Raw genomic sequence first — 225,319 nt, forward strand, 5'->3', positions numbered from 1 at the left:
CGCTGTTCGTCTGCCCCCAGCCGTGGCGACCTTCACCCTGCTGGTTCGGAAAGGCGCGCCCCGTCCGATCAGCCCGGCAGCCCGCCTCCTATGGCTTAAGTTGGCCGCAACGTTCGTTCATAACTCGTGTGCGCGTTACGGCTTTGGCCGTGCGAGATGTCTACCAGTCGGGGCGGATCGGCTTCGGGGTCTCAAATCATGCGGGATGACGAACTCAATCGGTGGTTCTGTCAGGCGATACTGCCGCATGAGCCTTTGCTCATGCGCGTCATTCATCGGAGTTGGCCAAGCGCTGAGGACGTCGTCGATATCCGCCAAGATGTCTATGAACGCGTCTTGAACGCCGCCCAGCACGGCGTGCCGTCCCAACCCCGAGCCTATCTGTTGACCATCGCCCGCAATCTGATGATCAACCGAGCGCGTCGCGCCAAAATCGTATCGTTCGATCTGATATCGGACCTAGAGACTGCAGACTGGGAGGACCTGGCCGCCGAACCGCACCGTCATCTCGCGGCGCGTGAAGAACTTCGTAGAGCCCAAGAGGGACTCGAACGTCTGCCAGTGCGGTGCCGGGAAGTTGTGTGCCTGCGCAAGCTGGAAGGACTCTCGACCCGCGAGGCGGCAGAGAGGCTAGGCGTCAGTCACCATACAGTGGAGCGGCAACTGACGTTGGGAATGCGAGCTTTGACGGACTTCATGCTGGGGGGGGAAGGGCGCATTGCTCGTGGCGTCGGCCAAGGTCGCAAGACCCGGGAGACGCAGCCATGAGCCGAGCCACCGACGTGGAAGCGTGCGCAGCGACCTGGCTGGTGCGTCGCGAAGAAGAGCACTGGACTGCCAGAGACGAAGCGGAGTTGCAGCTCTGGCTGCAGGAATCCGCGGCACACCGCGCGGCCTTCTGGCGTCTCGAATATGGTTGGCGAAGGGCTGATCGGTTGGCGGCGCTCACCAGCGATGCGCGCAAGGGGGTTGATGCAGGCATAGGGACCCGTCGGGTTCGTGCAGCGTTGCTGGCCGCCTGTCTCGTGCTCGCGACCGCCCTTGGGTTCTGGGCGATACGCGAACCGGGTTCGGCGCCCGCCATGTTTACGACGGATGTCGGCGGACACAGACTGGCGGTGATGTCCGACGGGTCTCGTGTCGAGCTGAATACGGCCAGTCATTTGCGCGCGGAGATCGGTCGGAGGAGCCGGCAGGTCTGGCTTGATCAGGGCGAAGCCTATTTCGAGGTTGCCCATGACAGGGATCGGCCTTTCGTCGTTCATGCAGGCGATACACGCGTCACGGTTCTCGGCACGAAGTTCGTGGTTCGGCGAGACGAAGACAAAGTGACGGTCAGCGTCGTTGAGGGCCGAGTGAAGGTCGAGGAGGCGGGCGGCCACGCCATTGACAGGGCCTCAGTCATCACCTCAGGGGATATCGCTCTATCCCAGGGCGATTCGATGCTTTTGGCGCCGCGCTCGGAGCAGCGCGTCGAGGCTCAACTCGCCTGGCGCCAGGGGCGGATCGATTTCGATAACACCACCCTGGGGCAGGCCGCCCTCGAGTTCAATCGCTACAACCGCCGTCAGCTCATCGTCTCCGAAGACCTCTCGGACCTGCGGATCGGAGGCTCGTTCGCCGCCCAGAATCTGGATGGCTTCGTCCGGATGCTTCGTGACGCCTACGACCTGTCTGTGACCCAAACCGGCGATCGACTCACAATTTCTTCGTGACGACGTTACGGGAGTGGAAGCTCCCGACTGTCCTTCTCTGGTGACGGCGCGTCAGACGCCGCGACATCGGGTGAGGAACAGACAATGTCAAAAGGATCCAGATCGACCTGGCTGCTGGGCGCTTGCGCTACGGCGGCCCTCGTCGTGGCGTCGCAGCCTTGTCAGGCGCAGGCGCCGCGGACGGCCAGCTTCAACATCGCTGAAGGGGAGATGCGGCCGGCCATAGACACCTGGATGCGGCAATCCGGCCGCGAGGTGATCTATCGCGTCGAGGACGTCCAAGGTCTGCGCACCCGCGGCGTAAGCGGCGTGATGGACAGCGATCTGGCGCTTGAGCGGACCCTCGCGGGCTCGGGGCTCACCAGCCGCCGCGACACGTCCGGGGCACTGGCGATCATTCGCCAGAGCGATTCCCGAAGCCAGGCCGAGACCGGCTTGGTTGCAACACAGATCGAGGATGTGATCGTCACAGCGCGACGCACCGAGGAGAGGAGCCAGGATGTTCCGGTCGCGGTCTCTGCCTTCAGCCAGGAATCGCTGCGTGAGAAAGGCATACAGACGGCGACGGATCTCCAGAATTTCACGCCATCCCTGACCGTCTTGGGACATGTCAGCCGAAACCAGGAAGAGTTCACCCTCCGCGGCATGGGAGGCTCCGGCGGGTTCGGCACTGGAAGCGGCCCCGGGGTGGTGGCCTACTTCGCTGAGACTCCCAACAGCGCGAGCGGACCGGGCGTCTTCTACGACCTCCAGTCGCTGCAGGTCCTGAAGGGGCCGCAAGGCACCCTGTTCGGACGAAACTCGACCGGCGGCGCAGTTTTGATCGAGCCCCGCCGCCCGGACTACAGCGGCTTGAATGGGTACGCCGAAGGCATTGTCGGCAACTTCTCGCGGCGAAGTGGAGAAGCGGCGATCAATCTTCCGCTTATCGAGGACAGGCTGGCCGTTCGTCTTGCGGCTCGCTTCGATCAACGTGAAGGCTACGCCCGCGACGTCCTGAGCGGGCGCGAGTACCTGAACCGAGATAACTGGGGCGTTCGGCTGGGTATTCGGTTCGATCCGACGCCCTGGTTCAGCAACTACACGGTGGCCAGCTACAACGAAGTCAATGAGAACGGGGGGGGAACGGTCCTTCTGGCCGTCAATCCCGCATCGACCTTCGGGTCGCTTATGACGCCTTTTCTGGCCGCGCAGCAGTCCAGGAGCGTGCGGGAGACCGCGCTCGGCACCATCACCAAGGATGAGTTGAAGACGTTTCTGTTCCTCAATAACTCCGAGTTCCGGCTCCGCGATGGCCTGACGTTGAAGAACATCATCAGCTATGCGGGCCGGCAAGGGAACACGGCATCCGATGGCGACGCGAGCCCCTTGGCGATTTCGGATCTGGTCGGCGCGCTGCCTGGTTCTTACAACACCGACCTGCGGACGTTCACCGAGGAGGTGCAGCTGCGCTACGAGACCGACCGGTTCGATGTCCAGGTCGGCGCCTTCTATCTGAAGGAAGACACCCCTGACGACGGTCTGACCTTCCAGACGATCAATCCCCTCCAAGCCCCTCTGGGCATAGCCGCGACGACGGTCATCCTGCCGTTTTCGCCCTTCTTCTATCCTGTCCTCAGCGTACAGGATCGCGCCGAAGTCCATGGGGACAGCCGGGCGGTCTATGCCCAGACGAATGTGAACCTCACACCCAGCCTCACTGCAACGGCGGGGCTGAGGTGGACCTGGGACACCTATGGCGGCCACATCAGCTCTTATCTTCCGGCGAGCTCCTTCTCGAACTTCGTCGCCAATGCCCCGCCCGCTCTTTTGCCGACGGCGTTGCTGACCCAGGCTCTGGCGTCCGACCTGTGCGTCTATGATGCGTTTCTCGCCGTAGCGCGCGGGCAGACGCCGTCCGTCCGCTTCCCGAATTGCTCCTATCCGGGCTTCGAGGGTGAGAGCGACGGGGCGACCTGGCAACTCGGGCTCGACTGGCGCGCTGATCCGGACACCCTCGTCTATGTCGTCAGCAGGCGCGGATACAAGAGCGGCGGCACCAATCCGGTCGTGACGATCCTTTCACCGCTCGGGCAGGATGATCCGCTGTTTCCGTTCAAGCCGGAAACCGTCACAGACCTCGAACTCGGCCTGAAGAGGGATTGGTCCTGGGACAACGGCGTCAGCGCGCGGACCAACATAGCGGCCTTCTACACCTGGTACGACGACATCCAGGTCATTCAGCGCCAAGTCTTCATCGGCTCCGACATCGCCACCAACGCCCAGAAGGCTCATGTGTTGGGCGTGGAGTTCGAGGGTCTGGTGAAGTTTGGCGACCGCTTCACCTTGGGCGCTACTTATTCGTACAACTCTGCCGAATATGACGAATGGCAGACGCTGGCGACGCCGGGCTCGCCCAGTCAGGACTACAGCGGCACGCCTTTCCTCTACGTTCCCAGTTCCAAGTTCAGCCTCGACGGACGCTTGGCCCTGCCCATGCCCGTGGAACTCGGCGATCTGGGTCTGCGCGTGACCTATTCCTGGCAGGACGACCTCAAAGTGTCTCCGGATCCGCAGCCCTTCGACACGATCCCTTCCTATGCGTTGGTCAACCTGCGCCTCGAATGGGACAACGTTGGGGGGCGGCCGATCGACATCGCGCTGTACGGTACGAATGTGACCGACGAAGAATACCGCGTCACGTCAAACAACGCCTACACAACCTCGGGCCGGGTCAGCAGCATCTACGGCGAACCCGCCCAGTACGGCCTGTCCGTTCGCGCCCGTTACTAGGAGTGGAGATGACATCGGCACGTCTATTGTTGAGCGCCTGCGCTGTTGCCGCGCTGCTTTCCGCCTGCGCTTCGATCCAATCCGCCTCGCCTGACATTTCCACGCCGGTTGCGGAGCGAGCGGCCCGACTTGGAGCAACCGATCTCGTGAGCGCGCCGGGGCCGGACGGCGGTTCCATCCTGAATGGCAAGTTGAACGGTCGAGCTTTTGTGCTGGCCACGCCAGCTCAGTGGAACCGGGGCGCAGTCTTTTTCGCGCAAGGCTACGCGACACCCGGCTCCACGCCTGTCGTACCGCCGGATCCCATCACGAAGGATCCCGGAGGCGGAAGCCTGGCGCACATCTATAGCCAAGGCTATGCGGTCGCCATTTCGGCCTACGACAAGGCGGGGGTTGCAACCGAAAGCGGCGTCGCCAACACACTACGCCTGCGCGATTTCGTGAATGGACTGGGTTCGAACCGGGATTATTTCCTGGGCGGCTCGATGGGCGGCGGCGTCGTCCTGGCCGCGATAGAGACGCATCCTGACGCCTTCGACGGCGCCGTCTCCATGTGCGGCATGACGCAAGGGTGGCTGCCCCTCGTAGGACAGATGATGGAGCTGCGGGCCGCATACAACCTGCTGACCGAAGGCACGCCTTACGCCCTGCCTGGTTCTATGGACGTAACGCGATCCGGGCTGCCGACGGTTCCTCTCGCCGGCGACCCAACGGACGGCGAGGCGTTCAGAAACGCGCAGAAGATGAGGGTGATCGCTCCAGTGCTGATGTTGTTCGGGGCTGCCAAGGCAGATCCTCAGGGCCGGGAAGCGACGATCGTTCGCCGATTGGCCTCGATCATAGATGCGGAACCTGATGCGGCCGTTATCGGCGCGCCCATCTACTCGGCTGTCCTGGGCATGGACGACATCGTTGAGGTCATGGGCGGTGTCCCCGCCGGTAACCGGAATACGGTCTATGCGCCCGATGGGATGAGCCGGACGGAGGCTGAAGGATTCAACGCGCGAATCCAGAGGTTCGACGCCGATCCGGCCGCCGTGGCGTACGGGCGACGCTGGCACGAAGCGACCGGGCGGTTTTCGACTCCTCTTGTCACTGTTCACCAAGCCGTCGATTCTCTCGTTCCCTATTCTCAATCCGAAGCGTTGGGCCAGGCGGTCGCCGAGGCCGGAAACACCGGCAACCTGGTCCAGTACAGAGTTCCAGGAACGCTGTTCCCGCTACCTGGAGGACTGGAGGGCTACACCCATTGCGGCTTCTCGCCCGAACAGAATATTGCGGCCTTCGAGGCCATGAGGACGTGGGTCGAGCAAGGACGGCGCCCCCCGCCGGAGGCGGTCAGATGAGCTTGGCCATGAACCGCAGAGGTATCCTAGGCTTGGGCGCTGCAGTCGGCGCCGCTGGCCTTGCGGGGCCGGGCAGGTCGGCGGACAACGGTTTCTTGTGGGGCGCAGCGACCGCGGGACACCAGATCGAGGGCAACAATGTCAACTCCGACTTCTGGTTGTTGGAGCAGGTCGAGCCGACCGTGTTCGCCGAACCGTCTGGAGATGCCTGCGACAGCCTTCACCGCTGGAGAGAGGACGTTGCGATCGTCAAGGCTCTGGGGCTCAACTGCTACCGGTTCTCCATTGAATGGTCCCGGATCGAGCCCGCCAAGGGACAGTTCAGCCTAGCCTACATCGATCACTACGCGCGCATCGTCGATCATTGTCGCAGCCAGGGGCTGGCGCCGATCGTCACTTTCAACCACTTCACCACGCCGAGATGGTTTGCGGCCGCTGGCGGGTGGGAGAATTCCGAATCGCCGGACCTCTTCGCGCGCTTTTGCGAGCGGTCGGGTCAACGTCTCGCTGGCGGTCTAAGCCATGCCCTGACCTTCAACGAACCCAATCTGGCGCTCGGCGGGCGGTGGTCGGCCAACCCGCCTCCCCCAGCCTTCATGGCTCAGATGTCAGCCTGTATTGCGGCCGCCGGCAAGGCTAGCGGGTCGGATCGCTTTTCCCTGCTCATGGGCGATCAAGACCCTCGTCCAATGATCCCGCACGTCGTGGAGGCGCACCGTCGGGCCCGAGCCGCTCTGAAGTCGATCCGTTCCGATCTGCCGGTGGGCCTCAGCCTGGCGATACCCGACGAAGTGCCGATGGTCCCGGACAGCGCGCTCGAACGCAAACGCGCAGACGTCTATGCGCCCTTCTTCGAAGCGGTTTCCGACGACGAGTTCGTTGGTGTCCAGACCTATGGGCGGGACTACGTCGGCGCAGAGAAATCGGTGGCGCCGCCAGACGATATCCCCCGCCGCGCGAATGGTAAGGAATGGTTCCCGGCCGCCGTGGGTAACGTCGTTCGATACGTGCATGAAGCGACGGGAAAGCCGGTTCTGGTCACCGAGAACGGCATCGACGCCGAGGACGACTTGGAACGCGCGCGATTTATCCCGGAGGCCGTCGCCTCTGTCCTGGCGGCCCGCGCTGAAGGCGTCCCGGTTCTCGGCTATATTCACTGGTCTCTTCTCGACAATTTTGAGTGGCTTTCCGGCTACGGTCCCAAATACGGACTCGTGTCGGTTGACAGCCAGACGTTTCGCCGCAGTCCCAAGCCCAGCGCTGAGGTTCTGGGGCGTATCGCGCGGACGGGGATGACACCGTGAACACCCCGCCCCCATTTCTATGGGGCGCGGCGACCGCCGGACATCAGGTCGAGGGCAACAATGTCAACGCGGACATCTGGCTTCTGGAGCAGGTGAGAGGCACCACGTTCGCTGAGCCTTCAGGCGATGCCTGCGACAGCCTGAACCGGACGGAGGACGATCTGGCGTTGATCGCGGGAATGGGGCTGAACGCCTACCGCTTCTCCACCGAATGGTCGCGGATCGAACCAGAGCCGGGACAATTCAGTCTGGCCTGGCTGGATTATTACGCAAAGAAAGCCCGGCGTTGCCGAGATCTGGGCATCGCGCCCGTCGTGACGCTGAGCCATTTCACGTCGCCCCGCTGGTTCGCCGCCCGGGGCGGCTGGGAAAACCCTCAGGCCCCGGGCCTGTTCGAGCGTTTCGCCGCCCGTGTCGCCAAGGCGCTATCAGACACCGTTGGCCATGTGATCACCTTCAACGAGCCCAATCTGCCGCTGATGGGCCGCTGGACCCCGACGCCTATATCGGATCCGGTTCGAGACGGGCTCGACGCCATGCTGGCCCAGGCCGCACGGGAGAGCGGGTCCGATCATTATTCGGTCTGGGTCTATTCGCGAGGAGAAGATGAGGCGCTAGGCCGTCTTCTTGACGGCCATCGGCGGGCGCGCGGGGCCTGGAAGGGCGCCTCGCCCGAGGCGAGCGTCGGCCTGAGCCTCGCCGTGCCAGATGTTCAGCCCATCGGCGACGAAAGCGGCGTCACCGCCTATCGCCGCTTCGCCGAAGCGCCGTTCTGGGACGCGGTCCGGGAAGACGACTTCGTGGGCGTGCAGACCTACGGAAGGCTGAGGATGGCGGCCGACCGCGTCCTGCCTCCGGAGCCGAATGCCGAGCGCACGCAAAGCGGTGACGAATACTATCCACAGGCCCTGGGCTCCGCCGTCCGCCACGTTCACGCCGTGACCGGGCGCCCCATCTTCGTCACTGAGAACGGTCTGGCGGCAGCGGATGACGAACAGCGACAGCGCTATATCGCCTCGGCCCTGGACAGCCTGGACGAGGTGCGTCGAACGGGAACGCCGGTGATCGGCTATCTGCATTGGTCTCTGCTGGACAATTTCGAATGGCGGCGCGGATACGGCCAGCAGTTTGGTCTGGCGGCGGTGGACCGCGGGACGTTCAGGCGTACGCCCAAGGCCAGCGCCGGACTTTACGCCAATCTCGTGGCGGCGCGGCGATGACCGGCGCACTGTTCGCGACGCTTCTGGTCCTGGCCGGTCAGAGCCATCCCGTCGCCCCTCAGGCCGCCTCCGGCGTGATTTCGAGAGCAGCCCAGGCAGGGCTTGACGAGGATGCGGCCCGATCACCGGCGGGTCCGACGATGGCGGATCGGCGGGGCCGGGCTGAGGCCATCCAACAGGAGATGGGCCGCGATCGTATGGCGCGCGACGGGGTGACGATGGAGGAGACCGCCATCGCCAATGTCCCGGTTCGAGTCTTCGAGCCGGGGGCCGGCGCGAGACCGGGCGTCATACTGCTGAACCTGCACGGGGGCGGATTCATCGTCGACGCCGGCTCAATGACCGAGACCGCCCCCCTCGCGGCGCTGACGCAGCGCCAAGTCATAGCCATCCGCTATCGCCTGGCGCCAGAGCATCCATTCCCGGCGGCCGTCGAGGACGCATTGAGCGTCTATCGCGCGCTTCGATCGACCCGGCCGGACGCCCGCATCGTTCTGTTTGGGACCTCGGCAGGGGCGACCCTCGCGGTTGAACTCATCGCCCGGCTTCGGCGCGATGGGGAGCCGCTGCCAGCCGCGCTGGGCTTTTTTTCCGGCACGGCCGACCTAGCCTCCGGCGGCGACAGCCTGGACCTGTTCGGAGACCCGGCTGCCGCCTCCGCAGTCCTGGGCGCCTATCTGGGAGCAGGATCGCCTCAGGATGTCGCAGCCTCGCCCGCACGCGGCGATCTCACGGATTGGCCGCCGACCCTTTGCATCTCCAGCAGCCGTGACCTTTTGCTCAGTTCGACAGCCGCCTTTTGTCGCGGACTGGACGAGGCGGGCGTCGCGGCCAACCTGATCGTCTTCGACGGTCTGCCTCACGCCTTCTGGAGCTACATCGACGCGCCTGAAACCGACGCGGCCTTTCGCGCGATGGCGCGCCATTTGTCCCCGACTGAGCCCTGGAAATGACCCCTGCAAATTGTTGTGTCGCCGTTGTCATATCCAGCCTGGCGCTCATGGCCTCTGGCTCAGCGTCGTCGGCCCAGACTCCCGGCTTGATGTCCTGGCTCCCTCCTTCCAATCAGCTCAGTCCTGAAGCGCGATCCGTGCTGGATCGGATGGACGCGGCCAAGGCTCCCGAGTTCAATGGCGACCTTGTACGCCAGCGGGCCTTCTATCAGCAGTTCAACGACGATCGGCTCGTGGAAATGCGGCGGGTGTTCAGGACCCGTGAACGGCATGAGACGCTGAATGCCGTCCATGTGCAGGTGGTCGAGCCCGCTGACGGCGTGTCGGCCCGCAATCGCGACCGCGTCCTGATCAACGTCCACGGCGGGGCCTTCATGTGGGGCGCGGGCAGCGGAGCCCTGGTGGAGGCCATTCCGATCGCCGCGACCATGGGCGTCTCCGTGGTGACGGTGGATTACCGCCTGGCCCCAGAGAACCGCTATCCCGCCGCGTCCGAGGATGTGACGGCGGTCTATCGCGCCCTGCTGGAACGATATCCGGCAGCCAACATAGGCATCTTCGGCTGCTCGGCGGGCGGCGTGATCACAGCCCAGGCCGTAACCTGGATTCGCCGAGAGGGTCTGCCCCGACCGGGCGCTATCGGCACCCTGTGCGGCACCGGCGCGCCCTATTCCGGCGACAGCCCATACCTCGCCGGCGTCGTGCCGGTCGGACCGGGGGTCAAGGCGCCGCCCCTGCCCGGACTCCTGCCGACCGCCTATATGGAAGGCGTCGGAGCCGACGATGCGCGAGCCTATCCGCTGACTTCGGATGCGGAAACGGTTTTCATGCCGCCGACCCTCCTGCTGGCGGGCGGCCGGGACTTCGCCGTCAGCGCGCTCAGCCTGGCCCACCGTCGCCTCGCCCGCGCGGGCGTCGACAGCGAACTTCATCTGTTCGACGGATTGCCGCACGCCTTCTTCGTGTGGCCTGACATGCCTGAGTCACTGGAGGCCTACGCGCTGATCGCCGGCTTCTTCGACAGCAGGCTCGGTCTCACCCCTTCGTCTTCGATCCCAACCCCCCGGAGCCCCTCATGACCTCTCGCTTCAAATCCTGCCTGCTCGCGGGACTGATCCCGTTCATCCTCGTCGCGGGCGGTCAGCCTTCTCTGGCCGGGGCCCAGGTCGCCCCGGCGGCCGTCGAAGCGGCCAGCGCGGGCCTGACGCCGGGGCAACAGGCGATCGCGGACCGGGCGGCGGCCTTGGGCGCCACCGACATCGACGCCCGGCCCGGGCCGAACGGCGGCCTGCTGCTAGGCGGCAAGCTCTCTGGCGCCCAGTTCGCCCTGGCCTTTCCCGCGACGTGGAACGGCGATGGGCTGGTCTATGCCCACGGCTATTCCACGCCGGGGACTCCGGTGTCGGTCGCCGACAACCCCGTCGAGAAGCCCGGCGTACTGAAACTCGCTTACGACCAAGGCTTCGTGGCGGGGCACAGCGCCTATGACAAGGCCGGCCTGGGCGTCGAGACCGGCTCCGTCAACACCCTGCGTCTACGCGACCTCGTCGCGGGGCTGGGCGGACAGCGTATCTACGTCGCCGGAGACTCCATGGGCGGCGGGATCGTCGTCAACCTGCTGGAGACCCATCCCGAGGCCTTCGTCGGCGGCCTTGCACGCTGTGGAGTCGTCAACAGCTGGCGCGTTCTGCTGGACCAGTTGCTTGACATGCGCGTGGCCTACGCCTTCCTGACCCGCGGAACCCCCTACGCCTATGAGGGCGACACCGACGTGCGCCGAAGCGTGATCGCGCCGGAGCCGCCCGCCGGGCTCACCGGAGAAGCGGCGCAGTTCTACGTGTTCGGCCAGATGATGAAGGTGGCGGCTCCGCCCCTGGCGCTTTGGGCGGCTGCGCAGGCGAACCCGCAGGGGCCCGAGGCGCGGATCGTGCGTCAGGTCACGACGATCGGGGGCTTCGATTACGACGCAGCGTCCCTGGCGTATCCTCTGGTGACGGCCACCCTTGCCTCTGAGGACCTAACGGCGACCGCAGGCGGCTGGGTCTATGGAAATGAGGACCGAGACTTCTCGACGCCCGACATGACACCGCAGGAGGCCGCAGCCATAAATGCCGGCGTCCAGCGCGTGCGGGCGGCTCCGGAGGCCCTGGCCTATCTTGACCGCTGGCACACCGCAACCGGTCGCGTCCAGACCCCGTTGATCACCTTCCATAACGAGATCGACTCCCTGGTGCCCTATGCGCAGGAAGAGGCGTTCGCTCAGGCGGTCGCCCGCACTGGGAGCGAGGCCAACGTGGCGCAGTACGCTGTGCCGGCGGTCAAAGCGCCTTTGCCCGGAAGCGGCGTGGAAGGCTACACCCATTGCGGTTTCGACATGGCGCAGACCTCAGCGGCCTGGACCGCCCTGCGGACATGGGTGGAGACGGGAGCACGACCTGCGACCGACGCGGTCAGATGAACCGTCGGCAGGTTCTAGCGACGTCCGTTCTGGCGATGCTTCCGGGGCCGGCGCTGGCCGGAGCCTCTGAGCCGGCTCTGTCCTCTCCCATCGTCGGAACGTCGTGGTATCCCGAGCAATGGCCTATGGAGGCATGGGCCAGAGACCTGGACCTGATGCGCGAAGCCGGTCTGAAGGTCGTGCGGATAGGTGAGTTCGCCTGGTCCCGCATGGAACCCCGCGATGGGCGCTTCGACTTCGATTGGCTGGACAGTGCAATCGCAGCAGCGGGGTCGCGCGGATTGCAGACGGTTCTTGGCACCCCAACGGCTGCGCCACCGATATGGCTCACCGAGGCACACCCGGAGGTTCTGCGGGTGGCGGAGAACGGTGAGGTTCAGGGCCATGGAGAACGCCGCCAGTTCTCGGTCGCCAGTTCGACCTATCGACGTTATGCCGTGCGGATCGCCTCAGAGATGGGCCGACGGTATGGCCAGAACTCGAATGTCGCCGGCTGGCAGATCGACAACGAGATCGGGCTTGAGACATTCGACGCCGAGGCGAAGGTGCGATGGGCGCGATGGCTCGAAGGACTGTACAGGACCATCGACAGCCTCAACGACCGCTGGACGACGGCCTACTGGAGCCAGACGTATCAGCGGTTCGACCAGGTTCCGTTGAGCCTGGGGCGGGATCAGAACCCGGCTTTGGTGCTGGACGCCCACAGGTTCTTCAGCGGGCTGTGGGCGGACTATGTTTCTGACCAGGCCGCCGCCCTTCGGGTCTCATCCGCACCCGATCAGTTCGTTACGACCAACTCCACTCTCTGGAACAATCATTTCGACCAACATCTCGTGCACCAGACCCTCGATCATGCGGCCTGGGACCTCTATGCACCGTCGGGACGACCCGACTGGGCTGGAAACGCCCTGCACCACGCGACTGTCCGCGGCTACAAGCAGCGCGCCTTCTGGGTGATGGAAACACAGCCCGGTCATGTCAATTGGGGGCCCCTCAATCGATCGGTGGACCCCGGCGAGACGCGGCTGATGGCTTGGCAGGCGGTCGCGCGCGGCGCCGATGCGGTCCTCTACTGGCAATGGCGGAGCGCCCTGGGCGGTCAGGAGCAGTACCACGGGACCTTGGTGGGGCCCGACGGGACCCCAAACGCGGTCTTCCCGGAGGTGGCTCAGACGGCGCGCGAGTTCGCCCTGGCGTCGCCCTTCCTTCTGGGCTCGACTCCGCACGCTGAGATTGCCCTGATCTACGACCAGGACAGCCGTTGGGCGCTTGAACAGCAGCGGCATGCCGAGGACTATGATCCGACTCGCGTGATGAAGGCATGGCACCGACCCCTGTACGATCGAAACATCGACGTCGATGTGATCGGCCCTGAACAGGACCTGAACCGATATCGTCTCGTCATGGCGCCCGCCCTGCATCTGGTGGACGCCGACCTTGCCGGGCGTCTGTCAGCCTATGTCGAACAGGGGGGATGGTTGGTGCTCGGACCGCGAAGCGGCATGAAGACCGAAGACAACGCCCTCTGGCCGAACGGGCAGCCAGGCCCCCTGGCGACTTTGCTCGGCGTGGAGGTCGATGGGTTCTATGCTCTGGACGATGAACGTCCGTTGGAGGGATCCTGGTCCGCTAAGGCCAGGGTCTGGGCCGAAACGATCCGTCCAGTTGCATCCGATGTCGAGGTCCTCGCGCGCTACGCCGTCGGCGGTTGGACGCAAGGACAGCCGGCCATCGTCCAGCGACGAGTGGGACAGGGAGGGACCGTGTACGTCGGCGCGCTGCTCGATGAGACGGGGCAGGGCGGCTTGACCGACCGCATTCTTTCCTCCGCCGGACTGAAACCGGGGCTCCCCTGGGTCCCGGCGGGCGTCGAGGCGGCGATGCGCACGGGGCCCGCAGGTGTCTGCTGGTTTCTGCTCAATACGTCCAGTCAGGCGGCCGCAATCGAATTTCCGCCAGGTGCGCGCATTGCTGTGGGGAGATTGGTGGAAGGCCGCTTGGGTCCTGGAGACGTCGTCGTGGTCTGGCAGGGCGCGTCGCAGGGAGCGCAGGCGGTTCGAACATCATCACGCTTATGAACCACCGCTTGCCTGTCGCTCCGACAAGCTTACGCTCGCTGAGCGTTCCGAACGAACTGGCGTTTTCAACTCAGTCTCTCTTCCCGTGTGCATCTCAAGCGGGGCAAGCCTTATTCGATGGCGCCCGATCGCTGGATCAGCAGCTGTTTCAGGAAGAACTGGCGACTGTCGTGCTGATCAATCTGTTAAAAATTATTGGATCAAACGTTTTATAACCTTGGCATTTGAGTAGTTGGGAGAAATCCAGTGTTTGGACTTATGATGGACCGTCCGTTGCTGATATCGCAACTGATTGAACACGCGGCGGAGTATCACGGCGAAACAGAGATCGTTTCACGCTCGGTCGAGGGACCGATCCATCGTTATACCTACGCGGATGCGGGCCGGCGCTCACGCCGGCTCGCGAAAGCGCTGGCAGCATTGGGCGTCGCCCCGGGCGACCGGATCGGCACCCTCGCCTGGAACGGCTATCGGCATTTTGAAGTGTATTTCGCGGTCTCCGGCATCGGAGCCATTTGCCACACTATCAACCCGCGCCTGTTCCAGGAGCAGATCGCCTATATAATCAATGATGCAGAAGACCAGTTCATCTTCGCCGACCTCAACGTGCTCGCCATTCTCGAAGGCCTAGACAAGAGCTTGAGCGGCGTTCGCGGCATCATAGTGATGACAGATCGGGCGCACATGCCTGCGCAGAGCGTGCTAAAAAATCTGCTTTGTTACGAAGACCTCGTCATGGCTCAGGAAGAAACATTTGAATGGCCCGAGTTCGACGAGAACACCGCTGCCTCGCTTTGCTATACATCTGGGACGACTGGAAACCCAAAGGGCGTTCTTTACAGCCATCGATCGACAATACTTCATGCATTTGCGGTCAACGGCGCAAACGCCATAGGCCTGACGGCCGATGACACAATCCTCCCCGTTGTGCCGATGTTCCACGCCAATGCCTGGGGCATTCCCTACGCGGCGCCCATGGTCGGCGCCAAACTCGTGTTTCCGGGCTTCAAGATGGACGGCGCAAGTCTGTTTGAACTGTTCGAGGCTGAGGGGGTTACGGCAGCGGCTGGCGTACCGACGGTTTGGCTTGAGCTTCTGCGCTTCTGCGAAACCGAATCACGGAGCCTGGACTCGCTGCAACGAACACTGATTGGCGGATCGGCGCCGCCGCGCGCGATGATCGAACGGTTCGACAAGGCTCACGGGGTTCGGGTTCTTCAAGGTTGGGGCATGACCGAGATGAGCCCTCTGGGAACGATCACTTCCATGCGGCGCGGCGAGCGCGATTTGCCGGCGGAGGCGCAGTACGACCTTATCGCCAAACAGGGACGCCCGATCTTCGGCGTGAGTTTGAAGATCGTCGATGACGCCGGTCGCGCTTTGCCGAAGGACGGGGTCGCTTTCGGGGATTTGCTCGTTCGAGGTCCATGGATCTCGGGGTCCTACTTCCACGGCGTTGACCCTTCGGCATTCACAGAAGATGGGTGGTTCAAGACCGGGGACGTCTGCACGATCGACCCGCACGGTTATATGACCATCACTGATCGCTCCAAGGATGTGATCAAATCCGGCGGCGAGTGGATCGGTTCGATCGACCTTGAGAATATCGCGATGGGCCATCCGTCCGTGCAGGAGGCCGCGGTCATTGGCGTTCCACATCCCCAGTGGGACGAGCGTCCCCTGCTCATCGTCGTGAAGCGACCGGAGGCGGACGTGACCCGCGAGGACTTGTTGAAGACCTTTGAAGGCAAGGTCGCAAAATGGTGGATGCCGGACGACGTCGTCTTCGTCGAGGCCCTTCCGCACACCGCAACGGGAAAGCTTCTCAAATCAAGGTTGAGAGAGGAGTTTCGCGACTACAAGCCGATTTCAGCCGGGGAATGAAAGCGAAGGCGACATAGGCTGCTCATTCGCTCTGAACGAGGCGATCCATCGGCCTCATCTCATCGTTCAAACGGCGGTCAACCCGTAGGGTACGCGTTCGGTCAGTGCGTCAAGAAACATCAGCGTCGGAGACCGCGTTTCAGCGGCTCGGCGCCCAGAAAATGTTCGAGACGGACGACCCGCCCGCTGAGCGTAGATTTCGAGGCTCCGAGCAGTCGAGGCGCCTGTGTAAACCCTCCAGTCTCCACCTTGGCGAAGACATCCAGATCGCGAGGTCCAGCATCTGGGTCATCCGGCCAAAGGCGAATGCGCCAGAAGCGATCCGGACGGAGGCGTCGTCAGGGCGATAGCCGGTCGGATGTTCCTCGGGTCCGCGAACCACCGCCCCACATTCGAGAGCGCTCACGCCGTGAGCCTTGAGACGAGCCTGAGCAGATCGGCGGGGCGGATGGGTTTGGACAGGTATTCGTCGGCCCCTGAATCGGATGCGGCCGCGATGTGCTCGGGCATGACGTTGGCCGACAGGATGGCGATCGGGGTTCGCGCGAGGCCCAAGCGTTCTTCGAGGGCGCGAATCTCCCGGACGGCGGTCAGCCCGTCCATAACCGGCATCTGCATGTCCATAAGGACGAGGTCGAACCGTCCGGACTGGAAGGCGGCGACGGCTTCGGCGCCGTCGACGGCCGTGGTGCAGCGCGAGCCTATCTGCTCGAGGATCATCGTGGCCACCTTGAGATTGATCGGATGATCGTCGGCGATCAGGACGGTGAGGGTACGGCCGATCTCGATCTCGTCGCCTTCGATGACGATCGATCCGGACGGCTCGCAGGGCTCGAACGGGAGGTCGATCCAGAATGTCGCCCCCTCGCCCGGGATGCTGTCATAGCCGATCCGTCCTTTCATGAGGCAGACGAGTTCGCGGGAGATGGCCAGCCCAAGGCCGGAACCGCCGAATTTGCGCGTGATCGTGCCGTCGGCCTGCTGGAAGCGGGCGAAGAGATCGCCGGAGGCCTGTGGGTCGAACCCGACCCCGGTGTCGGCGACCACTACCCGGACACAGCCGGCCTCGGGCAGGGTGACGATGACGGTGACCTGGCCCCGCGTCGTGAACTTCACCGCGTTCGAGATCAGGTTGTTCAGGACCTGACGCAGACGATTGCCGTCACCTAAGATGAAGCGATCGGCGTCCTCCGGCAGTTCGAGGACGACGGCGACTCCCTTCTCCTGCGCGCGCAGGGTGAACAGGGCGCAGGCCGAGCGAACCATGTCCCCGAAATGGTAGGGGACGTATTCGAGGGTGACCTCACCGGCCTCGATGCGGGCCATGTCCAGGATGTCGGACAGCAGGGTGGTCAGGGTGTCCGCTGAGGACTGGATGATCTGGACGAGTTCACGATCCGGTGCCGAGAGCGGAGATCGCGCCAGCAGATGGACCATGCTCACCACGCCGTTGAGAGGCGTTCGTATCTCATGGCTCATGTTGGCTAGGAACTGGCTCTTGGAGACGTTGGCGCTTTCGGCCGTCAGCCGCCCCTGCTCCATGAGCCGGAGTTTCTGGGCCAGCTGGTTCGAGGCGGCGATCGCAAGCACGACGAACAGCAGGCCGGCGACGCCCATCTGGGCGGTGAGCCATGGCGGATGGCCGGCCATCAGCACCGAGGCGGTGACGGCGCAGAAGCAACCAATGTGGGGCAGGATGGAGGCCCAGGTCAGGTGCCGGGAGCCTGCGCAGGCGATCACGCCGTTCACTATGGCGCCGGCGATAACAAGGATGGCGGCGATCACCGAGAGATCCTGGCCGCCGAAGGCCTGCCGGACTGCAAAGGCGCCGAAGACGAGATTGTTGAGGGCGATGAAGCCGACCGCCCGCCATGCCCAGACGGTCGAGGGCGTCCAGTCCTCCGACTTCCGCGACACCCGAAAGCCCCAGAACTCGAGCGCCTGGAGGATCGAGTAGACCAGCAGCCAGGCCAAAGCGAAGGGCCACCCTGTCATAGTGAAGAAGGCCACGGCGATGACCACGCCGAGTCCGATCCGGGTTCGCCACTGCCGGGCTCGCGCCACCATGGCGCCGCCAAGACGGCTGAGATCGCCCTGGTTCATGTCATCGCCCCTTCACGGGCGCCCGAGAGCCATTGCGACCATCGAATCAACGCGTTCGCGCAAGCCTGGCGCCGGAAGACACCGACGGCCAGGAGCGGCACCATAACAGCATGCTGAACAGCGCGACGAGGCCGACGACGCCCCCAGCGCGCCATTGAGTGCCCGCCCACCCCGGCTCACACGACCGTTCACGGTCCGGAAATTCGCTGTCTGCTGTCAGGCCGCTCAACTGAGATCCACGATCCTGACGAGCCGGTCGCCGGAGATGGTGAAAAACGACGCTCCGCGCAGCACCACGCGCTCCCCGGCCCTGAACTCTCCGAGGTCCACGGCCGGCGTACCGGTCCAGTCCACCTCGGGCGCCACATGATCCCCGGCGATGACCGCAGTTCGAACCTCCAGCCGCCGGAGCGTGAAGGTTTCCGCCGCCTGGGCTGCGAGGCGGGCGAAGGCATCGCGCCCGTCGATGCGCAAGGAGGGCCTGGTGTTCGAGACGTTTTCGAACACCACCGTCTCCGAGACGCACGCGACCAGGGCCTCCATATCCCTCCGATTGTAGGCGTCGAGATATCGGTGGATGATGTCCGGCAGGGCGGTCCGTTCAGGCATTGCCGGGCTCCTGGCTCGCGGACCAAGACATGTCGCTGACATCCTTCCCGATGCCCCCGCAATACCGCGCATAGAGGGCAATGACGATGTAGCAGACCACCGGAATGACGAAAGCGATCCGCAGGGTTGAGACGTCTGCGACATAGCCTGTCAGCGGCGGGACGATGGCCCCGCCGACGATGGCCATACAGATGATGCCGGACCCCTCCGCTGCGCGTTTACCGAGACCGGCGGAAGCCAGGGTGAAGATGGTCGGGAACATCACCGCATTGAACAGGCCGACGGCGAGCAGCGCGTAGCCGGAAATTGCGCCGGTCGTGAACACCGACAGGGCGATCAACACAACGGCGCCAAGGGCGACGCTGGCCAGTACCTTCCATGGGGCGATGAACCGCATGACCCACGCGCCGATGAAGCGACCGACCAGGGCGCCGCCCCAGTAGAGGGCGAGGCGCTCGCCGGCGCCCTGTGCCGGCAGGGCCAGGGTGTCGGCCTGCATCAGATAGTTGGTCATCAGGCTGGCGACCGCGACCTCGGCGCCGACATAGACGAAGATGCCCAGAGCTCCGAAGGCGAAGCGTGGCTGCTTGAGCAGGTTGAAGGCGCTGAGGAAGCCGATGGTCGGCGCCTGGTCTTCCACCAGACGATTGCGATTCAGCCAGACCACACCAGCGACGACCGCCAGGGCCACGGCTATGCCGATGTAGGCGTGGGTGATGACGGCGGATTCCGCAGCGCGGTAGGCGGTCAGGGCCGTTCCGCTCAACTCCGCGGCGCTCACCGTCGCCAGCGACCCCAGGATCAGCGTGGCGCCGACCCAGGGAAAGAGTGTGGTGCCGAGCGAGTTGAAGGCTTGGGCGAAGGTCAGACGGCTCGAGGCGGTGTCGGGCGCGCCCAGCATGGAGATCAGCGGATTGGCGACGACCTGGACCAGGGTCACCCCCGCCGCCAGGACGAACAGGGCGCCGAGGAAGGCCCCGAACAGGCCCGCGTTGGCGGCAGGAATGAACATCAGGCAGCCGGCCATCATGATCAGCAGGCCGACCACGGCGCCGCGCATGTAGCCGACTTTCTGGACGAGGGCGGCCGCTGGCAGGGAGACGATGAAATAGGCGGCGAAAAAGGCCGTCTGGATCAACATCGCCTGGAAATAGCTGAGCGAATAGAGCTCCTTCAGCTTGGGCACCAAGACGTCATTGAGGCTGGTGATGCCGCCGAAGATGAAGAACAGCCCGAAGACGAACCATTGCAGATAGCCGACGCCTCCCTTCGGGCCGCTCGACGACGGGACGGTGTCATTTGCGGGCGTGGCGATCATGGGGTGGTTTCCGGTCAAGGGCGGCGTCTTTTGGAAGCGGGGCTTTGTGTCAGGGCGCCGTCGGCGCGGTTTCGGACACGACGTCTGGATAGCGATCCAGAAGGACGCGGGTGACCCCGTTGGTCCAGCCAAAGCCGTCCTGCAGCGGATACTCCCCGCCGCCGCCCGGGCGCTGTTGCTCGACGTCGTATTTCTCGAGCATCTTGCCGGTCTCGCGGTAGACGCGGTCGACCGTGCCGAGCCAGCGCGTGCCAATGGTCTCGGCTGTGGCGCGATGCCCGTAACGGTCGAGGCCCGAGATTGCGACCCATTGCAGCGGCGCCCAGCCGTTGGGAGCGTCCCACTGCTGTCCGGTGGTCAGGGCGGTGGTGCGCAGGCCGCCGGGCGCGATCAGGACGGCCTCGGTCTGGCGCGCCGTGTCGCGGGCTTGGCTGCGGTTCGCCCAACCCGTGAACAGGGGATAGAGGCCCGCTGCGGAGACGCTCGACGTCATCCGGCCGGTCCGGCGGTCCCAGTCTCCGAAGCGGCGCTCCGAAACGCTCCAAAGGTACCTGTTCATGGCGCGTTTTCGGGCTCCCGCGCGGCGATCGAAGTCCCGCACGCAGGCGCGCTCAGCCAGGGCCCGGCAGTGGGCAGCAATGGTCCGCTCGAGTGTCCAGAGCAGGCTGTTGAGGTCGACCGGCACGATCTCGGTCGTGTGCAGGGTGGCGATGTTCTGAGGATCGTCGAACCAGCGCGAGCTGAAGTCCCAACCGCTCTCCGCCCCGGAGCGCAGGTCGCGATAGACCTCTGCAGCGGACCGGCCCGTCGCCTCGCGCGCTGTGGCGACGTCCTCGGCCCAGCTTTCATCGCGCGGCGTGTCGCGGGAGTCCCAGTAGCGGTTGAGCAGGGCGCCGTCCGGCATCCGCACGACGTGGTCGCAGGCGCCGGTCGCGGCGACGCAGTCGGCCCCCTTCATCCAGAAGGCGTACTCACCCTGCATCGCCGAGAGCTGGGTCCGGCGACTTCCGGAGTCCGTGCGGTCGGACAGTCCGACCATCAGGGCGAAGAATGGCGGCTGAGACCGGCTCAGATAATAGGTCCGCGCGCCATTGGGGATGTGCCCGTGTTCGGCAATCAGGACCTCGAAATTCTCCAGCATGGACTCGACCAGGGCGTCCTGCCCGTCAGCCTTAAGGCCCAGCATCGTGAAATAGGTGTCCCAGTAGTAGATCTCGCGGAAGCGGCCGCCGGGGACGACGTAGGGCGACGGCAGGGCCAAGGCCGAAGAGCCCTCGACGGGCTCCAGCGGCGCGCGTGTCAGCACAGGCCAAAGCGCCGCGATATGGGCCCGCAGCGACAGGCCTTCCGCAACGAGAGGGGTATCCGGTGTGGGCGACGCGTCCGGGACGATGAAACGGGCCTCGACGAAGGCCCGCAGGGCTGCTTCGCCCTCCGGGCGTTCGCGCGCGTAGTCCGCCATGATCTCGGCCACGGGGCGGCGGGGCACGGCGTCCACGAAGGTCTTGCCGTCCCCGAACACCTTGCCGGCCTGAATCGCTTCGAACAGGGGACCATAGAGGTCGGCGGGCGTCGGGTCGGATACCCGCGCCGCAGTCAGCACAGTCGCGGCCGCGACGGCCAGGACAAGACGATGGAGGAAAGGGCCTGTCGAGAACATCAGGGGAGACTCTGGAAATTGACCGAGGGCCGGCCTGGCGCACAAGCGCAGGCAGCGGGCTCTCTGTTTGGGGTCAGGGAGGCAGAAAACCTGCGGTTGCGGGTCACGGCCGTGCGGCGTCCCGGGCCGTTGCGGCGGGCGGTTCGCCAAGATGCTGATCGAAGAACCGTGCGATCAGCCCATATGCCTCCTTCGACTCCGGCAAATCCGGCCAGACGAAGAAGGCGTGCCACAGACCGTCGAACAGGAAGAGGTGGGACTCGACACCGACCGCCGCCAGCCGGCGATGCATGGTCGTCAGGGTGGAGGCGGCGAAGTCGCGACCGCCGGCGAGCAGCAGGGTGGGTGGAAAACGCGCGATGACGGCGTCGTCGGTCGCGGGATAGGCCTCCGGGTCATCCAGCGCCACTCCCTCCATATACTTGTTGGGGATGCCGATGCTTTCCGCGGCGGCGGGCGGCGGCGCCGTGCCGCCCGTCGTCGCCTGGCCGAGGAAGATGCTGTCCCCGCCATAACCCGAGCCCGTTCCGCAGAAGGTGCCGATTGCGCCGGGGGCAGGCAGGTCGTGGGTCTGGAACCAGGCGGTCGCCTGGGCGACGACGACGCCGCCGGCCGAGCAGCCATAGAGGCCGATGTTTTCGGGCCGATAGGTCTTCAACAGCTCGCGATAGACGGCGGCGACATCCTCCGACGCGGCGGGATAGCGGTGCTCGGGCGCCAGACGATAATCGACAGCCACCACCTTGATCCGGCCGACCGCCGCGACGGGAATGGCCTCGACCAGCGCGCCGCTGCCCGATCCCCACATCCAGGCGCCGCCATGGACATTGATCAGGACCCGATCCGTATTCCGCTCCGACACGCCTTCGGTCGGCATGACGACGTCGACCGGCACGCCGCCCAGGGTCAGTCGCTCCTCGCGCGTCGAATAGAGGGCTCGCATTTCTGCGAGGCGGTCGTCGTTGTAGCGCCCGTAGTGCGCTCGAGCCCTGGCGATATCGTCTCCGAAGACGAAGGGCGGTTCATGCATCAGCCGACCCGCCAAAACGCGCGCCTCGGGGCTGGCGAAGTTGGAATAGGGCAGGACAATCGGCGGGAGATGCGCAGTGGACGGGTCCTCGACGGCACCGGCCGCCGGGGCCTGCGCCAGGGCTGAAGACGTTCCGGCAATCAATGCGGCCAAGACGGCCGCTACGAGGCGGATCCGGTTCATCATGAAGCGAGCCCCTGAGATCGAGAAAGGTCAGACCCGGCGATATCCGCGAGGACGCGAGCGCTCGGCTTGACCGTGCGTTTGAACGTCGTGCGATCCACGGCCACGAGCCCGAACTTTGGACCATAGCCGGCGAACCACTCGAAATTATCCAGCAGCGACCAGTGCAGATAGCCAATCACCGGCACGCCGTCGCTCCGGGCCGCGAGGACGGCCGCCGTCGCTGCGGGGATGAAGCGTGCCCTCACGCGATCGTCCTCAGTCGCCAGCCCATTCTCCGTGACGAGGATCGGGCGGCCGGTCTGCGTATAAGCGTAGCGGATCGAGCTGCCGATGGCCTGCGGATAGAATTCGTCGCCCATCTGGGTCCGCTCCGCGCCTTCGGGTACGGGGAGCGGACCCTCGGCGCCGATCAGGCTGCGGCTGTAAGTCTGGACACCCAGAAAATCATCTTGGCGTGCCTCTGCGAAGAAGGGCGCATAGACTGCCGCTCTCTTGTCCTCGATCCGGCTGTCAGCGTCTTCGGCCTGATCGTCCGGAATGGCCAGGGTCATGCCGACCGGAAGGTCGGGTCGAACTGTCTTGATCGCCCGTCGCGCCAATCGGTGCGCCTCCAGGACGGGGGCGACCATAGCCGCCGCATCTCCCGTGTTCATCAGGGAGAAGCGGTCCGACCCGCTGGCCTTCGCTGCGGCCGCGAGCATATCCGTCATGGTCTGGCGAACCGTCGGGTCCGGGGTTCGGCCCCATTCGCCCAGAAGCTGGAGATTGGGTTCGTTGAACGTCACGACATGGCTGACGCCTTCGCCCAGGTGGCGAATGACCCGCTCGGCGTGGCGGGCGAAGGTCGTCGGCGCATCCAGGTGGAACCAGCCGCCTTTGGCCGCGAACCAGCGCGGCGAGGTGAAGTGGCTGAGGGTGACGATGGGGGCCAGACCCGCCTCACGGCAGGCGACGACCATGCGCCGGTAGTGCTCCAGGGCCGACAGGGAGACCTGGCCCTCGGCGGGCTCGATGCGGGACCATTCGACGGAGAACCGATAGGCGTTGAGGTTCAGTGACCGGACGATTTCCACGTCCTCGCTCCAGCGCTCGAAGCTGTCGCAGGCATCGCCGGACGGCTCGCTGAACAGGGTCGGCTTGACCTGTTCAAGCAGCCAGATGTCGCTGGCAACATTGTTGCCCTCGACCTGGTGCCCGGCGGTCGCCGCACCCCACAAAAAAGGCACCGCGCCCTCGCCGCGAACGGCGTTTGCCGCGGCGGGGGCCGCTGACGTCCGGGTGGCGAGGGCGGCGGCGAGTGTCCCGGCCGTCAGGATGGCGCGCCGGCTCGGGGTGGGGGAGGATAGGCGGGTCATGAGGCGCTCCGGCTGTCGAGAACGTCTTCTCCCAGGCGAAGACGCAGCAGCTTCTTGTCGATCTTGCCCACGCTGGTGCGCGGCAGGGCCTCGATCAGGATCAGCCGATCGGGCGCCGCCCAGCGGCTGAGCTGGCCGGCGGTCACCATGGGTGACATCCGGTCTTTTAGGGTCTGGAGCGAGGGTGTGCAGCCGGGGCGCGCCACCGCGAAGAGCACGGGGCGTTCGCCCCATCGCGCGTCCGGTGCGCCGACGACGGCCGCCTCGGCGATGTCCGGATCTCGCAGCGCCAGATCCTCGATCTCGGCGGAGGAGACCCATTCGCCGCCCGTCTTGATGACATCCTTCAACCGGTCGCAGATGACGATGTCGCCCTGCGGCTCACGTGTGGCCACATCCTGGGTATGCAGCCAGCCGCCGGACCACAGAGCCTTGCCGGCTTGGGCGCTGTTGGGGTAGGACTGTGTCAGCCAGGGCGCGCGTACGACGATCTCGCCCTGTCCATTCGCCACGCCGGAAACATCCTCGCCGCTCTCGTCGTGCAGCCGGATTTGCACCAGGGGAATCGGACGGCCGGCCCAACGGCGAACCGTTTCCGGTGGCCGGACATCCTCCAGGTCATGCCGCGACAGGGTCAGCACTGGGCACGTCTCCGACATTCCGTAGCCGGCCACGGCGGTGATCCCGGCGGCGGCGGCGGCGCGCATCAGGGACTCAGGCAGGGCCGATCCGCCGATGATGATGGTCCATGGCCCGAGCCGGGCGTCGGGCCCCGCTTCATCCAGCATCATCTGCAGGATCGTCGGCACGCAGTGGGAATAGGTGACAGCCTCGTCCCGCTTCAGCGCCAGCAGGCGGGCGGGAACGTAGCGTCCCGGATAGACCTGTTTAAGCCCCAGCAGGGTCGCCACATAGGGCAGACCCCAGGCGTGGACATGGAACATCGGCGTCACCGGCATGTAGACCGACTCACGCCACAGCCCCTGTTCGACCGGCTGCTGCCCCATGGCAAGACCCACCGCCAGCGTGTGAAGCACGAGCTGGCGGTGGCTGAAGGTCACGGCCTTGGGCAGGCCCGTGGTGCCCGTGGTGTGGAAGGTCGTGGCCAGGGCGTTCTCGTCGAAATCGACGAAGGAAAAGATCGCATCGCTGGCTGACAGCAGGGCCTCATAGTCGCCGACTCTGGTCTCGACCTCGACCTCGACGGCGACGCCGTCGTGGCAGGTTATGATGACGCAGCCCGGTTGAAGGGTCGGCCGCAGCGCCGCGAGATCGTCCGCGAAATCCGAATGGACGATGATTGCGCGCGGACGTGTGTCCTTGAGGACGTAGGCTATCTGATCCCGGGACATCCGCACGTTCACGGTCTGCAACACCGCCCCCATCATCGGGATGGCGAAATAGGCCTCCAGATAGCGATGACTGTCCCAGTCCATCACCGCGACGACGTCGCCCTGTTCCACCCCGTGGGCGGAGAGCACGGCGGCCAACCGCCCGATGCGGTGGTTCAGCGTTTGATAGTCGTGACGCCGGCCATCGGATCCGACGATCTCCCGCCCACTGCGGGCGTCCAGGGCGCTCTGCAGCAGATGCCGGATCAGCAGGGGATAGGCATAGGCGTCCGGCGCCGGATCCGCGAAGCGAAGCGCCATGGATTAGGGTGCCGGCGCCGCAGCCGGCATGACCGGGGTCGGCCGCTGGCCCGTGGTCGTCCAGGTCTGAAGGGCGTCGAAGGCGGCGCCGAGCTGACCCGGGGTGAAGCCGCAATGGGCCAGGCCGTCCAGTCCCGTGCCGGTGAGGGGCATGGTGATCTCGGGGACGGTGATGGCCAGCAGGCGATCGGCGTTGCCGGCGGCTTCGACCTTGCGGATCAGGCCCTCGAACTGGCTGTAGGGAACGAGGGAGTCGATGCGGTTGTGAATGGCGACGAGGGGGATGGAGAACCGGCCCGTCGAACGTCGCCAGCGATCCGCATAGGCCACTGCCGAGGGGGTGGCGCGGACACGGCCGATGTCGCGGTTGAGGGCTGCAGCCTCTTCGGCGGTCAGCAGGGGGCTGGCGTAGACCCTGGCCGAACTGTCGTAGATGCCCCCCCCGAAGGTCGCGTTCATATCGTCCATGCCGAGCGACACGGTCATGATCGGCACGATGAGGGAGGCGGGTTCCGGCGTGACGCCGGTGATTGAGGCGATCTTGTCGATGATCTGCGCCTCGCGTCCGCCCGGCGTCTCCTTTGCGGCCTTGAACAAGGCGGCGATCGGATCGGCGATCCGTTTCATCTGCACCAGACGGAAGGCTTCGTTGAGAACGCCGATGGCGTTGGGCGCGATCGGGGACAGGGCCGAGCGATTGAGGTCGGTCTCGCCGGGGAGGGCGTACTCGGTGTCGCGGGTATAGTAGGCGTAGAGGGCTCGCAGATCGATCAACAGGCCGACCTCATCGGTCCAGTTATCCACCAGACCGCAGCCGGACAGGGCGCCCTTGAAGGCCGTCGGCTCGGTCTCGATGATGGCCATTACGATATTGCCGCCCATCGAGCCGCCCGCCACATAGGCGTCCGTCACGCCCATTCTGTCGAGGAAGGCGCGGAGGCGCAGGGTGTTTTCGACGGCGGATTCGACGCCCACTCCGGCCTTGTCGAAATCGCTATGGGCGATGGCGAAGCCTTGGGCGTAGGCCCCCTTCATCAGGCCGCCAGACGGATCCTTGTCGGCCGGGTCCTCGGATACGGCGATGGAGCTGCCTGGCACCGAATAGCCGTGGGCGAAGACCAGGGCCTGGCCGTTCCAGTCGGCCGGAATAGCCATGGCGAAATGGTCGCCTTCGAGCTTTCCGTTGACGGTGAAGCCGCCATCCTCCCGGGTCTTGACCTCCACATCCGTCGCCTGCTGGGCCGAGGCCCTCGCCGCGAAGGAAGCCTGTGCCGGTTGCAGGTCGGCATTGGCCGGGGTGCTGCAGCCGGCGCCCGACAGGACGGCGGCGACGGCCAGGGCGGCGATAGACGCTCGCTTGAATCCGGGATGCGGCTTCATCAACATAGGGGGTCTCCTACCAGCTGTAGCGCAGGGTCACGCCGTACTGGCGCGGGTCGCCGAAGGCGGCGCCGACCAGACCTGTGGTGTTGTAGGTCGCGTTCGAGGTGACGCGGTATTCCTCGTCGGTGACATTGGTCCCGTACAGCGACAGGGCGACGTCGGATCCGGCGATATGCTCCCAGTCCAGACGCACGTTCAACAGGCCGTAGGCGGGAATGACCCCGAACGGCTGCAGGTCGGACGCTACCTGCTGATCGTCCTGCCAGGCGTAGGAGGCGCGCACGCTGACGTCGCCGATGGTCGAGGGGACGGGCAGGAACAGCTTGGCGTCCAGGCTGTACTTGGTCTCGGGGACATACTGGAAGGGGAAGCCGCTGCGATCGACGCCGAGACCGTCGATGTATTTGTCGTAGGTGGCGTCGTTGTAGGAATAGGTCGCCGTGATCGTCAGCGGCGCGATGGGTTGGATCACGCCCTCGAACTCGAACCCTTTCACCGTGGCCTCGGCGGCGTTGGTGATCAGTTGGGTGTTGAAGCCGCCGATCAGGGCGTAGTCGCTGCGCTGGATGTCCTCGTACTTCATGTAGAAGACCGCCAGGTTGGTGCGGGCATTGATCCCCGACGCCGACCAGTCGTGCTTCAGGCCGAGCTCGCCGTCCGTGACCGTCTCGGGCCGGATGTTGAACAGCGGGCTGGTGGCGCTGACCAGCAGCACCGAGGGGTTGATCCCGCCGCTCTTGTAGCCGTGACGGCTGACGCCATAGATCAGGGTGTCCGGCGTCGCCTGCCAGTCCAGTCCCAGTTGCCAGGTGCCGCCGTCGCTCTCACCGTCGAAGGCGCGACTGCAGTTGGGGAAGGCGAAGCCGGGATTGGTGCCGCAGGCATTGCCGAGTTGGGGAATGTAGATGCTGATGTCGCCGCCGAATTCGTCCCAGGTGTAGCGATAACCGGCGTTGGCGGTCAGGGTGTCCGTAATCGCATAGGTGAACTGACCATAGACGGCCTTGGAGCTGTCGTTGACGTGGGCGCTGTCCTGCACCAGGCTGATCGCGCCCAGATTGGCGCGCTGCACAAAGGTCAGGGGCGTGACGGTCGAGGTGTCGGAATAGAAGACGCCGGTCTGGAAGGTCAGCCGCCCCAGCTCGATCCGGGCCTGAAGCTCTTCGGTCCAGGTCTCGTTGTCGACATTCCAGCGACCGGGAATGGCGCCGTTCAGGTCGTTGATGACCAGGATCGAGGCGTCTCCATCCGAGCCGAAATCGGCGCGGGTGCGGGTGTAGCTGAGGACGTTCTTGAGGGTGATGTTGTCGGTCAGCTGGAAGGTGGTGTTGTTCAACGCCAGCAGAGTCTGGCTAACGTTCTTGGTGTCGGCGCTCAAGGCGATCCGGTCGTTGCCGCGCGCCTGCTGGGCCGCCAGCAGGGGGTTGAGCAGGGCCGCCACCGGGCCTGCCGGGTTGACAGCGAGCAGCACCGTGCCGGGGCCGTTCTCGTCGATGTCGACATAGTTGACGGCGGTGTAGCTGCTGATCCGGTCGTTCGGCTGGAACAGCAGGCCGCCGCGCAGGCTGAAGTTGTTGCGGTCGTTGTAGTCCTTGCCCGTGTTGACGTCGGTGACGAAGCCTTCGCGCTGGTCGAACTGGCCGGCCAGGCGCAGCGACAGGCTGTCGCTCAGTGGCAGGGTCACGGCGGCGCGCGCCGATCGGCGATCTAGATTGCCGACCGTCCCTTCGATGTAGCCGTCCGGCTCGAAGCCAGGCTTGACCGGGTCCAACAGGACCGCGCCGCCCGTGGTGTTGCGACCGAACAGGGTGCCCTGGGGGCCTTTCAGGACCTGGATGGACTGCAGGTCGAACAGCAGGCCCGGGCCGCTGGCCGTCGACGGCACCTCGGCGAAGTAGGCGACCACGCCCGGTCCGCCGCCCGTGCCCAGGCTGCCGATCCCGCCGATGCCGCGGATAGTGTAGTTTTCCTGGTTGCGGTTGGTGTTGCCGACAACACTGAGCGACGGGGTGAAGTTCTGCAGGTCCGTGCCGGTCTCGATGCCGCGCTGGCGCAAGCCTTCCTGGCTGAAGGCGGTGACGGCGACAGGCACGTCCTGGATGTTCTCCTCGGTCCGGCGGGCGGTGACGACGACTTCGTCGAGTGTCGTCGCCTGGGGTTCGGCCTGTGGCTCCGCCGTTTGGGCGAGAGCCGACGATGCGGCGAGAGCGAACGCGAGCGCACTGACGCCCGTCATAATGGTCTGCCGCATGGCGGTCCCCTTTTCCCTATGTGAACGGCCGGCTTGGCGTCGGCTCATTGGATGTCCGTCGATCGGACGCCGGGACTAAAGCCGAGGACATCTGGGGCGTCAACAAACTTTATTGGCGTCAAAATAAAGAAGTTTAACCGGCTGGTCTCGCCCGACCGTTCCTCCTATCAATCGGTCAGATCCGGTTTTCAGCCGGCACCGATGGCAGCGCCCTGATGACCGACAGTCTCGCCCGTCCCGCCAATACACGATTCGCCGCCCATCCTGAGAGGAAGCGTCCAGCCCGGCGCGCCCAGTCGGAACGGCGCGAGGAAGCCACCAACACCATCCTCGACGCGGCGGAGAAGCTCTTCGCCCTGCACGGCCGCGACGGCGTCACCCTCAAGGCGATCGCGACAGGGGCCAATGTCGATACGGCTCTTATCCATTACTATTTCGGCGACAAGGACCGGGTCTTCCGTGCGGTGTTCGCCCGTCGTTCAGGCGAGGTGAACGCGGCCCGGATTGCGGCCATGGACGCCTATGAGGCCCAGGTTGGCACAGACATGACCATCGAGGGCGTCCTCGATATCTTTCTGCGGCCCATCTATGAGATGGTCATCGACAAGGGGGAGGGCTGGGTCTATTTTGCCGCCATCGTCGGTCACGCCAACGCCTCCCATTTCGGCGGCAAGGACGTCATGGCCGAGAACTTCGACCCCATCGTCCAGCGCTTCATCGGCATGCTCAGGGCCCTGGCCCCGGAAGCGCCGCCCGAGCGGATTTACTGGTTCTTCGACCTCGTCTCATCCAGCCTTACCCACGGTTTGGCCCAGACGGGCCGGATCGACGACGTTTCGGGCGGGCTTTGCAAATCATCCGATCTGGGGGCCGCCCTGGAAACCATGATCACCGTGTTCAGCGAAGGATTCCGGTCAGTCGGCCGCTGAGGCGTCGGAGCGCTTCGCTGCAATCCCGATATCGACGCGACGCACAGACAACTTTTCAGCGGATATAACGGCCGGTTCGGAACGGCGCTTGGAGGCTCATGTAAGCTTCACGTGCCAGCGATACGCTTTCGCTAAGTGGGATTTGTCGGTGCCGCCGAGCCGCCGTCCTCAGGCAAGAGCGGGGCTGACTGTTGCGAGAAGAGGCTCACGCTGCGGGCAGATTTGATCCTGGACGCGACTGCACAGTGGGAACGCCAGATAGCGGGCGACAAACCCTCGATGTAAGGGGAGGCACCACGAAGCGGAAGGGTCGCGCAGCCAAGCAAAGAAAGCATTTGGCGAACCTCGAGCGTCTTCATCCGGTTTCAGGCAGCCAGCGTAAGAACGAGAAGTCGACCTCAACCGTAGGCCTGACAGCGCCATGAGCGGACGCTCTCCTTCCGGACCACACATTTTTCAAGGAGGTTGCAGGCGATTTCAGCCGAGCACGGCCAGAAACGGACCGACAAGAAAAACTACCACAAAAATATTCTGGTAGCGGCGTGGTAGCGGCGACGAAAACAGGGTGGGCGATCCCGCTGGGATCGCCCTGCCTTAACCTATTGATTGCCTTAGCAATCTCGACTGGAGCGGGCGAAGAGATTCGAACTCTCGACCCCAACCTTGGCAAGGTTGTGCTCTACCACTGAGCTACGCCCGCACTCCGTAGGAGCTAGGTGCGCTCCCCGTCGAGGAGGGGGCGTATAGCGGAGGGTTGAGCGGTTCCGCAAGAGGTTTTTTCGACCTATCGCGGTTCGCGTCGCCCGCGCCGGAAAACGCCGCCGAAACGCCCCCGGCGCTCGCCATCTGGGTGCCTTCGCGCTCAAGCAGCGAGCGACCGCGTCGCGAGCGTAGCGCCCTTCCGCGCGTCAGCGCGGCGCCAGCCTGATGGCCCCGTCCAGCCGGATGCACTCGCCATTGATATAGACGTTGCGGGCCAGCTCCAGCACCAGGGACGCATAGTCGGCCGGCGTGCCCAGGCGGCTGGGGAACGGGATGGCGGCGGCCAGGGCGTCCTGGATCTTCTGGTCCATGCCGGCCATCATCGGGGTCCACATGATGCCGGGCAGGATGGTGTTGCAGCGGATCCCTTCCTGAGCCAGATCGCGCGCCACCGGCAGGGTCATCGCATAGACGCCGCCCTTGGACGCCGAATAGGCCGCCTGACCGATCTGGCCGTCCTGGGCCGCCACCGACGCCGTATTAACGATCAGGCCGCGCTCGCCGTCCACCATGGGCTCCAGCGTCACCATTCCGGCCGCCGACTGCGACAGGACGCGGAAGGTCCCGAACAGGTTGACGCGCACGGTGCGTTCGAACTGGGCCAGGTCGTGGGCGCGGATCTCGCCGGTGTCCTTCTTGCGCGACACGGTCTTCTGGCCCGTGGCGATGCCGGCGCAGTTGACCGTCAGCCGCTCCTGGCCGTGGGCGGCGCGGGCCTTTTCGAAGGCGGCGGCGACCGAGGCGTCGTCGGTGACGTCGACCTGGCAGAAGACGCCGCCGATTTCCCTGGCGATTTCCTCGCCGCGTTCGGCGTTCAGATCGAACAGGGCGACCCGTGCGCCCGTCGCAGCGATGGCGCGGGCGGTGCCTTCGCCCAGGCCCGAGGCGCCCCCGGTGACCACGGCGGCGATGGTGTTGTCGAGTTTCATCCTGGTCGTTCCTATGTATTGTTTGAACCTGAGTTTCGTTTGAGGATTTAGCGGCCATGACCGCCAAAGCCAAACCCGCCGATCCGTCTGACGCCCTGGACCCGAAAAAGGCCCTCGTCCCTTCCGTCGTGAAGGTCAACGAGGCGCGCGTGACCAAGGGCTTCTGGCCAAAGATCACCCGCACGGCCGCCCGCATCCCCTTCGCCGACCAGGCCCTGGCCGCCTGGTACGCCGCGCGCGATCCCGAAACGCCGATGGCGGCCAAGGGCATGATCTTCGCCGGCCTGGCCTATTTCGTCCTGCCGGTGGACGCCATCCCCGACATCTTCGCGGGCATCGGCTACACCGACGACGCCGCCGTGATCACCGCCGTCCTCGCCATGGTCGGCGCCAGCATCAAACGCCGTCACCGCGACAAGGCCGAGGACGCGGTGCAGCGGTTGAAGTCGAAATGACGATCCTCCCCCGAGAAGCGTAGCGGAACCGCGAAGCGGTGGAGGGGGCGAAGGCGCGCGTTGCGCTAACGTTTCCCATCCAGCCCGATTTCGCCCCCTCCACCACGCTGCGCGCGGTCCCCCTCCCCCGCTGCGCTGGGGAGGATTAGCTCTCCACCGTCACCACGATCTTGCCCAGGGCCTGACGATCACCCAGCGCCTTGATCGCCTCGCCGGCCTTTTCCAGCGGGAAGGTCTTCGACACGCGCGGCTTGATCTTGCCGTCGGCGTACATCTGCATCAGTTCGGCCATGTTGGCGGCGTGGCCCTTGGGATCGCGCGCGACGGCCGCGCCCCAGAAGACCCCGATCACCGACACCGACTTCAGCAAGGTCAGGTTCAACGGCAATGACGGAATCCCCGCCGGGAAACCGACCACCAGATACCGCCCGTTCCAGTCCATGGCCCGCAGAGCCGGATCGGCGTAATCGCCGCCCACCGCGTCATAGACCACGTCCGCGCCGTCGCGGCCGGTCGCCAGCTTGAACTCGCCCGACAGCTCCTTCTGCGCCGCCTTATCCATCGGGCCGGACGGATAGATCAGTCCGTTGTCGGCCCCCAAGTCCAGGGCGAACTGGACCTTGTCGTTGGTCGAGGCGGCGGCGACCACGCGCGCGCCCATGGCCTTGCCCAGTTCGACGGCTGCGGCGCCCACGCCCCCGGCCGCGCCCAGCACCAACAGCGTCTCGCCCGGCTGAAGTTTCGCCCTGTCCTTCAGCGCATAATAGCTGGTGCCATAGGCCATGATCAGGGCCGCCGCCTCCTCGAAGCTCATGGCCTCGGGGATCGGAATGACCGTCTCGGCCCGCACCGCCAGCCGCTCGACCAGCCCGCCCCAGCCCGGCACGGCGATGACGCGGGCGCCCTTGCGCACGCCCTTGACGCCCTCGCCCACCGCCTCGACCACGCCTGCGACCTCGGCGCCGGGCGAGAAGGGCCGTTCGGGCCGGAACTGGTATTTGTCTTCGATGATCAGGGTGTCGGGATAGTTGATCCCCACCGCCTTGACCTCGATCACCACCTCGCCCGCCTTGGGCGTGGGATCGAGCACGTCTTCCACCACCAGAGTTTCAGGACCGCCAGGCGTCTTGGACAAAACAGCGCGCATCTAAGTTTCCTTTCTTGGCCTACCGCGCTTCGCGCTGCTTGAGGCCGTTTTCCCTAGACCGACATGGCGCGGCCTTCATCGCGACGCTAAACAGCGCCACGCCCGATTGAAAGAGGCGACGAAAACCAGGCTCAGGAAGACGACATGACCGCCCTCATCCTCCACGGCGGCGCCGGCGCCCGGCGCGAACGCAACTATGACGCCGAGGTCGTGCACATGCGCCAGGTGGTCGAGGCCATGAAGGCGCGGCTGGACGCGGGCGACAGCGCCCTGGACGTCGCCACCGCCGCCGTCGTCATGCTGGAGGATTCCGGCCTCTACGTCGCCGGCAAGGGCGCCTCGCCGAACTTAGCCGGGGCCTATGAGCTGGACGCCAGCATCATGGATGGATCGACCAAACGCGCCGGGGCCGTCGCCGCCCTGCAGGGGTTCCGCAACCCCGTCGTCGCCGCTCGCGCCGTGATGGACCGCACGCCGCACGTCATGCTGGTGGGCGAGGGCGCGGCCCTGTTCGCCCATGATCAAGGGCTGGAGCCCATCGCCGACGAGGCCGCCTGGTTCACCGGCGCGGGCCAGGGCGAGGACAACCATCCGCCTGGAACCCTCAGCCACGGTACGGTCGGCGTCTGCGTTCTGGACAGCCAGGGCCGCCTCGCCGCCGCCACCTCGACCGCCGGGGTCTTCGGCAAGATGCCGGGCCGCGTGGGCGACACCCCCATCCCCGCCGCCGGCACCTGGGCCGACGGCCGCGCCGCCACCTCCTGCACGGGCCAGGGCGAATATTTCATCCGCGTCGCCGCCGCCGCCCAGGTCGCCTGGCGCGTCGCCGCCCGCCAGACCCTGGCCCAGGCGACCCAGGCTGTCATCGACGAGATCGGTCAAATGGGTGGCGACGGCGGCATGATCGCCCTGGACGCCGCCGGAAACATCGCCGCCCCCTTCAACAGCCAGGGCATGAAACATGCCTGGCTGACCCCCGCCGGCGAGATCGGCGTCGAGGTCTTCAGGGATTAGATCGGGCGGCTGAGTTGGAAGAGGCGCCCCCTCAGCTCCGTTCAGACAGTGGTTCATCACAGCGGTCACGACGACACGACGAAGCCGTACCGGTTCGGAACTTCTTGATGACCTACGGCGGCGAAGCCGAAGATCAATCCGCCGCCCGAACATGGAACTCGGAACCGACCCGCGTTCGGTCCCGTCGTGTTCTCCGTGACTTCGTTGTGCCCGTTGTGATGCACATCTTTCAGGCTCGCATCGACCAAGGCGACGATTGCTCTAAGTCCGGGCGGCCATCACGTCCGAGATCGTGGTCAGCAGCACCTTCAGGTCGATGGGCTTGCTGACCACCGCATCCATGCCCGCCGCCAGATAGGCCTCGACCTGTTCCACCATCGCATTGGCGGTCAGGGCGATGATCGGCGTGCGCGCCCGCGCCTCGTCGGCCTCGCGTTTGCGAATGGTCTTCGTCGCCGTGGGGCCGTCCATGTTCGGCATCTGCACGTCCATCAGGATCAGGTCCCAGGCGCTCGCCTGCGTCGCCTTCACCGCCTCAAGACCGTCCTCGACGATCTCGACCTCGATCCCGACCTGGCCCAGCAGGCCGCGGATCACCTGCTGATTGACCGGATGGTCCTCGGCGACCAGCACCCGTAGCGCCGCCTGCGGCTCGGCGTCCGACGCATCCTCAGCGGCCTTCACGGGCTGCGCACGCTTCAGCGGCAGGGTGACGACGAAGGTCGCCCCCTCGCCCGCCTCGCTTTCGACCTCGATCCGGCCGCCCAGCAAATCCACCAGCGCCGCCACGATCGACAGCCCCAGCCCCGCCCCGTCGCGCCGGTCCACCGCCGCCGCCTCGATCTGGGCGAAGCGCGTGAACAGATGTTCGATCTGGTCGGCCGGTATGCCCCGCCCGGTGTCCGAGACCCGCAACACCACCCCGGCGTCCGTGCACGCGACATCCAGCGCCACCTCGCCCTCGACCGTGAACTTGATGGCGTTGGACAGCAGGTTGAACAGGATCTGGCGCAACCGCACCGGATCGGCGCTGACCCAGCCCAGGCCCGCCGAGCGCACGTGCAAGGCCAGTCCCTTGCTGTCCGCCAGCGGCCTCAGCGTCTCGGTCACCTCATGGATCAGGGCGTCGGCGTCGATGGCCTGGGGCACGATCTCCAGCCGCCCCTCCTCGATCCGCGACAGGTCCAGAATCTGATTGATCAGGTCCAGCAGGGTGTGGGCCGACCGGTCCAGTATCTCCAGACGCCTCTTCTGCCGGTCCTCCAGCCCATCGCCGGCCATGATCTGCGCCATGCCGATGACGCCGTTCAGGGGGGTGCGAATCTCGTGACTCATATTGGCGAGGAAGCGGGACTTGGCGGCATTGGCCTCGTCCGCCTCCTGGCGTGCATCCTGGGCCGCGTCGCGGTCCAGCAAGGCCGCCGCATGCGCCGCCTTGACCTCGGCCAGCAGGCCCTTGTTGCGTTGATCGGCCGCGAACAGATCGCACCACAGGGCGTGCATGGCCCGCGAGATGATGACCAGGATGATCGCCAGCATGGCGAAGGCGGCCGCGACCGCCAGGCCGTGCGGCCCCAGCAACGCCGGATAAATCACCACCAGCACGGCGACGCCGATCGGCGCCGCCGCCAGGCCCAGCAGCCTCGGCGCCGCGCTGAACTGGACGAAGGCCACGCCGATCGACCAGACCTGGATCAGGATCACCACGAGCCGGACATCGGGGGTCGGGCTCGACAGCCAGGCGATCAAAGGGCCCGACACCCCCAGGGCGAATCGCGTCGCCACGATCGCCATCAGTAGCGGGGGCCAGCCGGACGCCGGGGCCTCTTGCTGCTGGTAGCGTTTCACCCGTCGCTGCGCCCAGGCGTCCAACGCCATGCCGATGGCGGCGAATCCCAGCCCCAGCCAGGGCTGCCCCAGGGCCGCCAGGATCAACCCCGCCGCCGCCCAGCTGCCGTAGAGCACGGCCGGCGGAGTAACCATATTTTCCAGGACGAAGGCCAAGACCGCGATTTTTTCGTCGGAGACAGAAGTCGCTTTCGCTCGTCTCGGCACGCGTCCTCGGCATGGGTGGCCGCTGGAATGCGGCATTGGGCGAATAGATCGCTGGCATGAACTTGTCCACCAACGACCCGACCGACGATCCGGTTCATTACATCTCGGTAAGGTGCAAGTCGGCCAATCGCTGATACGGTCGGCTCCGCCCGGCGTTCCGGGCTTCGGAGCCCCTCATGAAATTCCGCCTCACCGCCACCGTAGCCGCCTCGGCCCTGATGCTGGGCCTTGCCGCCCCCGCCTTCGCCGAGGGCGCTGCTCCTGCCGCAGCCGCAGTCCAGGCGCCCCAGGGCGTCACCGTCCCGCCGCTGGGCTTCGCCAAGCGCGTCCTGCCGAACGGGCTTGAGGTCTACACGGCGCGCGACGCCGACACCTCGAACGTCACGGTCCAGGTCTGGTACAAGGTCGGCTCCAAGGACGATCCGGCGGGCCGTTCGGGCTTCGCCCACCTGTTCGAACACCTGATGTTCAAGTCCACCAAGAACCTGCCGCCCGAGACCTTCGACCGTCTGACCGAGGATGTGGGCGGCTCCAACAACGCCTTCACCGCCGACGACACCACCGCCTATTTCGAGACCGTGCCCGCCAACCACCTTGAGCGGATGCTGTTCGCCGAGGCCGACCGCATGGGCTCGCTGGTCGTGGACGAGCCGACCTTCGTCGCCGAGCGCGACGTGGTGAAGGAGGAATACCGCCAGCGTATCCTCGCCAATCCCTATGGCCGCCTGTTCGGCCTGTTCGTGCCCGAGACCATCTATCAGGAAAGCCCCTATCGCCGCCCCGGCATCGGCTCGATCGAGGAGCTTGAGGCCTCGTCGCTGGAGGACGTGCGCCGCTTCCACGCCACCTATTACCGGCCCGACGCCGCCTATCTGATCGTGGCGGGCAACTTCGACCAGGCCCAGCTGGACCGCTGGATCGACCAGTATTTCGGCCCGCTGAAAAACCCGACCACGCCGATCCCGGTCAACAATGTGGTCGAGCCCGAGCCCACGGGTCCGCGCAACGTCACCTATTATGCGCCGAACGTGCCCCTGCCGGCCGCCGTCGTCGCCTGGCCGACCGTCAAATACGCCGACGCCGACCGCGCCGCCCTGACCGTGCTGGACGGCATCCTGTCCACGGGCGAGTCGAGCCGACTTTATCGCTCGCTGGTCTATGACAAGCAGATCGCCGCCCAGATCGGCTCGACCCCCGACTTCTCGCAACAGGCCGGCAATCTGTCGGCACTGGCGATCATGGCCCAGGGCCATACGGCCGAGGAGGGCGTCGCCGCCCTGAACGAAGAAATCGCCAAGCTGCGCGACGCCCCCGTCACCGCCGAAGAACTGTCCGAGGCCAAGAACGAGATCGTCGCTGATGCGCTGCGCAGCCGCGAGACGGTGGACGACCGCGCCACCGCGCTCGGTTTCGCCCTGATCAACACCGGCTCGGCCGCCGCCGCCGACGACGAGGTCGCCCAGATCCAGGCCGTCACCGTCGCCGACGTCCAGCGCGTGGCCCGCAAATATCTGACGCCGCAACGCCAATCGACGATCACCTTCCTGGCCGCCGACGACCAGAACCCCGCCTCGGTCCAGAAGATGAATGTCGGCGCCCCCGTCACCGTCGCCGACCTGGCGCTGGCCGGCCCGCCCGCCGTCCTGTTGCCCGAGGCCGAGCGCACGCCCCTGCCCCAACCGGGCGCAGAGGTCGCGCCCGCGACCCCGGCCGTCGCGGACTTCCGCCTCGACAACGGCCTGCGGGTCCTAGTCGCTCCGACCGACGGCGTGCCGCTGGTCTCGGCCCGCCTCAGCTTCGATGCGGGCTCGTCCGACGATCCGTCGGGCAAGGCCGGGATCGCCGCCATGACCGCCGCCCTGCTGACACAAGGCACCAAGACCAAAACGGCCCCCGAGATCGCCACCCAGATCGAACAGCTGGGCGCCTCGATCGGCGCCGGCGCGGGCGTGGACTTCTCCAACGTCTACGCCAACGTTCCGTCCAACGCCTTCCCGGAAACCGTCGCCCTGATGGCCGACCTAGTGAAGAACCCGACCTTCGCCGCCGAGGAGCTTGAGCGTCAGCAAGCCCAGACCCTGGACGGCCTGCGCGTCGCCCTCAGCCAGCCGGCCGCTATCGCCGGCATGACCGTGGGCCGCGTCATCTATGGCGACGCCCCCTATGGCGCGACGATCACGCAACAGACGGTGCCGACCATCATCCCGGCCGATGTCGCCGCCTTCCACGCCGCCCGCTATCGGCCGTCGGACGCGACCCTGGTCTTCTCGGGCGACATCACCCCCGACGCCGCCCGCGCCCTGGCGCAACAGGCGTTCGGCGACTGGAACCCGGCCGGCGCCGCGCCTGCCGCGACCGCCAACCCCGCCGGTGAGGCCCTGGCGCCCCGCATCGTCGTGGTGAACCAGCCCGGCGCGGGCCAGGCCGCCGTGGTCGCAGCCGTTCGCGGCGTCTCGCGCACCGACGCGGACTTCTTCCCCCTGACGGTCGGCAACACCCTGCTGGGCGGCGGCTTCTCGTCGCGGCTGAACCAGGAAATCCGCATCAAGCGCGGCCTGTCCTACGGCGCCTCGTCGTCGCTGGGCGTGCGGGCGGATGCGGGCCTCTTCACCGCCTCGACCCAGACCAAGAACGAGACCGCCGACGAGGTCGCCGACCTGATCCTGGCCGAGATCGCCAAACTGGGCGCCGAGACCCCGACCCAGGCCGACCTGGCCCCGCGTCGCGCCACCCTGATCGGCGGCTTCGGCCGTTCGCTGGAGACGGTGGACGGCCTGGGGGCGCTGGTCGCCAACCTGGCGCTGTATGACCTGCCGATGAGCGATCTCGCCGACTATGCCGGCCGGGTCCGCGCCGTCACGCCCGAACAGGTCCAGGCCGCCTTCGCCGAACACCTGCCGGTCGATCGCGCCAGCCTGGTCATCGTCGGCGACGGCTCGCTGTTCCTCGACGCCCTGCGCGCCAAACACCCGAACCTAGAAGTCATCGAGGCCGGCGCCCTGAACCTGAACAACGGCGCGCTGAAGTAAGAGGCATACGCGAAAAGCTCATCCTCTCCTGCAGGGGGAGGGTGAGCTGCCGCCTAGACCGACAGGCACACCACCTGAGCCACGCGCAGATCGCGCCTCAACTGGTTTGACACCCGGCCGTAATCCTCGGTCGTCACCGCTTGGCCCCGCGCGTCCTCGCCTGTGGTCTGTTCGCCCCGGATGGCGGGACCGAAGGTTTCGGGCGCGGTCGTATAGATTCGGCCCCGTCGCGGCGCCTCGGCGATGGTGACGCCCACGACCCGGCCTTCAGGATCCAGCGCAGGCGCCCCCGACAGACCCGACAGCGTGCCCTCCAGCCCGTCTGTCCGCCCGACCTCGGCCCAGGCCAGCACAGGCTCGTCGCGCGCCCCGCGCCCGAACACCTTCAGCGTTTCGCGGCCCAGCAGGCGGGACGTGACCTCGCCCGGCCGCCCTTGCGGGAAACCGGGATGGAAGGCCCGCTGCCCCTTGCGCAAGGGCGCCTCGGCCGCGACCGGCAAGGCGGGGGGCCCCCCGTCGGTGATCAGCAGGGCGATGTCCGCGCGGGGCGCCAGACGCACGTCGGCGGCGACGGCGCGGCCCTGGCCCACCACCAGCGCCGGCTTGCGGCACCCCTCCACCACATGGCGCGCCGTGATCCAGCGGCCTCGGCCGGCGATGGAGAAGGCGGTGCCCGACGACGGCTTGAACGGCGCCTCGCCCGCATCGACGGTCACGGCGGCGTCGAATGGGGTGATCGGTCCCAGCAGCGGCCCTTCGACCTCGGAGGCGGGCGCCGAGGCGGGCGGCGCATCCGCATTCTCGCGCCGGCCCAGCGACACGGCCAGGAAGACGGCCGCCACCGCTCCGTAGATGGCCCAGTCCGGCAGGCGGGGAAATTGCATGACCCCGGCCGATCAGCCGGTCAGGGCTGCGGACAGGATCACGGCCGTCGCCAGCTTGGCGCCCAGCAGCACCACCGCCGCCGAAATCTCGCCATGCCGGATCCGCTCGGGCAAGCCCGTCAGCAGCAGGTCCACCACCCGGAAGGCCAGAAGTTGCAGCACCACCGTCGCCACGCCCCAGATGGCGATGTCGCGCACCGAGGTCGAGACCGACAGCGACACCGCCAGCGGAATGGCCAGCCCCACCAGAATGCCCGCAAAGGCGATGGCGGCGGCGGTATTGCCCTGACGGATCAGGGCGACCTCCTTCCACGGCGTCAGCAGGGCATAGACCGTCGCCCCCGCCGCGAGCAGCAGCAGGGTGACGATCAGGTGCATGACCATGACCGGGAAGCCCGAGGCGAAAGCCTGCACCTCGGCGCTGGACAGGACGTTCGAAAGGGACGGATCCATATCCAGACGCCTTGCCCGATTGTCGCCCCAATCCGCAAGCGCGGCCGGGACACAGTGCGTGACATTATGTGTCGGGAGAACGAGCCGTCTCCTCCCTATCGCGCAGCGATGGGGAGGTGGCTCGAAGCGAAGCGGAGAGACGGACGGGTTCTTCACCGCATCACAAGCGTCTATGGGGACTTCAAGAGCCCCTCCACCGCTGCCCGGTATCAGGCCGCCGCCTGCTCCGCCTTCCTGAGCGTGCTGGCGCGGACCTTCTCGCTCTCGGACTTCAGCTGCCCGCAGGCGGCCAGGATGTCGCGGCCGCGGGGGGTGCGGATGGGTGACGCGTATCCGGCCTTGTTCAGGATGGCGGCGAACCGTTCGATGGTCTTCCAGTCCGAGCATTCGTATTCGACGCCCGGCCAGGGGTTGAACGGGATCAGATTGATCTTGGCCGGGATGCCCTCGATCAGCTTCAGCAGGGCGCGCGCCTCTTCGGGGCTGTCGTTGACGCCCTTCAGCATGACGTATTCAAACGTCACCCGGCGCGCATTCGACAGGCCCGGATAGGCCCGGATGCCCGCCATCAGGTGTTCGAGATTGTATTTCTTGTTCAGCGGCACCAGCACGTCGCGGAGCGCATCGTTGGTGGCGTGCAGGCTGATGGCCAGCATGGCCGCCGTGCGGGTTCCCAAAGCGTCCAGTTGCGGCACGACGCCGCTGGTCGAGACCGTGATCCGGCGCCGCGACAGGGCGATGCCCTCATTGTCCGAGATGATGTCGATGGCGTCGGCGACGTGGTCCAGATTGTAGAGCGGCTCGCCCATGCCCATGAAGACGATGTTCGACAGGCGACGGTCTTCCTTGGGCGACGGCCATTCGTCCAGATCGTCCCGGGCCACCTGGACCTGGGCCACGATCTCGGCGGCGGTCAGGTTGCGGACCAGCTTTTGCGTGCCGGTGTGGCAGAAGGTGCAGTTCAGGGTGCAGCCGACCTGGCTGGACACGCACAGGGCGCCGGCCCGGCCGACGTCAGGGATGTAGACGGTCTCGATCTCGATGCCCGGGGCGGTGCGGATCAGCCATTTGCGGGTGCCGTCCTTGGACACCTGGCGTTCGACGATCTCGGGCCGGGCCAGGGTGAAATGCTCGGCCAGCTTGGCCTGCATGTCCTTGGCGACGTTGCTCATGGCCGAAAACTCGGTCACGCCATAGTGGTGGATCCAGCTCCACACCTGGCTGGCGCGCATCTTCGCCTTCTCGGGCGGGCAGACGTCCGCGTCGATCAGGGCCTGGCGCAGGCCCGCGCGCGTCAGACCGCTGAGGTTGACGGGGGCCTTGACGGCGGGCGCGTTCGAGACGCGCGAAAGGTCGAGCGTGATGCTCAAGGCGGCGATCCTGCGAGAGGTTGAGCCGGCCTATATAGCACGGATCCCGGCGATTGCATGGCCGGGGCGGATTCGACGGCTTTAGAGGCCCACGTCCCAGACGCCGGCGTCGCGCATCCGGGTCTCTCGCGCCTCTTCGGCACGGCCGCCCATCTCCCCCGCCATGCCCCGGATCGCGGTCGAGACAGTGCTCTTGTGCACGCCCGGCACGACGGCGTGGGCGAAGGCGGCGCCGGCCAGCCGCATCAGTTTGAAGCCGAAGGCGGCCGAGGCGGCCATATGTTCGAAATAGGTCTCGCCCACTTCGCGCGGATGATCACGGAACAGCCGGGCGAAGGACGTGGCGCCTGAACGGGGCCGGTCGATCGTCGTCTGGCTCATGGCGCGGGCTCCCTGCTTCGGCGCCCTTATGGTCACGCCTGACGGCGCCGGACGCAACCCCTGTCGCGATCCGTTCATTCCGTCCGTCCGACCCATCGTCAGAAGCGAAAACTCGGGCTAGGGTCATCGTTCGCTCAAGGGAATGCTCATGCCGATCCGCCTCAAGGCCGTCTCCTCCATGGCCGTCGCGCTGGCCCTGCTGGCCTCGGCGTCGCCGGTTCTGGCCCAGTCGGGCGCCGCCGGACTGCCCTATGACGCCCGCCGCGGCGTGTTCAGCTTCTCGTCGGGGCTGGAGGGTTCGCTGCCGGCGGTGGTGCAGGTGACGACCTTGGGCCAATCGCGCGGCCCCAGTTCGGACGCCGCCGATCCCAAACCCTACGCCTCCGGCTCCGGCGTCATCGTCGATGCGGCCGAGGGCCTGCTGATCACCAACAATCACGTGGTCGAGGGCGGGCGAAAGTTCACCGTGGACCTGACCGACGGCCGCCTGTTCGACGCGGTTCTGGTCGGAGCGGACAAGGCCACCGACATCGCCGTGCTGCGCATCGTGCCGGACGGACGGCCGCTGAACCTGAAACAGGTCCAGACGGTGGATTCCGACACATTGCGCACCGGCGACCTGGCCTTCGCGGTCGGCTATCCGTTGGGACTGGACCAGACCCTGACCATGGGCGTGATCTCGGGCCTGAACCGCTCGGGCCTGGGCGATGCGGTCGAGGACTATATCCAGACCGACGCGGCCGTGAACTCGGGCAACTCCGGCGGACCGCTGCTGGACAGCCGGGGCCGGCTGATCGGCATCAACACCTCGATCCTGTCGGGCGGCCTGGGCGGGGGCAACGACGGGATCGCCTTCGCCGTGCCGACGCGGATCATGCTGTACGTCGCCGACCAGCTGAAGAAGAACGGCGAGGTCAAGCGCGGCGAGACCGGCGCCATCTTCGGCTCGCTGAACGCCGAGCGCGCGCGCGAGCTGCATCTCGGCATCGTGCGCGGCGCCGTCGTCGCCGATGTCGCGCCGGGATCGCCGGCCGAGCGCGCAGGCCTGCGCCACAACGACGTCATCACCCGCATCCAGGGTCGACCCGTCGCCAACGCCGGCTCGGTCAACGCCACCATCGGCATCGCCGCGCCGGGCTCGGACCTCAGCGTCGCCTATCTGCGGGGGGGCCGTGAGGCTGCGACGTCATTGTCGGTCGAAACACCGGTGTATCAGCCGGTGATCGTCGGCGCCCAGTCGGTGCGGGCCTATGGCGTGACCCTGCGCAATCAGGACGGCGGCGCCCAGGTCGTCGCCGTCACGGCCGGATCGCCCGCCGCCCAGGCCGAGTTGACGGCCGGCGATCTGATCACTGCTATCGGCGGCGCGGCCGTCGCCGACGCTCAGGCGGCCGCGACCGCCCTGCAGGGCGCAACGGGTTCGGTCGAGGCGACCGTGCTGCGGAATGGAGAGACCCTCAGCCTGACCCTGGCGCTTTAGCCGGGGTCCAGACAGCGAAACGCCCGCCTTGCCAGGGAGGGGGAGGGGAAAGGCAGGGCGGGCGCTCGCTTGGAGGAAGCATCGGCCGCCGGAGCCCTTCGTGGAAACATCCAGGGGGGCTGGGGGGGGCTGTTCAGGATCCGGGACGCTTCCGAACTCCGACGAGCCGATGATCGACATTTCGTCGCCCAACCGGGCGGGCGAAGGACCGAAACGGGGCCATTTCGTGTCTGCGGCGTTTTCCTTGCGCCCACTGGCGCCGGGCCGCCGTGCCCTTAAGTTGAGGGGCATGAGCATCAACCCTCACGAGACGCCGCCGACGCCTGGTCCCGTCTTCTTCGACCGCCGCGAACTGGACCCCATCCTGCGCGTCTACGGCCGCATGGTCGCGCAAGGGGAATGGCGCGACTACGCGATGGTCGGACACAAGGAGTTCGCCGAGTTCGCCGTCTTCCGCCGCTCCGGCGACGCCCCGCTCTATCGAATCGAGAAACGCCCCGCCCTCCAGACCCGCCAGGGCCAGTGGGCCGTCATCGGCGAAGGCGGCCAAGTCCTGAGGCGCGGGCGTGAGTTGGCCCAGGTGCTGCGGGTCTTCGACGGCGGCAAATTCCAGGTGGTGGACTAGGATGCAGCAGGATGGCCCTTACGTACAATGATCCCGACCGAGGTGGTCGCAAATCCCTCAATAGCGGTCGTCAGATGAGGATTGTGACGATACGGCGGTAGATCAAGGTACTGCTCAACGGGCCGATCCCCCGTGGACCAGTCCATTTCCGCCACCCAGTGGCCTTGACTTCTCAATCGCTGGATCAATACGTCGATATCGCGCCGACGGAACAGAACCGTGCCCGCGTCATCGACCGTCTCATCGTTGGAGGAGATGTTGAACTCAGTCGTATGCACGGCCCAACCGCCGGGCGCCAGGCAATCGATCGAACGCTCGATGAAGGCCAATCCCTTTTCGATCGAACCAAGATGTTCGAGCGCGCAGGCAGACCAGCAGAAGTCGTACCCAACTAGGTCGTCCGGCACCGCGTTCATGTCACAGGCGCGAAAGTCGACGTTCTGATCAAACAGATCGTCCGGACATACGGCGATGCAACGCAGGGCGTCCTTGCCGCCTGCGTGCTGACTTGTCGCCTGCCAACCCGCCTCCACACGGCCGTCACCTTCCAAGTCGGTGGCGGTCACCGCAACTCCCATAGAGGCGAAGAGCGCTGTAAGCCGCTCTTGCCCGACACCGAACCCTAACCCGCGACGACCGGGAGAACAGAGCCCCCTTTCCCAAACGGCTTGGGCAATGAAGACAAATTCCCAAAGCTTGCGATGGTACCTCAGGCCCTCGTGCAGGCGCGCCGTCCAGAACGAGAAATAAGGTTGTTCGAAACAATCCTGCCGGCATAGGCCGCCTGTTTCAAAAACTCGCGCGCCCGGCCCCTGGTCCGCGAGGAGAGGCGGTTGTCCCTGCCATAGAGACGCGCTGGGCAGGGTCAATCGATCAAGCACCAGCCGGTGCCCCTTATGAATCTCAACGAGCTCACGCACGGTGCGTTCCAAGGCCGAGACCCGCTGGGGCAGCCGGCGAAGTTGGGCGATCAATCTCATGCCCTTGCCGAAGGCAGTGACCGGTGAGCTCAAAAAATGTCTCCAAGGTTAGGCGACTGCCTTAGCAAGAAAAGGTCACAACCTGAAAGATGTGAGTGGACCTAGCTCAGTAGGTTAGCTAGCGGCGATTCTTCGGCAAAAAAAAAGGCCCCGCGAGGGGCCCTTTCCGCATCCGTCTCGCGACAGACCTCAGTTGCGGTTGCCGCCCATGAAGGCGAGCAGGAATTGGAACAGGTTCACGAAGTTGATGAACAGGCTCAGCGCGCCGAAGCCCGTGGCCACGCCCATCGCGTTCTGGTCGCCGCCCAAGGCGTAGTAGGTCATCTTCAGACGCTGGGTGTCGTAGGCGATCAGGCCTGCGAAGATCAGCACGCCCAGACCCGAGATGATCAGGTAGAAGGTTCCCGACTGCAGGAACATGTTCACCACCGAGGCGATGATCAGGCCGATCACGCCGAAGATCAGGAAGGTGCCCATTCCGGTCAGGTCCTTCTTGGTGGTGTAACCCACCAGGCTGAGACCGCCGAACGCCGCCGCCGTGACCAGGAAGGTCGAGGCCAGCGAGGCGCCGGTGTAGCGCAGGAAGACGATGCCCAGGCCCGCGCCGATGGTGGCGACCACGGCCCAGTAGAGCAGGTTCACGCCCTTGGCCGACGGGTTCTTCATGAAGAACATCGAACCGAACAGCATCACCAGCGGCGAGAACTGCACGATCATACCCAGCATGGTCAGGCCGATCCGGCCGTCCGCCGTCTGGACGAACAGCAGTTGCTGTACGGCCGGGACATTGCCGGTGACGTAGGCAAGGGCGGCGGCGACAACCAGGCCCAGGGCCAGCTTATTGTAGACGCCCAGCATGAAGCTGCGCAGGCCGGCGTCGACCGACATGTCGGCCGTCTGCGGCAGAGGACGGGCGTAGCCGTTGTTGAAATCGCTCATGGCGACGAACTTTCTCCGATTGGCCGGAGAGGCTTCTCCGGTCACAGGGTTTGAATATCGTGAGCCGAGGCCCTCGCTGCAAGGAAAACCGGACTTGGAGGCCGTTGTTCCTGCCGCTACCTTCGGTCGCATGCTTCGTCTGTTCACCGCCCTGACCCTGCCGCCCGATGTCGGAGAGACGCTGAAGCGCCGCCAATCCGGCCTGCCCGGCGCGCGCTGGCGGCCGCTAGACGCCCTTCACGTCACCCTGTCCTTCTATGGCGAGACCGACGAGCGCCGCGCCGACGACCTGGCTTCGGAACTAGCGCGCGTGGCGGGCGGGCCGTTCGAAATCGCCTTGAGAGGCGTCGGCTGTTTCGGCGACGACCACCGCAGCCATACGCTGTGGGCCGGGGTCGAGACGCCCAACGACAGGCTGTCGGTGCTGGCCGGGCGCTGCAAGTCAGCCGGCGAGCGGGCGGGGATCAGGATGGAGGCGCGCACATATAAACCGCACGTGACCTTGGCCTATCTGAAGACCCAGACCAATCCCGACCGCATCGGCGCCTGGATGGCCGGGCACAATCTGCTGCACTCGCCGCCGATCCGCATCGACCGCTTCGGCCTTTATTCCAGCGTCCTGACGGATGGCGGCAGTCACTATGAGTTGGAACGGGAGTATCTGTTGTGAGCGATCTCGCCTACGTCGTCCCGCCCCATGTCGTCCTGGGCCCCACGCTTGAAACTGAACGGCTGATCCTGCGTCCGCCGGCGGTCGAGGACTTTCCGCGCTGGGCCGAGTTCATGGCCGATCCCGAGACCACGCGCTTCATCGGCGGCGTCCAGCCCGCGCCCCAGGTCTGGCGCACCATCTGTTCGATCGCCGGCATGTGGGCCCTGAGCGGAGAGGGCATGTTTTCCATCTTGGAGAAGTCGAGCGGCCTGTGGCTGGGCCGCATCGGGCCGCTGCATCCCTACGGCTGGCCCGGCCGCGAGGTGGGCTGGAGCCTGCACCGGGATGCGACCGGCAAGGGCTATGCGGTCGAGGCCGCCGCCGCGACGATGGACTACGCCTTCGACGTGCTGGGCTGGGACGACGTCATCCACTGTATCGACCCCGAGAACCTGGCCTCGGCGGTGGTGGCGACGCGGCTGGGATCGCGCAATCGCGGACCGGGCGTCCTGCCCGAACCGCTACAGGACCACGCCGTCGATCTGTGGGGCCAGACGCGCGCCGAATGGGCGATCAATCGGACGGGCCTGGCCCGATAAGGCAACCGATCGCGTCGCCGCGCCGTATCCCCTCCAGATCGAACGAGGATACGCCCATGTTTCGCGCCAGCCTGATCGCCGCTTCCGCCGCCCTCGCCGTCCTGCCGGCGACAGCATTCGCCCAGGCCTCGAACGTCGATCTGAACCGCTTCGACGGCCGCTGGTTCGAGATCGAGCGCAATCACAACGACGTCCAGAAGGACTGCAGCCGCGCGCAGATCGACTTCACGCCGCGCGACGCCGCAGACCGCTACGCCATCGCCGTGACCTGCACCCGCCGCAACGACGGTCGCGTCGAGACCCTGCGCGCCAACGCCCGCGTCACCGACACTGCAACCAACGCCAAGTTCCGCTTCAGTCTGACCGGCCTGCTCAGCCTCGGCGGCCTGGCGGGTCAGAACTACTGGGTCTACGATCACGCGCCGGACTACAGCTGGGCCATCATGGGCCTGCCGGACAAGTCGAACTGGTGGATCTGGCACCGCAATCAGAATGCGTCGCAGGCCGAGCGCGACCGCCTCCTGACCCGCGTCCGCGCCCTGGGTTTCAGCACCGGCCGCCTGGTGCACACCGGCCTGTAAAGGCGCCGCTTGCGGTTGGAACGTAGCCGGAACATAAGCTGTCGGCATGTCCGCCGTCGCCCATCTCGAACTCGTCTTCAGCCGCCCCCAGACTACGCAATCGGTCACGCGCGGCGCGGCGCGTCTGATGATGGACATGGGCTATGCGCCGCTGCTGGAAGTCTGCCTGCCCAACGGTCGCCGCGCCGATGTCATGGCGATTGGGCGCAAGGGCGACATCGTCATCTGCGAGGTGAAGTCGGGCGTGGATGACTACCGCGTCGATCGCAAATGGCACGAATACGGGCCGTTCTGCGACGCCTTCTATTTCGCCGTTGCGCCCGAGTTTCCGCAAGACATCCTGCCGGACGAGCCGGGCCTGATCGTCGCCGACGGCTTCGGCGGGGCGGTGGTGCGTGAGGCGCCGGTGACGGCTCTGGCGCCCGCACGACGCAAGGCCTTGACCCTGGCCTTCGCCCGGTTGGGCGCGATGCGGACGATGCGCGACTAAAGGCGGCGGAAGACGGCGGCGGCGAAACCGTCGGCGATCAGTTGGGCCTCGACCTCTGCCAAGGGTTCGACGACCACCCCCTTGCCGCCCGTCGCATGAATGATCCGTTCGCCGTCCAGCACCAGGGCCGAATGACCGGTCCAGTCCTGATCGCCGTTCGGCGCCAACCAGACGACGATGTCGCCGCGCTCAATGTCCGACGCGGAGATCGCCTGCCCGATCTGGGCCTGGGCGTTCGACCGGCGCGGACCCGGCAGGCCGCATGCCAGCAGGGCCTGCTGCACCAGACCGGAACAGTCGGTGGAGATCGAAGACCGCGCGCCCAGCTCGTGCGGGCGGCCCAGCAGCCGTTCGGCCACAGCGACCAGATCGGCTTCGAACTCCCCGATCGGCTGAAGGTCGGCCTGGTCCAGACCCGCCTTCACCTCGATCACCAAGGCATTCAGCGGCAGGGCGGCGTCCACGGCGGCGACGCGATAGGCGGCCAGGGGCGCGCCGCTCGACAGGCTGTCCAGCACCACCCAGCCCACCACGCCGTCCCGGCGCGCCCGGCCCCATGCCCGGCCGTTGGCCCGATCAAGAACGTCGAAGATTTCGCCGTGCAGCAGTTGATCGATCCGCCCGTCGGCGTCGGACAGGATGTCCGCCACGGCCGCGCGGCAGTGCATGGCTTCGGTCGCCCGATAGGCGTCCGCACGCACCAGCCCTTCCAGCGCCTGTTCGGCGAGGTCGGGGCGAGCAAGGCGGTCGCCGGGCGGAAGAAGATCGAGAACGTCTGTCAACGTGAACTCGCGTGATTGAGCCCACAGCCTTATCCCCCGATGGCTTAGGGGCCGTTAACGGCCGACGCCTTTGCGAAAGAAAATCAACAAAACTGCGTTCTCAGGTATTGGAAGCACGCCCTCAACGCTTGGGCCTCGCCGCCTTCGGGGTGGCCGGGCCGCGCGCGAGGGTTCCAGGCGAAGATGTCCATGTGCGCCCAGGCGCCGGTCGTCGGCGCGAACTTCTGAAGGAACAGGGCGGCGGTGACCGAACCCGCCTGGGCCCAGGCGGACGGATCGTTCTTCAAGTCCGCGATCTCGGTGTCGAGCGCGCCGCGATAGCCGGCCCACAGCGGCATCCGCCACAGAGGATCGCGCACCTGCCCCGCCGCCGCCAGCAGGCCGGCGGCCAAAGGCTCATCATCGGTATAGAGCGGCGGCAGGTCCGGCCCCAGCGCGACCCGCGCCGCCCCGGTCAGGGTGGCGAAGTCCAGCGTCAGGTCGGGCTCGTGCTCGCCCGCCCGCGTCAGGGCGTCGGCCAGGATCAGCCGCCCTTCGGCGTCCGTATTGCCGATCTCGATGGTCAGGCCCTTGCGGCTGTTCAGGATGTCGCCAGGGCGGAAGGCGTCGGCGGACACGGCATTCTCAACCGCCGCCACGATGACCACCAGCCGCACAGGCAGGTCCGCCTGCATGACCAGCCGTCCCAGGGCCAGGGCGTGGGCCGATCCGCCCATGTCCTTCTTCATGTTGCGCATCCCGGCGGCGGGCTTGAGGTCGAGACCGCCCGTGTCGAACACCACCCCCTTGCCGACCAGGGCCACCAGTGGAAGGTCGGTCTGGTCCAACTTCCAGCCGATCTCGATCAGGCGCGGCGCCCGGTGCAGGGCGGCCGCGCGGCCGACGGCGTGGACGGCCGGATAGTTTTCTTCCAGCAGGGCGTCGCCGGTCGTGACCGTGATGGTCGCCCCGGCGCTCTCGGCGATCTCGCGGGCGATGGTTTCGATCTGCAGCGGCCCCATGTCGGCGGCGGGGGTGTCGACCATCTCGCGCGCCAAGGCGCAGGCGGCGGCGATGCGCGAGACCTCGGCGACATCCACCCCGTCCGGCGCGACCAGCCTGACCGGCGCCGGATCAGGCCGGGCCTTGTAGCGGTCGAACACATAGGCCCCCAGCAGGAAGGCCACGGCCGCCAGTTCCGCGTCCTCGGCCGCCAGCGCCAGACGATACAGGCCTCCGGGCAACCGCGCCGAAAGGCCCCGCACGCTCATCGGATCGAAAGTCGCCCCCGTTCCGACCATGACCTGGGCGACCTCGCCGTCCGCGCTTGGCACGACCAAAAGCTGGCCCGCCTTGCCCTCGAACCCGTGCAACTCGCCCCAGCGGCGGGACGCACCGTCCAGCGCGCCGCCCGGCTGAACGAAGCGGATCGGGATCGCGCCGTCGCCGTCTTGGGCGGAAACCAGCAGGGGATGCGAGATGGACATGCGGCCCTCGAAACGAAGTTAACCATCAGTTGACGTGAACAGGCGACCCTAGAGGCAAGACCCAAGGACCGCCTGGACCCGCCCCATGTCGCGCATGCCCGCCCTTCTCGCAACCGTCGCCCTGATCGCCCTGTCCGGCGGACCGGCCCTGGCGGCCGATCCGACACCGGCCTCATCGGCCCAGACCCGTGCGCCGTCCTCGGCGCAGGTCCGCGCCACCTATGACCGGATGGATGCCCTGTCGCGCTCCGTCTTCTGGGCGTCGGAACAGGAAGCCGACCCGACCGATGCGGTCGCGGGGGTGAAGCTGGCGCAGGCGCTGCGCGAACTGGGCCGCTACGACCAGGCCGCCGAGGCCGCCCAGGCGACCCTCACCGTCCAGCCGAACAATCTGGACGCCCTGCTGGAGCTGGGCCGCGCCCATATCGCGCGGGGCCAGGCCTTCTATGGCGTCGCGCCCCTGGAACAGGCCCGCAATCAGGCGCCGCGCGACTGGCGCGCCTATTCGCTCCTGGGCGTGGCCTATGAACAGGTGCGCCGGACCGATGACGCTCGCGCGGCCTGGAACCAGGCCCTGGCCCTGTCGCCCGACAACCCCGATGTCCTGACCAACGCCGCCACCGCCGCCCTGACCCACGGCGATGCGCCGGGCGCCGAGACCCTGCTGCGCCGCGCCGTGGCCCAGCCCACCGCCTCGGCCAAGGTGCGCCAGAACCTGGCCATGGTGCTGGGCCTGCAGGGCAAGATGGGCGAGGCCGAACAGATCCTGCGCCGCGAGCTTCCGCCCGAACAGGCCGAGCAGAACCTGCGCTGGCTGCGCGCGCGCGGCACGGCCGGCGCCGCGCCGTCCAGCGGCGGCGCACCGGCGGACACGCCGACGACCGACACAGCCCGTACCTGGAATTCGCTACAAGGCGGCTGATCCGCCCGTTGCGATCGGGCCGCGCGCGTGGTGGATGAAGCCATGACTTCCCTCCCCACGCCCCGCGCCTATCAGGCCTTCCTGTTTGACATGGACGGCACCTTGATCACCTCGACGCTCGCCGCCGAGCGGGTCTGGACCCGCTGGGCCGGACGTCACGGCCTGGACGTCGAGGCCCTGCTGTCCGTCATGCACGGGGTGCGGGCCATTGACACCATCCGCAACCAGAACCTGCCCGACATCGACCTGGACGCCGAGGTCGCCTGGGTCGAACGGGGCGAGATCGAGGACGTGGAGGGCGTCGCTCCCATTCCCGGCGCCATCGACTTCGTCAAACGCCTGCCGCCCGACCGCTGGGCCGTGGTCACTTCCGCCTCGATCCCTTTGGCCCGCGCCCGACTGAAAGCCGCCGGGGTGGCCCCGCCCGCCGTCATGATCACCGCCGAGGACGTGGAACGCGGCAAACCAGACCCCGCCGGTTATCTGAAGGCTGCGGCGGCTCTGGGCTTCGCCATCGCCGACTGCCTGGTGTTCGAGGACGCCGAGGCCGGGATCAAAGCCGGCGAGGCCGCTGGCGCTGACGTGATTGTCGTCACCGCCGCCTGGACCCATCCGCTTCAGACGGATCACCCCAAACTGGCGAACTATGCGGATGCCAGGCTTGAAGTGGGGGCGGACGGGACGCTGACGTTTAAGGTCTGACACATCATTTCCCTCCCCGTTCCGGGGAGGGAGAGGTTTCCTGCGACTTCCCCCAAGCCCTTACGCATCTTATCTTCGTCCCATGATCGACGACCTCTACAGCGCGCGCATCCTTAAGCTGGCGGCCAACCTGCCGCATGCGGGACGGTTGCCTGCGCCGCAAGGCACTGGCGAACGAGTGGCGAAGCTGTGCGGGTCGCGGGCGACAGTCGATGTGACGCTGGACGACCAAGGCCGCATCGCCGGCTTCGCCCAGGACGTGAAGGCCTGCGCCCTGGGTCAGGCCGCCGCCGGGGTGCTGGGCCAGTCCGTGATCGGCGCGTCGGTCGAAGAAATCGCCGAAGCCCGCGACGCCATGTCCGCCATGCTGAAGTCCGGCGGCGAAGGCCCGACCGGCCGGTTCGAGGATCTTCGCGTCCTGAAACAGGTCGCCGACTATCCCGCGCGCCATGCCTCGACCCTTGTCTCAATCGAGGCGACGCTGGAGGCGGTCAAAAACGCCCTGACCGCCCGAACGCGTCTCGCCGGCGCGGCCTGACGGGCACGACCGGTTGATCCCCCTGCGCTGACGGGGGATAAGCGCGACGAACCCATCCAGCCCCCGGCGAAGGGACGTGATGTCTCTCTACGAACGCGGCGTGCGCGCGGCCCATCGGGGCTACAAGCTGACGCTGTCTCCCCTGATCGGCCAGCAATGCCGGTTCCTGCCGACCTGTTCGGACTATGGGCGAGACGCCCTGATCCAGCACGGACCGGTCAAGGGGGGATGGCTCACAGTGCGCAGGCTCTGTAAATGCCATCCCTTCGGCGGGTCGGGATACGACCCGGTGCCGTCACGCGAGGCCGCCTTGGCGGATCGCGCAAGAGAAAAGCCAAAGACTGACACATGATCGACCTGAAATTCCCCGACGGCGCGGTTCGCCAATATCCCGAAGGCTCCACGGCGCGCGACGTGGCGACCTCGATCTCGCCGTCCCTGGCCAAAAAGGCCGTGCTGGCCGAGCTAAACGGCGAGCAGCGCGACATGGGTCGGGTGCTGGAGACGGGCGGCGACTTTCGCCTGATCATGCGCGACGATCCGGCCGCCCTCTATACGATCCGTCACGACACGGCCCACGTCCTGGCCGAGGCCGTCCAGACCCTGTTCCCGGGAACCCAGGTCACGATCGGCCCGGCCATCGAGGACGGCTTCTACTATGACTTCTTCCGCGAAGAGCCCTTCTCGACCGACGACTTCGCCGCCATCGAGAAGGAAATGGGCCGGATCATCGACCGCGACGCGAAGTTCGAGCGCGAGATCTGGGAACGGGACGACGCCATCAAATTCTTCGAGGCGCGCGGCGAGAAGTTCAAGGCCGAGCTGATCCGCGACCTGCCGGGAACCGAGACCATCACCCTGTACAAACAGGGCGACTGGATCGACCTGTGCCGCGGCCCGCACTTCCCCTCGACGCGCCACGTCGGCAAGGCGTTCAAACTGACCAAGCTGGCCGGCGCCTACTGGCGCGGCGATTCCAAGCGCGAACAGCTTCAGCGCATCTACGGCACCGCCTGGGCGACCAAGGAAGACCTAGACGCCCACCTGCAGCGTCTGGAAGAGGCCGAGAAGCGCGACCACCGCAGGGTCGGCAAGGCGATGGAGCTCTTCCACATGCAGGAAGAGGGCCGAGGCATGGTCTTCTGGCATCCCAAGGGCTGGGTCCTGTGGCGCGTGCTGGAGGCCTATATGCGCCGCCGCCTGGACGCCGCCGGCTATGTCGAGGTCAAGACGCCCCAGGTGCTGGACCGCAAATTCTGGGAACAGAGCGGACACTGGGACAAGTACCGGCCCAATATGTTCGTCTGCGAAACGGTCGAGGGCGAGGAGCTGTCCCTCAAGCCGATGAACTGCCCCGGCCACGTCCAGATCTTCGACCAGGGCCAGCGGTCCTATCGCGAACTGCCGCTGCGCATGGCCGAGTTCGGCGCCTGCCACCGCTATGAACCGTCGGGCTCGCTGCACGGCCTGATGCGGGTGCGCGGCTTTACGCAAGACGACGCCCACATCTTCTGCCGCGAGGACCAGATCGTCGAGGAGACGTCCGAGTTCATCAAGCTGGCCCGCAGCGTCCACGCCGACCTTGGGATGGAGACGGCCTATATCAGCCTGGGCACCCGGCCCGAGAACCGCGCCGGCTCCGACGAGTTCTGGGACAAGGCCGAGGCGCTGATGGCCGAAGCCGCCCGCGCGGCCGGGACCGAGCCGGTCGTGACCGAGGGCGACGGCGCCTTCTACGCGCCCAAGCTGGACTTCATCGTCAAGGACGCCATCGGCCGCGAATGGACCTGCGGCACGATCCAGCTGGACTATGTCCTGCCCGAACGCCTCGACGCCACCTATATCGCCGAGGACGGTCAGAAGCACCGTCCGGTCATGCTGCACCGGGCGATCCTGGGCAGCTTCGAGCGGTTCATCGGCATCATGATCGAGAACTACGCCGGCGCCTTCCCCCTATGGCTGGCCCCGACCCAGGCCGTGGTCGCGACCATCACCTCGGACGCCGACGACTACGCCCGCGACGTCATGGCCCGGTTCAAGGCGGCGGGCCTGCGCACCGAGATCGACCTGCGCAACGAAAAGGTCGGCTACAAGGTGCGCGAACACTCGGTCGGCAAGGTGCCGGTCATCGCCGTGGTCGGCCGCCAGGAAGCCGAACAGGGCCTGGTCGCCATCCGCCGCCTCGGCTCCCAGGCCCAGACGGTTGTCACGGTCGAGGAGGCCATCCGCGTCCTGACCGACGAGGCGACCCCCCCGGATCTGAGGCCAGAAGAAACCAGAGATTGATTTATAGACTCACCCCAGGCTGTCGTTTAGCATAAGGCGTCTGGCTTCAGCACGCTTCCGTGTCTGTCCCGGCAAGGGTCGATGGGGAGAGCGGGCATGCCCAGCACCATCCTGGTCACGGGCGGCGCCGGCTATGTGGGTTCGCACGCCTGCCTCGCCCTGTCCCAGGCCGGTTTCACGCCGGTGGTCTACGACAGTCTGTCGAACGGCCATGCGGCCTTCGTCCAGTGGGGCGACCTTGAGATCGGCGACATCCGCGACGCAGCCCGCCTGGATGCGGTGATCGCCAGACACAGGCCTGTCGCCGTCCTGCATTTCGCCGCCCTGATCGAGGTCGGGGAATCGGTCAAGGCGCCGGGCCGCTTCTATGACAACAATGTCGTCGGCGCCCTGACACTGATCGAGGCGGCGAGGCGCGGCGGGATCGGGGCGATGGTCTTCTCCTCGACCTGCGCCGCCTATGGCGACCCGGTCTATCTACCGATGGACGAGGCCCATCCCCAGGCGCCGCTGAACCCCTATGGCCGCACCAAGCTGATGGTCGAACAGGCCTTGTCCGACTATTCGACACATGCCGGCTTCCGCTCGGTCTGCCTGCGCTACTTCAACGCCGCCGGCGCCGACGAAGAGGGCCGGATCGGTGAGCGCCACCACCCCGAGACCCACGCCATTCCGCTGGCGCTCCAGACGGCGCTGGGCCAGCGTCAGGGGTTCAAGCTGTTCGGCGACGACTACGACACCCGCGACGGCACGGCGGTGCGCGACTATGTCCACGTCATGGACCTAGCCGACGCCCATGTGCGGGCGCTGAAATACCTGCTCGACGGCGGCGGGACGACGGTCTTCAACTTGGGCACCGGTACGGGCACGACGGTCGCGGAACTGATCGACACCATCCGCCGCACGACCAACCGGCCCTTCCCCGTCGAGACCGCGCCGCGCCGGCCCGGCGACGCCCCCTGTCTGGTGGCCGACAACAGCCGTGCGCGCGAGGTTCTCGGCTGGCGGCCGACGCGGACGTTGGACGACATCGTTCGCACGGCCTGGCGCTGGCATGCCGCCGAGCGGGAGGCGCTTGAGGCCTAGGTATTCGCAGCCTGCGCGCGAAACCGAACAGAGGAACGCAAACCGAACGGATCGCTTGTGATGGGGTGCGCCCCTGCGCTTCATCACAAACAGCGAGATACCCCAATGGCCGAGAAAACCCTCGACACCCTGTTCCACGACACGCTCAAGGACATCTATTACGCCGAGCGCAAGATCCTGAAGTCCCTGCCCAAGATGGCCCGTGCGGCGCAGTCGCCCGAGTTGAAGGCTGCCTTCGAAAAGCACAAGGACCAGACCGAAGGCCAGATCGAACGCCTGCAACAGGTCTTCGAACTGATCGGCAAGGCCCCGCGCGGCAAGACCTGCGACGCCATCGAAGGCATCCTGGCCGAGGGCGAGGAAATCATGGAAGAATATAAGGACACCCCGGCCCTCGACGCCGGCCTGCTGGCCGCCGCCCAGGCGGTCGAACACTATGAGATCACCCGCTACGGCACGCTGAAGCGCTGGGCTCTGGTGCTGGGGATGAAGGACGCCGCCGCCCTGCTGGACGAAACCCTGCAGGAGGAATCCCAGACCGACGAAGACCTGACCGGCATCGCCGACGCCGCCGTCAACGCCGCCGCCATGAAGACGGCCGCCTGATCGACCCGGGGGCGGTTTCGCGACCGCCTCCGCCTTTTCTTCTCAAGCCTTGAGTCCGGAACCGGACACAGAACCTCTACAAAAGTCAGCGTTCACCGTATCTTAGGCGACAGCAACCGAAGTTGCGTCATCGGCCCGAGAGACCCTGACGATGACGCACCCCAAGACCGCCCGAGACCGGACCTTTCTGCAGTATCTGATCGAAGCCGGACATATGCGGTATTGGATCATCGCCAGCTGGGCGGTCGCCCTTTTCACCGTCACCGACTTCAAGACCGCCGCCGCCTGGTTCGTCGCGGCGACGCTTTCGGGCCTGCTGCGAACCTTCGTGGAGCGCGGTCTGGTCATGTCGGACGCCGCGATGCACGGGCGGATCAAGCTGGTCGCCGCCACCATTTCCTGCTTCGCCTGGGCGGCCGCGCCCTTGCTGGCCTTCCTCCATGGCGGAACCTACGGCGTGCCGCTTGGCGTCGCCTTGCTTATCGCCGGCTATGTTCTGGTCTTCACCCAGATGCGCGCCGCGCCGCGCGAGGCTCTGATCGTCTCCGCCCCCTATTCCATCGTGGTGGCGATCCTGTTCGCCCATCTTTGGGGCACGCCGGGATTCTGGGTGGTGCTCAGCACGGTCCCCGTCCTGGCCCTGGCCCTGGTGATCAAGGTCGCCATCACCCAGATGAAGGACGGCGACCTGGAGGCCGTAAACCGCCGTCAGGCCGAGCTGATCGCAGAGCTGGAGACGGCGCGCGACCGGGCCGACGCCGCCAGCGCCGCCAAATCCAACTTTTTGGGCGTCATCTCGCACGAGCTGCGTACGCCGATGAACGGGGTGCTGGGCGCGGCCCAACTGCTGCAGATGTCCAGCCTGGACGACCGTCAAAAGGAGTTCGTCGGCGTGATCCGCAACTCGGGCGAAGGTCTGATGGTGCTGCTGAACGACATCCTGGACATCACCAAGATCGAGTCCGGCAAGATGGAACTCGACATCGCCGATATCGAGACCGACACGTTGCTGACCCGGCTGACGGGGCCGTTCAAGGCCCAGGCCGAGGCGCGCGGTCTGACTTTCGCGACAGAGATCCGAGGCGATCTTCCGCCCCTTCTGAAGATGGACCCGCTGCGTCTGGCCCAGGTCACGCACAACCTTCTGGCCAATGCGATCAAGTTCACGCCGCAAGGCGAGGTTCGTCTGGTCGTCGAAAGCGAACCAAGCGCCGAAGGCCGCATCGCCCTGCGCCTCAGTGTCTCGGATTCCGGCATCGGCATCGCTGACGACGATCTGTCGCGCCTGTTCCAGCCCTTCTCCCAGGTGGACGGCTCGTCCACGCGCCGGTTCGGCGGCACCGGCCTGGGCCTCAGCATCTGCCAACGCCTGGCCGTTCTGATGGACGGAGAGATCACGGTGACGTCAATCCCCGGCCAGGGATCGACCTTCACCCTTCACGCCACTTTCGATGCGCCCTCGATCGAAGGGGCCCCGATCGAAGCCGCCCGCGCGGCCGCCTGATCAGTCGCGCAGCAGTTCGTTGACGCCGGTCTTGGCCCGCGTCTGGGCGTCTACCCGCTTGACGATGACGGCGCAGTACAGCGACGGCCCGCCGTTGGGATCAGGCAGCGCACCCGGCACCACCACCGAATAGGCCGGCACCTCGCCGCGGAAGACTTCGCCCGTCGCCCGGTCCACGATCTTGGTCGAACCGGACAGATAGACGCCCATGGCCAGAACCGCGCCTTCGCGCACGATCACGCCCTCGGCCACCTCTGCGCGGGCGCCGATGAAACAGCCGTCCTCGATAATGGTCGGATTGGCCTGCAGCGGCTCCAGAACGCCGCCGATGCCCGCGCCGCCCGACAGGTGGACGTTCTTGCCGATCTGGGCGCACGAGCCGACCGTGGCCCAGGCGTCCACCATCGAGCCCTCGTCGACGAAGGCGCCGATGTTCACGAACGACGGCATCAGCACGACGTTCCTGGCGATGTGGGCCCCGTGGCGAACGATGGCGCCGGGGACCGACCGGAAGCCAGCCGACTGATAATCCGCCGCCGTCCAGTCGCCGAACTTGTTGGGCACCTTGTCCCAGAAGGGTCCGACGGCCGCAGGATGGTCCGCCGACAAAGGCATAACGGACGCAGGGCCGGCGCGCATGATCTGGTTGTCGTTCAGGCGGAAGGACAGCAGCACCGCCTTCTTCAGCCATTGATGCGTCGTCCAGACGCCGTTTTCGCCGCGCGAGGCGACGCGCGCCTGGCCGGAATCCAGCAGGGCCAGCGCCGTCTCGACGGCGTCGCGGACCTCGCCGTGGGTGGCGGCGGACACCTCGGCGCGCTGTTCCCAGGCGGCCTCGACGACGGATTCGAGATGCGACAGATCGGTCATGCGGCGTCCTTGAAGGTCAGGTCGGAGAGGAAGTCGAGAAGGTCGGGGGCCACATGGTCGATGTGGTCCCCCAGCGGCTTGCCGTGGCCGTCGCCGATCAGGACCGTGGCCATGCCCAGGGCCTTGGCTGGCTCCAGATTTTTGGGCGTGTCCTCGAAGAAGGCGGCCTGATGCGGGTCGATGTCGAACCGTTCCAGCATCCGGCGGAAGGTGGCGGGATTGGGCTTGGGCGTCAGATCCCCGTCCTCGATGGCGAAGACGTCGGCGAAACAGTCGGCGATCCCGATCCGCTCCAGAACCCGATGCGCATAGTCGCGCGCGCCATTGGTGAAGACGTAGCAGCGGCCGGGCAGGATCTTCAGCCGTTCCGCCAGGCGCGGATTGGGCTCGACCCCGTCCAGCGGCACATCGTGCACCTCGCGCAGGAACCGCTCGGTATCCACCGCATAGTTGGCCATCAGACCGGCCAGGGTGGTGCCGTGCTCGTCCAGGAACTGGCGCTGCATCGCCGCCGCCGCTTCGGGCTCCAGCCCCACAGCCTCGACCACGAAGGCGTTGATCCGCGCCTGGACCAGCCGCATCAGCCCCTGCTCGCGCGGATACAGGGTGTCGTCCATGTCGAACACCCAGGCCCGCACATGCCCAAGGGATGCAGAATGGATATCCGTCAAGACGCCTTCACCAGGGTGCCGGCGCCGAATTCGGTGAACAGCTCGACCAGCATGGCGTGGGGCCGACGACCGTCCAGGATGACCACAGCCTCGACGCCCGCACGCACGGCCGCCATGGCCGTTTCCAGCTTGGGGATCATGCCGCCGTGGGCGACGCCGCTGTCGATCAGGGCCTGCGCCTCCTCCAGGGTCATCTGGCGAATGATGTCGCCGTCCGCGCCCTTGACCCCCGGCACGTCGGTCAGCAGCAGCATCCGCTTGGCGTTCAGCGATCCGGCGATGGCGCCCGCCACAGTATCGGCGTTGACGTTGTAGGTCTGACCGTCCTCGGCGACCCCGATCGGGGCGATGACCGGCACCCAGTCCTCGGTCTCGGACGCGATCAGGCCCTTGATCAGCTTGGGATCGACCTTGGTCGGCTCCCCGACATAGCCCAGATCCACCTCGTGCTCGATCATGCTGTCGGGATCGCGCTTGGTCCGGCGCGTCTTCTCGACCGTCAGCAGGCCGGCGTCCTTGCCCGACAGACCGACACCGCGCACGTCCGCCTCCTTGCCGGCCATGGTGATCCAGTGGGCGATCTCTTTGTTCACCGCGCCCGACAGCACCATCTCGGCGACCTCCATCGTCGCCGGATCGGTGACCCGCAAGCCGTCGACGAAGCTGGATTTCACCCCCGCCTTTTCCAGCATGGCGCTGATCTGGGGCCCGCCGCCGTGCACCACGACCGGGTTCACCCCCATCAGCTTCAGCAACACGACATCGGCCGCGAACTGTCGCGCCACGGCGCTCTCGCCCATGGCGTGGCCGCCGTATTTGATGACCACGGTCTCGCGGTCATAGACCTGAATATACGGCAAGGCCTCGGCGAGCGTCTTCGCCGTCTCCCAGCTGCGTTCTTCCGACTGGCGTTCTGTTTCGTTCATCACGCGCGCGAGATAGCGGGGGACGGGGGCGGTGTCACGATCAAAACCCCCGCATTGCTGAAAGGGTCGGCGTTGATGTAACGGCTCCTAAACCCCTACCCGGATTACTCCGGCAATCGCCGCGCATAATTCCTAGCTAAAAAAGAACGGGTCCCGATGACTACAGTTTGTATTGATGGCTTTAACCTTGCGCTTCAACAAGGGTCGGGAATTGCGACCTATGCTCGCAACCTTTTGATCGACCTAAATGCCATCGGCTACGAAACGCAGGTCCTTTATGGCCCAAAAGGGAAGAGAGGGAATGACGATGCCCTCAACGAAGCAATACTGGTTGACAGCGAACGCTCTGGAAAACCTCCAAAGCGTGCCTCCCGCTATCTTCGAACAATGGCAGCCACGGTTGGTGTATCTGCTCATTTCATTCCGCGTACCGGCCGTGTGATTTGGCCAGACGACGGAGCCGCGCAACCTCCTGCCGCCTCGTTTTGGAGCAGCCGCGACCTGTTTCGCACCTCCCATCGCGCATTTCAGCGGTTCGGGACCACATCACGCCTGCATTTCACCGGCGCGCCCAAGCCAGATATAGTCCATTGGACTACTCCACTCCCCTTACACGCAGCAGGGTCGGTAAACGTCTGCACAATTCACGACCTTATACCCTTACGGCTTCCTCATAGCACCTCGGAAGACAAAAAGAACTTCTACGATTTGTTCAAAAAATCAGCCGCAACTTCGGATCACATTATTACCGTTTCCGAGACCACAAGGAATGATGTCATATCCTCTTTCGGAGTTCCGGAAGATAAAGTTACAAATGTCTATCAATCGATATCCATACCTAAGAACGCCCTGGCTTTATCAGACTTAGATGTTTCCACGCACTTATTTGACGTTTTTGGCCTAAAATGGAAAGATTACTTCATTCACTACGGAAACATCGAACCCAAGAAAAATCTCGGACGCATCTTTGAAGCTTTTTCTCAGGCCGAGACCAGGAGAACACTGGTCATCGTTGGCGGAAAAGGCTGGCTTCGTGAAAACGAAATATCTTTAATGCAACAAGTTATTGCATTGGAAAGTCCCTTATCGAAAAGAGTTATCTATCTAGAGTACCTTCCACTCATAACTCTGGTAGGTTTAGTGAGGGGCGCTCGCGCTACCCTTTTTCCCTCTCTATATGAAGGCTTTGGCTTACCTATCGTCGAGTCGATGGTATTAGGCACTGCTGTAATGACTTCTAACTTGGGAGCACCGAAAGAAATCGCAGGCTCAGCAGCCGCTCTGGTCGATCCATTTAGCGTTGCGTCCATTAAACTCGGCATAGAAGCATTAGACAGAGACGACGATCTATTACGTACACTCGAACACCACGGCAGAAAACGCGCGCTCCACTTTTCTCCAGAGCGCACCCAAGCGCGAATCAAAGAGGTGTATCGGCGGCTTCATCATTGAAAAGCCCATTTTCCACTCGTTTTAGTGACCACGGCCTGCTCTTATTCGACCGCTCAACGTAGTCTACCATCGCCCTAAAGTTGGGCTTAGCGTAGCCACCCAATGGGCTGTGAATGTGACGAGACCATATCGGGCTAACGAATGGATCTTCGACAACAGCCCGTCCCCACCTGCGGCGCAATTCAAACAGTTCACCTTCGTCCCAAGCTATTTTGGCCTGCGTATCATTGAGTCCACGGGTCTTTGATTCCCTGTGAATGAGTTCTATTTCTGGGTCGTAGACAACAATATAGCCGAGCTCTCGGACACGGAGGCAGAAATCGACATCGTTGTAGCCAATCGGAAGTGAAACCTCATCGAAGCCTCCCGTCTTATGAAACAATTGGGCCGGGACGGCGAGGAAAGCCCCCGTCACAGCAGCTGCACCCCTGCGACAACTCCACCTCTCATTTGGTCCATTGTCAGATCTAGGGGAAAACAGACCTTCATGTTTCGGGGCGCCATTGTCGAATCCCAAAACAATTCCCGCATGCTGCTGCTGATCATCGGGATACCAGAGGCGTGCTCCGATTACGCCTACGTTTGGATCAGAAAAAATACGCCGTAGCTGATCGTCCCACCCATCGGACAACATGACGGTATCGTTGTTACAAAATACGACGATGCCTTCTTGCACGCCTGAGCTAGCCGTGTTGTTTAGCAGAGACCAGTTAAATCCTGCGTCATCCCTTATCGTTTTAATTCCATAAATGCGCTTCATTCGGTCGATGGCGACCTGCGTCTCTGGAAGATCGCTTCTATTGTCAACGACAATGACCTCGAGGCGAGCCCGAGATTTGCTACGGGCATAGAGACTTTCTATACATTCAACGAGCATGGATGACTGGTCTTTAGTCGGTATTATCACCGTCACTGGCAAATCCAAGACCTGTTCGTCTCGCTCCAGAATTCGTGTTGGTCTTATTGTTTCACTACTTTCTATTAACGATGCCGCATCAGGCAAAATTAGCTTGCTGGCCAAGCTCAGAGGTATGTGTGGAACAGGACAAATTCCTATCCGACTTTTGAGAAGCTTGTAGTGAACATAGTTAATATCTGCGCGGCCGCCCTCAACAACTTCTAAATATGAGCGTGCCAGCTCATCAAATATTTTGCAGCTGCCGGCTAGAAGTAAAGGCATCTGCGATTTAGCTTCCATCAATACAGGATCCGCCATTCCATATAAAGTTGGATCACTATATATCCGACCACAAGACCACTGCTCTCTCAGCCGGTCATGATCACAATACAATAGTTCAGCACCTGTTTGGCTAAGGCCCCAACCTAGCCATGACAAAGCTCGATCATCAAGAATGGTACCTGCAGCGATCGATACTACTACGTCATAGCTTTCGGCATGGACAGAGCCCAACAAGCCATCAAAGTCATTCTGAAATTTGATCCGCTCATCCGTACGTTGAAATGATGTGACGCTGTGAGAATTATCCGACATCCCCACTATGATTGCTGTCCAATTATCAGCCGATTGATCGATCAAACTCAAGAGCGTGCGCCGCAAAAGCGCAGGGTGTCCGACGCTCGCGTCTACGATTACTAGGTATTTTTTTGCAGCCACTAACGGTGCATCAGTGATCGGAAAGTCTCGCTTGAAAGCGTTCCACGCACCTCTCGGATAAGTCGAATTGGCGTTCCTTTGATTCAAAGCTGACATAACGTTCTGAAGGCTGGTTTCGAGCCTCAAGAGGTCGGACTGCATGACATCGGGACCCGAGAGAGTCTTAGCAACTCGTCCGTTGGCGCCCATTATCAGCAACATATAGCGCGCTTCGCGAGAATTCTCGTCAAGCTCTAATGCTTGGGTAAAACTCTCTATAGCGTCAGCAGACTTACCTACCTGCCGTAGCGCATGACCTAGGTGTATTAGAGTACTGGCTTTTGGTCCATTTTTGTCGATTATCTCACGATACCGAACAATTGCCTCGTCCGTCGCTCCGATATCCTTCAGAGTGTTTGCAAGCTTTAGCGCGGGACCAGATCTTGCAGGATCAAGTGAGCTTGCCATCTGATACGCGGCAATCGCAAGAGCCATGTCTCCTTCAGATGCGGCACGGTTTCCAATTCGCAAGGCGACATCAGCTTGTTTACGACCACCTCGGCGCGCGAGCCTGCTAAATCTCAAAATGGCGTTGCGTAGCTTGTCGATGGGGGTCACGCTGATGTACCATTCATATCTAAGGTTGCTTGGGGCTCGCTCGCATCAAGACTCTTCGATTTATCCAGCGCCTGAATCTTTGAAGCTGCCATCTCGGCCCTTTTCTCGCTTGGCGCTGCCTTTCTAAATTTAGGCTAGCTTCATGCGCCTGGGATTGTTCAGCTAAAGAACCAAGCACTCGATCCCGCGTGTGTACCAAGCCCTCTGCATAGCCGTTCAGAACGTTCGCCGCTGCTCTAAACTCTTCGACATCCAAGGGATTGTTAACCAAGCTTCGCGCAAGTGTTGACTTTAGCCAACCCCGTTCTAGTTCGGGAATATCATAATCAAGCGGGCCTGCTCTCAGTTCAAAAAAATGTGAAACTTCATGATGGCGATGAATAACAGCCATTCTGGCCGAATAGAATTCGGCTCGCACTGTTCTCGACGAATGGTCAGATTTTTTCAAAAAATCATAACCATCTGGCTTCCTGGCGACCACCACGAAACTCGCGGCTAAAGCTCGTCTAGCGTACTCCGTCATGTATTGATCAGGACACCCATCGTGATCGGACAGATGCGCAAGAAATTCGGTGAGTGATCCAGTCTTGAGCGCAGTCGCCAATGAGGGAGGCAGGAATCCTAAATATCGCTCAACCTGAGTGTGTATAGCGTTAGATGGACCCGCATATTTTGGTACTTGCGAGTCTTCGAGAATGAAATCGTCGCAAAGAAGAGTTTCAACTGCCTGGGGCGTTAGATTAAAGTAATGGCTGGGAAATCCATGGTATCCCTGCATAAAAGCAGTGTCGATGACGAGCCTGCCCCCATCCTTCAAGACCCTTCTTGCTTCTTTTACAGATTTTATTGGGTCACGTAAGTGCTCAAACACCGCGCCAGAGACGACGAAATCTATGACTCCATCGGCAAACGGCAGAGCTTCGGCTTCAGCGACGATATCAACATTCTCGTTTGGTAGAACGTCCATCGATATCACGCGGCGATCAGATGCCGGTACATTTCCCGAACCTAGATGAAGACATACACCATCAGATGGGAGCCATTCAGGCGGATAGTAACTGTCAATATTTTGCGATATTACTTGTGCCGACGGCGCAGCCAGGTGAAACGGCTTAACATCTCTGACAAGGATCGGACGGCCAGCGACTACGGGATAACGGTGATCGCCGCTAACCAACCAGTCGCCTTCGATCTTCAGTTCACCTTTAGTGATAGGACAACGAAGTATTGGCAACATCTCTCCCAGACTTTTAGCCATCGGCTGTAACCTCTCTAAAAATCTAAGATAATTTCTTGGTGATACACAAATTTAGCGAGTTCGGCGCCGCTCACGCCACGTCCTCTCAATTCCTTGATCAAAATTGACCTTAGCGCTCCATCCCAACTGCGCGTGCGCCAAAGAGCAATCAAGGACATTTATAGGCACATCAGATTTTCGAGACGACTTGTAGATGACGTTAGAACTTATTCCCGACACCTTCTCGATCGCTGAGATGACTTCGTTTAATGTGCGGCCAATCCCAGATCCAATATTGTAGGTTTCATAGTCACCGCTATCATCCAAACATGTCGATATAGCCTCAACTACGTCATCTATGAATATGAAGTCTCTCACTATGCTACCGTCACCCCAAATCTCGATCGGCTCCCCGTTGCGGATGCGGTCAATGAATATGGGAATCACCCCCTGCGCCTTAGCCGCTGCTTGCGAGGGGCCAAAGGGGTTGGCGAGACGAAGGATCCGATGCTGCAAACCGAACTGATATTTATACACGGCGAGATAGCCCTCCAGAGAGGCTTTAACCGCACTGTACGCCGTCGTTGGACGCAGAAGCGCAGTCTCGGGCGTCGGCAGTAGATCAGGCGCTCCATAGATCGTTCCGCCAGATGACGTAAATATCACACGCTTAACAGACGCTTCGACGCACTTCTGAAAAAGCGCGACGCCGCCACGGAGATTCAGCTCCAGGTCCGCCAACACATCCCCATTGGAGTTTGCTGGTCCACTGGATGACGCGAGATGGACGCAAACATCAGCATCCTTGACTAGGGCAGAGATGGCGTCGGACTCCTGAAGCGTCCCGACCAACACCTCGGCGCCTTCGACGAATAATCCTGGCGCTCTTCGTAGACAGATGAGCGTATGGCCATCGGCTATGAGACGGCGGCACAGCGCTTTCCCAATAAATCCCCCACCACCAGTCACTGCGATCCGCATGGTTAGGCGCTCGCCGTTCTAACGGGCATCGCCAAAGCCGTATCAAGCCTTTTGGCGAAGCTATCGACCGTGAAGTTCTTGAGAAAGACTTTCCTTCCCGCTTTTCCGATCCGCGAACACGCTCCGTCGTCGGCCAGCAACCTCGTCAGCGCAGCGGCGATATCTTGGGGCGAGTTGTGTTCCAGGATCACCGCAGATACGCCGTCCTTAAGGTATGCCGACGTTCCCGTCTGGCGGCTTACGACAAGCGTCTTTGCGAAGGACAAGGCGTCTAGAGAGACCAAAGGCAGCGTGTCATCTCGTGATGGCACCAGAACGACATCACACTCACGCAATGAGGCTAGATACTCGCCGTATGATAACTCACCCTTCAAAGCGACCGTGGCCAAGCCCCGCGCCTTCTTGCCAACTGCATCTCGGAACCCCGCGTCCAAGGTCCGCCCGTATGCAACGAAGTGAATTCTCGACTGAACTTCAGGAGGCAGCAGCAGCATAGCTTTGACAGCGAGATCCTGCCCCTTTCTTGGCTCGTACGAACCGAACAGTCCCACCCTGATTTTTACTTGTGCCAAAGCATCAGACGCATCTTCCACGCCATACTCAAGGACAAGAGGGTCCGCGCCGTAGGGCTCGAGCGCTTCAGCGGCCAGGCGGCTGCCGGACCAGATTGCGGCCGGCTTGAGCAGTGCCTCCTTGAAACCAGGCTCGGCCGCAAAATGATCGACTAGGGCCGTCTCGTGAGTGTACCAATAGACAGGCACCAAATCGCTGATCGCGCTGACCGTACGCCAACACACGATCGTATTCGCAATCACGATGTCGAAGTGAGATAGCGGCGCGGTCGCTGCATCGTGCCCGGTTAAGATCAATTCATCCACGACAACCGCAATACCAGCATCAAGCAGGCGTTGCCGCATCGGGCCGTCAGTCGGAGAAAACACCACAACGAACATCCCACTGGACTTAAGCGTGACGGCCAAATCGAGCGCTACTTTTGGAGCTCCGCTTCCAGTCAAATCATGCGAAATGATCGCCACAGATCTCGAACTAGACGAATCATACGGCTCATCGTCAGGGAGAAGGAGACCGAATTCTTCTTGAGAATCAATATAGATTAAGTCTCGCATAGCTGGAGTAAAGAACGGATCTCTTGCGATAAACTGGCTCCAACGCCGCAATAAAAATACATCGGCTGTATCTTTTTTCTTCGGCGTTTTGACGTAGCTCTCGTCTCCAATAGACATATGACCAATATGCACCAACGTTGCGTGAGGATTATAGACGCAGCTATAGCCAGCCTCACGCGCCCTAAAGCATAGATCGACATCTGAGTGGTTTATCGGCGTGTTAAGGGCGTCATAACCGCCTATCTCGTTGAAGACATTGGCAGGCATCGCGAGCAACGCACCAATTATAACTGACACTTCCCTCACGCATTGCGCCATATTGAAATGGGCAGAAGTGTTGGAAGGATATGTGTGAAACGCCGTCCCCGTGAATCGCCGAACACCCGTGACTATGCCTGCATGCTGGATGGAGCCGTCCTCATACAGCAGCTTTGGCCCCACAACTCCCACACCAGGCAAAGCCAAATACTCTATGTGGCACTCAATCCAGTCAGGGGTTATGACACGGACGTCGTCGTTGAAAAATATCAGGTAGTCGCCAGCAGAGCTCGCTGCTCCGGCATTGCACTTCGCAGAAAAATTATAGGGCAAATCGTAAGCAGCCCATTTAACCGCAGTATTTGAAACCTCGCGCTTCAACTGATCGATAGTTTCCGATCTGGTGACTATGATTATTTCATAGTTCTTGTATGTGGACTTGCTCGTAATGGAATCGATAGTGGTCTTGATGTTTTCAATGTTGTCAGATGGGATTATGATCGACACTAGCGGGTGATCAATTTCAGAGCGGACCAACCGATTGCATGTCGGAAGCCCGACCGCTTCTCCTCCCCACCCCCTTCTATCGGCAGCATCCTGCAGGGCCGCCAAATTGCTGATGCGGGCATGAGGCTTCCCACCGGCCGCGCCCGACCCTTCGATTGCACGCCACCCATAAAGATAGCGCTCGACGTGAGCCACCTTAAGGTCCATCTCCGCCATGCGCAGCGCAAGGTCGTAGTCTTGCGAAAAGTCATACTGAGAACGGAAACCGCCAGCTTTCAAAACTGCCGAGCGCCGATAAAGCGTCAGGTGACCAGTATACATATAGTTCAAAAGAAACAGCGGCGACCAATCCGGCTTTGCAAAAAGCTCAGAAGGAACATTGCTCTCATCGACCTTAAATTCGTCGCTGTAGAGCCAGTCTGGGTCAGTTCTGTTTATCTCACGAACCATCTCTTCGAGAGCATCAGACGTTAGAATGTCATCGTTATCGACTAATGCGACATATCTTCCGGATGACATGGCCAATGCGTCATTAGATGCGGCCGATATCCCCCCGTTGTTCTGTCGCAACAGCACCTTGATACGTGGGTCGTGAGCTCCCAAACGCACCACAGCGTCTCTAGTCGATGCATTTGTGGAGCCGTCATCAACCAGACAAAGCTCCCAGTTTGCATACGTCTGGCGAAGAATTGAGTCCGCCATTTCAATAAGCCAACGCTCTTCAACGTTGTAGACGGGTGTCAAAATTGATATCAGCGGGCCGGTAAGGTCCACTGGCGGCATGTTGGCTAGCCTTGCCGAAATATCCGACATCTGCCGCGCCCGCTTTCGCTCCATCGGAGTCGCGTATACTGGCGCGGCAACGATGGCCGGGAGAGCCGCGGTATCAATTGCCTCCTCCGGCAAACTCGGTTGCGATTGATCCGGCTGATCTGCAGGAAGGATCGCGCGCGCCACATCGGCCGCAGCAAGAAGCGAACTAAGTTCGACATTTGCGTCTGTAATTGCCCCGCTCTGATGGGCCATCAAGTAAAATTTTGAGGCCTGCGGCAGGTCTCCTGCTCTTTTTGCTAGGTGACCGCGTGACATCATTAGATCAGGATCGTCCGATCTCAGTTCGGCTGCTTTGGCATACGCAGAACTCGCCGGGCCGATCTGACCCGCTTCCTTGAGCACATGCCCGAGCTGCACCCAGATTGCGTAGTCGCGCGGCCTGCGAAGAAGATGGCGCTGGTAATGAGAAGCAGCAGCTAGCCAATTTTTTTCTCCGCGTGCGAGATCGCCCTTTCGTCGCGCACTGCGCCCAATAGTTCCGCCACTCAGACGAGAGATTAGCCTGCGACCACGCGGCGGGATGACATTCAAGTTCATAAGTCTGTTTCTCCAGAGCGCACACAGCGCCGCGCACTCTGTGAAGGCTCTGCCATACACATTGACGCCGAGGTCGCATTTCGTTTAGGCCGTTGCAACCGACTTTATATCAATAGCGAGCGTTTATGCCCTGCCGCGTAATTTTTCTTCAGCCTCGCCGGTTTGGTGACGAACGGGGATGGTTTATGGAAACTTACTCTGAAGGGTCTGCGCTTGCGGCGGGTATTGATTCTCGCTTCGTGCAAGACAACCAGTCGTTTTCTGCCGCCGAAGGCACGATACGGGGCCTGCATTTCCAACGACCCCCATACGCCCAAGCCAAGCTTGTTCGCTGCGTGCGCGGGTCAATCATGGACTACGCCGTGGATGTGCGGCGCGGGTCGCCTACCTACGGGCAGTACGTCGCCGCAAAACTGACCGCAGAGGGCGGAGAGCAGTTGTTCGTTCCCATTGGGTTCGCGCATGGCTTCGTCACGCTCCAACCGGATGTCGAAATCGCCTACAAGGTGTCTAACGTCTATGCGCCGGACTGCGATGGAGGCATCGTCTGGAACGATCCGACAATCGGCATCGATTGGCCGTTGCCGGTTTCGGGCGCAGTCTTGTCTGACAAGGACAAGGTCCTCCCCACCCTGGCTGAATTCGACAGCCCCTTTGAGTATGATGGCTGGCCGCTTGAGCCGCTGCCCCTACTCTAACAGAAAGACCCCCAATGCGTATTCTGGTCACCGGCGGCGCCGGCTTCATTGGCTCGGCCCTCGTGCGGCGCTTGATCGAACACACGGATCACCAAGTTCTAGTGTTTGACAAGCTGACCTATGCTGGCGTGCTCAGTTCGCTTCAGACGGCGGCGTCCAGCGAGCGCTATTCCTTTGTTCAAGCCGACATCTGCGACGCCGAGGCCGTGTCAAAGGCCCTGCGTGAGTTCAAGCCCGATGTGGTCGCGCACCTGGCGGCCGAGAGCCATGTCGATCGTTCGATCGACGGCCCTGGCGAGTTCATCCAGACCAATATGGTCGGCACCTTTGTGATGCTAAACCAAACTCTCGGGTATTGGCGAGAATTGGATGAGACGGGCAAGGCGGCCTTCCGTTTCCACCATATATCGACCGATGAAGTATTCGGCTCTCTGGGCGAGGACGGCTTCTTCACAGAGACCACGCCCTATGATCCCCGATCGCCCTATTCTGCATCCAAGGCAGGGTCAGACCATCTGGTGCGCGCTTGGGGTCATACCTACGGCTTGCCGGTGTTGGTAACCAATTGCTCCAACAACTACGGCCCCTATCACTTCCCTGAAAAGCTGATCCCGCTGATCATCATCCGGGCCTTGAACGGCGAGCCCCTGCCGGTCTATGGCGACGGATCGAACGTGCGCGACTGGTTGTTCGTCGATGACCACGCCCGAGCACTGCAAGCCGTGTTTGAGACCGGCACTCCAGGCGAGACCTACAATGTCGGCGGAAACGCAGAGAAAAAGAACATCGATGTAGTCACAACCATCTGCTCCATCTTGGACCGGCTGCGGCCCAAGGCGGATGGTAAATACATCGACCAGATCACTTATGTGACAGACCGTCCAGGCCACGATCAGCGCTACGCTATCGACGCCTCGAAGATCCGATCAGAGCTTAATTGGACGCCGTCGGTGACCTTCGAGCAGGGTATCGAACAAACGGTGGCTTGGTACCTAGAGAACCAAGCCTGGTGGCAAGACATTCTGGACGCCCGCTATTCGACACAGCGTCTCGGCGTAGCCAATGCCTGATCCTGTACACATCCTAATCACAGGCGGCGCCGGCCAGGTGGGGCTCGAACTGCAGAGTGCCGACTGGCCTCAGGATGTGGTCCTCCACGCGCCGTCACGGGCCGAACTGGACTTGGGTGATGCCGGCTTAGTCCGCGCCGTTCTCGCCGCTACCCCATTCGCCGCCGTGATTAACTCCGGCGCTCACACCGCCGTAGATAAAGCCGAGACTGAGGTGGCAGTCGCTTTCGCGGCCAACGCCATGGGACCCGCCGTTCTGGCCGACGCGACGCGGGAGGCGGGCATCCCGTTGATCCAGGTCTCGACGGACTATGTGTTCGATGGGTCCAAGGATGGCCCGTATGTCGAGACGGATCCGGTGGGCCCGCTGGGCGTTTATGGCGCGTCCAAGTTGGCGGGCGAACTTGCAGTCCTCCAAGGCAATCCTCGGTCGGTCGTGTTGCGCACTGCTTGGGTTCTGAGCGTCCACAGAGCCAATTTCCTAAAAACCATGCTGCGCCTCGCTGCAGATCGGCCCGTATTGCGTGTCGTTGGCGACCAACACGGCTGCCCTACCTCGGCGCGCGACATTGCCGCCGCCCTGAAGACCGTCACATTAAAAATGATCGCTGACCCGCATGCGCCGACGGGAGTCTACCACTTCGTTAACACCGGCGACACGACCTGGGCGGGGCTAGCCTCTGAGATTTTTGCGCTCAGCGGCGCATCCGGCGGACCATCCGCGACCGTCGAAGCGATCGCCTCGCGCGAATACCCCACCCCGGCCAAGCGCCCGGCCAACTCGCGCTTGGCGACAGATAAATTAACCCGAGACTTCGCGATCACGCCTCGATCTTGGCAGGACGCCGTCGCAGAGATCGTCACCGAACTACACGCTGAAAGGACCTTCTCATGAAGGGAATCATCCTGGCCGGAGGTTCGGGCACCCGCCTGCACCCCATGACCTTGGTTACGTCAAAGCAGCTGATGCCGGTCTACGATAAGCCGATGATCTACTATCCGCTGTCAACCTTGATGCTGGCAGGCATCCGGGAGGTGCTCATTATCTCTACCCCCCGAGACATCCCTAGCTTCAAGACATTGCTTGGTGACGGCTCGCAGTGGGGAATGGAAATTCAGTACGCCGTTCAGCCCAGCCCAGATGGGCTGGCCCAAGCTTACCTCATCGGCGCGGATTTTGTCGGAGCCAATCCCTCGGCGCTCATCTTGGGGGACAACATTTTCTACGGCCACGGCATAAATAACCTCTTCACCAGCGCCATGGATCGGCCTGATGGGGCTACGGTGTTCGCGTATCACGTCAATGATCCGGAACGCTACGGAGTTGTCGAGTTCGACGAACATATGCGCGCCCTGTCCATCGAGGAGAAGCCGGCCGCGCCGCGTTCTAGCTGGGCTGTTACCGGTCTCTACTTTTATGATTCCGACGTGGTGAACGTCGTTCGAGACATCAAACCTTCACCGCGCGGTGAACTGGAGATTACCGACGTCAATCGCGTTTACCTCGAACATGGCAAGCTGTCGGTCGAGATTATGGGACGCGGCTACGCTTGGCTCGATACAGGAACACCGGACAGTCTGCTGGAAGCCGCTGAATTCGTACGGGTCTTGGAGAAACGCCAAGGCTTCAAGATCGCCTGTCCCGAAGAGGTGGCCTTCGAGAAAGGCTTCATCACTCAATCTGAGCTTGAGAAGATAGCCAATTTGGCTGGAAAAGGAACCTACGGCGAATACTTGAGAGCTTTGGTTTATCGCTGATTGCCGTTGACACAAAAGACCGCCCTCCGTCCACCTTCTACTTTACTTAGAATTGGGCGAACTCCTGATATAGCATCCGGCAAACACAACTTTGCCCTCAAATGCCGGATGCGTCAGAATCCTAAATTGTGCAGCGCCAATATTAGACCATTCCTTCCGTAACTTAACGTCATACCAACCTCGTTTTTTTATGACGCCACTCCACGAGACGATATCCACGCCCCCGACGCCCCAGTCGACTACCAGGTTAGCCTGTGAACCAAACGGGTCCACGAATATCTTTGCGTGAACTTCCCAGTATCCGGGTGGAAGATCTATATGTGGCCCATGGATTAGCCAGCGGCTGCGTCCTGTGAGATCAAACGCGACGCTGTTATTAAGGCGCTGGGCTGAGGAGTCAGTCTCAAATAGACTCAGAGGCCAGATAGTCTCCCCAGCAAACCCGGGTACATACATCGACAAAACGTCACAGCTTTGATTGGGCTCATCATTACGTTTTGGTTCAAACGTAAAACTTTCGAAGCCGTCAAGATATATAATATCTTTTCGAACATCAAAACATGGCGCGCCTAAAGACGACAGTAATGAAGATGCGGCGTGTTCGCTCGCCGTCCGCTGGATCGCTTCTTTTAAAGAGAGCCCATTTCTCTCAAAAAAGCTGACACCATTACCCGGGTCGTCGGAAACCACCATCCAAGGCGCTGGAGCAAAGGCATCTGCTGCATTCAACAGATTACAAAGTAAAAAGTCGGGCCGCTCACTCTCGAAATCCGATTTATTGAGCGAGGTATTTATTCTTGTGTCTAAAAAGTTGAACCCTGCTCCATTGGCCTTGGAGATGAATTCATCTACCCAAGAATCAGTGAAGCCTGAGCTAATAATAAATATATTCATTAATTCTATGCTCGAAGCCAACTATAAACGTCAATCGCCTCGTCAATATCATTAAATATTTTGGCTTGGCCGTTCTCAACGATCAACGCTCTGCTACAAAGGTTCCGAACCATAACCATGTCATGGGATGCCATTATAAATGCACGATTAGATCGGGTGTGAAAAAGCTCAGCATTACACTTGGCTTGAAACCGCGCATCACCAACGGAGACTAGCTCATCGATCAAGTAACAATCAAACTCGATGGCTAAGGATAAGCCGAATGCAAGCCTTGCTCTCATACCAGATGAGTAATGCTTCACAGGTTGCCGCAGGGCAATTCCTAGCTCCGCAAAATCATCAACTCGGTCTCTAAGTTCGCTATATTCCCGGTCGTAAACTCGCGCCAAGAAGCGAATGTTGTCTAGGCCGGACAAACTGCCTTGGAATCCCCCTCCGAATCCGATCGGCCAAGATGAGGTCATGGACCAATCTACTCGGCCCTCGTCCGGATCCAATATGCCGCCCAAAATCCGAATGAGCGTCGACTTGCCCTGGCCGTTACGGCCCAGCAGCGCCAATCGTTCGCTTTTCTTGACCGTAAAGCTGAGTTTTTGGAAAACAGGACTGCCTTTTTTCCCAGCGAAAGAGTGGCTCAGTCCAGTAACCGCCAAGCCGACCTCATCGTCTCGAAGCATCAACTCTGTCCATGCTCGCGTACTCCCGCCCACACCAACCAACCCACGCCGTACGTTATCAGACACGATGCAAAAATCGTCAGCAGCCTGAGCCATCTCTTTGGCAGAGAGGGTTCATCGGGAAGATTTGGATTTACTACGCGCTCTAGGTAAAGCTTCTTTCTAGTGGAATCGAGCTGAGCGGTATTGAGCGCAATACTAGCAGCGGACAGCTCTCGCTCTGCGAGCTCCCTTTCCAAGACCAGGCTTTCGTACTCACTGATCTTCCCTGATAGTGAAGAATTGTTGCCCGCAATTCGTCGCCGCTCTTCACTAACCTGCCCCTCAAACGCTGCAATTCGTCGATCTAGAGATGGCAACTGCGGGCTGTTGGGCGCTTCTTCGGCCAACTGCGATCGTTCTGCACGCAGGTTCGCCAGTGAAACCAGCAGTTCGCCGATAAGGTCTCCTCCCGCAAGTGCCTCGCGCTGCGGATCTATAATCTGCTCGCGGTTCCGAAAGGCGCTCAACTGAGTTTGCGCCGAGGTCAATCTATCACGCGCTTGCGCCTGCGCATCGATAGCGTTCGCGACTGCGTCCGTCCCTGCACGCGCATTAAGCCTATTTACTAAACCCTCACCACCCACGAGGAGCTGAGTGGCTGCCGCTTTGGCATCTTGAGGATTAAAGGCTCTTACTCGAATTGTGCTAATCCCAGTTGTAGAGTCGTAGCCTACAGTTACAAAGCGTTGAAATGCCTCAAATGTCCCTTCTTTAGTGCGCTCCTCCCAAGGCGATGGATACCTCGAGATGAAATCGGCACCCCTTCTGGATAGAAACCCATCCACATCCACTACCTTCGATAACTCTGCTACTCCGTCCCGAGATCGAATGTACTCATGCACTGCGAATGCATCAGTTTGGGTCGATGACAAACCCACACCCTGAAGAGCCACCCCGAGGGAAGACGGTTGGGCTTGGTTCGACGATCGAACAATGAACCTCGCCTCAGAGACATAGATCGGGCTGGCGATAAGAAAATAGTAGAACGCTCCGAGCGCAGTGGGGGCAACGACCACCGATGCAAAGGCCCAAGGGAACCGTCGTCTTTGACGCCGGCTATCCGTTGATGAACTCAGCGAATCCATGTCGCCAGCATAGGTGACTTGCGAGCCGCTCTGAATTTGATCTTGGTCGTGACGGTTAGGCATCTACTCGATATCCACCAATCGCTTCGCGCGTGCTAGCAATAAAAGGCCTATGAGATTGAGGAGCGTTCCCCAGGCCAAGGGATACCACCATGTGTAATAGGTTTTCACAAACTCACCGAACACGCCCGCACGCACCATCTCCACAGTATGTGGGATCGGCACCCACAACAGCACTTCTCTGTATCCAGTAGGAATAAAAGAAAGCATAAAGAATGCACCGGACAGCGGTATTAGAATATAAGTGATAACCGGGACTAGTCGCTCCACCACATCAGAGTAAAGCGCCATACCGCTCAGCGTCAATGCCAACCCCATGGAAAGCCAAGCCAGCGAGAACCAGCCAGCGTAAAGTATCATTGGGTCTGACGGCAGATGAACCTGGCCCATACCAAACAGTATGGCATAAACTATTATGAACGCGACTGTAGTACCTGCAAATTCTAATATGTTACGAGAAAGATATATATGCAGTATGCGGACACTTCTGTGATGAAGAAGACCTATGTTGGCTTGAAGCGCAGTTAAACTCATCGAAATGGCATGCCTAAGTAACAACAAGCAAACGTACCCTGTCATCACAAATGGCCCGACACGTATTCCATGTTCGTATTCCGGCTTGATCGCCGACCAAAGAACGAGAACACCAATACAGAACAATAGGGGCTCACCGACCAGCCAAAGAAATCCGATGCCCTCGCGACCATACCGGGTCACAATTTCGCGCATCATAAGCGCCCCGATAATACGCGCGTGTTTGGAAAGGGATTTAAACAGGTTCAAATCTCGCACTAGGGCAAAGAGATCGGCGCGTCTCCACAGGCGACGGCGCTGGCTAGGCTATTCCTGTTGCTTGTGCAACAGGCGATATTAAGGCGCAGACTGAGCCGTAAACCGCAGCATTAGCTATAGGTTCAGCAGCGCCGGATCCCCACCCTGCGCGGCGATGTTCACGCTGATCGCTTTTTCGGCCGCGTAGCGGATCAGGCTGTTAGGCCCGCCGGCCTTCGGCCCCGTGCCCGACAGGCCTTCCCCCCCAAAAGGCTGCACGCCGACGACGGCGCCGGTGATCGAGCGGTTGACGTAGACATTGCCGGCCGGAACCAGATCGACCACTTCGGCGGCGAAGGCTTCGATGCGGCTGTGGACGCCCAGGGTCAGGCCGTAGCCGCGCGCGGCCAGCTTGCCGGCGACCGCCTTCAGGTCGGACGGGGCGTAGCGGTAGATGTGCAGGATGGGACCGAACACCTCGCGCTCCAGGAAGTCGGGTGTGGGGATCTCGGCGATGGTGGGGGCGAACAGATCGCCCTTTTCGGCGCCCAGCGGCAGGTCGGCGCGGGCGATGATCTTCGCTTCCTTCGACAGGCGTTCGACGTGGGCTTCCAGGGCGCGGCGGGATTCCGGATCGATGACCGGGCCGATGTCGGTCTTCGGATCGGCGGGATCGCCGACGGTCTGGACGGCCAAGGCGCCCTTCAGGCCCTCGATCAGGGCATCGGCCGAATCCTTGGGCACATAGAGGACGCGCAGAGCTGAGCAGCGCTGGCCAGCCGAGCCGAAGGCCGACTGGATCACGTCGTCGATCACCTGTTCCTTCAGCGCCGTGGTGTCGATGAACATGCCGTTCAGGCCGCCGGTCTCGGCGATGAAGGGGATGATGGCGCCGGGGCGGGCGGCGATGGACCGGTTGATGGCGGCGGCCGTGTCGGTTCCGCCGGTGAAGGCGACACCATCGATTCCGGGGTGGGTGACCAGGGCCGCGCCCACCGTCTCGCCGCGCCCTGGAACCAGGGCCAGCAGGTCGGGGTTCAGCCCGGCCTTGTGATAGAGGCGTACGGCCTCGGAGGCGATCAGGGGGGTCTGTTCGGCGGGCTTGGCCAGGACCGCGTTGCCGGCGGCAAGGGCGGCGGCGATCTGGCCGGTGAAGATGGCCAGGGGGAAGTTCCACGGGCTGATGCATGCGAAGACGCCGCGTCCGTGCAGGAACAACTGGTTGGTCTCGCCGGTCGGTCCCTTCAGGGTCTGGGGGGCGGTGAAGTCGCGTTCGGCCAGCAGGGCGTAGTAGCGGCAGAAGTCGGCGGCCTCGCGCACCTCGGCGACGCCGTCGTTCAGGGTCTTGCCCGCCTCGCGGCTGAGCAGGGCGACCAGACGGTCCAGATCGGCCTCCAGCGCATCGGCCATGGCGCGCAAGGTCACGGCGCGTTTGCCGCCGCCCTGACGGTCCCATGTGACCTGGGCGTTGGCGGCGGCCTCGACGGCGGCGTCGATGTCAGCGGCTTCGGCCTCGGAGACATGGCCCAGCACCTGAGACCGGTCGAACGGATTGGTCACGGCCTGGGCGTTGATCCCGGCCCGCAGCTTGCCGCCGATGATGGGGCCGGAGGTCAGGGTCTCGCGATCCACGCTTTCCAGCGCCCGGGCGTGGGATTCACGGTCGGCGGCTTGGGAATAGTCGCGGCCGAGGGAGTTCTGACGATCGCCGTACATGTCTTGCGGAACCGGAATCTTGGGGTGACGGTCGGGCGCCTGCTCGACCAGGGAAATGGGATCGGCCGCGACGGTCGAGGCGGGCACGCGCTCGTCCAGCAGGGCGTGGACGAAGGATGAGTTGGCGCCGTTTTCCAGCAGGCGCCGAACCAGATAGGGCAGCAGTTCCTCATGCCCGCCGACGGGGGCATAGGCGCGGACGATAACCGTCTCGTCCGACCAGGCCTCGTGCGCCGCGTCGTAGAGCGCCTCGCCCATGCCGTGCAGGCGCTGGTGCTCCACCGTCACGCCCCGGTCGCGCGCCATGCGGCGCACGGCGGCCAGGGTGTGGGCGTTGTGGCTGGCGAACTGGGAATAGATCGCCGGCGCCGCCTCGATCATGGCCTTGGCGCAGACGAGATAGTTCAGGTCGGTCGCCGCCTTGGTCGTATAGACCGGATAGTCGGTGCGGCCGAAGACCTGGGCGCGCTTGATCTCAGTGTCCCAATAGGCGCCCTTGACCAGGCGCACCATCAGCCGCCGGCCCGAGCGGCGCGCCAGGTCGGCGACCCGTTCGATCGTCTCCTGGCCGCGCTTCTGATAGGCTTGAACCGCCAGACCCAGGCCGGTCCAGCCGCCCAGGCTGGGTTCATGCGCCAGCCGGTCCAGCAGTTTCAGCGACAGGGCCAGACGGTCCGCCTCTTCCGCGTCCATCGTGTAGTTGATGTCGTATTTGGCCGCGATCTGGGCTAGGCGCAGGATGCGGGGATACAGGGTCGCCCAGACGTCGTCCTCGTGCGTCGCCTCATAGCGGGGCGATAGGGCCGACAGTTTCACCGAGACGCCATGACCGTGCTCGGGCCCCTGGCCCTTGGACGTCTTGCCGACCGCCTCGATGGCGTCGGCGTAGATCTTCTCATAGCGGTCTGCGTCCGCAACGGTGCGGGCGCCTTCGCCCAACATGTCGAAGCTGCACAGCCAACCTTCCTTGTTCGACCGCTTCAGCGCGCCCTGGATGGTGCGGCCGACCACGAACTGCTCGCCCATGATCTTGACGGCGGTCGCCACGGCCTGGCGGATGACCGGCTCGCCCAGACGGCCGGCGATCCGTTTCAGGAAGCCGGGCAGGTCGCTGCGGGCCTCGTCGTCCACATCGACCAGTTTGCCGGTCAGCATCAGGCCCCAGGTCGAGGCGTTGACGAACAGGCTGTCGGACTGGCCAAGATGGCTGGCCCAGTCGGCGGATCCGATCTTCTCGGCGATCAGACGGTCGCGCGTCTCCTCGTCCGGAACGCGCAGGAGCGCCTCGGCCAGACACATCAGGGCCAGACCCTCGCGAGTGCCCAGGCTGAACTGCTGGAGGAAGCTCTCGACCACCCCCTGCTTCTTCTGGCTGCGACGGGCGTGTTCGACCAGAGCGGTGGCTTCGGCGACCACGGCGGCGCGCTCGGCGGCGTCTAGCGGCGTCCGCGCCAGGTTGGCGGCGACGGCCTCGCGCTCGTCGTGGAACTTGTGCGCATCCAGGCCGTCCCATGCGGCCAGGCTCGTGGGCGTAAAAACGGGCGAGGTCATCGGCGGAAAATCCTGTGGATTTCCGCCGTATAGGCCGGAGTTCATTGAAGGTGCTTCGTATGATACGAGATCAGGCCGAAGATCGTTCGGTTTGAGGTCCTGATTTCCGATGATCGATATAGACGCCGTCGACCGTCGCATTCTACGCGTGCTGCAAACCGACGGCCGGCTGTCCAACGCTGAGCTGGCGCGGCAGTGCAACCTGTCGCCCGCCGCCTGTTTCGAGCGGGTCCGCCGCCTGCGCGAAAAGAAGATCATCACCGGCTACGCCGCCATGATCGACCCGGCCAAGGTCGGCCGCGACCTGCTGATTTTTGTGGAAGTGCTGCTGGACCGCACCACCGGCGACGTCTTCGAAGCCTTCGCCGCCGCCGTCCGTAACCAGCCCGAAGTGCTGGAATGCCACATGGTCGCCGGCGGGTTTGATTACCTGATCAAGGCTCGGGTCGGCGACATGGACGCTTATCGCGCCTTTCTCGGCGACGTGCTGGTGCGCATGCCAGGCGTGCGGGAAACACGGACCTATGCGGTGCTGGAAGAGGTAAAATCAACGACGGTGCTGCCGCTCTGAGGCACGACCGGCGGGGCTACGAACAACCTCTGCGCACTTCTTTGCAATGATGGATTTGAGCGGCTTCGCAAACTAAAGACGCGTCCTACTGGACTTGCACGATCCAATCGGAGCAGCTTTGACCATGGCGATGATTTATCCGGTTATCATGTGCGGCGGGGCGGGCACGCGTCTCTGGCCCGCTTCTCGCCCCTCACGGCCCAAGCAGTTCATTCCGCTGGCCGGCAATCGGTCACTGTTTCAAGACGCGGTGGAGCGCGCCCTTCCGTTGATGGAGCAGGGCGGCGAACTGATTGTCGTGGGTGGAAAGCAACATCGCCTAGAGATTTTGGCCCAACTGGACGAGGTTGGCGCGAAGGCCACCATCTTCCTGGAGCCCGAGGGCCGCGATTCCGCCGCGGCAATGGCTGTCGCAGCCCTGTGGACCGCTCAACAGCACCCGCGAGCCGTCAATCTCTTCGTCGCCTCCGACCACCACATTCCCGACCATGGCGCATTTCACGCAGCAGTGCAGGAAGCCGCCGCAGCTGCAGACACGGGTCGCATCGTCACCCTGGGGGTCGTGCCCACAGAACCGTCCTCCGCCTACGGCTACATCGCACCGTCCGGGGCAGGCCTCACGGACGTCGCGGCCTTCGTCGAAAAGCCCGACGCCCTTACGGCCGAACGCCACATCCATAACGGCTATCTGTGGAACAGCGGCAACTTCATCGTGCGCGCAGATGTGCTGATCGAGGAACTGTCCCAACAGGCGCCAGCAGTCCTGATCGCGGCCAGAGACGCCCTGGAACACGCGGAATTCAACGGACGGTTCCGGTTACTCGGGTCGCAGTTCCTCAACGCTCCGACGATTTCGATCGACTATGCGGTGATGGAAAAGACAGGCCGGGCGTCGGTCCTTCCCGTGCGGTTCTCCTGGTCCGACTTGGGGGCCTGGGATGCCGTGCAAGCCTCCGGCGAAGGCAGCGTCGGGTTACATGTTCTGGAAGACTCGGAGGGTTGCCTGGTCCGGTCATCCGACGGTGTCATGGTCGCGGTTATCGGTCTGCGGGACGTGGGCGTCATCGTGGAACGAGACGCTGTTCTGGTCACCGACCTGAAGCGCAGCCAGGACGTCAGGAAGATCGTCGAACGGATCGGAAAACTATCGCCGTCGCATCTCGACTTTCCGGCTCTCACCCCTGAGTTGCTGAAAAGCGGTGCTGAGCGGCTGGCGACATGGTTGCGTCAGTCCGCGCTTCCCGTTTGGTGCACGTTGGGACAGGGGACGTCCGGAGCCTTCGAAGCACTTCTGAGCACGAGCGGGCGTCGCATTGCGACATCGCCAGTTCTGCAAGTCCAGGCGGCGCAGCTGGAAGCCTACGCCCTAGCCGGTCGCCAAGACTGGCCTGGGCCATGGCGGGCGGTGGTCGAAAAAGGTCTGCCGCACCTGCCATTGGACAGCGATCAATCCGAACTAGGCGATCATAGTGGCTTTCCTGTAGCCTTGGCGGCTATTTTCGCAGCGACAGGCGACCCCTCGGTGAAGCGCGACGCCACAACCCTTCGCGACCGTCTTATAGGCGACCAGACCTCCCCCCCCGACCAAGCGAAGTCTCTCATCCTGCTGGAAGGCGCGCTTGCTTGGGCAGGCATAAGCACCGACCCAGGCTGGCGGCGGACTGCAGACCAGATCGTCAGCCTGATGCAAGCCGCATCAGACATCGATCATCCGGCGTCGCCTGGCGACCTATTCTATCGGGCCTGGCTGCTGGCCCGCTACAGCCGATTGACATCCGACACTGCCTCACTCGTGAATGCCCGCAAGCTCTTCACGGCTGGGCTTCAAGGGATCGACTTGAACCGCGGAGTCGCCGTGGAGTCCGTCAGCGACCAAGGCCTCATCCAAAGGGGTCGCGCCCGGCTTTGGTCACAGACTCAATGGCTCAAGGCGTCATTGATCCTTGCGTCTATGGCTGACGACGCCCCCTGCGCGGCCTCGCTGGAACAGGCAGGGTGCGCGCTTCGCGCCGTATGGCTTTTCCTTACGCCTCAAGGCCTCTGGCGCGACGCCATGCTCGAAAGCGGCGACTTTATAGACGAACCATCACCGGCCTTATCGTTCCGCTCGATCATGACGGCTCATATCCAGCTTCGAGAAACGCTGGGGGCCTTGGCTCACGATGGAGACAATGCCCTTCGACTGTCCTGAGCCGAACGACAACCATACCGCGACGATGGAAATCGCTGTCTCGCCTTCGTCATTCGAACCGTCTAGAAGTTCCGCCCTTACTCAACGGCTCAGGGTCCGCCCGCCTCAATGCGCATCGTTCTGGCCACCGACGCCTGGGAACCTCAGGTCAATGGCGTCGTCCGCACCCTGACCCGCACGGTCGCGGAATGCCGCGGCATGGGCCATGAGGTCGAGGTCATCGAGCCTAGCCTGTTCAAGACTATTCCCTGCCCGACCTATCCGGAGATCCGGCTGGCCTTGGGTGCGGAGGAAGAGATTCGCGAAATGCTGCGCGCCTTCGAACCCGAAGCCGTCCATATCGCCACCGAGGGTCCGATCGGCATCGCCACGCGTCGCATCTGCGTGGAATGGAAGCTGCCCTTCACGACCAGCTACCACACCAAATTCCCCGAATATGTCTCGGCCCGTTTCCCGATCCCGGTCCAAGTCGGCTACGCCTATATGAAATGGTTCCATAAGCCGTCGGGTCGGCTGATGGTGGCGACACCGACCCTGCGCGACGAACTGGTCGAGCATGGGTTCAAGAATGTGTCTCCTTGGTCGCGAGGCGTCGACACGGACGTGTTCAATCCCGACCTGGAACGGATTTACGATGAGCTTGGGGGCAAGGACTGGCCCCGGCCGTTCTTCCTCAACGTCGGTCGCGTGGCGGTCGAGAAGAACATCGAATCTTTCCTTCAGCTCGATCTGCCCGGCACCAAGATCGTCGTCGGCGATGGACCCGCCCGCGCGGAGCTGCAGGAGAAGTATCCCGAGGCCAAATTCCTGGGCGCCCGGTTTGGTGACGAGCTGGCCCGCTGCTTCCGCGACGCCGACGTCTTCGTCTTCCCCAGCTGGACCGACACTTTCGGCCTAGTGATCCTGGAAGCCATGGCCGCCGGCACGCCGGTCGCCGCCTACCCCGCGCATGGCCCGATCGATATCATCCCCGGCTCGAACGCCGGGGCGATCGACAAGGACCTCAGGACCGCCTGCCTGGAGTGCCTCGAACTCGACCGCAAGGTCGTGCGCGCCTATGCGGAAAAGTTCAGCTGGCGCGCGTCAGCCGATCAGTTCGTCGAGAACCTGCAACCCTATCCCGAGCCGGAGCGCGGCCGTTTCTGGCGTCGCCTGCGCCGCATCGCCCGTATTCGCAAACGCGCCGCCGCCTGAGCCCCACAGAATGCTCAAGCCCCGGCAGGACCTCACGCCGAACACGGCGGATTATGAAAATCTGGCCTTTGTTAAGCCCACTGGTTTCCGCGAATACGATGCGCGTTGGATCCTGGAAAAGGAGATCAATCTCCTTGGCATTCAGGCGCTGGGACTGGGCCTAGCCACTTATGTCCACGAGATCGGCGTCGCGCCGAAGATCGTCACTGGCCATGATTTTCGCGGCTATAGCCTCAGCGTCAAACAGGCTCTGATCCTGGGCCTGCTGGAAGGCGGAATGGAGGTTCTGGACGTGGGTCTGGCCCTGTCGCCCATGGCCTATTTCGGCCAGTTCGAGCTGGACGCGCCCTGCGTCGCCATGGTCACCGCCAGCCACAACGAGAACGGCTGGACCGGCGTGAAGATGGGCGCCAACAAGCCCCTGACTTTCGGCCCCGAAGAAATGGGCCGGCTGAAAGAGATCGTGCTGAACGGCGAGGGCGTGGCCCGGTCAGGCGGCAAGCTGGTGCGGGTCGAGGACTTCCGCGAAACCTATGTCGCCGACGTCGCCTCCAAGGTTCAGATCAAGCGGCCGCTGAAGGTGGTCTGCGCCTGCGGCAACGGCACGGCCGGCGCCTTCGCCCCCGACGCGCTACGCCGCATGGGCGTCGAGGTGATCGAGATGGACACCGACCTCGACTACACCTTCCCCAAATACAATCCGAACCCGGAAGATCACGCCATGCTGGTGCAGATGGCCCAGAGGGTGCGCGAGACGGGCGCCGATCTGGCCCTGGGCTTCGATGGTGACGGCGACCGCTGCGGCGTGGTGGACGACACGGGCGAGGAGATCTTCGCCGACAAGATCGGCCTGATGCTGGCCCGCGACCTGTCCAAGGTCTATCCGGACAGCACCTTCGTCGTCGATGTGAAGTCGACCGGCCTCTACAAGACCGACGAGATCCTCAAGGCCAACGGCGCAGAGGTCGTCTACTGGAAGACGGGCCACTCCTACATCAAGCGCAAGACCGCCGAACTGGGCGCCTTGGCCGGGTTTGAGAAGTCAGGCCACTTCTTCATGGCCGGCGATCTGGGTCACGGCTATGATGACGGTCTTGTCGCGGCCGGCGCCGTCCTGGCCATGCTGGATCGCAATCCGGGCAAGAAACTGAGCGAGCTAAAGGCCGCCCTGCCGGACGCCTGGACCAGCCTGACCATGTCGCCCCATTGCGACGACGAGCTGAAGTACGGGGTGCTGGAGCGGATCGTGAAGGAATATTCGGATCTGGCGGCCGCAGGCGGCGAGATCCTGGGTCGTAAGATCCTTGAGGCCATCACCGTCAACGGCGTGCGGGTGCATCTGGAGGACGGATCCTGGGTCCTAGTCCGCGCCTCGTCGAACAAGCCGGAGCTGGTGGTCGTGGTCGAAAGCATGCGGTCGGAAGACGACATGCGCGACCTCTTCCGCAAGGAGATCAAACCCCGCCTTGCCGCCTATCCGGAAATCGGTGCCTTCAACCAGGAAATCTGAAAGATCACAGAGGGCTGAACCAATCGGCCCCGTGACCGCTTCCTCCCTCGGCTGCTGCCAGGAGGAAAGATTGCCGCGCTACTTTTTCCATACCCAGAACGGCGATTGCATCCGCGACGACCAGGGCGAGGAGCTGAAGAGCGTCGATGCCGCCAGAGAAGAAGCCGTCGCCGTTCTGGGCGAAATCCTGCGTTATCGGGGAGCCGCCTTCTGGACGACCCGCGCCTTCAGCGTCATCGTCACGGATGCGGACGGCCAGACGGTCGTCAGCGTCACCGCAGCCGCTTCCGACGATGCGCCTGACGGGTGGAGCCTGGTGGAAAGCGCCCAATGAGCAGACTTCAAGCCACGCCCAAGATCACGACCCTGGTCGAGAAACTGTCCCTGCGCGACCGCATCTCTCCCGAAGAGATCGAGGCCCTGCAGAAAGCGCTGGAGCCGCCCAAGACGGTCGCCGCCGGTTCGGACATCGTGCGCGAACATAGCCGACCACTGCACAGCACGCTTCTGATCTCCGGCTTTTCCGCCCGCTATTCGACGCTGGAAGATGGCGCCCGCCAGATCACCGAGATCAATGTCGCCGGCGACTTCATCGACCTGCACAGCCTGTTGATGAAGCAGATGGATCACGGAGTCGTCGCCCTGACCGAATGCGTCATCGCCGAGGCGCCCCACAGCGGCCTCATCGACATCACCGAGCGCCATCCGCACCTGACGCGCCTGCTGTGGCTGGACACCATCATCGACGCCGCCATCCACCGCCAATGGCTGGTCGCCATGGGTCGGCGCAGCGGCCTGGGTCATATCGCCCATCTGGTGTGCGAGCTGTATCTGCGTCTTCAGGCCGTCGGCCAGACCGGCGATATGACCTTCGACCTGCCGCTGACACAGGCCACCCTTGGCGATGCGCTGGGCCTGTCGACGGTCCATGTCAGCCGCCTGATCTCGGAACTGCGCGGCGAAGGCGTGATCAACTGGTCGGGCGGTCGGATCGATATCCTCGACTGGCGCCGCCTTGCCGAAATCGCCGAGTTTGACCCGACCTATCTGAGGCTTCAGAGCGACCCCGTCTGACCCCTTAACGCATGTTATCGCGCAGAACGCCGTTTGGCGGTCTATACGACCAATGTCCATGTCGAACCTCGCGCGATCCCTGCTTTCCCTGCTGGCCGTTCAGGGATTGGACGAAGGCGACGCCTTCGACGCCGTGCCCGGCCAACGCACCGCCCTGACGCGTGATGGTGAACCGCTCGTCACCTTCATTCTGGACGGCGTCGCAGCACGCTTGGGACCCAATGAGACCCTGTCACGTGGTCTGGCCTCAAGCGACGATCTGATCAACTTCGATGCGGTGCTGGGGCGGGGCGAAAAGGAAGTGGCCCTGTGGCTGACGGCGGGACGGTTCCTGACGGTGCCGGCGCGACGGCTGGTCCAGCGCATCGATCGCGACACCCTGGTCGAAGCGACCCTGACCGACCTTCGTCAACGCAACGCCGCCCTTCAGGCCGAGCTGGGGCGTCACGCCGACCTCAAGGTGACCCAACGCTTGGCCGCCCTGGTCCTTGACGTTCACGACCAGGGCGGCGGCGATACGGTGTCCCTGCGCCAGAGCGACCTGGCCGACCTGATGGCGGTGCGGCGCGCCAGCGTCTCGACCGCCTGCACGGAACTGTGTGCGGCCGGCGCGCTGCGCCTGCGGCGCGGCGCGATCCAGATCGCCGATGTGGAAGCCCTGCGCGAGACGTCGGCCGCGCCTCACTCCACCGTGACGGACTTGGCCAGGTTGCGGGGCTGATCGACGTCGGTGCCCTTCTGGACGGCGGTGTAATAGGCCAGCAACTGCACCGGCACGGCATAGACCAGGGGCGCGATCAGGGGATGGCAGTCCGGGGCGTGGATGCGGCGGATGCCGGCGCCGTGCAGGTCGGGCGCCTTTTCCGGCGCGATCATGATGACCGGCCCGCCACGCGCGGCGACCTCCTGCAGGTTGGAAGTGGTCTTCTCGAACACATCGTCCAAGGGCGCCAGGGCGATGGTCGGGGTCTCTTCGTCGATCAGGGCGATGGGACCGTGCTTCAGCTCGCCTGCGGCATAGCCCTCGGCGTGGATATAGCTGATCTCCTTCAGCTTCAGCGCGCCTTCCATGGCGAGAGGGAACATGGCGCCCCGGCCTAGGAACAGGACGTCGTCGGCCTTGGCCAAATCCTGGACGACGGCGCGGATGCTTTCGCCCATCGTCAGCGCCTCGGCGATCAGGCGTGGGCTTTCGAACAGGGCCTTGACCAGTTCGGCCTCGGTCGCAGCATCGATCCGGCCACGCGCGACCCCGGCCGCCACGGCCAGGGCCAGGAGGGCGGCGACCTGGGCGGTGAAAGCCTTGGTCGAGGCGACTCCGATTTCCGGCCCGGCATGGGTGGGCCACAACACGGCGGCCTCGCGCGCCATGGACGAGGAGTGGACGTTGACGACGGCGGCGGTGTTCAACCCCTGCGCCTTGCACCAGGTCAGGCTGGCCAGGGTATCGGCCGTCTCGCCCGACTGACTGACGGCGACCGCCAGGGTCTTTTGCGACACCGCCGGCGAGCGATAGCGGAACTCGGACGCAATCTCGACGTCGCAGGGCAGGCCCGCCAGCTTCTCGAAGGCGTAGCGGCCGATCTGACCGGCGTAGAAGGCGGTGCCGCAGGCCACGATCTGGATGCGGTCGATGGCGGCGAAATCGACGGGATTGGCCTTGGCCTTTCCCGTCACCAGATCGAGATATTCCGACAAAGTGTGCTGGACACTGTCGGGTTGTTCATGGATCTCCTTTTCCATGAAGTGGCGATACTCGCCCTTCTCGACCATGGCCGAGGAGGCCGAGACCTGGACCACCGCACGATCGACCGGCTTTCCGGTCACGTCGAACATCTGGGCGCCGGCCTTGGTCACGGCGACGTAATCGCCCTCTTCCAGATAGGAGATTTTCTGGGTGAAGGGGCCGACAGCGAGCGCGTCGGAGCCCAGATACATCTCGTCCTCGCCCCAGCCGACCACCAGGGGGCTGCCGCGCCGTGCGCCCAGGATCAGGTCGTCTGTCCCATCGATCAGCACCGCCAGGGCATAGGCGCCGGTCAGGCGGTCCAGGGTGATCTTGAACGCCTCCAGGGGGCTGCGGCCCGTGTTCAGTTCGGCGTCCAGCAGGTGGGCGATGACCTCGGTGTCAGTCTGGCTTTCGAAGACGTGGCCCTCGGCGGCCAACTCGGCCTTCAGCTCGGCGAAGTTCTCGATGATGCCGTTGTGGACCAAGGTGACGCGCCCGGCCTTGTGCGGGTGGGCGTTGGCCGTCGTCGGCGCGCCGTGCGTGGCCCAGCGGGTATGGCCTATGCCGACCGTCGCCGTCATCGGCTGCTCGGCCAGGACGGCCTCCAGATTGCGGATCTTGCCCTGGGCGCGGCGGCGTTCGACCGCGCCATCGACCACGGCGGCGACGCCGGCGGAATCGTAGCCGCGGTACTCCAGCCGCTTCAGGCTGTCGATCAGCCGGGGAACGACAGGTCCGTTGCCGGTGACGCCGATGATGCCGCACATAAGCGAAGGCTCCGAGAGATCAGGGAAAGGGGCGCCGCTTTGCACTGGCGGCGATCCGGGGCTAAGCCACACATCAAGCCCCACCGGCCGTCTATGCAATCTTAAGGCGGGCCGCATCAAAAAAGGGGTTTCGGAACGTTACCCGAAACAAAGGACCAGGCCTTGGGCGACAGAAAATACTTCGGCACCGACGGCATTCGCGGGCGTGCCAACACCTATCCGATGACGGCAGAGGTCGCGCTGCGCGTGGGTCTGGCCGCCGGAAAGCTGTTCCGCACCGACGACGACCGCCGCCATCTGGTGGTGATCGGCAAGGACACCCGCCTGTCCGGCTATACGATCGAGCCGGCCCTGGTCGCCGGCTTCGCCTCGGTGGGCATGGACGTGCGCACCTTCGGTCCAGTGCCGACGCCCGGCGTGGCCATGCTGACACGCTCGATGCGCGCCGACCTGGGCGTGATGATCTCGGCCTCGCACAACGACTATGCCGACAACGGGATCAAGCTGTTCGGGCCGGACGGCTACAAGCTGTCGGACGAGATCGAGCTGAAGATCGAGGCCATGATGGACCAGGGCCTGGACCAGGGTCTGGCGCCGTCGAACAAGCTGGGTCGGGTCAAGCGGATCGACGACGCCCAGGCCCGCTATATCGAAATCGCCAAACAGGCCTTCCCCAAACGGCTGACGCTGCAGGGCCTGCGCATCGCCGTCGATTGCGCCAACGGTGCCGGCTACAAGGTCGCGCCCACCACCCTGTTCGAACTGGGCGCCGAGGTCTTCCCCGTCGGCGTGACCCCGAACGGGACCAACATCAACGCCGAATGCGGCTCGACCCATCCGGCGACCCTGGTCGATGCGGTCAAACGCTACCGCGCCGACATCGGCATCGCCCTGGACGGCGACGCCGACCGGTTGATCATCTGCGACGAGAAGGGCCAGGTCGTGGACGGGGACCAGATCATGGCCCTGGTCGGGCTGGACTGGGCCAGACGCGGCCTCCTGACCGGCGGCGGCGTGGTGGCGACCGTCATGTCCAACCTGGGGCTGGAGCGCAAACTGAAGTCCGAAGGGCTGACGCTGGAGCGGACCAAGGTCGGCGACCGCTATGTGATGGAGCGGATGCGCGAGGGCGGCTTCAACATCGGCGGCGAACAGTCGGGCCATATCATCCTGCACGACCACGCCACGACCGGCGACGGCCTGATGGCCGCGCTTCAGGTGCTTGCCGTCCTGGTCGAGTCCGGCAAGCCGATGAGCGAACTGGCCCGCCAATTCGACCCCGTCCCGCAAAAGCTTGAGAACGTCCGCTTCACGGCCGAAAAGCCGCTGGAGACCGCTGCGGTCAAGGCCGCCATCGCCGACGCCGAGGCGGCGCTAGCCGGTCAGGGGCGCCTGCTGGTGCGGCCGTCGGGCACGGAAAAACTGATCCGCGTCATGGCCGAGGGCGACGACGAGGTCCTGGTGAAACGCGTGGTGGCCGATGTCGCCGGCGCGGTGCGCGCCGCCGGCTGAGGGTCGGCCCTTAAGGCTTGCACGCCGCCGGCGGATCGCCGTCGCGTTCCCACAGCTTGCAGGACCGGTCGATCTCGCCCTGGATCAGGTCGCAAGGGTTGGCGGCGTTGCAGGGCGGGCGCGTCGCCGGGCTGACCTGGATGCAACGCTCGACCAAGCGGGCCGAGGCGGCGGCCCCGATGGCTTCACGACACGGAATTTCGCTGACCGGAACCGGCTGAGGCGCCATGTCCGGCCCCTCGGGGATGCCGGCCTGGGGCTCCTCGGCGGGCTTTGCCGGCGCCTTGGCCGGCGCATCCGCCTTGGCAGCGGGCGGAGCGACCGGCGCCGTTTCCGGCTGTAGAGGAACCGCATCGATCACCTCGGGGTTCGACGCCGATTCACCGGACGCGGGCGCTCCGGGGCCGGAAGGCTGACAGCCGGCCATCAGCACGGCGCAGGCGGCCAGCGAAAGCCATTGGGGTCGACGCATGGACTTGTCTCCGGTCAGGACCAACCTGGCGAGGATGCCCGCCTGCGGCCGAAGACGAAACCCCCTATCGCTTCACCGCCGCCAGCGCCGCCTTCTGCAAGGCGAACAGTTCGGTGCAGCCGGTCTCGGCCAGCGAGAACAGCCGGTCGAACTCGGCGCGCGAGAAACCGCGCTTCTCGCCGGTGGCCTGTACCTCGACGATCTGGCCCGCGCCGGTCAAGACGAAGTTGGAATCCGCCTCGGCCTCGGAGTCCTCTTCATAATCCAGGTCCAGAACGGGCACGCCGTTGCAGATGCCGCACGACACGGCCGCCACCTGGTCCAGGATCGGATCGGACTTCAGCACCCCCTCGTCGCGCAGATAGTTCAGGGCCGAGGCCATGGCGACCCAGGCGCCGGTGATGGAGGCGGTGCGGGTGCCGCCGTCGGCTTGGATGACGTCGCAGTCCAGCACCACCTGGCGCTCGCCCAGGGCCTTCAGATCGACGACGGCGCGCAGGCTACGGCCGATCAGGCGCTGGATCTCCTGCGTCCGGCCCGATTGTTTGCCGGCGGCGGCCTCGCGGCGGCCGCGGGTGTGGGTGGCGCGGGGCAGCATGCCGTATTCCGCCGTGACCCAGCCCTGGCCCTTGCCGCGCATCCAGCCGGGAATGCTCTCCTCGACCGAGGCCGTCACGAGAACCTTCGTATGGCCGAAGGTGATCAGGCACGAGCCCTCGGCATAGCGGTTGACGCCGGTCTCGATGGTCACGGGACGCAGTTGGTCGTCGGTGCGTTGCGAATGGCGCATGAGAGCACTCCTTGGAAGTCTGGCCTTGGAAGCCGAGGCCGCGGTGCTTATCCTGAAACCGTGAGCCTGTATGCCCCCAAAACCCCGCCGTTCGATGGCGCCCAATCCCTCGCGGGGTTGGCGGGGCTGGATGCACGCGCCCGCGACATCTTCCGCCGCATCGTCGAGAGCTATCTGGAAACGGGCGAGCCGGTCGGTTCCAGGACCCTGTCGTTGGGCGGGATCGCCCTGTCACCGGCCTCGATCCGCAACACCATGCAGGACCTGACCCTGGCGGGTCTGCTGGCTGCGCCCCACACATCGGCGGGGCGAATCCCGACCCATGCCGGCCTGCGGCTGTTCGTGGACGGCCTCTTGGAAGTCGGCGACCTGACCAAGGAAGAGCGGCGCGAGATCGACGGGCGTCTGGCGGGGCGGGGTCGGAACTTCGAATCCGCCCTGGACGAGGCGTCCAACCTGTTGTCCGGCCTGGCCGGGGGCGCGGGCGTGGTTTCCAGCCCCGTGCGCGATTCCGGGGTCAAGCACGTCGAGTTCGTGGCCCTGGGCGGGGATCAGGCCCTGGCTGTGATCGTCGCCGACGACGGCACGGTCGAGAACCGGATCATGACCCTGTCGGCGGGCGTCACGCCGTCCACCCTGGTCGAGGCCTCCAACTTCCTCAACGCCCGCCTGCGCGGCCGCCCCTTCGCCGACGCCAAGCGCGAGATGACGCACGAGCTGGAAATCGCCCGGCGCGAACTGGACCAGACCGCGGCCCGCCTGGTCGAGGACGGGTTCGCCGCCTGGTCAGGGGGCCCTGACCGCGAGCGCGCCCTGATCGTGCGCGGCCGCGCCAACCTGCTGCAGGACGGCGAGGGGCTGGCGGATCTGGAACGGGTCCGTGTCCTGTTCGACGACCTAGAACAGAAGGAACAGCTGATCGGCCTGCTGGACGGCGTCGATGCGGCGCAGGGCGTGCGCATTTTCATCGGAGCCGAAACACGGTTGTTTTCACTTTCGGGTTCCGCGGTGATCGCGGCGCCCTATATGAGCGGCCGACAAAGGGTTCTGGGCGCCATCGGCGTCATAGGGCCCGCAAGACTGAACTACGCCCGTGTCATTCCGTTGGTGGACTATACCGCCCGGGTGCTGGGCCGGATGCTGGACGGGAACGACAAGTGAGCGACAAACCCCTTAACGACGAATTCGACGCCCTGGATGCGGCCGAAACCGACGCTGAACACGGCCTGGACGCCCATCCTTCTGAAAATCGGGGGGATGACCTGGCGCCCCTGGACACCGTCATCGCCGAGCGCGACGAGTGGAAGGACCGCGCCCTGCGCGTCGCCGCCGAGATGGAAAACCTGAAGCGCCGTTCGGAAACACAGCAGAACGACGCCCGCGCCTTCGCCATCCAGCGTTTCGCCAAGGACCTGCTGGGCGTGGCCGACAATCTGGAACGCGCCCTGATGGCCGCGCCCAAGGACGCAGAGGGCGCAACCGCCGGCCTGGTGACCGGGCTGGAACTGACCCAGAAGGCCCTGCTTCAAGCCTTCGACAGCAATGGCCTGAAACGCGTCGCGCCGGAAGCCGGCGAGGCCTTCAACCCGCATCTCCACCAGGCGATGATGGAACAACCGTCGGACACGGTGCCCGGCGGATCGGTGCTCCAGACCATGCAGTCCGGCTTCGAACTGTTCGGCCGCACCGTCCGTCCCGCCATGGTCATCGTCGCCGCCAAGGGCTCCGGCGCGCAAAGCCCCAACCCCTACGGCGCCGCGCAGGCGCCCGAAGGTCAGGCCTTCGACGGCAAGGCCTGATCCCAGGTCAGCGGGCGGCGTCGGTCAGAACTGACGCCGCCAGGCCCCGATCAGTGCGAACTCCGGCGCGGCGTCCGCCACATGGCGCGGCTCGCGGCTGGCCACGGCCTGCAATGTCATGCTGGAGCCGTCCCACAGCCGACGCTCGCCGCCCAGGATGAAGTCGATCTGGCGACCGCTGGGCGACGCCGAGAAGCTGCGCCGCGAATAGGTCAGCGGGTCGAAATATTCGACCGGCACATCGGCCAGCAGCGCCAAGAAGGTCCCGCTCTCGATCCGAAGCGGCTGCGACAGGGTGAAGCTGATCCGGTCGCATATCATCGTACAGCCGGTCAGCAGGCCCAGCCGCCAGTTCGAACTGATCGCCGCCTGATCCATCGACAGGAACCGTCCCTCGATCTGCGTCGACCCCATGCCCGCTTCGCCGATCAGTCGCAGACCCGGCCTCAACGTCCAGTCGCCGCCCACGGCATAGAAGCTGGTGCGCGACGGCAGGGCGAAGTCCGACCCGCCAGGCAGGAAGGCGCCCAAGGGCCCAAGCCGTTCATCCAGGGCGCCGACACTGAACGACAGGCCGCCCTCGGCGCCCCGCCATCCGATCGCCGCCCGACTATAGGTCGAGGCGTCCTCCTCCACGCGGCGCAGGGGCATGCGACGATCCCCGCCTCCGCTTTCGGCCGACACGGTCACGGCGCCGAACCGCATCGCGCCGCGCACCGCATGGTCGGCCTGGGCCAGGGATGCAAACCCATCGCCGGCCGAGCCTTCGAACGGCGACGCCGCCCCGCCCTTGCCCTGCCAGACCGAGAAGTTCATCCGGCCGGTTTCCAGGTCCAGCATCGCCTCCTGGCGCGGTTCGTCGCCCATCCACGGCGCATCATAGAGGTCGTGACGCGGCGCCACGGGTTCGGGCCTCGCGCTGGGCTGGGCCGCGATCAGGTTCAGCCGCCCGCCGCCCGGCAGCGCAAGCGTAGTGGTGGCGGTGGTGTTCTGTTCGAACGGCGCCGCCTGATAGGATCGGCTGGGCGCGGTCGGATAGGCCCCACCCAACTGCACCGCGAACATCCGGTCATAGGCGTCGTACAGCACCGTGTTCAGCGCGCTCTGACGCAGGAAGGCGTCGCCGAAGGCCGCGCCGACGAAACTGCCCGGCTCGGTGATGGTGACGATGGAGCTTCCGTCCGCCATCGGGGTGGAGGTCGTACCGACCGGCCGGAAGGCGCCGGCCATGTCCAGCAGGCCGCGCCCATAGACGATGTCGGTTCCTGGATCACCCGCATCCCGCGCGGTATCGACTAGAATGGCCAGGGCCGCCCGCGCAGTCAGATTGGGGAAGGCCTGCATCAGCAGGGCCAGGGCGCCCGAGACATGGGGCGCCGAAAACGATGTGCCGTTGACCCGCCAGCAGGACGTGCCTTCGCAGCCGGTGATGACGTCTTCGCCCGGCGCTGAAATATAACCGACCGCCGTATCGCCGGCCCGGTTCGAGAAGCTGGACATCACATCGGTCGCGCCATGCGAACCGACCGCGATCACGCTGCCGGCGAACCGGGGGTCGATGGCGTAGCGCGCAGGCCAGCCGGGATTGGCCTCGCCGTCATTGCCCGACGAGGCCACGATCACGGCGCCCGCGTTGACGGCGCGCAGCAGCGCCGCCTCGAACGCCGACCCCAGCCGACCGTCGCCGCCCAGCGACATGTTGATGATCTTGACCCCGTTGGCGACGGCGTAGTCCAGGGCGCGCACCAGGTCCGAACTGCTGAAACAGACCTCGGTGTTCTCGTCCGTACAGTCCGAAATGTCGGTGCGGATCGACAGAATGGTCGACTGATAGGCCACGCCGATCGTGCCGAAACCGTTGAAGTTCGAGGCGATGACGCCCGACACGCGCGTGCCGTGGCTGCTTGAGGCGACATAGGGGGTGTTGCGGCCCGCGACGACGTCGGTCGAGGCGCTGGAAATCCGCCCTTCAAGCTCGGGCAGGGTGTTGGCGATGCCGGAATCGACGACGGCGACGGTGACGCCTGACCCGGTCGCCCCGGCCTGCCAGGCGACCTGGGCCTTCATATTGGCCAGACCATAGTTCCGCAGATACTCGCTCGACGTCACCGAAGGGGGCGGCGGAGGGGGAGGCGGCGGCGGCGGGGGCGGCGGTGGCGGGGGCGGTGGAACAGGGGGCGTGATCGTGCCTCCACCGCCACCACCGCCTCCCCCGCCGCCGCACGCAGCAAGCGGAAGGAACAACAGGCTCAGGCCCAGAACGACCGCCCCACGACGCTGCAATCCGTTCATATCCAACCCTCCACTCAGGCCGCCCTCCGCAGCCTTCACATCAGTAACGCCCTAATTCTTTAACGCTTTATCGAAGGTCGCCAGCAGTTTGGACCAGCCGTCCCTGGCGTCCGTCTCGGAATAGCTGGCGCGGTAATCGGCGTGGAAACCGTGCTGGGCGTCGGGATAGACGACGATCTGGCTGCCGGTCTGGCCCGCACGGGCCAGGGCCTCGCGCATACGCTCCACGCTGGCCAGCGGAATGCCCTGGTCCTTGCCGCCATACAGGCCCAGCACCGGTGCCTTGAGGTCGTCGGCGATATCGACCGGCCAGGGCTGACCCGACGAGATCTGCACCGGCGTCGCATCGGCGGCGGGGGCCAGACGGCCGTACCAGGCCACGCCGGCGCCGATGGCGGCGAAGCGGGCCGCCGCCTGCCACACCACCTTGCCGCCCCAGCAATAGCCGGTGATCCCGACCTTGCCGTCCTTGGCCCACGACTGCTGGCTGGCCCACTCCAGCGTCGCCGACAGGTCGCCCATCACCTGCTCATAGTTCGCGGCGCCGACAATCTGCATGATCCGCTGCATGTCCGACAGGGGCGCGGGATCCTCGACCCGGTTGAAGAAGGCAGGCGCGATGGCGGCATAGCCCTGTTTGGCCAGGCGGCGGCAGATGTCGCGGATATATTCGTGGACGCCGAAAATCTCGGACACCACGACGACGACTGGGAAAGGCCCGTCGCCCGCAGGCCGCGCCATATAGGCCGGAAGCTGGAAGCCGTCCGGCGCGGCATAGGTCACGGTTTCCGTGGCCAGCCCCGCCTCGTCGGTCGTGATCGGCTTGGCCTCCTTGGCCAGGGCCGCGACGGCATAGCCGGAGAACAACAGCCCCCCAAGCGCCCCCAGGCTTCGTCGGCTCAGCTTCAGATCGTCGGCGGTCTGGCCTTCGGGACGGATCAGAACGGTCATCGGCAGGGGCTCCGGTCATCTGTCAGATGAGCTGACAGTGGCCCCGGCCGCTATCCGCGTCCAGTCACGAAAATGCCGAAGGAAGGGCGCTCAAGCAGCGAGCGACCGCGTCTCGAGCGTTAGCGCCCTTCCTTCCAAAATCAGTGCCTGAAGACCCGCACGCCGGTGAAGGCCATGGCGATGCCCTTTTCGTCGGCGGCGGCGATGACCTCGGCGTCGCGCATGGAGCCACCCGGCTGGATCACCGCCGTGGCGCCGGCCGCGACCGCTTCCAGCAGGCCGTCGGCGAAGGGGAAGAAGGCTTCGGAGGCGCAGGCCGAACCCTCGGCCAGGGACTGGGCCAGGCCTTTCGCCTCGCCGGCCTCCTTGGCGCGGATGGCGGCGATCCGGGCGCTGTCGCGACGGTTCATCTGGCCGGCGCCGATGCCGGCGGTCTGGCCGTCCTTGGCGTAGACGATGGCGTTGGACTTGACGTGTTTGGCCACGGTGAAGGCGAACAGCATGTCCTGGATCTCGGTCGGCGTCGGCTGGCGCTTGGTGACGATCTTCAGGTCCGACGGCTTGATCAGCGACCGGTCGCGGCTCTGCACCAGGAAGCCGCCGGCGACCGAGCGGAACACCTCGCCCGGTCCGTGCGGATCGGGCAGGCCGTCCGTGATCAGCAGGCGCAGGTTCTTCTTCGAAGCAAAGACGGCCTTGGCCTCGTCATCGGCCCCGGGGGCGATGACCACCTCGGTGAAGATGCCGGTGATGGCGCGGGCGTCGTCGCCGTTCAGCGGGCGGTTGACCGCGATCACACCTCCAAAGGCGGAGACGGCGTCGCATTCCAAGGCGCGGGCGTAGGCTTCCGACAGATCCTTGCCGACCGCGACACCACAAGGGTTGGCGTGTTTGACGATGACCACGGCCGGGGCCTCGAACTCGGCGACCAGCTCATAGGCGGCGTCGGCGTCGGCGATATTGTTGTAGCCCAGCTCCTTGCCTTGGATCTGGGTCGCATAGGCCACGCCGGGACGGGCCTCGCCGGTGCGATAGAAGGCGCCGGTCTGATGCGGGTTCTCGCCGTAGCGCAGGGTCTGGGCCAACGACCCGGCGATCGACTTGCGGGCCGGGGCGACGTCCTCGATCTGCTGGGCGAACCAGCCGGCGACGGCGGCGTCATAGGCGGCGGTACGGGCGAAGGCGCGGGCGGCCAGACGTTTGCGCAGGGCCAGATCAGTCGAACCGTCCGACTTAAGGGCTTCCAGAATCAGGCCAATGCTCTCGCCGTCGACGGCGACCGCGACATAGCCGTGGTTCTTGGAGCCCGAGCGGATCATGGCCGGACCGCCGATATCGATATTCTCGACCGCCGCCTCGAACGAACCGCCCGCCGCAACGGTGGACTCGAACGGATAGAGGTCGATCCAGACGATATCGATGGCGCCGATGCCGTGATCGGTCATGGCCTGGGCGTGGTCGGCCGCGTCGCGCACGCCCAAGAGGCCGCCATGGACGATGGGGTGCAGGGTCTTGACCCGACCATCCATCATCTCGGGGAAGCCCGTCAGATCGGCCACGTCCTTGACCGGCAGACCCAGTTTGGCGATCGCCGCGCGGGTGCCGCCGGTCGACACCAGCTCGACGCCCAGGTCGTACAGGGTGCGGGCGGCGTCTTCCAGCCCGGCCTTGTCGGACAGGGAGATCAGGGCGCGTTGCGGCTTCACCTGATCGGGCGCGGGCGGAAAGTCGGGAGCGGCGGGCATGAGGCGGCGTCCGTGAAGGCTGGGGGAGGATGGCGCGCCCTCTAGACCCAAACCGGCGCTGCGTCACCCTTCTACGTCGGTTCGCCGCTCGCGCCGGCCGGGCTCAGCTTCCAGCGGATCTTGCTCTCGCTGTCGGTGCGGGCCGAGCCGCGCACCACGATCTGCAAGCTGCGGCGCGTCAGGCCGGCGTCGATATGGACGCTGGGTTCGATGGCCACGTCGGGACCGTCGGTCCTGAACCACCAGCCCCGGCCCGAGGCGCCGCGCAGCAGGATCGAGCGGCGGTCGCGCGCCAGCGAGGCCTGCACCCCCGGCTCCAGATGGAAACGGATGGCGTAGGGGGCCGCGATCTGGCGCACCATCTCCTTGCGGCCCGGCGTCGGGAACAGCTTCTCCTCGGCCCGCAGCTCGTCCAGCCGCTGGTCGAGATACAGCCGACGCTGATGGTTCAGGCCGAACAGTTCGTTCCAGCCGTCGTGCTCCATCTCCAGCCAGACGGCGCCGTCGCCGTCGCGCAAGTCCGTCGTCACATGGATCGGCGGCCCGACCAGGCGCGGGCCCAGAAGATCGCCCTTCCAGCCGCCGAGCGGCTCGTTCAGCGACCGCTCGCCCAGGGTCAGGGTCGAATGGGCGGGAGTCAGCCGCAAAGCCTGGCGGTCGGTCGAGGCCGGGGTCCAGCCCGAGCCGGTGACCAGTCGGTCCTTGCCGCAGGCAATCTCCAGCGCCATCGGCTGGGCGCAGGCGGCGGCGCCCCAGGCGCCTCGGGCCGGCGGGGCCGCATCCGCCATGATGGTCAGCAGGGGGCTGGCGATGCGCGTCAGGCCGGCGACCGTGCCGGCGGGCGAATGGGCGGGATCGCCTTTGGCCGGGGCGGCCTCGTCGTCATGGGCGCGGGCCGCCGCGACGCGTTCGGCGCTGGAGGGTCCGCCGCCCTGGAAGCTGGCCAGACGGCCGTCGGGCAGGGTCAGAAGGCGCAAGCCCTGCGTCAGCCGGGCGATGGCGCCCGAAACGCCGTCCGGCGTCGGTTCGGACAGTTGCGACAGGGCGTCGTCCAGCGTCAGCAGGTCGAGCAGAAGCTCCAGCCCCGCCTCGGGACTGCGCGTGGCATGACCGCCGTCGTCCTGAACCGTGGCCTTCAAGGCGCCGTCCAACCGCCCCAAAGCGCGACGACGCAAGGCCTGTCCCGGCGCGCCGGCCAGGACGCAGCCGCCGATGGCCGCCGCCGTCAGCCGTTCGGCCCGGCTGGCCAGCCCGCCGGGCGGACGCAGCAGCTGACGCGTCTGGCGCGCCAGGCTATCAGCCAGCTTCAGCCGTTCGGCCTCGGTCGCGACGGCGCCCATCCGCCGCGCGCCGCACGCCAGATTGACCACCCGCCGCCCCAGGATTTCCGGTCCCCAGGCGAAAGGCGACCAGCGGGCGAAGGTGTCGGCCCAGGCCAGGGTCAGACGCAACGCCTCGCGCGCGCCGCGCTCGCCCTGGGCCATCAAGCCCGGCAGCCAGGCGAAGGCGTGAAGTTCGACGGCGAACGGCCGCGAGGGGCTGGGCCGGTTCCACGGATCGGACGGCGGCTCGACCTCCATCGAGGCCCCCGCCAACATGAAGCGTCCGGCCAGGACATTGCGGCCCGGCGCCGGATCATGGGGGCGGAAGTCGCGCGGCGTTGCGGCGAAGGCCGTCACCTTGCCGCCGCCCAAGGTCAGTCCATAACCGGGCAGACCATAAAGCTCGATCCACAGCTGTCGCGTCGCCACCCGCCCGGCGATGGCGGGCCACAGGCCCGGTCCCGCGATCGTATCGCCCGAGCGCACCGGCGTGCGCACCGGGGCGCCGGGCAGGCCGGGGATCTGGCCCGAGGCGACGTCCAGCGTGGTTTCCTGCCCGCGCGGAGCAAAGGGGCCGAGCGGGCTCACAGCACGTTCTGAGGGGTGGCCGGCGCGGCTTTCAGGGCGGCGATATTGGTCGCGTATTCGCCCTTGAACACGAACGATCCGGCGACCAGCGCATCGGCGCCGGCGGCGACACAGGCCCCGGCGTTGGCCGAGGTCACGCCGCCGTCCACCTGCAGGTGCGCCGCCGAGCCGGCCCGGTCCAGAATGGTCCGCGCGCCGGCGATCTTGCGCAGGGAACTATCGATGAACTTCTGGCCGCCGAAGCCCGGATTGACCGACATGATCAGCACCAGATCCACCAGGTCGACCACCTCTTCCAGGATCGACAGCGGCGTCGCCGGATTGAACACCACGCCCGCCTTGGCGCCCAGCTGGCGAATACGGCCCAGGGTGCGGTGCAGGTGCGGCCCGCTCTCGGGATGGACGGTCAGGACATCGGCGCCGGCTTCGCGGAACGCCTCCAGCCACGGATCGACCGGCGCGACCATCAGGTGCACGTCGAACGGCAAGCTGGTGTGTGGCCGGATCGCCTTCACGATGTCGGGGCCCAGGGTGATGTTCGGCACGAAATGCCCGTCCATCACATCAACGTGGATCCAGTCGGCGCCCGCCGCCTCCAGCGCGCGGACTTCTTCACCCAGCCGCGCGAAATCGCTGGCGAGGATCGACGGACAGATCAGAGGGGTGAGGGCCATGGCCTTCCGGATAAGGCGCGGCGCCGACGGGAGCAACCGGCTTGGCGAGGAAGCGCCGACATGTTCTACTCTTGTTCACGCCAAACTTGCGCAGGAAGTCCTGATGTCTCTGCAAGACCCGTCTGCCGCCGAGCCCGTTCGCGTGTTCGAGGACGGCTCCGGAGACCGCTTCCTGATCTATGGAGCCCATGACGGAGCCAGGGTCGAAATCCGCTTCGACGGCGATGCGCTGTGGATGAGCCAGGCGCAGATCGCGAGCCTGTTCGGTCGAGATGTCTCGGTCATATCAAGGCATATCGCGGCAATTCTGGAAGAGGGCGAGTTAGGCGACGCCGCCGATTTGCATTTTATGCAAATTAAGGGTCCCGCTGACCGGACCGTCAGAGCCTACAGCCTCGATATGGTGATCTCGGTCGGCTATCGGGTCAGTTCGGCGCAGGCGACCCTGTTCCGTCGCTGGGCCACCGCCGTGCTGATCCGGTTCGCCACGCGCGGCTTCGTGGTCGATGTGGAGCGGATGAAGGCGGGCGGCGAGCAGGATCGTATCCGCGAACTGCGCGCCATCATTCGCGACATCCGCAGCGAGGAAGCTAACCTCTATGCGGAAATCCGCCAGATCTGCAGCCTGTGCCAGGATTACGATCCCAAGTCGGACGCCTGGCGCACCTTCTACCGGAACACCCAGGCCAAGCTCTGCTACGCGGTGACCAGTCACACGCCCGCCGAGATGCTGATGACGCGCGCCGACGCGGCGGAACCTGACATGGGCCTTCGGACCTGGAAGGGTGAGCGAATAGTTTCGGCCGACGTGACCGTGGCCAAGAACTTCCTGGCGCCGGCAGAAGTCCGCGAGCTGAATCGTCTGACGGACCTGCTGCTGACCATCTTCGAGGACCAGTTGGAGACCGGTCGGTTGACGACGATGGCGCAAGCTTCCGAACTTCTAAACGCTCAGTTGAAGGGGTTGGGCCGCGTGGTTCTGTCCAACGGCGGACGTGTTTCCAAGGGCGACGCCGACCGCCACGCCAAGGCGGCCTACAAGGCCTTCGACATCCAGAGGCGTGCGCTTGAAAAAGCACGGGTGGAGCAGGAATACGCCGACCTGCGAAAGGCCGCCGGCGCCCTGCCTGAGTCGAAACGCGCTCCTAGAAAAACCTAGGCGATCCGTTCCAGCCTGGCGGCGAAGAAGCCGTCGAGGCCACCGTGTTCGGCCCACATGGAGGGCAGGATACGCAGCCAGCCTTCGGGCGTCAGGGCCTCGGGCGGGGCGCCCAGGGCGGCCGGGTCGGCCGCGACGGTGCGGAAGGCGGGGTTGCGGCGCAGGAAGGCGATGATCTGGGTCTCGCCCTCCTCGCGCTCCAGCGAACAGGTGCAATAGACCATCCGCCCGCCGGGCTTGACCCGTTCGGCGGCGACGTCGAGCAGCCGGTGCTGGACATCGGCCAGTTTGGCGACCTCGGCGGGCTTGGTGGCGCGCAGGACTTCCGGATTGCGGCGGAAGGTGCCGGTGGCGGTGCAGGGGGCGTCCAGCAGGACCGCGTCGAAGGTGCGGTCGTCCTCCCACTCTTCGGCGGGAACGGCGATCACCTCGGCGGTCAGGCCGGTGCGTTCCAGATTCTGGGTCAGGCGTTTCAGGCGCGGGGCCGAACGATCCAGGGCGACGACCGATGCGCCGGCGGCGGCCAGTTGCAGGGTCTTGCCGCCCGGCGCGGCGCACATGTCCAGGGCGGTCTCGCCGGATTTCACGTCCAGCAGACGACCGGGCACGGCGGCGGCGGCGTCCTGCACCCACCAGTCGCCGTCGTCGAATCCGGGCCAGGAGGCGACATCGCCGCGACGGCCGGTGCGAACGGTTCCGCCGGCCAGAGCTTCACCCTCCACTGCCGCGGCCACGGCGGCGGGGTCGACGCCGGGCTTCAGGCTGAGATCCGTCGCCGGCTCTTCACGCGCAGCCAGGGCCAGACCGGCCAGGGCCGCCTCGCCATAGGTGGCCTTCCAGCGGGCGGCGATCCAGTCGGGCAGATTGCTCTCGGCCGTCGTCAGGCCGGGGCCTTCACGGCCAACGCCACGCAGCACGGCGTTGACCAGGTTCTTGTAGGGCCGGGTCTTGGGATCGCGCTCGGCCAGTTTCACCGCCGTGGAAACAGCGGCGAAGGCGGGGGTTTCCAGCACCAGGGTCTGGGCCAGGGCGATGCGCATCAGGGTGCGGACGGCCTCGGGCGGGGACTTCTTCAGGCGGCGGTTCAGGATCTGGTCGATCTCGCCCAGGCGACGCAGGGCCGCCATCGCGACCGCGCGGGCGAAGGCGCGATCCACGGGCTCCAGCGCGCGTGCAGCCGGTTGCGACAAGGCCTCGTCCAGGCCGTTGCGCTTCTCGAGCGCCGCGTTCAGCAGGATGCCGGCGACAACGCGGGCCTCGACGCCGATGTCGTCCTGGGACGGGGCGGCGGCGGCGTCAACGGTCGGAACAGGGCGCGGGCGACCCTTGACAGCCATGCGGCGCCCACGCGCCTGCGAACTCTGTCCGCCTCGTCCCTCAGCACTCATACGGCCACCTGCGCGCCCAGCTCGACCACGCGGCCGGGGGGAATATGGAAGAAGTCGGTCGGATTGGCGGCGTTGCGCATCAGGAAGATGAACAGCCGGTCCTGCCACAAGGGCATGCCCTGTCGCGCCGAGGGGATCAGCGAGCGCCGGCCCAGGAAGAAGCTGGTCGACATGATGTCGAACTTCAGCCCCTGCTTGCGGCACAGACCCAGCGCACGCGGCACGTTAGGCGTCTCCATGAAGCCGTATGTGACCGTGACCTTTTTGAAGTCGTCGTTGATCGGCTCCATCCTGACGCGGTCGGCCTCCTTGACGCGCGGCCGCTCGGAGGTGCGGACCGTCAGGATGACGTTCTTCTCGTGCAGCACCTTGTTGTGCTTGAGATTGTGCATCAGGGCGACGGGAGCGACGTCCGGGTCGCTGGTCAGGAAGATGGCCATGCCGGGCGCGCGGTGCGGCGGGCGGGCCTGAAGCATCTCGATCAGATCGTTCAGCGGCAGGCTGTCCTTGCGCGTCTTGGCGGTCAGGATCTGGGTGCCGCGCACCCAGGTCCACATGATCACCACCAGACAGGCGCCCAGCACCAGCGGCATCCAGGCCCCGTCAGGAATTTTCAGCAGGTTGGAGGTCAGGAAGACGCTGTCGATGAAGGCGAACGGAATGAGGGTTCCGGCCACCGCCCACATCGGCCATTTCCAGCCCTTGCGGATGACGGAGTAGGCCATCAGCGTATTGACCAGCATGGTCCCCGTCACCGCCACGCCATAGGCGGCGGTCAAATTGTGCGAGCTCTGGAACACGACCAGCAGCACCAGCACCCCGATCATCAGGAAGGTGTTCACCGCCGGCACGAAGATCTGCCCGGCTTGGGTCTCGGAGGTGTTGCGAATGTCGATGCGGGGCAGAAGGCCCAGTTGCACCGCCTGCTGCGTGACCGAGAAGGCGCCGGTGATCACGGCCTGCGAGGCGATGACGGTGGCGGCGGTCGCCAGGATCAGCATGGGCCAGTAGGCGAACTGCGGCACCATATTCCAGAACGGATTTTCTGCGGCGGCCGGATTGTCCAGGATGAGGGCGCCCTGACCCAGATAGTTCAACGTCAGGCAGGGCAGGACGAAGGCCAGCCAGCCCATGCGGATCGGCGCCTTTCCGAAATGGCCCATGTCCGCATACAGGGCTTCTGCTCCGGTCACGGCCAGGAAGACGCTGCCCAGGATGATGAAGCCCAGAAAGCCGTCGTTGATCAACAGCATGACGCCGTAGTGGGGCGACAGGGCGCGCAGAACGCTGATGTCGTCGAAGATATGATACAGACCCAGCGCGCCCAGGCACAGGAACCATACGGCGGTGATCGGCCCGAAATATTTGGCCAGGCTGGCCGTGCCGCGCGACTGGACCATGAACAGGGCGATCAGGATGCCGGCCGAGATCGGCACGATGAAGGCGTCCAACTTGCCCGCCAGACCCGGCGCGTCCTGCAACCCCTCCACCGCCGACAGCACGGAAATGGCGGGCGTGATGATGCCGTCGCCATAGAAGAGCGCCGCGCCGCAGACGCCCAGGATGAAGATCCAGGCGCTGCGTCGGCCGACGGCGACCTGAGCCAGGGCCATCAGCGACAGGGTGCCGCCCTCGCCCTTGTTGTCGGCGCGCATCAGGAAGAAGACGTATTTGAACGTCACCACCACCATGAGAGCCCAGAAGGCCAGGGAGACGACGCCGATCACGGCCAGGTCCCCGCCGACGCCCGACTGGGCATGGGCGATCGCTTCGCGCAGGGCGTAAAGCGGACTGGTGCCGATGTCGCCGAACACCACGCCGATCGCGCCCACGGTCAGAGCCCAGAAGCCGCCGTGCTTGGCGATCTGGCCCCCGGGGGCGTGGGACTCGGGTCCCGTGGCGTGGGTGGGTTTGTCCGGCGTGTTCGACGCGGCGGGGAGAGCGCCCGCGTCGTGGGGAGTATCCCCGGCCATGCGTATCCTCCGGGTCTCCGACGCGGCGTCGGTCCCTTCAAAGCGGCGAGCCTTTAGGCTCATTCCGCGCGGTCTTCAATCGTGCCGAGGGGGATTCGGTTTCGGCGTTCTGCGGATCGATTTGTGATTCAGGCCATGAGCGCCTATTTTCACACTAGGAACAAAACCATGTCAGACAGCCAGCGCTTCCCCGTCGCCGCCCACGCCCTGGCCTATATGGCCCACAAGGGCGCCTATGGGCCTGCCCAGGCGGCGCCCAGCGGCGTGCTGGCCTCGTCGATCCCGACCAACCCCGTCGTGGTCCGGCGCGTCACCGCCCTGCTGGCCAAGGCCGGGTTGATCGCTACCCGTCCCGGCGCCACCGGCGGGTCGTGGCTGCTGCGTCGGCCCGAGGATATCCGGCTGGACGAGGTGCTGAAGGCCGTGAACGGCTGCGCCCACATCGGCTCGCCCCCCGCCGGCGCCAAGGGCTGTCCGATCAGCGAACATATTCCGCGCCAGGTGGCCAAGGCCCTGACCGCCGCCGACGAGGCCGCGACCGAAGCCCTGTCCAAGATCACCATTGCAGACCTGCTGGCCGAGAATCCGATCTCGCTGGCGGCTTATGCGCCGCACAAGTCCTGCCCCGTCGCGGCCTAATGATCGCATGAGCCGCACGGTTCTGATCACCGGCGCCTCGGCCGGCATCGGCGCAGCGCTGGCCCGAACTTATGCGGCCGAGGGCTGGAACCTGATCCTGACCGCGCGTCGTGAAGGCCCGCTGCAGGCCCTGGCCGACGAACTGACCGCCGCCCACGGCGTGACGGCGACCGTCATCCCCGAAGACCTGTCCGACCCTGCCGCGCCCGAACGGCTGGTCGCCGCCGTCGCATCGCGCGGCCTGATCGTCGACGGACTGGTGAACAATGCGGGCTTCAGCCGGGTCACCGGCTTTCTCGACACGGACCTCGCCGCCCACCGGGCCATGATCCAGGTCATGCTGACCGCGCCGGTCGAGCTGTCGCGCCTGTTGCTGCCCGGCATGATCCAGCGCGGTTTCGGCCGGGTGCTGAACGTAGCGTCTTTAGCCGGCCAGATGCCCGCGACCGGCGGCGACACCCTTTATGGGCCGATCAAGAGCTTCCTGATCAAGGCGTCGCAGGGGCTTTATCTGGAGACGCTGGGAACGGGCGTCCATGTCACGGTCCTGAACCCCGGCTACACCCTGACCGAGTTCCACGACGTCAACGGCTCGCGCGATCAGGTCTCGACCGCCTATCCGGCCTGGATGTGGATGGACGCCGCCCGCGTGGCAAGGATCGGCTACGACGCCTGCGAGGCGAACCGCCCCAGCGTCACGCCCGGCGTCATGAACAACGTCATGGCCGGCCTGGCGCTTTTCCTGCCCGACAGCCTGGCGCTGCGCATGGTAGCCAACCACGCCAAGCGGCTGGAGCGACTTTAGCCCCCCGTTCTACCACCGTCATCCTCGGGCTTGTCCCGAGGACCCACTTTTCCGCCCCCCGGTTTCGGGAATGTCGCACAGCCACAACAGCTGGTGATTGATCCGCCGTGGGCCCTCGGGACAAGCCCGAGGGTGACGGATCAAAATTCTAGATATGAATCGCGTGCCCGAGCGCCCTCAGCGACGCCTCGTGGAAGGCCTCGCCCAGGGTCGGGTGAACGTGGATGGTTCCCGCCACATCCTCCAGCACCGCCCCCATCTCCAGCATCTGGGCGAAGCTGTTCGATAGCTCCGACACATGCTGACCCACCGCCTGGATACCCAGGATGCGGTGATCGGCCTTGGAGGCGATGACCCGCACGAACCCGCCGTCCCCGCCCGCCTCGATGGCCAGGGCCCGGCCGATGGCGGCGAAGGGGAAGACCGACTGGATCACGTCGTCGCGGCCCGCCACCTCGTTCGGACCCAGGCCGGCCGAAACGATCTCCGGCTCGGTGAAACAGACGGCGGCGATGGTGACCGGATCGAACACCCGGTCATGACCCGCGATAATCTCCGCGACCACCTCGCCCTGGGCCGAGCCCTTGTGCGCCAGCATGGGTTCGCCGGTCAGGTCGCCGACGGCCCAGACGTTCCGCATGCTGGTGGCGCAGCGGTTGTCGATCTTCACGAAGGGCCCGGCCATGGCCACGCCCATATTCTCCAGCCCCCAGCCCTGGGTACGCGGACGACGGCCGACCGTGACCAGCACCTTGTCGGCGTCCAGTTGCAGCGGCTCGCCGTCCTTGGTGGTGATCGACAGTTTCCCGTCGCCGAACCCGCCGGCGCGCGCGCCCAGGTGCAGTTCGACGCCGTGCGCCTCCAGCCATTTGGCGACCGGATCGGTCAGGGCCTTGTCGTAGATGGGCAGGATACGCTCGGCCATTTCGACGATGGCCACCTCGGCTCCCAGTTTCCTGAAGGCGATGCCCAGCTCCAGCCCGATATAGCCGCCGCCGACGACGACCAGCTTCTTGGGCACGTCCGACAGGCTGAGAGCCTCGGTCGAGGAAATCACGTCCCCACCGAACGGCAGGAAGGGCAGTTCGACCGGCTCGGACCCCGTGGCCAGGATGACGTGTTCAGCGGTGATGCGGATGTCGCCGTCGTCCGTCTGGACGATGCAGGTCTTGGCGTCCTCGAACTTGGCCCAGCCCTTGATGACCTTGACCTTGGCCTTCTTCAGCAGGGCCGCGACCCCGGCATTCAGCTTACGGACGATGCCGTCCTTCCACTCAACCGTCTGTTTCAGATCGATGGCGGGCGCCGCCGCCGTGATGCCCAGGGTCCCGCCGCCGGCCGCCTTGGCCACCGTCTCGAACTTGCCCGCTGCATGGATGATGGCCTTGGACGGAATACAGCCGACGTTCAGGCAGGTCCCGCCCAGGCCGTCCCCGCCGTCCACCAGCACGGTGTCCAGCCCCAGTTGGCCGCAACGGATGCCGGCGACATAGCCGCCAGTGCCCGCGCCGATGATCAGGACTTTGGTTTTCAGGGTCTGGGTCAACGATAGGCCTCAAGGCGGGAGCTGAATTGCGGGGGAACTTGCTGGGGCTCGAAAACGCGGAGCGCGCCTGTCTCGGTCTCCATGCCCAGTACGATGTCGCCGGGTTTGACGCGCTGGAAATCGACGCAGATCATGCCCTGATAGCCGCTCAACGGACGGGCGGTTTCTGCCGCCGTCAGCGTGTAGGACTTCTGCGGATCACCTTGAAGCGTCTCCAGCCGCGCGATGGTCGCCTTGGACTGGATGACCTCGATGGTTGGCGTCCGACTCGGCTCCGGCAGACGCTCCACCATCGTCACGCGCCCGACGAACAGCGCCGGCCCATCGGCCCGCAGCAGGGACGGCCAGTGCGGCGGTGGATCGGGGATGCAGGCCTGAACCGACGAGGCGAAAACGCCAACGGCCGCCAGGATGCCGGCGCTGACACATAGGGCTTTGGTTCTGAGGGTTTGGGTCATTGTCCCGACACTCTCATTCTACGGGCAGACGCGCGCAGCGCCGGCGCAACTCGCGGGTCACGAATGGCGGAGGGCAGAACCGCAGCGACCTTGTACCACTGGCCCCAGCGGATCCATTCCTCTCGGAAACCAATCCGATTTGCGTACACTACGGCGACCTCGCCCCTGGTCCATCCGCGACCGTGACACCCATCGCCATACCAAATGTCAGACAGGCGTCGAGGGGGAGCGACACCATGCACTGGAGCGATAGCCTCGAACGTGTAGCGAACGCCGCCATTGGCAACATCTGTCGTTTCTACGACGCGAGCTAGAAAGACACTATCGGCTTGGTTCCAGCTAGCGACGTGAGCCTCGCGGTCTTGGCGAAACGCAGTTTGCTCAAGCGTTTCACCTGGGCGCGGCGAGTCCAACAAGATCGTACAGGCCAGGCCAGGAGATGCGATTGCCCAAACCACAACGCTGACGATCGGCCCGGCCTTTTTCACGTTCAGCCCATCCACAACGTCGCGGGATGCTCCAACAGCCCCTTGATCCGCTGCACGAAGACCGCCGCATCATGCCCATCTACGATCCGGTGATCGAACGACGACGACAGGTTCATCATCTTGCGCACGACCATCTGGCCGTCCTTGACCACGACCCGTTCGGCGATCTTGTTGGGGCCGACGATGGCGACCTCGGGGTGGTTGATGATCGGAGTGTGGACCACCCCGCCCAGCGTTCCCAACGAGGTGATGGTGATGGTCGAGCCGGACAATTCCTCGCGCTTCGCAGTTCCATCCTTAGCCGCGCCCGAGACGCGGGCGATCTCCAGCGCCGTATCGTAAGGATCGCGCGCCTCGGCGTGGCGGACCACCGGCACCATCAGGCCGTTCGGCGTCTGGGCGGCGATGCCCAGATGGACCGGGGCGTGCTGGGTCAGGACGCCGGCTTCGTCGTCATAGGTGGCGTTGATCTGCGGCTGGTCGCGCAGGGCGACGACGATGGCGCGGGCGATGAAGGGCAGCAGGTTCAGCTTGGGCTGATCCTTGGCCTTCGTGGCGTTCAGGTGGGCGCGCAACTCCTCCAGCGCCGTGACGTCGACCTCCTCCACATAGGTGATGTGGGGAATGCGGCGCACGCTCTCGGCCATCTTCTCCGCGATCTTGCGGCGCAGGCCGATGATGCGGACCTCGGTGGTTCCTTCAGCCTTGGCGTAGGTCGAGGCGCCGCCGGACGGGGCGGACGCCGGTTGCGAACCACCGCGCGCGATGAAGCCGTCCAGATCCTCGTGCGTGATCCGACCGGCCGGGCCGGAACCGGGCACGAAGGTCAGGTCCACGCCCAAATCCCGCGCACGGTTGCGCACGGCGGGTGAAGCGGACGGGCGTTCGCCGGGGGCGCGGCCGGTCAGGGCCGGAACGGGTTTGGACGGGGTAGTCGGAGTCTTCGAAATCGCACTCGGAGTCGTCGAAGTCACAGCGGAATTCGTCGTCGAATTCTCTGCCGGTTTTGGGGCCGGTTTCGACGCCGCGACGGGCGTGGAGACATTGCCCCGACCCTCGACATCGAACGCCACCAGAGGCCCGCCGACCGGCACGGACTTGCCCGCCTCGCCGTACAGGGCGACGACCGTTCCGGCGACCGGCGAGGTGATCTCGACCGTCGCCTTGTCGGTCATGATATCGGCGATGATCTGGTCCTCCTCGACCGCATCCCCGACCTTGACGTGCCATCCGACCAGCTCGGCCTCGGCCGTGCCTTCACCCACGTCGGGCAGTTTGAAGACGTAGTTGCCGGCGGGGGTCGGTGCAGGCGCTTCCGCCTTGGGCTTTTCGGCTTTCGGTGCTTCGACCGGCGTCGGATTCGGCTTGGCGACCACCGGTGCGGATGCGGGCGCGTCCTCTGCATTCCCGCCACCCTCGACCTCGAACTCCACCAGGGGTCCGCGCACCGGCACCATGGCTCCGGGTTCGCCGTGCAGGGCGATGACCTTGCCGCTAACCGGGGCGGTGATCTCGACCGTGGCCTTGTCGGTCATGATGTCGGCGACGATCTGGTCCTCGGCGACGATGTCGCCGATCTTGACGTGCCAGCCGACCAATTCGGCCTCGGCGGTGCCTTCGCCCACGTCGGGCAGTTTGAAGACGAAACGACCCATCTTAACGACCTCCCGTCATGACGCTCTTCAAGGCGTCTGAAACCCGTTGCGGTCCGGGGAAATATTCCCATTCGAAAGCATGCGGATAGGGCGTGTCCCAGCCGGTCACGCGCGCGATGGGCGCCTCCAGGTGATAGAAGCAGCGCTCCTGAACCAGGGCCGACAGTTCGCCGCCGAAGCCCGAGGTCTTGGGCGCCTCGTGCACGATGACGCAGCGGCCGGTCTTCTTCACGCTGGCTTCGATGGTCTCGATGTCTAGCGGCACCAGCGAGCGCAGGTCGATGACCTCGGCGTCCACGCCGGCGTTTTCGGCGCCGGCCAGCGCCACCCAGACCATGGTGCCGTAGGCCAGGATGGTGACGTCGTTCCCTTCGCGCATGACGCGCGCCTTGCCGATGGGCTCGACATATTTGCCCGTCGGAACCTGGGCCAGCTCCTGCGCCTTCCACGGCGAGACCGGCTTTTCGTGCCAGCCGTCGAACGGGCCGTTGTAGAGGCGTTTCGGCTCGAAGAAGACGACCGGATCATCGTCCTCGATGGCGGCGATCAACAGACCCTTGGCGTCATAGGGGTTGCTCGGAATGACGACCTTCAGGCCGGCGATATGGGTGAACAGGCTTTCCGGCGACTGGCTGTGGGTCTGGCCGCCGAAGATGCCGCCGCCGTAGGGCGAACGCACCACGATGGGGCTGGTGAACTGGCCGCCCGAGCGATAGCGCATCTTGGCGGCTTCGGAGACGATCTGGTCGTAGGCCGGATAGATGTAGTCGGCGAACTGGATCTCGACCACCGGGCGCAGGCCGTAGGCGCCCATGCCGATGGCGGCGGCGACGATGCCGCATTCGCTGATCGGGGCGTCGAAACTGCGGGTCAGGCCGTGCTTCTGCTGCAGTTTGTCGGTGACGCGGAAGACCCCGCCGAAATAGCCGGCGTCCTCACCGAACGACAGGACATTGGCGTCCTCGCTCATCTTGACGTCGATGGCCGAGTTCAGGGCCTGGATCATGTTCATCGGCTGTATGCCCGAGCCAGTCGCTTCCGAGGCGGGGGCGGCGTTCTGGTCGACCATGTCCGGCTCGACGCCGTCGTTGCGATCGGCGTCGGTGAAGGTGGTTTGCTCGCTCATGGTCAGACCCCCACCTCGCGGCGCTGTTCGATCAGCCGCCAGTCTTCGGTCGCATAGACCTCTTCGAACATCGTCTTCACGCTGGGGCGCGACTGGCCCAGGGTCCCGATGGCTTCGGATTCCTTGCCGGCGGCGCGGACCTGTTCGACCGCCTCGCGCAGGGCCGTGGCTTGGCGTTCGTCGTCCCATTCGCCGATCACGGTCAGGTGCTGGCGCAGACGGTCCAGCGGATCGCCCAACGGCCATTTCTCGTGTTCGTCGCCGGGGCGATAGCGGCCGGGATCGTCGGAGGTCGAGTGCGGGGCGCCGCGATAGGTGAACAGTTCGATCACCGTCGCCCCCTGGTTCGACCGGGCGCGCTCCTCGGCCCACTGGGTCGCCGCCCACACCGCCAGGAAGTCGTTGCCGTCCACCCGCAGGGCCGGCAAGCCGTAGCCGATGGCCTTGGAGGCGAAGGTGGTCTCAAGACCGCCGGCGATGCCCTGGAAGGAGCTGATGGCCCACTGGTTGTTGACGATGTTCAGGATGACCGGGGCGCGATAGACGGAGGCGAAGGTCAGGGCGTTGTGGAAGTCGCCCTCGGCCGTGGCGCCGTCGCCGATCCAGCTGATGGCGATCTTGTCGTCGCCCTTGTAGGCGCTGGCCATGGCCCAGCCGACCGCCTGGGGCACCTGGGTGCCCAGATTGCCGCTGATGGTGAAGAAGCCATAATCCTTGGCTGAATACATGATCGGCAGTTGGCGGCCTTTGATCGGGTCCGCCGCGTTCGAATAGATCTGGTTCATCATCTCGACCAGCGGATAGCCGCGCGCGATCAGCAGACCCTGCTGGCGATAGGTCGGAAAGCCCATGTCCTCGCGCGACAGCAGCATGCCCTGGGCGACCGCAATGGCCTCCTCGCCGGTGCACTTCATATAGAAGCTGGTCTTGCCCTGGCGGTGGGCGCGGTGCATCCGGTCGTCGAAGGCGCGGGTCAGGATCATGGCCTTGAGGCCGCGACGCAGGGTCTCGGGATCCAGACGCGGGTTCCACGGACCGACGGCATTGCCCTCGTCGTCCAGCACCCGAATCAGACGGAAGGCCAGATCGCGCATCTCGTACGGCGTCGATCCGACCTCGGGCCGTTCGACCACGCCGGCGGGGTCCATCAGCAGGTGGCTGAAGTCCGGCGCATCGCCGGGTCGGCCGGACGGTTCCGGCACGCGCAATGACAGGGGCTGACTGTTCTTTTTCACGTTTTCGTCGTTCATGCGGGCGTCCATATCCATTCGGGGTCCGTCCGTGTTTCCTCTGGACGTGTGATAACACGGCCCCTAAGCAGGTGCTCGCTCAAATTGACCTTGCACAATCCCGATATCGGGTATTTTATTTCGCGATAATCATAATCGGAGAAACGCATTGGCCGACGAACTCGACCCCATCGACGCCCGCATCCTGGATATCCTGCAGCAAGACGCCGGGCTGTCGGTCGCGGAGGTCGCGGATCGCGTCGGACTGTCGGCCTCGCCCTGCTGGCGGCGGATCAAGCGGCTGGAAGATTCCGGCCTGATCACCAAGCGGGTCACCCTGCTGAACGCGCAACTGCTGGGCCTGGACTTCGAGGTCTACGCCATAGTCAAGCTGATGCTGCCCTCGGCCGACAATCTGAACCTGTTCGAAGCCGCCGTGGCCAAATGGCCGGAGGTGGTCCAGTGCGCCACCATCACCGGGCGCGAGGACTATGTGCTGCGCATCATCACCTCGGACATGCACGCCTTCGACCTGTTCCTGCGCGAGAAACTGCTGGCCCTGGGCATCGTCTCGGACTGCGAAAGCCACATCGTCACGCGCGGCGTGAAGAATGTGACCGCCCTGCCTCTTGGCATCATCACGCCTCACGTCGGATAACGTCGCTCAGGCGGGCCGATCCGCCTGAGGACCACGACCATGATCGAACTGGTGATCGACGCGCGCCGCAAGGACCTGGGCGGGTTCGAGGTCGGGCGCGTCCTGCCCTTCCATTCGCGCCGGATGGTCGGGCCCTTCATCTTCCTGGACCAAATGGGGCCGGCCGAGTTCGCAGCCGGCGCCACGGCCATCGACGTGCGGCCGCATCCGCATATCGGCCTGTCGACCCTGACCTATCTGTTCGAGGGCGAGATCATGCACCACGACAACCTCGGCTATGATCAGGCGATCCGGCCGGGCGAGGTCAACTGGATGACGGCCGGCAAGGGCATCGTCCATTCCGAACGCACCGATCCGCTGAGAAAGAGCACCGGCGGGCCGATGCACGGGATGCAGGCCTGGGTCGCCCTGCCCGACGAGGCCGAGGACATCGATCCGGCCTTCCATCACCTGGGCGAGGACGCCCAGCCTGCATACGAGAACGGCGGCCTGTTCGCGCGTCTGGTCGCCGGCGAAGCCTACGGCGCCAAGGCCGCCGTGCCTGTCTCTTCGCCGCTGTTCTATATACATTGGGAGCTTCAGCCTGGCGTCCGCACCGCCCCGCCGTCCGGCAAGGGCGCCGGCGGCATGAGCGAGCGCGCCCTCTATGTGGCCAAGGGCGCCATCGAGGTCGGCGACCGCACCTTCCACGAGGGTCAGATGATCGTGCTGGAGCCGACCGCCGAACCGACCGTAAAGGCCCTGGTCCAGTCGACCGTCATGGTGCTGGGCGGCGAGCCGGTGGGCGAGCGGCTGATCTGGTGGAACTTCGTCGCCTCCAGCCAGGCCCGCATCGATCAGGCCAAGGCCGACTGGAAGGCCGGTCGCATGACCCTGCCACACGCCGACGACCTGGAGTTCATCCCCCTGCCCGACGAACCAGCCAAGGCCCAGGCCGCCCCGGCGCCGGTCGAGCCCAAGCCGACCGACCCGGTCTAGCCTTTTCCCTCCCCTTCATGGGGAGGGGCGGCGAAGCGTAGCCGGGGTGGGGAAGTCATGGACCTCGCTGACGCCCTTACGGACCCCACCCTGATCGCTGCGCGATCGTCCCTCCCCATGAAGGGGAGGGAGAATAAAAGCCGCTATTTGCCCCCGCTCCCGCAACCCGCTAACGCGTCCGCATGAACTTCGATTTCGACGCCCAGGTCACCGCCGCCCTGTTCGACAACGCCGGCGCCGTCTTCGCTCTCGGCGACGGCTCTGTCCGGTTCGAGGACCGCACGCGGGTCGAGGCCCACGACGGGGCCGTGCTGTGCGCCTGCGTCCACCCGTCCGGCGACGGGATCGTCACCGGCGGCGACGACGGCAAGGTCGTCTGGAGCCGCCGCGACGAGGATCCGGCCGTCCTGGCTACGGCCAAAAATCAGTGGATCGACGCCATCGACGCCTCGCCGGCTTCAGGCCTGATCGCCTTCTCCTTTGGCCGCACCTTGTCGGTGATCGACCCCAACGATGTCGGTTTCCGCCGCGACTTCCAGCACGAGCGCACCGTCTCCGGCGTCGCCTTCGAGCCCAAGGGCCGACGCATCGCGACCTCGACCTATGGCGGGGCGGCGCTGTGGTATGCGCGGATAGAGAAACAACAACCCGTAAGACTGGCCTGGGCTGGATCGCACACCGGCGTCGCCTTCTCGCCCGACGGCGCCTTCGTCGTCACCACCATGCAGGACAACCAGATGCACGGCTGGCGCATCAAGGACGCCAAGAACCTGCGCATGGGCGGCTATCCGGGCAAGGTCCGGTCGATGGCCTTCCTGGCCAATGGTCAGCTGATGGCGACCTCCGGCGCACAGGGCGCGGTCCTGTGGCCCTTCATCGGATCGAACGGGCCTATGGGCCGCGAGGCGACCGAGATCGGTTATGACGACACCACCCTGGTCAATCTGGTCTCGGCCCGCGCCGACCAAGGCTTGCTGGCCGCCGGCCTGACCGACGGTCGGGTCTGGGTGGCGCATCCGGCCGCCCAGGGGCTGAACTTCGTCAAGGCCGAGAAGGGGCCGGCCATCGTCGCCCTGTCGCTCAGCCCCGCCGTCGACAAGGTCGCCTGGGCCGACGAGGACGGCGCCGCCGGCGTGATCATTCTCTGATGGCCAAGGGTCGCAAGAGCTGGCGTCGGGTCCTGCTGACCGCCCTTCTGGTTCTGGCCCTGATCCCGGTCGCCGGCGTGCTGATCGTCGCCGTCGCGCCGCCGCCACCGACAATCCTGATGCTGCGTCAGCTCGCTCGCGGCGAGGGGATGGATTACCAGTGGCGCGGCCTGAACCAGATCTCGCCCAACCTGGTGAACGCCGCCATCGCCGCCGAGGACGCCCGTTTCTGCAGCCACCACGGCTTCGACATGGAGGCGATCCAGAAGGCGCTGGATCATAACGCCGAGGGCGGACGCATCCGGGGCGGATCGACCATCAGCCAGCAGACGGCCAAGAACGTCTTCCTGTGGCCGGGCCGCGACTGGGTCCGCAAGGGCCTGGAGGCGGGCTACACCGTGCTGATCGAGACGGTCTGGTCCAAGCGTCGGATCATGGAGGTCTATCTGAACGTGGTGGAATGGGCGCCCGGCGTATATGGCGCCCAGGCCGCCTCGCGCCACTGGTTCGGCAAGGACGCCCGCGACCTGAGCCCGCGCGAGGCCGCGCGTCTGGCCGCCATCCTGCCCGCCCCGCGCCGTTACCAGGCGGCGGCGCCCGGTCCCTATGTCCGCAGAAGGGCGTCACGCGTCCAGGCGGCCATGGGCACGGTGCGCAACGAAGGACTGAACGCCTGCGTCGTCGGCCAGGGTTGACGCCAAAGGCCTGGTTAACCGTTCCCCTTGAGGCTTCCCTTAACCGCCCGATGGCACACTGCGGTCATTCGGGCGGTATATGGGCGATCTGCGCCCTCGGGGATGATCTTGGCGCAAGCTTTCACACTGATCGGCAAAGCTGTTCGAAGCCTGCGCAATCTGGCGGCGCGCCTGTCGTCCGACCGGGGCGGCAATGTCGTGATGATATTCGCTCTGGTGATGCCGGCCCTGATCATGATCACCCTGGGCGGGATCGACATCAATCGCATCACCACGGTCAAGGCCCGCGTTCAGGACGCCCTGGACGCCGCCGCCCTGGCCGCCGCACGGTCTTCCTACACCGATCCCGATGACCTGCAGGCTGTGGCCGTGGTGGCGCTGCGAGCCAATCTGCGAAACGCCTCGGTCGAGCCGTTCGCCGACGATGCCGTCAAGATCGTCCTGACCAAGGATCAGTTGATCGTCGCCGACATACGGGTTCAGGTGAAGACCCTGGTCGCCAATGTCTTCCTGCCGCCCTACGGCAAGATCCTGGACGACACCTTGCCGGTCAGCGTCCACTCCGAGGTCAATCGGTCGTCCAAGGACATCGAGGTCTCGCTGGTTCTCGACATCACCGGATCGATGGCCAGCAACAACCGCATCGGCGATCTGAAGAATGCGGCGAAGCAGTTGATTGAGCTGGTGGTCCAGCCGGCCGCCAAACAGACCCCCTACTATTCGCGCATGGCCATCGTCCCCTATTCGATCGGGGTCAATTTGGGGACCCGAGCCGACGGCGCCCGCGGCCCGTCGGTTGCGGCGACCAATATCACCGGGGCGTCCTGGGCGGCGGCGGCGGCGAAGTCGATCGGCGGCATTACCCGCGCCTCGCCCGGCGTGGTCACCGCCAATGGACATGGGCTGGCCACCAATGATTACGTCTGGATCAGCAGCGTCGGCGGCATGACTCAGATCAACAACCGCGCCTATCGCGTAGTTCGAATCGACGCCAACAAGGTCTCACTCCAGTACCAGTCCGGTGGAAATTGGTACGCGCTGAATACGAACAGCGGCTACAGCAGCTACAGCTCCGGCGGACAGATCCGTAAATGCACTCGCGAAGACTGTTTCGTCACCGTCACCTCGCGAAACCACGGCCTGTCAGAGGACGAGGGCGTCCAGATCGCCGGCGTCAACGGAATGACGGCGCTGAACACCACGAATGACGGCCTCTATGAAGTCTTCGAGAAGACATCCAACGACGCCTTCGTCCTGCCTGTCGCCGGCGCCGCCTATGCCGATTACACCAATAGCGGAACGGTCCAGTGCGGACGTGACGGATGCGCCAAACGCGTCTTCCGGGATGCGCAGTACAATCGCCTGACCGTCTTCGACAACACAAGCTGCGTCAGCGAGCGGGCGGGCTCGTCAGCCTATGCCGACACTTCTCCCAGCTCTGCCCATGCCGGGCGCAACTACGCCTCGCCGCGCAATCCTTGTCCCGCCGCCACGATCCAGCCGCTAACGTCAAACATCGACACCCTGACGACTCTGGTCAACGGCCTGAAAGTCACCGGGTCGACAGCGGGTCAGATCGGTCTGGCCTGGGGCTGGTACACGGTGTCGGACCAGTTCAACGGCCTGTGGTCGTCCAATACCGCCGCCGCCTATGCGCCCAACAAGGTTTTGAAGGCCGTGATCCTGATGACGGACGGCGAGTTCAACACCCCCTACTGTGGCGGCGTCATCGCGCGCGACGCAGGGTCCGGTTCGGGCAACCTCTATGACAAGATCGCTTGCGATGCGACCAACGGCGACCCGTTCGACCAGGCGGCCCAGCTCTGCGCCGGCATGAAAGCCAAGAACATCATCGTCTATACGGTCGGCTTTTCGATCACGCCCGGCAGCGAAGCCGCGACCATCCTGAGGACCTGCGCGACCGACAAGGACAAGGCCTTCCTGCCTCAGTCCGGCGCCGACCTGTCCAGCGACTTCCAGGCCATCGGTCGCGACATCACCCGCCTCCGGATTTCCCGCTGACGCCCTACAGCAGCCGGATTTCCCGCAGGCGTTCGGTCAGATAGTCCTCGGCTAGGATCGTCTTGCCCGCATAGCGGTCAGGGTTGTCCGGCGTGATGGCGCTGGGCAGGGTCTCGATCGGGAAGTCCGGGTTGAAGTGCAGGAAGAAGGGCGTCGAATAGCGGGCGAAGCCGCGACGTTCCGGCGCCGGGTTGACCACGCGGTGGGTCGTCGACGGCAGGACGTGGTTCGTCAGGCGCTGCAGCATGTCGCCAATATTGACGACCAGGGCGCCGGGCGGCGGCGCGATGTCCAGCCAGCTGCCGTCTTTCTCCTTGAGCTGAAGGCCCGCCTCCTCGGCGCCCAGCAGCAGGGTGATGACGTTGATGTCTTCGTGCGCGCCGGCCCGGACGCCGGGCGCATCGGCCGGGACCGGCGGATAGTGCAGCATGCGCAGAACGCTGTTGCCCATCTCGACCTTGTCCGCAAAGAAGTCGTCGCCCAGCTTCAGATAGCGGGCGATGGCGCGCAGGATCTTGGCGCCCAGGGCGTCCAGATCCTCGAACATCCCATACAGGTGCGGCTTGAAGCCCTCGATCTCGGTCGGCCAGACGTTGTCGCGCATGTAGCGGCGATAGGGATGCCCTTCAGGCAGCTCGCGACCGACGTGCCAGAACTCCTTCAGGTCTACGGCATTCGCGCCCTTGGCCGCCTCGACCCCAAACGGCGTCAGCCCGCGCGCGCCGCCCGTTCCCGGCTGATGATACTGGCGCTTCACCTCCTCAGGCAGGGCGAAGAAGGCCTTGGCGTCGTCGATGGCGGCGTGGATACGCGCCTCGTCCAGACCGTGGTCGGCCACCACCGCAAAGCCGTATCGCGAGAAGGATGCGCCCAGGGCGTCGCTGAACGCCTGGAAGTCAGCGTCATACTGGGTCATCGAAACCGGCTGGATCGCGCGGTCGGCGGCAGGGCTGTCGTTCTGGGTCGCGCTCACGGGCGTCGTCCTCGGTCTGGGGATGTGCGGCGGTTCCCATACCCCTAATCCAGCGGCTTGTCAGTTCATCGTCAAACGGGAGCACGGACACCGTTCACGCGCCATACAGCTTGGAACCTTCACAGTAAGCATACGTTTCCGCGCCAGATCATATTCACGAAGAGGACCATTCCATGCGCGCCAAGATCATCGTCGCCAGCGTCTCGATCGCCGCCCTGCTGGGCGCCGCCGCCTGCACCACGACCGACCCCTATCGCTCGGGTCCCGTTCGCAACAACACCGGGACCGGCGCCATCGCCGGGGCTCTGGGCGGCGCGCTGCTGGGCTATCTGACCAATACGTCCAACGGCGAACAGGGCCGCAAGAACGCCCTGATCGGCGCTGGCGTCGGCGCCTTGGGCGGTGCGGCCGTGGGCCAGTATATGGACCGCCAGCAACGCGCCATGGAAGCCGAACTGTCCGGCTCCGGCGTCGGTGTCGCACGCCAGGGCGACGTCCTGGTTCTGCGCATGCCGTCGGACGTGACCTTCGCCACCAACCAGTCCTCGATCGATCCGCGCTTCCTGCCCGTGCTCGACGACGTGGCGCGCGTGCTGCAGCAGTATGACCAATCGACGGTGGATGTGATCGGCCACACCGATTCTTCGGGCGGCGATGCGATCAACCAGCCCCTGTCCGAACGCCGCGCCAGCAGCGTCGCTTCCGAACTGGTGCGTCGCGGCGTGATCGCCCAGCGCCTCTATGTCGCGGGAGAGAGCGCACGCAATCCGGTGGCTTCGAACGCTACGGCGGAAGGCAAGGCCCAGAACCGTCGCGTCGAAATCCTGATCCGTCCGTTCACCGGCTGATCGACAGCGGCATTTGAAGACTAGACAGAGGGCGGCGCCACGAGGCGCCGCCCTTTCTTTGTTCAATCACAGGCTTCGTGATTTGCGCGCAATCGCACGCCATGGTTCTCGACGTCATCGGATCATGGGAACGACGCAGTGACGCCTGAGGATCGGGAGTTCGGGCACGGCCTGAAGCTGACCGCCATCGCGGTGATCAGCGCCGTCCTGACGGCGACCTTCGTCATCGGCGCTGGCCAGGCGCTCTTGAGCGCCTCCAAGCCGATCATAATGCCACAAGCAACCGTCTCGCACGCATCTGCAGACTGACCCCGCTCCCGTAATCCTGAAGACTTCTACGGCACAGAAAAAACGCCGCCTCCTTTTGGAAGCGGCGTTCTATCTTTCGACGACTTCAAAGTCCGAAGATCGACCCGGAGATAAGTCCGGGCCGACCCCTCAGAGGTCTTAGAAGTTGATATCGATGGTCGCGCGGCGGTTGAGCGGTTCACGCACACCGTCGGCGGTCGGCTTGGCCAGGTTGGTTTCGCCCTTGCCGTCGAGGGCGATGACGCCGCCGTTGACGCCTGCAGCAACCAGCGAGTCCGCGACGGTGCGCGAACGGCGGTTGGACAGACCCAGGTTATAGGCGGCCGAACCCGAGGTATCGGTGTAGCCGACGATCACGACGCGCGTCGGACGACCCGACTTGGCGTAGTTGGCGGCTTGCGTCACGACCGAGCGGGCTTCCGCGGTCAGGTCCGAGCGATCCCAGTCGAAGTAGACGACGAACTGGCGAGGCGTCGGGGTCTGAGCGACCGGCGCCGGGGGCGGCGGGGGCGGAGGAGGCGGCGGGGGCGGAGGCGGCGGGGGCGGGGGCGGGGGAGCCATTTCTTCCGCACCGAAGCTGTAGCGCAGACCCAAGGTCACGGTGTGCGACTGATCGTAGTCGCCGTCCCATTCGCCGAACTGCGTGGCGCCGGCGCCCGTGCCGACCGTCGTCGAGGCGAACGAAGCGTCGCCCGTCAGATAGCGGTAGGTCAGGTCGATGTTGGCGCGGTCGCTGATGGCCCAGGCCAGACCGGCGATCGCCTGAGCGGCGAACTTGGTCGAGCTGTCGTCAGCGGCGAAGGTGGCGAGACGGTTGGCACGCAGAGCGCCGACCGTGTTCGTATCGACGCGGTTCACACCAGCGCCCAGGCCGACGAAGGGACGAACGCCCCAGTATTCGAAGCCAAAGTCATAGATGACGTTGGCCATCAGGGTGGCGGACTCGATGTCGCCTTCGGGCGAGAAGCAGCCGCCCGTCGCCGGGGTCAGGTTGCAGAGGCCTTGCGTGCCGGAAACGGCACGGACCTTGCCGATGTCGCCCGAGCGATAGCCGCCTTCGAGTTCAACGCGCCAGTTGGGGTTGAAGCGGTAGCCGAGACGGGCGAACGCCGCCCAGCCGTCGTTCACTTCATAGTTCCACGACGCGCCGGTCGTGGACGACTCGGCGTTGATGTCGTCGATCATGTGGTAGCCGGCGTCGATGGCGCCGTACCAGCCGTTGGGTTCTGCCGACGCAGCACCAGCCGACAGGGCCAAGGCGGCCGCTGCGCTGGACGCCAGCACGAAAGTCTTCATACGCATAGGGGGGTATCCCTCCGCCTCTGTTAAGTAGGGGGCGGGTCTACCGCCTGCGCGGGTCTTACCAGCCTTGCCTTAGAAGGTCGAGGCGGAAACGTGACCGAAGGCGCTTCAACATCTCATACCGTGGCGTTGATGATACAGGTAAATTTGGCGCTTCAGCTACAAATTGTTAACATTCGGCCGTTCACGCGTCACAATCGGCGAAGGTGCGGGCGATCACTTGTCCGAGCAATGCCAAGCCACGCGCACCGCCTTAAGCCTGCAGGATTTGCATCCCGAGCCATTCGGCGATCAAAGCCGGCTTGTCACCACCTTCGATCTCCACGTTTAGTTCGTGCTTCAACAGCCAGCGACCGCCCCCCTTGTCTTCGGCGGACAGCAGTTTGAATCGGCCTCGGATGCGTGATCCTGCCAGGACAGGGGCCAGAAACCTCAGCTTGTCGAATCCGTAGTTGACACCCATCACGACCCCGTCAAGCGGCGCAACCGCATCGTAGCTCATGGCGGATGCCAGGCTCAGAGTCAGGAACCCATGCGCAATGGTTCCGCCGAACGGCGTCGCCTTGGCGGCCTCGGGATCGACATGGATGAACTGGTGATCCTCGGTGCAGTCGGCGAAGGCGTCGATCCGGGCCTGGGTGACGTCGAACCATTTCGACACCCCGACCTCCTGGCCGATCAGTCCCTGAAGTTCGCTGGCCCTGGTCATGGCGTCCACCCTTTATTGCTTTGAGGCGAGGTTGGCCGACCGGCACGACGAAGGAAAGCCCTCAACCGCCGAAGCGCCCTTCGATGATCTCGGCGTACAGGGTCGGATCGACATTGCCGCCCGACAGGATGATCGCCGTCGTCAGCCCTTCCGTTCCGATCTTTCCGGCTAACAGGGCGGCCAGAGAAACCGCGCCTCCAGGCTCGATGACCAGCTTCAGATGGCGAAAGGCGAACCGCACAGCCTCGGCCACTTCCGCGTCGGACATGGTGATCGCGCCCGCCAGTCGCCGGTTGATCGGCCAGGTCAGAACGCCCGGCATCGGCGACATCAGAGCGTCGCAGATCGACGGCGCGCCTTGCGGATGCCCGACGCGCTCGCCCGCCGCCAGCGACCGCGCAGTGTCGTCGAAGGCCTCGGGCTCGACCACGAACACCCGCGTCGAAGGGCTGCGTTCAGCCATGACCAGATTGATCCCGGCCATCAGCCCGCCGCCTGAGGCGCCGCACAGCAGTTGGTCGAAAGGTGCGTCGGCCTGATCCAGCATTTCCAGAGCCGTCGTCCCCTGCCCCTCGATGATGAAGGGATCGTCGAACGGCGGAACCAGGATGGAGGCGCGCTCGGCGGCGATGGCGGCGCCGATTTCCTCGCGGCTCTCGGTCCAGCGGTCGTAAAGCCGCACCTCGCCGCCGAAGCCGATCACACCCTCGACCTTCACCTGGGGCGAGTCCGAGGGCATGACGATGATCGCCGGCGCGCCGACCATGGCGGCGGCAGCGGCCACGCCCTGCGCATGGTTGCCGGACGAGAAGGCGACGACGCCGCGCGTCTTCTCATCATCCGTCAGCCGACTGATGCGGTTATAGGCGCCGCGGAACTTGAAGGCCCCGGCCCGTTGCAGGTTTTCCGCCTTCATCAGGACCCGACCGCCGACGACGGCGTTCAGGGCAGGGCTTTCGAGCAGCGGCGTGCGGACGGCGACGCCGTCGATCTGACGGGCGGCGTCGAGGACGCCTTCATAGCTGGGCAGGTGCGTCGTCATATGCTCCCCTTAACCCAAGGTCCGAGCGCCGCGTAAGGCGTCCAAGGGAGAAACGTCTTGAGCCTCATACTCGCCATCGACCAGGGCACGACCTCGACCCGCGCCATCGCCTTCGAGGTCGCGCCTCAAGCAGCGCGAAGCGCGGTAGGCGAAAAGCATCAGGATTTGCGCCCCGTCGCCGTCAGCCACATCGAGCTGGCCCAGCATTTCCCCAAGTCCGGCTGGGTCGAACACGATGCCGCCGAGATCTGGACCGCGACCCTTCAGACCTGCCGCGAAGTGGTGCGAAAGGCCGGTGGGGTCGGCCGGTTCGCCGCCATCGGCATCACGAACCAGCGCGAAACGGCGGTGATCTGGGATGCATCGACCGGCGAGCCCCTGCACCGCGCCATCGTCTGGCAGGATCGCCGCACCGCCGACGTCACCGCCCGCCTGACCGCCGAGGGTCATGAGCCCATGGTCCAGGCGGCGACAGGCCTGATTCTGGACCCCTATTTTTCGGCGACCAAGTTCGCCTGGCTGCTGGACGCCGTGCCGGGATCACGCGAGCGGGCGGCCAAGGGCGAGGTCAAGCTGGGTACGATCGACGCCTGGCTGATCTGGAAACTGACCGGCGGTCGGGTCCACGCCACCGATGCGACCAATGCGTCCCGCACGGCCCTGATGGACCTGAAGACGGTCGAATGGCGCGACGACCTGTGCGCCCTGTTCGGCGTGCCGCGCGAGGTCCTGCCCGTCATCGTCCCTTGCGCGGGCGTCATCGGGGAGACCGATCCGGCGCTGATCGGCCGCGCCCTGCCCATCGCCGGTTCCGCAGGCGATCAGCAGGCGGCCCTGGTCGGACACGGCGCGCTGAAGGCCGGCGACGCCAAGATCACCTATGGCACCGGCGCCTTTCTGGTCGCCAATGTCGGCGCCGAGCCGGTCGCCTCGACGCGGCGGCTGCTGGGCACGCTGGGATACCGGGCCGACGGCGAGACCGCCTATGCGCTGGAGGGGTCGATCTTCTCGGCGGGGTCGGCGATCCAGTGGCTGAGAGACGGGGTCGGGCTGATCTCGGAATCGCGCCAGTCCGAAGCGATGGCGCAGGAGCTACCCGACAACGGCGGGGTCTATATGGTGCCCGGCTTCACCGGCCTGGGCGCACCCTGGTGGGAGCCGGAGGCGCGGGGGACCGTGGTCGGGCTGACGCGGGATTCCGGCCCGGCCCATTTCGTCCGCGCGGCTCTGGAGGCCCTGGCCTATCAGACGCGGGATCTGTTGGACGCCCTGGCCCAGGACGGCGCCCCGCCGCTGAAGACGCTGAAGGTGGACGGCGGCGTCACTGCCAACAGTTTCGCCATGCAGTTCGTCGCCGACATCTGCGAGGTCGAGGTCGAACGCCCGGCCTTCCAGGAGATGACCGCCCTGGGCGCCGCGCGTCTGGCGGCCCTGGGCGTCGGCCTGCTGCCCGATCTGGAGGCCCGACCCGCCGAGGCTCCGGCCTGCTGGAGGCCGCGGATGAAGACCGAGGACCGTGAGCGTCTGCTTTCCGGCTGGCGTCGCGCCGTGAAGGCCGCCATCATCGCCGCGCCGGACCGGGCGTAAGACGCGGGCGGCGTAGGAAACCCCAAAAGACCTGACTGGGCCGCCCATGACCGACGCCTCTTCACTCGACGCCCCCACTCTGGACGCCCAGACCGCCTTTTCCGGCACGCGCGAGGTCGATCCTCGCTATCGGCTGGACGAGACCGCGCTCGACGCCTGGATGACCGCCCATGTCGCGGGCTACGCCGGCCCGCTGGCGGTGCGCCAGTTCAAGGGGGGCCAGTCGAACCCGACCTACGAACTGACGACGCCGGCCAAGAGCTATGTGCTGCGTCGCAAGCCGCCCGGCGTCCTCTTGCCCAGCGCCCATGCCGTGGACCGCGAGTTTCAGGTCATTTCCGCCCTGGCCGCCCAAGGCTTCCCGGTGGCCACACCCCACGCCCTGTGCCTGGACGAGACCGTCATCGGGTCAATCTTCTATGTGATGGACAAGGTCGAGGGGCGGATCTTCTGGGACCTGAAACTTCCCGGCCTGACGCCTGCCGAACGCCGCGCCGTCTATGAGGCCCAGACCGACACCCTGGCCCGTCTGCACGCCTTCGACCCCGCCGCCATCGGCCTGGGCGACTACGGCAAGGCCGGCAACTATTTCGCGCGTCAGGTCGGCCGCTGGACCAAACAGTATCGCGCCTCGGAGACCGAACCCGTCGCCGCCATGGACCGGCTGATCGCCTTCTTGCCCGACAGCCTGCCGCCCGAGGGACCAAGCCGGATCGTCCACGGCGACTTCCGGCTCGACAACATGATCCTGGCGCCGGACCGGGCCGAGGTTCGCGCCGTGCTGGACTGGGAGCTGTCGACCCTGGGCGATCCGATGGCCGACTTCTCCTATCTGCTGATCGCGTGGGCCATCCCGGCCAGCCTGCGCAACGGCCTCGCCGGCGCCGATCTGGAGGCCCTGGGCATCCCGTCCGTCGAGGAGACGGTCGAACGCTACGCCGCCGCGACGGGCATGCGGCCCGCCAATCTGGACTGGCTCTACGCCTACAACCTGTTCCGCCTGGCGGCCATCTGCCAGGGCATCGCCGGCCGTGTCCGCGACGGCACCGCCGCCAGCGCCCACGCCAAGACCATGGCCGCACAAGTCGGCCCGCTCAGCGACGCGGCCTGGGGTTTCGCGAAGAAGGCCGGAGCCTAGCGCGGCGGCTTTACGCAAACACATTCCGTCGATACGCCGGGCGTCATCTGCTGCTTTTCACAGGACGCATGGCGATGATCGCGCTGCCGAAAAGACGTCGATGGACCTGGGCGCTCGCAGCGGCGCTGGCCTTGGTTGTCGTCAAACCCGACCCCACGACAGCGAAGTCGGTCGAAGACGGGACGTCGCTTTCCAAATTCCACTGGCGCTCCTCCGCCCAGATCATCGCACCGAGGGCCGGTGACGGAAACGGGTATTTGGCGCTCAAGGACCCCTCGATCGTCCATGTGGACGGCGAGTATCATGTCTTCATGACCTCGGTCGGGGCCGAGGGCTGGCACATGGCCTATACCCGTTTCACCGACTGGTCGCAGGCGTCGACCGCTCCCATCGTCGATCTGAAACAGTCTGGGATCGGGCCAGGTTACAGAGCCGCCCCGCAGGTGTTCTACTTCGCGCCGCAGAAGCTCTGGTACATGGTCTACCAGAGCGGTCCGCCCGTCTATTCGACGACCGCGACGATCGGTGATCCGTCATCCTGGAGCGCGCCGAAACCCTTCTTCGACCAGGCCCCGGACATCATCAAGGCCGCCACGGGCCAGGAGGCCTGGCTCGACTTCTGGATCATCTGCGACGAGGCGTCCTGCTATCTGTTCAACACGGACGACCACGGCACCCTGTTCCGGTCGCGGACGTCGATCCAGAATTTTCCGGCCAGGTTTGCCGACACACGCCGCGTCATGACCGGGCCGCGAGACGACATCTTCGAAGCCAGCATGCACTACCGGCTGGCCGGCACGAACACCTACCTGACCCTGGTCGAAGCGATCGGACCCCAGGGACGCTATTTCCGCGTTTGGACCAGCGATCGGCTGGATGGCGACTGGCGTCTGCTGGTGGGCAGTCCATCGAATTCCTTCGCCGGGTCGGACAATGTCGTCTTCGACGGCGAGGCCTGGTCTCAGGGCGTATCGCACGGCGAGCTGGTCCGCAGCGGTTATGATCAGACCCTGACGATCGATCCCTGCCAGCCGCTTCAGTTCCTCTATCAGGGCCTGGAGCCGCATGCGCCCGACACGGCCTATATCGACCTGCCCTATCGCCTCGGCCTGCTGACGGCGACCGGACCCAATCCCGTCAGCGCTCTGTGCCCTGCGTCTCCATAAGACGGCGCGCGATCTTCAGTCCCTGACGGCGGCGCCCAGGATGCGTTTGTCGGTCTTGCCCTGGACCAGCACCGCCACCGCCTCGCCGGGACGCACGGGCGGCAGGGTGTAGAGCATGGGGCGGCCGCGCCATTCGCCCAGGCGGGTCACGCCGCGCACGACGTTCATGTGCCGCACGGCCTGGCCGCGGTTTTCGCCCTGGCGGACCTCGACCACCTGGGGACCGGGCGTATAGGTCACCGCCACCACCTCGGCGCCGCCGACGGGCGCGCGGCCGGAGCCGACGCCGACGCCGTTTCCACTCTCGCGGAACTCGATCTGGGGCGGCCAGACCTGGCGCACGGCTTCCTGATCGATGGCGGTTTCAAGTTCGAGGCTGCGGGCGCCGGAGACCTGACGGCGGCCGTCGATCACTACCTGAGGCGTCGAGACGCCGCGTTGGCGCAAGGCGGCGCGATAGGCGCGCTGACGCTGAACGAACTCCGGGCGGGCGAAGGTGTCGGCCCAGCCCAGATAGTCCCAGTAGTCGACGCCGTAGGTCAGGGCGATGACGCCGGGCTGAGCCGCCGCCTTCTCCACTGCCGCATTGGCCTCGACACAGCCGCCGCAGCCTTGGGCGGTGAAGAGCTCGACCACCACCGGCGGGCCGTCGGCTGTAGCTTGACGCGGCGCGAGCGGCGGACGGCTGGCAGCCGGCTGGGCCGCCGAGGCGACGGACAGCAGGGCGCCCGCCATGACCGTGCCCGCGATGATCCAGCCCTTGGTGTTCATGCCGTCGTTCTTAGTCCCCGCGACGCACCGCCGCGCCTCATAATCGCGTGACCCACGGGCTCAAGCGCGCACGGAGCGCGATAGCCCAAACAAGGACGGCTCAAGCAGCGCCAAGCGCGGTAGCCCAAAAGAAAAAGCCCTCAGTCCATCAGCTGTTGCGACAGATAGACATAGTGACGCGCCCAGCGGCGGGCGTTGGCGACCGGATCGGCGTCGTTGGAGTGGCCGCCGGCCGTGTCCTCGTAATAGAGATGGTCGTGACCCTGGTCGCCCAGGCGGGCCGCGAACTTGCGCGCATGGCCGGGGTGGACCCGGTCGTCGCGGGTATTGGTGGTCAGATAGACGCGCGGATAGGTCACGTCGGGCCGCAGCTGCTGATAGGCGGAATATTTTGCGATCCATGCCGCCTCTTCCGGGATGCGCGGGTCGCCATATTCACCGATCCACGAGGCGCCGGCCGGCAGCTCGTGATAGCGCAACATGTCCACCAGAGGGCTTTCGATCACAGCCGCATTGAACAGTTCGGGGTGTTGGGTGATCGACACGCTGGTCAGGACGCCGCCGTTCGAGCGGCCGTAGATGCCCAGGTGACGCGGGCTGGTGACGCCGCGCTGTTCCAGGTCGCGCGCCACGGCCGCGAAGTCGTCGAAAGCCTTCTGGCGATTTCCGTCCAGCGCCGCCTGGTGCCAGTCGGGACCGAACTCGCCGCCGCCACGAATGTTGGCCTGGACGAAGACCCCGCCCCGCTCTAGCCACAGCTTGCCCATCTCGGGCTTGTAAGCCGGGTTCAGACTGACCTGGAACCCGCCGTAGCCCAGCATGATGGTCGGGTTCGACCCGTCCAGCTTCATGTCGCGCGGACGGGTGATGAAATAGGGGATTTTGGTCCCGTCGGTGGAGGTCGCCTCATACTGCTCGGTCACGTCGCGCGAGGCGTCGAACTTGGCCGGCGCCGACTTCAGCGTTGTCAGGGTCGCCGCATCCGCATCGGCCAGGCTGAGGGTCGGCGGAACCAGGAAGCCCTGGGTCGAGACGAAGACCTCGCCGCGCGACTTGGACGAGTCGCCCAGGCCGACAGCGAGGTTGTCAGGGACCGTGATGGACGAAGCCGTCCACCCTTGGGCGGCGGGACGGAACTGCATCAGTCGCCCAGCCACATTGTCGGTGACGGCCGCCAAGATGGCGTCGGACAGGACGGCGACGCCTTGAAGCGCCTGACGCGCGGTCGGCTGGAAGACCACGGCGCTGTCTCGGCCGATCAGAATGTCGAGCCGCGTCTCGCCCAGCACCGCCAGCGGCAGGGCCAGCAATGAGCCTGCCGCATACTCCTGACCGTCGAAGCTCCACGCCTGATCCGGCGAAAAGACCAGGCGGCCGTCGATCACGCCCGAAATCCCGACCCGCTCCGGCAGGTTCAGCTTTTGCGCCTTGCCGTCATGGCCGAGGCTCCACGTCTCCGACCGGAAGGTGTCCAGCGGGCGGGTGATGATGACCGCGGTGACCTTGCCTTCCTTGTCCCGATAGACGGCAGGGCTGACGCCGTAGCCGCCGTCGCCCTGTTCGCCGCGATACACCTCGGTCGCCTGGGCCAGGGCCTGACCGCGCTTCAAGGTCTTGACGATGAAGGGATAGCCGGACTCGGTCATGGTGCCGGCGCCGAAATCGGTGGCGACCAGGAGCGTGTCGCGGTCCAGCCATTCGATGCGATGCTTGCCCTCGGGCAGGTTGAAACCGCCGTCCACGAACCGTTTCGTGGTCAGGTCGAACTCGCGCACGACCACCGCGTCCTTGCCGCCGTCGGACAGGTTGATCAGGCAGCGGGTTTCGTCGGGCGCCAGGCAGTCGGCGCCCTTGAACACCCAGTCCTCACCCTCGGCCTTGGAGAGGGCGTCGATGTCCAGCAGGGTCTCCCACTGGGGCGTGGCGGTGCGGTAGCTGTCCAGCGTCGTGCGGCGCCAGACGCCCTTGGGATTGGCTGCGTCCTGCCAGAAGTTGCCGATCCCGTCGCCGAGGAAGGATGGGCTGGGAATCCGGTCGGTGGCGGTCAGGATGGCTTCGGCTTCGGCCCGGAAGGTCTCGTAGCGCGCGTCGCCGGTCAGGACGGCGAGGGACTTGCGGTTCTCCTCGGCGACAAAGGCCATGGCCTCGGCCCCGTCCACCTGTTCCAGCGCCAGATGATCGTCGGCGGCTGCGACGCCGGCCGGGGTCAGGTTCTGAGGATAACCGGCCGGCGGCCCCATGCGCTCAGGATGCTCATCCGCCCGCCACATCGAGGATTGCGCCGGAGCTATGGTGCAAGCGCCCAGCAGAAGCGCCGGAATGGCAGCGGACAGGATCAGGTGACGCATGTCTAGAACTCCGCAAATCTGATCCTCCCCCGCATAGCGGGGGAGGGGGACCGCCGCAGGCGGTGGAGGGGGCTGGACCCAGAAAGGGTGCGGGGGTCGCCCCCTCCACCACTTCGTGGTCCCCCTCCCCCGTTCGCAAGCGCTCTCGGGGGAGGATTGATCGGTCTATTCCTGCGCCGGCGTGTCCATCAGGCGGCGCGACAGATAGGTGTATTCCAGCGCCAGACGACGCGCAGTCTCGCGCAGGTTGGCACCGGCCGCATGGCCGCCGTCGACGTTCTCGTAGAACAGGACCGGATAGCCCAGCTCTTCCAGACGCGCCGCCGCCTTGCGGGCATGGCCCGGATGGACGCGGTCGTCCTTGGTCGAGGTGTGGATGAAGACTTCAGGATAGGGCTGGCCGGCGCGCAGGTTCTGATAGGGCGAATATTGCTCGATCCAGGCGCGCTGTTCGGGGATGTCCGGGTTGCCGTATTCGCCGATCCACGAGGCGCCGGCCAGCAGCTTGTGGAAGCGCAGCATGTCGAACAGGGGCACCTGGATGACGGCCGCGTTGATCAGGTCCGGCCGCTGGGTCAGCATCGCCCCCATGAACAGGCCGCCTTGCGAGCCGCCCATGATGCCCAGCTTGGGCTGGCTGGTGATGTTGCGCTGGGTCAGGTCCAGAGCCACGGCCTGGAAGTCCTCGTGCGCGCGCTGGCGGTTCTGCTGCAGGGCCGCCTCGTGCCAGCGGGGGCCGAACTCGCCGCCGCCGCGCGTATTGGCGATGACATAGACCCCGCCACGCTCAAGCCACAGCTTGCCGACCGTCGCCGAATAGCCGGGCAGCAGCGAGCTTTCGAACCCGCCGTAGCCGTACAGCAGGGTCGGGTTCGACCCGTCCAGCGGCATGTCCGCCTTATGCACCACGAAATAGGGGATCATCGTCCCGTCGGCCGAGCGGGCCTCGTGCTGGTCCACCGTCATGCCGGCGGCATCGAACTTGGCCGGCATGGACTTGACCTGATCCACCGCACCGGTCGCCGCATCGGCCAGCCACAGGCTGGACGGGTTCAGATAGCCGGTGATGCTGACGAAGACGTTGTCGTCCTTCTCGGAGGCCGAGCCGATGCCGACCGAGACGTTCTGCGGAAGGTCCAGGGTCGTGTGCGCCCACTCACCGTCACCGGGAGTATAAACCCGCACCGAACCGCGCACATTGTCATACAGGGCCACGACCAGACGGTTGCGCGTGACGTTGACGCCCTCGATCGCCTGACGCTCGGTCGGACGCAGCACCAGCTGGGCCGGGGTCGCCTGATCGGCCAGCCAGGCCTCCAGCGGCCATGCGATCAGGTCGCCGGTCTTGAAATCCTGGGCCGACGGCGCGGTCCAGTCCTGTTTCAGCGACACCAGCAGCCGCCCGTCCACCAGACCGGTGATGTCGGACTTGGCCGGCAGTTGAAGCTGAGTCAGGGCGCCGTCGTCGGTCAGGCGCCAGGTCTCAGACGAATAGAAATCCACCGACCGGTTGATCAGGGTCGCCTTCACCACCCCGTCGGCGTCGCGCAGCGTATAGCCGGACACCGAGACGTCCGTCGGCTTGCCCGTGAACAGGGTCTCGGCCTGGTCCAGGCCCTGACCGCGCTTCAGGCGCTTGACCACCATCGGATAGCCAGAGTCGGTCAGGGTGCCGGGGCCGAAGTCGCGCGAGATCAGCAGGGTGTCCTTGTCGATCCAGGACGCGCCGCCTTTGGATTCCGGCAGGACGATGCCGCCCTCGACGAACTTGCGCTCGACGCTGTCGAACTCGCGCAGGGTCACCGCGTCCTTGCCGCCGTTCGACAGGCTGAGCAGGCAATAGCGTTCTTCGGGCGCCAGGCAAGTCGCGCCCTTGTAGACCCAGTTCTGGCCCTCGGCCGCCGCCAGGGCGTCGATGTCCAGGATGGTCTGCCACTCGGGCGTCGCAGTGCGATAGCTGTCCAGCGTGGTCCGGCGCCAGACGCCGCGCACGTGCTGGGCGTCCTGCCAGAAGTTGTCGATATGGCCGTCGTGGGTGAAGCCGGGCGAGGGGATGCGGTCCTGAGCCTGGACGATCTCCAGCGCCTGCTGGTGCAGCGGCTCATAGCGCGCATCGCCCTGCAGCACGGCGAAGGTGCGGTCGTTGTGGGCCTTGACCCATTCCATCGCCCGCTCGCCCTCGACCTCCTCCAGCCACAGATAGGGGTCGGTCGCGTCGCTGGTCGCAAAGGCGCCGGAAGCGTGGGCGGGAGAAGAGGCAGGGGTCTGGGCCATGGATACCGAGGTCAGGCTGGTGGAGGCGAGAAGGGCCGCGAGCGCGACGGCGGAAGAGCGGATCATGGACAGTCCCCGGAAAACGAAGCCGGCACCTTAGCGACGCCTTCCCGTGCGGCAAGCCGTGCGACCTTACCGTTTTGTCACACCGGCCTCAGTCCTCGTCTTCGATGCACAGCAGGTTGCCGCAGGCCTTGCAGTGGACCGCGTCCTGATCGTGGGTCTGAAGCCCGCAAGCCTCGCACGGATAGCGGACCTTGTGCGGCTTGATCAGGGCCTGGGCCAGACGCAGGAACAAGGTGATGCCCACCAGCATGATGGCGATGGACAACAGCTTGCCCAGCGATCCGGGCAGGGTCACGTCGCCGAACCCGGTCGTCGTCAGGGTCGCCACGGTGAAATACATGGCGTCGATATAGCCCGCGATCCCGTCATGCCCCAGGAAGGTCGCATAGACGAAACCCGTCGTGACGAAGACGAAGGTGACCAGGCTGGACAGGGCCCGCACGATCCCCTCGACCCGGGTGTCGTCGAACCGGGCCCCGATGGTGCGCCAGAAGAAGTCCGAGTTCAGCAGGGTCCACAGGCGCAGCATCCGCAGGAAGCCCAGGTTGAACAGCCAGATCGGGAATAGCAGGGTGGCCAGAATGAATAGGTCCAGCCAGACGATCGGCCGCTTCAGCCAGTCCCTGATGTCCGAATAGGCATAGGCCCGCGCCGCCAGATCGGCCGCCAGGGTCGCCGCCACCAGATAGTCCAGCGCATAGAAGGCCCATCCCATATTCTTCAGGATCGGCGAGGCCAGGAAGAAGGCGATGATGGCGAAGTCCACCGCGATCACCATCAGTCGGAACTTCACCGCCGCCGGCTGGCTGCCGTGATACAGATAACGCAACCGCGCCTTCAGCCGCAGGCCGTCGTCCTTGGGGTCGGTTTCGGTATGGGACACGCTGGTTTCCGGGACGCAGGGATGCGCCTATATGGCCTGCATGACCCGTCCTTTCGTCAAGATGAACGGCGCCGGCAATGACTTCGTCGTCGTCAATGCGCTGGAACAGCCGTTCGCTCCCACCGATGTGCAAATTCGCGCGCTGGGCGACCGTGAAACGGGCGAAGGGTTCGACCAGCTGATCGCCATCGAACCGTCCGCGACGGCCGATGCCTTCATGCGGGTGTGGAACGCCGACGGGTCAATGGTCGAGACCTGCGGCAACGCTCTGCGCTGCGTCGGCTGGCTGTTGATGCAGGCGAACGGCGCGGATCGCGTCGTCATCGATACGGCGGGCGGACCGACCACCGCGACCCGCGCCGGCGACCACCGCGTGACCGTGGACATGGGCAAGCCCCGGCTCGACTGGACCCAGGTGCCGTTAGCCGAGGAGATGGACACGCGCGGGATCGAGCTTCAGGTCGGGCCGATCGATGCGCCGATCCTGCACACGCCGGGCGCCGTCTCCATGGGCAATCCGCACGTGGTCTTCTTCACCGACCGCCAGGACGACGGCTTCGTCACCGGATCCGGCTCGCTGGTCGAGCATCACCCGCTGTTCCCGCAAGGGGTCAATGTCGGCTTCGCAAACGTGCTGGACCGCGACCACATCCGCCTACGGGTCTGGGAGCGCGGGGCAGGCCTGACGATGGCCTGCGGCACTGGCGCCTGCGCCGCCCTGGTCGCGACGGCCCGGCGAGGCATGACGGACCGCAAGGCGACCGTGGTCGTGGACGGCGGCGAACTGGTCATCGACTGGGATGCGCAGACCGATCATGTGCTGATGACCGGGCCCGTGGAAATCGAGCGCACGGGCCTGCTGTCGATCTGAAACAGGCCGTTTGCGGAAAACCGCACGCGGCTGTTCCGTCGGGTCACCTTTTTCGCACAGAGCCGGCGACGGCTGCGGGTTTGACGGCCTTCGCGTCCCGAAACTGTGGGATAAGGCGCGATAGCCCGTCTGCGGTTGTCCCTTACCGTCCGCCGCTTTAGGAACAGACGAGCCAATCAGAAACGACGCGCCCGGAAACGCCCAAAGTCATGCCCGATCAAACCGAAAAACAGACCTTCTCCGACCAAGAGGCCCTGGATTTCCACCGCATCCCCACGCCGGGCAAGATCTCCATGGCGCCGACCAAGCCGATGGCGACCCAGCGCGACCTGTCGCTGGCCTATTCCCCGGGCGTGGCCGTGCCTGTGCTGGCGATCGCCGCCGATGCCGACAAGGCCTACGACTATACGGCCAAGGGCAATCTGGTCGCCGTCATCTCGAACGGCACGGCCATCCTGGGCCTGGGCAACCTGGGCCACATGGCCTCCAAGCCGGTGATGGAAGGCAAGTCGGTCCTGTTCAAGCGGTTCGCCGACGTCGACAGCTTCGACGTCGAGGTGAAGACCACCGATCCGGACGAGTTCATCACCGTCGTCAAGAACATCGGCGACACCTGGGGCGGCATCAATCTGGAGGACATCAAGTCCCCGGAATGTTTCGTCATCGAAAGCGAGCTTCAGGACCTGCTGGACATCCCCGTCTTCCATGACGACCAGCACGGCACGGCCATCATCTCGACCGCCGGCCTGATCAACGCCTGCCATGTCGCGGGCAAGAAGCTGGACGAGGTCAAGGTGGTGCTGGCCGGCGCCGGCGCGGCGGGTCTGTCGTCCATCGCCCTGATGAAGGCGGCGGGCGTCAAGGCCGAGAACACCGTGATCTGCGACCGCGACGGCGTGGTCTATCAGGGCCGCGAATACGGCATGGACCAGTGGAAGGCCGCCCATGCGACCGACACCCCGCTGCGCACTTTAGCCGAGGCCATGGTCGGCGCCGACGTGGTGCTGGGCCTGTCGGCCAAGGGCGCGATCACCAAGGAGATGGTGGCGTCGATGGCCCCCAATCCGATCATCTTCGCCATGGCCAACCCCGATCCCGAGATCACGCCCGAAGACGTCCAGTCGGTGCGGTCGGACGCCATCATCGCCACCGGCCGCTCGGACTATGTGAACCAGGTCAACAACGTCCTGGCCTTCCCGTATCTGTTCCGGGGCGCCCTGGACGTGCGCGCGCGTCGCGTGAACCACGAGATGAAGATCGCCTGCGCCCAGGCCCTGGCCGCCTTGGCACGCGAGGATGTGCCGGACGAGGTCGCCGCCGCCTATCGCGGGCGCAAGCTGAAGTTCGGCCCGGACTACATCATTCCGACGCCGTTCGATCCGCGCCTGATCTGGTACATCCCGCCCTTCATCGCCCAGGCGGCGATGGATACCGGCGTGGCCCGCGTCCAGATCGAGGACATGGACGCCTATCGCAACGCCCTGCGTTCGCGCGTCGATCCGTCCGCCGCCCTGATGCAGAAGATCAGCTCGGCCGTGCGCGGCGGGCCCAACAAGCGCGTCGTCTTCGCCGAGGGCGAGGAGCCCGCCGTCATTCGCGCCGCCTGGGGCTTCAAACAGGCCGACCTGGGCACGCCGCTTCTGGTCGGGCGTGAGGATTTGATCCGTCAGAACGCCGCCGAGGCGGGTCTGAACTTCGACGAGCTGGGCATCGAGATCATCAACGCCCGCGTCTCGGACCACAATGTCGAGGACACCGACTGGCTGTACGAAAAGCTGCAGCGCCGGGGCTATCTGCGCCGCGACGTGCAGCGGATGATCAACCAGGACCGCAACTATTTCGCTGCCACCCTGGTCGCCAAGGGCCGGGCCGACGCCATGGTCGCGGGCGTGACCCGCAACTTCAATATGGCGCTGAAGGAGGTCCAGCGCGTGCTGGACGTCGAGGACACCCTGATCGGCCTGTCGATCCTGCTGGCTAAGGGCCGGACCCTGTTCGTCGCCGACACCACCATTCACGAACTGCCCAACGCGGAGGAACTGGCCGACATCGCCGTCAAGGCGGCCGAGACGGTGCGCAGGCTGGGCCGCAATCCGCGCGTGGCCTTCCTGTCCTATTCCACCTTCGGCAACCCGCCCGGCGACCGCGCCGAAAAGGTCCGCGAGGCGATCCGCATCCTGGACAAGAAGGGCGTCGATTTCGAATACGAGGGCGAAATGCCGCCGGAGGTCGCCCTGGATCCCAAGGGTCACCCGGCCTACGCCTTCAACCGCCTGACCAAGCCCGCCAACATCCTGGTCATGCCCGCCATCCATTCGGCCGCCATCTCGACCAAACTGGTTCAGGCCCTGGGCGGCGCGACCGTGATCGGCCCGCTGCTGGTCGGTCTGGAGAAGCCGGTTCAGATCGTGTCCCTGGGCGCCTCGGTCAGCGAGATCATCACCGCCGCCACCTTCGCCGCCTATGACGCCGGTCCCGCCTTCCAGGGGTCGGGCCTGACCTCGGCGCCGCGCCCGCCGGCGGCCGTGGTCGAGCGTTGAGCGAACTTTCGCCCTTTCCACCCGCCGCCCCGCCGCCCCGGCGGGTGGAGTCGGGCCTGTATCTGGTCGCCACCCCGATCGGGAACCTGCGCGACATGACGCTGAGGGCGCTGGACGTGCTGGCCGCCGCCGACCTGGTGCTGGCCGAGGACACCCGCGTCACCGCCAAACTGCTGGCGGCCTATGGGCTGAAGGCCAGGCTGGAACGCTGCGACGACCATGCGTCCGGCCGCGCCGCCGAACAGGCCGTCGAACGCCTGCGCGAGGGCCAGGTCGTGGCCCTGGTGTCGGACGCGGGCACGCCCCTGGTCAGCGATCCCGGTTTCGTCGTCGCCCGCGCGGTGATCGCCGAGGGCTTGCCTGTCCATCCGATCCCCGGCCCGTCCAGCCTGCTGGCGGCCCTGTGCATCGCCGGCCTGCCCGCCGACCGGGTGCTGTTCGCCGGCTTCCTGCCGCCCAAGACGGCGGGTCGCACCGCCGCGCTGGAAGGCCTGAAGGGTCAGCGCCAGACCCTGGTCTTCTTCGAAAGCGGGCCGCGTCTGAGGGACAGCCTGACCGACATGGCCGCCGTGCTGGGTCCGCGCCCCGCCGCCGTCGCCCGAGAGCTGACCAAACTCTATGAAGAGTGTGTGCGCGGGACGCTGGATGCGCTGGCGGTCGATCCGCGCCTGGACGGCCCCAAGGGCGAGATCGTGGTGGTCGTCGGCCCCGGCGAAGAGGTTCAGGCGACCGAAGCCGACGCGGACGCCGCCCTGATCGACGCCCTGCAGACCCTGTCGACCGGCGACGCCGCCTCGGAGGTCGCCAAGGCCCTGGGGCTGAACCGCAAGACCCTCTATCGCCGCGCGCTGGAGCTGAAGGGCAAGTGAAACGCCTGCCTCGGCCCGCGCCGGTCCGTCGCCCCAAGGCGGCGTGGCGTCAGGCGAAGGGCGGGGCGGCGTTCAAGGCCGGTCACGCCGCCGAATGGATCGCTGCGTTCTGGCTGATGCTGCGCGGCTATCGCGTCCTGGGCTTTCGGCTCAAGAGCCGGGCCGGCGAGATCGACCTGCTGGTCTGTCGCGGCCGTGTGCTGGCCGTGGTCGAGGTCAAGCGCCGCGCGACCATCGAGGCGGCGATGCTCGCGCTGAAACCCGACCAGCACGACCGGCTGATCGCGGCGGGCGAGGCCATCCGGCGCAATCGTCCCGGCCTGCAACGTCTTGATTTGAGAATTGATATGGTGGCGCTGGCTCCCTGGCGCGTTCCACGTCATCTTCGCGGCGTCGAAAGGCGCTGACGAAGGGATCGCATGACGCGCGAGGAGGCCGAGGCCATCCTGACCGCGGCCGGTCAGGCCGAGGACGACGCCTTCCCCCTGCTGGAGGCTGCGATCGCCTGCGCCATTCACGACCAACCCCTGCGTGATCCCGAGCCTGTGCGCGCCCTCGCCCGCAACGCCTGCGCGCGATTGAAGGAACGGATCGGCGGCGAAAGCCCCGACGAGGCCCTGTCCGAGACCCTGTGCGCGGACCTTCGGCTGAACGGCGACCTGATCCATTTCGATCATCCCGGAAACACCGACATCATCGCGGTGGCCGAGCGGCGGCGCGGCCTGTCCGCCGCCCTGGCCGTCTTCTATCTGCATGCGGCGCGCGAAGCCGGTATCACGGCGGCGGGCGTGGACTTCCCCGGCCATTTCATGATCCGCGTCGAGACGCCGGAGGGGCCGGTGGCGCTGGACCCGTTCAGCCAGGGCCGGCTGATCCTGCCCAGCGAACTGACCCGCCGTGCGCTTCGCGCCGGGCTGATGCCGCATGTCGCGGATCGGCTGGACATCCTGATGGCGCCGGTGACGGATCGACAGTCCCTGATCCGGCTGCAGAACGTGCTGTTCAGCCGCGCCATTCGCGGCCGGGACTATGAGGCCGCCGAACGCTCGGCCCTGCGCCGCGCCCTGCTGGACCCCGAGGACCACCGCCCCTGGCTCGACGTCGCCTCGGCGCGCGAGAAGCAGGGCGCGCTGGCCGGCTCGCTGCAAGCCCTGTCGCGCGCCCACGGCCTGGACGGGGTCGAGGAAGCGCGGCGGTTCACGACGTTCGAACGCGTGCGGATGCAGTTGAATTGACACCTCTCCCTCCCCGTCCGGGGAGGGTCGTCGCGCCAGCGACGGGGTGGGGGCGGCCCGCAGGGACGCACTTGCCTGAAACAAGGCAGGTCGTGGGACGTGGCCTTGCCGCCCCCACCCGACCTCGCTTCGCTCGGCCACCCTCCCCGCTCCGGGTAGGGAGAGGCGCTCAGACGGCTTCACCTTTTAGAAGTTTCGGCAGGTCGCCCGTCGCGCCGCCGGCCTCCTGCATGAAGGCGCGGCGCAACGGCCCGATCCGGTTGACCGCCGCCATGCCCAGATCGCGCGCCAGACGCACCGGCGCGATGTCGTTGGAGAACAGGCGCACGAAGGCGTCGAAGCCCGCCGCCAGGGCCGCATTGTCGAACCGGCGCCAACGGGCGTAGCGTTCCAGCACCGTCTCGGCGCCCAGGTCTTCGCCCAGGCGCGCAGCCTCGGCCAGCACCTCGGCCAGGGCGGCGGCGTCCTTCAGGCCCATATTTAGCCCCTGGCCCGCGACGGGGTGGACGCCATGCGCCGCATCTCCGATCAGGGCGATGCGCGGGGCGATCAGTTTCTCGGCCAGGCTGAGCGCCAGCGGGTAGACGAAGCGCGGCCCCTCGACCGTCGCCCCATCCAGAAACTCTCCGAACCGGCGCATCAGATGGGCGTGGAAAGCTTCATCCGACGCGTCGCGCAGGGCCTCGCCCCGCCGCGTCGTCTCGGTCCAGACCAGGCTGGCGCGCTGATCGGTCAGGGGCAGGATGGCGAAGGGGCCGCTGGGCAGGAAATATTCGTGGGCGATGTTGCCGTGGTCGCGGCCCAGCCGGACCGTGGCCACGACCCCGCTCTGGCCATAGCCCCAGCCGACGGTCTCGATCCCGGCGGCGCGACGCACGGTCGAGCCTCGCCCCTCGGCGCCGACGACCAGCGGGGCGATCAGTGTCGATCCGTCGGCCAGGGTCACGGTCGCCTTGCCCGCATCGGTCTGGACCCTGGCGACGGTCGCCGGCGCACGGACCTCGATCCCCGCCCGCGTGACGGCCTCGGCTAAAGCGACGCGGATGCGGCGGTTCTCGACCATATATCCCAGCGGCTCGCCCCCGGTGCGGCCGCCGATCTCGTCGGCGTCGAAGCGCAGGAAGGCCGGCGAGGCCTTGCGGCTGGCGGCGCCCGGCCGCCTGCCGTCCGTCACCAGAATATGGTCCATCCGACAGGCGTGGGGACGTAAGGCCTCTCCCAGACCCAGGGCGTCAAGCATGCGGAAGGTCGAGAAGGCCACGGCCGTCGAACGTCCGTCGAAGGTCGGCGCCATCTGGGCGCTGAACGGCTGCGGATCGACCATGACGACCTTCAACCCGCCCTGCGCCGCCGCCAGGGCGAACGCCGCCCCGGTCAGCCCCGCGCCGGCGATGACGATGTCGTAGCGTTCGGTGTCGGCCATGACAGGCTTGTCGCGCCCGAAGACCAAAACGTCCAGACGGGAAATCGTCACAGCGCCGCCGGCCCTTTGACCGAGGTCAAAGCTTTCACTGGACGACGGCCGCACGGTCGTAGGGAGCAGGAGACTTACGGTGAACAGGCGACGGATTCTGATCGGCGCGGGCGCCACGCTGGCCTTGGGCGCGGCAGGCGGCGTCGGTTGGCGGGCGTCGACCGGATCGCTCGGCGACTACGACCTTCTGACGGCCCGGTTTCGCGCGCCCCTGACAGACGCGCCGGCCCTGACCGAACTTATCCGCTACGCCGCTCTGGCGGCCAGTGGTCACAACACCCAGCCATGGCGTTTTCGCCTGTCCAACGGGGTCGTCGATATCCTGCCCGACCTGTCGCGTCGAACACCGGCGGTCGATCCCGACGATCATCACCTGTACGTCAGCCTGGGCTGTGCGGCCGAGAATTTGCGGATCGCCGCCGGTGCGACCGGCCGCCCCGGCGAACTGACCGTCGGCCCCGATGGACGCAGCCTGCGCTACAGCTTCACCTCCGGAAGCGCCCAGCCCGATCCCCTGTTCGCCGCCATTCCGGCTCGACGTTCCAGCCGGACCGTCTATGACGGCCGCCTTATACCGGCGAACGCGCTGGCCCAACTGCGTCAGGCGGCTGCGGCGCCCGGCGTCGCCGTTCATCTTCTGACCGACCGAACCAGTCTGGACCGCGTCCGCGAACTGGTCGTCGCCGGCAACACCGCCCAGATGGCCGACCCCGCCTTCATGGCCGAACTGAAACATTGGCTGCGCTTCAATCCCCGCGCGGCCCTGCGCCAAGGCGACGGCCTGTTTTCGGCGGCCAGCGGCAGTCCCATCCTGCCCGACGGCCTGGGCCGACTCGCCTTCGACCGCTTCTTCACCGCCGCGAGTGAAAACGCCCGTTATGAGGCCGAGATCGCCTCATCCGCCGCCGTGGCCGTCTTCGTGGCGGAACGATCCGATCCGGCCCATTGGATCGCGGTCGGTCGGGCCTGCCAGCGGTTGATGCTGGCCGCGACAGGCTTGGGTCTAAGTCATGCCTTCGTCAATCAACCGGTCGAAGTCGCGGCCCTCCGCCCGGAGCTGGCCGCCTTGGTCGGGGAGGGCGATAAACGCCCGGACCTGTTGCTGCGGCTCGGCTATGGCTCGACCCTGCCTCTGTCCCCGCGTCGCTCCGTCGGGACCGTGATCATCTGACGGCGTCGGCCGGGCTGGTAAACAGGCTCTTAACCCTGAGGATGCGACAAGGACGGCCGAACGTCAGCCGCCCGGAACGTCACGCCTTTCCATGTCCACCGCCCTCGCCATCAGCCGTCAGGCCTGGATCAGCGCCCGCATCCTGTGGGACGCGCCCTTTGTGGTGCGGTTCAGGGGGGTGTTGCAGGCCTTGCTGGCGACCCTGCTGCTGGTCGCCCTGGTGTCGTGGAATCCGGCGGACGCCAGTCTGAACGCGGCCTCCAGCCTGCCGACCACCAACTGGCTGGGGGCGAACGGCGCCCTGTTCGCCGATCTGTTCATGCAGTCGCTGGGCCTCGCCGCCTGGCCCGCCGCCCTGCTTCTGGGCGCCTTCGGCTTGGCCCGCGCGGTCGGCGATGCGATCCAGCAACGCCTGAAGCCCTCGCCGCTGAAAGCCTTCGCCGCGACCGGCGGGGTGCTGTTGCTGTCCAGCGCTCTGGCTGCGCTGGCCGCGCCTGCCGCCTGGCCTCTGGCCGCCGGCCTCGGCGGTCTGTGGGGCGATGCGGTCACGGGTCTGGCGGCGCGCGGGATCGGCGCCCTGCATATTCCGGGCGGGCGGATCATCGCCGGCGTCATCTTCCTGATTGTCGGCCTATGGCTGGTCGGTTTCGCCATCGGCCTGCGCGCCATGGACTTCATCGACGCCCTGCATTGGGGCAAGTCTTTGCGCCCGGCCGCCGCACCCCGCACTGCGGCCCAGCCTGCCCGCGAAAAAGCGCCGGCCAGGGCCCGCACGCCCCGCGCTGCGCCCCCGCCCGAGGAGGCTTCGCAAGCCGCGCCCGCAGATGCGCCCCAGACCGCCTATGACGACCTGCCGCCGTGGGAAGACGACGCCGTCCAGCCCGCGCCGCGCCCATCGGTCGCCCGCCCGGTCGAGCCGCGCGTCGCCGCGGTCAAGGCGCCCAAGGCCCGCAAGGACGACGTGGACCAGCAGGCCTTCGACTTCGTGCGGCCCGAGGGCGATTTCGACCTGCCGCCGCTGGGCATACTGACCAAGCCCCCCCAGCGCGTGGGGGCGGTCGACGAGGATTCGCTGAAGCAGAACGCCAAGATGCTCGAAGGCGTCTTGCAGGAGTTCGGCGTGCGCGGCGTGATCGACCAGATCCGCCCCGGCCCGGTCGTCACCCTGTACGAACTGGTTCCCGCCCCCGGCGTGAAACACGGCCGGGTCGTGGCCCTGGCCGACGATATCGCCCGTTCCATGTCCGCACGCGCCTGCCGCATCTCGGTGGTTCAGGGGCGCAACGCCATCGGCATCGAACTGCCCAACGCCAAGCGCGAGACCGTTTATCTGCGCGACCTGCTGTCCAGCGCCGAATACGACAAGAAGGGCCATCTGCTGCCCCTGGCTTTGGGCGAAACCATCGGCGGCGAGCCCTATGTCGCTGACCTGGCGCGCATGCCCCACCTGCTGATCGCGGGCACCACCGGCTCGGGCAAGTCGGTGGGGGTCAACGCCATGATCCTGTCGATCCTGTATCGCCACAGCCCGGCCGAATGCCGCTTCATCATGATCGACCCGAAGATGCTGGAGCTGTCGGTCTATGACGGCATCCCGCACCTGCTGGCGCCGGTCGTCACCGATCCGAAGAAGGCCGTCGTCGCCCTGAAATGGACGGTGCGCGAGATGGAGGATCGGTATCGCCGCATGTCCAAACTGGGCGTACGCAACATCGCGTCTTACAACGAACGCGCCCGCGAGGCTCAGGCCAAGGGCGAGCATTTCGAGCGCACTGTCCAGACCGGCTTCGACGACCAGGGCCGCCCGGTCTACGAGTCCGAGAAGATCCGGCCCGAGCCCCTGCCCTTCCTGGTCGTGGTCATGGACGAGATGGCCGACCTGATGCTGGTCGCCGGCAAGGACGTCGAAGGCGCGGTCCAGCGCCTGGCCCAGATGGCCCGCGCCGCCGGCATCCACCTGATCATGGCGACGCAACGCCCGTCGGTCGATGTCATCACCGGCACCATCAAGGCCAACTTCCCGACCCGGATCAGCTTCCAGGTCACGTCCAAGATCGACAGCCGCACCATCCTGGGCGAACAAGGCGGCGAGCAGCTGCTGGGTCAGGGAGACATGCTCTATATGGCGGGCGGTGGGCGCATCACCCGCCTGCACGGCCCGTTCGTCGACGACAAGGAAGTCGAGGACGTCTGCAAACACCTGAAGGCCCAAGCCGAGCCCGACTATCTGGACCTGATCACCGACGAACCGGACGGCGACAGCGACGGCGCCGTGGACGAAGGCGGCGGCGGATCTGGCGACGATCTGTATGATCGCGCGGTCGCCGTGGTCACCCGCGACCGCAAGGCCTCGACCAGCTACGTCCAGCGCCGGCTCCAGATCGGCTACAACCGCGCCGCCTCCCTGATCGAGCGGATGGAGCAGGAGGGCGTGGTCAGCCCCGCCAACCACGCCGGCAAGCGCGACGTCCTGGCCGGTCCGCCGCCGATGGTGTGAGAACACCCGTCTCCTCCCTGCTTTGCGGGGAGGTGGCGCGGCGCGGCGCGGCTTCGCGCCGTGACGGAGGGGTTCTGCGAACCATCACAGGTGCATGTGGGACTTCAAGAACCCCTCCACCGCTTCGCGGTCCCCCTCCCCATCGAGATGGGGAGGAGACGCCATGCAACCCTCCTCCCCAATGTCCGTTCTCCACCCCGCTATCTCTCCCAAGCTTCAGCATTTCGATGAACAGGGCTTCATCGCAGCGCCGGAATATGGTCAGGCTCGCGTCATTCCGACGCCAAGCCGACCGGGCAAGACGGCAGGATCGACAACCATCCCGAACGGGAGACGGACTTCATGACCTCCAAGACGCTCGCCATCGCTCAGACCGACCTTCAGCGCCGCAGCCTGCTGCTGGGCGCAGGACTTCTGACCGGGTTCGCCGCTCTGGGCGTGTTCGACGCCGCCCAGGCCCAATCCAACCTGTCGTCGGCCGACCGCTCGGTGGTTCAACAGGCGCAGGGCTATCTGCAGGCCCTGACCTCGGCGCAGGGCACGTTCACCGAGACGGGACCCAACGGCCAGACCCGTCAGGGGCGATTCTATTTGCAGCGTCCCGGCAAAATGCGGTTCGAATACACCAACCCGGCCGGGCTGCTGGTGGTGTCGGACGGCTATAACGTCAAACGCTACGACCCCCGCCTGAACACCTTCCAGCAAGTGCCGCTGGGCCGTACGCCGCTGTCCACCTTCCTGGCGCGCAACGTCCGGCTGGACCAGGGCGTCCGCATCGAGCGCGTGACGCGGATGGCGTCCGGCGCCTTCGCGATCACGGCGCGCGACGCCAACCGTCCGAACGACGGACAGGTGATCCTGGCCTTTGCGGGCAATCCGATGCGCCTACAGGAATGGACCATCACCGATCCGCAAGGGGCGCGCACCCGCACCCAGCTGACGTCGCTGCAACCGGCATCGAACCTGTCGGCGCGACTGTTCCAGCTGACCGACCCGACGCGTCGCCCCGGCCGAAACTAAAAGGCCCGAGGGACGGGTGACCATTCCTCAACCCCTGTTCCCCTAGACTGGCCGCATGAGCGCGACCGCCCCGCCATCGCTGAAATGGATCGTGGCGGTCGGCTTCGGCGCCTTCGCCCTGTTCATGCTCGGCGCGCTGGTGGTGGAGCCGGCGGTCCATGGCCTGATCGAACCGGCGGATGATCCCGCGCCGCATCCCCCGTCCGGCAGGGTCGAGGTTGGGGACGCGGTACTGGCTGGCAGATACGCCACGGCCGGATCGATACTGGTGGTTGAAATCGAGGGCGGCGCGCTTTCGACCGGCACGGGCGGGACGCTGAAGTCTGAGCCGCATCGACTGGTCCCGGCCGATCAGCAGGCCAGCGTCTCCACCCTCTTCGCCGACGCCATGACCGTGCCGACCCAGGCGCAGATCGAGATCCGTCGCGTGACGGCCGAAGACGACACCCGGCTTTGCGCGGGTCATCCCGTCGGCTGGCTGGCGCTGGCGGTGCGGCGCGACGGTTTCATCATGATGCCGGTCCGACAGGGACCGCCGCCCGGCGCCCTGACGCCCGACGATCGGCTGTGCGCGGTGCTGGACCTGAGCCGATGATACGGGGGCTGTTGCTGGCCGCTCTGATCGGGGCGGTCGCGGCGCTTCTGACCTGGACGAAGCCGGGCGATGCGACACCCACCGGCGCGCCGGACACCCTTGTCGTTCAGGTGCTCGACAACGGATTTCATACCGATCTGGCCGTGCCGCGCTGGGCGCTGGAGCGACGCGGCGGCCCTCTGGCGCGCGCCGTCGCCGGGCTGGCGCCCGGCGACTGGATCCTGATCGGTTGGGGCGATGCGAAATTCTATGTGGATCAGAGCCCCATTTCGGATCGCCTGCCAGACGGCGCGCGCGCCTTCTTGCATCCCCGAAACCGGTCGGTCCTGATGCTGGACCCGCGTAGCGTCGATCCGCGTCTGACTTATGGGGAAGACAGCGCCACCCTGACCCTGACGCGCGCCCGGTTCGACCGCCTAGCCGCGCGCGTGGAGGCGTCGCTGGACCTGTCGGACGGCGCACCCCGCATCGCCGCCGCCCGCCCCGGCGACGATGCGCGCTTCTTCGCCAGCCGCGAGACCTTCTCCATCCTGCATCTGTGCAACCACTGGACGGCGGCCGTGCTGAACGCCGGCGGGGTTCCTGTCCGCCCGGTCCAGTCGATCACCTCGGCCGAGGTGATGCGGTCGGTGCGGGCGGCCGAACAGGAGCGAAAACTGGACATGAGGCCGTCGCGAGACTAGACCGCCCGACTTTCGCTTATCCGGCCGGGTCCGAGCCCCGGCGGGCGAACAAGAAGGAGAGGCCGATGGCCCACAAGCAATTTACCCGCAGTTCCTCCACATCTAGCCCGGCAGGAAAAGCGCCCAGCCAGCGCCAGCTGCGCGCCGGCGAGCTGATCCGTCACGCCCTGGTCGACATCCTGCGCGAGGAGGATATCCGCGACGAAGCCCTGGCCGACGTGTCCATCACCGTGACCGAGGTTCGCCTGTCGCCGGACCTGAAGCACGCCACCTGTTTCGTCGAGCCCCTGGGCGCCGGCGTCGAGGCCGCTGCGACCAACGGCCATGAGAGCGAGATCATCAAGGCCCTGAACGTCCACGCCAAGTTCATCCGCGGCCAGCTGGGCCGGCGCCTGGACATGAAGTTCACGCCCGACCTGAAGTTCCGCCACGACGAAAGCTTCGGCGCCGCCAACCACATGGACAAGCTGTTCGCCGACCCGCGCATCCAGGCCGACCTGGCGGCACGCGACGACGAAGGGGACGACGCTTGATTGAGCGGTCTCAAGCAGCGCGAAGCGCGATAGGCCAAGCATAATGGCCCGCAAGAAGAAGGGCGATATCATCGACGGCTGGGTCTGCCTGGACAAGCCGTTCGAGATGGGGTCGACGGAAGCCGTCAGCCGCATCCGCCGCCTGTTCAACGCCCAGAAGGCCGGTCATGCCGGGACGTTGGACCCGCTGGCCAGCGGCATCCTGCCCATCGCCCTGGGCGAGGCGACCAAGACCGTGCCGATGATGATGGACGCGCAGAAGGTCTATCGCTTCACCATCAACTGGGGCGTCTCGACCGACAGCGTGGACCGCGAGGGCGAGATCATCGGCCGTTCCGACGTGCGACCCACGGTCGAGGCGGTGAAGGCGGCGCTGCCGGCCTTCGTCGGCGAGATCGACCAGACCCCGCCCCGCTTCTCGGCGATCAAGGTGGACGGCGCCCGCGCCTATGACCTGGCCCGCGATGGGGTGGAGTTCGAACTTCAGTCGCGCCGCGTGACCATCCATTCGGCCGAGGTCAGCGATGCGCCGGACGCCGATCACGTGGAGCTGACCATCCGCACCGGCAAGGGCGTCTATGTCCGGTCGCTGGCGCGCGACCTGGCCGTTGTGCTGGGCGCCGAGGGTCATGTGTCGGCCCTGCGGCGCGAGCTGGTCGGGCCGTTCAGCACGCAAAACGCCGTCACTCTGGATTCTCTGGAGGAAATGGTGCATAGGGGCGCCGCCTCGGAAGGCTTGCTTGCCGTTGCGACCGCTCTGGACGACATCCCGGAGCTGGCCGTGACGGAACAGGACGCCTTCTCGCTTCGGCAGGGACGCCCGATCGTTCTGCTCCCCCGTCAGGTGGAAACCCTCAAGGATCGTCTTCGCGACGGTTCGCGCACGGTTTCAGCCTTTCAGGGCCAGACCCTCGTCGCACTCTGTCAGTTGCGGGCCGGCCGGTTAGAACCCGACCGCGTTTTCAACCTCTAGGCCCGCGCCATCCGGCAAGGGCCGAGACCTCACGGCCTCAAGTCGCGAAGCGCGATAGGCCAAGAAAGGACTCTTCGATGTCGGTTACTGCTGAACGCAAGCACGAGATCATCGCCGATAACGCCCGCACCGCTGGCGACACCGGCTCGGCCGAGGTTCAGGTCGCGATCCTGTCGGAACGCATCGCCAACCTCACCGAACACTTCAAGACCCACAAGAAGGACAACCACTCGCGTCGTGGCCTTCTGAAAATGGTGTCGCAACGTCGCCGCCTGCTCGACCACCTCACCAAGGTCGACGCCGATCGCTACCAAGCGCTCATCGCCAAGCTGGGCCTGCGCCGCTAAGGCGTCGGATCAGTGTAGAATACGCTTTCGAGGCGCGGACGGTCACGTCCGCGCCTCGTTGTGCAACTAGACACGACCTGTGCGCCGCAGGACTTACGGCGCATTTGCGAGGGCCATGCCGGTCCTCTCCCGGTCGATCGCGATGGCGCGACGACCTCTGGATCGAAGGACTGAACGCCGACGCATCCGCCCCATGATGGGACCCCGCGCGGAATACGCCGCCCGGGATACGAAAGACGAAATATGTTCGATATCAAACGCAAGACGATCGACTGGGCCGGACGCCCGCTGACCCTGGAAACGGGCCGCATCGCCCGCCAGGCCGACGGCGCCGTGCTGGCGACCTACGGCGAGACCGTGGTTCTGGCCACCGTCGTCTATGGCCGCTCGCCCAAGCCGGGCCTGGATTTCTTCCCCCTGACGGTCAACTACCAGGAAAAGACCTTCGCCGCCGGCAAGATCCCGGGTGGCTATTTCAAGCGTGAAGGCCGTCCGACCGAGAAGGAAACCCTGGTTTCCCGCCTGATCGACCGTCCGATCCGCCCGCTGTTCGTCAAGGGCTTCAAGAACGAGACCCAGGTCGTCGTGACCGTGCTGCAGCACGACATGGAGAACGATCCGGACATCGTCGGCCTGGTCGCCGCCTCGGCCGCCCTGACCATCTCGGGCGTGCCCTTCATGGGCCCCATCGGCGCCGCGCGCGTCGGCCTGATCGACGGCGAGCTGGTTCTGAACCCGCATATCGACCTGATCGCGACTTCGGAGCTGGACCTGGTGGTCGCCGGCACCCAGGACGCCCTGATGATGGTCGAATCCGAAGCCAAGGAGCTGTCGGAAGAGAAGATGCTCGAAGCCCTGATGTTCGCGCACGCGGGCATGCAGCCGGTGATCGACGCCATCATCGAACTGGCCGAACACGCCGCCAAGGAACCCTTCGACTTCCAGGCCGAAGATCATTCGGACGTGGTCGCCTCGATCAAGTCGCTGGTCGGCGAGGACATCAAGGCCGCCTACACCCACCCCGGCAAATACGACCGTCGCTCGGGCGTCGACGCGGCCAAGAAGGCCGCCGCCGCCAAGCTGGTGAAGACCGACGAGAACCCCGACGGCGTCGACAGCTCCAAGTTCTCGGCCGCCTTCAAGGAATGCGAAGCCGAGGTCCTGCGTCGCGACATCATCGAGAACGCGCACCGCGTCGACGGCCGCGCCCTCGACAAGGTCCGCGCCATCGTGTCGGAAGTCGGCGTCCTGCCGCGCACCCACGGTTCGGCCCTGTTCACGCGTGGGGAAACCCAGGCCCTGGTCGTCGCCACGCTCGGCACCGGCGAGGACGAACAGTATATCGACAGCCTGTCGGGCACCTACAAAGAGAGCTTCCTGCTGCACTACAACTTCCCCCCTTATTCGGTGGGTGAAGCGGGTCGCATGGGTTCGCCCGGCCGTCGCGAGATCGGTCACGGCAAGCTGGCCTGGCGCGCGGTTCGTCCGATGCTGCCGTCGAAGGAAGACTTCCCCTACACCATCCGTCTGGTCTCCGAGATCACCGAGTCGAACGGCTCGTCCTCGATGGCCACGGTCTGCGGCGCGTCGCTGGCTCTGATGGACGCGGGCGTTCCGCTGATCCGTCCGGTCTCGGGCATCGCCATGGGCCTGATCCTGGAGCCGTCGGGCGAGTTCGCCATCCTGTCGGACATCCTGGGTGACGAAGATCACCTGGGCGACATGGACTTCAAGGTCGCCGGCACGTCGGAAGGCATCACCAGCCTTCAAATGGACATCAAGGTCGCCGGCATCACCAAGGAGATCATGAAGCAGGCTCTGACCCAGGCCTCGGCCGGTCGCCTCCACATCCTGGACGAGATGTCCAAGGCCATGGATGCGCCGCGCACCGAACTGGGCGAGCACGCGCCCAAGATCGAAACGGTCAAGATCCCGGTCGACAAGATCCGTGAAGTGATCGGTTCGGGCGGCAAGGTCATTCGCGAGATCGTCGAGAAGACTGGCGCCAAGATCGACATCGGCGATGACGGCACCATCAAGGTCGCCGCCAACGACCAGGAGAAGATCGACGCCGCCAAGGCCTGGATCCAGTCCATCGCCTCGGAGCCGGAAGTCGGAACCATCTACTCCGGCAAGGTCGTCAAGGTCGTCGACTTCGGCGCCTTCGTGAACTTCTTCGGCGCCAAGGACGGCCTGGTCCACGTGTCCCAGATCGCTCTGGAACGCGTCGCCAACCCGGCCGACGTCCTGTCGGAAGGCCAAGAAGTGAAGGTCAAGTTCCTGGGCTTCGACGATCGCGGCAAGACCAAGCTGTCGATGAAGATCGTCGATCAGACCACGGGTGAAGACCTGACCGACAAGATCAACGCCGAACGCGCCGAGCGTGGCGAAGAGCCTCTGTCGGACGACACCGGCGGCCGTCCCAAGCGCGAAGGCGGCGGTGATCGCGGTGGCGATCGCGGACGTCGTCGTCGCGACTAGGCGATCGCGTATCCAAGACTGATGAGGCCCGGCGGAGCGATCCGCCGGGCCTTTTTCTTTGGCGGCGCTATGCAGAGATCGGGGGCCTGTCTGGAATTTCACTTGCCGCGCTTGCGCCTGCGGTCTCCATTGCCGCATCCAATTTCGAGGGGCCGTTCCATGTTTGATCGTCGTCGTCTTCTTCAGTCCGCCGCGCTGGGCGCCGGCCTGGTCGCCGTAGGCGGTCCCGCCTTCGCCCGACAAGCCGCGCCCCAAGGCGACGCCGCCGCCCAGCTCAAGACCTTCATGGACGCCACGTTCGAGCAGACGCTGGACAAGAGCCCCGAGGTCGTCACCATGTTCGGCCTGGACAAGGGCGGCCGCGCCGCCGCCAAGTCGAAACTGACCGCCCCGACTCGCGCGGAAGAAGACGACCAGCGCGCCTTCACGCGTCGCCAGCGCGCCGAACTGGCCCGCATCGACCGCACCAAACTGGATGCCCGCAACGCCAACTATTACGACAGCCTGGCCCAGAATCTGGACGGGGTGATCGCCACCTACGACATCCCCTATGGCCAGGGCGGATGGCCCAATCCGTACCGGGTCAGCCAGCAGGGCGGCGCCTATCAGTCCACGCCGGACTTCCTGGCCAATCAGCACACCATCGAGACGGCTGCGGACGCCGACGCCTATGTGGCGCGCGTCAACGCCTTCGCCGACGTGCTGCTGGCCGAGACGGATCGGGTGAAGGAGGAATATGCGCTCGGCGTGATCCCGCCCGACTTCATCCTGGCCAAGGCGATCCGCCAGCAGGACGGTTTCCTGGCGACCCCGGCGGCGACCTCGCCCCTGGTGCAGTCGGTCGTCGATCGCGCGCGCGCCAAAGGCCTGACCGGCGACTGGGGCGCCCAGGTGGAGCGGCTGGTGACCGAGCGGGTCTATCCGGCTCTCGCCGCCCAGAACGCGGTGCTGAAGGCCGCCCAGCCCAACGCCGTGCACGAGGCCTCGGTGCGTCGCCTCCCACAGGGCGAGCAGTACTACGCCAACAGCCTGCACTACATCACCACGACCCGGCTGACGGCGGACGAGATCCACCGCACCGGCGTCGAGCAGATGGCCGATCTGACGGCGCGCGCCGACGTGCTGCTGAAGGCGCAAGGGCTGACGCAGGGCTCGGTCGCCGAACGGATCAAGGCCTTGGGGGACGATCCCAAATACGTCTACGCCAACACTGACGTCGGCAAGGCCGAGCTGATCGACAAGCTGAACGCCCAGATGGCCGACATGCAGGCGCGGCTGCCGAACGCCTTTGGTCGGCTGCCCAAGGCCAAGGTCGAGATCAAGCGCGTGCCGCCCGAGATAGAGGCCGGCGCGCCGATGGGCTACTACAACTCGCCCAGCCTGGATGGGACGCGGCCCGGCATCTACTGGATCAATCTGAAGGACACGGCGGAATGGCCGTCCTGGACCCTGCCGACCCTGACTTATCACGAGGCTGCGCCGGGCCATCACCTCCAGATCAGCCTGCAACAGGAGAGCGAGTCCGCGCCCCTGCTGATGAACCTGTTGGGCTTCTCCAGCTATGTCGAGGGCTGGGGTCTGTACGCCGAGCAGCTGGCCGACGAGATGGGCGCCTATGAGAACGATCCGACAGGACAGATCGGTTACATTCAATCGTTGATGTTCCGCGCCGCCCGCCTGGTGGTCGACACCGGCATCCATTCCAAGGGCTGGAGCCGCGAACAGGGCATCCGCTACATGATGGAAGCCTATGGCGATCAGGAGGGGGCGGCGACGTCCGAGGTCGAACGCTACTGCGGCTGGCCGGGCCAGGCCTGCGCCTACAAGGTCGGGCACAACGAATGGGTCCGCCTGCGCGAAAAGGCCAAGACCACCCTGGGGCCCAAGTTCGACATCAAGGGCTTCCACGACACGGCCTTAGCCGCCGGCGGCGTGCCGCTGTCGGTGCTGGAGCGGATCGTGGACGGGTGGGTCGCGACCCAGGCGTGACCCACAGACCGTAGCGGGCCATAGTCGCAGATAAGCAGGGATGCGCCGGCGCGGCGCTCCCGTCACCGGAGTTCATCGCATGATCGATCGTCGCCGTCTTCTGCTGACCGCCGCCGCCACGGCTGCGGTCGCGCCGTCCCTGGCTCAGGCCCAAGCCGCCGCGACCGATGCGGATGGGCGGCTGAACAGCCTGCTGGACGGCTGGTTCGAGGCGGACATCGACGAAAGCCCCGAACGCGCCACCAACCTGGGCCTGGACCGGGGCGCGCGAGCAGGGCTGTCGTCAAGGCTCAGCGAGGCGGGGCCGGACGCTATCCTCAAGGATCGTCGCAAGGCGACCGACCGCTGGGGCCAGCTGAGCGGCTTCGATCAGGCCGGCCTGTCGCCGGCTGGGGCGCTGAACTACGCCATCGCCGCCTTCGGGGCGGAGACGGCGGCCCAGACGGCGCGCTTCGACTATGGGGCGGGGCCGGGACGGCCGTCGCCCTATATCGTGACCCAGCTGTCGGGCGCCTATTTCAGCACGCCGGATTTTCTGGATAACCAGCACCGGATCGAGGACGCGGCGGGCGCCGACGCCTTCCTGTGGCGGCTAGAGGCCTTCTCGGGCGTGCTGGAGGGCGAGACCGCCAAGGTGCAGGAAGACGCCGGTCTGGGCGTGATCCCGCCGGACTTCATCATCGACCGCATGCTGCCGCAGATGCGCACCCTGCACGACACGCCCGCCGCCGACATGGCCATGCTGAAGTCGCTGGCGCGCAAGACGGCCGGGCTGAACCTGACCGGCTACGACGCGCGCGCCGCCGCCATCGTGGACCAGAAGGTCAAGCCGGCCCTGGCCGCCCAGATCGCGGCGCTGGAGGCTTTTCGGCCTCGCGCGACCCATGATGCCGGAGTCTGGCGTCTGCCGGACGGCGAAGCCTTCTACGCTGCGGGCCTCAAAGCCAATACGACCACGACCCTGTCGGCCAAGGAGATTCACGCCCTGGGCCGCGAACAGGTCGCCGAGATCAGCGCCGAGATCGACGCCATCCTGAAGGCCCAGAGCTATACGCAAGGCACGGTCGGCGAACGCATCCAGGCCCTGAACAAGGAGCCGGCACAACTGTTCGCCAATACCGACGCGGGCAAGGCCGAGCTGCTGGCCTGGCTGAACCAGCTGGTCGCCGATCTGGAGCCAAAACTGCCCCAGGTGTTCGGCCGCCTGCCCAAGTCCCACGTCGAGGTCCGGCGCGTGCCGGTGTCGATCCAGTCGGGGGCGCCGGGCGGCTATTACCAGGGACCGCCGCTGGATGGGTCGCGACCGGGCGCCTATTACATCAACCTGCGCGACAGCGGGAACTGGCCGCGCTTCGCCCTGCCGACCCTGACCTATCACGAGGCGTCGCCGGGGCATCACCTGCAGGTGGCGCTTCAGCGCGAGTCCGGCGAGCTGCCGCAATGGCGGCGGGCGGGCGGCTTCTCGGCCTATAACGAGGGCTGGGCGCTGTATGCCGAGGCGGTGGCGGCCAACGATCTGGACGTCTATGCGGCCGATCCGCTGGGCCGGGTCGGCTTCCTGATGTCCTATCTGTTCCGGGCCGTGCGGCTGGTGGTGGACACCGGCCTGCATTCCGAGCGCTGGAGCCGCGAACAGGCGGTCGAATATATGGCGGCCTCGGGCGCCAAGCCGCTGGATGCGTCCAACAGCGAGATCAACCGCTACTGCGTCTGGCCCGGCCAGGCCTGTTCCTACAAGGTCGGCCACACCGTCATCGCCCGCCTGCGCGAACAGGCCGAGGCCAGGCCCGGATTCGACCTGCGCGCCTTCCACGACAAGGTGCTGGAGAACGGATCCCTGCCGCTGGCCGTGCTGGAGCGGATCGTGGGTGAAAAGGCCTAAAATCTGGGCCTAGTCGGCGACGGTCAGGCCGTCGGCCTTGCGCAGGCGGTTGTGGATGTCGGTGGCGGCGACGGCGGCCTCTGCGGTCGCCACGGCGATCTGGTTGAGGCCGCGCACCACGTCGCCGGCGGCGTAGAGACCTGGCACGCTGGTCGTCTGGTGCAGATCGACCTCCAGCCGACCGTCGCCGGCGACGCGCGCGCCCAGACCCTTGGCCAGTTCGGCGTTGGGCGAAGTGCCCAGCGCCGAATAGACCAGGTCGAAGGCGCGGGTCTGGCCGCCCCAGGTCAGGGCGGTCACGCGGTCCTGTTCCAGCTCCACCGCCTCCAGCGGCGCCAGGATCAGTTCGACGCCCAGCCTGTCCAGCTCGTCGCGGCGTGAGAGGGCGTCGGCCGGGCCGATGTGGATCAGCGTCACCCGGTCGGAATAGGTGCGCATGAAGGCGGCTTCGCGCGCGCCCTTGTCGCTGTGGCCGATGACGGCGACCGCCTTGTCCGTGGCTTCATAGCCGTCACAGATGGGGCAGACGCGGACCAGCGACCGTTGTACCGCGCGTTCGACCCCCGGCAGGTCGGGGTGATGATCGACGACGCCGGTCGCCAGCAGCACGGCGCGGGCGCGAATGGCGCGGCCGTCCACCTGGGCGACGAAGCCGTCGCCGTCTCGGGCCAGGGTCTTTACCCGACCGGGCATGACGACCGCCCCATATTCCTCGGCCTGTTCGCGCATTCGCTTCAGGATGTCCGAGCCGCCGATACCTGCGGGAAAGCCCGGCATATTGTGGCTGACGGGAATCCAGCAGGCGCGCGGTTCGCCCGCGTCCACCACCAGGGTCCGCCTGCGGAAGCGGCCGAGATAGGTCGCCGCCGTCAGACCGGCCGGACCCGCCCCGACGATCAGGACCTCCGGGTCGTTCACCGCGTGCGCCAGGCGACGGGCCACAGGTCGGATCGCACGCCCGCGCATTGGCCCATCGTGCTTTCCTCCGTCAGGACGAAGCGGTCGCCGGTCCAAGCCCAGGTCTGGGCCGAACCACAGTCGCCGATGCCGCGTCCCTTGGCGAAGGCCGACAGGGTGCGAGTCTTGGGATCATAGGCCCCGTTGACGGTGGAGTTGTCGGCCATGACCGGGTCGACGCCAGGGCCGGCCGTTCCGGCGAGGATCGCGGGGCGGGGGTCACGACCGCCCGGTCCCGTCAGATACCAGTTGTGGGTGACGTTATAGGCCCCGGCACCGCACGGCACGCCCCACAGTTCCGTGCGGGCGTCCAGCCGGGCGGACATGACCATGTCGCTGATCGCCGGCATGGCCGATTCCTTCAGGCAGGTTCCGACCTCGGTGCGGGTGCGAAGGGCGGCGGGGACGGTCTGGTTCACGTCGCCGAAGCCCGCCTGATCCACGGCCGGGGCCGGCGTGACCGTCGGCAGGGGCGGGGCGACCGGGACGGCGGACGCGGGACGGTCGCCACGGCGGATCAGGGCCGTGGTGGTGTTCAGACGGCCCTGTTTCTCATCGATCCACAACAGGGCGGCGGCGGCGCCGTGCAGGGAGACGTCCTGGGTCGAGACGCCGCGAATGGTCATGACCTTGCCCTGAGCCATGGCGTCGATCGCGGCGCGGGCGTCAGTGCGGATTTCTCCGATCGGCGCTTCCGCCTCGCCCTCGGGGCTGAGCGTGGAGTCAAAGGCGCGACCGTCGATCGTGAGCGCGATCTGGCCGGGACCCTTGGCGTCGCTGTCGGGCCAATAGCCGAACAGGATCTGGGGCTGGGCGTCCGGACCGGGCGCCAAGGTGATGCGCACCCAGCCGGCGGCAAACTCGGGCGCGAAGCCGAAGGCCCAGCAGGTTCCGTCGTTGCCGCAGGTCGCGCTCCAGTCGCGGAACTGCTTCGTCTCGCTGCGGATCTGAAGCACCGGCGCGGCTGCAGCAGCGGCGGCGGCGGTCGCAGGCATGGCGGCCTTGGGTGCTGCGGGCGCCTTGGCGGCGTCCCTGTCGCCGCAACCGGCGACGGCGAGGGCGGACAGGGCCAGGGCGGAAAGCGCGACGCCGCAAGACAGGGTCTTCATGCCTTTTTCAACTCCGACGGCTTGTGCGCCGCGCGCGCGCCGGTCTTGGCGCTCTCGACGATATACTCGGGATTGTCAGGCGAAGCTGCGACCTTGTGGCCCTTGATGTGCGTTTCGGAGGTGACCTTCTTTACGACCTTGCCGGTCGTCGTGCCCTGGCTGTGATCCCACTTTACGCGATCGCCGGACTTGAACGTCTTTTCGGGCATGGCTGCGCTCCCTGCTGTGTCGCTTCTCGTTCAGTGATCAGCCTGCGCATCAGTTCCGCATCGATCACGGGCGGGACTTCGCAGAAGGTGACGATCCACCGGTCGATCAGTTCACGTTCGTCTTTCGTCATTCCATCGTCCGTCGCCGCCCTTGGGCCAAGGAGAAGCCCAGACCCGCCAAAGGGTTCAGCGTGGCGTCGAGGTTTTTTCCGGGCGGGGTTAACGGACGGCGGGGTTTGCGTGGACGCGCGGCCCCGCTATATCCCCGCCACGACATTCCTTCCCTACAGTCACAGGCGGACCGCACGCATGGCCAAGATCAAGGTCGAAAACCCCATCGTCGACATCGACGGCGACGAAATGACCCGCATCATCTGGCAGATGATCAAGGACAAGCTGGTCTTCCCGTTCCTGGATCTCGAACTGGATTACTACGACCTGGGCATGGAGCACCGCGACGCCACCGACGACCAGGTGACGATCGACGCCGCCCACGCGATCCAGAAGCACGGCGTCGGCGTGAAGTGCGCCACCATCACGCCTGACGAAGCGCGCGTCGCCGAGTTCGGCCTGAAGAAGATGTGGAAGTCGCCCAACGGCACCATCCGCAACATCCTGGGCGGCGTCGTCTTCCGCGAGCCGATCATCTGCTCGAACGTGCCGCGCCTGGTTCCGGGCTGGACCCAGCCGATCGTCGTCGGCCGCCACGCCTTCGGCGACCAGTATAAGGCCACCGACTTCCTGATGCCCGGCCCCGGCACCCTGACGATCAAGTTCATCGGCGAAGACGGCGCCGTGATCGAGCACGAGGTCTACAAGGCGCCCGGCGCCGGCGTGGCCATGGCCATGTACAACCAGGACGACTCGATCCGTGAGTTCGCCCACGCCTCGTTCGCCTATGGGCTGCAGCGCAACTATCCGGTCTATCTGTCGACCAAGAACACGATCCTGAAAGCCTATGACGGCCGCTTCAAAGACCTGTTCCAGGAAGTGTTCGACGCCCATTACGCCGCCGAGTTCAAGGCGCGCGGCCTGACCTACGAGCACCGTCTGATCGACGACATGGTCGCAGCGGCCATGAAGTGGTCCGGCGGCTTCGTCTGGGCGTGCAAGAACTATGACGGCGACGTCCAGTCGGACGTGGTGGCGCAGGGCTTCGGCTCGCTGGGCCTGATGACCTCGGTCCTGATGACGCCGGACGGCAAGGTGCTGGAAACCGAGGCCGCCCACGGCACCGTGACCCGCCACTATCGCCAGCACCAGAAGGGCGAGGCCACGTCGACCAACTCGATCGCCTCGATCTTCGCCTGGACCCGCGGCTTCAAGCACCGCGCCAAGCTGGACGACAACGCGGCCTTGGCCACGTTCGCCGACACCCTGGAGAAGATCGTCGTCGACACCGTCGAAAGCGGCCATATGACCAAGGACCTGGCGCTGCTGGTCGGCGACCAACAGGGCTGGCTGACCACCGAGGGCTTCCTCGACAAGGTCGCCGAGAACCTGAAGACCGCCCTGCCGGACGTGGGCTGAGGATAAGGGGGAGCCGGGAACGTCGCGAGGCGTCCGGCCCCCTCAACCGCTACGCGGTCCCCCTCCCCCGATGGGGGAGGATTGTCCGACCAAGAGTCCTCAAGTAGCGCGAAGCGCGATAGGACAAACAAGAATGAGGCCCCGTCGGAGCGATCCGGCGGGGCTTTTCGTTGTGCGAACGGCCGGGGCGTGCATGATCGGCGATAATGAGGAAGCGGTCTTGAAGCGTCTGTTCGGAAATATGGTGCTGGCGGCGGTCGTGGCGGCGGTGCTGTCCTTCTTCGCCGCGCCCGCCGTGGCCTTCTTCGCCATTCGATCGGCGGCCGAGGCGAACGATGTGGCGGGGCTGGCGCGGTTGATCGACTTCAACGCCGTGCGTCAGTCGCTGCGGCCGCAGCTGGCGGGACGGCCCGAGGCGATGGCGCCCGCGCCGTCGTTCCTGGAAGACCCCATCGGCGCCTTCCGGCGTCAGATCGAACAGAACCCCATCCTGCGCCAGCCGGACGTGGACGCCTATCTGACGCCGGCGGCCCTGACGGCCCTGCTGCGCGGCGAGGGACGGTACGCCAGCCAGAGGACGACGGCGGGCGTGGCGCCCGCGTCGGCCCAGGCGCGCAAGCCCTGGCCCAGTCCAGCCTACTGGAGCGTCAACCGGGCGCGGATGGCGGTGACGGACCAGGGCGGATCGCGCACCCTGTTCACCTTCGAGCGGCGCGGACCGTTCGAATGGAAGCTGGTCCACATCGGCCTGCCCGACGGGACCGCGCCGGCCGTGACGGTGACGACGCGCCCATGAGGCCGAGGGATGGGAGGCAACCGGGCGGTCGGGCGCCGCGTTGGCTTTTCAAGGAGACTGCATGAACCGCAAGATCGTCACCGGAGCCCTGATCGCCGTCGTCGTCGGCGTGGTCGTCGCCCTGTTCGCCTCGCCCTTCATCGCCGCCCAGGCGCTGGTTCGGGCGGCGCGGACGGGGGATGCGGCGGGGCTGGAGCGGCAGGTGGATTTTCCGGCCTTTCGCGCCAGCCTGAAGAACGAACTGAATGCGCGGGCGGCATTGGAAATCCGCAGCCGGACCAACGGGGATCGCGGTTTGGCGGCGCTGGGGATGCTGCTGGCCCCGTCGCTGGTCGAAGGCGCAGTCGACAACTTCGTCACGCCCCAGGGCATCGCCGCCATGGTGCGTTCAGGCGAGACGCCCGAACCCGAACGGCCCGTCCCCGCCGACGACACGCCCGCCGCGCCCAAGGACAAGATCCATCAATCCTGGGCCTATCGCGGAATCAACACCTTCGCCGTGACGCTGACGCGCGACGACCGGCCGGACGACGCCCTGGTGCTGATCATGGAGCGCCGCACGCCGTTTACGTGGAAGCTGGCGGGGGTCGATCTGACGCCCGATCCGATGGGGTGAGGCCGAGGTCGAAATTGCACTGCACCTCGAAAACGAGTGCAAGGTGCAAGAGGGTGCAATTTCGATCTGGATAAAAACTGAGTGCAGTTGGTGCACTTTTGCTCTGCATGACGTCCCCCATTCCGACTGTCGATTATACGCGCGATCGGAGGGGCGTCAGGGTGGCGGACGCTGCTGCGACGTAAGTCGCTGAATAGCAGGCTAATTACATCAAGAATTAGGATGGCTAGCCCCCTCTCCTATAGGGAGAGGGCTTGAGCGCACGGCGGCGTTAGCCGTCGTTCTGGCGCGAAAGGGTGAGGGGTTGTGGTGTGCGAACTGGCCCACCACCGTAACCCCTCATCCGGCCCTTCGGGCCACCTTCTCCCTATGGGAGAAGGGCGTTGTGTTAAGCCAGCGCGGCTCGGACCGCCGCCAGACCGTCTTCGGCCTTCGACCCATCCGGGGCGCCGCCCTGGGCGAAGTCGGGTTTGCCGCCAGCGCCCTGGCCGCCCATGGCGATGACGGCGGCGCGGGCCAGGTCGGCGGCGTTGACGCGGTCGGTGAGGTCGGAGGTGACGGCGACGGTGACGGCCGCCTTGCCCTCGGTCACGCCGATCAGGGCGACGACGCCGGTGCCGACCTGTTTGCGGAAGTCCTCGGCGACGCCGCGCAGACCCTTGCCGTCCACGCCGTCGAGGACGCGGGCCATCAGCTTGATCCCGCCGATCTCTTCAGGCGCAGCGGACGCGCCGGAGCCGCCGCCAAGCGCCAGTTGCTTCTTCAGCTCGGCGACCTGTTTCTCCAGCGTCTTGACCGAGGCGGTCAGGCTGTCGACGCGGGCCGGGACGTCGGCGGTCTGGACCTTGAAGCCCTGGGCCAGCGAGCGCGCGACGCCCGCCTGGGCCAGCAGATACTGACGCGCGGCCTCGCCGGTCAGGGCCTCGATGCGGCGCACGCCGGCGGCGACGCCGGTTTCCTGGACGATCTTGAACAGGGCGATGTCGCCGGTGCGGGCGACGTGGGTGCCGCCGCACAGTTCGACCGAATAGGGGGCGTTGTTGTCGCCGGTCAAAGCCCGGCCCAGGGTCAGGACGCGGACCTCGTCGCCGTATTTCTCGCCGAACAGGGCGATGGCGCCGGCCTCGATGGCCTCTTGCGGCGCCATCAGCTTCATCTCGGTGGGGACGTTCTGACGGATGACCGCATTGACCTCGGTCTCGATGGCCGACAGTTCGGCCTCGGTCAGGGGAGCGCCGTGGCTGAAGTCGAAGCGCGCGCGCTCAGAATCGACCAGCTGGCCCTTCTGGGCGACTGCGGGGCCGAGCACATTCTTCAGCGCCGTGTGCAGCAGGTGGGCGGCGGAATGGTTGGCGCGGGTCGTGCCACGTTTCTCGGCGTCCACCAGCTGGGCCGCGCGGGTTCCGATCTCCAGCTTGCCGGCCGTGACCTGGGCCACCAGGACGTGCAGGTCGCCGGCGTGTTTGCGCACGTCGATGACCTCGGCCTCGCCAGACGGCCATTCCAGGGTTCCGTGATCGCCGGCCTGGCCGCCGCTTTCGGCATAGAAGGGGGTGGTGTCGAACAACACTTCAACGATGTCGCCGGCCTCGGCCGTCTCGACAGGTGCGCCGGCGTTCATGATGGCCAGGACCTCGCCCGAGCCCTCGATATTGTCATAGCCGGTGAAGACGGTCGGCCCCATGCGGTCGCGGATCGCCAGCCATTCGTTGGTGTTAGCGGTCTGGCCCGAGCCCTTCCAGTGTTCGCGCGAACGCTGGCGCTGCTCGGCCATGGCGGATTCGAAACCGTCCACATTGACCGAGAAACCGCGACGACGGGCCTCGTCCTGGGTCAGGTCCAGCGGGAAGCCGTAGGTGTCGGACAGGGTGAAGGCGGTCTGACCGTCCAGCATGTCGCCGGGACGGAAGCCCTGAACCGCCGTGTCGAACAGGGCCATGCCGCGGCCGAGCGTGGTGCGGAACCGGACCTCTTCCTGCTTCAGCGTGTCTTCGATGAAGGGCTGGGCGCGGGCCAGTTCGGGATAGGCGTCGCCCATCTGGGCCACCAGGGTCGGCACCAGACGGTGCATCAGTGGATCGGCGGCGCCCAGCAGGTGGGCGTGGCGCATGGCGCGGCGCATGATCCGGCGCAGCACATAACCCCGGCCCTCGTTCGACGGGGTGACGCCGTCGGCGATGAGGAAGGAGGAGGAGCGCAGGTGGTCGGCGATGACCCGGTGGCTGGCGGCGCGCTCGCCGTCCGACTTGGTCGAGGTGGCGTCTTCCGACGCGGCGATCAGGGTCTTGAACAGGTCGGTCTCGAACACCGAATGCACGCCCTGAAGCACGGTGGTCATCCGCTCCAGCCCCATGCCGGTGTCCACGCTGGGCTTGGGAAGGTTGCGAACGATCTGATCGTTCTCCTTCTCATACTGCATGAAGACGTTGTTCCAGATCTCGACGTAACGATCACCGTCCTCGTCCGGCGAGCCGGGAGGGCCGCCGGCGATCTTGTCGCCGTGGTCCCAGAAGATTTCGGTGCAGGGGCCGCAGGGGCCGCTGTCGCCCATGGCCCAGAAATTGTCCGATCCGGCGATGCGGATGATCTTGTCGTCGGAGAAGCCGGTGATCTTCTTCCAGATCGCGGCGGCCTCGTCGTCGTCGATATAGACGGTGACCAGCAGGCGTTTGGCGTCCAGGCCGAAGTCCTGGGTGACCAGGTTCCACGCCTTCTCGATGGCGTGTTCCTTGAAATAGTCGCCGAAGGAGAAGTTCCCCAGCATCTCGAAGAAGGTCAGGTGGCGGGCGGTGTAGCCGACATTGTCCAGGTCGTTGTGCTTGCCCCCGGCGCGGACGCATTTCTGCGACGACGTGGCGCGCGGATACGGCGGCTTGGACGCGCCGGTGAAATAGTCCTTGAACGGCACCATGCCCGCATTGACGAAGAGCAGGCTCGGGTCGTTCTGCGGCACCAGCGGCGCCGAGTGCACCTTGGCATGGCCGTCCGCCGCGAAATAATCGAGGTATGTGGCGCGGATCTCGTTCAGGCTGGGCATGGGCGTGTTTTCGGCTCGGCGGTCGCTAAGGAACCGGCGTCTTATAGGGTTTTGGCGGCGAGCGCATCATCTGGAGCGCGCCGTTGCGAAGAACCCGAAACATGTGATTTGAACTTCAGGTTGATAAGTGCGCACTTTTGAAGCGCGCAATTTCGCGCCTCTTGAGAGGACTGAAATGAAACGCGTTCAAAACCTCGCCATCGTGATCGCGGCGATCGCCACGACAACGGTGGCCTTCGGCCCGGCCGAGGCTCTGGTCCAGAGTTCCTGGGATCCCAGTCTCGTGGCGTATTCCTACGTCTACTACGCCGATGCGGCGAAGACTCAGCAGTTGGGCACGGCCTGGGACACATGCCGCCAGAGCGGCAGCACCATCTATGTGATAAAGCCTTATATTCCCACGGCCTATTACGATGAGACGCCGATGTTCGTCTGTTCCGGGATGGGGCCGTATCTGCCGCCTGACTGGCCTTACTGATCGGCGAAGGGCGGTTCGATGAACCGCCCTTCTTTCTATTTCTAAACCCTCGGCGGCGGGCCGAACTTGCCGGACTGATAGTCCTGAACCGCCTGGATGATCTCTTCGCGGGTGTTCATGACGAAGGGGCCGTGGCTGAAGACCGGCTCGCCGATGGGCTGGGCATGGCCCAACAGGACGACGGCGTCGGTCTGGGCCGTGATCTCGACCGTGTCGCCGTCGCCCAGGGCGGCGAGGTTCCATTCGGGCACGGGGGTTCCGGCGACGGAGACCTGGCCCTTGATCGCGTAGAAGAAGACGTTGCGGCCGGGGGCAACCGGGGTTTCGAACCGGGCGCCGGCAGGCAGGCGGACGACGGCCAGGTGGATGTCGATCAGCGACTGGATCGGGGCTGCGACGCCCCGCCATTTGCCGGAGACCGGTTCGACAGTAACGCCGTCCTCGGTGGTGAAGGTCGGGATGTCGGACTTCTGCAGGCCGACATAGTCGGGCTTGGTCATCTTCAGCCGCGACGGCAGGTTCACCCACAGCTGCAGGATCTCCATCGGCCCGCCGTCGCGCTTGAAATCAGCCGGGGAAAGTTCGGCGTGGATCAGGCCCGAGCCGGCGGTCATCCACTGGATACCGCCCGCCTTGATGATGCTCTCGCCGCCGCCGGAATCGTTATGGGCCAGTTCGCCGTCGAGGATGAAGGTGACGGTCTCGAACCCCCTGTGCGGGTGGGGACCGAACGGCAGGCCGGCGTTGCCCGGCGCATAGGTCTGGGGCCCGTGGTGGTTCAGGAACAGGAAGGGATCGACCTGGTCCAGGCCCGGACCGGGCACGGGACGACGGGTCGTCAGATCGCCGATGTCGTCGCGGTGGGCGGGATGCAGGCGAAGTACGGGGCGGAGCTGGGTCATTCGCCACATATAGGGTGGCGGATCGGCTCTGGCGAGCCTCAGCCTGCGCGAGACACTGTCACAGGGCGGGCGCGACCGTTCTGGATCAGTTCGCCGGTCCAACCCCTGGCGTCGGGTCGCAGGTGCAGCTCGCCGCCGGACAGGGGGATGACGGCGATGTCGCCAGCCCTAGAGGCGGGGCCGGCTGGGCCGCCCTGGTCGGTTCCGGCCGGGAGATCCAGCCGACGCCAGGCGCCTTCGATCATCCGCCCCCCGCCGAGGTCGGTCAGGGCCAGGGACAGCAGGGGTTTTCCATCGGAAGTCGTCACGCGCCAGCGGCCGTTCAGAGGACCACTGCGGGCGTCCGCATCGATCTGGGCCTGGGCCACGCCCTGGTCATAGGCGATCTCTGCGTCGGTGGGGCTGACCTCGTAACTGCCGACATAGGCGTTCACATCGACGGGGGCGGTCAGGGGACGGCGGTGCCGATCCGTCGCCGCGTCGCCCTGCGCCTCTTCGCGGCCGAAGCCGGAGGGCGGTTCGAACGGGCGGACGACCGGCGCCTGGTAGGTCTCGGGCGTGGCGTCCAGCAGACCCGTGGTCTGGATGGCGGGCTCCATGGCGACGGCGGCGATCAGGGCGAACAGGATCATGAGGCCCACCGTGCCAAATGCCGGCCCGCATCGGCTAGCCGTCGATCGGCTTGCGAACGCAAACGTGATCCGCCGTGATGGAACCTGCGTAAGAGCGGCAATGCGTAGATGTTCGCCGCTGTGCGTTGACACCGGCCCCCCAGGGTCACAAAAGCCTTCGCAACCGCACACGGCGATTGAATTCATTCGCTTTTGAGAACCATTCGCATGACCCAGCCCAGCCCGACGCCGGGTGGCGCCTCTAGCGACCGGACCGGTCGCTTCGTCACCCAACCGAACGGTCACATCGCGCCGCTTTCGCCGCACATGAGCATCTGGCGCTGGCACGTCACCATGACGGCCTCGATCCTGTTCCGAGCCACCATCATCGCCTCGACCGTCGGCGTCCTGTTCTTCGTCGCCTGGCTGGGCGCCATGGCCTTCGGGCCGGACGCCTATGACACGGCGCTGGCCGTCGCGGGCTCGCCGCTGGGCCTGTTCATCGGCTTCGGCCTGACGGTGGTGCTGTTCTCCTTCATCCTGAACGGCGCGCGTCACACCTATAACGACACCGGCAACGGACTGACGGTGACGTCGGCGACGCTGCTGTCGAACATCGCGGTGTGGGGGCCGGTCCCGCTGGCCGTGCTGTTCTGGGTCGTCCTGTTCTCCGTCGGGAGGGTCTCGCTGTGAGCGTCGCCGCCAAGTTCAAGAACAACGTCAAGGTCTCCGAGCGCCACGGCGCCGGCGAATGGCTGATCGAGCGCGTTCTGCTGGTCGCCCTGATCCCGCTGGGCCTGTGGGTCGCCTCGACCGGCTTCACCCTGGCGGGCGCCGGCTATGACGCCGTGCTGGCCTGGTTCGCCAATCCGCTGAACGCGGGCCTGCTGGCCATCACCGTCGTGGTCTTCTTCGGCTATGTCAGCCTGGCCTGGAAGGTGATCCTCGAAGACTATGTGCCCAGCGCAGGAACGCGCGGCGCGCTGGTGGGCCTGCTCAACATCGTCTTCCTCGTGCTGGCCGCCGCCAGCGTCTTCTTCATCGTGCGGCTGGCGCTGGGTTCGGCGCCGCTTCCCGCTGGTTTCGGAGCCTGATTAGCTGATGGCCGCTTACGAACTGATCGATCACGAATACGACGTCGTCGTCGTCGGCGCCGGGGGCTCGGGCCTTCGCGCCGCGCTCGGCGCCGCCCAGCAGGGGCTGAAGGTCGCCTGCGTGACCAAGGTCTTCCCGACCCGCTCCCACACCGTCGCGGCGCAGGGCGGCATCTCCGCCTCACTGGGCAATATGGGCGAGGACAGCTGGCAGTGGCACATGTACGACACCGTCAAGGGATCGGACTGGCTGGGCGACCAGGACTCGATCGAATATCTGGTCCGTAACGCGCCCAAGGCCGTCTATGAGCTGGAACACTGGGGCGTGCCATTCTCGCGCACCGAAGAAGGCAAAATCTATCAGCGCGCCTTCGGCGGCATGACCCGCAACTTCGGCGAAGGTCCGGTGCAGCGCACCTGCGCCGCCGCCGACCGCACCGGCCATGCCATCCTGCACACCCTGTACGGCCAGTCGGTGCGTCGGGAAGTGAAGTTCTTCGTCGAATATTTCGCGCTGGACCTGATCATGCAGGACGGGACCTGCACCGGGGTGACCGCGCTTCAGCTCGACAACGGCCAGCTTCACCAGTTCCGCGCCAAGATGGTGGTTCTGGCGACCGGCGGATACGGCCGCGCCTATTTCAGCGCCACCAGCGCCCACACCTGCACCGGCGACGGCAACGCCATGGTGCTGCGCGCCGGCCTGCCGCTGCAGGACATGGAGTTCGTCCAGTTCCACCCCACCGGCATCTATGGCGCCGGCTGCCTGATCACCGAGGGCGCACGCGGCGAGGGCGGATACCTGACCAACTCGGAAGGCGAGCGCTTCATGGAGCGCTATGCGCCGACCGTGAAGGACCTGGCGCCGCGCGACATGGTCTCGCGCTCCATGACCATCGAAATCCGTGAAGGCCGCGGCGTGGGTCCGAACAAGGACCACATCTTCCTGCACCTGGACCACCTGGATCCCAAGATCCTGCACCAGCGCCTGCCGGGCATCTCCGAAAGCGCCAAGATCTTCGCCGGCGTGGACGTGACCAAGGCGCCGATTCCGGTGCTGCCGACCGTCCACTACAATATGGGCGGCATCCCGACGAACTATCACGGCGAAGTCCTGACCCTGCGCGACGGCAACCCCGACAGCGTGGTGCCCGGCCTGATGGCCGTGGGCGAAGCGGCTTGCGTCTCGGTGCACGGCGCCAACCGCCTGGGCTCCAACTCCCTGACCGACCTGGTGGTGTTCGGCCGCGCCGTCGGCCTGCGCTGCGGCGAGGTGGTGGACAAGGCCTCGGCCGTGCCGTCAGCCTCCAAGACCCAGACCGACGAACACCTGGCCCGCCTGGACCGCTTCCGCTTCGCTGACGGCTCGACGCCGACATCCGAGCTGCGGCTGGCCATGCAGAAGGCCATGCAGGCCGACGCCGCGGTGTTCCGCACCGGCGAGACCCTGCAACAGGGTACCGACAAGCTGCGGGCCATCGATGCGGCCGGCGCCGACATCAAGACCACCGATCGCGGTCTGATCTGGAACACGGATCTGATGGAGACGCTGGAATACGACAACCTGATCGCCCAGGCCGTCGTCACCATTGAGAGCGGTCTGAACCGCACGGAATCGCGCGGCGCCCACGCCCGCGAGGACTATCCGGATCGAGACGACGCCAACTGGATGAAACACACTCTGGCGTGGAAGCGTCCGGGCGAGCAGGTCCAAATCGATTATCGTCCGGTCCACAACTACACCATGTCCGATGACATCGCGTATATCGAACCGAAGGCGCGGGTTTACTAAGATGGTCCAGCTCACTCTCCCCAGAGGCTCCAAGCCGACGACGGGCAAGGTTCACAAGGCCGAGCCCGGCTCCAAGGACGTCAAGACCTACAAGGTCTACCGCTACGATCCCGAAACGGACGCCGATCCGCGCTGGGACACCTATGAGGTGCCGACCGGCGACCACGGCCCCATGCTGCTGGACGCCTTGATCCACATCAAGAACACCATCGACCCGACCCTGTCGTTCCGGCGCTCGTGCCGCGAAGGCATCTGCGGCTCGTGCTCGATGAACATCGACGGGCGCAACGCCCTGGCCTGCACCAAGGGCTGGGACGAGTGCGCCTCGCACAACATCACCATCGCCCCCCTGCCCCACCAGCCGGTGGTCAAGGACCTGGTGACGGACCTGAGCCTGTTCTACGCCCAGTACGACTCGATCCAGCCCTATCTCCAGTCGGACGAGCCCGACCCGGAGAAGGAACGCCTGCAGACCCCGGCCGAGCGCGAGAAGCTGGACGGCCTGTACGAGTGCATCCTGTGCGCCTGCTGCTCCACCTCCTGCCCCAGCTACTGGTGGAACCAGGAAGAATACCTCGGCCCGGCGGCGCTGCTGCAATCCTATCGCTGGATTTCCGACAGCCGCGACGACGCCACGGACAAGCGTCTGGACGACCTGGAAGACCCGTTCAAACTCTATCGCTGCCACACCATCATGAACTGCGCCCAGGTCTGCCCCAAGGGCCTGAACCCGGCCAAGGCCATCGCCGAAACCAAGAAGCTGATGGTCGCGCCGAGCCGGAAGCGACAGGCGGCCTGATCGAAAAACCCCCGGAGCACCGCTCCGGGGGTTTTTTGTTGTCTTCTAATCGGCCAGCTTGAGCCCGCAGTGGGCTGCGAAATGACGAAAGTCGGGATCGCCGGAGATCAACGGAATTCCCGCATCGATGCAGGACTGGGCGATCAGGGCGTTGGCCAGCCGCGCCTTGAGACCACGCATCGCGAGCGCGCGGCGATTAAGCGCCGCCCTTTCCCAATAGCCGTCGATGACCGGCACGAGCGGCGCCGCGCCCAACAGGGCGTCGAGATCGCTTTCAGGCGACGGGGCGGACAGCAGTTCCGTCAGAACCAGCGGCGGCAGCACCAGTCTCTCGTCGCGAAGAGCGCGGCGAACCGCCGGTCGTGCGGGTCCATCGAAGCCGTGCAGAAAATGCAGGACCGCGCTGGTGTCGGCGGCGATCAAACTGACCGATCCGATCCGTCCAGCGGCCGATCCTGGCGCAGGTCGTCAAGATCGACCTCCAATGGTGCGCGGCCTTCCAGGGCCAGCATGCGACGGCTCCAGTCCGAATGCGCCAGGGTTTCGAGCGCCCGACGCAGGGTTTCCGTCACGCCCTGGCCCGTCGCATCCTGAGCCGCCGCCAGGAGGCGGGCCGGCAGAATGGCGGTGATCTTGCGCATGTCGTTCATGCGTCGATCATGCCATATTCAGATGCTGGCGCCAACTTACGGCCTTGCGCCCGCGCCCCGGCTTGATATGAGCGGGCCATGGCCAGCATCACCTATATCGAGCATGACGGAACCGAGCACGTCGTCGACGTGAAGCCGGGGCTCAGCGTCATGGAAGGCGCGATCCGCAACAATGTGCCGGGGATCGACGCGGACTGCGGCGGGGCCTGCGCTTGCGCCACCTGCCATGTCTATGTCGATGAGGCCTGGCGCGAGGCGACGGGCAAGCCCAGCGCCATGGAAGAGTCGATGCTGGACTTCGCCGAAGAGGTTGAGCCGAACAGCCGCCTGTCGTGCCAGATCCGTGTCTCGGACGCGCTGAGCGGCCTGGTCGTGCGGTTGCCGCAGAACCAGCACTGAAATGGACGAGCCGGGGCTGATCGAGAGGATCGGCCGCTGGATCGACCATTGCAGCAAAGGGGCCGACCCGGCCGGACCGCCGCCGATCCTGGGGATCGCGGGGTCGCAAGGGTCTGGAAAATCGACCCTGGCGCAGGACGTGGCCGAGCGGTTCGGCGGGGCGGCCCTGTCGCTGGACGACGTTTATCTGACCAAAGTGGAACGGACGGATCTGGCGGGGCGGTTGCATCCGCTGTTCGCCACGCGCGGGCCGCCGGGGACGCATGACCTGGGTTTGCTGCAGCGGCTTCTGGACCGGCTTTCGCGTGCGGGTCCAGGCGACCGGACGCCACTGCCCCGCTTCGACAAGCTGACCGATGATCGGGCGCCCGAGGCGGACTGGACCGTGGCGCAGGGGCGGCCGAGGGTGATCGTGCTGGAGGGATGGTGCCTGGGGGCGACGGCGCAGGCGGAGACGGCCCTGACCGCGCCGATCAACGCCCTGGAAGCCGAGCAGGACGCGGATGGCCTGTGGCGGGGCGCGATCAACGAGGCGCTGGCTAGGGACTATGGGCTGCTGCGCGCGCGGCTGGACGCCCTGATCTTCCTGAAGGCGCCGTCGTTCGATGTCGTGCTGGATTGGCGCAGCGAGCAGGAGGCGGGGCTGATGAAGCGCGACGCCGTGCCGCCGGAGCGCCGTGCGACCCTGGCGGTCTTCGTCCAGCACTATGAGCGACTGACGCGGCATATGATCGAAGGCGGCGTCGTCGCCAACCTGATCGTCGCGCTGGACCGGGATCGCCGGATCTTGGGCCTGGAGGGCGCGGATTTCCTCGCGGCGACAGGGGGCGTGGCGCCGGAGCCGGCCTCGCGCGTTATTCAACCATGAGCCTGTTTGGATCCAAGCCCGCCGCCACGGAAGACAGACGGTCGGCGACGCGTCGGCCGGCCAATGCGCGCGGCGTCGTCTGCGCGCCCGGCGTGGAGACGGCGTGTCTGATCGTGGATCTGTCGGACGGGGGCATGAAGGTGCGGCTGGACCGCGGGGCCGCTCTGCCGCGAGAGGTGGTGGTGGTCGATATCGCGCAAGCCGTGGCCTATCCCGCGACCGTTGTGTGGCAGAGGACGAACGAGGCGGGTTTGAGACAGACCGGCGCCAAATCGCTGCGCGGCTTGGCGCCCGCCCGGTTGGTCGGGGCGCGCGAGGCCTGGCTGAGGGCCGGGGGCCGCTAGAGACCGGCCGGCATGGAGCCGGCGTTGATGGCGATCCGCCCCACCAGACCCTTGACGATCAGGTCGAGCGCCGAACCTTCGCGGTAGTCGGCGGCGGCGACGAAGTTGACCCGGTCCTCCGAGATCAGGGAATAGACCTTCTTCTGGTCCTTCTCGTTCGAGCGCGGATCATAGACGGCGATGGAGAAACCGCCCTTGGTGTGCATCATCTTCATGGTCGGCACGTCGGTGTCGCCGTCGCCGATGAAGATCATCCGGTCGAAGGGCACGGCGCGCTCGTCGTCGGGGATGAAGTGGTTGATCCGCTCGTGCTCCCAGTGGTTCTTCACGCCCTTGTTGATGCGGAACAGATATTGGGTCTTGGTGGTGTAGTTGACGCCGACGGCCGGCCAGGCCGCCTCGCCCTTTTCGTCATAGACATAGTGGGAGGCGAAGACGTGGTTCAGGGCGGGGCGGATCGGGGTGCCGTCGATCATCTCCTCCAGCCCCGCCGAGATGATGTAGTGCTCGATCTCCAGCCCGTATTTGGCGCCGAAGGCGTTCATCCGGTCGAACCAGCTGAGGTCTTTCAAGCCCTCGAACAGGGCCACGGCCTCGCCGTGCTGGCGTAGGGTCTCCCGCGTCACCGGTGCGCCGTTCTGGCGCGCGTGATGCAGCATCAACTGCATGTACATCAGGATGCCGTCGCCGTCGGCGTCCTTGGTCAGGCGCTCGGCCTCCTCCCAGAAGGCGCCGATGCCCATGCCCACCGAGGGGATAAACGACACCTCCTGCATGTTGCCGCGCGCCAGGGTGCCGTCAAAATCATAGATCAGGGCGGTCTTCAGCAACGGGGTCTTGGGTTCGGACATGAGGGCGAGATCCTTGGTGGAACCCGCCCTCTATATCAGCCTGCCGCGCCCGTCGATTGTCGACGCTGGCCGAAGGTGGGGGCGGCGGCCTTCTGCTCGGCCCAGTAGTCTGCCCCCGTCGTCGGTTTGAACATGGTGCGCGGCGACCCGTTGCGGGCCACCACGGCGAAGGTGTTGGTCGAGGCCTGATAGATCAGGGTGTCGCCGTTGGGCCGTTTCACCGTCTCCGCATCGCTGGGCGGGCTGGAGGTGAAGGCCTTCACCTTCGCAATATAGTCTTGGGGCGACCGGGCGTCGAAGTCGGCGCCGTTGCGCTGATAAAGGCGCGCCGTCTTGGCGTCGATCGTCTCGGTGCGACTGACCGTCAGGCCCGGCCTCACCTCCCGTGTCGTGGTGGTTTCGACCGTTTCGGACACGAAACTCGCAGATGGCGCGGCTTCCGCCGTCCGGTCCCGCGTCTCGACCGCCGAACTGTTGTCGCAGGCGCTCAGCCCCAGCAAACCGCACAGGGCCAGCGCGGCCCCTCCCCTCGTCAGCGTTCTCATTCTTCCCTCCAGATACCCGCTGAACGCGACGAAAGCACAACTTTATTGTTCGTGCAATGTTCTCGTCTCGACGGCGTCACGTGTGGCGGCTAGACGAAGGGTATGGACAATCGCTCCCTTTCGAACCGCAAGATCCTGCTGATCGTCGGCGGCGGCATCGCGGCCTACAAGGCGCTGGAGCTGGTGCGGCTGATCGCCAAGGCAGGCGGCCAGACACGGGTGATCCTGACCGAATCCGGGGCCGAGTTCGTGACCCCCCTGTCGCTGGCGGCGTTGAGCGGCCATCCGGTGCGGTCGGGCCTGTTCCATCCGGACGACGAGACCAGCATGGGCCATATCGAGCTGTCGCGCTGGGCCGACCTGGTGGTCGTGGCGCCGGCGACGGCGGGGCTGATCGCCAAGGCGGCGAACGGTCTGGCCGACGACCTGGCCTCGACGACCCTGATCGCCACGGACAAGCGGGTGCTGCTGGCGCCGGCGATGAACGTGCGGATGTGGGAACATCCGGCAGTGCAGGCCAATATGGAACGGTTGAAGGCCTTTCCAGGCTTCCACGGCGTGGCGGTGGTCGGGCCGGACGACGGCGAGATGGCCTGTGGAGAATACGGCTTCGGCCGAATGGCGGAACCGGCAGCGATCCTGGAATCCATCGAGAGCCTGCTGGTGGGCGCTGACGGGCGGCCTTTGGCGGGCAAGCGCGCCGTGGTCACCGCCGGGCCGACGTTCGAACCCATCGACCCGGTGCGGGGCCTGACCAATCGCTCCAGCGGCAAGCAGGGCTACGCCATCGCCGCCGCCCTGGCCGAACTGGGCGCCGAGGTGACGCTGGTGTCCGGACCGACGGCGCTGGGGGCGCCCACGGGCGTGACGCGGATCGACGTGGAGAGCGCGCTGGAGATGCAGGCGGCGACGCGCGCGGCCCTGCCCGCCGACATCGCCGTGCTGTCGGCCGCCGTCGCCGACTGGCGTGTGGACACCATCGCCGGCGGCAAGATCAAGAAGGGGCCGGGCGGACCGCCGACCCTGGCCCTGATCGAGAACCCCGACATCCTGGCGGGCGTCGCCGCGCCGGGACCGAACCGGCCGGCCCTGGTGATCGGCTTCGCCGCCGAGACCACGGACCTGGAGGTCAATGCGCGGGCCAAGCTGTCGCGCAAGGGCTGCGACTGGATCATCGGCAACGACGTGTCCGACGACGTCTTCGGCTCGGACGGCAACGCCGTGCTGCTGGTCACCGCCGACCGGACCGAAACCTGGCCGCGCCAGTCCAAGACCGCCATCGCCCGCGCCGTCGCCGCCCGTATCGCCGACCATTTCCAGGCCCCCGAATGACCGAGACCACGATCCAGATCCTGCGCCTGCCGCACTCCGAGGGCCTGCCCCTGCCGGCCTATGAGACGGCCGGGTCGGCGGGCATGGACCTGCGCGCGGCGGTGCCGGAAGACCAGCCGATGACGCTGGAGCCCGGACAACGAGCCCTTGTGCCCACGGGGCTGAAGATCGCCCTGCCGCTGGGCTACGAAGCCCAGGTACGGGCGCGCTCGGGCCTGGCGCTGAAACACGGCATCATCTGCCCCAATGCGCCGGGCACCATCGACAGCGACTATCGCGGCGAGTGCGGGGTCATCCTGGCCAATATCGGCGCCGAGCCCTTCGTCATCCGCCGGGGCGAACGCATCGCCCAGCTGGTGATCGCCAAACACGAACGTGCGGATTGGGTCGAGGTCGAGACGCTGGACGACACCGCGCGGGGGACGGGCGGATTCGGGTCGACGGGGCGGTAGAAGAAAGCGGCCATGAACCCGACGACCACACGAAGTTCAAGGTTACTTTCCTGTCTGGTCGTGATTGCCGCTACGGTTCTCGTTGCGTGCTCGGGCCAAGGCGGCGCAGACGCAGAAAAATCCCAAACCACGGATGAGCCGAAAGCCTCCCTTGAGGCTTGCACATCGCCGACCCTGCCAATTTCCGAGATCGAGAACACCAGCCTCTCACCACTGGTCACAGACCGAGGCGATGACGTCTTTCTAGAGAATGGTCGATATCGATCTGGCGGCAACTGGGGCGACGCTGGAGAACCTGGCACCTACCGCATTTGCGGTCAGAACCTCTGTACCAAGATTGAGAACCGATCAGAGGTTTGCCGCCCACTAAGCCGCCAGTCTTCAGGCCGATATGTAGATTCCTCGGGCCGCGAGCTGATCTTCAAGCCATTGGCCGCAGAATGCCTCGCCCCCTAAACCAGCGGCGCCGTCGGCTGGATCAGGGCGGCCTTCCGGCGGACGTGTTCGCGCCAGGCGGTGTAGAGGCCGCTGGAGGCGATCAGGGCGGCGCCGGCCAGGGTGCTGAGAGTCGGGGTCGTGGACATCAGCCACCAGCCGAAGACGATGGCGCCGACGATCTGGAGATAGTCGAAGGGCGCGACCACGGCGACCGGGGCCTTTTGCAGCGAGGCCGTCATAAACAGCTGGGCCAGGCCGCCGGCGATCCCCGATCCGATCAGCAGGGCGAAGGTCAGGGGCGAATGCATCTGGCCGATGAAGGGCAACAGGATCGCCCCCACGATCGAGCAGGCGACGAAGAACCAGAAGACGATGGCGGCGACATGCTCGGTGTCGCGCAACTGACGAAGTGTGATGGTCACGCCCGCCGTCAGCACCGCCCCGATCAGGGCGAAGGCCATGCCCGCAAGCGGCAGGACAGAATGCCCGACGCCCGGCCGCATGACGATGATGACGCCGATGAAGCCCACCGCGACGGCCGCCCACCGTCGCGGGCCGACCGCCTCCTTCAGAATGAAGAAGGACAGGATGGTGGCGAAGATGGGCGCGGTAAAGCTGAGAGTCGTGGCGTCGGCCAGGGGCAGAAGCGTCAGCGTCTGAAACAGGCACAGGATCGCCGCGACGCCCAGGGCGCTGCGTCCCAAATGGGCGAGGGGGCGACGCGTGGACAGGGCCGAAAGACCGCCCGGCTGGGTCAGGACCCAGGCCAGCACAACCGGCAGACCGAAGAAGGCGCGATAAAACAGCATCTCCGGCGCCGCCACGCCATCGTACGACGCCAGCTTCAACGTCGCCGTCATGATCGAAAAGCAGCCGGCGGCCGCAATGCGCAGGGCGATGCCGCGAACGACATTCTCGCCCGCAGCATTCGATGGGTCAGCGGAAGGCCGCTCGGAGGCGACCATATGCGGCTTACGCCTGGCCGGTTTCGACCGGCTGTTGGGCGATCTGCTGCTGGCGGGCGATGTAGATGGCGGCGAAGTCGATGGGGTCGAGCTGGAACGGGGGATAGAAGCCGCCGTCGGCCGTGGCGCCCGAGATGATCTCGCGGGCGAACGGGAACAGATAGCGCGGGCATTCGATCAGCAGCAGGGGCTCGATGTCCTGCTCGCTGACGTTGGCCAGCTGGAACAGGCCGCCATAGACCAGTTCGACGTGGAAGACGGGCTGGTTCTCGTGGGTCGCCTTGATAGACAGCTTCAGATCGAGCTCGAACAGGCCGTCCGGGCGACCCTGGGCGGCCATTTCGACGCCCAGGTCGATGGCGGGCTTGCCGTCGATGCGCAGGGATTCCGGGGCGCGCGGGTTCTCGAACGAGAAGTCACGGACGTATTGCGCCAGGATGCGGAAGCCGGGGCCGGCGGGCTGGCCCTGTTGGGCCTCGCCTTGCTGGGGCTGTTCGGCGGAGGGTGCGACGTCGGTCATGAAAGCGGTCTTTGAACGGATTTGAGGGTGATCGGGCCGGAATGTGGCGCCGCGATTACCATGCCGGGACGCTTGGCCGCAACGTCGCCCGCGCGATTGGGGGGCGCGCTTCGCCTTGCCTCGTCCTATATGACCCCGTAATCACGCCTGACATAGGTTTGGCGCGCCCGTCGTTCGCTACAGGAAATCTCCCCTTGAACCTGCCGGTCCAGTTCCAGATCGTCGTCTTCGCCTTCATCGCGGCCTTCGTGCTGTTCCAGCTCTATAATGTGCTGGGCAAGCGCGTCGGTCGTCAGCCGCAGGAGGACGCCAAGGCCGTCGTGCCCGGCCCGAACCCGGCCGAGACGCCCAAGATCGCGGCGATCGACCCCGTCACCCTGGCCTCCATCGCGAGTCTGAAGGCCCGCGACCCGGCCTTCGATCCGGCGCGGTTCCTGGACGGGGCGCGTCAGGCCTATGAGACCATCGTGCGGGGCTATGCCGCCGGCGACCGGGCCGCGCTGAAGCCGTTGCTGAAGCCGAACGTCTTCGCCTCGTTCGACGCCGGCATCGCAGCGCGCGAGACGCGGGGCGAGACGGAAACCGTCGAGTTCCTGTTTCCGCCCCGCGCCGATCTGGAAGGCGCCGTCGCCGAGGGCGACCGGGCCGTAGCCAAGGTTCGCTTCCTGGGCGAGCTGCGCAGCCGCGTGACTAAGGTCTCGGGCGAGCCCGCCGATGTCGAGACGGGCGAGCCGGTGATCGAAGAGCGCCGCACCGCCGAACACTGGACCTTCGAGCGCACCTTGGGCGCGGCCGATCCCAACTGGGTCCTGGCGCGCGTCGAGCCGGCCAACGCCTGATGTCGATCCTGCGGCAGGTCGGAGCCTGGCCGCTAACGCTGGCGAGCGTGCTGGCCGCCGCAGCCTGCTCCACCGGACCGATGACGCCGGTCGCACCGGCAGGGCCCCAGACTGGGTCGCAGACGGGGCCTGTTCCCTATACGCCGTCACCGACGCCCGGCGCCCAGCAGCCCACGCCGTCCAATGCGCTTAGTCCTGCCGTCTTGCCAGGATGGAGCGCTGAGGATCACCTGGCGGCCTTCCGCGCCTATATCGACGGCTGCGGCGCCGCGAGCGATACGGCCGCGCGCGCCGTCTGCGGACGGGCCAAGGCCATGGCGACGACGACGACCGTCACGCCATCCGACGCCCGCGCCTTCTTCGAGGCCAGCTTCAGCGCGGTTCCGGCCGCGACGGCGGACGGGCGGCCGGGTCTGCTCACCTCCTATTTCGCGCCCGAATATCCCGCGCGGCGCCGGCCGGACGCCGAGTTCTCGGCCCCCGTCCTGCCAAAGCCCGCCAATCCGCGCAGCGCCGGCGACCGGGCCTATATCGAATCCGCCGCACGACCGGATCAGGCCCTGGCCTGGATGCGAGCCGAGGATCTGTTCTTTCTGCAGATCCAGGGCTCCGGCTATCTGACGTTCGAGGACGGGACGCGGGGCCGGGCCGCCTACGCCGCCGACAACGGCAAGCCCTTCGTCGGCATCGCCCGCCCCATGGCCCAGCAGGGCCTGCTGCCGCAAAACGGCACCTCGGGCGACGCCATCCGGGGCTGGCTGGCGACCCATCGGGGCTATGAGGCGCAGGCCGTCATGGCGCTGAACCCGCGCTACATCTTCTTCCGACTGGACGGGGACGACGACGGCCATCCCGCCGGCGCGGCGGGGATACCCCTGACTGAGCGGCGCGCCATCGCGGTCGATCCAGCGCACTGGCGCTATGGCGAGCTGGTCTGGCTGGAGGCGGACGGCGGCAACCTGCGCGGCGCCACGGCCAGCTATCGCGGCCTGGCCATGGCGCTGGACACGGGATCGGCCATTCGCGGACCTGTGCGGGCCGACCTCTATATGGGGCGTGGCGACGCGGCCGGAGCCGAGGCCGGGACCGTGCGCCACCCTTTGCGGATGTGGCGCCTGGTCCCGAGGGGTTAGGCGACGGTCAGGGTCACCGTGATATTGCCCCGCGTGGCGTGCGAATAGGGGCAGACGGCATCCGCCTCTGCGACCAGGGCTTCGGCCTCGGCGCGATCCACCCCCGGCAGGCTGATCTCCAAAGCGACCTCCAGGCCGAAGCCCTTGTCGCTGCGCGGACCGATGCCGACCGTGGCGTTGACGGAGGCGTCAGCGGGCACCTTGGCATGACCGCCCTGCGAGCCGACGAACTTCATCGCGCTCAGGAAACAGGCGGCGTATCCGGCCGCGAACAGCTGTTCGGGATTATTGCCGACGCCGGCGCCGCCCAGTTCCTTGGGCGTGCCCAAGGCGACGTCAAGCGCGCCATCGCTGGTGGCGACGCGGCCGTCGCGGCCGCCCGTGGCGGTCGCCGTGGTGCGGTAGAGGACGTTGATGGACATGATGAGACTCCTTCGTGGAATAAATATCGTGTGCGATTTAATCGACAGCGATGATTTAGGGCGAAGCTCGAAGGTCGTCAAGCTTGCGATTGTATCGCGCGCGATTAATATAGGGTCATGAGCGAAGCCGCCCCCTCCCCTGCACCCATGGCCGTCGATGACATGCTGTGTTTCGCCGCCTATTCGGCGAACTTGGCGTTCAACCGGTTCTACAAGCCGCTGCTGGACCACATGGGGCTGACCTATCCGCAGTATCTGGCCATGGCTCTGCTATGGCGCGATGACGGGCAGACCGTGGGGCAACTGGGCGAACGGCTGTTCCTGGAGTCCAACACCCTGACCCCGCTGATCAAGCGGCTGGAGGCGGCGGGGTTGGTGACGCGCACGCGCGACAAGGCGGACGAGCGGGTCGTACGGGTCAACCTGACCCAGGCCGGGCGCGCGCTGGCGGCCGAGGCCGCCTGCCTGCCGCAGTCGGTTCAGGACGCCACGGAGATGACACCAGAGACCATGATGGGGCTACGCGACGGGTTGAATGTGCTGCGCGACCAGTTGCGCGCCTCACCGCCAGCGGACGCGGGCTAGGCCAGGTCCTCGATCTCGTCCTCGGTCAGTTCGCCGGGGACGATGGTGACGGGCAGCTTTCGTCCTCCCAGCTGGGCGCCCTGTTTGATGATGGCCGAGACCAGCGGGCCGGGTCCGCGCGAGCCGGTTCCAGCGGCCAGGACCAGGATCTTGATGTCGGGGTCGGCGGCGACGACCTTCTTGATCGCGGCCTGGGCCTCGCCGCGTTCGATCAGGAAGATGGGGGCGGCGCCGGAGCGGGCCATGGCCTCCTCGCCCAGCCGGTTCAGCAGGATTTCCGCCTCTTCGCGCTGCTGGCGTTCGATCTCTTCGCGCACGCCCGACCAGTGGGCGTCGCTGTCGGTGGGCAGGACGCGCAGCATGACCACGCGCCCGCCCGTCGATTTCGCCCGGCGCGAGGCGAACCGCAAGGCGGCCTCGAACTCAGGACTGTCGTCGACGACGACGAGGAATTTTCTCGGCATGGCGGCCTCCCCAGCCAGATCAGCGACTGAAGAGGCCGTGAGACGCCCGCTTCGTCAAGCGCCGAAGACGATCGCGCCCCTATCCATTCATCGCCGCCGTCGCCAGGTCGCGGATCGTGGCGTTGGCGATGGTCAGTTTGGCGAAGGTCCAGCCGGAGCCGGACTGTTCGATCTCGTCCACAGAGGCGCGCACGCCCTCGACCGCCGCCTGTTTGGAGCCGATCCAGGCATCCACGGCGCCCTCGGCCGCATCCTCGCTGACGCCGACCGACGGATCGGAGGCGCGGGCGACGGCGCGGGTCAGGGTCGCCTGTTCGTTCATCAGATCCTCGATCAGGCGACGGACGGCCAGGCGATCGAAATGATCCGCAGACGGAATGGAGCCGGCGGCGGCGCGCAGACGGTCGAAGTCGAAGGCGGCGCCGACCTGGTGATACAGGCGCGCCATGGCCGCGACGGGCCAGTTGGCTTCCTGGGCCAGATCGCCGATGTCGGAGGCGGCGACCAGCGGGCGCATGATGGCGATGCTGCGGGTCAGGTCCTCGGGCGCGCCGTGGTCGGCGAAGGTCTTGACCCGCGCGTCCAGACGCCCCTGTTCGAAGCGCGACAGGACGGCCGAGCCCTCCGCCTGAAGGGCGTCGGCGATCGGGCGATAGCGGTCGATCAACGCCTGGACGGACAGGCCGCCCTTGGCGCGGCGGGCCAGCCAGAAGGTCTGGCGGCGCAGGACCACGGCGATTTCCTGATAGAGGGCCGTCTGGGCCTCGGCCGAAATCTTCAGGTCAAGGGCAGAGACGGCGTCCCACGCCTGGTCCAGGCGGAAGACGCGACGGGCCGCCTCGAAGGCGATGATCAGGGCGGTGGTGTCGCATTCCGCCGAGCCGCGCAGGCGGTCAGGGAAGGTCGGGCCGCACATGTTGACGACTTCGTTGGCCATGACGGTGGCGATGATCTCGCGCCGCAGCCGGTGGCTCTTCATCTCCGGCTCGAACCGGGCCAGGGCGTCGGGGAAGTAGCGGACCAGGATCTGTTCGAAGAAGGGATCCTCAGGCGCTTGCGAGGCGACGATGTCGTCCGACAGCTCCAGCTTGGCATAGGCCATCAGGACCGCCAGCTCGGGCCGGGCCAGCGGAACGCCCGCCGCCATCATCTCCTTGACGCGGGCGTCGTTGGGCAGGCCCTCGACCTTGCGGTCCAGCTTGCCGCGCGCCGACAGGGTCTGCATGAACCGCTGCTGCGCGTCCAGGGCGCCGACGCCTTCGGCCTGTTGCAGGGTCAGGGCCAGGGTCTGGTCGTAGTTGTGGGCCAGCACCTTCAGGCCCACCTCGTCAGTCATGGAGGCCAGCAAGGCCGGGCGCTCCTCGACCGGCAGGACGCCGTTGGTCACGGCCGAGCCGACCAGGATCTTGATGTTGACCTCGTGGTCGGAGGTATCGACGCCGGCGGAGTTGTCGATGGCGTCGGTGTTGATGCGCCCGCCCTGCTGACCGAAGCCGATGCGTCCCGCCTGGGTGAAGCCCAGGTTGGCGCCCTCGCCCACCACCTTGACCCTCAGTTCGTCGGCGTTGATGCGCAGGGCGTCCGTGCCCTTGTCGCCGACCTGGGCATCGGTCTCGGCCGCCGATTTCACATAGGTGCCGATGCCGCCGAGATAGAGCAGCTCGGCCGGCGCCTTCAGGATGGCGCGGATCAGGCTGACGGGGTCCAGCACATCGTCGGTGATGTCCAGTGCGGCCTTGATCTGGGGCGTCAGCTGGATCGACTTGGCCGAGCGGGAGAAGACGCCGCCGCCTTCCGAGATCAGGGTTTTGTCGTAGTCCTGCCAGGACGAGCGGGGCAGGTCGAACAGGCGCTTGCGTTCGGTCCAGCTCGTTACATGATCCGGGTTCGGATCAATGAAGATGTCGCGGTGATCGAAGGCCGCGACCAGGCGCGTCGCCTTGGACAACAGCGCGCCATTGCCGAAGACGTCACCCGACATGTCACCGACGCCAACCATGGTGAAGGGCTGGGTCTGGATGTCCTTGCCCATCTCGCGGAAGTGGCGCTTGACCGCCTCCCAGGCGCCGCGCGCCGTGATGCCCATCGCCTTGTGGTCGTAGCCGATGGAGCCGCCCGAGGCGAAGGCGTCGCCCAGCCAGAAGCCGTAGGAGGCCGAGACGCCGTTTGCGATGTCGGAGAAGGTCGCCGTGCCCTTGTCGGCCGCCACGACCAGATAGGGGTCGTCCCCTTCCCACGCGATCACATTGGCCGGATGGGTCACGGAACCGTCGGCCGCGATGTTGTCGGTGATGTCCAGCAGGCCGGAAAGGAAGGTGCGATAGGCGCGGATTGCCTCGCCCTGAATGGCCTCGCGGTCGGTCGTGCGGGGCAGTTGCTTGGGATAGAAGCCGCCCTTGGAGCCGACCGGCACGATGACGGCGTTCTTGACCTGCTGCGCCTTGACCAGGCCCAGGACCTCGGTGCGGAAATCGTCGCGCCGGTCCGACCAGCGCAGGCCGCCACGCGCGACGGGGCCGAAGCGCAGATGGACGCCCTCGACGTGCGGCGCCCAGACGAAGATCTCGCGATAGGGTTTGGGCAGCGGCAGGTCCTCAAGCTCGCTTGAGGCGATCTTGATGGAGATGTGCGGCTTGGGCGCGCCGTCGGCGTCCAGCTGATAGTAGTTGGTGCGCTTGATCGCCCCGATCAGGGCGGCGATGCGGCGCAGGGCCCGGTCGTGATCCAGGCTCTTCACGTCCTGCAGCAGGGCGACGATCTTGTCGTTCAGCTCGGCGGCGGCAGGCGCGCGGTCGTCGGCAGAGCCGCCCCCCGAAACTTCAAAATGGGGTTCGAACTTGGCCTTGAACAGAGACAACAGGGCGCGCGCCACGTCGGGGTATTCGCGCAGAGCCTCTTCCTGCACCGTCTGAGACGGGTCCAGACCAGTCTGCTGGCGATAGTGGGCCAGGGTGCGGATCAGGGCCGCCTCGCGCCATTCGACGCCCAGTTCGATCACTAGGCGGTTGAAGCCGTCGCTCTCATTGCGGCCGGTCCAGACGGCGGCGAAGGCATCCTCGAACGGGCCCTTCACATCATCGAAGACCAGCGCCTCGCCGCGCGGATCCTCCATCAGAAACTCGTGGACATGGATCTCAGTCTCGCCCGCCGGCCGGATCGGATAGCCGTATTCCTCCAGCGTCTTCAGGCCCATGTCCGCCAGGATCGGCAGAACGTCGGACAGGGGCACGGCCGGACCGCGCCGATAGAGCTTGAAGCGGAATTGCAGGCGGCTGTCGTCAGCGGAACGGAAGGCGCGCACGGCGACGGCCTTGCCTTCGCCCGGCAGGCCGGTCTCGTTCAGCCGGTTCACATATTGCAGATCGATCGCGGCCTCGTCGGCGTCATAGCGATCGCGGTAGGCGGCGCCGAAGGCCCGGGCCCATTGGGCGCTCAGCGGCCCGACTGACACCTCTTCCACGCCCGAACGGCGCAGGGCGCCCTCGAACCGGTCCACCCAGCCGCGTCCGGCCTCGGCGACATCGGCCTCCAGCTGGACCGGATCGGGGATCGGGTGCTCGCCTGGATTCACGCCGATGATGTAGTGGACCCGCACCAGGGGCGCGTCCGACAGCTGCGGATACCAGGCCGAAATCCGGCCGCCCCAGGCGCGGGCGACGATCTGGCCGATCCGTTCGCGCACGGCGGAATCGAACTTCTCGCGCGGGATGAAGCACAGGACCGAGACGAAGCGGTCGAACGGGTCCTGACGCGAGAACAGGCGGATACGCGGCCGGTCGTAGAGGTGAAGGATGCCCAGGGCGATGGACAGCAGCTCATCCTCCGTGACCTGGAACAGCTCGTCGCGCGGATAATTCTCAAGGATGTTCTTGAGGCGTTTTTCGTTGTGACTGCCCGGCGCCTTGTCGGCGCGGGCCAGGGCATTGGCGACCTTGCGACGGAGCAGCGGCACCTCGGTCGCCAGCTGGTCGTAGGCCTCGGAGGTAAACAGGCCGACGAAACGGGTCTCGCCCGTCGCCTTGCCGTCCGGGCCGTAACGCTTGACCCCGACGTAATCCATGTAGGCGCGGCGATGCACACGCGAGCGGGCGTTCGCCTTGGCCACCGTCACCGGCTCGCTGAGATCCAGCTGACGGCGCATCTGACGCGTCAGGACCGCCGGCTCGGACGCGCGGCGCAGCACTGTGCGTTCCGGGTCGGCCAGAATGCCCAGGCCGTCGGTGGACTGGCCCAAGGGCGCCTCGGCCTCGTAGTCGCCGTCGGCGTTCAGCGGATAGTCGTAGTCGCGGGCGCCCAGGAAGACGAAATGGTCGCTCTTCAACCATTTCAGGAAGGCGATGTTCTCGGCAAGCACGGCGGGATCGACCGACGGAGGGGTCGCCTCCAGCCGCTCCACGGCCTGGCGCATCAGGGCCGTCATGGCCTCGTGGTCGGCGACGGCGGCGTGAACGTCCGACAGGCTCTGGGCCAGACCCTCGCCCAGGACGTCGCGACGTTCCTGCGGCACGCTGTCGATGACCAGCATGATGATCGACAGGCGACGGCCGTCCAGCTCGACCACCGGGTGAAACAGGGCGCGCACCGAAACACCAGCCTCGGCCAGGGCGCCCATGACGCTGTCGACCAGGAAAGGGGCGTCCTTCTGCACGATGCGAACCAGGTCGTAATCCAGCGCCTTGCCGTCCGCGCCCTGCATCGGGCCGACGGTGATGGCGGGCGCGGCGGCGTCCGCGGGGTACGTCTTGGCGGCGGTCCAGGAGGCGGCGAGCAGGGCGGCCAAATCCTCGCCGTTCAGCTCGGGCGTCTCGTCGGCGGCATAATCTTCGTGCGCCTGGGTCAGATAGGCCTGCTCCGCCGCGCCCGGTCCGGTTCCAACGATCTTGGCGAAGGCCGCCTCCAGCGCGGCCTTGGTGATCGGCTGAACGAGGGATTGGCGCAGATCGGGGACGGTCATGGACGAGCAGTCTCGAACGACGCGGCAGGGCCGCAAGGAATGCGGCGCGACGCGGCGCCACCCCCGCTGACTAGGCCAGGTCCGGTCGCTCGGGAAGCCCCTGGCGACCGATCGTTGTGATGATCAGTGATAAGGTTGGAATTATTGTGCAGCGCCACAAAGCAGAAAGCCGCCGGACTGGGGGAGTCCGGCGGCCTGCGCGAGCGGCGCCTGGAGGGGAGGGGAGGGCGCCGGTCTCGCTTCGCTGCGGTTCGGAGGGGGGAGTGTCCCGCAGCGTCGAAAACAGAAATGGGAAGCGCGTTTCTGCGTTCAAGAGCGCGCGCCGGGGATTCTTCGCGACATTTTGGCCTCTGTCTGACGCCGACCGCTGGCGTGGACAACGGATTTCGATGCTATGCGTTGTGTGGGGTCAACGGTGAAGCTGGAGCACCCGATCATATGCGTCGCTTTCTTTTAGGATCGATCGTGGCCGCCGTGGTCGGCCTGTTGCTCGCGGGTGCGGGATACTGGGCCTATTGGAACTTCTATTCGCGGTTCCAGCCGGTCACGATCAGCCGCAATCAGGCCGAGGTCCAACAACTGCTGGACGAGGCGTCGTGGGTGTCAGACGGCAGCGGCGGGCAGGCCCTCTATATCGTCACCTATCGCGACAGCGCCTCGGCCCATCGCTACCAACGCGACGAGGTAGCCAAGCTGAAGGCCGCAGGGATCGAGACCCGGTTCATCCTGTTCGCTCGCCCCGATCTGGAAGGCGCGCCGCAATCGACGGCGGCGGAACGCGCCACGGTCGCCGAACTGTGGCTAACGCGCGACTGGCCGCTTTACGAACGCTGGATGGCGACGCCTGCGAACAGCTGGACCGCCGCCGGCCTCCCCCAGGCGGACGGCAATCTGGCGCGGACGGCCGTGGTCGAGGCCGGGCGCCGGTTCGACGAACGGCTGAGCCAGCTGCTGAAAGAATCCGGGGTCGAGATCAGCTATCCGCTGATCCTGTGGCGCGACCAGAACGGTTTCCTGAAAGCCTGCGGCTGCGCCGACCGTCGCGCCTGGGCCTTCATCCGCGACGATGTCGGCGCGCCGGATCGGCTGGGAGCATCCGAGGATGCGCCGATCGCGCCCGATGCCGAGGCTCCGGTGCAGGACGGTCAACCCTCAGTCATGCCCTATCCGGCCTTGCCGACGATCCCGCCGGTCGATGCGCCGAACAAAGGCATGACGCCGACGCCGGGCGCGCCCCAGACGCCCAAGACCCAACCCACGACACCGCCCGCGTCGAACCGGCCGACCACCCCGCCACGCACTGCGCCGGCCCCGACCAAGCAGGACGACACGACCTTCTATTGATCAGAGGGTTCGGCAGGCGGCGATCAGGCGATCGACGTCCTCGACGTCCTGATACAGGCCGAAGCCGAAGCGGATCACGTCGTCGCGCACATCGGTGACGATATTCGCCTGACGCAGGCCCGCGCACCAGGCCTGGGCGTCAGGATGGCGCAGGGCCAGGAAACGGGCGCGCGGCGCGTCGCCGATCACCGGGTTGAGGAATTCAGCCTGGTCCAGCACCCCGGCGCGACCGTCCTGAACCGCCGTCTGGAAGCGGCCGGCCAAGTCGCGAGCATGGGCGGCGACGGCGGCGGTGCTGAGCCCGTGATCGTCCAGCATCCGGCGCGCGGCGTTGAACCGATAGAGCGCCGAACAGTCGAAGGTCGCGCCCCAGAACCGGCCGCCGTCGCTGCGGTACTGAACGCCGCCGGGCGGCCCCGACAGATCGCCGAACTCCGCAAACCATCCGGTGATCACCGGACGCGGGCAGAAGCCGGGCGGGGCGTGCAGGAAACAGACGCCCTCACCCGCCATGGCGTATTTGTAGCCGCCGGAGACATAGAAGATCCGATCCGCCACCGCCGACAGTTCCGTCGGCGTCGCCATGAAGCCGTGATAGCCGTCGATCAGCACCCAAGGGCCTTCGGGCCGGGCCAGGGCGGCGAGGTCCTCGATCCGGTCGAACAGACCGCCTGTGCGGAAGAAGACCTGACTGACCACGATCCAGTCGTAGCCGCCCTTGGCCGCCTCGGCGACGAACCGATCGGCGAAGGTGTCGAAGGGGGCCAGAGGCACGCGCGTCACCACCGCCGCGCCGATCTCCTCCCACCGCTCGGCCTGACGGCGGAAGGAGTGAAACTCACCGTCCGTCGCCAGAATACGGACCGGCGTCGTCTCCACGCCCGAGAACAGGCGCAGCAGAAAGTCGTGGGTGTTGGACGAGAAGACGACGCTGTCGGGCGAAGGCAGACCAAGCTCGGCCGCGACATGGGCCTGAGCCTCCGGGATCACCTGGCCGAAGACGAGGTCCCATTTGTGGTCGGCATGAAGATTGGCGTCCAGCCACGTCTGCTGCTGCGCCTCGAAACTGACGTCCGGCCACAGGTGATGACTATGCGCCGCGAAATGCAGCCGCTCGGGAGCCGCCGACAGGGCGCGGGAGAAGAGGGATTTATGGCTCATCGCTTGACCAGATCGAACAGAACGGCGTCGTCCGCTCGCGAACCATGAACGATGGCCAGAAAGCGAAGTTCACCCGGAAGAACGGCGTAGTACAGATTGTAGGCGCCATGAACGGATCGGCGGATGCGGGGATCGAACGCGGCCTTTGGACGGCTTTCGGGATCGAGCGCCAGCGCCTGGGCTGCGGCGCGAAGTTCACGAACGAAGCTCAAAGCGCGGCGCGGACTGTCTTGGGCGATATGATCGGCGATCTGTTCGAGATCCCTCTCGCTGCCGGGCGAGAAGACGACCTTCATCCTTTGGGCTGATCCGACGCGACGAGGGCGCTGTATTTGGCTTCCAGCCGGTCGAACACCGCATCGGCGTCTTCGCCGGGACCGTTACGTTCGGCCTGAAGGTGGTCGCGCAGCGCGTGCGTGGTCATCGGTTTCGTGGAGCGGCCGACGAGCCAGTGTGTCAGGGCCTCGCGTACGGCCTCATCGGTCGAGGCATAGGCACCGGCTCCAACGGCGGCTCGGATGCCGTTCGCCATCTCGACCGGAACCTCGGCCGTTATCCGTTCCAGCTTGCCCATCGCGGTCTCCTTTCGATCAGGATCGTCCAGAGACCGCGTCGAGGCAAGCGGCGCCGCTTAAACCAGCGCCCCGTGGCAGTGTTTGAACTTGCGGCCCGAGCCGCAGGGGCAGGGCGAGTTACGGCCGGTCATTTCCCAGCCGGGGGGCAGCATCTCGATCGGCAGTTTGGAGCGGTCGTCGCCGATCAGCGTGCCTTCCGGGTTCTGGGCCGACGGATTGGCCATCTCGTTCTCGCCGGTGCCGGGGTTCAGGTGGATTTCCTGGAACTCGGGCAGTTCGGGCGGGACCTGGAAGCGGAACTCGACCGTCATCAACCAGCGCGTCACGTTGTGGCGCAGGTCGTAGAGCAGGCTTTCGAACAGGGAGAAGGCCTCGGTCTTGTATTCGTTCAGCGGATCGCGCTGGCCGTAGCCGCGCAGGCCGATGACGCCGCGCAGGTGGTCCAGGTGGACCAGGTGCTCGCGCCACTGCATGTCGATCATCTGCAGCATGAACTGCTTTTCGAGGCCGCGCGTCTGGTCGGCGCCGATCTGCTCCAGACGTTCGGCGGCGCGGGCGTCGGCGGCGGCGAGAAGCCGGTCCTCGATCTCCTCGTTCGACACGCCCTCCTCGGCGGCCCAGTCGTGCAGCGGCAGTTCCAGACCCAGGGTCGAGCGGACCTTCTCGTCCAGGCCGTCGATGTCCCACTGTTCGGCATAGGCCTTGGGCGGCATGTAGCGTTCGACCAGGTCGGACACCACGTCGCGGCGGAAGTCGCCGACCAGTTCGGACAGGTCCTCGGAGTCCATGAACTCCTGGCGCTGCTCGAACACGGCCTTGCGCTGGTCGTTCACGACGTCGTCGTATTTCAGCAGGTTCTTGCGGATGTCGTAGTTGCGGGTTTCGACGCGCTTCTGGGCGGTCTCGATGGCGCGGTTCAGCCAAGGGTGGGTGATGGCCTCACCCTCGGCCACGCCGAAGGTCTTCATGATCGAGTCGAGACGGTCGCCGGCGAAGATGCGCAGCAGGTCGTCCTCGCACGACAGGTAAAACTTCGAGGTGCCGGGGTCGCCCTGACGGCCGGTGCGGCCGCGCAGCTGGTTGTCGATCCGGCGGCTCTCGTGACGCTCAGTGCCCAGGACGAACAGGCCGCCGGCGTCCAGCGCGATCTTCTTCTGGACGGCGATGTCGGCCTTGAACTGGGCCTCTTGGGCCACTTCCATCTCGTGGGTGACCTCGACAGCCATGTTGCGCTGTTCGAGCATCCACTTCTGCATCTTCATTTCGAGGTTGCCCCCGAGCTGAATGTCGGTGCCGCGGCCCGCCATGTTGGTGGCGATGGTCACCACGCCCGGCAGGCCGGCGTCGGCGACGATATAGGCTTCCTGTTCGTGCTGGCGCGCGTTCAGGACGCTGTGCGGGATGCCGCGAAGCTTGGTCTCGTAGGTGATGTCATAGGCGGCGTCGCCGATCTTCTCGGCTTCCTTGGCCTTGCCCGCATATTCCGGCTTCAGCGCGCGCGAGACCTCGACCTTGTATTCGAACTTGCTCAGCAGGTCCGACAGCTGTTCCGAACGCTCGATCGAAACCGTGCCGACCAAGATCGGCTGACCGGCCAGGTGGCATTCAGCGATCTGTTTGGCGATGGCCTGGTTCTTCTCGGCGTGAGTCCGATAGACCTCGTCGTCGTAGTCCTTGCGCTGGATCGGCCGGTTGGTCGGCACCTCCAGCACGTCCATCTTGTAGATGTCGCCGAATTCCTGGGCCTCGGTCGCAGCCGTGCCGGTCATGCCCGACAGCTTTTCGTACAGGCGGAAGTAGTTCTGGATCGTCACCGAGGCCAGGGTCTGGTTCTCGGGCTGGATCTTGACGTCTTCCTTGGCCTCGATGGCCTGGTGCAGGCCTTCGGACAGGCGACGGCCGGTCATCATACGGCCGGTGAATTCGTCGATCAGGACGATCTCGCCGCCCTTGATGATATAGTCCTTGTCGCGCTGATACAGGGTGTTGGCGCGCAGGGCCTGGTTGGCGTGGTGGACCAGGCTGATGTTGGCGGCGTCGTACAGGCCGGTGGTGTCGGCGGCGAAGTGACCGCCGGCTTCCAGCGCCTCTTCGATCCGTTCCGAACCCAGTTCTGTCAGCAGAACCTGCTTCTGCTTCTCGTCGAGCTCGTAGGCGTCCTTGTCCTTGATCAGTTCCTTGATCAGGCCGTCGAGGATTTTATAGAGGTCCGAACGGTCCTCGGTCGGGCCCGAGATGATCAGAGGCGTGCGCGCTTCGTCGATCAGGATGGAGTCGACTTCATCGACGATGGCGAAGTTGTGCGGGCGCTGCACCATCTCGCGCCGGTCATAGACCAGGTTGTCGCGCAGATAGTCGAAGCCGAACTCGTTGTTGGTGCCGTAGGTGACGTCGGCGTTGTAGGCCGCCTGGCGTTGGCCCTGGCTGAGGCCGTTGACGATGACGCCGACCTCAAGACCCAGGAAGCGATAGACCTTGCCCATCGTCTCGGCGTCGCGGCGGGCCAGGTAGTCGTTGACGGTGATGACATGCACGCCCTTGCCGGGCAGGGCGTTCAGATAGACGGGGGCCACGGCGACCAGGGTCTTGCCCTCGCCGGTCCGCATCTCGGCGATGCCGCCTTCGTGCAGGATCATGCCGCCGGCCAGCTGGACGTCATACTGACGTTGGCCCAGCACCCGCTTGGACGCCTCGCGCACCACGGCGAAGGCCTCGGGCAGGATCTTGTCCAGGGTCTCGCCGTTCGCCACACGGTCGCGGAAGGCGTCGGTCATCATCCGCAGCTCGTCGTCGGACAGGGCGGCGAACTTGGGCTCCAGCGCATTGATGCGCTGGGCGTGGTCCTGGAAGGCCTTGACCTTGCGGTCGTTGGAAGAGCCGAAAAGTTTCTTGGCGAAGCCGAGCATGTTGGATCCGGTAGCGGTCGAGCGTCTGCGAGCTGAGCGGCTCTGAAATCCCGTGAGGGGCGGCGATACGGACGCCGCGAGAGAGGCCCTGAACGATTACGGCCCCGGAGCGCCGCATCAGGCGCGCGCGAAGGGCCGCGCAGACGATCAAAACCCCTCGACTTGGGCGCAGGCGGGACTTAAGCACCGGCCTAACCCCTGTCAACGCGAGGGGCTTTCGGCCGCCTTCGACGGAGCGCCCCCTTGACCCCCTTCCGCCGACCTTCGAACCTCATGATGACGGCGCTTTTGGCGGCGGTCCTGGCGACGGGCGCCTGTTCGCGTTCCGGCGACGACCGTCCGCCTGAACAGGGCGACCAGGCCGTGGCGACGGTGCAGGACGAGACCATCTGGGCGTCGGACGTGAAGCGCGAGGCGGTGGCCCAGGGCCTGATCGGCGAGGGCGAGGCGCTGGATGCGACATCGGATCTTTTCCGCCGCGTGCTGGACGAGGTGATCGATCAGAAGCTGCTGGCGGGCGAGGCCGAAAGGCGGCGACTGGATTCTTCGCCTCTGGCCCAACGGCGCCTGGAGGCGACCCGCGAGCGTATCCTGGGCGACATGCTGGTCGAGAGCGTGGTCAACAAGGCCGTGTCCGACCAGGCCGTGCAGACCCTTTATAATGAACAGCTTCGGCTGGCGAAGACCTCCGAGGAGATCCGGGTGCGCCTGATCCTGTCGCGCACCAAGCCCGAGGCCGACGCCGTGATCGGCATCCTGGGCCAGGGCGCCGGGTTCGAGGCGGTGGCGGCGGAGCGGTCGGTGGACGAGGCGACGCGGTTCTCGGGCGGCGACCTGGGCTATTCGACGCTGGACGTCATGCCGCAAGCCTATGCCGACGCCCTGCGCGACAAGCCGGCCGGTTCGACCGTCGGCCCGTTCCAGACCGAGGGCGGCTGGGCCGTTTTGCGGGTCGAGGATCGCCGTAAGGAGAACCCGCCAACGCTGGAGCAGGCGCGTCCCCAGATCGTGCGCTATCTGACCTATGAGGGCGTGCGACAGTTGCTGGAGCAACTGCGCGGCAAGTCCAAGGTCGATGTGCGCCTGCCTGCACAGTCGCCGCCCGCCGCATCTGCGCCGGCCCCGTCGTCCACCCCGTCTCCCGCACCGGCCGCCTGACATGACCAAGCCCCCCTCCACGACCGGCCAGAAGATCGAGCATGCGTTCGAAAAGGCGCTGGACCCGTTCGCCACCGCTCTGAAGCGCGCGACGCGCACGCCGGGATCGGACCCGGCGGCCACGACGCCCGCGCCCGTCGCCGGCAAACCAGGCCTGAATATTTCGCCCCTGGCTGTGCCCTTCCCGACCATTCCGCCCATCGGCGGGGTCGAGATCGCCACGGCGCGGGCCGGTTTCTACAAGCACGAACGCGACGACCTGGTGGTGTTCCGCTTCGCGCGCGGCACCAGCTGCGCCGGGGTCTTCACCCGCCACAAGATCGGCTCGGCGCCCGTGGACTGGTGCAAGAAACACTTGACCGGACCCGACGGCGGCAAGGACGTGCGCGCCCTGGTGGTCAACGCCGGTTGCGCCAACGCCTTCACCGGCAAAGCCGGCGCCGACGCCGCGCGCCGCACGGCTTCGGAGGTCGCCAAACGGTTCGGCTGTCGTCAGCGCGACGTCATGCTGGCCTCGACCGGGGTCATCGGGGTGGTGCTGGACGAAAAGAAGATCGTCGCCAAACTGCCCGAGATCGAGAACGGGCTCGACGCCGACGCCTGGGCCAGGGCCGGGCGCGGCATCATGACCACCGACACCTTCCCCAAGGGATCGTACGCCGAGGCCGAGATCGAGGGCTACAAGGTTCGCATCGCCGGGATCGCCAAGGGGTCGGGCATGATCGCGCCGGACATGGCGACCATGCTGGCCTTCATCGTCACCGACGCCGACATTCATCCGAATGTGCTGCAGGCGCTGCTGGGCCTGCACGTCCGCACCACCTTCAACAGCGTGACGGTGGACGGCGACACCTCGACCAATGACACGGCCTTACTGTTCGCCACCGGAACCTCTGGCGCGCCGCGCATCGGACGGGTGGGGGACCGCCGGCTGAAGAGCTTCTCGGCCGCCCTGGACAAGGTGATGCTGGACCTGGCGCACCAGCTGGTGCGCGACGGCGAGGGGGCGACCAAGTTCGTCAAGGTGACGGTGGACGGCGCCGCCAGCCCTGCCTCGGCCCGCAAGCTGGCCAAGTCCATCGCCGACAGCCCCCTGGTCAAGACCGCCATCGCCGGCGAGGACGCCAACTGGGGCCGGGTCGTCATGGCCGTGGGCAAGACCGAGGAACCGGTGGATCGCGACCGCCTGGGCATCCGGTTCGGTCCGAATGTCGCCGCCGTCGAGGGCGCCCCGTCCGCCACCTACGACGAGGCGAAGATGAGCGCCTATATGAAGAACCCCGAGATCGACATTACGGTGGACGTGGGCGCCGGCCGGGCCTCGGCGACCGTCTGGACCTGCGACCTGACCAAGGGCTACATCGAGATCAACGGCGATTATCGCTCATGAGCGACACGCCGCTCCCCACCGTGCTGGTCGTCGCCGTCGCCCTGATCGACGTGGACGGGCGGGTGCTGATCGCCAAGCGGCCGCAGGGCAAGAAGCTGGCCGGCCTGTGGGAGTTTCCGGGCGGCAAGGTCGAGCCGGGAGAACGGCCTGAGGAGGCTCTGATCCGCGAGCTGAAGGAAGAACTGGGTATCGACGTCAGCGAAAACTGTCTTTCGCCGTTCGTTTTCGCCAGCCACGCTTACGATTCGTTTCACCTGTTGATGCCATTGTATCTGTGCCGACGGTGGGACGGCGTGGTCACGGCGCGTGAGCACGACGGCCTGGCCTGGGTGAAGCCGAACAAGCTTTCGGACTATCCCATGCCCCCGGCGGACGAACCCCTGGTCGCCTGGTTGCGCGACCTGCTCTGATCACCGCCGACCAGGGAGGCCGGCCATGAGACGTCTTATCGGCCGGTTCCTGCGTGACGACGGCGGGGCCACCGCCATCGAATACGGCCTGATCTGCGCCCTGATCTTCCTGGCGATCGTCACCTCGATCGCTGCTTTGGGCAACAGCAACACGGGCGGCTTCGCCGTAACGGTGGACAGGCTGACCACCGCCATAAAGGCCGCCATCGGCGGCTAGTCCGACTCTTCGCCGGTCATTTCCTTTACGCCCAGCACATCGGCAAGCCGCGTCTTGGCCGATCCGCGCGGCAGGGGCTTCTGCTGGCTCTCGTGCGGTTTCCAGCCGGCCAGATGAATGATCTCGAACGTCGCCGGGATGCGACCGTCGGCCTGGGCGTGGCGTTCGGCGTACAAAGTGGCGGTGCGGGCGACGATGCGGCGGTTCAGCGGCCGGACCGAACCGTGCAAGACATTGGTCTCGCCCATAGCGCGCAGGTCGCGGATCAGGGCGAACAGGTCGGCATAGCGGACCGTGAAGCGATCCACGTCTGACACAGGCAGGGCGAATCCCGCCCGCTGCAACAAGGCCGCGCCGTCATAGCCGTCGGCGAAGGGCGACACGCGCGCTTGAGCCCCGCCGCGCTCCTCCAGCTCGACCTCGGTCAGGACCGCCCGAAGTTCCTTCAGGGTGCCCGCGCCGAACAAGGTGCCGATGAACAGACCATCCGGCTTCAACGCGCGCCTGATCTGGGCCAGGGTGCCGGGCAGGTCGTTGGCCCAGTGCAGGGTCAGGAGCGACACGATCAGATCGGCCGATCCATCCGCCAGCGGCAGGCCCTCCGCGCCCGGGGCCGCGCGCTGCGTCAGGGACAGGGGCGTCTGGATTTGACCCACGCGGCCGGCGGCGTCGCTGGACCGAACCGCACGTTCGAACACCCCTGGGTGGGCAGACAGATCGACCGCAACGGGAAAATCGCGCAAGATGGCTTCCAGGCTCTCGGCGGCGTTGGCGGCGGCGCGGGCGTGCAGGAAGTCGGCCTTGTCGAACCGGGCGGCGGATCGCGCCAGCCGCGCCTGACGCCGGGCTGCGTCGAAGATGCGCGGGGGGCCTTCGGACGAGGATGGGGGGACGATCATGGATGCACAGGATGGGGGCTGGCGACGCGCCTGGGAAGGGGCGGGGCGACAGTTGCGGGGGGCGGCACGCGGCTTGGCGGACCTGATCCTGCCGCCGATGGCGCACGACAGCCGCGAGGCGACGGCCGCCGCAGGCCTGACGCCCGACGCCTGGAGCCGCATCCGGTTTCTGGAGGCTCCGGTCTGCGACGGCTGCGGGGCGGCGTTCGAATATGACGGCGGCGTCTTCGCCGAGGACCGCTGCACCGCCTGCATCGCCCAGCCCTATGCTTTTCAGCGGGCGCGAGCGGCCTGTCTGTATGACGAGGCGTCGCGAGGGCTGATCCTGCGGTTCAAGCACGGGGATCAGCAGCAGTTCGCGCCCCTGTTCGCCCGCTGGATCGGCCGGTCCGCCGCCGATCTGGTCGAAAAGGCGGATGCGGTCGTGCCCGTCCCGTTGCATCCCTTTCGCCTGCTGTCGCGCCGCTTCAATCAGGCCGCCGAGATCGCCCGACCGCTGGCCCGCGACGCAGGCCGCGACTATCTGCCCGACGCCCTGGTCCGCACGACCCACACCACCAGCCAGGGCGGCAAGAGCCAACGCGGGCGGCGTCTGAACGTCAAGAAGGCCTTCGCCGTAACCGAGACCGGGCGGCGTCGGATCCGGGGACGGCGCATCCTTCTGATCGACGACGTGTTGACCACGGGCGCGACCGGAGAGGCCTGCGCGCGCGCCCTGCTCGACGCCGGAGCGCGCGGCGTGGACCTGGCCGTCATCGCGCGGGTGCGAAACGCCCGTGAACTGACTATGTAACCCCTATCGCTCCCCGCGCGGCGGCTCGCTGCTTGAGGGACATACTGTTCTGGAGACCTGATTTGGCCGACGTCGTCATCTACACCAAGCCCGGCTGCCCCTATTGCTACAGCGCCATGGCGCTTCTGAAGAAGAAGGGCGTCGACTACACCGAGATCGTCGCCTCGAACGATCCCGCCAAGAAGGCCGAGATGGTCGAGAAGTCCGGCGGCCGCATGACATTCCCGCAGGTCTTCATCGGCGGCCAGCACGTCGGCGGTTCCGACGACGTCCACGCCCTGGATCGCGACGGCAAGCTCGACGCGCTTCTGGCGGCCTGATCCAATGAGCGGCGGGCTCGACATCGCCCTGATCCAGACCCGCACGCCGGCGACGGCTGAGGCGGCGCTGGCCCATGTCGAGCCCCTGATCCGCGAGGCGGCGGCCGGTGGGGCGAAGTTCGTCCTGACGCCGGAAGGGACCAATGTCCTGGAACAACGTCGCGACCGTCGCGACGCCGCCATCACGACGGAGGATGCCGATGTCGCCGTGCTGGGTCTGCGCCGTCTGGCGGCTGAACTGGGCGTCTGGCTTTTGATCGGATCGGCCATCGTGCGGTCCGGTCATGCCGGAGACGGCCGCGCCGCCAATCGGTCGCTGCTGATCGATGCCTCAGGGGGGATCGTCGCCCGCTACGACAAGCTGCATGTCTTCGACGTGAACCTGCCGAATGGCGAGACCTACCGCGAGAGCGCCACGGTGCGGCCGGGCGACGGAGCGGCGATCGCGGACACGCCCTGGGGCCGGCTGGGGCTGACCATCTGCTACGACATCCGCTTTCCCCATCTGCATCGCCAGCTGGCCAAGGCGGGGGCGGCGATGATCGCCGTTCCGGCCGCCTTCACCGCCCCGACGGGCGAAGCGCACTGGGAGATCCTGCTGCGCGCTCGCGCCATCGAGACGGGCGCCTTCGTCCTGGCGCCGGCGCAAGGCGGCCTGCACGAGGACGGGCGCCGCACATGGGGGCGGTCCACCGTCGTCGGACCCTGGGGCGAAATCATCGCCAAGGCGGATCACGACGAGCCTTGCATCGTGACGGCGAAGCTGGACATGGAGGCGGTGGCCCGCGCGCGTGCGGCGGTGCCCGCACTGACCCACGATCGCGATTTCCTGCCCGCCGTTTGATTGTCCCATGATCCGCTACGCCCTGAAATGCGACCAGGCCCACGACTTCGAGGCCTGGTTCGGTTCCTCGTCCGACTTTGACGACCAGGCGGGGCGCGGCCTGGTGGAATGCCCGTTCTGCGGCTCGCACTCGGTTCAGAAGGCGATCATGGCGCCGGCCGTCGGCGGGACGCGCAAAACCGAACCGGCCTCGGACATCGCCGCAAAGATGCAGAGCGTGATGATGGCTGCGGCCCGCGAGGTCCGAGCCCATGTCGAGGCCAACTTCGACTACGTCGGCGATGCGTTCGCCCGCGAGGCTCGCGACATTCACGAGGGGAAGTCCGAGAAGCGCGAAATCTATGGCGAGGCGACGCCCGCCGAGGTGAAGAAGCTAAAGGACGACGGCGTGCCGGTCTCGGCCATGCCCGACGCCCCGCCGGACCCGTCCAAGGTCAACTGAGGTGGCCTCGGGGGAGGAACGGTATCATGAGTTCGCGCCGCCGCCGGCCTTGCGGCCCTTCGTCCGCGTGATCTGGACCTATGCCGCACCCGATCCCTCGCCGACCATCCAACGCATTGCGCCCGATGGCTGTCCCGAGCTGATCTTCGACCTGGGCACCCCCTATGCGGAACGGGGCGACGATGGCGAATTCCGCCTGCAGCCCTCGGCCCTGTTCGCGGGGCAGATGACCCAGCCCCTGGTCATGCGGCCGACCGGTCCGACCGAACTGGTCGCCATTCGGTTCGAGCCTGACGGCGCGCGGGGCTTTCTGGGGCGGCCGCTGAGCGAGGCGACCGACCGGCGGCTGGACATGGTCGAGCGCCTGGCCGGGTTCGTCGCTCCGGCCGGGGATCCGACGGGGCAGGTCGCGGCCATAGCCCGCTGGCTGGACGCGCAGAGGCGTGGCGCGGACTGGACCATCGATCCGTTGATACGCGCGGAGATCGAGGTTGCCGCCCTTGATCGCCCGGCGCCGGCACGATCGCCGTCCGAGCAACGCGCCCTTCAGCGCCGGTTCGCGGATCGGGTCGGGGTGTCGCCGCGCCTGCTGCGTTCGATCTTTCGGTTTCGGCGGGTGTTCGATCATGCCGCCGACCCGGACAGGGCCGAGAGCTGGCTCGCGGCCGGGCTGGAGGCCGGCTATTTCGACCAACCGCAGATGGCGCGCGATTTCCGCCGCTTCCTGGGCTGCACCGCCACCGAATGGGCGCACGAGCAGCATGAACTGGCCCGCGCCATCGCGTCGCAAACCTACAAGCCGTCGGAACCGCACCCCGCCTAGTCTGGACGCATCGACCGGAGAGGGAAGACGACGATGCTGACCCCGCTGCTATTCGCCGCTGCGCTTCACGCGGACCTGCGACCCGACCTGGGCTGGATGTCCGGCTACTGGCTATCGTGCGAGGGCGGACGCGAGGTCGGCGAGACCTGGAGCGATCCCCGTCTGGGCCTGATGCTGGGAACCTCGTTGACGGTGCGCGACGGCCGGGCGGGGTGGGAACTGTCCCGCATCGGCCCCCTCGATCCGACCCCGGCCGCGCGCCTGGCCTATTTCGCCCACCCGGAAGGCCAGGCCGTCACCGTGTTTCCAGTGATCGACGCCGGTCCGAGCCGCGTCGTTTTCGAACAGGCCGCCGACGACGACTTTCCCAAGCGCGTCGTCTATGAACGCGAGGGCGATGTCCTGAACGCCCGGATCGAAGGCGTGATGGACGGTCAGGAAAGGATCATCCGATGGCGCTTCCAGAAGACGGAACTGAACGCGCGCTGCCCCAGCCCACAGCCGGGCTAGACTGGCGGCCCATGCGGCCTGACGACATTGCTGCGGTGGTCGAGGTCGCCCGCCTGTCCTTCCCCGACCATTTCGAGGATCGCGCCTGTTTCCAGAACCGGCTGGCGCTGTATCCGCGCGGCTGTTTCGTGCTGGCGGAGGGCGACGCTGCGCCCAAAGGCTATCTGATCGCCTATCCGTGGAAGGCCGAGAGCGCGCCGCCGCTGAACACGGTGATCGAGGGCCTGCCCGCCGAACCGGCCCTGATCTATCTGCACGACCTGGCCCTGCATCCCCAGGCGAGAGGCGGCGGGGTCACCGGCGCGATCGTCGGGCGTCTGGCGGAACAGGCGACCGAGGACGGCTGGCCCGCCATCGCCCTGGTCGCGGTCAACGACGCGGTCCGCTTCTGGGCCCGGCACGGTTTCGTGGAGGAGGCGGCCGAAGGGATGGCGGCGAAACTGGCCAGCTACGGGTCCGACGCGCGCTATATGACGAGACTGCTCTAGGGCCGGTTGAGGGCGGTCTGCCCACCCGCTCTCACAAAGTTCGTGCGGTGGGGCTGCGGCAGGGCGTTGTAGGCCCGGCGTCTCATCTCGCGTTCGCAGACCAGCGGATCGCCCACGGAGTCAGGCGTCAGGACGGCGCGATGCGCAGCGCACCATTCATGGCTGGCCACCCGGATACGCCCCGCAAGGATCAAGGCTTCGCCCGGTCGAGCCATGTGCAGACCCTGAGCATCGACGCGCATATCCGGCGCGTCGCCAGCGAGCAGCGCAGCCGAAAGCATAAGTCCCAACATCATCATCTCCGCTTTGAAACCGAGCCTGGATCAGGCTTTTCATGCAGAAGAGACGATGGCGGATGTCATCAGATGCGGCTGAGCAGATGAAATATCGGTAAGCCGGCAATCACAGCTGTGAACGCCCGCTCTGGTGTTTCTGTCCACATGCCTGTAAGAGGCGCGCGCCTCCCGCATGCCTTTTCATGACCAGCGGCCGCCCGTATGCCGGCCGCGCCTTTTCGCGATTATCAAATGAACCTGCGCAACGTCGCCATCATCGCCCACGTCGACCACGGTAAGACGACCCTGGTGGACCAACTGCTCGCCCAGTCCGGCGTCTTCCGAGCCAACGAGGCGCAGACCGAGCGCGCGATGGACTCCAACGACCAGGAAAAAGAGCGCGGCATCACCATTCTGGCCAAGTGCACCTCGGTGCTCTGGAACGGCAAGGCCGGTGAAACCCGCATCAACATCATCGACACCCCCGGCCACGCCGACTTCGGGGGCGAGGTCGAACGCATCCTGGGCATGGTGGACGGCTGCGTCATCCTGGTCGACGCCGAAGAGGGCGTCATGCCCCAGACCAAGTTCGTGCTGACCAAGGCGCTGAAGATGGGTCTGAAGCCCATCCTGTGCATCAACAAGGTCGACCGCGCCCACGCCGATCCCGACCGTGTCCACAACGAGGCCTTCGACCTGTTCGCCGCCATCGGCGCGACGGATGAGCAGTTGGACTTCCCCCACATCTACGCCTCGGGCCGCAACGGCTGGGCGACGATGGATCTGAACGTCCCGAACGACAACCTGGCCCCGCTGTTCGACCTGATCGTCGACCACGTCCCCGCGCCCAAGGTGCAGGACAACCGCGACAAGCCGTTCCAGATGCTGAACGTGCTGATCGAGTCCGACCCCTTCCTGGGCCGGATCCTGACCGGCCGGATCGAGAGCGGCAAGGCCGTTCCCGGCATGGCGATCCACGCCCTGGACCGTGAAGGCAAGGAAATCGAGCGCGGCCGCATCACCAAGGTGCTGGCCTTCCGCGGCCTGAAGCGTCAGGCCCTGGACGAGGGTTCGGAAGCGGGCGACATCGTCGCCATCGCCGGCATGTCGAAGGCGACCGTGGCCGACACCCTGTGCGCCATGGAAGTGACCGACGCGCTTCCCGCCCAGCCGATCGATCCGCCGACCATCTCCATGACCGTCTCGGTCAACGACAGCCCCCTGGCCGGTCGCGAAGGCGACAAGGTCCAGTCGCGCGTCATCCGCGACCGCCTTCTGAAAGAAGCCGAGGCCAACGTCGCCATCCGCGTCACCACGACCGAAGGCGGCGACGCCTATGAGGTCGCCGGCCGTGGCGAACTGCAGCTTGGCGTTCTGATCGAGAACATGCGCCGCGAAGGCTTCGAGGTCTCGATCTCGCGTCCGCGCGTGGTCTTCCAGGAAGGCCCGAACGGCGAGAAGATGGAGCCGATCGAGGACGTCATGATCGACGTCGACGACGAGTTCTCGGGCATCGTGATCGAGAAGCTGTCGGCCCGTAAGGCCGAAATGACCGACATGGGGCCGTCGGGCGCCGGCAAGACCCGCATCAGCCTGAAATGCCCGTCGCGCTCGCTGATCGGCTATCAGGGCGAGTTCCTGACCGACACGCGCGGTTCGGGCGTTCTGAACCGGGTCTTCAGCCACTACGAAGAATACAAGGGCGCGATCGCCGGCCGTCTGAAGGGCGTGCTGATCTCGAACTCGGACGGCGACACAGCGGCCTTCGCCCTGTGGAACCTGGAAGATCGCGGCGTCATGTTCGTCGGCGCCGGCGAGAAGACCTATCAAGGCATGATCATCGGCGAGAACGCGCGCTGGGATGATCTGGACGTCAACCCGATCAAGGGCAAGCAACTGACCAACGTCCGCGCCTCTGGCAAGGACGAGGCCGTTCGCCTGACCCCGCCGCGCCAGATGTCGCTGGAACAGGCCATCGCCTATATCGACGACGATGAGTTGGTCGAGGTGACGCCGAAGTCCATCCGCCTGCGCAAGCAGACGCTGAACCCGTCGTTCCGCAAGAAGCGCGTTCGCCCCGAGTAATCCTCCACTGACGCGAAGGGGGATGCGGCCTATAGGTGGCTGACATGACCGTTTCGCCCAGTCTGGATGACCGCCTTGACGAGGCCGCCCGCGCGGGAGATCCGCGCGCGGCGGTCTCTGTCGTTCTGCGCGAGACCTATGACGCCGCCCGCGCCCGCGCCGAGCGCAAGCTGGATGGGGGCATGAAGGGGCGCGATGTCGCCCGCCTCTACGCCACGGCCGCCGACGACATGCTGGCGAGCCTGTGGCGGGTCGCCACCCAGGTCCTGTTCCCCGTCTCCGCCGTCGAGAGCGAACGGCTGTCTCTGGTGGCGGTCGGAGGTTACGGCCGGGGCGTGCTCGCGCCCTTTTCCGATCTGGACCTGCTGTTCCTGCGTCCCGCCAAGGCCACGCCGCGCGGGGAGAGCGTCATCCAGTTCGTCCTCTATGTGCTGTGGGACCTGGGCATCAAGGTCGGACCGGCGGTGCGCTCGGTCGAGGAATGCCTGATCCTGTCGCGCACCGACATGACGGTGCGGACCACACTGCTGGAGGCACGGCATCTGGCGGGGGACGAACGGCTGTCGGACCTGATGATCGGCCGGTTCCGCGACATGGTCTCCAAGTCCGACCCGCGACCCTTCATCGCCGCCAAGCTGGAAGAGCGGGCCGTCCGGCACCAGAAAGCGGGCGTAACCCGCTACAAGGTCGAGCCCAACGTCAAGGACGGCAAGGGCGGGCTTCGCGACCTGAACACCCTGTACTGGATCGCCCGATCCCTGGCGCCCGACAGCCGGCTGGGCGCGACGGTGATGGACGAAATGTTCACCTCGCGCGAACGTCGCGCCTCCGACGACGCCTTCGACTTCCTGTGGCGTGTGCGGATCCATCTGCACCTGATCGCGGGACGGGCCGAGGAGAAGTTGACCTTCGATATGCAGCCCGAGGTGGCCCGACGCATGGGCTGGCAGGGGCGGGGCGACGAGCCGGCGGTCGAACGGTTCATGCGCCGCTATTTCCTGGTCGCGCGCGACGTCGGCGCCCTGACCCGCGCCATGTCGGCCAAGCTGGAGGCGCGGCACCAGAAGACGGCGCAGGGTCTCTCGCGGCTGATGACCCCGTTCCGGCCCGCCCGCCGCAAGATGGAGGTCGAGGGTTTCTGGGTCGATCAGGGCAGACTGTCGGTCGAAGGGCCGGAAGTGTTCGCCGCCGATCCGGTCAAGCTGCTGACCCTGTTCGTCTGTGCGGATCGTCACGATCTGGACCTGCACCCCGACGCCTTTTCGGCCGTGACCCGGTCGCTGTCTCTGGTGACGCCCCGGCTGAGGCGCGATCCGGCGGCGACGCGGGCCTTTCTGGACATTCTGGCCCACGGCCAGCGGCCCTATCGCGTCCTGACCATCATGAACGAGACGGGCCTGCTGGGCCGGTTCCTGCCCGAATGGGGGCGGATCGTCGGCCAGACCCAGTTCAACATGTACCACGCCTATACGGTGGACGAGCATACGCTGCAGGCCATCGGCATCATCAACGACATCGCGCGCGGCAAGCTGAAGGACGACCACCCGCTGGCCACCGAGATCGTCCAGCTGATCTCGGACATGGAAGCCCTGATGCTGGGCATGCTGCTGCACGACGTGGGCAAGGGCGGCGAGCGGGGACAGCTGGAGGACGGCGCCATCGCCGCACGCCGGGCCTGCGAACGGCTGGGCGTCGATCCGCGCCGTATCGAACTGGTCGTCTGGTTGGTGCGAAGCCATCTGGCGCTGTCCGACTATGCCCAGAAGCGCGACCTGTCGGACCCCGCCACCATCCGCGCCTTCGCCGAGCTGGTGGGCGATCCCGAACGGTTGCGGATGCTGCTAGTGCTGACCGTCGCCGACATCCGCGCCGTAGGGCCGGGCGTCTGGAACGGCTGGAAGGGTCAGCTGATGCGCACCCTCTACAACCAGGTCGCCGGTCTTTTCCGGGGCGAGGACGTGGCGCGTGAAGACCCGCTGGCGGAGCACCCGGCCCTGGTCGAGCGTGCGCGTCAGACAGGCTCCGCCGCCGAGGCCGCGCCGACCGCCCCCGTCGCGGGGCTGGCTGTCCAGACCACCGAAATCTCCATCGCCGCCGCCGACCGGCCGGGCCTGTTCGCGGATCTGGCCCAGACCATGGCCGCCCTGGGCGCCGACGTGACCGACGCGCGGGTGGCGACGCTGGACGGCGTGGTGTTGGATGTGTTTCGCGTTCAGGACGGGGCGGGTCTGCCCTATGGCCAAGCCGAACCGCGTCGCCTCACCGCCCTGGTCGAGGCGCTGGAAAAGGCCGCGCGCGGCGACGGTCGCATCGGCCAGGCGCCCGACCCGACCGGCAACGCCCGAAAAGCGGCCTTCGAGGTTCGGCCCGTGGTCATGGTCGATCACCACGCCAGCGAGGTCGCCACCGTGGTCGAAGTGTCCTGCGCGGACCGGCCCGGCCTGCTGGCGGCCCTGTCGCGCGTGTTCAACGACGAAGGCCTGAACATCCGCTCCGCCCACGTCGCCTCCTATGGCGAGCGGGCGGTGGACAGCTTCTATGTGGTGGATGGCAAGGGTCGAAAGATCACCTCGGAACAGCGGATCGCCGAACTGCGCACCGCGCTGGAGGCGGTGCTGGACAGCCGCGCCCCGGCCCCCGCAGGCCGCAAGGTGGCCTCGGCCCGCGCCAGCGCCCGCGACGTCTCGGACCTGGGCCGCCGCAGCCCGCGCGCTAAGCCCGTATCCCCCGGCGAGCAAGCGCGCTAAGCGAAAGTCTTCCTCCGCGCCCTGTCGAATGTCCGCATGAGCCTCGCCCGCAATACCCTGGTGCAGTCGACCCTAACGCTCGGCAGCCGCCTGCTCGGTTTCGCCCGCGACCTGGCCCTGTCGGCGAACTTCGGCCAGGGGGCGCTGATGGACGTCTGGTCCACGGCCCTGATGCTGCCCAACATGTTCCGCCGCCTGTTCGCCGAGGGCGCCTTCGCCCAGGCCTTCGTGCCGGTCTATGGCGGGGTCAAGACGCGCGAGGGCGACGAGGCGGCTGCGGTGACGGCGTCGGAGGCCATGTCCTTCATGTTCGCCGTGGTCGCGGCCTTCTGCATCCTGCTGCAGGTCGCCATGCCGTGGATCGTGCCCCTGCTGCTGTCGGCCTGGAAGGACGACGCCGAGGTGATGCGCGTCGGGGTGATCGCCACACAGTTGGCCATGCCCTATCTGGCCTGCATGACCATCGCCTCGCTGCTGTCGGGGGTGCTGAACACCGGCGGCCGGTTCGCCCTGTCGGCGGCTGTGCCGGTCTTTCTGAATCTCTGCACCCTGGCGCCGCTGTTGGGCGGCTTCTTGTTGCCGGTCTCGCCCGCCGCGGTTTTGCTGGCCACCAGCGCGGCGGTCACCGTCTCTGGGGTCATCCAGGCCGGCCTGCTGTGGTGGGGCGTGCGGCGTCTGGGCGTGAAGCTGAAGCTGGGCCTGCCGCGCCTGACCCCGAACGTGAAGCGCGCCCTGGCTCTGGCCGTGCCCGGCGCCATGGCCGGGGGGGCCATGCAGGTGAACTCGGTCGTGTCCCAGGTGCTGGCCGGCTCGGACGCCGGGGCGCGTTCGGTGCTGTACAACGCCGACCGCCTGTACCAGCTGCCGCTGGGCCTGGTCGGGGTGGCCATCGGCCTGGCCCTGGTGCCGCGCCTGACCCGGGCCTTCGTCTCCGGCGACCACGAGGGCGGGCAGAAGACGCTGGACGACGGGATCAACCTGGCCATGGCCTTCACCCTGCCCGCCGCCGTCGCCCTGTTCGTCATTCCCTTCTTCATCATCGACGCCACGGTGACGCGCGGCGCCTTCACCAGCGCCGACGCCGCCCGCACCGCCGACGTGCTGCGCCAGTTCGCCTGGGGCGTGCCGGCCTTCGTCCTGGCCAAGGTCCTGACCCCGCCCTTCTTCGCCCGCGAAGACACGCGCCGACCCATGTATTTCGCCGTCGCCGCCGTGATCATCACCGTGATCCTGGGCTCAGGCCTGTTCTTCTGGTTCCGCGCCCTGGGCTGGGACGGGGTGCTGGGTCTGGCCATCGCCACCAGCGTCTCGGCCTGGGTCAATGTCGGCCTGCTGGCCGGGGTGCTGATCCGCGAGAACAGCTGGCGGCCGTCGCCGGCCTTCGTCTCGCGCATCGCCCGCGTCCTGGCCGCCAGCGCGGTCATGGCCGGCCTGCTGCTGCTGGCCGGGATCAACTATGGACTGCTCAGCCGGGTGCTGCTGGCCAAGGAGATCGCCGTCCTGGCGGTTTGCGGCCTGGGCGCGGGCGTCTATGGCGTCTGCCTGTTGGCCTTCCGGGCCGTCACCCTGTCAGAACTGAAGGCGACCCTGCGCCGCGAGCCCGGCGGTTCGGCCGTGTCCGGTCTGGACTGAACCCCGCCAAGGCGATAAGCGCGAGCCATGATCCTTTCGGGCCCGATCTTCGACCGGCGATGGCGCGGCTGAACCGCCGCACCCTTCGCCACGCCTGACCCTGACTTTTCGAGACCCGAATCCATGACCGATCAATCTCCGCCGGCCCTCTACACCGGCCCACGCCGCATCCTGTCCGGCATCCAGGCCTCCGGCGCGCTTCACCTGGGCAACTATCTGGGCGCGCTGAAGCGGTTCGTCGAACTGCAGGACCAGGGCGCGCCGGTCTTCGTCTTCGTCGCCGACATGCACGCCATCACCGTCTGGCAGGAGCCGGACAAGCTGGCCGCCCAGACGCGCGAGATCGCCGCCGCCTATCTGGCCTCGGGCCTGGATCCGGCCAAGTCGATCATCTTCCCGCAGTCCGCCGTCCGCGCCCACGCCGAACTGGCCTGGATCTTCAACTGCGTCGCCCGCCTGGGCTGGCTGGACCGGATGACCCAGTTCAAGGAGAAGTCGGGCAAGCATAAGGAACGGGCCTCGGTCGGCCTCTACACCTATCCCGTGCTCCAGGCCGCCGACATCCTGCTGTACAAGGCGACCGAGGTCCCGGTCGGCGAGGACCAGAAACAGCATCTGGAACTGACCCGCGACATCGCCGCCAAGTTCAACAACGACTTCGGCGTCCCCGGCTATTTCCCCGTGCCCGAGCCCATCATCCAGGGGCCGGCGACGCGCGTCATGTCCCTGCGCGACGGGGCGGCCAAGATGTCCAAGTCGGACCCGTCCGACAACAGCCGCATCAACCTGACCGACGACGCCGACACGATCGCGTCCAAGATCCGCAAGGCCAAGACCGATCCCGAGCCCCTGCCGGAAACCCTGGACGGACTGAACGATCGGCCCGAGGCCAAGAACCTGGTCGCCATCTACGCCGCCCTGGCCGGCCTGACCCGCGAACAGGTGATCGAACAGTTCGGCGGTCAGGGCTTCGGCGCTTTCAAGCCGGCCCTGGCGGATCTGGCCGTGGCGTCCCTGGCGCCCGTCACGGACGAGATGCGCCGCCTGATGGACGACCCGGCCGAGATCGACCGCGTGCTGAAGGACGGCGCCGAACGCGCCGCCGAAATCGCCGATCCGGTGGTGGACGAGGTCAAGAAGATCGTCGGCTTCTGGCGCGGATAGGCCGCTGGCGGTTTCCGGACGCGGCGTCGCGGCGACCTGTTCCGCCGCCGCGCCGCCGGGGCTAAAATCGCGACCATGAGCCATCCCCTCGACCGCGCCGTCTGGAACGGCCTGACGACGCGGCTGTCGTCGTTCACGACGCCGGATTCCGACGCGCGCGCCGTGCGCATCGATCCCGAGGTCGGGGTTTTCCTGTCGGCCGCCGACGCCTCTCGCGAAAGCCGCGCCCGCCTCACAGAACTCGCCCGCCTGCACCCGGGCGCGGGCCTGGTCGAGCACGCCGACGGCCCCATGGCCGACGTCCTGCCGGACGGAATCGCCGTGGATCGCCGCATCGGCCTGGTGCAGATGACCTCGCTCGCCCTGACGCCGGGCAAGGCGCCGACCATCGCCTTCGAGACCCTGACCCCGGCCGACGCTCCGGCCATGCTGGCCCTGGCCACCCTGACCCGGCCCGGTCCCTTCCGCTCCAGAACGCGCGAACTGGGCCCCTTCATCGGGGTGAAACGGGACGGCGAACTGGTCGCCATGGCCGGGCGCCGTCTGCGTGTGGACGGCTTCACCGAACTGAGCGGGGTCTGTACGCACCCCGACCATCGCGGCAAGGGCTATGCGGCCGCCCTGTCGCGCGCGGTGGTGGGCGAGATCCACGCCTCGGGCGAGGCCGCCTTCCTGCACGCCTTCGCCGATCATGAGGCGACCATCGCCTTTTACCGCTCGCTGGGCTTCGAGGTTCGGGCGCCGATGGTCTATACGATCCTGGCCGACTGACGGGGGAGACCACCATGGGCGTGTACGAAGCCAAGATCGCCTGGAGCCGGGGCGACCAGCCCTTCCTCGACAAGCGCTACAGCCGCGCCCATTCCTGGACCTTCGACGGCGGCGCGGTGGTGCCGGGGTCGTCGGCCCCGGTCAGCGTGCCCTTGCCGATGTCCGATCCGGCCGCGGTCGATCCGGAAGAGGCTATGATCGCCTCCCTGTCCAGCTGCCACATGCTGTGGTTCCTGGCCTTCGCCGCCAACGCCGGCCTGGTGGTCGACACCTATGTCGACGAGGCCTCGGGCAAGATGGGCAAGGACGAGAACGGCAAGAGCTATCTCGCCCAGGTCACCCTGCGCCCCTTCACCAGTTTCACCGGCCGCGAACCGGATCAGAGCGAGATCGACGCCCTGCACCACCAGGCCCACGACCACTGCGAAATGGCCCATTCGGTGCGCGCGGAAATCACCGTCGAGGCGACGATCGGCTAGGTCGGATCAGGCGCCTAGGCTAGGCCCGCGCCGTCTCCTCCTCGACCAAGGACCGGAACAGGCCGTGAGCGGCGACCATGCCGTCCGAAGTCGCCAAGGTGATGTTGGACGCGGCGCGCGCCAGGTCGCCGGCGGCGAAGACGCCCGGCTGGGACGTCGCCTGCATGGCGTCCACCTTGATGACCCGGCCCATCGGCGTGTCGGTCATCTCGCAACCCAGCCGCTCGGCGAAGGGGCTGGCGACGCGAACGCTGGCGCCGACGAAAATGGCTTTCAGCTCCACGAAGCGGCCGTCGGTCAGTTGGGCCCCGGTCAGCGTCGGGGCCTCGCCCTCCAGCCGGGCGATGGGCGTGGTCTCTATGGTGACGCCGCGCCGGTAGAGCAGATGGGCGTCCTCCGGTGACAGCCCGACCTCCAGCCCCATGAACAGGGTCACCTGGCCCCACTCCGCCACGGTGGCGGCGTACTGGACCGCATGGTCGCCGCGGCCCAGCACGCCGATGGGGCCGCCGCCGATCTCATAGCCGTGGCACCAGGGGCAGTGCAGGGCCGTGCGGCCCCAGCGTTCCTTGACGCCCGGAATATCGGGCAGGACGTCCTCGACCCCATGCGACAGCAGAAGCCGGCGGCCACGGGTCCGCGTGCCGTCGGCGAAGGCGACCGAGAAGCCGCCGTCGATCCGCTCGATCGCGACCGCCTCGGCCATGCGGAAGGCGGCGGTGGGATAGGCGGCGACCTGGGACCGGGCGGCGGCGGCGATCTCGGCGCCGGGCTTGCCGTCGTTGGTCAGGACGCCGTGGGCGCGGGCGGCGAAACGGTTGCGGGGCTTGCCGTCGTCGATGACCAGCACCCGGCGACGGGCGCGAACCAGCTGCTGGGCGGCTGACAGACCGGCGTAGGAGCCGCCGATGATCAGGGCGTCATGCGGCATGGGTTCACTTGGGGCGATGGGCGTTGAGACGGGCATTCAGCAAATCCCTTTTTGGGTGTTCAGCCATCCGGCGCGCGAAGTCCGCCGCCAGATCGGCCAGGGTGATCTCGTTCAGCCGCGCGACCAGCAGGGCGCGGGCGGCGGCGTAGGTTTCGGCCAGGGCGTCGTTGACCGCCGCCTCGACCAGGCAGCCGTCGGCCTCGACCGGCGGGGTTTCGGGAAACAGGCCGGGCCCGCCCAGGGCCGTGTTCACCTGGCCCAGGGTCACCTGGTCCAGCGGCCGGGCCAGCCGCCAGCCGCCGCCATGCCCCTTTTCCGAAGCCACCAGTCCCTGCTCACGCAGGCCGGCCATGGTCCGGCGCACCACGACCGGATTGGTCGACAGGCAGACGGCCAGTTGGTCCGAGGTCATGGGCGCGCCGGTTCGCGCCTCGTGCTCGGCCATGTGCAGCAGGGCGTGGAGGATGTTCGAGAGGCGGGAATCTCTTTTCATGTAACTTCAATTGTTACGTGACGTGCCCTGCGTCAAGGCGCCGACCGGAATTCTTTTCAGACGTTGGGCGCGACGTCGGTCAGGAAGGCGCGGAAGCGGCGCAGGGAGTCCTCGGTCAGGTCCGGGTCGTGGCGCATCGGGCCGTTGTTGGTCGGTTCGTCGAAGGCATGGGTGCCGGCGGCGACCCAGCTTTCGACCTCGGCGCCGCAGTTGCGGATCATGGCGTTGACCAGTTCGGCGTTGCGCACCGTGGTCAGGTGATCGCGCTTGCAGGTGACGGCCAGCACCTTGGGGCAATGCCGCCAGGGCTTCATCCGGTTGAAGGCGAACGGGCCGATATACGGATAGGCCAGCCAGACGGCCTGCACGCCCGACAGGTCGGCCGCGCCGGGATCGGCCACGCCCAGGGTGTTCGGCGCGGGGTCGGCGCTCATCATCTCCATGATCGACCAGCCGCCGTGGCTCCAGCCGGCCAGGGTCAGCCGGGTCGCGTCCACGTCCGGTCGGGCCGAAATCCCCTGAATGGCCGCCAGGACGTCGCCGGCCCGCTCATAACCCCGGAAGGCCAGGCCGGTGCAGACCGCCGTGAGGGTGAAGGCCCGGCCCCAGCCGCGCGGGCCGTAGGAATCGATGATGAAGGCCCGCCAACCCGCCGCCTTGGCCGCCGCGGCGTAGCGGGGCAGGTGGTCGCGCAGGCCGCCGCAGCCGTGGAACATCAGAACCGCCGGCCGGGGCCGGTCGTCGTCAGGACCCACGACGGTCATATGGGGTTCGAGGCGGGCCCAACGGCGCTTGAGGTCGTCCATCCCCGATTTACGCCGCAGCTTGCGCCCGAACGCCAGCCCCTCTTGCAGATTTCGTCATTCAGATATATCTAATCGCTCGTGAATAGATATATCGAAAAGGAATCGATCATGAGGTCCAAGGGGATCTTTCAAGGACGCCGCGACGGATGCGGCGAAAAACACGGTCGTCACGGCGGCTTCGCCTCCGGGCGTGGTATGCGCGGTGGACACGGCGCCGACTTCGGTCCCGGCTGGGAAGGCGGCGAGGGACGCGGTCACGGCCAAAAGCACGGACGGCGCGGCGGCGGTCGTCTGTTCGACCACGGCACGCTGCGTTGGGTGCTGTTGTCGCTGATCGCCGAAAAACCCAGCCACGGCTATGAGCTGATCAAGGCCGTCGAGACCCGACTGGGCGGCGCCTATTCGCCCAGCCCCGGCGTGATCTACCCCAGCCTGACGCTGCTGGAAGAAATGGGCGCTCTGAGTTCTCAGACCGACGGCGGCAAGAAGCTGTATTCCATCACCGACGAGGGTCGGGCGCTGCTGGTCGAGAACGCCGAGGTGTTGCGCGCCGCCGAGGCGACGATGGACAAGTTCTCCGCCCGCGCCCTGCGCCCGGCCGCGATCCAGGACGCCATCGGCCGCCTGCGCCACACGATCCACGGCCGTCTGACGAGCGAGACGGCGCTGACCGACGATCAGGTTCAGGCCATCGCCGCCATCCTGGCCGAGGCCGCCGACAGGGTCGAAAAGGCATGAGCGTGCGTGAGGCCCGCCGGGTGCGGCACGAACTGAAGTTTCGCACCCTGTCGGTGGTCTCGATCGAGGCCCTGACCCCGACGCTGAAACGGATCGTGCTGGGCGGCGACGACCTGACCGGCTTCGTCAGCGCCGGGTTCGACGACCATGTTAAGATCTTTCCCATGCGGGACGGAGAGGCCGCGGTTCTGCCGACGCCAGGGCCGGACGGGCCGGTCTTTCCCGAACCCCGGCCGGTGGCGCGCGACTATACGCCTCGCGCCTATGATCCCGCGACCAACCGGCTGACGATCGACTTCGTCATCGGCCATGGCGGACCGGCGACGGAGTGGGCCGAGGCGGCGACGGTGGGTAGCGTCCTGGGCGTCGGCGGGCCGCGCGGTTCCTTCGTCGTGCCGACCGACTATGCCGATCATGTGCTGGTCGGCGACGAGACGGCGCTGCCGGCCATCGCACGTCGATTGGAAGAGTTGCCTGCCGGTGTGCGCGTCCTGACGGTGGTCGAGGTCGAAGACGCGACCGCGCGTTTGGCGCTTGCGACCCGCGCGGACCTGACCCAGATCTGGGTCGAGCGGACAGGCGCTCGCGGACAGGCCGACGCCCTGATCGAGGCCGCGTCTGCAGCGGCGGCCGAAGTCTCACGCGACGACGCCTATGTCTGGATCGCGGCGGAATCCCAGGTCGCCAAGGCCTTGCGCGCGGCCCTGATCGCTCTGGGCTTCGATCCGAAGGCGATGAAGGCGGCGGGCTACTGGCGTCTGGGCGATGTCGGCGCCCATGAGGTGATCGACGGCTGAGCCTCAAGCCCCCGCGCAGCGCAGGGTCAGATTCAGACGCCCGCCGCCGGGGATCAGCCGCGACGACCCCTCCAGCACGCGGTCGATCCCGTGCCGGGCCAGTCGCGCCGAACCGGTCAGGGCGCAGACGTCGCCGCTTTCCAGCTTCAGCATCGTGGTGCGCCCGCCCTCGGCCGCGCCGATGCGAAACATCGCCGTATCGCCCAGCGACACAGACAGGACCGGCGCGCCGAGATCGGCCTCGTCCTTGTCCTGGTGCAGACCCATCTTCGCCCCCTCGCGATACAGATTGACCAGACAGGCGTCCGGCGGCGCGGGCCAGCCCACAGTGGCGTCCCAAAGGTCCAACAGAATTTGCGGGATCGCGGGCCAAGGCCGGCCCGTCTCGGGATGCGTCGCTTGATAGCGATAGCCGCGTCGATCCGAGACCCAGCCCAGCGGTCCGAAATTGCTCATCATTACCGAGAAGGGCCGGCCGCCCGGCGTTGTCGGTCGATAGAGCGGAGCCTGATCCAGCCGCGCGAACACCTCGGCGACCAGATCGGCCTGCGCCGCCGCATCGAGCGCCCCCGGCCACAGCCGAAAGCCCTCGACAGCGGTCTTCACCTCAGCGGGTGTAGCTGTATTCGCCGATTTCGCAGACATTGATGCGTGAACGGATCAGTTCCTCGCCGTTGGTGAACTCGGCCTTGAAGTCATAGATGCAGGCGCCCGAGCCGTCATCGATATTGATGCGAACGTTCTGCCCGTTTTCCAGCACGTCGTCGCCCAGGATGTCCTCTTCCCAGTCGTCCTTGCGCGAGTCCGACGCATAGAAGCGCAGCATGGTCCAGCCGGTGCGGTTCTTGATGGTGACGTGGCGGTCGTAACCGTCGCGCGACTGAATCGTCGGCGCCGTTGCGGGCGGCGGTGCGGCCGCAGCGCCTGCTCCGATAAGAACGGCCATGGCGACCGCCGCCTTGAGCATGGTCTTGATCATTGTTTCCTCTCCCTTCCTCGATCGCGATCCCCTGAGCGCGACGAAAATTCTTATGCCTCACAATCGCGGGCCCCGCATCTTCGAATTTCGTCGTTCTGTGAAAGGGGTTGAATCGCAGAACGCCCTTGCAGGCCGGGGGGATTTTCCCATATCGGGGCCAGCTTCGGAGAAACCCCGCGAAACTTGGGGCTATCCAGCCTGATCCACGCCAACCCAACCGGGGGCGGTCACGCGCGGCGCTTCCTCGAAGGCCGCCGCATCGCCCGCTGAACGAGAGAGACTGAAGAGCACATGGCCAAGATTATCGGCATCGACCTCGGCACCACCAACTCCTGCGTGGCCGCCATGGACGGCAAGACCCCCAAGGTCATCGAGAACGCCGAGGGCAACCGCACGACCCCGTCGGTCGTGGCGATTCAGGACGGCGCAGAAGTGCTTGTGGGCCAACCCGCCAAACGCCAGGCCGTCACCAACCCGTCCAACACCTTCTTCGCGATCAAGCGCCTGATCGGCCGCAGCTTCGATGATCCGGTGGTCGCCAAGGACAAGGGCATGGTGCCCTACGAGATCGTCAAGGGTCCGAACGGCGACGCCTGGGTGCGCGCCTTCGGCAAGGACTATTCCCCCCAGCAGATCTCGGCCTTCATCCTGCAGAAGATGAAGGAATCGGCCGAGGCCTTCCTGGGCGACAAGGTGACCCAAGCCGTCATCACCGTTCCCGCATATTTCAACGACAGCCAGCGCCAGGCCACCAAGGACGCCGGCAAGATCGCCGGCCTGGAAGTGCTGCGCATCATCAACGAGCCGACCGCGGCGGCCCTGGCCTATGGGCTGGAGAAGAACGACGGTCAGAAGATCGCCGTCTATGACCTGGGTGGCGGCACCTTCGACGTCTCGGTCCTGGAAATCGGCGACGGCGTCTTCGAGGTGAAATCCACCAACGGCGACACCTTCCTGGGCGGCGAGGACTTCGACCTGCGCCTGGTCGATTACCTGGCCGACGAGTTCAAGAAGGAACAGAGCGTCGATCTGCGCCAGGACAAACTGGCCCTGCAGCGCCTGAAGGAAGAGGCCGAAAAGGCCAAGAAGGAGCTGTCGACCACGACCCAGTACGAGGTCAACCTGCCGTTCATCACCATGAACGCATCGGGTCCGCTGCACCTGAACATCAAGCTGACGCGCGCCAAGCTGGAATCCTTGGTCGACGACCTGGTCCAGCGCACCATAGAGCCGTGCCGCAAGGCGCTTGCCGACGCCGGCCTGAAGGCGTCGGACATCGATGAAGTCGTGCTGGTCGGCGGCATGACCCGCATGCCCAAGGTCGTGGAAGCCGTGAAGGCCTTCTTCGGCAAGGAGCCGCACAAGGGTGTGAACCCTGACGAAGTCGTGGCCCTGGGCGCCGCCGTTCAGGCCGGCGTGCTGCAAGGCGACGTCAAGGACGTGCTGCTGCTGGACGTGACGCCTCTGACCCTGGGCATCGAGACCCTGGGCGGCGTCTTCACGCCCCTGATCGAGCGCAACACCACGATCCCGACCAAGAAGAGCCAGACCTTCTCGACCGCCGACGACAACCAGTCGGCCGTGACGATCCGGGTCTTCCAGGGCGAGCGTCCGATGGCGTCAGACAACAAGATGCTGGGTCAGTTCGACCTGATGGGCATCCCGCCGTCGCCGCGCGGCATGCCGCAGATCGAGGTCGCCTTCGACATCGACGCCAACGGCATCGTCAACGTCTCGGCCAAGGACAAGGCGACCAACAAGGAACAGTCGATCCGCATCCAGGCGAACGGCGGCCTGTCAGACGCCGACATCGACAAGATGGTCAAGGAAGCCGAGGCCAACGCCGCCTCCGACAAGATCCGCAAGGACCTGGTCGAGGCCCAGAACGCCGCCGACAGCCTGATCAACTCGACCGAGAAGGCCCTGGCCGACCACGGCGACAAGGTGGGCGCGGAAGAGAAGACGGCCATCGAGACCGGCCTGGCCGAGCTGAAGACCGCACGCGAAGGCACGGACGCCGAAGACATCCGCGCCAAGACCAACACCCTGGTCCAGGCCTCGATGAAGCTGGGCGAGGCCATGTACGCCCAGCAGCAGGGCGCGGGCGAAGGTGACGCCGCCCCGGCCGACGACGGCGTGGTGGACGCCGAGTTCGAGGAAGTCTCGGACACGGACGGCGACGACAAGAAGAGCGCCTGATCCGCCACAGTGCGCTGAAATGATACGGCCCCGCTTGTCTTGCGATAGGCGGGGCCTTTTTCTGAAACTTGCATCGTTCGTCCCGGCCCCCATGTCAGCCGGGACACCGTTTTCCTCCAGGGTCCGCAGAGATCCGGGGCGAACGGCAGGGGAAGTATGAGGACGGACGCCCGATGGCGCGTGATTATTACGAGGTTCTTGGCGTCGAACGCACGATCGACGCCCCTGGTCTGAAGGCCGCCTACCGCAAGCTGGCGATGATCCATCACCCCGACCGCAACGGCGGTTCGGAAGAATCGATGGCCCAGTTCAAGGAAATCTCCGAGGCCTATACGGTTCTGTCGGACGAGCAGAAACGGGCCGCCTACGACCGGTTCGGCCATGCGGGCGTGAACGGCGGCGCAGGCGGCGGTTTCGGCCAGGGCCAGCAGGGCTTCTCGGACATCAACGACATCTTCTCGCAGGTGTTCGGCGATGCGTTCGGGGACGCGTTCGGCGGCCGTCAGCAGGGCCGGGGACAACAGGGCGGGCCGCGTCGCGGCTCAGACCTGCGCTACGACCTGGAGATCACCCTGGAGCAGGCCTACAAGGGCGAGGATGTCGATCTCGACATTCCCTCGACCACGACCTGCGACACCTGCGAAGGATCCGGCGCCAAGCCGGGCACCAAGCCCGTAACCTGCACCACCTGCCAGGGCGCCGGTCGCGTGCGCCAGGCCAATGGCTTCTTCCAGGTCGAGCGCACCTGCCCCCGCTGCCACGGCCAGGGCCAGATGATCGCCGATCCTTGCACGACCTGCCACGGTCATGGCCAGGTCCGCAAGAACCGCACCCTGAACCTCAAGATCCCGGCCGGCGTCGACGACGGCTCGCGCATTCGCCTGTCGGGCGAGGGCGATGCGGGCCAGCGCGGCGGACCGCGCGGCGATCTCTATGTCTTCATCTCGGTGACGCCGCACGACCTGTTCGAACGCGACAACCTGGACCTGCTGGTCACCGTGCCCGTGCCGATGACGGTGGCGGCCCTGGGCGGCGAGATCGATGCGCCCTGCCTGGTGTCGGACGCCTGCGACGGCAAGTGCAGGGCCGCCGTCACGGTGCCGGCCGGCGCCCAGACCGGCAAGACCGTCCGCATCAAGGGCAAGGGCATGCCCCATCTGAACGGCCGCAACCGGGGCGACCTGGTCGTCGAGCTGTTCGTCGAGACGCCCACCGATCTGACCGCGCGCCAGCGTGAGTTGCTGGAAGAGCTTGCCCTGTCGTTCGGCGAGGGGCAGAACCCTCGCAACTCCAGCTTCGCCGGAAAGGCGAAGCGCTTCTGGGCAGACATCCTGGGCAATCAGGATGCGGACGGATCGAAAGAGAACGCGGTTTGAGCGCAATCTTCCACGCCGGCATTTCCGGCTATCGCGGCCGGATGGGTCGCGCGGTTTCGCAGGTGCTGGACGCCCGCGAGGACGTGGTCGTCGCCGCCCGCTTCGACTGGGGCGAGACGGCCGACATCTCTCTTTGCGACGTCATCATCGACTTCTCGACCCCCGACGCCTCGGTCGCGCTGGCCCAGGCGGCGGCGGAACGCGGCGGTCCGGCCCTGGTCATCGGCTCCACCGGCTTTACGGCCGAGCAGGAGGCCGAGCTGATGAAGGCCGCCGAGAAGATCGCCATCGTCAAGAGCGGCAACTTCTCCCTGGGCGTCAACATCCTGATCGGCCTGGTCCAGCACGCGGCCCAGCGTCTGGACGCCCAGGACTGGGACATCGAGATCACCGAAGCCCACCACCGCAGGAAGGTGGATTCGCCGTCAGGCACAGCTCTGATGCTAGGCGAAGCCGCCGCGGAGGGCCGGTTCACTGATCTGTCCGAGATTCAGTCCAAACCCTATGACGGGGTTCAGGGCGAACGCGAAAGCGGCAAGATCGGTTTCTCCTCCATCCGCGCCGGCGGCATCATCGGCGAACATACGGTGCTGTTCGCCTCCGAGGACGAGGTCCTGACCCTCAGTCACTCGGCTATTGATCGCAGCCTGTTCGCCAAGGGCGCCGTCGCCGCCGCTGCCTGGGTGCGAACACGCAAGACCGGCCTCTACGACATGCAGGACGTGTTGGGCTTCCGTCAGGCTTGATGCCTGGGGCGCTGACGCGCCGCGCTATGTTCGCCCCCGGGTCCGATCTTTGATCGGCCCGAGGACAGGCTCTGCGGTCGCTCACGACTTGAGCGCCTCCGGCGTCTGCTGGTTCAGCGACTAGGCCGCGTCTTCCTGCGCCGGCAGGCCATAGGCCTCCCACAGCGAGCGATCCTTCAGCGCCTTGGCCAGGAAGGCGACGTGGGCCGCCTGTTCCTCGGGCGTGGAGCGCAGCGCCAGTGGGCGCGGACGCTGGCCATAGGCGGCGATTTCCAACGCGCCGCCGGGTCCGCGGCCGACCGGGCCGGACGACAGGTCCAGCACCCGCTCCTTGCCGCCGCGAAGCTCCAGATAGACTTCCGCCAGCAGACGGGCGTCGATCAGTGCGCCGTGCAGCGTCCGCTCGACCAGCGACACCTTGTAGCGTTTGCACAGAGCGTCCAGGGAGTTGGGCATGCCTGGAAACCGGGTCTGGGCCAGTTTCAGCGTGTCGATCCAGCGCGCCTCGCCCGTGATCGGCCGGCCGCACAGCTTGTACTCATGGTCGATGAAGTTGCGGTCGAAGGCCGCGTTGTGCGCGATCATCTGCGCGTCGCCGATGAATTCGATCAGGTCGTCCGCGATCTCGGCGAACTTGGGCGCATCCTTGACCTTGTCGTCGGTGATGCCGTGGACCCGGATCGCATCGGGAGGGATCAGCCGCTCGGGATTGACGAAGCGGTGGAAGGTGCGGCCGGTCGGCAGCAGATCCTGGATCTCGATACAGCCGACCTCGATCAGCCGATCGCCCGTCTTGGGGTCGAAGCCGGTGGTCTCGGTATCCAGAACGATTTCGCGCGCCATGTCCCCTTAATGGAGACATTCGCCTCAGTGCGAAAGGCCAGCCGCGCCTTGCCGAGGAGATATCCACGACGGGTCCAGGACCGTGGCGACGATCGCCGCCACATCCGCTCGCGCCGCGTCGAGGCCCCGGCCGGTGTCGATCACGAAATCCGCGCGGGCGCGCTTTTCGGCGTCCGGCATCTGGCGCGCGAGGATGACGTCGAACCGTTCGCGCGTCATGCCGGGACGGGCCAGGACACGCTCGGCCTGGATCGCGGGATCGGCGGTGACGACGACCACGGCGTCGACGGCCTTGTCGCCCCCGGTCTCGAACAGCAGGGGGATGTCGAGGACCGCCAGCCGGGTTCCCGCAGCACGCGCTGCCTCAAGATCTTCCGCCCGGCCTTGGGCGACCAGCGGATGGACGATGGCCTCCAGCCGGCGAAAGGCGGTCTCGTCGCGGCCCAGCGCCTCGGCCAGGCGGGTTCGGTCCACGGCGCCATTGACGACCACGTCGGGGAAGGCCTCTCCCACGGGCTCAACCGCCGCGCCGCTAGGGGCATAGAGGCGATGCACCGCGTCATCGGCATTCCAGACGACCGCGCCCAGATCGGCGAACATGGCCGTCGTCGTCGACTTGCCCATCCCGATGGAGCCGGTGAGACCGAGCAGGATCATGCTGTCCCGCCCAGATGCGCCATCAACAGGGCGCGCAGGTCCAGCGGCGGAGGAGGTCGACGAAACAGGGCCTGGAACGACGGCGCCGCCTGGCCGATCAGCATCGCCAGACCATCCACCGTCGGCAATCCACGCGCCCGCGCTGCCGTCAGGAAGGGGGTGGCCAGCGGCTTGTAGGTCATGTCCATCACCACCGTGCCTGGCGCGATCAATGCGAAGTCGATCTGCGGCGAGACACTGAGCGCATTGACGACCAGGGCCGCGCCGTCAAAGGCGTCCGGTGCCGCCATGACCCGCACCGACAGACCGAGATCGGCGGCCAGGGCCTGGGCCCGTTCCGGCGACCGATTGACGATGCGAACATCTGCTCCGGCCTCGACCAGCGCCCCCGACCCGGCGCGCGCCGCACCGCCGGCGCCCAGCATGACCACCGGCCGGCCGGCGACGTCCAAATTCGGCGCCTGTTCCATAAGACCGCGCATCAGTCCGACGCCGTCGGAGCTGTCGGCGGATACGCAGCCGTCGTCGAACGTCAGGATGTTGGCCGAGGACGTCAGCCGCGCCGCCGGCGTCGCTGTGTCTGCCAGGGCGAAGGCCTGTTCCTTGAAGGGCGCGGTGACATTCAGGCCCATGATCAGGCCCGCGCGCCCGGCCGCGACCAAGGCCTCGAAACCGGCTGGATCGGCGGGGGCGAATGGGACATAGGCGCCGTCGATGTCGCCCGCCGCCAGCCAGGCGTTGTGGATCACTGGACTGAGCGAATGCGCCACCGGATTGCCGGCGATCCCGGCGACCATGGCGGCGCCCGTTATGCGGTGCGTGCTCATGCCGCGATCACTCCCGCCCGCCTCAGTTCCGCCAGCACAGGCCATAGCGGCAGGCCCAGGACGGTGAAATAGTCGCCGTCCACCGCCTCGAACAACTGAGACCCCAGACCCTCCAGCCGATAGGAGCCGACACAGGACAACAGGGCCTCGCCTTCCGCCGCCAGATAGGCGTCGAGGAAGGCGTCGGAGAAATCCCGCATCCGCATCTCGACGGTATCGACGCCGGACCAGACGATCTGCCCCTTGGTCGCCAGGGCGGCGCCGGAATGGAGCCGGTGCGACTTGCCGCGCATGGCTTTCAGCCGCTCTCGCGCGGCGTCCAGCGACTTGGCCTTGGACACCAGTCCGTCGTCGAAGGCGAGGGTCTGGTCCGAACCCAGCACCCAGGCGGCTTCATCGTCGCGCGAGACGGCCAACGCCTTGGCCTCGGCCAGGCGCACCGCCAGGGCCGCCGCATCCAGATCGCCGGACACGGCCTTGATCGCGTCTTCGTCCACATCGGCGACGCGCACCTCGAAGGCGACGCCGGCATTTTCCAGCATGGCGCGTCGAGCGGCGCTCTTGGACGCGAGGATCAGGGTTTCGCGCTCAAGCAGCCCGGAGGGCGTTAGCGCACCAGAAAGCTCCGATTTCACCAGGTCGTCCCGATCTTGTGGTTGCGATGTTCACTGAGCAGGTTGGTGATCGCCGCCGCCGTTTCCTCGACCGAGCGACGAGTCACGTCGATGGTGGGCCAGCCGCGCCGCTCGAAGGCGCGCCGCGCCTTGATCGTCTCGTCGCGGACGGCGTCCTGATCGGTGTAGTTGGACGACTGGTTGGCGTTCAGATTGTCGATGCGGTTGCGGCGGATCTGCACCAGCCGGTCGGGCGACACCGTCAGGCCGATCACCAGCGGCTTCTTCAGCTTCGTCAGCCGCTCGCCGTCCTCCTGGCCCGGCACCAGGGGCACGTTGGCCGCCCGGATGCCGCGGTGGGCCAGATAGATGCAGGTCGGGGTCTTGGACGTTCGGCTGACGCCGCACAGCACCACGTCAGCGCCTTCCAGCTGCTCCAGCGACCCTTGGCCATCGTCATAGGCCATGGCGAAGTCCAGCGCCGCGATCCGGTTGAAATAGTCGTGGTCCAGCGCGTGCTGGGCGCCGACGCGGGTCGACAGGGCCGCGCCCAGATAGCGCGACATGGCGCCGACCAGAGGATCCAAGGCCCCGATCTGCGGCATGTCCAGCCGACGACAGCCCTCCTCCAGCTGTTCGCGCAGCTCCCGATCCACCAGGGTGTGCAGCACCACGCCCGGCGCGGCCGCGACCTCGTACAGCACCCGGTCCATCTGCTTGGCCGAACGGACCAGGGCGTAGATGTGCTCGATGGGGATGACGCCGTCGAAGCGCGCCGTCACCGCCTTGGCCATGGCGTTCAGCGTCTCGCCGGTGGAATCCGACACCAGATGCACATGGAAATAGGTGGCCAGACGGGCCGGTCCCGAAGGTCTCGCTGGGCTCATGAGACTGTCTGTCTCCCTGTTGAAAGTTAGGGGACGGCGTTGGACCGTCGGGGCGCCGTTTTCCTTAGCCCCTCCTCGCCCGGCCCGCGAGCGGGGATGACGGTGGATGGCGGTCCCCATCCGAGGGCGGATCATCCCAAGGCGGAAAACCGGTTTCTCCATCGCTGTGGAAAATCCTAACGAAGGGTTAACGTCGCTTAACCGTGCTCACAGGCGCAAGTCCCCGCAAACCCTTGACCGTTAAGGTTTCGTTAGGGATTGTCCACCGGCGGGATTGTCGCCCATGGCATCCCCGTTAAGGATACGCGGGGCGTGGATATCCGCTTTTGTTCCGCCGGCTGTCCTGAAGTCATCCCCGCCATTCCACCGCCCTACCTGCCACTTCGAATCTTTTAATTCTTAATCTGATTAGGGATTGAGAGCGGGGGGCTGTGACCTTAATCGTCCAGCATGACCGATCCGACCCAGAACGCCGATCAGACGCCCTTGATGCTCAGGGCTCTCCGAGGGGAGACGCTGGAGCGTCCGCCGGTCTGGTTCATGCGTCAGGCAGGGCGTTACCTGCCGGAGTATCGCCGACTGCGGGCCGAGGCGCCCGACTTCATCGCCTTCTGCCTGAATCCAGAGATGGCGGCCGAGGCGACGCTTCAGCCGATGCGGCGGTTCGGCTTCGATGCGGCCATCGTCTTCGCCGACATCCTGTTGATCCCCCGCGCCCTGGGTCAGGACGTCTGGTTCGAAACGGGAGAGGGGCCGCGTCTGGGCGAGATGCCGATTCCCGGTCGGATGGCCGAACTGGCTGCGGGAGCGGGCGAACATCTCTCGGCCGTGGGCGAGACCCTGTCGATCGTGCGCGCCGCCCTGGAGCCCGAGCGGGCCCTGATCGGGTTCGCCGGCGCGCCCTGGACCGTGGCGACCTATATGCTGGACGGCGAACACCGCACCATCGGCAAGGGTGAGCGCGCCCAGGCCCGCACCTATGCCTATGCCGACCCCAGGCGGGTGGACGAGACGCTTGAGGTTCTGGTCGAGGCCACGGCGCGTTATCTGAAGATGCAGGCCGACGCCGGCGCCCAGGTGCTGAAGATCTTCGAGAGCTGGGCGGAGGGCCTGCCGGACGACCTCTTCGAAAGACTGGTCCTGAAGCCCCACCAGGCGCTTGTGAAGCGCACGCGGGAGCTGGGCGTCACCGTACCCTTGATCGGCTTCCCACGGGGCTCTGCGGCGCTTGCAGAGCGGTATGCGCAGGAGGTCGAGGTCGACGCCGTCGCCCTGGACACCGCCTGCCCGCTGGAGGTCGGAAAACGGGTGCAGCAGATCAAGCCGATCCAGGGCGCGCTGGACCCCCTGTTGCTACGCGCCGGCGGCGACTTGCTGGACCGCCGCGTGGATCAGCTGATGGAGGCCTGGGGGCAGGGGCCGTGGATCTTCAACCTGGGACACGGCATCCTGCCCGACGTGCCCATCGACCATGTCGAACAGGTTCTGAAACGGATCGGCGCCCAATGACCGAAGCGACCCAAGTCCGCCGCATCGCGGTGGTGCTGTTCAATCTGGGCGGGCCGGACGATCAGGCCTCGGTCAAGCCGTTCCTGTTCAACCTGTTCAACGACCCAGCCATCATCAGCCTGCCGGGGATCGTGCGCACGCCGCTGGCCAAGCTGATCTCCAGCCGGCGCGAGACCAGCGCCCAGGCCAACTACGCCCTGATGGGCGGGGGTTCGCCCCTGCTGCCGGAAACCCGCCGTCAGGCGCAGGCACTGGAGACGGTGCTGAACGACCGGTTGTCGGGCGACACGGTGCGGGTCTTCATCTCCATGCGCTACTGGAATCCTCTGACCGAGGAAACGGCGGCCGATGTCGCCGCCTTCGGACCGGACGAGGTGGTGCTGCTGCCGCTGTATCCGCAGTTCTCGACCACGACGACGCAGTCTTCGCTCAAGGCCTGGAACGCCGCCTACAGCGGCTCGGGCGTCAGCCGCGCCGTTTGCTGCTATCCGGCCGCGGCGGGTTGGGTCGAGGCCCAGGCCCAAGCTATAGGCGAGAAGCTGGACGAGTCGGTGGGCCAGTCGGTGCGAGTCCTCTTCTCCGCCCACGGCATCCCCGAGAAGCTGGTGACGGGCAAGGGCGATCCCTATCAGGAACAGATCGAGACGACGGTCGCTGCCGTCGTCGCCGCCATCGAGGCGCGTCGCGGACCGATCAACCACGCCATCTGCTATCAGAGCCGCGTGGGGCCGATGAAATGGTTGGGCCCCTCGACGCCCGAGGCCATCGAGAAGGCGGCCAAGGACGGGGTGGGCGTGGTCATCACCCCCATCGCCTTCGTCTCCGAACATATCGAGACCCTGGTCGAGCTGGATATCGAATACGGCGAACTGGCCCATGAAAAAGGGGCCAGTCCCTATCTGCGGGCGCCGGCGGTCGGGATCGAACCCCTGTTCATCGACGCCTTGGCCGATGCGGCGGTCAGCGCCCTGTCTCGCACCGGCGTCGCGCCGTTCGGTCAGGGGTGCAGGGCGGACTGGAAAGCCTGTCCGTATCGCAACGGGAGACAGGCGGCATGAATACCTACGACCTGGCGCGTGGCCTGCACATCCTGGCCGTCATCGCCTGGATGGCGGGGCTGCTGTTCCTGCCGCGCCTCTATGCCTATGACGCCGAACAGAACGTCAAACCCGAGCCGCTGAAAAGCGAGATGCAGGCCCTGTTGCGCCTGTG

203 protein-coding genes and 1 tRNA gene (1 of these 204 only partly in view) are annotated in these 225,319 nt (G+C 65.9%); 115 read left to right on the forward strand and 89 right to left on the reverse strand.

Features of this window, described 5'->3' with window-relative positions; genetic code table 11:
• The first annotated feature begins 198 nt into the window (after nucleotides 1–198).
• From ACP7BH_RS15835 to ACP7BH_RS15885, 11 genes are all read left to right on the forward strand, one after another.
• On the forward strand, nucleotides 199–768 hold the full coding sequence (locus ACP7BH_RS15835; protein WP_425986813.1) for an RNA polymerase sigma factor: 570 nt from the start codon (nucleotides 199–201) through the stop codon (nucleotides 766–768).
• Nucleotides 765–1,715, forward strand: a complete 951-nt coding sequence (locus ACP7BH_RS15840) for a FecR family protein (RefSeq protein ID WP_425986815.1) — start codon at nucleotides 765–767, stop codon at nucleotides 1,713–1,715. The genes ACP7BH_RS15835 and ACP7BH_RS15840 overlap by 4 nt, the downstream gene beginning before the upstream one ends.
• A gap of 84 nt (nucleotides 1,716–1,799) precedes the next feature.
• Nucleotides 1,800–4,487 carry a TonB-dependent receptor domain-containing protein gene (locus tag ACP7BH_RS15845; protein WP_425986817.1) on the forward strand — a complete coding sequence of 896 codons (2,688 nt, stop codon included), beginning with the start codon at nucleotides 1,800–1,802 and terminating at the stop codon, nucleotides 4,485–4,487.
• Between the two features lie 8 nt (nucleotides 4,488–4,495).
• The gene (locus tag ACP7BH_RS15850) at nucleotides 4,496–5,833 is read left to right on the forward strand and encodes an alpha/beta hydrolase family protein (protein WP_425986819.1); all 1,338 of its coding nucleotides are present in this window, start codon (nucleotides 4,496–4,498) and stop codon (nucleotides 5,831–5,833) included.
• Nucleotides 5,830–7,137 carry a glycoside hydrolase family 1 protein gene (locus tag ACP7BH_RS15855; RefSeq protein WP_426019204.1) on the forward strand — a complete coding sequence of 436 codons (1,308 nt, stop codon included), beginning with the start codon at nucleotides 5,830–5,832 and terminating at the stop codon, nucleotides 7,135–7,137. The genes ACP7BH_RS15850 and ACP7BH_RS15855 overlap by 4 nt, the downstream gene beginning before the upstream one ends.
• Complete coding sequence (locus tag ACP7BH_RS15860) at nucleotides 7,134–8,357, forward strand: glycoside hydrolase family 1 protein (RefSeq protein ID WP_425986823.1); 1,224 nt, start codon at nucleotides 7,134–7,136, stop codon at nucleotides 8,355–8,357. Before ACP7BH_RS15855 ends, ACP7BH_RS15860 begins: the two co-directional genes overlap by 4 nt.
• Entirely contained in the window at nucleotides 8,354–9,310 is a 957-nt protein-coding gene (locus ACP7BH_RS15865; RefSeq protein WP_425986825.1) for an alpha/beta hydrolase, read from the forward strand. Before ACP7BH_RS15860 ends, ACP7BH_RS15865 begins: the two co-directional genes overlap by 4 nt.
• Before the next feature lie 137 nt (nucleotides 9,311–9,447).
• Nucleotides 9,448–10,389 carry an alpha/beta hydrolase gene (locus ACP7BH_RS15870; RefSeq protein WP_425986827.1) on the forward strand — a complete coding sequence of 314 codons (942 nt, stop codon included), beginning with the start codon at nucleotides 9,448–9,450 and terminating at the stop codon, nucleotides 10,387–10,389.
• Nucleotides 10,386–11,768 (forward strand): alpha/beta hydrolase family protein, encoded by a 1,383-nt coding sequence (locus ACP7BH_RS15875; protein WP_425986829.1) that lies wholly within the window; start codon nucleotides 10,386–10,388, stop codon nucleotides 11,766–11,768. Before ACP7BH_RS15870 ends, ACP7BH_RS15875 begins: the two co-directional genes overlap by 4 nt.
• A 35-nt stretch (nucleotides 11,769–11,803) precedes the next feature.
• Complete coding sequence (locus ACP7BH_RS15880; protein WP_425987087.1) at nucleotides 11,804–13,846, forward strand: beta-galactosidase; 2,043 nt, start codon at nucleotides 11,804–11,806, stop codon at nucleotides 13,844–13,846.
• Between the two features lie 246 nt (nucleotides 13,847–14,092).
• A complete protein-coding gene (locus ACP7BH_RS15885; RefSeq protein ID WP_425986831.1) occupies nucleotides 14,093–15,730 on the forward strand; it encodes a 3-(methylthio)propionyl-CoA ligase in 1,638 nt (545 codons plus the stop codon).
• Between the two features lie 119 nt (nucleotides 15,731–15,849).
• On the opposite strand, the gene ACP7BH_RS15890 is transcribed toward ACP7BH_RS15885, so the two are convergent.
• The 10 genes from ACP7BH_RS15890 to ACP7BH_RS15935 form a co-directional block, all read right to left on the reverse strand.
• On the reverse strand, nucleotides 15,850–16,038 hold the full coding sequence (locus ACP7BH_RS15890) for a helix-turn-helix domain-containing protein (protein WP_425987088.1): 189 nt from the start codon (nucleotides 16,036–16,038) through the stop codon (nucleotides 15,850–15,852).
• Nucleotides 16,039–16,132: 94 nt separating this feature from the next.
• A complete protein-coding gene (locus ACP7BH_RS15895) occupies nucleotides 16,133–17,833 on the reverse strand; it encodes an ATP-binding protein (RefSeq protein ID WP_425986833.1) in 1,701 nt (566 codons plus the stop codon).
• 225 nt (nucleotides 17,834–18,058) lie between these two features.
• Complete coding sequence (locus tag ACP7BH_RS15900; RefSeq protein ID WP_425986835.1) at nucleotides 18,059–18,442, reverse strand: nuclear transport factor 2 family protein; 384 nt, start codon at nucleotides 18,440–18,442, stop codon at nucleotides 18,059–18,061.
• Nucleotides 18,435–19,760, reverse strand: coding sequence for a sugar MFS transporter (locus ACP7BH_RS15905; RefSeq protein ID WP_425986837.1), 1,326 nt, complete (start codon nucleotides 19,758–19,760; stop codon nucleotides 18,435–18,437). Before ACP7BH_RS15905 ends, ACP7BH_RS15900 begins: the two co-directional genes overlap by 8 nt.
• Nucleotides 19,761–19,809: 49 nt before the next feature.
• The gene (gene treF, locus ACP7BH_RS15910; protein WP_425986839.1) at nucleotides 19,810–21,420 is read right to left on the reverse strand and encodes an alpha,alpha-trehalase TreF; all 1,611 of its coding nucleotides are present in this window, start codon (nucleotides 21,418–21,420) and stop codon (nucleotides 19,810–19,812) included.
• Between the two features lie 103 nt (nucleotides 21,421–21,523).
• Nucleotides 21,524–22,636: an alpha/beta hydrolase gene (locus ACP7BH_RS15915; protein WP_008260296.1), complete on the reverse strand. Its 1,113-nt coding sequence runs from the start codon at nucleotides 22,634–22,636 to the stop codon at nucleotides 21,524–21,526.
• Nucleotides 22,633–23,991: a glycoside hydrolase family 1 protein gene (locus ACP7BH_RS15920; RefSeq protein ID WP_425986841.1), complete on the reverse strand. Its 1,359-nt coding sequence runs from the start codon at nucleotides 23,989–23,991 to the stop codon at nucleotides 22,633–22,635. The genes ACP7BH_RS15915 and ACP7BH_RS15920 overlap by 4 nt, the downstream gene beginning before the upstream one ends.
• Nucleotides 23,988–25,643, reverse strand: coding sequence for a long-chain-fatty-acid--CoA ligase (locus tag ACP7BH_RS15925; protein ID WP_372691484.1), 1,656 nt, complete (start codon nucleotides 25,641–25,643; stop codon nucleotides 23,988–23,990). Before ACP7BH_RS15925 ends, ACP7BH_RS15920 begins: the two co-directional genes overlap by 4 nt.
• A 3-nt stretch (nucleotides 25,644–25,646) precedes the next feature.
• Nucleotides 25,647–27,023 (reverse strand): alpha/beta hydrolase family protein, encoded by a 1,377-nt coding sequence (locus tag ACP7BH_RS15930; protein WP_425986843.1) that lies wholly within the window; start codon nucleotides 27,021–27,023, stop codon nucleotides 25,647–25,649.
• 16 nt (nucleotides 27,024–27,039) lie between these two features.
• Nucleotides 27,040–29,277, reverse strand: a complete 2,238-nt coding sequence (locus ACP7BH_RS15935) for a TonB-dependent receptor (protein ID WP_425986844.1) — start codon at nucleotides 29,275–29,277, stop codon at nucleotides 27,040–27,042.
• 215 nt (nucleotides 29,278–29,492) lie between these two features.
• Between ACP7BH_RS15935 and ACP7BH_RS15940 the strand changes: the two genes are divergently transcribed.
• A complete protein-coding gene (locus tag ACP7BH_RS15940) occupies nucleotides 29,493–30,206 on the forward strand; it encodes a TetR/AcrR family transcriptional regulator (RefSeq protein ID WP_425986845.1) in 714 nt (237 codons plus the stop codon).
• A 625-nt stretch (nucleotides 30,207–30,831) separates the two neighbouring features.
• Here the strand turns inward: ACP7BH_RS15940 and ACP7BH_RS15945 are convergent.
• A tRNA-Gly gene (locus ACP7BH_RS15945) sits at nucleotides 30,832–30,906 on the reverse strand.
• 208 nt (nucleotides 30,907–31,114) lie between these two features.
• Nucleotides 31,115–31,897: an SDR family NAD(P)-dependent oxidoreductase gene (locus ACP7BH_RS15950; RefSeq protein WP_425986846.1), complete on the reverse strand. Its 783-nt coding sequence runs from the start codon at nucleotides 31,895–31,897 to the stop codon at nucleotides 31,115–31,117.
• 56 nt (nucleotides 31,898–31,953) lie between these two features.
• On the opposite strand from ACP7BH_RS15950, the gene ACP7BH_RS15955 reads away from it, so the two are divergent.
• A complete protein-coding gene (locus tag ACP7BH_RS15955; protein WP_425986847.1) occupies nucleotides 31,954–32,352 on the forward strand; it encodes a YkvA family protein in 399 nt (132 codons plus the stop codon).
• A gap of 145 nt (nucleotides 32,353–32,497) precedes the next feature.
• On the opposite strand, the gene ACP7BH_RS15960 is transcribed toward ACP7BH_RS15955, so the two are convergent.
• Nucleotides 32,498–33,499 (reverse strand): NADPH:quinone oxidoreductase family protein, encoded by a 1,002-nt coding sequence (locus tag ACP7BH_RS15960; RefSeq protein WP_425986848.1) that lies wholly within the window; start codon nucleotides 33,497–33,499, stop codon nucleotides 32,498–32,500.
• Between the two features lie 144 nt (nucleotides 33,500–33,643).
• On the opposite strand from ACP7BH_RS15960, the gene ACP7BH_RS15965 reads away from it, so the two are divergent.
• On the forward strand, nucleotides 33,644–34,513 hold the full coding sequence (locus tag ACP7BH_RS15965; protein ID WP_425986849.1) for an isoaspartyl peptidase/L-asparaginase family protein: 870 nt from the start codon (nucleotides 33,644–33,646) through the stop codon (nucleotides 34,511–34,513).
• A 261-nt stretch (nucleotides 34,514–34,774) separates the two neighbouring features.
• Here ACP7BH_RS15965 and ACP7BH_RS15970 read toward each other — a convergent pair whose 3' ends face one another.
• Nucleotides 34,775–36,496: an ATP-binding protein gene (locus ACP7BH_RS15970; RefSeq protein WP_425986850.1), complete on the reverse strand. Its 1,722-nt coding sequence runs from the start codon at nucleotides 36,494–36,496 to the stop codon at nucleotides 34,775–34,777.
• A gap of 248 nt (nucleotides 36,497–36,744) precedes the next feature.
• Here ACP7BH_RS15970 and ACP7BH_RS15975 point away from each other — a divergent pair, with 248 nt between their 5' ends.
• Nucleotides 36,745–39,597: a M16 family metallopeptidase gene (locus ACP7BH_RS15975; RefSeq protein WP_425986851.1), complete on the forward strand. Its 2,853-nt coding sequence runs from the start codon at nucleotides 36,745–36,747 to the stop codon at nucleotides 39,595–39,597.
• Between the two features lie 53 nt (nucleotides 39,598–39,650).
• Here ACP7BH_RS15975 and ACP7BH_RS15980 read toward each other — a convergent pair whose 3' ends face one another.
• The 4 genes from ACP7BH_RS15980 to ACP7BH_RS15995 form a co-directional block, all read right to left on the reverse strand.
• Entirely contained in the window at nucleotides 39,651–40,481 is an 831-nt protein-coding gene (locus ACP7BH_RS15980; RefSeq protein WP_425986852.1) for a S1 family peptidase, read from the reverse strand.
• A 12-nt stretch (nucleotides 40,482–40,493) separates the two neighbouring features.
• Nucleotides 40,494–40,934, reverse strand: coding sequence for a DUF350 domain-containing protein (locus ACP7BH_RS15985; protein WP_409717491.1), 441 nt, complete (start codon nucleotides 40,932–40,934; stop codon nucleotides 40,494–40,496).
• 209 nt (nucleotides 40,935–41,143) lie between these two features.
• Nucleotides 41,144–42,304 carry a 23S rRNA (adenine(2503)-C(2))-methyltransferase RlmN gene (gene rlmN, locus ACP7BH_RS15990; RefSeq protein ID WP_425986853.1) on the reverse strand — a complete coding sequence of 387 codons (1,161 nt, stop codon included), beginning with the start codon at nucleotides 42,302–42,304 and terminating at the stop codon, nucleotides 41,144–41,146.
• A gap of 81 nt (nucleotides 42,305–42,385) precedes the next feature.
• The gene (locus ACP7BH_RS15995) at nucleotides 42,386–42,685 is read right to left on the reverse strand and encodes a DUF6356 family protein (protein WP_425986855.1); all 300 of its coding nucleotides are present in this window, start codon (nucleotides 42,683–42,685) and stop codon (nucleotides 42,386–42,388) included.
• A gap of 148 nt (nucleotides 42,686–42,833) precedes the next feature.
• Here ACP7BH_RS15995 and ACP7BH_RS16000 point away from each other — a divergent pair, with 148 nt between their 5' ends.
• A complete protein-coding gene (locus tag ACP7BH_RS16000) occupies nucleotides 42,834–44,165 on the forward strand; it encodes a trypsin-like peptidase domain-containing protein (protein ID WP_425986856.1) in 1,332 nt (443 codons plus the stop codon).
• Between the two features lie 289 nt (nucleotides 44,166–44,454).
• Nucleotides 44,455–44,790, forward strand: a complete 336-nt coding sequence (locus ACP7BH_RS16005) for a DUF2794 domain-containing protein (RefSeq protein WP_425986857.1) — start codon at nucleotides 44,455–44,457, stop codon at nucleotides 44,788–44,790.
• Here the strand turns inward: ACP7BH_RS16005 and ACP7BH_RS16010 are convergent.
• Complete coding sequence (locus tag ACP7BH_RS16010; RefSeq protein WP_425986858.1) at nucleotides 44,787–45,803, reverse strand: hypothetical protein; 1,017 nt, start codon at nucleotides 45,801–45,803, stop codon at nucleotides 44,787–44,789. The genes ACP7BH_RS16005 and ACP7BH_RS16010 overlap by 4 nt on opposite strands.
• A 156-nt stretch (nucleotides 45,804–45,959) precedes the next feature.
• Nucleotides 45,960–46,709: a Bax inhibitor-1/YccA family protein gene (locus ACP7BH_RS16015; protein WP_372691500.1), complete on the reverse strand. Its 750-nt coding sequence runs from the start codon at nucleotides 46,707–46,709 to the stop codon at nucleotides 45,960–45,962.
• 130 nt (nucleotides 46,710–46,839) lie between these two features.
• Between ACP7BH_RS16015 and thpR the strand changes: the two genes are divergently transcribed.
• From thpR to mmcB, 4 genes are read left to right on the forward strand one after another with little or no spacing between them, the layout of a single operon-like run.
• On the forward strand, nucleotides 46,840–47,379 hold the full coding sequence (gene thpR / locus ACP7BH_RS16020) for an RNA 2',3'-cyclic phosphodiesterase (RefSeq protein ID WP_425986860.1): 540 nt from the start codon (nucleotides 46,840–46,842) through the stop codon (nucleotides 47,377–47,379).
• Nucleotides 47,376–47,960 (forward strand): GNAT family N-acetyltransferase, encoded by a 585-nt coding sequence (locus ACP7BH_RS16025; protein ID WP_425986861.1) that lies wholly within the window; start codon nucleotides 47,376–47,378, stop codon nucleotides 47,958–47,960. The genes thpR and ACP7BH_RS16025 overlap by 4 nt, the downstream gene beginning before the upstream one ends.
• Before the next feature lie 56 nt (nucleotides 47,961–48,016).
• Nucleotides 48,017–48,541 carry a lipocalin family protein gene (locus tag ACP7BH_RS16030; RefSeq protein ID WP_425986862.1) on the forward strand — a complete coding sequence of 175 codons (525 nt, stop codon included), beginning with the start codon at nucleotides 48,017–48,019 and terminating at the stop codon, nucleotides 48,539–48,541.
• Between the two features lie 46 nt (nucleotides 48,542–48,587).
• Entirely contained in the window at nucleotides 48,588–49,031 is a 444-nt protein-coding gene (gene mmcB, locus ACP7BH_RS16035) for a DNA repair putative endonuclease MmcB (RefSeq protein ID WP_425986863.1), read from the forward strand.
• Here mmcB and ACP7BH_RS16040 read toward each other — a convergent pair.
• Complete coding sequence (locus tag ACP7BH_RS16040; protein WP_425986864.1) at nucleotides 49,028–49,813, reverse strand: C40 family peptidase; 786 nt, start codon at nucleotides 49,811–49,813, stop codon at nucleotides 49,028–49,030. The two genes, mmcB and ACP7BH_RS16040, sit on opposite strands and share 4 nt — an antisense overlap.
• Before the next feature lie 83 nt (nucleotides 49,814–49,896).
• Nucleotides 49,897–51,279, reverse strand: coding sequence for a leucyl aminopeptidase family protein (locus tag ACP7BH_RS16045; RefSeq protein ID WP_425986865.1), 1,383 nt, complete (start codon nucleotides 51,277–51,279; stop codon nucleotides 49,897–49,899).
• A gap of 85 nt (nucleotides 51,280–51,364) precedes the next feature.
• Between ACP7BH_RS16045 and ACP7BH_RS16050 the strand changes: the two genes are divergently transcribed.
• The 8 genes from ACP7BH_RS16050 to ACP7BH_RS16085 all read left to right on the forward strand — a co-directional run bounded on the left by ACP7BH_RS16050 (nucleotide 51,365) and on the right by ACP7BH_RS16085 (nucleotide 58,923).
• On the forward strand, nucleotides 51,365–52,201 hold the full coding sequence (locus tag ACP7BH_RS16050; protein ID WP_425986866.1) for a tetratricopeptide repeat protein: 837 nt from the start codon (nucleotides 51,365–51,367) through the stop codon (nucleotides 52,199–52,201).
• A gap of 42 nt (nucleotides 52,202–52,243) precedes the next feature.
• Nucleotides 52,244–52,903 carry an HAD-IA family hydrolase gene (locus tag ACP7BH_RS16055; protein ID WP_425986867.1) on the forward strand — a complete coding sequence of 220 codons (660 nt, stop codon included), beginning with the start codon at nucleotides 52,244–52,246 and terminating at the stop codon, nucleotides 52,901–52,903.
• 82 nt (nucleotides 52,904–52,985) lie between these two features.
• Nucleotides 52,986–53,441, forward strand: a complete 456-nt coding sequence (locus tag ACP7BH_RS16060) for an iron-sulfur cluster assembly scaffold protein (protein ID WP_425986868.1) — start codon at nucleotides 52,986–52,988, stop codon at nucleotides 53,439–53,441.
• A 79-nt stretch (nucleotides 53,442–53,520) separates the two neighbouring features.
• Complete coding sequence (gene yidD / locus ACP7BH_RS16065) at nucleotides 53,521–53,793, forward strand: membrane protein insertion efficiency factor YidD (RefSeq protein WP_425986869.1); 273 nt, start codon at nucleotides 53,521–53,523, stop codon at nucleotides 53,791–53,793.
• Nucleotides 53,790–55,727, forward strand: a complete 1,938-nt coding sequence (gene thrS, locus ACP7BH_RS16070) for a threonine--tRNA ligase (protein WP_425986870.1) — start codon at nucleotides 53,790–53,792, stop codon at nucleotides 55,725–55,727. The genes yidD and thrS overlap by 4 nt, the downstream gene beginning before the upstream one ends.
• Nucleotides 55,728–55,823: 96 nt before the next feature.
• Complete coding sequence (galE, locus tag ACP7BH_RS16075) at nucleotides 55,824–56,813, forward strand: UDP-glucose 4-epimerase GalE (protein ID WP_425986871.1); 990 nt, start codon at nucleotides 55,824–55,826, stop codon at nucleotides 56,811–56,813.
• A gap of 105 nt (nucleotides 56,814–56,918) precedes the next feature.
• Nucleotides 56,919–57,419, forward strand: a complete 501-nt coding sequence (locus ACP7BH_RS16080) for a ferritin-like domain-containing protein (protein WP_425986872.1) — start codon at nucleotides 56,919–56,921, stop codon at nucleotides 57,417–57,419.
• Between the two features lie 151 nt (nucleotides 57,420–57,570).
• A complete protein-coding gene (locus ACP7BH_RS16085) occupies nucleotides 57,571–58,923 on the forward strand; it encodes a sensor histidine kinase (RefSeq protein WP_425986873.1) in 1,353 nt (450 codons plus the stop codon).
• On the opposite strand, the gene dapD is transcribed toward ACP7BH_RS16085, so the two are convergent.
• The 3 genes from dapD to argB are packed head-to-tail and all read right to left on the reverse strand — an operon-like array spanning nucleotide 58,924 to nucleotide 61,390.
• Complete coding sequence (gene dapD, locus ACP7BH_RS16090) at nucleotides 58,924–59,793, reverse strand: 2,3,4,5-tetrahydropyridine-2,6-dicarboxylate N-succinyltransferase (protein WP_425986874.1); 870 nt, start codon at nucleotides 59,791–59,793, stop codon at nucleotides 58,924–58,926. It abuts the gene before it with no gap.
• Entirely contained in the window at nucleotides 59,790–60,464 is a 675-nt protein-coding gene (locus tag ACP7BH_RS16095) for a pyrimidine 5'-nucleotidase (RefSeq protein WP_425986875.1), read from the reverse strand. The genes dapD and ACP7BH_RS16095 overlap by 4 nt, the downstream gene beginning before the upstream one ends.
• Nucleotides 60,461–61,390, reverse strand: a complete 930-nt coding sequence (gene argB, locus ACP7BH_RS16100; RefSeq protein WP_135194182.1) for an acetylglutamate kinase — start codon at nucleotides 61,388–61,390, stop codon at nucleotides 60,461–60,463. The genes ACP7BH_RS16095 and argB overlap by 4 nt, the downstream gene beginning before the upstream one ends.
• Before the next feature lie 156 nt (nucleotides 61,391–61,546).
• On the opposite strand from argB, the gene ACP7BH_RS16105 reads away from it, so the two are divergent.
• Entirely contained in the window at nucleotides 61,547–62,842 is a 1,296-nt protein-coding gene (locus ACP7BH_RS16105) for a glycosyltransferase family 4 protein (protein WP_425986876.1), read from the forward strand.
• Here the strand turns inward: ACP7BH_RS16105 and ACP7BH_RS16110 are convergent.
• From ACP7BH_RS16110 to ACP7BH_RS16125, 4 genes are read right to left on the reverse strand one after another with little or no spacing between them, the layout of a single operon-like run.
• Nucleotides 62,811–65,054: a glycosyltransferase gene (locus ACP7BH_RS16110; protein ID WP_425986877.1), complete on the reverse strand. Its 2,244-nt coding sequence runs from the start codon at nucleotides 65,052–65,054 to the stop codon at nucleotides 62,811–62,813. The genes ACP7BH_RS16105 and ACP7BH_RS16110 overlap by 32 nt on opposite strands.
• 19 nt (nucleotides 65,055–65,073) lie before the next feature.
• Nucleotides 65,074–66,312: a methyltransferase domain-containing protein gene (locus ACP7BH_RS16115; protein WP_425986878.1), complete on the reverse strand. Its 1,239-nt coding sequence runs from the start codon at nucleotides 66,310–66,312 to the stop codon at nucleotides 65,074–65,076.
• A gap of 51 nt (nucleotides 66,313–66,363) precedes the next feature.
• Nucleotides 66,364–67,272: an NAD-dependent epimerase/dehydratase family protein gene (locus tag ACP7BH_RS16120; protein ID WP_425986879.1), complete on the reverse strand. Its 909-nt coding sequence runs from the start codon at nucleotides 67,270–67,272 to the stop codon at nucleotides 66,364–66,366.
• Nucleotides 67,273–67,274: 2 nt separating this feature from the next.
• On the reverse strand, nucleotides 67,275–70,535 hold the full coding sequence (locus tag ACP7BH_RS16125; protein ID WP_425986880.1) for a glycosyltransferase: 3,261 nt from the start codon (nucleotides 70,533–70,535) through the stop codon (nucleotides 67,275–67,277).
• Between the two features lie 125 nt (nucleotides 70,536–70,660).
• On the opposite strand from ACP7BH_RS16125, the gene rfbC reads away from it, so the two are divergent.
• Genes rfbC through rfbA form a run of 4 tightly spaced genes read left to right on the forward strand, consistent with a single transcriptional unit; the run spans nucleotide 70,661 to nucleotide 74,061 of the window.
• Nucleotides 70,661–71,233 carry a dTDP-4-dehydrorhamnose 3,5-epimerase gene (rfbC, locus tag ACP7BH_RS16130; protein WP_425986881.1) on the forward strand — a complete coding sequence of 191 codons (573 nt, stop codon included), beginning with the start codon at nucleotides 70,661–70,663 and terminating at the stop codon, nucleotides 71,231–71,233.
• Between the two features lie 14 nt (nucleotides 71,234–71,247).
• On the forward strand, nucleotides 71,248–72,303 hold the full coding sequence (gene rfbB / locus ACP7BH_RS16135) for a dTDP-glucose 4,6-dehydratase (protein WP_425986882.1): 1,056 nt from the start codon (nucleotides 71,248–71,250) through the stop codon (nucleotides 72,301–72,303).
• On the forward strand, nucleotides 72,296–73,198 hold the full coding sequence (gene rfbD / locus ACP7BH_RS16140) for a dTDP-4-dehydrorhamnose reductase (RefSeq protein ID WP_425986883.1): 903 nt from the start codon (nucleotides 72,296–72,298) through the stop codon (nucleotides 73,196–73,198). The genes rfbB and rfbD overlap by 8 nt, the downstream gene beginning before the upstream one ends.
• Nucleotides 73,195–74,061, forward strand: a complete 867-nt coding sequence (gene rfbA / locus ACP7BH_RS16145; protein WP_425986884.1) for a glucose-1-phosphate thymidylyltransferase RfbA — start codon at nucleotides 73,195–73,197, stop codon at nucleotides 74,059–74,061. Before rfbD ends, rfbA begins: the two co-directional genes overlap by 4 nt.
• Nucleotides 74,062–74,103: 42 nt before the next feature.
• On the opposite strand, the gene ACP7BH_RS16150 is transcribed toward rfbA, so the two are convergent.
• The 5 genes from ACP7BH_RS16150 to putA all read right to left on the reverse strand — a co-directional run bounded on the left by ACP7BH_RS16150 (nucleotide 74,104) and on the right by putA (nucleotide 80,857).
• The gene (locus ACP7BH_RS16150; RefSeq protein ID WP_425986885.1) at nucleotides 74,104–74,955 is read right to left on the reverse strand and encodes a hypothetical protein; all 852 of its coding nucleotides are present in this window, start codon (nucleotides 74,953–74,955) and stop codon (nucleotides 74,104–74,106) included.
• A 5-nt stretch (nucleotides 74,956–74,960) separates the two neighbouring features.
• Nucleotides 74,961–75,632, reverse strand: a complete 672-nt coding sequence (locus ACP7BH_RS16155; protein ID WP_425986887.1) for an ABC transporter ATP-binding protein — start codon at nucleotides 75,630–75,632, stop codon at nucleotides 74,961–74,963.
• A complete protein-coding gene (locus tag ACP7BH_RS16160; RefSeq protein ID WP_425986889.1) occupies nucleotides 75,632–76,822 on the reverse strand; it encodes a chain-length determining protein in 1,191 nt (396 codons plus the stop codon). Before ACP7BH_RS16160 ends, ACP7BH_RS16155 begins: the two co-directional genes overlap by 1 nt.
• Nucleotides 76,823–77,602: an ABC transporter permease gene (locus ACP7BH_RS16165; RefSeq protein ID WP_425986890.1), complete on the reverse strand. Its 780-nt coding sequence runs from the start codon at nucleotides 77,600–77,602 to the stop codon at nucleotides 76,823–76,825.
• A 123-nt stretch (nucleotides 77,603–77,725) separates the two neighbouring features.
• Nucleotides 77,726–80,857, reverse strand: coding sequence for a bifunctional proline dehydrogenase/L-glutamate gamma-semialdehyde dehydrogenase PutA (gene putA, locus ACP7BH_RS16170; RefSeq protein WP_425986891.1), 3,132 nt, complete (start codon nucleotides 80,855–80,857; stop codon nucleotides 77,726–77,728).
• A gap of 109 nt (nucleotides 80,858–80,966) precedes the next feature.
• Between putA and ACP7BH_RS16175 the strand changes: the two genes are divergently transcribed.
• From ACP7BH_RS16175 to ACP7BH_RS16205, 7 genes are all read left to right on the forward strand, one after another.
• Complete coding sequence (locus tag ACP7BH_RS16175; protein ID WP_425986892.1) at nucleotides 80,967–81,428, forward strand: Lrp/AsnC ligand binding domain-containing protein; 462 nt, start codon at nucleotides 80,967–80,969, stop codon at nucleotides 81,426–81,428.
• Nucleotides 81,429–81,552: 124 nt separating this feature from the next.
• Nucleotides 81,553–83,619 carry a sugar phosphate nucleotidyltransferase gene (locus ACP7BH_RS16180; RefSeq protein ID WP_425986893.1) on the forward strand — a complete coding sequence of 689 codons (2,067 nt, stop codon included), beginning with the start codon at nucleotides 81,553–81,555 and terminating at the stop codon, nucleotides 83,617–83,619.
• A gap of 108 nt (nucleotides 83,620–83,727) precedes the next feature.
• Nucleotides 83,728–84,813, forward strand: a complete 1,086-nt coding sequence (locus tag ACP7BH_RS16185; protein ID WP_135194208.1) for a glycosyltransferase family 4 protein — start codon at nucleotides 83,728–83,730, stop codon at nucleotides 84,811–84,813.
• A gap of 10 nt (nucleotides 84,814–84,823) precedes the next feature.
• Complete coding sequence (locus tag ACP7BH_RS16190; protein ID WP_425986894.1) at nucleotides 84,824–86,323, forward strand: phosphomannomutase/phosphoglucomutase; 1,500 nt, start codon at nucleotides 84,824–84,826, stop codon at nucleotides 86,321–86,323.
• A gap of 70 nt (nucleotides 86,324–86,393) precedes the next feature.
• On the forward strand, nucleotides 86,394–86,657 hold the full coding sequence (locus ACP7BH_RS16195) for a DUF6894 family protein (RefSeq protein ID WP_425986895.1): 264 nt from the start codon (nucleotides 86,394–86,396) through the stop codon (nucleotides 86,655–86,657).
• Nucleotides 86,654–87,397, forward strand: coding sequence for a Crp/Fnr family transcriptional regulator (locus ACP7BH_RS16200; RefSeq protein WP_425986896.1), 744 nt, complete (start codon nucleotides 86,654–86,656; stop codon nucleotides 87,395–87,397). The genes ACP7BH_RS16195 and ACP7BH_RS16200 overlap by 4 nt, the downstream gene beginning before the upstream one ends.
• A 58-nt stretch (nucleotides 87,398–87,455) precedes the next feature.
• Nucleotides 87,456–88,118: a Crp/Fnr family transcriptional regulator gene (locus ACP7BH_RS16205; RefSeq protein WP_425986897.1), complete on the forward strand. Its 663-nt coding sequence runs from the start codon at nucleotides 87,456–87,458 to the stop codon at nucleotides 88,116–88,118.
• Here ACP7BH_RS16205 and glmS read toward each other — a convergent pair.
• A complete protein-coding gene (gene glmS, locus ACP7BH_RS16210; RefSeq protein ID WP_425986898.1) occupies nucleotides 88,079–89,893 on the reverse strand; it encodes a glutamine--fructose-6-phosphate transaminase (isomerizing) in 1,815 nt (604 codons plus the stop codon). The genes ACP7BH_RS16205 and glmS overlap by 40 nt on opposite strands.
• 162 nt (nucleotides 89,894–90,055) lie before the next feature.
• On the opposite strand from glmS, the gene glmM reads away from it, so the two are divergent.
• A complete protein-coding gene (gene glmM, locus ACP7BH_RS16215; RefSeq protein ID WP_425986899.1) occupies nucleotides 90,056–91,405 on the forward strand; it encodes a phosphoglucosamine mutase in 1,350 nt (449 codons plus the stop codon).
• Nucleotides 91,406–91,415: 10 nt separating this feature from the next.
• On the opposite strand, the gene ACP7BH_RS16220 is transcribed toward glmM, so the two are convergent.
• On the reverse strand, nucleotides 91,416–91,877 hold the full coding sequence (locus tag ACP7BH_RS16220) for a hypothetical protein (protein ID WP_425986900.1): 462 nt from the start codon (nucleotides 91,875–91,877) through the stop codon (nucleotides 91,416–91,418).
• 64 nt (nucleotides 91,878–91,941) lie between these two features.
• Nucleotides 91,942–92,667 (reverse strand): ribonuclease PH, encoded by a 726-nt coding sequence (rph, locus tag ACP7BH_RS16225; protein WP_425986901.1) that lies wholly within the window; start codon nucleotides 92,665–92,667, stop codon nucleotides 91,942–91,944.
• A 66-nt stretch (nucleotides 92,668–92,733) separates the two neighbouring features.
• Here rph and hrcA point away from each other — a divergent pair, with 66 nt between their 5' ends.
• The gene (hrcA, locus tag ACP7BH_RS16230; RefSeq protein WP_409717527.1) at nucleotides 92,734–93,828 is read left to right on the forward strand and encodes a heat-inducible transcriptional repressor HrcA; all 1,095 of its coding nucleotides are present in this window, start codon (nucleotides 92,734–92,736) and stop codon (nucleotides 93,826–93,828) included.
• A gap of 32 nt (nucleotides 93,829–93,860) precedes the next feature.
• Nucleotides 93,861–94,466, forward strand: a complete 606-nt coding sequence (grpE, locus tag ACP7BH_RS16235; protein WP_425987089.1) for a nucleotide exchange factor GrpE — start codon at nucleotides 93,861–93,863, stop codon at nucleotides 94,464–94,466.
• A 24-nt stretch (nucleotides 94,467–94,490) separates the two neighbouring features.
• On the opposite strand, the gene ACP7BH_RS16240 is transcribed toward grpE, so the two are convergent.
• The 5 genes from ACP7BH_RS16240 to rpe form a co-directional block, all read right to left on the reverse strand.
• Nucleotides 94,491–96,575: a S8 family peptidase gene (locus ACP7BH_RS16240; protein ID WP_425986902.1), complete on the reverse strand. Its 2,085-nt coding sequence runs from the start codon at nucleotides 96,573–96,575 to the stop codon at nucleotides 94,491–94,493.
• Nucleotides 96,576–96,809: 234 nt separating this feature from the next.
• Complete coding sequence (locus ACP7BH_RS16245) at nucleotides 96,810–97,709, reverse strand: dienelactone hydrolase family protein (protein WP_425986903.1); 900 nt, start codon at nucleotides 97,707–97,709, stop codon at nucleotides 96,810–96,812.
• A 140-nt stretch (nucleotides 97,710–97,849) separates the two neighbouring features.
• Entirely contained in the window at nucleotides 97,850–99,454 is a 1,605-nt protein-coding gene (gene purH, locus ACP7BH_RS16250; RefSeq protein ID WP_425986904.1) for a bifunctional phosphoribosylaminoimidazolecarboxamide formyltransferase/IMP cyclohydrolase, read from the reverse strand.
• Nucleotides 99,455–99,525: 71 nt separating this feature from the next.
• Nucleotides 99,526–101,364, reverse strand: a complete 1,839-nt coding sequence (locus tag ACP7BH_RS16255; RefSeq protein ID WP_425986906.1) for a heparinase II/III family protein — start codon at nucleotides 101,362–101,364, stop codon at nucleotides 99,526–99,528.
• Nucleotides 101,361–102,038, reverse strand: a complete 678-nt coding sequence (gene rpe / locus ACP7BH_RS16260) for a ribulose-phosphate 3-epimerase (RefSeq protein ID WP_425986907.1) — start codon at nucleotides 102,036–102,038, stop codon at nucleotides 101,361–101,363. The genes ACP7BH_RS16255 and rpe overlap by 4 nt, the downstream gene beginning before the upstream one ends.
• A 103-nt stretch (nucleotides 102,039–102,141) precedes the next feature.
• Between rpe and rhuM the strand changes: the two genes are divergently transcribed.
• Nucleotides 102,142–103,197 (forward strand): RhuM family protein, encoded by a 1,056-nt coding sequence (gene rhuM / locus ACP7BH_RS16265; RefSeq protein WP_425986909.1) that lies wholly within the window; start codon nucleotides 102,142–102,144, stop codon nucleotides 103,195–103,197.
• On the opposite strand, the gene ACP7BH_RS16270 is transcribed toward rhuM, so the two are convergent.
• Nucleotides 103,194–104,534, reverse strand: a complete 1,341-nt coding sequence (locus ACP7BH_RS16270) for an RsmB/NOP family class I SAM-dependent RNA methyltransferase (protein ID WP_425986910.1) — start codon at nucleotides 104,532–104,534, stop codon at nucleotides 103,194–103,196. The two genes, rhuM and ACP7BH_RS16270, sit on opposite strands and share 4 nt — an antisense overlap.
• A gap of 47 nt (nucleotides 104,535–104,581) precedes the next feature.
• Nucleotides 104,582–106,558 carry a potassium transporter Kup gene (locus ACP7BH_RS16275; RefSeq protein WP_425986911.1) on the reverse strand — a complete coding sequence of 659 codons (1,977 nt, stop codon included), beginning with the start codon at nucleotides 106,556–106,558 and terminating at the stop codon, nucleotides 104,582–104,584.
• A gap of 168 nt (nucleotides 106,559–106,726) precedes the next feature.
• Here ACP7BH_RS16275 and ACP7BH_RS16280 point away from each other — a divergent pair, with 168 nt between their 5' ends.
• Nucleotides 106,727–107,197, forward strand: coding sequence for an Rrf2 family transcriptional regulator (locus ACP7BH_RS16280; protein ID WP_135194226.1), 471 nt, complete (start codon nucleotides 106,727–106,729; stop codon nucleotides 107,195–107,197).
• Between the two features lie 7 nt (nucleotides 107,198–107,204).
• A complete protein-coding gene (locus ACP7BH_RS16285) occupies nucleotides 107,205–108,002 on the forward strand; it encodes an SDR family NAD(P)-dependent oxidoreductase (RefSeq protein WP_425986912.1) in 798 nt (265 codons plus the stop codon).
• A gap of 148 nt (nucleotides 108,003–108,150) precedes the next feature.
• Here ACP7BH_RS16285 and lpdA read toward each other — a convergent pair whose 3' ends face one another.
• From lpdA to ACP7BH_RS16310, 5 genes are all read right to left on the reverse strand, one after another.
• Nucleotides 108,151–109,548 (reverse strand): dihydrolipoyl dehydrogenase, encoded by a 1,398-nt coding sequence (lpdA, locus tag ACP7BH_RS16290; protein ID WP_425986914.1) that lies wholly within the window; start codon nucleotides 109,546–109,548, stop codon nucleotides 108,151–108,153.
• The gene (locus ACP7BH_RS16295) at nucleotides 109,545–110,006 is read right to left on the reverse strand and encodes a hypothetical protein (RefSeq protein WP_425986915.1); all 462 of its coding nucleotides are present in this window, start codon (nucleotides 110,004–110,006) and stop codon (nucleotides 109,545–109,547) included. Before ACP7BH_RS16295 ends, lpdA begins: the two co-directional genes overlap by 4 nt.
• Nucleotides 110,007–110,496: 490 nt before the next feature.
• On the reverse strand, nucleotides 110,497–112,149 hold the full coding sequence (locus ACP7BH_RS16300) for a 2-oxo acid dehydrogenase subunit E2 (protein ID WP_425986916.1): 1,653 nt from the start codon (nucleotides 112,147–112,149) through the stop codon (nucleotides 110,497–110,499).
• Nucleotide 112,150: 1 nt separating this feature from the next.
• Entirely contained in the window at nucleotides 112,151–113,275 is a 1,125-nt protein-coding gene (locus ACP7BH_RS16305; protein WP_425986917.1) for an alpha-ketoacid dehydrogenase subunit beta, read from the reverse strand.
• A 2-nt stretch (nucleotides 113,276–113,277) separates the two neighbouring features.
• Nucleotides 113,278–114,525 carry a thiamine pyrophosphate-dependent enzyme gene (locus ACP7BH_RS16310; protein ID WP_425986918.1) on the reverse strand — a complete coding sequence of 416 codons (1,248 nt, stop codon included), beginning with the start codon at nucleotides 114,523–114,525 and terminating at the stop codon, nucleotides 113,278–113,280.
• A 148-nt stretch (nucleotides 114,526–114,673) separates the two neighbouring features.
• Between ACP7BH_RS16310 and ACP7BH_RS16315 the strand changes: the two genes are divergently transcribed.
• The 5 genes from ACP7BH_RS16315 (at nucleotide 114,674) to ACP7BH_RS16335 (ending at nucleotide 120,005) form a co-directional block, all read left to right on the forward strand.
• Entirely contained in the window at nucleotides 114,674–115,162 is a 489-nt protein-coding gene (locus ACP7BH_RS16315) for an Lrp/AsnC family transcriptional regulator (protein WP_135194232.1), read from the forward strand.
• A gap of 39 nt (nucleotides 115,163–115,201) precedes the next feature.
• Nucleotides 115,202–116,140 carry a pirin family protein gene (locus ACP7BH_RS16320; RefSeq protein WP_425986919.1) on the forward strand — a complete coding sequence of 313 codons (939 nt, stop codon included), beginning with the start codon at nucleotides 115,202–115,204 and terminating at the stop codon, nucleotides 116,138–116,140.
• Between the two features lie 182 nt (nucleotides 116,141–116,322).
• Entirely contained in the window at nucleotides 116,323–117,288 is a 966-nt protein-coding gene (locus ACP7BH_RS16325) for a WD40 repeat domain-containing protein (protein ID WP_425986920.1), read from the forward strand.
• Nucleotides 117,288–117,983, forward strand: a complete 696-nt coding sequence (gene mtgA / locus ACP7BH_RS16330; protein ID WP_425986921.1) for a monofunctional biosynthetic peptidoglycan transglycosylase — start codon at nucleotides 117,288–117,290, stop codon at nucleotides 117,981–117,983. The genes ACP7BH_RS16325 and mtgA overlap by 1 nt, the downstream gene beginning before the upstream one ends.
• Nucleotides 117,984–118,091: 108 nt before the next feature.
• Nucleotides 118,092–120,005 (forward strand): ubiquitin-activating E1 FCCH domain-containing protein, encoded by a 1,914-nt coding sequence (locus ACP7BH_RS16335; RefSeq protein ID WP_425986922.1) that lies wholly within the window; start codon nucleotides 118,092–118,094, stop codon nucleotides 120,003–120,005.
• Between the two features lie 4 nt (nucleotides 120,006–120,009).
• Here ACP7BH_RS16335 and ACP7BH_RS16340 read toward each other — a convergent pair whose 3' ends face one another.
• Entirely contained in the window at nucleotides 120,010–120,921 is a 912-nt protein-coding gene (locus ACP7BH_RS16340; protein WP_425987090.1) for an isopenicillin N synthase family dioxygenase, read from the reverse strand.
• A gap of 230 nt (nucleotides 120,922–121,151) precedes the next feature.
• On the opposite strand from ACP7BH_RS16340, the gene ACP7BH_RS16345 reads away from it, so the two are divergent.
• Together ACP7BH_RS16345 and ACP7BH_RS16350 are read left to right on the forward strand one after the other, a co-directional pair.
• Nucleotides 121,152–121,826 (forward strand): OmpA family protein, encoded by a 675-nt coding sequence (locus ACP7BH_RS16345; RefSeq protein WP_135194237.1) that lies wholly within the window; start codon nucleotides 121,152–121,154, stop codon nucleotides 121,824–121,826.
• A gap of 138 nt (nucleotides 121,827–121,964) precedes the next feature.
• On the forward strand, nucleotides 121,965–122,135 hold the full coding sequence (locus ACP7BH_RS16350) for a hypothetical protein (protein WP_425986923.1): 171 nt from the start codon (nucleotides 121,965–121,967) through the stop codon (nucleotides 122,133–122,135).
• A 138-nt stretch (nucleotides 122,136–122,273) separates the two neighbouring features.
• On the opposite strand, the gene ACP7BH_RS16355 is transcribed toward ACP7BH_RS16350, so the two are convergent.
• The 3 genes from ACP7BH_RS16355 to ACP7BH_RS16365 all read right to left on the reverse strand — a co-directional run bounded on the left by ACP7BH_RS16355 (nucleotide 122,274) and on the right by ACP7BH_RS16365 (nucleotide 125,188).
• The gene (locus ACP7BH_RS16355) at nucleotides 122,274–123,431 is read right to left on the reverse strand and encodes an OmpA family protein (RefSeq protein ID WP_425987091.1); all 1,158 of its coding nucleotides are present in this window, start codon (nucleotides 123,429–123,431) and stop codon (nucleotides 122,274–122,276) included.
• Nucleotides 123,432–123,690: 259 nt separating this feature from the next.
• Nucleotides 123,691–124,146, reverse strand: a complete 456-nt coding sequence (locus ACP7BH_RS16360; protein WP_425986924.1) for a MaoC family dehydratase — start codon at nucleotides 124,144–124,146, stop codon at nucleotides 123,691–123,693.
• Between the two features lie 61 nt (nucleotides 124,147–124,207).
• A complete protein-coding gene (locus ACP7BH_RS16365) occupies nucleotides 124,208–125,188 on the reverse strand; it encodes a threonine ammonia-lyase (protein WP_425986925.1) in 981 nt (326 codons plus the stop codon).
• A 57-nt stretch (nucleotides 125,189–125,245) separates the two neighbouring features.
• On the opposite strand from ACP7BH_RS16365, the gene glpK reads away from it, so the two are divergent.
• From glpK to ACP7BH_RS16380, 3 genes are all read left to right on the forward strand, one after another.
• The gene (glpK, locus tag ACP7BH_RS16370; RefSeq protein WP_425986926.1) at nucleotides 125,246–126,775 is read left to right on the forward strand and encodes a glycerol kinase GlpK; all 1,530 of its coding nucleotides are present in this window, start codon (nucleotides 125,246–125,248) and stop codon (nucleotides 126,773–126,775) included.
• Nucleotides 126,776–126,821: 46 nt separating this feature from the next.
• Nucleotides 126,822–127,913 carry a phosphotransferase family protein gene (locus tag ACP7BH_RS16375; protein ID WP_425986927.1) on the forward strand — a complete coding sequence of 364 codons (1,092 nt, stop codon included), beginning with the start codon at nucleotides 126,822–126,824 and terminating at the stop codon, nucleotides 127,911–127,913.
• 74 nt (nucleotides 127,914–127,987) lie between these two features.
• The gene (locus tag ACP7BH_RS16380; protein ID WP_425986928.1) at nucleotides 127,988–129,079 is read left to right on the forward strand and encodes a non-reducing end alpha-L-arabinofuranosidase family hydrolase; all 1,092 of its coding nucleotides are present in this window, start codon (nucleotides 127,988–127,990) and stop codon (nucleotides 129,077–129,079) included.
• A 15-nt stretch (nucleotides 129,080–129,094) separates the two neighbouring features.
• On the opposite strand, the gene ACP7BH_RS16385 is transcribed toward ACP7BH_RS16380, so the two are convergent.
• The 4 genes from ACP7BH_RS16385 to ACP7BH_RS16400 all read right to left on the reverse strand — a co-directional run bounded on the left by ACP7BH_RS16385 (nucleotide 129,095) and on the right by ACP7BH_RS16400 (nucleotide 135,421).
• Nucleotides 129,095–129,850, reverse strand: a complete 756-nt coding sequence (locus ACP7BH_RS16385; protein WP_425986929.1) for a DUF1223 domain-containing protein — start codon at nucleotides 129,848–129,850, stop codon at nucleotides 129,095–129,097.
• 140 nt (nucleotides 129,851–129,990) lie between these two features.
• Complete coding sequence (locus tag ACP7BH_RS16390) at nucleotides 129,991–132,120, reverse strand: prolyl oligopeptidase family serine peptidase (RefSeq protein WP_425987092.1); 2,130 nt, start codon at nucleotides 132,118–132,120, stop codon at nucleotides 129,991–129,993.
• 243 nt (nucleotides 132,121–132,363) lie between these two features.
• Entirely contained in the window at nucleotides 132,364–134,538 is a 2,175-nt protein-coding gene (locus tag ACP7BH_RS16395) for a prolyl oligopeptidase family serine peptidase (protein WP_425986930.1), read from the reverse strand.
• 88 nt (nucleotides 134,539–134,626) lie between these two features.
• Nucleotides 134,627–135,421 (reverse strand): potassium channel family protein, encoded by a 795-nt coding sequence (locus ACP7BH_RS16400; RefSeq protein WP_425986931.1) that lies wholly within the window; start codon nucleotides 135,419–135,421, stop codon nucleotides 134,627–134,629.
• A 40-nt stretch (nucleotides 135,422–135,461) separates the two neighbouring features.
• Between ACP7BH_RS16400 and dapF the strand changes: the two genes are divergently transcribed.
• The 5 genes from dapF (at nucleotide 135,462) to ACP7BH_RS16425 (ending at nucleotide 140,936) form a co-directional block, all read left to right on the forward strand.
• Nucleotides 135,462–136,292 carry a diaminopimelate epimerase gene (dapF, locus tag ACP7BH_RS16405; protein WP_425986932.1) on the forward strand — a complete coding sequence of 277 codons (831 nt, stop codon included), beginning with the start codon at nucleotides 135,462–135,464 and terminating at the stop codon, nucleotides 136,290–136,292.
• A 209-nt stretch (nucleotides 136,293–136,501) separates the two neighbouring features.
• Nucleotides 136,502–138,832 carry an NADP-dependent malic enzyme gene (locus tag ACP7BH_RS16410; RefSeq protein ID WP_425986933.1) on the forward strand — a complete coding sequence of 777 codons (2,331 nt, stop codon included), beginning with the start codon at nucleotides 136,502–136,504 and terminating at the stop codon, nucleotides 138,830–138,832.
• Nucleotides 138,829–139,701, forward strand: coding sequence for a 16S rRNA (cytidine(1402)-2'-O)-methyltransferase (gene rsmI / locus ACP7BH_RS16415; protein WP_425986934.1), 873 nt, complete (start codon nucleotides 138,829–138,831; stop codon nucleotides 139,699–139,701). Before ACP7BH_RS16410 ends, rsmI begins: the two co-directional genes overlap by 4 nt.
• The gene (locus ACP7BH_RS16420; RefSeq protein ID WP_425986935.1) at nucleotides 139,698–140,108 is read left to right on the forward strand and encodes a YraN family protein; all 411 of its coding nucleotides are present in this window, start codon (nucleotides 139,698–139,700) and stop codon (nucleotides 140,106–140,108) included. Before rsmI ends, ACP7BH_RS16420 begins: the two co-directional genes overlap by 4 nt.
• A gap of 12 nt (nucleotides 140,109–140,120) precedes the next feature.
• Nucleotides 140,121–140,936 carry a SirB1 family protein gene (locus tag ACP7BH_RS16425; RefSeq protein ID WP_425986936.1) on the forward strand — a complete coding sequence of 272 codons (816 nt, stop codon included), beginning with the start codon at nucleotides 140,121–140,123 and terminating at the stop codon, nucleotides 140,934–140,936.
• A 169-nt stretch (nucleotides 140,937–141,105) separates the two neighbouring features.
• Here the strand turns inward: ACP7BH_RS16425 and ACP7BH_RS16430 are convergent, their stop codons facing one another.
• Nucleotides 141,106–142,359, reverse strand: coding sequence for a UbiH/UbiF/VisC/COQ6 family ubiquinone biosynthesis hydroxylase (locus tag ACP7BH_RS16430; protein WP_425986937.1), 1,254 nt, complete (start codon nucleotides 142,357–142,359; stop codon nucleotides 141,106–141,108).
• Nucleotides 142,360–142,489: 130 nt separating this feature from the next.
• On the opposite strand from ACP7BH_RS16430, the gene ACP7BH_RS16435 reads away from it, so the two are divergent.
• The 11 genes from ACP7BH_RS16435 to ACP7BH_RS16485 all read left to right on the forward strand — a co-directional run bounded on the left by ACP7BH_RS16435 (nucleotide 142,490) and on the right by ACP7BH_RS16485 (nucleotide 156,581).
• Complete coding sequence (locus ACP7BH_RS16435) at nucleotides 142,490–143,581, forward strand: Acg family FMN-binding oxidoreductase (RefSeq protein ID WP_425986938.1); 1,092 nt, start codon at nucleotides 142,490–142,492, stop codon at nucleotides 143,579–143,581.
• A 91-nt stretch (nucleotides 143,582–143,672) separates the two neighbouring features.
• Nucleotides 143,673–146,078 (forward strand): DNA translocase FtsK, encoded by a 2,406-nt coding sequence (locus tag ACP7BH_RS16440; protein WP_425986939.1) that lies wholly within the window; start codon nucleotides 143,673–143,675, stop codon nucleotides 146,076–146,078.
• A gap of 342 nt (nucleotides 146,079–146,420) precedes the next feature.
• On the forward strand, nucleotides 146,421–147,098 hold the full coding sequence (locus ACP7BH_RS16445; RefSeq protein ID WP_425986941.1) for a LolA family protein: 678 nt from the start codon (nucleotides 146,421–146,423) through the stop codon (nucleotides 147,096–147,098).
• Nucleotides 147,099–147,153: 55 nt separating this feature from the next.
• On the forward strand, nucleotides 147,154–147,693 hold the full coding sequence (locus ACP7BH_RS16450; protein ID WP_425986942.1) for a hypothetical protein: 540 nt from the start codon (nucleotides 147,154–147,156) through the stop codon (nucleotides 147,691–147,693).
• Nucleotides 147,690–148,376 carry a DUF2459 domain-containing protein gene (locus ACP7BH_RS16455; protein WP_425986943.1) on the forward strand — a complete coding sequence of 229 codons (687 nt, stop codon included), beginning with the start codon at nucleotides 147,690–147,692 and terminating at the stop codon, nucleotides 148,374–148,376. Before ACP7BH_RS16450 ends, ACP7BH_RS16455 begins: the two co-directional genes overlap by 4 nt.
• A 65-nt stretch (nucleotides 148,377–148,441) precedes the next feature.
• Entirely contained in the window at nucleotides 148,442–148,909 is a 468-nt protein-coding gene (rbfA, locus tag ACP7BH_RS16460) for a 30S ribosome-binding factor RbfA (protein WP_425986944.1), read from the forward strand.
• A gap of 43 nt (nucleotides 148,910–148,952) precedes the next feature.
• A complete protein-coding gene (gene truB / locus ACP7BH_RS16465) occupies nucleotides 148,953–149,882 on the forward strand; it encodes a tRNA pseudouridine(55) synthase TruB (protein ID WP_425986945.1) in 930 nt (309 codons plus the stop codon).
• A 77-nt stretch (nucleotides 149,883–149,959) separates the two neighbouring features.
• A complete protein-coding gene (rpsO, locus tag ACP7BH_RS16470) occupies nucleotides 149,960–150,229 on the forward strand; it encodes a 30S ribosomal protein S15 (protein ID WP_135194257.1) in 270 nt (89 codons plus the stop codon).
• Between the two features lie 243 nt (nucleotides 150,230–150,472).
• Nucleotides 150,473–152,710 (forward strand): polyribonucleotide nucleotidyltransferase, encoded by a 2,238-nt coding sequence (gene pnp / locus ACP7BH_RS16475; RefSeq protein WP_425986946.1) that lies wholly within the window; start codon nucleotides 150,473–150,475, stop codon nucleotides 152,708–152,710.
• Nucleotides 152,711–152,869: 159 nt separating this feature from the next.
• Entirely contained in the window at nucleotides 152,870–154,699 is a 1,830-nt protein-coding gene (locus ACP7BH_RS16480) for a DUF885 domain-containing protein (protein WP_425986947.1), read from the forward strand.
• Between the two features lie 79 nt (nucleotides 154,700–154,778).
• A complete protein-coding gene (locus ACP7BH_RS16485; RefSeq protein ID WP_425986948.1) occupies nucleotides 154,779–156,581 on the forward strand; it encodes a DUF885 domain-containing protein in 1,803 nt (600 codons plus the stop codon).
• A 9-nt stretch (nucleotides 156,582–156,590) separates the two neighbouring features.
• Here the strand turns inward: ACP7BH_RS16485 and ACP7BH_RS16490 are convergent, their stop codons facing one another.
• The 3 genes from ACP7BH_RS16490 to ACP7BH_RS16500 are packed head-to-tail and all read right to left on the reverse strand — an operon-like array spanning nucleotide 156,591 to nucleotide 158,856.
• The gene (locus tag ACP7BH_RS16490) at nucleotides 156,591–157,523 is read right to left on the reverse strand and encodes an NAD(P)/FAD-dependent oxidoreductase (protein WP_425986949.1); all 933 of its coding nucleotides are present in this window, start codon (nucleotides 157,521–157,523) and stop codon (nucleotides 156,591–156,593) included.
• Nucleotides 157,496–158,647: a DUF1176 domain-containing protein gene (locus tag ACP7BH_RS16495; protein ID WP_425986950.1), complete on the reverse strand. Its 1,152-nt coding sequence runs from the start codon at nucleotides 158,645–158,647 to the stop codon at nucleotides 157,496–157,498. Before ACP7BH_RS16495 ends, ACP7BH_RS16490 begins: the two co-directional genes overlap by 28 nt.
• Nucleotides 158,644–158,856: a DUF2945 domain-containing protein gene (locus tag ACP7BH_RS16500; RefSeq protein ID WP_409717003.1), complete on the reverse strand. Its 213-nt coding sequence runs from the start codon at nucleotides 158,854–158,856 to the stop codon at nucleotides 158,644–158,646. Before ACP7BH_RS16500 ends, ACP7BH_RS16495 begins: the two co-directional genes overlap by 4 nt.
• 309 nt (nucleotides 158,857–159,165) lie before the next feature.
• On the opposite strand from ACP7BH_RS16500, the gene ACP7BH_RS16505 reads away from it, so the two are divergent.
• The 3 genes from ACP7BH_RS16505 to ACP7BH_RS16515 all read left to right on the forward strand — a co-directional run bounded on the left by ACP7BH_RS16505 (nucleotide 159,166) and on the right by ACP7BH_RS16515 (nucleotide 161,798).
• Complete coding sequence (locus tag ACP7BH_RS16505; protein ID WP_425986951.1) at nucleotides 159,166–160,386, forward strand: NADP-dependent isocitrate dehydrogenase; 1,221 nt, start codon at nucleotides 159,166–159,168, stop codon at nucleotides 160,384–160,386.
• Nucleotides 160,387–160,606: 220 nt separating this feature from the next.
• Complete coding sequence (locus ACP7BH_RS16510; protein ID WP_425986952.1) at nucleotides 160,607–161,182, forward strand: DUF2939 domain-containing protein; 576 nt, start codon at nucleotides 160,607–160,609, stop codon at nucleotides 161,180–161,182.
• 61 nt (nucleotides 161,183–161,243) lie between these two features.
• Nucleotides 161,244–161,798, forward strand: a complete 555-nt coding sequence (locus tag ACP7BH_RS16515; RefSeq protein WP_425986953.1) for a DUF2939 domain-containing protein — start codon at nucleotides 161,244–161,246, stop codon at nucleotides 161,796–161,798.
• A 388-nt stretch (nucleotides 161,799–162,186) separates the two neighbouring features.
• Here the strand turns inward: ACP7BH_RS16515 and alaS are convergent, their stop codons facing one another.
• Nucleotides 162,187–164,835 carry an alanine--tRNA ligase gene (alaS, locus tag ACP7BH_RS16520; protein WP_425986954.1) on the reverse strand — a complete coding sequence of 883 codons (2,649 nt, stop codon included), beginning with the start codon at nucleotides 164,833–164,835 and terminating at the stop codon, nucleotides 162,187–162,189.
• A gap of 175 nt (nucleotides 164,836–165,010) precedes the next feature.
• Between alaS and ACP7BH_RS16525 the strand changes: the two genes are divergently transcribed.
• The gene (locus ACP7BH_RS16525) at nucleotides 165,011–165,313 is read left to right on the forward strand and encodes a hypothetical protein (RefSeq protein WP_425986955.1); all 303 of its coding nucleotides are present in this window, start codon (nucleotides 165,011–165,013) and stop codon (nucleotides 165,311–165,313) included.
• 41 nt (nucleotides 165,314–165,354) lie between these two features.
• Here ACP7BH_RS16525 and ACP7BH_RS16530 read toward each other — a convergent pair whose 3' ends face one another.
• Entirely contained in the window at nucleotides 165,355–166,215 is an 861-nt protein-coding gene (locus tag ACP7BH_RS16530; RefSeq protein WP_425986956.1) for a pirin family protein, read from the reverse strand.
• Between the two features lie 38 nt (nucleotides 166,216–166,253).
• The gene (locus ACP7BH_RS16535) at nucleotides 166,254–166,847 is read right to left on the reverse strand and encodes a hypothetical protein (RefSeq protein WP_425986957.1); all 594 of its coding nucleotides are present in this window, start codon (nucleotides 166,845–166,847) and stop codon (nucleotides 166,254–166,256) included.
• Nucleotides 166,848–167,054: 207 nt separating this feature from the next.
• Between ACP7BH_RS16535 and sdhC the strand changes: the two genes are divergently transcribed.
• Genes sdhC through ACP7BH_RS16555 form a run of 4 tightly spaced genes read left to right on the forward strand, consistent with a single transcriptional unit; the run spans nucleotide 167,055 to nucleotide 170,511 of the window.
• A complete protein-coding gene (gene sdhC, locus ACP7BH_RS16540; RefSeq protein WP_425986958.1) occupies nucleotides 167,055–167,519 on the forward strand; it encodes a succinate dehydrogenase, cytochrome b556 subunit in 465 nt (154 codons plus the stop codon).
• Nucleotides 167,516–167,920 carry a succinate dehydrogenase, hydrophobic membrane anchor protein gene (sdhD, locus tag ACP7BH_RS16545; RefSeq protein ID WP_425986959.1) on the forward strand — a complete coding sequence of 135 codons (405 nt, stop codon included), beginning with the start codon at nucleotides 167,516–167,518 and terminating at the stop codon, nucleotides 167,918–167,920. Before sdhC ends, sdhD begins: the two co-directional genes overlap by 4 nt.
• 7 nt (nucleotides 167,921–167,927) lie before the next feature.
• Complete coding sequence (gene sdhA / locus ACP7BH_RS16550) at nucleotides 167,928–169,712, forward strand: succinate dehydrogenase flavoprotein subunit (protein WP_425986960.1); 1,785 nt, start codon at nucleotides 167,928–167,930, stop codon at nucleotides 169,710–169,712.
• Between the two features lies 1 nt (nucleotide 169,713).
• Nucleotides 169,714–170,511, forward strand: a complete 798-nt coding sequence (locus ACP7BH_RS16555; protein ID WP_425986961.1) for a succinate dehydrogenase iron-sulfur subunit — start codon at nucleotides 169,714–169,716, stop codon at nucleotides 170,509–170,511.
• Between the two features lie 45 nt (nucleotides 170,512–170,556).
• Here ACP7BH_RS16555 and ACP7BH_RS16560 read toward each other — a convergent pair whose 3' ends face one another.
• On the reverse strand, nucleotides 170,557–170,934 hold the full coding sequence (locus ACP7BH_RS16560; protein ID WP_425986962.1) for a PIN domain-containing protein: 378 nt from the start codon (nucleotides 170,932–170,934) through the stop codon (nucleotides 170,557–170,559).
• Nucleotides 170,931–171,161 (reverse strand): hypothetical protein, encoded by a 231-nt coding sequence (locus ACP7BH_RS16565; protein WP_425986963.1) that lies wholly within the window; start codon nucleotides 171,159–171,161, stop codon nucleotides 170,931–170,933. The genes ACP7BH_RS16560 and ACP7BH_RS16565 overlap by 4 nt, the downstream gene beginning before the upstream one ends.
• Before the next feature lie 78 nt (nucleotides 171,162–171,239).
• Here ACP7BH_RS16565 and ACP7BH_RS16570 point away from each other — a divergent pair, with 78 nt between their 5' ends.
• Genes ACP7BH_RS16570 through ACP7BH_RS16580 form a run of 3 tightly spaced genes read left to right on the forward strand, consistent with a single transcriptional unit; the run spans nucleotide 171,240 to nucleotide 172,772 of the window.
• Complete coding sequence (locus tag ACP7BH_RS16570; RefSeq protein ID WP_135194274.1) at nucleotides 171,240–171,560, forward strand: 2Fe-2S iron-sulfur cluster-binding protein; 321 nt, start codon at nucleotides 171,240–171,242, stop codon at nucleotides 171,558–171,560.
• 1 nt (nucleotide 171,561) lies between these two features.
• Nucleotides 171,562–172,428: a kinase gene (locus ACP7BH_RS16575; RefSeq protein ID WP_425986965.1), complete on the forward strand. Its 867-nt coding sequence runs from the start codon at nucleotides 171,562–171,564 to the stop codon at nucleotides 172,426–172,428.
• Nucleotides 172,425–172,772, forward strand: coding sequence for a PilZ domain-containing protein (locus tag ACP7BH_RS16580; RefSeq protein WP_425986966.1), 348 nt, complete (start codon nucleotides 172,425–172,427; stop codon nucleotides 172,770–172,772). Before ACP7BH_RS16575 ends, ACP7BH_RS16580 begins: the two co-directional genes overlap by 4 nt.
• On the opposite strand, the gene ACP7BH_RS16585 is transcribed toward ACP7BH_RS16580, so the two are convergent.
• Nucleotides 172,769–173,623: a haloacid dehalogenase-like hydrolase gene (locus tag ACP7BH_RS16585; RefSeq protein ID WP_346496940.1), complete on the reverse strand. Its 855-nt coding sequence runs from the start codon at nucleotides 173,621–173,623 to the stop codon at nucleotides 172,769–172,771. The genes ACP7BH_RS16580 and ACP7BH_RS16585 overlap by 4 nt on opposite strands.
• 35 nt (nucleotides 173,624–173,658) lie before the next feature.
• On the reverse strand, nucleotides 173,659–174,168 hold the full coding sequence (locus ACP7BH_RS16590) for an S-type pyocin family protein (RefSeq protein WP_425986967.1): 510 nt from the start codon (nucleotides 174,166–174,168) through the stop codon (nucleotides 173,659–173,661).
• Between the two features lie 102 nt (nucleotides 174,169–174,270).
• Between ACP7BH_RS16590 and coaBC the strand changes: the two genes are divergently transcribed.
• Nucleotides 174,271–175,500 carry a bifunctional phosphopantothenoylcysteine decarboxylase/phosphopantothenate--cysteine ligase CoaBC gene (gene coaBC / locus ACP7BH_RS16595; protein ID WP_425986968.1) on the forward strand — a complete coding sequence of 410 codons (1,230 nt, stop codon included), beginning with the start codon at nucleotides 174,271–174,273 and terminating at the stop codon, nucleotides 175,498–175,500.
• Entirely contained in the window at nucleotides 175,497–175,952 is a 456-nt protein-coding gene (dut, locus tag ACP7BH_RS16600) for a dUTP diphosphatase (protein ID WP_425986969.1), read from the forward strand. The genes coaBC and dut overlap by 4 nt, the downstream gene beginning before the upstream one ends.
• A gap of 452 nt (nucleotides 175,953–176,404) precedes the next feature.
• Here dut and ACP7BH_RS16605 read toward each other — a convergent pair whose 3' ends face one another.
• Together ACP7BH_RS16605 and secB are read right to left on the reverse strand one after the other, a co-directional pair.
• Complete coding sequence (locus ACP7BH_RS16605; protein ID WP_425986970.1) at nucleotides 176,405–177,355, reverse strand: DMT family transporter; 951 nt, start codon at nucleotides 177,353–177,355, stop codon at nucleotides 176,405–176,407.
• 7 nt (nucleotides 177,356–177,362) lie between these two features.
• Complete coding sequence (gene secB / locus ACP7BH_RS16610; protein WP_135194281.1) at nucleotides 177,363–177,875, reverse strand: protein-export chaperone SecB; 513 nt, start codon at nucleotides 177,873–177,875, stop codon at nucleotides 177,363–177,365.
• Between the two features lie 200 nt (nucleotides 177,876–178,075).
• On the opposite strand from secB, the gene timA reads away from it, so the two are divergent.
• A complete protein-coding gene (timA, locus tag ACP7BH_RS16615; RefSeq protein WP_425987093.1) occupies nucleotides 178,076–178,714 on the forward strand; it encodes a TIM44-related membrane protein TimA in 639 nt (212 codons plus the stop codon).
• Nucleotides 178,714–179,847 carry an MltA domain-containing protein gene (locus ACP7BH_RS16620; RefSeq protein WP_425986971.1) on the forward strand — a complete coding sequence of 378 codons (1,134 nt, stop codon included), beginning with the start codon at nucleotides 178,714–178,716 and terminating at the stop codon, nucleotides 179,845–179,847. The genes timA and ACP7BH_RS16620 overlap by 1 nt, the downstream gene beginning before the upstream one ends.
• Here ACP7BH_RS16620 and ACP7BH_RS16625 read toward each other — a convergent pair.
• Nucleotides 179,844–180,263, reverse strand: a complete 420-nt coding sequence (locus ACP7BH_RS16625; protein WP_425987095.1) for an organic hydroperoxide resistance protein — start codon at nucleotides 180,261–180,263, stop codon at nucleotides 179,844–179,846. The genes ACP7BH_RS16620 and ACP7BH_RS16625 overlap by 4 nt on opposite strands.
• A gap of 123 nt (nucleotides 180,264–180,386) precedes the next feature.
• On the opposite strand from ACP7BH_RS16625, the gene ACP7BH_RS16630 reads away from it, so the two are divergent.
• On the forward strand, nucleotides 180,387–180,854 hold the full coding sequence (locus ACP7BH_RS16630; protein ID WP_425986972.1) for a MarR family winged helix-turn-helix transcriptional regulator: 468 nt from the start codon (nucleotides 180,387–180,389) through the stop codon (nucleotides 180,852–180,854).
• Here ACP7BH_RS16630 and ACP7BH_RS16635 read toward each other — a convergent pair.
• Together ACP7BH_RS16635 and ACP7BH_RS16640 are read right to left on the reverse strand one after the other, a co-directional pair.
• Entirely contained in the window at nucleotides 180,851–181,318 is a 468-nt protein-coding gene (locus ACP7BH_RS16635) for a universal stress protein (protein WP_409717046.1), read from the reverse strand. The genes ACP7BH_RS16630 and ACP7BH_RS16635 overlap by 4 nt on opposite strands.
• A 79-nt stretch (nucleotides 181,319–181,397) precedes the next feature.
• Nucleotides 181,398–186,272 carry an NAD-glutamate dehydrogenase gene (locus ACP7BH_RS16640; RefSeq protein ID WP_425986973.1) on the reverse strand — a complete coding sequence of 1,625 codons (4,875 nt, stop codon included), beginning with the start codon at nucleotides 186,270–186,272 and terminating at the stop codon, nucleotides 181,398–181,400.
• Between the two features lie 438 nt (nucleotides 186,273–186,710).
• Here ACP7BH_RS16640 and ACP7BH_RS16645 point away from each other — a divergent pair, with 438 nt between their 5' ends.
• The gene (locus ACP7BH_RS16645) at nucleotides 186,711–187,616 is read left to right on the forward strand and encodes a hypothetical protein (protein WP_425986974.1); all 906 of its coding nucleotides are present in this window, start codon (nucleotides 186,711–186,713) and stop codon (nucleotides 187,614–187,616) included.
• Here ACP7BH_RS16645 and ACP7BH_RS16650 read toward each other — a convergent pair whose 3' ends face one another.
• Genes ACP7BH_RS16650 through secA form a run of 4 tightly spaced genes read right to left on the reverse strand, consistent with a single transcriptional unit; the run spans nucleotide 187,617 to nucleotide 192,258 of the window.
• Nucleotides 187,617–188,777 (reverse strand): aminotransferase class V-fold PLP-dependent enzyme, encoded by a 1,161-nt coding sequence (locus tag ACP7BH_RS16650; protein WP_425986975.1) that lies wholly within the window; start codon nucleotides 188,775–188,777, stop codon nucleotides 187,617–187,619.
• Nucleotides 188,774–189,073, reverse strand: a complete 300-nt coding sequence (locus tag ACP7BH_RS16655) for a type II toxin-antitoxin system RelE/ParE family toxin (protein ID WP_425986976.1) — start codon at nucleotides 189,071–189,073, stop codon at nucleotides 188,774–188,776. The genes ACP7BH_RS16650 and ACP7BH_RS16655 overlap by 4 nt, the downstream gene beginning before the upstream one ends.
• On the reverse strand, nucleotides 189,070–189,351 hold the full coding sequence (locus ACP7BH_RS16660) for a ribbon-helix-helix domain-containing protein (RefSeq protein WP_425986977.1): 282 nt from the start codon (nucleotides 189,349–189,351) through the stop codon (nucleotides 189,070–189,072). The genes ACP7BH_RS16655 and ACP7BH_RS16660 overlap by 4 nt, the downstream gene beginning before the upstream one ends.
• Nucleotides 189,352–189,408: 57 nt before the next feature.
• Nucleotides 189,409–192,258 carry a preprotein translocase subunit SecA gene (secA, locus tag ACP7BH_RS16665; protein ID WP_425986978.1) on the reverse strand — a complete coding sequence of 950 codons (2,850 nt, stop codon included), beginning with the start codon at nucleotides 192,256–192,258 and terminating at the stop codon, nucleotides 189,409–189,411.
• A gap of 273 nt (nucleotides 192,259–192,531) precedes the next feature.
• On the opposite strand from secA, the gene ACP7BH_RS16670 reads away from it, so the two are divergent.
• The 4 genes from ACP7BH_RS16670 to ACP7BH_RS16685 are packed head-to-tail and all read left to right on the forward strand — an operon-like array spanning nucleotide 192,532 to nucleotide 195,433.
• Nucleotides 192,532–193,416, forward strand: a complete 885-nt coding sequence (locus ACP7BH_RS16670; RefSeq protein WP_425987096.1) for a foldase protein PrsA — start codon at nucleotides 192,532–192,534, stop codon at nucleotides 193,414–193,416.
• 1 nt (nucleotide 193,417) lies between these two features.
• The gene (argJ, locus tag ACP7BH_RS16675) at nucleotides 193,418–194,806 is read left to right on the forward strand and encodes a bifunctional glutamate N-acetyltransferase/amino-acid acetyltransferase ArgJ (RefSeq protein ID WP_425986979.1); all 1,389 of its coding nucleotides are present in this window, start codon (nucleotides 193,418–193,420) and stop codon (nucleotides 194,804–194,806) included.
• On the forward strand, nucleotides 194,803–195,216 hold the full coding sequence (locus ACP7BH_RS16680; protein WP_425986980.1) for a (deoxy)nucleoside triphosphate pyrophosphohydrolase: 414 nt from the start codon (nucleotides 194,803–194,805) through the stop codon (nucleotides 195,214–195,216). The genes argJ and ACP7BH_RS16680 overlap by 4 nt, the downstream gene beginning before the upstream one ends.
• 25 nt (nucleotides 195,217–195,241) lie before the next feature.
• Entirely contained in the window at nucleotides 195,242–195,433 is a 192-nt protein-coding gene (locus ACP7BH_RS16685; protein ID WP_425986982.1) for a Flp family type IVb pilin, read from the forward strand.
• On the opposite strand, the gene ACP7BH_RS16690 is transcribed toward ACP7BH_RS16685, so the two are convergent.
• The gene (locus ACP7BH_RS16690) at nucleotides 195,430–196,332 is read right to left on the reverse strand and encodes a methyltransferase domain-containing protein (RefSeq protein ID WP_425986983.1); all 903 of its coding nucleotides are present in this window, start codon (nucleotides 196,330–196,332) and stop codon (nucleotides 195,430–195,432) included. The genes ACP7BH_RS16685 and ACP7BH_RS16690 overlap by 4 nt on opposite strands.
• Between ACP7BH_RS16690 and ACP7BH_RS16695 the strand changes: the two genes are divergently transcribed.
• The 7 genes from ACP7BH_RS16695 (at nucleotide 196,331) to ACP7BH_RS16725 (ending at nucleotide 200,552) form a co-directional block, all read left to right on the forward strand.
• Nucleotides 196,331–197,125, forward strand: a complete 795-nt coding sequence (locus ACP7BH_RS16695; protein ID WP_425986984.1) for a ComF family protein — start codon at nucleotides 196,331–196,333, stop codon at nucleotides 197,123–197,125. The genes ACP7BH_RS16690 and ACP7BH_RS16695 overlap by 2 nt on opposite strands.
• A 62-nt stretch (nucleotides 197,126–197,187) precedes the next feature.
• Complete coding sequence (grxC, locus tag ACP7BH_RS16700) at nucleotides 197,188–197,445, forward strand: glutaredoxin 3 (RefSeq protein WP_409717067.1); 258 nt, start codon at nucleotides 197,188–197,190, stop codon at nucleotides 197,443–197,445.
• Between the two features lie 4 nt (nucleotides 197,446–197,449).
• Nucleotides 197,450–198,289, forward strand: a complete 840-nt coding sequence (locus ACP7BH_RS16705; RefSeq protein ID WP_425986985.1) for a carbon-nitrogen hydrolase family protein — start codon at nucleotides 197,450–197,452, stop codon at nucleotides 198,287–198,289.
• Nucleotides 198,290–198,296: 7 nt separating this feature from the next.
• The gene (locus tag ACP7BH_RS16710; RefSeq protein WP_425986987.1) at nucleotides 198,297–198,731 is read left to right on the forward strand and encodes a DUF1178 family protein; all 435 of its coding nucleotides are present in this window, start codon (nucleotides 198,297–198,299) and stop codon (nucleotides 198,729–198,731) included.
• A gap of 1 nt (nucleotide 198,732) precedes the next feature.
• Entirely contained in the window at nucleotides 198,733–199,554 is an 822-nt protein-coding gene (locus tag ACP7BH_RS16715; protein ID WP_425986988.1) for a DUF6597 domain-containing transcriptional factor, read from the forward strand.
• 33 nt (nucleotides 199,555–199,587) lie between these two features.
• Nucleotides 199,588–200,064 carry a DUF6265 family protein gene (locus ACP7BH_RS16720; RefSeq protein WP_425986990.1) on the forward strand — a complete coding sequence of 159 codons (477 nt, stop codon included), beginning with the start codon at nucleotides 199,588–199,590 and terminating at the stop codon, nucleotides 200,062–200,064.
• An 11-nt stretch (nucleotides 200,065–200,075) separates the two neighbouring features.
• Entirely contained in the window at nucleotides 200,076–200,552 is a 477-nt protein-coding gene (locus ACP7BH_RS16725; RefSeq protein WP_425986992.1) for a GNAT family N-acetyltransferase, read from the forward strand.
• Here ACP7BH_RS16725 and ACP7BH_RS16730 read toward each other — a convergent pair.
• The gene (locus ACP7BH_RS16730; RefSeq protein ID WP_425986993.1) at nucleotides 200,549–200,845 is read right to left on the reverse strand and encodes a hypothetical protein; all 297 of its coding nucleotides are present in this window, start codon (nucleotides 200,843–200,845) and stop codon (nucleotides 200,549–200,551) included. The two genes, ACP7BH_RS16725 and ACP7BH_RS16730, sit on opposite strands and share 4 nt — an antisense overlap.
• Before the next feature lie 234 nt (nucleotides 200,846–201,079).
• Between ACP7BH_RS16730 and typA the strand changes: the two genes are divergently transcribed.
• The 6 genes from typA (at nucleotide 201,080) to ACP7BH_RS16760 (ending at nucleotide 209,705) form a co-directional block, all read left to right on the forward strand.
• A complete protein-coding gene (gene typA / locus ACP7BH_RS16735) occupies nucleotides 201,080–202,912 on the forward strand; it encodes a translational GTPase TypA (RefSeq protein WP_135194301.1) in 1,833 nt (610 codons plus the stop codon).
• 44 nt (nucleotides 202,913–202,956) lie between these two features.
• Entirely contained in the window at nucleotides 202,957–205,659 is a 2,703-nt protein-coding gene (gene glnD, locus ACP7BH_RS16740; protein ID WP_425986994.1) for a [protein-PII] uridylyltransferase, read from the forward strand.
• Between the two features lie 36 nt (nucleotides 205,660–205,695).
• Nucleotides 205,696–207,291: a murein biosynthesis integral membrane protein MurJ gene (murJ, locus tag ACP7BH_RS16745; RefSeq protein WP_425986996.1), complete on the forward strand. Its 1,596-nt coding sequence runs from the start codon at nucleotides 205,696–205,698 to the stop codon at nucleotides 207,289–207,291.
• A 123-nt stretch (nucleotides 207,292–207,414) separates the two neighbouring features.
• Nucleotides 207,415–208,455 (forward strand): tryptophan--tRNA ligase, encoded by a 1,041-nt coding sequence (gene trpS / locus ACP7BH_RS16750; RefSeq protein ID WP_425986997.1) that lies wholly within the window; start codon nucleotides 207,415–207,417, stop codon nucleotides 208,453–208,455.
• A gap of 75 nt (nucleotides 208,456–208,530) precedes the next feature.
• Complete coding sequence (locus ACP7BH_RS16755; RefSeq protein ID WP_425986998.1) at nucleotides 208,531–209,226, forward strand: GNAT family N-acetyltransferase; 696 nt, start codon at nucleotides 208,531–208,533, stop codon at nucleotides 209,224–209,226.
• 14 nt (nucleotides 209,227–209,240) lie between these two features.
• A complete protein-coding gene (locus ACP7BH_RS16760; protein ID WP_425986999.1) occupies nucleotides 209,241–209,705 on the forward strand; it encodes an OsmC family protein in 465 nt (154 codons plus the stop codon).
• Between the two features lie 19 nt (nucleotides 209,706–209,724).
• Here the strand turns inward: ACP7BH_RS16760 and ACP7BH_RS16765 are convergent, their stop codons facing one another.
• The 3 genes from ACP7BH_RS16765 to ACP7BH_RS16775 are packed head-to-tail and all read right to left on the reverse strand — an operon-like array spanning nucleotide 209,725 to nucleotide 211,893.
• Nucleotides 209,725–210,636: an NAD(P)/FAD-dependent oxidoreductase gene (locus tag ACP7BH_RS16765; protein ID WP_425987000.1), complete on the reverse strand. Its 912-nt coding sequence runs from the start codon at nucleotides 210,634–210,636 to the stop codon at nucleotides 209,725–209,727.
• A 4-nt stretch (nucleotides 210,637–210,640) separates the two neighbouring features.
• Nucleotides 210,641–211,129, reverse strand: coding sequence for an Rrf2 family transcriptional regulator (locus ACP7BH_RS16770; RefSeq protein ID WP_425987001.1), 489 nt, complete (start codon nucleotides 211,127–211,129; stop codon nucleotides 210,641–210,643).
• Nucleotides 211,130–211,185: 56 nt separating this feature from the next.
• Nucleotides 211,186–211,893, reverse strand: coding sequence for a dienelactone hydrolase family protein (locus ACP7BH_RS16775; RefSeq protein ID WP_425987002.1), 708 nt, complete (start codon nucleotides 211,891–211,893; stop codon nucleotides 211,186–211,188).
• Nucleotides 211,894–212,130: 237 nt separating this feature from the next.
• On the opposite strand from ACP7BH_RS16775, the gene ACP7BH_RS16780 reads away from it, so the two are divergent.
• Entirely contained in the window at nucleotides 212,131–212,673 is a 543-nt protein-coding gene (locus ACP7BH_RS16780; RefSeq protein ID WP_425987003.1) for a PadR family transcriptional regulator, read from the forward strand.
• Nucleotides 212,670–213,470 (forward strand): siderophore-interacting protein, encoded by an 801-nt coding sequence (locus ACP7BH_RS16785; RefSeq protein ID WP_425987004.1) that lies wholly within the window; start codon nucleotides 212,670–212,672, stop codon nucleotides 213,468–213,470. Before ACP7BH_RS16780 ends, ACP7BH_RS16785 begins: the two co-directional genes overlap by 4 nt.
• A gap of 3 nt (nucleotides 213,471–213,473) precedes the next feature.
• Here the strand turns inward: ACP7BH_RS16785 and ACP7BH_RS16790 are convergent, their stop codons facing one another.
• Nucleotides 213,474–214,115, reverse strand: a complete 642-nt coding sequence (locus ACP7BH_RS16790) for an alpha-ketoglutarate-dependent dioxygenase AlkB (protein WP_425987005.1) — start codon at nucleotides 214,113–214,115, stop codon at nucleotides 213,474–213,476.
• On the reverse strand, nucleotides 214,078–214,449 hold the full coding sequence (locus ACP7BH_RS16795; protein WP_425987006.1) for a hypothetical protein: 372 nt from the start codon (nucleotides 214,447–214,449) through the stop codon (nucleotides 214,078–214,080). Before ACP7BH_RS16795 ends, ACP7BH_RS16790 begins: the two co-directional genes overlap by 38 nt.
• A gap of 291 nt (nucleotides 214,450–214,740) precedes the next feature.
• Between ACP7BH_RS16795 and dnaK the strand changes: the two genes are divergently transcribed.
• From dnaK to dapB, 3 genes are all read left to right on the forward strand, one after another.
• On the forward strand, nucleotides 214,741–216,648 hold the full coding sequence (gene dnaK, locus ACP7BH_RS16800) for a molecular chaperone DnaK (protein ID WP_425987007.1): 1,908 nt from the start codon (nucleotides 214,741–214,743) through the stop codon (nucleotides 216,646–216,648).
• 173 nt (nucleotides 216,649–216,821) lie between these two features.
• Nucleotides 216,822–218,024 carry a molecular chaperone DnaJ gene (dnaJ, locus tag ACP7BH_RS16805; RefSeq protein WP_425987008.1) on the forward strand — a complete coding sequence of 401 codons (1,203 nt, stop codon included), beginning with the start codon at nucleotides 216,822–216,824 and terminating at the stop codon, nucleotides 218,022–218,024.
• Entirely contained in the window at nucleotides 218,021–218,770 is a 750-nt protein-coding gene (dapB, locus tag ACP7BH_RS16810; protein WP_425987009.1) for a 4-hydroxy-tetrahydrodipicolinate reductase, read from the forward strand. The genes dnaJ and dapB overlap by 4 nt, the downstream gene beginning before the upstream one ends.
• 120 nt (nucleotides 218,771–218,890) lie before the next feature.
• Here the strand turns inward: dapB and dnaQ are convergent, their stop codons facing one another.
• The 5 genes from dnaQ to ACP7BH_RS16835 are packed head-to-tail and all read right to left on the reverse strand — an operon-like array spanning nucleotide 218,891 to nucleotide 222,598.
• Nucleotides 218,891–219,613, reverse strand: a complete 723-nt coding sequence (gene dnaQ / locus ACP7BH_RS16815; RefSeq protein WP_425987010.1) for a DNA polymerase III subunit epsilon — start codon at nucleotides 219,611–219,613, stop codon at nucleotides 218,891–218,893.
• 24 nt (nucleotides 219,614–219,637) lie between these two features.
• Entirely contained in the window at nucleotides 219,638–220,270 is a 633-nt protein-coding gene (gene coaE, locus ACP7BH_RS16820; protein WP_425987012.1) for a dephospho-CoA kinase, read from the reverse strand.
• Nucleotides 220,267–221,097, reverse strand: coding sequence for a shikimate dehydrogenase family protein (locus ACP7BH_RS16825; RefSeq protein WP_425987013.1), 831 nt, complete (start codon nucleotides 221,095–221,097; stop codon nucleotides 220,267–220,269). The genes coaE and ACP7BH_RS16825 overlap by 4 nt, the downstream gene beginning before the upstream one ends.
• The gene (locus tag ACP7BH_RS16830) at nucleotides 221,094–221,732 is read right to left on the reverse strand and encodes a Maf family protein (protein WP_425987014.1); all 639 of its coding nucleotides are present in this window, start codon (nucleotides 221,730–221,732) and stop codon (nucleotides 221,094–221,096) included. Before ACP7BH_RS16830 ends, ACP7BH_RS16825 begins: the two co-directional genes overlap by 4 nt.
• Nucleotides 221,729–222,598 (reverse strand): pyruvate, water dikinase regulatory protein, encoded by an 870-nt coding sequence (locus tag ACP7BH_RS16835; protein WP_425987015.1) that lies wholly within the window; start codon nucleotides 222,596–222,598, stop codon nucleotides 221,729–221,731. Before ACP7BH_RS16835 ends, ACP7BH_RS16830 begins: the two co-directional genes overlap by 4 nt.
• 450 nt (nucleotides 222,599–223,048) lie before the next feature.
• Between ACP7BH_RS16835 and hemE the strand changes: the two genes are divergently transcribed.
• The 3 genes in view from hemE to ACP7BH_RS16850 are tightly spaced (each overlapping or abutting the next) and all read left to right on the forward strand, a layout consistent with a single transcriptional unit that may run on beyond the window.
• Nucleotides 223,049–224,107 carry a uroporphyrinogen decarboxylase gene (hemE, locus tag ACP7BH_RS16840; protein ID WP_425987016.1) on the forward strand — a complete coding sequence of 353 codons (1,059 nt, stop codon included), beginning with the start codon at nucleotides 223,049–223,051 and terminating at the stop codon, nucleotides 224,105–224,107.
• A complete protein-coding gene (gene hemH / locus ACP7BH_RS16845; protein WP_425987017.1) occupies nucleotides 224,104–225,165 on the forward strand; it encodes a ferrochelatase in 1,062 nt (353 codons plus the stop codon). The genes hemE and hemH overlap by 4 nt, the downstream gene beginning before the upstream one ends.
• On the forward strand, nucleotides 225,162–225,319 hold the start of the coding sequence (locus ACP7BH_RS16850) for a CopD family protein (protein ID WP_425987018.1). It continues 310 nt past the right edge of the window; the window shows 158 of its 468 coding nt (coding positions 1–158); its start codon is at nucleotides 225,162–225,164; its stop codon lies beyond the right edge, outside the window. Before hemH ends, ACP7BH_RS16850 begins: the two co-directional genes overlap by 4 nt.

The sequence above is a fragment of the Brevundimonas sp. TWP2-1 genome, assembly GCF_049897645.1.
Lineage (GTDB): Bacteria > Pseudomonadota > Alphaproteobacteria > Caulobacterales > Caulobacteraceae > Brevundimonas.

What these genes read in the sequence shown, in the direction of transcription:
- ACP7BH_RS15975 (WP_425986851.1), top strand. Translation starts at nt 36,745, where the DNA reads ATGAAATTCCGCCTCACCGCCACCGTAGCCGCCTCGGCCCTGATGCTG.
- mmcB (WP_425986863.1), top strand. Translation starts at nt 48,588, where the DNA reads ATGTCCGCCGTCGCCCATCTCGAACTCGTCTTCAGCCGCCCCCAGACT.
- rfbB (WP_425986882.1), top strand. Translation starts at nt 71,248, where the DNA reads ATGCGTATTCTGGTCACCGGCGGCGCCGGCTTCATTGGCTCGGCCCTC.
- ACP7BH_RS16635 (WP_409717046.1), bottom strand. Translation starts at nt 181,318, where the DNA reads ATGCCGAGAAAATTCCTCGTCGTCGTCGACGACAGTCCTGAGTTCGAG.
- truB (WP_425986945.1), top strand. Translation starts at nt 148,953, where the DNA reads ATGGCCCGCAAGAAGAAGGGCGATATCATCGACGGCTGGGTCTGCCTG.
- ACP7BH_RS16515 (WP_425986953.1), top strand. Translation starts at nt 161,244, where the DNA reads ATGAACCGCAAGATCGTCACCGGAGCCCTGATCGCCGTCGTCGTCGGC.
- ACP7BH_RS16685 (WP_425986982.1), top strand. Translation starts at nt 195,242, where the DNA reads ATGAGACGTCTTATCGGCCGGTTCCTGCGTGACGACGGCGGGGCCACC.
- rfbC (WP_425986881.1), top strand. Translation starts at nt 70,661, where the DNA reads ATGCCCTGCCGCGTAATTTTTCTTCAGCCTCGCCGGTTTGGTGACGAA.
- ACP7BH_RS16485 (WP_425986948.1), top strand. Translation starts at nt 154,779, where the DNA reads ATGATCGATCGTCGCCGTCTTCTGCTGACCGCCGCCGCCACGGCTGCG.
- ACP7BH_RS15840 (WP_425986815.1), top strand. Translation starts at nt 765, where the DNA reads ATGAGCCGAGCCACCGACGTGGAAGCGTGCGCAGCGACCTGGCTGGTG.
- ACP7BH_RS16440 (WP_425986939.1), top strand. Translation starts at nt 143,673, where the DNA reads ATGTCCACCGCCCTCGCCATCAGCCGTCAGGCCTGGATCAGCGCCCGC.
- treF (WP_425986839.1), bottom strand. Translation starts at nt 21,420, where the DNA reads ATGTTCTCGACAGGCCCTTTCCTCCATCGTCTTGTCCTGGCCGTCGCG.
- rbfA (WP_425986944.1), top strand. Translation starts at nt 148,442, where the DNA reads ATGGCCCACAAGCAATTTACCCGCAGTTCCTCCACATCTAGCCCGGCA.
- ACP7BH_RS16155 (WP_425986887.1), bottom strand. Translation starts at nt 75,632, where the DNA reads ATGCTTCGAGACGATGAGGTCGGCTTGGCGGTTACTGGACTGAGCCAC.
- ACP7BH_RS16720 (WP_425986990.1), top strand. Translation starts at nt 199,588, where the DNA reads ATGCTGACCCCGCTGCTATTCGCCGCTGCGCTTCACGCGGACCTGCGA.
- ACP7BH_RS15880 (WP_425987087.1), top strand. Translation starts at nt 11,804, where the DNA reads ATGCTTCCGGGGCCGGCGCTGGCCGGAGCCTCTGAGCCGGCTCTGTCC.
- ACP7BH_RS16765 (WP_425987000.1), bottom strand. Translation starts at nt 210,636, where the DNA reads ATGCCGCATGACGCCCTGATCATCGGCGGCTCCTACGCCGGTCTGTCA.
- ACP7BH_RS15960 (WP_425986848.1), bottom strand. Translation starts at nt 33,499, where the DNA reads ATGCGCGCTGTTTTGTCCAAGACGCCTGGCGGTCCTGAAACTCTGGTG.
- typA (WP_135194301.1), top strand. Translation starts at nt 201,080, where the DNA reads ATGAACCTGCGCAACGTCGCCATCATCGCCCACGTCGACCACGGTAAG.
- ACP7BH_RS16580 (WP_425986966.1), top strand. Translation starts at nt 172,425, where the DNA reads ATGAGCCTGTTTGGATCCAAGCCCGCCGCCACGGAAGACAGACGGTCG.
- ACP7BH_RS16575 (WP_425986965.1), top strand. Translation starts at nt 171,562, where the DNA reads ATGGACGAGCCGGGGCTGATCGAGAGGATCGGCCGCTGGATCGACCAT.
- ACP7BH_RS16655 (WP_425986976.1), bottom strand. Translation starts at nt 189,073, where the DNA reads ATGAAGGTCGTCTTCTCGCCCGGCAGCGAGAGGGATCTCGAACAGATC.
- ACP7BH_RS16640 (WP_425986973.1), bottom strand. Translation starts at nt 186,272, where the DNA reads ATGACCGTCCCCGATCTGCGCCAATCCCTCGTTCAGCCGATCACCAAG.
- ACP7BH_RS16450 (WP_425986942.1), top strand. Translation starts at nt 147,154, where the DNA reads ATGAGCGCGACCGCCCCGCCATCGCTGAAATGGATCGTGGCGGTCGGC.
- ACP7BH_RS15995 (WP_425986855.1), bottom strand. Translation starts at nt 42,685, where the DNA reads ATGAGCCAGACGACGATCGACCGGCCCCGTTCAGGCGCCACGTCCTTC.
- ACP7BH_RS16775 (WP_425987002.1), bottom strand. Translation starts at nt 211,893, where the DNA reads ATGACCGTCGTGGGTCCTGACGACGACCGGCCCCGGCCGGCGGTTCTG.
- ACP7BH_RS15985 (WP_409717491.1), bottom strand. Translation starts at nt 40,934, where the DNA reads ATGGATCCGTCCCTTTCGAACGTCCTGTCCAGCGCCGAGGTGCAGGCT.
- ACP7BH_RS16200 (WP_425986896.1), top strand. Translation starts at nt 86,654, where the DNA reads ATGAGCAGACTTCAAGCCACGCCCAAGATCACGACCCTGGTCGAGAAA.
- hemE (WP_425987016.1), top strand. Translation starts at nt 223,049, where the DNA reads ATGACCGATCCGACCCAGAACGCCGATCAGACGCCCTTGATGCTCAGG.
- ACP7BH_RS16180 (WP_425986893.1), top strand. Translation starts at nt 81,553, where the DNA reads ATGGCGATGATTTATCCGGTTATCATGTGCGGCGGGGCGGGCACGCGT.
- coaE (WP_425987012.1), bottom strand. Translation starts at nt 220,270, where the DNA reads ATGATCCTGCTCGGTCTCACCGGCTCCATCGGGATGGGCAAGTCGACG.
- ACP7BH_RS16835 (WP_425987015.1), bottom strand. Translation starts at nt 222,598, where the DNA reads ATGAGCCCAGCGAGACCTTCGGGACCGGCCCGTCTGGCCACCTATTTC.
- hemH (WP_425987017.1), top strand. Translation starts at nt 224,104, where the DNA reads ATGACCGAAGCGACCCAAGTCCGCCGCATCGCGGTGGTGCTGTTCAAT.
- ACP7BH_RS16710 (WP_425986987.1), top strand. Translation starts at nt 198,297, where the DNA reads ATGATCCGCTACGCCCTGAAATGCGACCAGGCCCACGACTTCGAGGCC.
- ACP7BH_RS16305 (WP_425986917.1), bottom strand. Translation starts at nt 113,275, where the DNA reads ATGAGCGAGCAAACCACCTTCACCGACGCCGATCGCAACGACGGCGTC.
- ACP7BH_RS16505 (WP_425986951.1), top strand. Translation starts at nt 159,166, where the DNA reads ATGGCCAAGATCAAGGTCGAAAACCCCATCGTCGACATCGACGGCGAC.
- secB (WP_135194281.1), bottom strand. Translation starts at nt 177,875, where the DNA reads ATGACCGACGTCGCACCCTCCGCCGAACAGCCCCAGCAAGGCGAGGCC.
- ACP7BH_RS16430 (WP_425986937.1), bottom strand. Translation starts at nt 142,359, where the DNA reads ATGGCCGACACCGAACGCTACGACATCGTCATCGCCGGCGCGGGGCTG.
- ACP7BH_RS15930 (WP_425986843.1), bottom strand. Translation starts at nt 27,023, where the DNA reads ATGAAGCCGCATCCCGGATTCAAGCGAGCGTCTATCGCCGCCCTGGCC.
- dapF (WP_425986932.1), top strand. Translation starts at nt 135,462, where the DNA reads ATGACCCGTCCTTTCGTCAAGATGAACGGCGCCGGCAATGACTTCGTC.
- ACP7BH_RS16270 (WP_425986910.1), bottom strand. Translation starts at nt 104,534, where the DNA reads ATGGCTGTCAAGGGTCGCCCGCGCCCTGTTCCGACCGTTGACGCCGCC.
- ACP7BH_RS16495 (WP_425986950.1), bottom strand. Translation starts at nt 158,647, where the DNA reads ATGAAGACCCTGTCTTGCGGCGTCGCGCTTTCCGCCCTGGCCCTGTCC.
- yidD (WP_425986869.1), top strand. Translation starts at nt 53,521, where the DNA reads ATGTCTCTCTACGAACGCGGCGTGCGCGCGGCCCATCGGGGCTACAAG.
- ACP7BH_RS16570 (WP_135194274.1), top strand. Translation starts at nt 171,240, where the DNA reads ATGGCCAGCATCACCTATATCGAGCATGACGGAACCGAGCACGTCGTC.
- ACP7BH_RS15875 (WP_425986829.1), top strand. Translation starts at nt 10,386, where the DNA reads ATGACCTCTCGCTTCAAATCCTGCCTGCTCGCGGGACTGATCCCGTTC.
- murJ (WP_425986996.1), top strand. Translation starts at nt 205,696, where the DNA reads ATGAGCCTCGCCCGCAATACCCTGGTGCAGTCGACCCTAACGCTCGGC.
- ACP7BH_RS16770 (WP_425987001.1), bottom strand. Translation starts at nt 211,129, where the DNA reads ATGAAAAGAGATTCCCGCCTCTCGAACATCCTCCACGCCCTGCTGCAC.
- ACP7BH_RS16555 (WP_425986961.1), top strand. Translation starts at nt 169,714, where the DNA reads ATGGTCCAGCTCACTCTCCCCAGAGGCTCCAAGCCGACGACGGGCAAG.
- rph (WP_425986901.1), bottom strand. Translation starts at nt 92,667, where the DNA reads ATGCGCCATTCGCAACGCACCGACGACCAACTGCGTCCCGTGACCATC.
- ACP7BH_RS16185 (WP_135194208.1), top strand. Translation starts at nt 83,728, where the DNA reads ATGCGCATCGTTCTGGCCACCGACGCCTGGGAACCTCAGGTCAATGGC.
- ACP7BH_RS16355 (WP_425987091.1), bottom strand. Translation starts at nt 123,431, where the DNA reads ATGAAGACTTTCGTGCTGGCGTCCAGCGCAGCGGCCGCCTTGGCCCTG.
- ACP7BH_RS16755 (WP_425986998.1), top strand. Translation starts at nt 208,531, where the DNA reads ATGAGCCATCCCCTCGACCGCGCCGTCTGGAACGGCCTGACGACGCGG.
- ACP7BH_RS16005 (WP_425986857.1), top strand. Translation starts at nt 44,455, where the DNA reads ATGAGCATCAACCCTCACGAGACGCCGCCGACGCCTGGTCCCGTCTTC.
- ACP7BH_RS16390 (WP_425987092.1), bottom strand. Translation starts at nt 132,120, where the DNA reads ATGTGGCGGGCGGATGAGCATCCTGAGCGCATGGGGCCGCCGGCCGGT.
- ACP7BH_RS16385 (WP_425986929.1), bottom strand. Translation starts at nt 129,850, where the DNA reads ATGAACACCAAGGGCTGGATCATCGCGGGCACGGTCATGGCGGGCGCC.
- argJ (WP_425986979.1), top strand. Translation starts at nt 193,418, where the DNA reads ATGACCAAGCCCCCCTCCACGACCGGCCAGAAGATCGAGCATGCGTTC.
- ACP7BH_RS16455 (WP_425986943.1), top strand. Translation starts at nt 147,690, where the DNA reads ATGATACGGGGGCTGTTGCTGGCCGCTCTGATCGGGGCGGTCGCGGCG.
- ACP7BH_RS15970 (WP_425986850.1), bottom strand. Translation starts at nt 36,496, where the DNA reads ATGGTTACTCCGCCGGCCGTGCTCTACGGCAGCTGGGCGGCGGCGGGG.
- coaBC (WP_425986968.1), top strand. Translation starts at nt 174,271, where the DNA reads ATGGACAATCGCTCCCTTTCGAACCGCAAGATCCTGCTGATCGTCGGC.
- glmS (WP_425986898.1), bottom strand. Translation starts at nt 89,893, where the DNA reads ATGTGCGGCATCATCGGCGTCACCGGCAACGGACCTGTCGTTCCCCGG.
- ACP7BH_RS16175 (WP_425986892.1), top strand. Translation starts at nt 80,967, where the DNA reads ATGATCGATATAGACGCCGTCGACCGTCGCATTCTACGCGTGCTGCAA.
- ACP7BH_RS15940 (WP_425986845.1), top strand. Translation starts at nt 29,493, where the DNA reads ATGACCGACAGTCTCGCCCGTCCCGCCAATACACGATTCGCCGCCCAT.
- ACP7BH_RS16725 (WP_425986992.1), top strand. Translation starts at nt 200,076, where the DNA reads ATGCGGCCTGACGACATTGCTGCGGTGGTCGAGGTCGCCCGCCTGTCC.
- ACP7BH_RS16015 (WP_372691500.1), bottom strand. Translation starts at nt 46,709, where the DNA reads ATGAGCGATTTCAACAACGGCTACGCCCGTCCTCTGCCGCAGACGGCC.
- ACP7BH_RS16375 (WP_425986927.1), top strand. Translation starts at nt 126,822, where the DNA reads ATGACCGACGCCTCTTCACTCGACGCCCCCACTCTGGACGCCCAGACC.
- ACP7BH_RS16825 (WP_425987013.1), bottom strand. Translation starts at nt 221,097, where the DNA reads ATGAGCACGCACCGCATAACGGGCGCCGCCATGGTCGCCGGGATCGCC.
- dnaK (WP_425987007.1), top strand. Translation starts at nt 214,741, where the DNA reads ATGGCCAAGATTATCGGCATCGACCTCGGCACCACCAACTCCTGCGTG.
- ACP7BH_RS16295 (WP_425986915.1), bottom strand. Translation starts at nt 110,006, where the DNA reads ATGACCCAAACCCTCAGAACCAAAGCCCTATGTGTCAGCGCCGGCATC.
- ACP7BH_RS16050 (WP_425986866.1), top strand. Translation starts at nt 51,365, where the DNA reads ATGTCGCGCATGCCCGCCCTTCTCGCAACCGTCGCCCTGATCGCCCTG.
- trpS (WP_425986997.1), top strand. Translation starts at nt 207,415, where the DNA reads ATGACCGATCAATCTCCGCCGGCCCTCTACACCGGCCCACGCCGCATC.
- ACP7BH_RS16425 (WP_425986936.1), top strand. Translation starts at nt 140,121, where the DNA reads ATGACGCGCGAGGAGGCCGAGGCCATCCTGACCGCGGCCGGTCAGGCC.
- ACP7BH_RS16150 (WP_425986885.1), bottom strand. Translation starts at nt 74,955, where the DNA reads ATGAATATATTTATTATTAGCTCAGGCTTCACTGATTCTTGGGTAGAT.
- ACP7BH_RS15845 (WP_425986817.1), top strand. Translation starts at nt 1,800, where the DNA reads ATGTCAAAAGGATCCAGATCGACCTGGCTGCTGGGCGCTTGCGCTACG.
- ACP7BH_RS15895 (WP_425986833.1), bottom strand. Translation starts at nt 17,833, where the DNA reads ATGAACCAGGGCGATCTCAGCCGTCTTGGCGGCGCCATGGTGGCGCGA.
- glnD (WP_425986994.1), top strand. Translation starts at nt 202,957, where the DNA reads ATGACCGTTTCGCCCAGTCTGGATGACCGCCTTGACGAGGCCGCCCGC.
- ACP7BH_RS15935 (WP_425986844.1), bottom strand. Translation starts at nt 29,277, where the DNA reads ATGCGGCAGACCATTATGACGGGCGTCAGTGCGCTCGCGTTCGCTCTC.
- ACP7BH_RS16055 (WP_425986867.1), top strand. Translation starts at nt 52,244, where the DNA reads ATGACTTCCCTCCCCACGCCCCGCGCCTATCAGGCCTTCCTGTTTGAC.
- ACP7BH_RS16585 (WP_346496940.1), bottom strand. Translation starts at nt 173,623, where the DNA reads ATGTCCGAACCCAAGACCCCGTTGCTGAAGACCGCCCTGATCTATGAT.
- ACP7BH_RS16500 (WP_409717003.1), bottom strand. Translation starts at nt 158,856, where the DNA reads ATGCCCGAAAAGACGTTCAAGTCCGGCGATCGCGTAAAGTGGGATCAC.
- ACP7BH_RS16525 (WP_425986955.1), top strand. Translation starts at nt 165,011, where the DNA reads ATGAAACGCGTTCAAAACCTCGCCATCGTGATCGCGGCGATCGCCACG.
- ACP7BH_RS16605 (WP_425986970.1), bottom strand. Translation starts at nt 177,355, where the DNA reads ATGGTCGCCTCCGAGCGGCCTTCCGCTGACCCATCGAATGCTGCGGGC.
- ACP7BH_RS16535 (WP_425986957.1), bottom strand. Translation starts at nt 166,847, where the DNA reads ATGATCCTGTTCGCCCTGATCGCCGCCGTCGCCATGGAGCCCGCCATC.
- ACP7BH_RS15950 (WP_425986846.1), bottom strand. Translation starts at nt 31,897, where the DNA reads ATGAAACTCGACAACACCATCGCCGCCGTGGTCACCGGGGGCGCCTCG.
- ACP7BH_RS15905 (WP_425986837.1), bottom strand. Translation starts at nt 19,760, where the DNA reads ATGATCGCCACGCCCGCAAATGACACCGTCCCGTCGTCGAGCGGCCCG.
- ACP7BH_RS16030 (WP_425986862.1), top strand. Translation starts at nt 48,017, where the DNA reads ATGTTTCGCGCCAGCCTGATCGCCGCTTCCGCCGCCCTCGCCGTCCTG.
- ACP7BH_RS15915 (WP_008260296.1), bottom strand. Translation starts at nt 22,636, where the DNA reads ATGATGAACCGGATCCGCCTCGTAGCGGCCGTCTTGGCCGCATTGATT.
- ACP7BH_RS15865 (WP_425986825.1), top strand. Translation starts at nt 8,354, where the DNA reads ATGACCGGCGCACTGTTCGCGACGCTTCTGGTCCTGGCCGGTCAGAGC.
- purH (WP_425986904.1), bottom strand. Translation starts at nt 99,454, where the DNA reads ATGCCCGCCGCTCCCGACTTTCCGCCCGCGCCCGATCAGGTGAAGCCG.
- dnaQ (WP_425987010.1), bottom strand. Translation starts at nt 219,613, where the DNA reads ATGGCGCGCGAAATCGTTCTGGATACCGAGACCACCGGCTTCGACCCC.
- ACP7BH_RS16120 (WP_425986879.1), bottom strand. Translation starts at nt 67,272, where the DNA reads ATGCGGATCGCAGTGACTGGTGGTGGGGGATTTATTGGGAAAGCGCTG.
- ACP7BH_RS16565 (WP_425986963.1), bottom strand. Translation starts at nt 171,161, where the DNA reads ATGAACGACATGCGCAAGATCACCGCCATTCTGCCGGCCCGCCTCCTG.
- dapD (WP_425986874.1), bottom strand. Translation starts at nt 59,793, where the DNA reads ATGACCGATCTGTCGCATCTCGAATCCGTCGTCGAGGCCGCCTGGGAA.
- rhuM (WP_425986909.1), top strand. Translation starts at nt 102,142, where the DNA reads ATGTCTCTGCAAGACCCGTCTGCCGCCGAGCCCGTTCGCGTGTTCGAG.
- galE (WP_425986871.1), top strand. Translation starts at nt 55,824, where the DNA reads ATGCCCAGCACCATCCTGGTCACGGGCGGCGCCGGCTATGTGGGTTCG.
- dnaJ (WP_425987008.1), top strand. Translation starts at nt 216,822, where the DNA reads ATGGCGCGTGATTATTACGAGGTTCTTGGCGTCGAACGCACGATCGAC.
- ACP7BH_RS16105 (WP_425986876.1), top strand. Translation starts at nt 61,547, where the DNA reads ATGACTACAGTTTGTATTGATGGCTTTAACCTTGCGCTTCAACAAGGG.
- mtgA (WP_425986921.1), top strand. Translation starts at nt 117,288, where the DNA reads ATGGCCAAGGGTCGCAAGAGCTGGCGTCGGGTCCTGCTGACCGCCCTT.
- ACP7BH_RS16690 (WP_425986983.1), bottom strand. Translation starts at nt 196,332, where the DNA reads ATGATCGTCCCCCCATCCTCGTCCGAAGGCCCCCCGCGCATCTTCGAC.
- ACP7BH_RS16530 (WP_425986956.1), bottom strand. Translation starts at nt 166,215, where the DNA reads ATGACCCAGCTCCGCCCCGTACTTCGCCTGCATCCCGCCCACCGCGAC.
- ACP7BH_RS15855 (WP_426019204.1), top strand. Translation starts at nt 5,830, where the DNA reads ATGAGCTTGGCCATGAACCGCAGAGGTATCCTAGGCTTGGGCGCTGCA.
- ACP7BH_RS16790 (WP_425987005.1), bottom strand. Translation starts at nt 214,115, where the DNA reads ATGTCTGCGAAATCGGCGAATACAGCTACACCCGCTGAGGTGAAGACC.
- argB (WP_135194182.1), bottom strand. Translation starts at nt 61,390, where the DNA reads ATGAACGAAACAGAACGCCAGTCGGAAGAACGCAGCTGGGAGACGGCG.
- ACP7BH_RS16785 (WP_425987004.1), top strand. Translation starts at nt 212,670, where the DNA reads ATGAGCGTGCGTGAGGCCCGCCGGGTGCGGCACGAACTGAAGTTTCGC.
- ACP7BH_RS16000 (WP_425986856.1), top strand. Translation starts at nt 42,834, where the DNA reads ATGCCGATCCGCCTCAAGGCCGTCTCCTCCATGGCCGTCGCGCTGGCC.
- ACP7BH_RS15925 (WP_372691484.1), bottom strand. Translation starts at nt 25,643, where the DNA reads ATGGCGCTTCGCTTCGCGGATCCGGCGCCGGACGCCTATGCCTATCCC.
- sdhA (WP_425986960.1), top strand. Translation starts at nt 167,928, where the DNA reads ATGGCCGCTTACGAACTGATCGATCACGAATACGACGTCGTCGTCGTC.
- ACP7BH_RS16045 (WP_425986865.1), bottom strand. Translation starts at nt 51,279, where the DNA reads ATGTCCATCTCGCATCCCCTGCTGGTTTCCGCCCAAGACGGCGACGGC.
- ACP7BH_RS16085 (WP_425986873.1), top strand. Translation starts at nt 57,571, where the DNA reads ATGACGCACCCCAAGACCGCCCGAGACCGGACCTTTCTGCAGTATCTG.
- ACP7BH_RS16115 (WP_425986878.1), bottom strand. Translation starts at nt 66,312, where the DNA reads ATGGCTAAAAGTCTGGGAGAGATGTTGCCAATACTTCGTTGTCCTATC.
- rfbA (WP_425986884.1), top strand. Translation starts at nt 73,195, where the DNA reads ATGAAGGGAATCATCCTGGCCGGAGGTTCGGGCACCCGCCTGCACCCC.
- ACP7BH_RS16645 (WP_425986974.1), top strand. Translation starts at nt 186,711, where the DNA reads ATGCGTCGCTTTCTTTTAGGATCGATCGTGGCCGCCGTGGTCGGCCTG.
- ACP7BH_RS15920 (WP_425986841.1), bottom strand. Translation starts at nt 23,991, where the DNA reads ATGACCCGCCTATCCTCCCCCACCCCGAGCCGGCGCGCCATCCTGACG.
- ACP7BH_RS16060 (WP_425986868.1), top strand. Translation starts at nt 52,986, where the DNA reads ATGATCGACGACCTCTACAGCGCGCGCATCCTTAAGCTGGCGGCCAAC.
- ACP7BH_RS16620 (WP_425986971.1), top strand. Translation starts at nt 178,714, where the DNA reads ATGTCGATCCTGCGGCAGGTCGGAGCCTGGCCGCTAACGCTGGCGAGC.
- ACP7BH_RS16695 (WP_425986984.1), top strand. Translation starts at nt 196,331, where the DNA reads ATGGATGCACAGGATGGGGGCTGGCGACGCGCCTGGGAAGGGGCGGGG.
- sdhC (WP_425986958.1), top strand. Translation starts at nt 167,055, where the DNA reads ATGACCCAGCCCAGCCCGACGCCGGGTGGCGCCTCTAGCGACCGGACC.
- ACP7BH_RS16190 (WP_425986894.1), top strand. Translation starts at nt 84,824, where the DNA reads ATGCTCAAGCCCCGGCAGGACCTCACGCCGAACACGGCGGATTATGAA.
- ACP7BH_RS15835 (WP_425986813.1), top strand. Translation starts at nt 199, where the DNA reads ATGCGGGATGACGAACTCAATCGGTGGTTCTGTCAGGCGATACTGCCG.
- ACP7BH_RS16480 (WP_425986947.1), top strand. Translation starts at nt 152,870, where the DNA reads ATGTTTGATCGTCGTCGTCTTCTTCAGTCCGCCGCGCTGGGCGCCGGC.
- ACP7BH_RS16630 (WP_425986972.1), top strand. Translation starts at nt 180,387, where the DNA reads ATGAGCGAAGCCGCCCCCTCCCCTGCACCCATGGCCGTCGATGACATG.
- ACP7BH_RS16590 (WP_425986967.1), bottom strand. Translation starts at nt 174,168, where the DNA reads ATGAGAACGCTGACGAGGGGAGGGGCCGCGCTGGCCCTGTGCGGTTTG.
- ACP7BH_RS16080 (WP_425986872.1), top strand. Translation starts at nt 56,919, where the DNA reads ATGGCCGAGAAAACCCTCGACACCCTGTTCCACGACACGCTCAAGGAC.
- dut (WP_425986969.1), top strand. Translation starts at nt 175,497, where the DNA reads ATGACCGAGACCACGATCCAGATCCTGCGCCTGCCGCACTCCGAGGGC.
- ACP7BH_RS16245 (WP_425986903.1), bottom strand. Translation starts at nt 97,709, where the DNA reads ATGACCGTTCTGATCCGTCCCGAAGGCCAGACCGCCGACGATCTGAAG.
- ACP7BH_RS16160 (WP_425986889.1), bottom strand. Translation starts at nt 76,822, where the DNA reads ATGCCTAACCGTCACGACCAAGATCAAATTCAGAGCGGCTCGCAAGTC.
- putA (WP_425986891.1), bottom strand. Translation starts at nt 80,857, where the DNA reads ATGACCTCGCCCGTTTTTACGCCCACGAGCCTGGCCGCATGGGACGGC.
- ACP7BH_RS16445 (WP_425986941.1), top strand. Translation starts at nt 146,421, where the DNA reads ATGACCTCCAAGACGCTCGCCATCGCTCAGACCGACCTTCAGCGCCGC.
- ACP7BH_RS16285 (WP_425986912.1), top strand. Translation starts at nt 107,205, where the DNA reads ATGAGCCGCACGGTTCTGATCACCGGCGCCTCGGCCGGCATCGGCGCA.
- alaS (WP_425986954.1), bottom strand. Translation starts at nt 164,835, where the DNA reads ATGCCCAGCCTGAACGAGATCCGCGCCACATACCTCGATTATTTCGCG.
- ACP7BH_RS16205 (WP_425986897.1), top strand. Translation starts at nt 87,456, where the DNA reads ATGTCGAACCTCGCGCGATCCCTGCTTTCCCTGCTGGCCGTTCAGGGA.
- ACP7BH_RS15955 (WP_425986847.1), top strand. Translation starts at nt 31,954, where the DNA reads ATGACCGCCAAAGCCAAACCCGCCGATCCGTCTGACGCCCTGGACCCG.
- ACP7BH_RS16760 (WP_425986999.1), top strand. Translation starts at nt 209,241, where the DNA reads ATGGGCGTGTACGAAGCCAAGATCGCCTGGAGCCGGGGCGACCAGCCC.
- ACP7BH_RS16340 (WP_425987090.1), bottom strand. Translation starts at nt 120,921, where the DNA reads ATGACCCAGTATGACGCTGACTTCCAGGCGTTCAGCGACGCCCTGGGC.
- ACP7BH_RS16730 (WP_425986993.1), bottom strand. Translation starts at nt 200,845, where the DNA reads ATGTTGGGACTTATGCTTTCGGCTGCGCTGCTCGCTGGCGACGCGCCG.
- ACP7BH_RS16670 (WP_425987096.1), top strand. Translation starts at nt 192,532, where the DNA reads ATGATGACGGCGCTTTTGGCGGCGGTCCTGGCGACGGGCGCCTGTTCG.
- rpe (WP_425986907.1), bottom strand. Translation starts at nt 102,038, where the DNA reads ATGGCCCTCACCCCTCTGATCTGTCCGTCGATCCTCGCCAGCGATTTC.
- ACP7BH_RS15980 (WP_425986852.1), bottom strand. Translation starts at nt 40,481, where the DNA reads ATGCAATTTCCCCGCCTGCCGGACTGGGCCATCTACGGAGCGGTGGCG.
- ACP7BH_RS16280 (WP_135194226.1), top strand. Translation starts at nt 106,727, where the DNA reads ATGTCAGACAGCCAGCGCTTCCCCGTCGCCGCCCACGCCCTGGCCTAT.
- ACP7BH_RS16660 (WP_425986977.1), bottom strand. Translation starts at nt 189,351, where the DNA reads ATGGGCAAGCTGGAACGGATAACGGCCGAGGTTCCGGTCGAGATGGCG.
- ACP7BH_RS16125 (WP_425986880.1), bottom strand. Translation starts at nt 70,535, where the DNA reads ATGAACTTGAATGTCATCCCGCCGCGTGGTCGCAGGCTAATCTCTCGT.
- rpsO (WP_135194257.1), top strand. Translation starts at nt 149,960, where the DNA reads ATGTCGGTTACTGCTGAACGCAAGCACGAGATCATCGCCGATAACGCC.
- thrS (WP_425986870.1), top strand. Translation starts at nt 53,790, where the DNA reads ATGATCGACCTGAAATTCCCCGACGGCGCGGTTCGCCAATATCCCGAA.
- ACP7BH_RS16220 (WP_425986900.1), bottom strand. Translation starts at nt 91,877, where the DNA reads ATGCGTCGACCCCAATGGCTTTCGCTGGCCGCCTGCGCCGTGCTGATG.
- ACP7BH_RS16650 (WP_425986975.1), bottom strand. Translation starts at nt 188,777, where the DNA reads ATGAGCCATAAATCCCTCTTCTCCCGCGCCCTGTCGGCGGCTCCCGAG.
- ACP7BH_RS16365 (WP_425986925.1), bottom strand. Translation starts at nt 125,188, where the DNA reads ATGACGACGCACCTGCCCAGCTATGAAGGCGTCCTCGACGCCGCCCGT.
- ACP7BH_RS16705 (WP_425986985.1), top strand. Translation starts at nt 197,450, where the DNA reads ATGAGCGGCGGGCTCGACATCGCCCTGATCCAGACCCGCACGCCGGCG.
- rfbD (WP_425986883.1), top strand. Translation starts at nt 72,296, where the DNA reads ATGCCTGATCCTGTACACATCCTAATCACAGGCGGCGCCGGCCAGGTG.
- ACP7BH_RS16310 (WP_425986918.1), bottom strand. Translation starts at nt 114,525, where the DNA reads ATGAACGACGAAAACGTGAAAAAGAACAGTCAGCCCCTGTCATTGCGC.
- ACP7BH_RS16410 (WP_425986933.1), top strand. Translation starts at nt 136,502, where the DNA reads ATGCCCGATCAAACCGAAAAACAGACCTTCTCCGACCAAGAGGCCCTG.
- ACP7BH_RS16275 (WP_425986911.1), bottom strand. Translation starts at nt 106,558, where the DNA reads ATGGCCGGGGATACTCCCCACGACGCGGGCGCTCTCCCCGCCGCGTCG.
- ACP7BH_RS16345 (WP_135194237.1), top strand. Translation starts at nt 121,152, where the DNA reads ATGCGCGCCAAGATCATCGTCGCCAGCGTCTCGATCGCCGCCCTGCTG.
- ACP7BH_RS16380 (WP_425986928.1), top strand. Translation starts at nt 127,988, where the DNA reads ATGATCGCGCTGCCGAAAAGACGTCGATGGACCTGGGCGCTCGCAGCG.
- ACP7BH_RS16395 (WP_425986930.1), bottom strand. Translation starts at nt 134,538, where the DNA reads ATGATCCGCTCTTCCGCCGTCGCGCTCGCGGCCCTTCTCGCCTCCACC.
- thpR (WP_425986860.1), top strand. Translation starts at nt 46,840, where the DNA reads ATGCTTCGTCTGTTCACCGCCCTGACCCTGCCGCCCGATGTCGGAGAG.
- ACP7BH_RS16680 (WP_425986980.1), top strand. Translation starts at nt 194,803, where the DNA reads ATGAGCGACACGCCGCTCCCCACCGTGCTGGTCGTCGCCGTCGCCCTG.
- secA (WP_425986978.1), bottom strand. Translation starts at nt 192,258, where the DNA reads ATGCTCGGCTTCGCCAAGAAACTTTTCGGCTCTTCCAACGACCGCAAG.
- ACP7BH_RS16320 (WP_425986919.1), top strand. Translation starts at nt 115,202, where the DNA reads ATGATCGAACTGGTGATCGACGCGCGCCGCAAGGACCTGGGCGGGTTC.
- ACP7BH_RS16795 (WP_425987006.1), bottom strand. Translation starts at nt 214,449, where the DNA reads ATGATCAAGACCATGCTCAAGGCGGCGGTCGCCATGGCCGTTCTTATC.
- pnp (WP_425986946.1), top strand. Translation starts at nt 150,473, where the DNA reads ATGTTCGATATCAAACGCAAGACGATCGACTGGGCCGGACGCCCGCTG.
- ACP7BH_RS15900 (WP_425986835.1), bottom strand. Translation starts at nt 18,442, where the DNA reads ATGCCTGAACGGACCGCCCTGCCGGACATCATCCACCGATATCTCGAC.
- ACP7BH_RS16780 (WP_425987003.1), top strand. Translation starts at nt 212,131, where the DNA reads ATGCGCGGTGGACACGGCGCCGACTTCGGTCCCGGCTGGGAAGGCGGC.
- ACP7BH_RS16360 (WP_425986924.1), bottom strand. Translation starts at nt 124,146, where the DNA reads ATGACCAGGGCCAGCGAACTTCAGGGACTGATCGGCCAGGAGGTCGGG.
- ACP7BH_RS15965 (WP_425986849.1), top strand. Translation starts at nt 33,644, where the DNA reads ATGACCGCCCTCATCCTCCACGGCGGCGCCGGCGCCCGGCGCGAACGC.
- ACP7BH_RS16325 (WP_425986920.1), top strand. Translation starts at nt 116,323, where the DNA reads ATGAACTTCGATTTCGACGCCCAGGTCACCGCCGCCCTGTTCGACAAC.
- ACP7BH_RS15850 (WP_425986819.1), top strand. Translation starts at nt 4,496, where the DNA reads ATGACATCGGCACGTCTATTGTTGAGCGCCTGCGCTGTTGCCGCGCTG.
- ACP7BH_RS16300 (WP_425986916.1), bottom strand. Translation starts at nt 112,149, where the DNA reads ATGGGTCGTTTCGTCTTCAAACTGCCCGACGTGGGCGAAGGCACCGCC.